Source organism: Rhodoflexus caldus (genome assembly GCF_021206925.1).
GTDB lineage: Bacteria > Bacteroidota > Bacteroidia > Cytophagales > Thermoflexibacteraceae > Rhodoflexus > Rhodoflexus caldus.
Genome location: NZ_JAJPRF010000004.1, coordinates 1 through 230,686, shown reverse-complemented (window position 1 = coordinate 230,686; position 230,686 = coordinate 1). Strand labels below are relative to the sequence as shown.

The window sequence follows — 230,686 nt, the reverse complement described above, 5'->3', positions numbered from 1 at the left end:
TTGGCTTTTTGTTTGCAACTCAATGGCTATCAAATATTTAGCAAATAATTAGCGTTTAATATTCATGCGGATAGCGGATGTCGTAGCGGCTTAATTCTTTGACAATAGTGTGGAGGATGCAGTAGTTTTTGTACCAGTTTTTATCGCTTGGCACAATTGTCCACGGCACTTCGTTGCAGTCCCTAAAAATTTTTTCGTAAATGCGCATGTATTCTTCTCTATGGCGCGTTTCCACAATATCCTCTTCTTGGTATTTCCAGCGCTTCATGGGGTCGGTGAGTCGCTCGTTGATGCGCTCGAGCTGCTCTTTTTCCGATACATGCAAATAGAATTTGAAGATAATGGTATCATGGTCTTTGAGCAGTTTTTCAAAGGCATTGATAGCGCCAAATCGCTTTTTGATAACGTCCTTATCCAACAATTTGTAAACCGAAGGCACCAGTATATTCTCGTAGTGGGAGCGGTTGAAAATCTGAATCATACCTTTTTCGGGGCACTCGCGATGCACCCGCCACAGGAAGTCATGTTTTTGCTCCTCTTCGGTAGGTACTTTGAACGATTTCACACGGCAGCCCGCCGGATTGACACCTGAAAACACATTCTTTACAGCCCCGTCTTTGCCCGAAGCATCCATGCCCTGAATAATCACCAGTACGGCATACTTGGCCTGTGCATAGAGTTTTGCCTGAAAGTCTTTGAGTTGTTGCAGCAACTCCACGGTTTTTTCGCGAATCTCTTTTTCTTTCACATCGTCAGGCGGAAGGGTGGAAAGTTTGTTCAGGTCAATTTTGTCGTCTGTCATGGTCTGCTTCGTGTTAGATTAATTTTCCGCAATTCGTTTGGCCATAAATTTCATCAGCCGCTTGGCAATTTCCTGACGGTTGGCGTTGTAAAAACGGTATTCCTCGAGTGTAAACTGCCCTACGACAGTGCCCAGCAAGATGTTTTTCAGGGCTTGGTCTTTGGTGAGTGCCTGATAGACAAAGTCCGTGTACCGGTCGGCAGAGAGTGCTTGCAACTTCACCTTTTGTTGGATGAGGTAATCCGCAAAAATGGCCTTCAATAAATCATGCTGCATTTTCAGCACAGGGCGGAGCGTTTCGGTCTGAAATCGCTCTATATCGCTCATGCTGTCGGTGGTTTCTATCGGCAATTGTGGCCTAATACGTTGTATATCGCTTTCCCGCGAAGGAAAATGCAGTTTGTCCTGATGCATAGTCATTTGTATCTGATGGCAGTGAAACTAACGGGATATAATTTTAGTTATGCAATCAGAGATAACCGAAAAATAACGATTATGCCTGAAAAACAACAGTACATGGTGGATTTCACGCTTCCTGCGGAATTCAGCCCGGAGTTTACGGCATTAATTCCCGCGCAACGCACGGAGGTCAATCGTTTGATGGCGGCGGATAAAATCGCTTCCTATTCACTCTCATTGGACAGTGGCAAATTGTGGGCAATTGTGAATGCCGAATCGGAACTGGAAGTGCTGATTATGATTAACAACCTGCCGCTCAGTCGGTTTATGGAGTCTAAAATCGCACTGCTGACTTTCCACAATGCAGTAACCAAAATACAAACAGCTTTTTCTCTGAATTAGCGGTGCGATTGATTTGTTAGTGCTTGTCCTTTGCGGTTAAACTTTTGGTTTGCCGCAAAGGACAAAATTATTTTTTACATCCTGAACTGCTGCAAAGCGTCTGCAATGTCGCGGGTGTTGCTCAGGCGCGGCACCTTATTTTGGCCGCCCAATTTGCCCAGTGATTTCATGTAACCGATGAATGCGCTTTCTTCCAAGGGAGTAATGACCAATCGGCGCAAAATGCTGCCCGTAATCAGGTCGTCGTAGTAAACGTTCAGTTGGCGCAAACGGTCGTCCAAGTCCTGCGCGAACTGTTCGGGGTTTTGTGGCGCATGGGCAAAAGCAATCAGCCACTCGTGATAAGGCAGCCCTTCGGTCGGGTTCACTTGTGGGGCAACCGTAAACTCGGTTACGGCAGTTTCGGGATGCCTTTGCAAAGCATATTGCATGGCTTTTTCCACTTCTTCGCCGATGACGTGTTCGCCGAAAGCGGAAATAAAATGCTTGATGCGACCCGAAACCACCAAACGGTACGGATTTTTGCTGATAAATTTGACCGTATCGCCGATGGAATAGCCCCAAAGCCCCGCATTGGTGTTCATAATGAGGGCATAATTTACGCCCAATTCCACCTCGCCAATGTGCAAACGGCGCGGGTTAGGCTTAAAATAATCCTCGGCAGGGATGAACTCATAAAAAATGCCGTGATTGAGCAGCAGCAATAGCCCCGGCTCGGTCTGGCTGTCCTGATAGGCAATGAAGCCTTCGGAAGCGGGGTAGGTTTCTACGCTCGCAATTTGTTTGCCGATAGACGCAAACAGTTTGGCGCGGTATGGCTCAAAATTTACCCCGCCGTAAACAAAAACCGAAAAATTTGGGAATACCTCGCTGATAGTCTTGCCTGTGCGCGCCTGCATGCGGTCAAAATACATCTGCACCCAAGGCGGAATGCCCGAAATGAGCGACATATCGGCTTGGAGGGTTTCGTCTATGATGCGCTCTAACTTTTCCTCCCAATCTTCTATGCAGTTGGTCTGGTAGCTTGGCATTTGGTTGCTACGCAGCCACGCCGGCACGTGGTGGTTCACAATGCCCGACAACCTGCCGGTCAAAATACCTGCCTTCGTATCCAGTTCAGGGCTTCCCGAAAGGAAAATCAGTTTGCGGTCTAAAAAGTCAAAATTACCTGTTTCGTGTGCGTAGCACATCAGCGCATCACGGGCGCTGTTGATGTGGTAGGGTACTGACTCGCGCGATAAAGGGATGTACTTCGTGCCTGATGTTGTGCCGGAAGTTTTGGCAAAGTAAGCAGGTTTGCCCGGCCACAGCACATCGTGCCAACCTTCCATGATGCGCTCAATGTAGGGTTTCAAGTCCTCATAATCGCGGATGGGGACGCGCTTTTTGAAGTCTTCGTAGGTACGTATCCATTCAAAGTCGTGGTCGGTGCCAAACTGCGTACGCTTGGCTTTCCTGACCAACGACTTTAAAACAGCCATCTGTGTTTCAACAGGACGAGCCGCCCACCGCCGCTGACGTGCGGCAATGTAGGCGGCAAAAGGTTTGGCAAGTACAGAGCGAATCATGCACAAAAATACGGCTAATCGCGGTTGGTTTGTACCACTTTGGGGCTGCCCTTGTAGCTGATTTCCGCTTGTCCTGTTGTGTTCATCAGTACTTTTCGGTCGGCATAGACTTTTACACTGCTGTTGTCGGTGGCGGTGGCAATTACTTCTTTTGCTTTTAAATCAAATGCATCGCAATCCGCTTCTTGCGAAGCATTGATAATCAGGGTGTTGGCTGCGCCGTCCAATTGCAATACCGACTTGCCGTTCATTGTCGTTTTGATATTTTGTGCCTTAATATTTGCTTCGCAGTTAATATCGCCGTCTAATTGCAGGTCAAAATCTCTGGTTTTGAACTCGGCCACTTTCACCTCGCCCTGACCTTTTACCGACAGAGCGGAAAGTTTGGGCAGGTTGATTATCACGCGGACATTTTGCAACTCTTCGCCCGTTGCCTTGTTAATGATTTTCAGCAAATCGCCTTCTTGTAATATGCTGATATGGTTCGTTGCCTGTACATTGTCGGCATCTATCACCACCTGAAAGCGGTTGCCACGGCTGATTTTGACATCGTAATCGCCAACGAGCAGCAACTTGCTGAAATCGGAGTAGTTGGTGTAGCGTCTGGCGTGGATACCTATTTCCTGTGCCAGGAGTTCAGTGTTTTCTTCTTTTGGGGGGCAATTGAGGCATTTTAAACCTTCTTCGGTAAACTTCCAGCGGTGGTTGGGGTTTAAATCTCCGGCATCATAGCCGTGCGGGTAGAGCGTATGGCGCAGGATGCGCACCAGATTAGGGTGCATGATAAACTCCTGCCCATACGGTACCAGCAGTTCTAAGTTGATATGTTGGCCGCGAAAAACGGCATTGGCATCCAGCCCGTAGCCTTGGTCAAACTGAATCAGGTTTGCCTTTTGAACAGCGTTGTAGCGTGCCATTCGCGCATTTTCCAGTGCATTTTGCGCATCGCTGCCACGAGCCTGTGCCATGCGTACCAATTTTAAATCTTTGCCCTCATAGCCTTTGATGGTCAGCTCTACCATATCCAACTTGTTGGGCGATTGGGTATTTACCTCCAGCACCAAAGGCGTTGCGGCAGCGGCAAAAATCTGTTCGGTGCGCAGAATTTCCTCTGCCTGCCATTGCTGCAGTACGGAAGGAGTAATGGCTGAGGTGAGTGCAATGCCCGAAATCCATATGCCGAAAAGCGACCAAGCCGCCACAGAGCCGACTATTCTGCGGCGTGCAAGCAGTGACAGCCCGGCAATGCCCAGCGCAATCATCGGTACAATAATGGTGATAAAAAGCGCCACAATGCCCGGTACCGGTACGCTGTTGCTGAAAACACTCAACGGTATATTGTCCACGCGGATGTCCGTATAAATCATGCCCATCAGGGTGCTGAATATGATAACCAGCGAAATAACGCTGATGAGTGCTATAACAACCATTGCCAAGGCAGCTACTACGCGCAGCATCTGCCCCAAAAAGTTGCCGAAAGGCTGCCCAATTTTGGTAAGCGTGGCAATAATCAGTGACAGCAGGCGAAACGGAAACAGCAGAATTTTGACAAAAGTATTTTCTTCCTCCTGTTCGGGGTCTATGTCCAAACCTTCCTTAATCTTGCGCTCAATGTTGGAAAGTGTAACGGGTTCGCCTTCCATCTGCATTTTGTCTGTGAGGGTTTTCGCCTCGGGTGTAATCATCCAGAAAATCAGGTAGGTGATGATGCCCACACCGCCCAAGAAAATACCCAACACAAACAGCAGGCGGACAACGAGTACATCTACACCAAAGTATGCCGCCAGACCGCCTGCCACGCCGCCCAGTACGCGGTCTTCGGGGTTGCGGAACAGGCGCTTGTAGGATTGGTCATCGGGTAAATCTTCCGAGCCGGGCAATACAGCCCAAAGGATGCCGTAAGCTGCCACTGCAATGCCGCTCAGCGAGGTGAAATAAATCACATCTACCAGCGTAGCCATAAACGCCAAGCGAATCCAAAGCGGGTCAATACTCAGGTAGTGCGCAATGCCGCTTGCTACACCGCCTACGAGTTTGCGCTTTAGGTCGCGGTAAAGTTTGCGCGGGCTGCGTTTATTTTTTGCCTGCCAATCGCTTTTAGAATCCTGCTTGCCATGCAGCGGCTCCTCTGCCTGCAATGGTTCTTCGGGGCGGCGGTAGGAGGGCTCGCTGTCTGCTTCGGCTGCCTCAAAATCCGAAACGCTGCCCATTGTGGCTATCAGGTCGTTGATGTCCTCAACGGTAATTACCTGTTTGTTTTCGCCCAATTTTGCCAAGAAAATCTCGGCAATGCGGTTTTCTATATCTGAAATAATCTCGGCGCTGTCTTCGTAGGTCGAGAAATAGCGGTTAATGCTTGTCAGATAGCTTTTCAGCAAATCGTAGCCGTCTTCCTCTATGTGGAAAATGATGCCGCTGATATTGATGCTGATATTCTTTTTCATAGTGAATGTCTAATCATGCTAAAAGATGTAAGAATTGTTCGGGAAGTTGCGTGCAGTCATGCCTGAAAATTGACAATTGCCTGCGTGGAGGCAACAAGTTCATCCCAAGTCTGGCGCAACGCTTGAAGGAATTTGTGCCCTTCGTTAGTGAGGGTGTAGTACTTACGCGGCGGCCCAAAGGCAGACTCTACCCATTTGTAATCTACCAGCCCTGCCTTTCGCAGGCGGTTTAGCAGAGGGTAGAGCGTTCCTTCTACTACCACTATTTTGGCGCGGGTGAGTTCTTCCAGCATATCGGAAGCATAAATTTCCCCGCGGGAAATAATGCTCAGGATGCAGAATTCCAGCACGCCTTTTCGCATCTGAATTTGTGTATTCTCAAGGTTCATAAGCCTGTCGGGTTCGTCCGATTAATCATTCCATTCATCCGGTATTGAATCACGCAATCGCTACATGGTGATATACGGAACTAAATTAAATAAGTTACCTTGCAATACAAAGTACCTTGCAATTTTTTTATTCTGCCGCATATTGCCCAAATGCTAAGGTTTTGTGTATCATCCTATATCGTATTGCAATTCTTCCGGCAACGGCGGCGTGCAACGACTATTGCTCAATTGGCAGTACGGCTGTTGCCTGCACATTACCCGTAGATGCATATAAAAATTTCAGCAGAGCCTTAAATAATAAAAATATATAATAAATGACTGATTATCAATATTTTGTTTCGTAAATTGTAGCATTTAACAAATATTAAATTTGCTTATGCGCATATAAGGTTTTGCACTTCCAAAAAGCAAATATATCTTTGTGCAAGATTTAAGAGCAAATAGTTTTTTCATTTTCATATTTACTGGTGAGACTAAAGGACGTTACTTTGTGGCGTCCTTTTTTATTTTTTGCCTGTTTTCAGGGAACACACACAAGGGTAGTGGTATTATACAGCAAATCTGCCGCTGATGAACCGCATTTTTCTGTATCTCCGCTTTTTACCGATGTTGTTGTGGCTGCCGTGTCAGGTTTTGGCACAGCCTGCCGCCGATTTCCGCGAGGCATACCGGTCGGAATACCAATGGGCGGAGCAGTGGCTGTATCATCATCTGCCGCTGCATGTTTTAGCCGATACGCGTGCCTCTATGGCCGTAGCTGCCGCCTTCCCCGAACTTGTGCGTTACAACGAACTCAGCGATTTGATAGAAACGACTGCATTAGAATTATTGTACGTGCAGCAAGGCAGTCGCGCCGTTGATTTTTCCATCGGCCATTTTCAGATGAAGCCTTCGTTTGTGGAACAATTGGAAAAGTTGGCCGATTGTCCGCTGCTGACTGCTCGCGAACGTCAATGGTTGCAATTATCGCATATGCCGATGAAAGATGCACGCCGCTTGCGTATAGCACGGCTGAAATCGCCCTTGGCACAGTTACAGTATCTGCTTGTTTTTGAGCGCATTGCAAGTTGGCAGCGCACCGCTGACCTTGCACTGTGTGCGGCCAAAGAACGGGTGCGGCGCTTAGCGGTATTTTACAATGCGGGACTGCACATTAGTTCGGAGCAGATGAATGAGTTTCTGCAAATGCCGATTTTCCCCTACGGCAGGCGCTACCGCGGACAGCAGTACTGCTATGCTGATATTGCATGGGATGCCTATTGCCAATTTTTCGGAAGATGAGCGAAACAAAGGCCTGAATGCGGTTTGCTTCCGATTCTGTGCGCTTTGTGTATGCAAAAAGCGCAAGAGGTTTACGCAATATGTTTTGTTTAAATTGTTGAAAAACAAGTATTTAAACCTGAAAGACTTCTAAGACCTGTCGGGTTGGTGTATAAAATAATATTGTGCACTTGGTTGGCAATCACAAAACCCTCCACAGGTGCAATTTTAACCAATCAGGCCATCTCGGCCAATTCTAACCAGCGCATGGTTTTTTCGTCTATCAGCGGGGTGAGTTCCTGCAACCGCTTGCCCCAGCGGGCAAAGTCTTCGGCTGTACCGTTGCCCGTGCTAAGCAGATTTTCAATGTCGGTTTTTTCTTGCTCTAAGGCTGCAATTTCACCTTCCAAACGCTCATATTCTTGCTTTTCCTTGAAACTCAGGCGGCGTTTTTCGCCTGCGGCTTTGACGGTGGTAGCCGCTGTCGGGGTTGCTTTGGCGGTTTTTTCCTGCAAAGCGGCGCGGGCTGCCTGTTCTTCGGCTAAGTGGTTGCGGTAGTCGGTGTAGTTGCCCGGGAAGTCGCGTACCGTGCCGTTGCCTTCAAATACGAACAGGTGTTCAACCAATCGGTCTAAGAAATAGCGGTCGTGGGAAACGATGAGCAGGCAACCTCCGAAATTGGCCAGAAAATCTTCCAAAATGTTGAGCGTGAGGATGTCCAAATCGTTGGTCGGCTCGTCCAGAATCAGGAAGTTGGGGTTTTTCATCAGCACGTGCAGCAGTTGCAGGCGGCGCTTTTCTCCGCCGCTCAACCGCGAAACGGGCGTGTATTGCACCGAAGGCGGAAAGCGAAACAGGTTGAGCAATTGCGATGCGGTGATGGTTTCACCCGTGCCCGTGGTGATAACTTCGGCAACGGCTTTTACCGAATCAATGATGCGCAAATCGGGCGGGGCGATGAGTTCCTGTTGCGTGTAGTAACCGATGACGGTATTTTGCCCCATGTCCACCGTTCCGCGGTCGGGGGGCAGTTCGCCTGTCAGCAGTTTGAGGAAAGTGGTTTTGCCTACGCCGTTTTCCCCGACGATGCCTATTTTGTCGCTGCGCCGAAAGGTATAGCTGAAATCTTTGAGGATGATTTTATCGCCAAAGGCTTTGTATAGATGTTCAACTTCAATGATTTTTTTGCCCTGACGTGCCATTCCCGCGTTGATTTCTAACTTTTTTTCGGGGGCTTTTCCCGCGGCGCGTTCTTTAAGGTCTTCAAAAGCATCTACGCGGAATTTGGCTTTGGTGGTGCGGGCTTTGGGCTGTCGGCGAATCCATTCCAATTCGGTGCGCATCAGGTTGCGGGCTTTGTCCACCGCTGCGGCTTCTGTTTGCATCCGCTCCTCTTTTTTCTCCAAAAAGTAGCCGTAATTGCCCGCATAACGATAAACTTTTCCGCCGTCCAATTCCAGTACCACATTGGCGACGCGGTCTAAGAAATAGCGGTCGTGCGTAACGAGCAAAATGGTGCGGTTAGCGGTTGCCAGCACGCCTTCTAACCACTCAATCGTATCTAAGTCCAAGTGGTTGGTCGGCTCGTCCAATATCATCAGTTCGGCATCGGACATGAGCAGTTGCGCCAGTGCCAAGCGTTTGCGCTGCCCGCCTGAAAGTTGTGCAACGGGCTGCTGGGTGTCGTGCAAGCCCAATTTGCCCAAAATCTCTTTCATTTTATACTCCAACTCCCACGCGCCGGGCGTTTCCATGCCTTCTAATGCTTTTTGCAGCGCTGCCTCGTCGCCTTTGCGCATGGCGCGTTCGTATGCCTGCACGGCAGCCAGCGCGGGATGTTCGGACTGAAAAACGGCTTGCCAAACGGTTGCCCGCTCATCAAAAACGGGGTTTTGCGTCAGGTAGCCCATGCGCACATCTTTTCGGACTGATACCGTACCTTCATCGGGCGGAATCAAGCCTGCCAGCATGTTCATCAAAGTAGTTTTGCCCGAACCGTTAACGCCTACCAAGGCTACTTTTTCGCCTTGCGAAAGCCCGAAGGTCAGGTTGCGGAACAGCCAGCGCTCGCCGTCAAAAGTTTTGCCGATATTATCAGCCGAAATGATGTTCATAAGCAGATGATTTTATTAACTATTCGCCCATATACTCTACAAAATTCTGATGCGTTTCGTAGAGTGTGAGTTTGTGCAGGTCGGCGTTGGGGGCTTTTTCTTTGATTTTCGGGGCTAAAATTTTCCAGATTTCCTGAATCAGGATTTCGCAACTTGTCATTTTGCCCTGCATGAAGTCCACGTCTAAGTTGAGGTTTTTATGGTCTAATTTGTCCACCACCTCACGCTTGATGATGTTGCTCAAAGCCTTCAAATCCATGACAAAGCCCGTTTCGGGGTCGGGCTTGCCTTTCACCGTAACAATAAGTTCAAAGTTATGCCCATGCCAGTTGGCATTGGCGCAGGGGCCGAAAACCTCCACGTTTTTTTCGGGCGACCAGTTCGGATTGTATAGTTTATGCGCGGCATTAAAATGCTCTTTGCGGCAGATGTACACCATTTCCCTACCTCGTTTGAATTTTGCACCGCAAAGTTAGCGGATTGTCGGGGATTATCGGATGGTTGAGGCTGTTGAACTGTGAGCAACCCTGAGAGATGCCGAAATGATACTTATGTTGTTTGAGCTGTAATTGCTTCTGACGTTGTGGTTGCTTCGTAAACTTTATTCGCTTTGAATAACGGCCTTTATCTGCTCATGCAACTCCGGTATTTTGTATCGGGCAACATCCCAAACAATGTTATAATTAACTCCAATGTAGTCATAAATAAGTCGGTCGCGCATACCTGCCATATTTTTCCATTGAATCGTCGCCCATTTGACCTTAAAATCAGCGGGTATATTCTTGGTTGCTTCACCGATAATTTCCAAACTTCGGACAACGGCACGTTTCAGTATCTCGTCGTTGAGAAATTCTAACTGCGATTTTTCGGGCGTAATGACCGAGCGGATGAATGAACACTCATCTAAGATATGCTTCAAATAGACAATAGGCTCCTTAGACATATATTGCCTCGCTTAAAATTTTCGGCCCTATGTACGGGCTAAGTCCGTTTTTGGTAACCACGTCCACTTTATAGCCACTGAATAAATTTTCCGCCAAGTCATAAAAACTCATGAAGCTGTCAAAATTTTCCTTATTAGGTGCAAAATCAATCAATAGGTCTATATCGCTGTTTTCGGTTTGTTCGCCTCTTGCGTAAGAGCCGAACAGGCCGACGGATTGGATGCCGCATCGGGAAATAGCTTCTTTTTCAGATTGAATTTTGGCGATAATTGCTTCGCGGGTAATCATCATGTGCGTCTGTGTTTATCCAAATCTACAAAAACCGCAACAAACTACTCTGCCAATGCCCGCAAATCTACGGGTACGACCCGCGAAACACCCTGTTCCAACATGGTTACGCCGTACATAACATCGGTGGCGGACATGGTGCGCTTGTTGTGCGTTACAATGATGAACTGCGAATTATCGGCAAACTTGCGGATAATATTGTTAAACTTGTCAATATTGGCGTCGTCTAACGGTGCGTCCACTTCGTCAAAAATACAGAAAGGCGCGGGGCGCAACAGGTAAATGGCAAACAGCAGCGACGTAGCGGTGAGGGTTTTTTCGCCCCCCGAAAGCTGGTTAATCGTAAGCGGACGCTTGCCTTTGGGCTTTGCCATAATGTCAATTGCCGACTCTAACGGGTTTTCGGGGTCTAACAAAATCAAATCGCAGGTGTCCTCTTCGGAAAACAGCGAACGGAACACGCGAATGAAGTTAGCACGGATTTGCTCAAAAGATTCCAAAAATTGTTTACGGGCAATGGCATCTATTTCGTCAATGGTTTGCAGCAAAGAGGCTTTGGCGGTCAGCAGGTCGTTTTTCTGTTCGTTGATGAAGTCGTAGCGTTGTTTAATTTCGTTGTATGCCTCCATTGCCATGGGGTTGATTGCCCCGATGCGCTCAATGCGTTCCTTGCATTTTTGCTGTTCTTCGCGCAGGAACTCCTCACTCAAATCGCTGAGGATGAGGTCGGGCGCGTTCATCACTGCCTCTAAATCAATTTCAAACTCAACGGAAAGCCGTTCTTTGAGCGATGCGGTTTGCAGGCGGGCTTCGTTGAGGCGGTTGTTCATCTCGGCGATGAGTTGGTCGGATGTTTCGCGGCGGCGGCGCAGCTCGCGAATTTCCTTTTCAGTTTCGGCGATGCTGCCGCGGGCGGCAAAATAATCCTGTTCGGCTTCGCGAACGGCGGCTTCTATGCTCTCTTTTTCTTCGTAGAGGCTCAATAACTCGCTGTCGCTGAGGGTGTTGCTTGTTGCCAACTCGCGGATTTCCGCTTCGGTTTTTTGCAGTTCTGCCTGTGCCTGTTCCATGCGGCGGCGCAAACTGACAATATCGTTCCCGCGGTACTCAATTTCTTTTTCCAGTGTTTCTAAGCGGTTGCGCAACTGATAACTGCGCATGTTTTGCTCGTTGTAGGCAGTCTGTTTGCGGTTGAGCACCTCGTTTCGGCGGAACAGCTCGTTGTTCAGGTGCGAAAGTTCGCTTTCGGCTTGGCTGAGTTGCTGTTGCGCCATGCGTACCTGTGGCTCGGTTTCGCTGATTTCCTCGCGCAGGATGTCCATACGTGCCTCAATGTCCTCTTTTTTCAGGTCGCTGCTGCTAACCAACTGTTGCAACTGCTCTTGGCGGATGCGGGCAGCGGTTGCCTCTTGTTGCAGGCGGTTCAGGTCGCGTTGAGCGGTTTCTATTGCCGCTTTTTTGCTGTCGGCTTTTTGCTGCTCAATGTATTGGTAAAGGGCTTTGAGGCGGTCTTCGTCTTTTTTGATTTTGTCGTTGAGTTCGGCAAGTTGGCGGCTGAGTTTTTCCAAATTTTTTGCCCGCCCCAATCGTTTGCCTTCAAACAGCCCGACCGAACCTCCCGAAAGGCTGAAAGGTTGTCGGATAATTTTACCGTTTTGCGTAATCAGTGTTACTTCCTGCAGCACACGGGGCAGCACTTCCTGATTGCCCGTCAGGATGTAAACATTACCTAATAGACTGTAAATCAACGGTGTAAAGCGCGTGTCAAAATCAATAACCGAAAGTGCGTGTACTGCCCCGCCGATTTCCTGCTTGTGCGGCGTGGGGATATTGCCTCGCATCAGTTGCGACATGACAAAAAAGTTTGCACGCCCTTTGCCCGCTTCGCTCAATAAATTGATGCCTGCCAATGCCTGTTCCTCGTTTTCCACCACGTAGTGGCTCATGTAGGGCTGCAAGTAGTTTTCAATGCAAAGTTTGAATTCATCGGCGGCGTTGATGATGTCGGAAAGCAGGGGCGTATTTTTGGCAAATCGCTTGTCGGTATGCAGGAAACGCACGGCTTCGGGGAAGCCCTCCATGCTGTCCACCAACGACTTGGTGAGGTTGTACTCGTTTTGCAGGGCATCGGCTTTGCGGTGCTCGGCAGCGATTTGCAGGCGCAAATCTTCTGCCTGTTGCGTGCTTTTGGCTATGCTTTCCTGCAAGGCAACTTCGGCAGCCTGCATGTCGGCAAGTTCGCGCTCCAAGTCCGCCACTTGGTCGCGCAGGTCAAGCACGGTGTCGCTCAACGCTTCCAAACTTGCCCGCTGTTGGCTGGCATCGGTGTAATTTTTTTCTAACTCCAAACGCAGTGCATTGTATTGCATATGCTTGATTTCCAATGATTTATTGAGCTGAAAAACTTCATTTTTGGCAGTATTGCCGTTGGCTGTGGCTTCGGACAGTTGCTTTTGCAATGCCTGCACTTGCTCGCGCTCGGCTTCGTAGTCGGCTTTGAGCGAATCAAGTGTAAAATCGGTTTCGTCTGCCTGTCGCCTTGCGCTTTGCTGTTCTTCTTTGAGTACGGCAATGCGGTTGTGCAGCACGTCGGTATTGTGTTGCTCGTCGCCGATTTGCCGCTCCAAATTGGCACGGCGGTCGGTGAGGAATCGCAGCCGCTCGTTTTTGAGCTTCTGTTCGCTTTCGTATTGCCTGATTTTGCCGACGTGTTCGTTCAGCACTCGCTGCCGACCTGCCAACAGTTTTTCTTTTTGTAAAATTGCCGCTTGTGTTTGTTCTATGGAAGCCTCCAATTCGGCAATTTGTGCGGTCAGGGCTGCTTTTTGGTCGTTTTCGGCATTGAGTTGCGCCTGAATGCCGATGAGGGTTTCGCGTTGGCGACTGACAATTTTTTTAGCCAACTCAAGGCTGATTTGTTTGTATTCGTCTTTGGCTTTGTAGTAGCGTTCGGCTTGTTTGGCTTGTTTTTCAAGGCTGCGCAGGTTCTTTTCAATTTCAAAAAGCAGGTCTTCCACCCGCGCCAAATCGGCATCCGTATCGCCTACTTTTTTGATGGTTTCCTTTTTTCGCGCCTTGAATTTGGAAATGCCCGCCGCTTCTTCAAACAGTTCGCGGCGGCTGCCCGATGTGTCATTGAGCAGGTCGTCCACCATTTTCAACTCAATAATGGCGTAGCTGTCCGGCCCGATGCCCGTGTCCATGAACAGGTTGTTGATGTCTTTCAGGCGGCAGTTTACGCCGTTGAGCAAGTATTCACTCTCGCCCGAACGGTAGTAGCGGCGCGTGATGGTAACTTCGGTGTACTCAGTCGGCAAAAGGTTTTTGGTATTGAGGAAGGTGAGCGAAACTTCCGCCATTTGTTGCGGCTTGCGGTTTTTGGTGCCGTTGAAAATGACGTTTTCCATTTTGTCGGAACGCAGGTTTTTGGTGCGTTGCTCGCCCAGTACCCAGCGGATGGCATCCACTACGTTGCTCTTGCCGCAGCCGTTCGGCCCGACAATGCCCGTAATGCCCGCGTCAAAGTTGATGGTAACTTTATCGCCGAAACTTTTAAAACCTTTGATTTCTAACTTGCTCAGTTGCATGGGTACACGTTAAGATTTCGGAATGCGGATTGAGGATTTAGGATTTGAAGCGGAATTGAAACGGCGTTTATGATACCTGTGATTCGGTGTGTTAAGCAAGTGAACAGTTTAAAACGATTTTTCAAATTTACCGCAAAGCCCGCTGAGTATTTTTATGATGAATCTTTTCTCTGTGTACATTGCGGTTAAACCTTTGCGCACTCCGCGGTAAAAAAGAACGCGTTAATTTGCTCACCTGCTTTATTCCCCAATCCGCAATTTCAAATCCGAATTTTCGCCATCCTGATTTTGCCGGCGGCAAAAGTACGAACTTGGTAACATATTGTCGGTGAATATTGCAGAGTTAAAATATTGTATGCACAACATTTGTAAACATATCAATTTTCCGTACCTTTGTCAGGTGCGAATAGAAGAAGAATTACAGCAAAGCAAATTTGACAGTGAGCATCACAAGGCGGTGCTGAATATCTTATTTACGGCAGGTTGGATTAATGCAATTGACTTGTCGGTATTAAAACCTTTTGGCATTTCTCCGCAACAGTTTAACGTGCTGCGCATTCTGCGCGGTCAGCATCCTTCCACAGTGCGCTTGTGCGATATTACGCCGCGTATGTTGGACAGAATGTCTAATACAGCGCGATTGGTAGAAAAACTCCGCCTGAAAGGCTTTGTGAGCCGTGAACAAAACCAGCAAAACAGGCGCGAAGTTGATATTACCATTACCGCCGAGGGTTTGGCTTTGCTCAAAGCGATAGATGCCAAAATGGCCGAGTGGTACAGCCATTTCACCAAAATTTCTGAAGCGGAAGCTGCGCAGTTGAATATTTTACTGGACAAACTTAGAGGGGATTAAGCACAAGTATGTGCTAATTCATTGGCTTGCACTAAATTTACGAGCTAAAACATTTTTCAGCAATTCAATGGGTTCGACAGTTTTCAATCGTTTAGTAGCAGTTATTACGGTACTGCTGCTGATAGTATCTTGTACGCGGGAGGGAGCACCATTCGCTGATTTTTCCGTTGAGCCGAATCCTGCTACTGTGGGAAGGGCTGTAACATTTGTCAATCGCACGATTAATGCTACCGAATTTGAGTGGTATGTACAGGGTAATTTGGTTTCCAATGAGCAAGAACCTCGCTATATTTTCACATCAGGCGGCACACAGGTAGTTACGTTGGTAGCTAAAAACCCCAAAGGAACATCTGGCGGTTCCATTCGCGTGGAAGTGCGCGACCCTCGCGATTCGTTGGTGGGAACTTATCGTGGTACGGTAACTGTTATTTTGCCTGACGGGCAGCGCGGTTCGGGTAATAGTACTTGCGTGATTCAGAAGTCCACCCTCAATCCTCTTGCATTGGATATTAGTCTGACCGGCATTAATGATGCACCGCCGCGCAATGCCATTGTAGTTGATAACAATAATTTCAATATTGAAAACGATATTGCGGGTGCGCGTATGCGCGGTACCGGTGTGCGCAATGGTCGTCAGATACGATTAGACTATACAGTCCGTAATAATGCCAACCAATTGCTGGCAACTTACAACTTTATAGGTACGAGGTAATCAAATGGTGATTTTTCAATAAATTGGCGAAGTGACAGGAACCCGCTCGCAACCTTTACCTGCTTTCAATTCCCTGCCTATTTTGGGAGCTATCAGTTTGGTACATCTGCTGAATGATTCTATTCAAGCAGTGATACCGGCGATGTTTCCTATCTTACAAACAGAATTGAACCTGAGTTACAGCCAGTTGGGTTTAATAGCTTTTGCCAACAATATAATAGCCTCCTTTTTACAGCCGCTTATCGGCTCTTATACCGACAGGCGCCCTATGCCTTACCTGCTTCCTTTCGGCATGATTTGCAGCATGTTGGGGATGCTTTGGATGGGAGTTGCATCGGATATCGTACAGTTGGTATTGGCTGTGATGCTGCTGGGTGTTGGCTCGTCTGTATTCCATCCGGAAGGTTCGCGTTTAGTTGTACTGGCTTCGGGCGAACGCCGCGGCATGGGACAATCCTTGTTTCAGGTATTGGGGCAGGCGGGGCAGGCATTGGCACCCATTTGGACAATCGTCATTTTTGCACCGTTGGGGCAGAAAGGCTCATGGCTTTTCGTAATTGTGGGGATTATTGCCACTGCCATGCTTTTCTATCTGGCAGGCTGGTACAAAGCTAATTTGAGAGAAAGCGACTTTGTCCGTCCCGTAGCCCTCAAAAAATTACATGCCAAACGGCAGGGATTGATTTACTATGTTTTTGCCCTAATTGCGATTATTACGTTTGCCCGCAGTTGTTACATGGTTGGGGTGGTAGGGTTCTACACCTTTTTTCAGACCAAAGTGCTGATGAACTCGCTGGCAGAGGCACAGTCCTACATCTTCATTTTTTTGGTGTCTTTGGCGCTGGGTACATTGCACGGCGGCACATTGGCAGACCGTATGGGACTTCGGGCAGTGTTGTGGCTGTCGGTATCGGTCAGCGGCCTGACGGCAGTTTTACTGCCCTTCACCGAGGGCTGGATGGCTTATCTGGTGTTGTTTATTTCCGGCTATGCGGCAATGGCCGGATTCCCTGTATCGTTGATTTACTGCCTCGAACTGTTGCCGGAGCGCATAGGTCTTATTTCAGGAATGATGTTTGGGCTGGCATTCGGTATTGGTGCGGTGGCAGCCATCGGGCTCGGTGCTATCGGCGATTGGCTGGGCATAAAAAACATGATGATTATTTGTTGTTCTCTTCCTTTGTTGGGGCTGCTTGCTTTTCTCCTCCCGATGGAACGCAGTCGCAGGCATCGGTGATAAACCGCATGGACAATTGGTATAACTGCTGCCGTAAATTTTTCTCCGAAAATAATTCTTGCCTCAGATAGCAGAATTTTACGTTTCTTGCTTGCTTGGGCAACTTGTGCGACTTATTCCAGCACAATTTTTTTGCTGATAACATCGCCTGACGGCATGATAAAGCGGCAGATATAAAGGCCGCGCCCGAAAGAGGAGGCATTCCATTCAATAGCATTGGTATTTATGTCAGCCTGAAATTGGGCAACTTCTGTTCCGTTGGCCGCAATAATGCTCAATTGACCGATACTTCCCGCAGGCACTACAATGCGCACCCGATTGGAAGCAGGCGAAGGATATACCGCCATATCATTTCCTATGATTGGGCGCGTGTCCGCAGCCAGCACATTGCAGGCATTTTGCACATTGCGTCTGATTTCTTCCAACCGTCGGTACACATTATCACCCGGGCAGTCGGTTGAGCAGCCGTCGCGGTGCCCCGAAATAACACCGATGGTAGATTGCAGCGATGTACCCGGTAAGTGTATGGCTCTGCCAAACGGGTTGGTCAGGTTTTCCTTTTCCATTTTCCATGCAATCAGTCGGTGCAAGGAGAGCAGGGCAGCCTGTGGAGGTTCGGCAGTCATGTAGTTGCCGAGCAGGCAAATCCCCATCGTGCTTCCGTTTTTACCGCAAAAATGTGCACCGAGCACATTGTCGCCATCCATGCGCCCCTGTCCGTCGCGGCCTTCAAAAATGGCACCGTTTTGTGCTATGACGAAGTTATAGCCGATGTCATTCCAGCCGTTGCTTTGGGTGTGGAAAATGTAAATGTTGCGAACGGTTTCCGTAAAATCGCGCGGGTTGTTAGAGCCTGCCTCATGGTGAATAATGATAAAACGCACCTGTGTTCCTTCGGGCGGATTGCGCGGCGGCGGCAACCCTGCCCGCCATTGAGCAGCAGGTATAACGGGAGGTTTTTCGCAAATGTTTTCTTCGCGAAAAGGTATGGGTTCATACTCCCACCATTTGTTGGCATCGGGCAGGCGCGGCACGCTCAGCAAATGCAGCGTAATTTTACCTGCAACCGCACCGCTGACAAAGCGGATGCTCTCTTGTGGGCTGTCAAATACAGTCAGTTGCGAGGCATAGCGCTCCTGATGGCTGTCGGCTTTAAGCGCAACGGCTGTTCCGTTGTTCAGCAACAGGCGGCAACCCGAAAGGTCGGCTCCCGGTGTAAATTCTACCGAAAGACTTGTAACAGTGCCCCCCAATTGCCAAACATATTCTTTGTTGGGTTCTACCTCATAGGAAACCGTAGAGTACAAAGGCAATTGCGCATAGAGCAGCGGCAGCAAACACCACGTGAGTAAAAAACCGTACAAACGTTTCATAATTTTTTCATTTTCAGTAGGGTAAAGTTACAAAAGTTTGTACGGTCAAGCGGATTTTTAGCGGAATAAAAATCCGTTAGGCGCTCTGCCGGCGGCAATCGTGCCTATGCGCGTGCCGTCGGGTCGGATGCGGATAATGGTGCCGTTGCCCTGAAAGCCGTTGTTGTCTGCCAGCCAGATGCTACCGTCTTGCGGGTCGCAACCGATACCGTAGATGTTGTTTTGCGAAAAAATCGGTGCGGTAGGCATTGTACTTGCCGTAATAGGCAACTCAAATACACTTTGCGGTGTATTGAAACCGCCGACTAAGAAATAAATCCGCGTGCGGTCGGCGTTCATGGTTGCTTTGCCGTTGGGGCGCACGGTGGCAGATGCTGCAATAGTTGCCTCTACCTGATTGGTGTTTGGGTTGATGCGTGCAAAACCGCCGCTGCATACTGCCCAAAGTCTGTTGTTGGCATCCAGCAGCAGCCTTTGCGGGCTTTGCAATACTTCTATGCTTGCCTCAATCTGTGCCGTTTCAGGATTGATAACTGCTACGTTGCGAGTGCCTGCCATCGCAACAAAAATTTTGTTGTTAGCTGCCAAAATGCCTTGCGGAAAAGTCGGTAGGCGCAGGCTGTTTACAATTTGGTTGCTCTGTAAATCTACCACAACCAGCGTGGGGTTATCGCGCGAAAAGGTCGGGCTGAACGGCCCCCAGCAAGTTACAAAGCCGCGATTGCCAATGGCAGCAAAGTCTTGCGGATTAATCATGCGCGCTGCATCGCTGATAGTGGCTACGGCTTTCATCGTTCCCGCTTCCATGACTTCCAACTTATCGGCGCGATTGGCAACGACGTACAACCGATTGTTATGCAGCCGCACCGACTGAATAATCCCCGCAAAAGGTCGCTGATTTTCTGTCTGAAAAATTTGCTGGGCTGCCTGTTGTGTACCGCGATTCCAAAACGAAAGTTCACCATCCGCATCGCTGAAATTGCCCTCATTGACAATGATTACGCCGTTGTCGTATTTACCCGCAGGCGCTGTGTCTTTGTTTCCTGAACAAGCGGCCAGCAATACCCAAATGAACAGCCAAGCGAATCGGGAAATGATTTTTTGCATAGTTTAAAAAGATGTTTAGTTGAAAATATGAACAGTGTGTAATTCAAAGTATCCGAACGGGACGACGGTTATTGTCAAGTGCAACAAAGGTGAACTTGCCCGTGATGGCCAATTCGCGGCCTTCTTCGTACATTTTTTCTACAAAGATTTCAACCGCTACCTGCAAACTTGTCCGCCCGATGTGGACAACTCTGCCGACAAGCTCTACAATGGTTCCGGCAGGAATGGGCTTATTGAAATCTATTTTATCGCTGCAAACGGTTACAACCTTTTTCCGCGTAAACCGCGTGGCGGTAATGAATGCCACCTCATCCATCAGTGACATGGCCGTACCGCCGAAGAGGGTGTCGTAGTGATTGGTCAGATTAGGGAAAACGGCTTTAAAAATCCGTGTTTCCGCATTTTCCATGCGCTGTTCCAGCACATCGGGCATCATAGGGACGACTTGGTTCATACAACATTCTTTTTAAATCCATAAACACAATGGCGGCAACCGCTTTGGCAGCAATAGCCGCGCTGAAAATGATACAGTTCGGTAAATACCCAATAGCTGCCTTCTTTGTAGTAATGCACGCCTTCCAAGGGCGGCACACCTTTGGCAGGTGCGGGATAGCAGGCAGCTTTGCGGCTCAAATTTTCCAGATAGGCGAGGCAATTTTTGCAGAGGCAATCGTTCCAATGCGTTTGCTCGAGCATTTTGCGGACGGTTTCGGAAACGACCGCTTCGCTGCATTGACAGTTGGCCACATCGCCGGGTTTGCATTCAAACAAGGCGTTGCATCGGGGGCAATATTTCGGTTCGTGTAATGACATGGCGTTGCATGGGTTTGCTATTGCCTTTAATGTTATGGTTACTTGGCCTATTCAGACCTGACAGGTTTTCAAAACCTGTCAGGTCTGAGAACTGTCGGGTTTAAAGTGCGCTACCTGACGCTGCCAATGGTTATACCGGCCTGAAAGTGCCTGCCGGGCATGGCGCGCAACTGAAAATTCTGATAGTCGGCATTGAGCAGGTTGTTTACCCGCAGCAGTGCCTGAGCCTGAATTTTTTTTATTTGCAAATCTTTGGAAACCAATAAGTTGCTTATCCAAAAGGGTTTGAGTGAAGTTTCATTATCGGCTGTTGGGTAGCGTGTGCCCGTGTAGTTAGCATCGGCTTGCAGCAGCCAACCTTTCCAAACAATTGCCGATGAAGCCTGTGCACGATGAAGCGGCGTATAGGGCAATTGCTTGCCTGCCGAACGGTCGTTGTCGCTGAGCGGCTGCAAGTTCAACGACTGGTTGAGTGCATAATGCCCGCGAAGTTCCCAATAGCCACCTGTGATAAGGCGACGATATAATCCGTTGATTTCCAAGCCCGTTACACGTACTTCCCGTGCATTTTCAGGCGACCAGAAACTGCCGCGCGGCAGCCACAAAATCCAGTCTTGCACCCACATGCGGAATGCAGTGGAATTGATTTGCAGGCGATTGCTGCCTTTGTGCAGTTGCCATCCCAGCGAAGTTTCCGCGTTGTAGCTGCGTTCGGGGCGAATATCAGGGTTGCCGCCGGGCTGCCAGAATCGGTCGTTCAGCGTGGGTACGCGATAGCCTTTGGAGGCTTGCAACTTCCATGTAAGCAATTGACTGTCAGTAATTTTACGCTGCCATTGGCTGCCCAAGGCAGGAGCAATCGGTGCACTGAAACCGGGGACAATTGTTTGCCGAATGGTTGCCGAAAGCAGCACGTTCGGATGGATTTGCAGGCGCGAAAGGGCGAACCAGTCGGTGCGTAGCTCCGTAATATCCCCCCGATATGCCCGCACATCTGCTCTTGTATGTTGCACATTGCCGCCGATTTCGGTAGTCAGGCGGTTGTTCCAGTTTTGCTCGTGGCGGGCTTGTGTCCAATAGCGCCAAGTAGCTGAGCGGTCGCCATTGAAAATAATTTCATCAAAAATAAAAGCTGTTTTTGCACGAAAAACACCATGAGTGCCTGTCAGTTGTTCATAGTCAGCCATGAGCCGCAGGTTTGCATCTTGCTGCTCATCGCGGACTTCCTGTGCTGCCATCGTCGGCTGCACCTGCCGAAAGTGGTCATGGTACCACGTTTTGAGCGACAGTTGCCGTCGGTTGTCGGGTCGGAAGTAAATTTCAGGCGTAAGTCCCCAATAGTGAACGGCGGCGTTTTGCTGCCTTTCGGTGGGCACGCCTGCCTTGGCAACATTGCGGAAAGGGAAATCATTCTGCTGCTGCAAACGGTAGAAACCCGTTTGTGCTTGCCATTTTTCGCTGCCGCCGCCTGCCTGCAAGCGTGTAAAATAGCGCCCGAAACTGCCGAACTCTTGTTGCAGGTTTGCCTGAAAGCCTTCTTGCCATTCGCTGTCGGTGCGGATGTGCACTGTACCGCCAAGGGCATCGCTGCCGTAGAGTGATGAGCCGCTGCCGGGCTGTACCAGCAACCGACTGCCGGCAGCCAGAGGGATGATGCTGAAATCAATCAGCCCCAAAGACGGGTGATTGAGGTTGATGCCGTTCCAGAGCAATGCCGTTTGCGAAGGCCCTGTGCCGCGCATGGAAATCGTTCCCATCATGCCGCCACCGTATTCGCGCATGTAAACAGCCGACTGCCGCATGAGCAAATCGCTGAGGGAGGCACTTGCCAACCGCGATACTATTGCGCTGTCGGGTTGCCAAACAGCAGCCCCTACGGCAAACTTGCTTTCCGGAATGCCGCGCACCGTTACCTCGTGCAGAGTACGCACCGAATCGGCTTTTTGCGCCCACGATTCTGGCAAAGTGTAAATACAAGCCATCAGGGCTGCCGATAAAACAGCCTTTTTTATACAAAAAAACATCGCATTCAGGTTTGAATTTTTAACAATTCAACCCAAAGCCATACAGTAAAAAACAAACGACCTTGCGGAAATTTTCCGAAGTATCCTTAGCCTTTCACCCGAAAGCCTTGAATTTGTGATGGGGGCAGGTCTCCTGGCTTGCTCACCGCTAATCGCCTTCCCAAAACCCGCAGGTTTCAGTGGCACGAGGGTTGATTAGCGGCTTTGTAAATGAGCTTACAGTTGCGGGGACAGCTCCGGTCTTTCACCGGATTCCCTTTTAAGCCATGCAACAGCCTGTATTGCACGGCACCCTAACATCGGTGCAAATGTAGCAAAATTTGCAGGATAACAAGGGAAAAGAAAAAAACTTTTGGCAAGTTCGGATTTTACGGACTAATTTGGCTGTTCAATCGTTAAATAGGTAGAATCCCCCGAAAAACCAACTGACCGATGGCAACCAATATCACTTGTTCATTTTGCGGCGCAGGAAAAACACAGGTTTCTCTGATGGTATCGGGCATTGATGCCCACATTTGCGACACCTGTATTGTGCAGGCGCATGACCTGTGGCAGCAAGAAATGCAGCCCCGAAAGAAAACGCGCCCTAATCTGCAATTAGTAAAGCCCACAGAAATGAAGCGCTATCTCGACCAATACATTATCGGTCAGGATAAAGCCAAAAAAGTGATTTCGGTAGCCGTTTACAATCATTACAAGCGCCTGATACAAAAATCCAAGGATGACGATGTGAGCATTGAAAAGTCAAATGTGCTGTTGGTTGGTGAAACAGGTACGGGTAAAACCTTGATTGCCAGAACATTGGCAAAACTACTGCAAGTGCCTTTTGCCATTGCCGATGCTACCTCCGTAACCGAAGCGGGCTATGTGGGCGAAGATGTGGAAACCATCTTGACGCGCCTCTTGCAAGCCGCCAACTACGACGTGGACGCAGCAGAACGCGGCATTGTTTATATTGATGAAATTGACAAAATTGCCCGCAAAGGTGATAATCCTTCCATCACTCGCGACGTAAGCGGCGAAGGCGTACAGCAGGCATTGCTCAAAATGCTGGAAGGAACAGTGGTAAATGTACCTCCGCAAGGCGGCAGAAAACATCCGGATGCCAAGTTGGTACAAATCAACACGGAAAATATCCTGTTTATTTGCGGCGGAGCTTTTGAAGGAATTGACAAGAAAATCGCCAACAGATTAGAAACGCGCCCGATTGGTTTTGGCAGTCAGTCTTTCGGGCTGAAATCGGGGCAGGCCAACTATGACCTGTTGGAGCACCTCAGTGCGCAAGACCTGCGCAGTTTCGGACTGATACCCGAACTGATTGGCCGCCTGCCGATTATTGCCACTTTGCAGCCATTAGATGCCACCGCCCTCCGCCTGATTCTGACCGAGCCGAAAAATGCCATTACCAAACAGTACAAAAAGCTGTTTGAGATGGAAAAAATCAAGTTGCACTTTACCGATGAGGCATTGGATGCGATTGTAGAACGCGCCGATGCGCTCAAATTAGGCGCTCGCGGCCTCCGCGCCATTTGCGAAAGCATGATGCTGGAAGCCATGTATGAGCTGCCTTCGGCCGGTGTCAAAGAGTTTATTGTGGATGGTGAATATGCCCGCCGCCAGATAGAAAAGGTATATGCCCTGCGCGGCAAAGATGCGCACTCTTCTGAGGCGGCATAAGGCGGATAATTTATTGCACAGTTTACCGCCTTCTCTTTTGCTGTTGGACGAATGAAATCGCAGGTGTTTTTTATAAATTACTGAAAATCAATTGTTAAGCCTGTTGGGTATCCAAGCCCCGACAGGCTTAAATATATGCAAATACTGCGCGCCTTCTATATTCAAGATAAGAATGTTCTGTCTGCTCAACTGCATCTGTCGGCCGAGACTCTTTGCAAAAACAAGTAAGGCAGGTGCGTTATGCGTGGCCGACAATGTGCTCATACTGCGCAAAAAACACGTCCAAGTCCACATTGCCGCCGGTGAGAATCAGCCCGATGCGTTTACCTTGCAGGGCTTGGGGGCGGTTTTGCAGCAATACGGCCAGCGGCAGCGCACACGAAGGCTCAATTACGATTTTGAGCCGTTCCCACACCAAGCGCATGGCTTTGACAATCCATTCTTCATCGGCGATTAAAATATCTGCCACATGTTCGCGAATGATGCCAAAAGTTTTATCACCCAACGAAGTGCGTAAGCCGTCGGCAATCGTGTTGGGATTGACCGAAGGGATGATATGCCCCGCATGAAACGAGCGGTACGCATCGTCGGCGTTGTGGGGTTCTGCACCCAGCACTACTGTTTGCGGCGCAAAATAATGTGCCGAAAGTGCCGTGCCGCTCAAAAGTCCGCCGCCGCCGCAAGGGGCGATTATGTAATCTAAGTTTTCTGCCTGCTGCAACAACTCGTAGGCACAGCTTGCCTGCCCTGCAATGGTGCGGTAATCGTTGTAGGGCGGAATGAACGCTGCACCCGTTTCCGCAACTACCTGTGCGAGCGTGTCTTCGCGTGCCTGCAAGGTCGGTTCGCAGAAAATGATTTGTCCGCCTGCTGCTTTCGTTCCTTCTATTTTTGACTTAGGCGCATTGGAAGGCATCACTACGTAGGCAGGAATACCCCGCAGTTGGGCAGCTTTTGCCAATGCTTGTGCATGGTTGCCCGAAGAGTGCGTAGCGACTCCCTTCGCCGCTGCCTCATCGGAAAGCGAAAAAACGGCGTTTGTAGCCCCGCGCATTTTGAAAGACCCCGTGCGCTGAAAATTTTCACATTTGAAAAACAACTCTGCACCGGCCAACTCATTCAGCGAGTGGCTGGTGAGCACAGGTGTTTGATGAATATAGGGCTTGATACGCGCTACGGCAGCTTCTATTGTCGTTTTATCGGGTGTATGCATCGGTTTTGAGGGGTTTGGCAAGTAATTAAATCTTTGTGGTAAAAACTCAAAGGCAGCGCTCTCTGCGGTAAAAATTCAACGGCAACAGACGTTATGCAGCGAATTTCGCTAAATTTGGTCAAACACCAATTTAGACAGTATCACGATGAGAAAAATCATTACCGCAATTACGCTGTGCCTGCTGTACGGCTTGCCGTTTGCATTTGCGCAGGACAGAAAAGCCATGAGTTCCAAAGACCAAGACAAAATTGCCATTTGGAATCAGTTAGACAAAAAATTTCCTGAATACTCGCAAGTGGCACGCGAGATTTGGTCGTTTGCCGAACTGGGCTATCAGGAACAAAAGAGTGCCGCCCTGTTGCAAAGCAAATTAAGCGAAGCGGGATTTAAAGTAGAAAGCGGCGTAGCAGGTTTGCCTACCGCATTTGTGGCAACTTACGGCTCGGGAGGCCCTGTCATCGGTATTTTGGCGGAATTTGACGCACTGCCCAGCCTTTCGCAGGACACAGTGCCTTATCGCAAACCCTTGCTGGAAGGCGGCAGCGGGCACGGTTGCGGCCATAACCTGTTCGGAACGGCATCGGTTGCGGCTGCCATTGCCCTGAAAGACCATTTGCTCAAAACAGGACAGGCCGGAACAGTGAAACTCTACGGCACACCTGCCGAAGAAGGCGGCGCAGGCAAGGTTTTCATGGCACGTGAAGGCTATTTTAAAGGAGTGGACATTGTATTGCATTGGCATCCCGGTGCTACCAATGCGGCCAATGCGGAGAGTTGTTTGGCGATGGTAAGCGGTACGTTCCGATTCTATGGACAGACCGCCCATGCCGCGGGCAGTCCCGACCGCGGTCGCTCTGCCTTAGACGGGCTGGAAGCAATGAACTACATGGTCAATCTGATGCGCGAGCACGTGCCGCAGGAAGCGCGCATTCACTACGTCATCAAAAACGGTGGTGTAGCTGCCAACGTTGTTCCCGACTATGCAGAGGCAGAGTACGTTGTGCGCCTGCCCGACCACAACGCCACCATGGAACTGTGGGAGCGCATTGTAAAAGCAGCGGAAGGTGCGGCAATGGGTACAGGAACTACCGTAAAATATGAAATCAATGCGGCGCACATGGGGCTGCTGCCGAACGAAACGCTTGCCTCTGTTATGCACGGCAATCTGAGCAAAGTAGGCGGAGTTAAATACAATGCTGCCGAACTTTCCTTTGCCGAGCAGTTGCGCCAAACCATGGGCAAAAATTTGCCGCCGCTTAAAGTAGCCGAAGAAATTCAGCCTTTCAAGCAATCGTTTTTCCCTGCCTCTACCGATGTGGGTGATATCAGTTGGTTAGTGCCTACCACAGGGCTTTCTACGGCTACATGGGTGCCCGGAACGGCAGCACACACTTGGCAGGCCACAGCCGCCGACGGCATGGGCATAGGCATGAAAGGCATGTTAAATGCGGCTAAAACAATTGCCGCCACCGGTTTGGATTTGCTCAACAACCCTGCACTGGTAGAAAAAGCCAAAACCGAAATGCAGAACCGCCGCGGTGCCAATTTTGAATACAAAGCAATGATTGGCGACATTAAACCGCCGTTAGACTACCGCAAGGGACTGTAAAAAGCAGTGCAGATGGCAGAGGGCGGATTTTGGATGTAATCATCCGAAATCCGCAATTTTTCCCTTATCCGTTTCCTGTTTGCCTGCAATGCCGTATTTTTGGACTCTTTCTGAAAAAAGCATTCCATCAAAGAACTATACAAAGCACTGATAGCGTATGGCTGAGATTATTCGTATGCCGAAAATGAGTGATACAATGACCGAAGGTGTCATTGCCTCATGGCTCAAAAAGGTAGGAGATAAGGTGAAATCGGGTGATATTCTGGCAGAAGTGGAGACTGACAAAGCCACCATGGAGTTGGAAAGCTACTACGACGGCGTATTGCTGTACATCGGCATACAGGAAAAACAAGCCGTACCTGTGGATGGTGTCATTGCTATCATCGGTCAGGCCGGCGAAGACATAAGCGCTGTCTTGGCGCAATTGGGCAATGCCTCCGCCTCTGCAACTGCTGCCGCGCAGACATCAGCCCCTGCCGCCGAACCTGTGGCTGTTGCTGCCCCTACCGCGCCGCAGAGTGCTCCTGCCGTGAAGGTGAACGCTACCGTTATCCGAATGCCGAAAATGAGTGATACAATGACCGAAGGTGTCATTGCCGCGTGGCTCAAAAAGGTAGGCGATAAGGTAAAATCAGGCGATATTCTGGCAGAGGTAGAAACCGACAAAGCCACGATGGAGTTGGAAAGTTACGAAGACGGCACACTTCTTTATATAGGTGTAGAGGCAGGCAAATCCGTGCCCGTGGACGGCATCATCGCCATCATTGGCGAAGCCGGTGCAGACTACCAAGCACTGTTGAACCAGCAGTCTGCTCCTGTTGCACAAACTGCTGCTCCTGCCACTGTTGCGGAAACTGCTGTTGCCGCTCCCGTAACGACCTCAGCCGCTGCCCCTGCCACGCAATCGGTTGCAGGTTCAAGCACTGCCGAAGGCGGCAGAATAAAAGCATCGCCGCTGGCAAAGCGTTTGGCCAAAGAAAAAGGATTGGATATTTCGCAAATCAAAGGCACGGGCGAACACGGACGCATTGTGAAGCGCGATGTGGAAACATTTGTGCCTGCTGCCGCACCTGCTAAGCAGGAAAGCGCAGTACCCGTTGCTATGCCGCAACGCAGTACGGCGGCCTACGAAGAGAGCTTTACGGAACTGCCTGTAAGCCAAATGCGCAAAACCATTGCCCGCCGACTGAGCGAGAGTGCTTTCACTGCACCGCATTTCTTCCTCACCGTAGAAATCAACATGGACAAGGCAATGGCAGCCCGCCAGAGCATGAACGAAGTTGCACCTGTCAAAATTTCGTTCAACGATATGATTATCAAGGCTTGTGCCGTTGCTTTGCGCAAGCACCCGATGGTCAATGCTTCGTGGCAAGGCGATAAAATCCGCGTCAATCACCATATACACATAGGCGTGGCGGTTGCCGTAGAAGATGGTCTGCTGGTGCCTGTCGTGCGTTTTGCCGATACGAAGTCCCTTTCCGAAATTTCTGCGGAAGTGAAGGAGTTAGGCAGCAAAGCCAAAAACAAAAAACTGCAACCCGCTGACTGGGCAGGCAATACTTTCTCTATCTCCAATTTGGGCATGTTTGGCATTGAAGAGTTTACCTCTATCATCAATCAGCCCGATTCGTGCATCTTGTCGGTAGGGGCTATCCGCCAAGTGCCCGTGGTTGCCGATGGACAAATCCGCATCGGAAACGTGATGAAAGTAACGCTTGCCTGCGACCACCGCGTGGTAGATGGCGCAACAGGTGCGGCCTTCCTGCAAACTTTGGTACAACTGATGGAAGACCCCGTGCGCATATTGATTTAGCCGACTGTTGAAAATGTTTCAGCGCAAGAAATAATCAACTAAAAACCCGACGGGCGTACCCAATCCGTCGGGTTTGTTTTATGGGTTAATGCAGGGTTTGTTATGGCTTTTATTCTGATTATTGAAGACGACGAGCGCGTATCGGAACTGCTGCGGCGCGGGCTGGCAGAAAACGGCTTCATTGCCGATGCTGCCTACGACGGGCTGACGGGCAAAAAATTAGCACTGCAAAACCCCTACGACTTGGTGATTACCGACGTGGCGCTGCCCAAAATGGACGGTCTGGAACTTTGCAAGGCGCTGCGCCAAAGCAAGCCCAACCTGCCGATTATCATGCTCACCGCGCTGGGTACTACCGACGACAAGGTGGAAGGCTTTGATGCCGGCGCAGATGATTATTTGGTCAAACCTTTTGAAATGCGCGAACTGCTGGCGCGCATCCGTGCCCTGCTCAAACGGGCACAAACAGTTGCCCTGCCGCCACAGGGCGACACGCTGCAATATGCAGACCTGAAACTGAACCTCAACACCAAAACCGCCGAACGCAACGGCATCGCCATCAACCTGACCCCCAAAGAGTTCAAACTGCTGTCCTACATGTTACAACATGCGGGGCGCGTGCTGTCCCGCACCGAAATTGCCGAAAAAGTATGGGACACACACTTTGACACGGGAACAAACTTTATTGACGTGTACATCAACTACCTGCGCAAAAAAGTGGACAAAGACTTTGAACCCAAACTCATCCATACCCGCCCGGGTATGGGCTTTGTGCTGATGAAACCCGACAACGCATGAAAATTCGCCTGCGCCTTGCCCTGCTTTTTACCGCGCTTGCTGCCGCCATCCTGCTGGCTTTTGCGGCGGTAATTTACTGGTCGGCACGCAGCAACCGCGAAAAGGAATTTTACGCACTGCTGCAAAAGGAAGCACTCACCAAAGCCAATTTGGTGTTGGATGCCAAAGTGGACACGGCTACCTTGCAGCGCATCTATCGCAATAACAGGCAGATTATCAACGAAGTAGAGGTGGCAGTGTACGACGGCAACTTTCGCCTGCTGTACCACGATGCGGTAGATATTGACTTTGTAAAAGAGCATCCCAAAATGCTGGCGCAAATTCGCGACGAAGGTATGGTACAATTCTATCAGGACGGTTGGCAGGTTATCGGATTGCGGCATGAGTTTGAAGGGCAGCAATACCTGCTCACCGCCGCCGCTTACGACCAATACGGTTACAACAAGTTGGAAAGCCTGCTACAAAACATGGTGGCAGTTTTCGCCATAGCAACGGCACTCATTTTCGGGGCGGGTCTGTATTTTGCCCGCCGCGCGCTGCAACCCGTTGCCGCCATGACCGAACAGGCGCGGCGTATTTCGGCTACCAATTTGCACTTGCGCTTGCCCGTTGGGCGAAATGCCGATGAACTTGCCGAACTTGCCGCCACGTTCAACAACATGCTGGCGCAACTGGAAAACTCATTTGAGGCACAAAAAAACTTTGTTTCCAACATTTCCCACGAACTGCGCACCCCGTTGGCTGCCATGATTGCCGAGTTGGAACTTGCCCACAGCCGCGAACGCAACACCGAAGAATACCGCAGCGTTATTGCGCGCACGTTGGGCGATGCCCGAAAAATGGCGCGGCTCACGGGTAGCCTCTTAGACCTTGCCCGTGCCGAATACGACCCCGCACAAATCACTTTTCGCCCGTTGCGCATAGACGAACTGCTCTTTGATGCCCGCCAACAGGTGTTGCAGGCGCACCCCGATTATCGGATAGATATCGGATTTGCCAATGAACCCGAAACCGAAGCGCAAATCATGCTCAACGGCAACGAATACCTGCTCAAAGTTGCCTTGATGAACCTGCTGGAAAACGGCTGCAAATTTTCCGACAATCACCATTGCACGGCTACGCTGCACTTCACCGCCACGGGCATAGAAATCAGCGTGGAAGACAAAGGAATCGGCATTGCCCCCGACGACTTGCCGCATATTTTTGAGCCGTTCTATCGCGGTGCAAACAGCCGCTTTGCCGAAGGCAACGGCATCGGGCTTTCACTGACCCAAAAAATAGTCCGCCTGCACAAAGGCACGATTGAGGTTTTTTCTGAGCCTAACAAAGGCACGCGCTTTCTAATGATTTTCTAATGTTTTTCTAAAAGTTCTCTAACGGCTGCCCTGCAACAAGGCGGGTAATTTTGCGCTGCAATCATCGGGCAATTTTGTACAGACAGGGCATGCCCTGTCGCTGATTTTCAACCCTAAACCCGCAAAAAGCCATGACAACACTGGATTTCACCTTGCGGCTGATGCTTGCTTTCGGGCTGGGCGCAATGATTGGCATTGAGCGGCAGTGGCGGCAAAAAAGTGCCGGGCTGCGCACCAACACGTTGGTTTCCGTCGGTTCGGCGGCTTTTATTCTGCTGTCGGCGCTGCTCACGGGCGATGCGGGCGACCCAAGCCGCGTAGCAGGACAAATTGTTACGGGCATAGGCTTTTTGGGTGCGGGTGTCATCATGAAAGACGGCATGAGCGTTCAAGGCTTGAACACTGCCGCCACTATCTGGTGTTCGGCGGCGGTGGGGTCACTGGCAGGCGTGGGTTTCGTTGCCGAATCGGTCATTACAGCCCTGACCGTGGTGGGTGTTCACCTCATCCTGCGTCCGTTCGGCAATCGGCTCAATCGCATTCCCGTGCAGAACGCTGCCGACGAAGGCACTTATACCTACGCGCTGAAACTGCGCTGCAAAGAACAGGTGGAAAATCACCTGCGCGTGCTGCTGATTAACTACCTGAAAAACGACGAACACCTGCAACTGCGGGCGCTGAAAAGCAGCGACAACGGCAGCCCTGCCTATACCTATGTGGAAGCCGAAATTCAGGCAATCGGCAGGCACGATAACTTCATTGAACAACTTGCGGGAAAATTCACGCTGGAATACGGCGTAACCGAAGTGCGCTGGGAAATCATCGGACAACAAAACGATTAACGACACATGCAGGTAACGGAAAGAAAAAAACTGATGTTGCCCACAGAGCAACTCAAAAAAATGCCCGTTGTGGAAGTTGCCGAACTGCTGGCAGAGCTGGAAGCCCCCGAACTGCTGCCGCAATTGGACAACTTTACCCCCGCGCAGCAAGGGCTGATTGTTGCCGAATTTGCCATGACCAAACAGTTGGAACTTTTCCAATCGGTCAGCCGCAAGCGCTTTGCCCTCATTTTTGAGCAAATGCCGTCCGACAATCGCGCCGACCTGTTTCAGCATCTCACCCAACAGGAACAAGCCGAACTGCTGCCTTTCCTTTCCAAAAAAGTGCGCGAAGACGTTATTCAACTGAGCAACTATCCGCCCGAAACGGCAGGCGGCATCATGAGTACGGACTTTGCCACCGTGCAGGAAACCATGACTTGCGCCGAAGCCATCGCCAAAATACGACTGGATGCGCCTTCCAAACGCACCATTTATTATGTGTACGTGGTAAACGACAATCAGGAAATGCAGGGCTTTATCACCCTGAAAGACCTGATTATGAACGAGCCCGAAACGTTGGTCAGCTTTGCCATGCACCGCAAGTTTGCCTTTGCCTACGTGGACGAAGACCGCGAAGAGGTAGCCAAGAAAATAGAACGCTACGACTTGGTGGCGCTGCCCGTGCTGAACAGGCAAAATCAATTGGTAGGCATCGTTACCCACGACGAAGCGCTGGACATCATCCGCGCCGAACACACCGAAGACATGGAACGGTTCATGGGCATCATTCAAACCAATGAAGAGTTTGACTATCTCAAAACCAATACATGGGAACATTTCCGCAAGCGGGTGGTTTGGATTGTTTCGCTGGCTGCCGTCGGCATCATTTCGGGCATGATTATCCACAACTACGAAAACGCGCTGGAAAAACTGCTCATTCTTGCCCTCTACATGCCCATGGTTGCCGATACGGGCGGCAATGCGGGCAGTCAGGCAGCAACGGTGGTGGTGCGCGCGCTGGCACTGGGGCAGGTAGCGGTAAAAGATTGGCTGAAAATTCTTTGGAAAGAAGCCAAAGTATCCGTTTTGCTGGCGGTTTGTTTGGGGGCGTTGGCATTTGCCAAAGTGTTGTTTTTGAGTTGGGAAACCGAAATCCCCGCTGCCTATCGGTTGAGCGAAATTGCCTTTGCCATTTCGCTGGCGCTTTCCTTACAGGTTATCACGGCAACCATCATCGGGGCGGGTTTGCCTATTTTGGTGAAGCGATTCGGCGGCGACCCCGCAGTGGCGGCAAGTCCTGCCATCACCACCGTTGTGGACATTACCGGTCTGCTGATTTATTTCGGCACGGCTTCGTTGTTTTTTGCACTGTAAAACCTTGAAAACCAACTGAAAAACCTATGAAATACTTCTTGCAGCCGACCGTCGGACTGTTGCTCTGCTGTCTGTTGGCAGCCTGTCGCAAAGAAGAACCGACAGAGGCAGAAGCCCCCTACACCGTATCGGGCGATACCGTTACCGTTCGGGAAGGCAATGTGTTGCTTTCTAAGCTCAAAATCATTACGGCAACTGCCGAAAACTACCGCCCCGAACTGATAACTGCCGGAACGGTGCGGGCAATCCCCAACCTGTACGCCGAAATTGCCCCGCCCTTTGCAGGCAGGGTCAGCAAAGTGCATTTGCGACTGGGCATGAAAACACAACCCGGAACGCCCCTGTTTGAAATCGTTTCGCCCGCGTTTATAGATGCACAGAAGGCGTTTTTTCAGGCAAAATCCGAATTTGAAGTGGCACAACTTGCCCTCAAACGACAAAAAGACCTGAAAGCCAACGGCGTAGGCGCACAGCGCGATTTGGAAGAAGCCGAAGCCAACTATCAGGTGCAGGAAAAGGAATATCAAAATGCCGTTGCCAACCTGAAAGTTTTCGGGGTGGATGTAGAGAAGCTCTCTTTGGGGCAGCCGCTGGTCATCACCTCACCCATTGCAGGCGAAGTAGTTGAAAATGAAGTAGTTCTGGGGCATTACATCCGCGAAGACGACCCGCCGCACGCCAAAGTGATAGACCTTAGCAAAGTGTGGGTAGTGGGTATGGTCAAGGAAAAAGACCTTCGCTTCATCCGACAGTTAGACAGTGCCGAAGTGCGCGTTGCCGCCTATCCGAACCGCCGATTTAAGGGCAAAGTTTATCACATCAACGAACTGATAGACGAAGAAACCCGCAGCGTGCAAGTGTTGATAGAGTGCGACAACCCGAACCACGAACTCAAACCGGGCATGTACGTAACCACCCGTTTTCTGGACGTTCCCGAACAGGTAACGATTGTTCCGGCAAAAGCCGTGTTGCAAATGAACGATACGCAGTTTGTATTTGTCCAAGTCGGCGAACGTAGCTACCAACGCCGCAAAGTTACCACCGAAGGCACACCCGACGGGCGAATTGTTATCCGCAGCGGCGTGCAGGCAGGCGAAAAAGTGGTCAGCGAAGGCGGCATTTATTTGTTGGAAGCAAAATGAAAAAGATTTCGGATTTCGGAAGGCAGACGACAGATTTCGGATTTCGGAAGGCGGATTGCGGAATTCCAAAATCTGAATTACGAATTTCAAAATCCGAAATCCCAAATCCCAATTCCGTTCCGTTTGGTATGAAAAAAGACGAATTAAAGATGCGGACAAAAAAATTTGCTTTGCGCATCATACAACTTGCAGAGGCTTTGCCGATGAGTCGTGCAGGTAATGCTATTGGCAATCAATTGGTTAGATGTGGAACATCCGTAGCGGCTAATTACAGGGCTGCTTGCCGTGCCAAAAGCGTTGCCGATTTCATTTGCAAAATCAGTATGGTAGAGGAAGAAGCCGATGAAACGCTCTTTTGGTTGGAAATGATTACGGATTCGGGAATGATGCCGCTGCATCGCTTGCAGGATTTGCAAAGAGAAGCCAATGAACTGACGGCCATTTTTACCGCCATCGGCAAAACAACCAAACAGAAATACGGCAAGAAAAAATAACAGTTGAAAAAATTTCGGATTTCGGAAAGCGGATATCAGTATTTCGGATTTCGGAAAGCGGATTTCGGATTTTGAATTACGGAATCATACATTCCCAAATCCCAATTCCCAATTCCCAATTCCGAAATCCCCAATCTCAAATCCCAATTCCCATGCGGTCTCTCATCAATATTGCTATTGTGAAACGCTGGCTGATGCTGGCGCTGTTTATTCTGCTGGGCTTGTTTGGCTACTATTCGTGGACGCGGCTTTCCATAGAAGCCTACCCCGATATTGCCGACGTTACCTCACAGGTAGTAACCCAAGTGCCCGGGCTGGCAGCCGAAGAAGTGGAACAACAAATCACCATTCCCATTGAGCGGGCGCTCAACGGAATGCCCGGGCTGCACGTGATGCGCAGCAAAAGCACCTTTGGGCTGTCTATGATAACGCTGGTTTTCCAAGACGGTGTAGATGACTATTGGGCGCGTCAGCGTGTACAGGAACGACTCAACGAAGTTGAACTGCCCTATGGCGCCGTACCGGGGTTAGACCCGCTCACTTCGCCCATCGGCGAAATTTACCGCTACATCATAGAAAGCAACAACCACGACCTGCGCGAACTGACCGATTTACAACTGTTTACCGTCATTCCGCGCATCAAACAGGTGCCGGGCGTGGCAGACGTTACCAACTTTGGCGGCATTACCACACAATTTCAGGTAGAGTTAGACCCGCGCAAGTTGGAACAGTACAACCTTTCGCTGGGCGAAGTGATTGAAAAAATTGAGAAAAACAATGCCAATGCGGGCGGAAGCGTGTTGCCCCGCGGCGATTTGGGCTATGTCATCCGCGGCATCGGGTTGATTAAAAATTTGGAAGACTTGGGCAAAATTGTCGTTAAAACCGACAAAGGTGTGCCTATTTTCCTCAACGACATCGGCAAATTGCGCTACGGCAACATTGAGCGCAAGGGCATCCTTGGGTACAGCGACCGCACCCGCGAATACACCGAAAGCATAGAAGGCATTGTGCTGCTCTTGCGCCACGAAAACCCGTCCGTAGTGCTGGAAGGCATCCACGAAGCCGTCCGCGATTTGAACGAAAACATTTTGCCCGAAGGCGTGCGCATCCATGCCTTTTTAGACCGAACCGACCTTGTCAATACTACTCTTTCTACGGTTTCGCATACCCTCACCGAAGGCATTACGCTGGTGGTGATTGTGCTGATTGTGTTTCTGGGCAGTTGGCGCGGCGCGTTGCTGGTTGCCGTTACCATTCCGTTGGCGCTGCTCATCGCCTTCATCCTCATGCACCTGACCGATATTCCCGCAAACCTGCTTTCGCTGGGCGCCATTGACTTCGGAATCATTGTGGACGGCGCAATCGTGATGACGGAAAGCATCCTGAAACGCCGCGAAGAGCATCCCGACGAAGAATTGCAGGAAAAAACCATCGCACAACTTGCCTACGACGTGGCGCGCCCCGTGTTTTTTGCAACCGTTATCATCATCACTGCCTATTTGCCGCTCTTTGCCTTTGAGCGGGTAGAGAAAAAACTCTTTACCCCGATGGCATTCACGGTGGGTTACGCTCTGTTCGGGGCATTAATGGTGGCGCTGCTGCTCATTCCGGGCATGGCTTATGCCATCTATCGCCGACCGCAAAAGATGTATCATAACCGTTGGTTGGAAAAGCTGACCGCCCTCTATCATAGCCGCATACAGAAAATCATGCGCCGCCCGCAACAGGTTTTTGTGCCTTTGCTGCTCACGCTTGGCGGTGCGGTCGGGCTGACCCTGTGGGTTGGTAAAGATTTTTTGCCGCCCTTAGACGAAGGCTCTATCTGGTTGCAGGTGCAACTGCCCCCGGGCATTTCGCTGGCAAAATCGCGTGAGTTGAGCGATACGCTGCGCGCACGCACTATGAAATACGAAGAAGTTACCTATATCATGGTGCAGGCGGGGCGCAACGACGACGGCACAGACCCTTGGACACCTTCGCACTTTGAGGTTTCTATCGGATTAAAACCCTACAAAGAGTGGAAACGCGGCAAAACCAAAGCCGATTTGATTGAGGAACTGGCAGCCGAATACGCCACGCTGCCCGGCTATACCGTCGGATTTTCTCAACCGATGATTGACGGGGTAATGGACAAAATATCGGGCGCACACAGCGAATTGGTCGTAAAAATTTACGGCGATGATTTTGCCGAAACGCGTCGCATTGCCGAAGAAGTGTTGCGCGTGCTGCGAACCGTCCCCGGTGCGGTGGACTTGGCAATTGACCAAGAGCCGCCGTTGCCCCAACTGCAAATCCACACCGACCGCGACAAAGTGGCGCAATACGGCTTGAACGTTTCCGACGTAGCCGAACTTATAGAAGTAGCCATCGGCGGAAAGGCAATTTCTCAACTGTTCATCGGCAACAAAGTGTACGATATTATTTGCCGATACAGCGAAGAAAGCCGCAATTCGCCCGAAAAAATCGCCAATCTGATGCTTACATCGGGAACGGGGGCAAAAATTCCGCTGTCGCAAGTGGCAGATGTGCGCCTCAGCACGGGCGAAAGCACCATCACCCGCGAAATGAACAAACGCCACCTGACCGTTAAGCTCAACATCCGCAACCGCGATTTGGCATCGCTGCTCAAAGAAGCGCAAGATAAAATTGAAAAACAGGTGCAATACGACCACGAAAAGTTTCAAATCAGATGGGGCGGACAGTTTGAAAACCAAAACCGTGCCTATGCAAGGCTGGCGGTGATAGTGCCGCTGGCACTGGCGATTATGTTTGTGCTGCTCTACGGGGCTTTCGGGCGATTCCGTCAGGCGGGTTTGCTGATGAGCATTGTGCCGCTGGCGCTCTTTGGGGGCATGTTGGCGCTCAATGTGCGCGGCATGACGCTCAACGTATCGTCTGCCGTCGGGTTTATTGCCCTTTTCGGTGTAGCCATTCAAAACGGGGTGATTATGATTTCGCACATCAACGACCTGCGCCGTCGCGGGCGCGATTTGCTCAATGCCGTGCTGGAAGGTGCGGAAGACCGTTTCCGCCCCGTGCTGATGACCGCCACCGTGGCAGTGTTGGGCTTGCTGCCCGCTTCGCTCTCAACGGGCATCGGCAGCGACGTACAGCGACCGCTGGCAACCGTTATCGTGTACGGGCTGATGTTTTCTACCGTACTGACGCTCTACGCTTTGCCCGCCCTGTACTACCTGACCGAAAAACGCTGGGGCGCGGACGATTTCCAAAACAACAGCGAAGAATGAGCGGATTTCGGAATTTCGGATTTCGGAAGGCGGAATTGGGAATTATGAATTGCGAATTAACACGAATTTAGCGGTAGAATCTTGGAAAAATTAAATTTGATGCGATATGGCAATTGTACGGACAATGCATGCATTATTGTTAGGACAACGCATGCGTTGTCCCTACATCGGAAAAATACAATTCACGGAATCGCATTTTCGCGCAAGCGGTACCGTTTTGATTTTTTTGCGCAAAACACACTGATTGTCAATTAAATAGCAAATAATTCGCGTGAATTACGAATTTCAAAATCCCAATTCTCAATTCCCAAATCCGAAATCTCAAATCCGAAATTGTTTACCGCCCTGTTAGCCGTCGCAAGACGCTAACAGCGGCTTATAAAAAATCCGAAATCCCAATTCCCAATTCCCAAATCACCTGATTTGCCATGCAATTGAAACGATTTTTACTTACCGTTGCCTTGCTGACCGCGTGTGCGCAATTTTCGGCAGCCCAAACCGACACGGCTTTTGTGCGTGTGCCGCTGCGCTATGCCGATTTTCTGGCACAAGTCGGGCAACAAAACCGACTGTTTGTCGCCGAAAAATTCAACATCAGCATTGCCGAAGCGGGCATAGAAAGCGCCAAAGTTTTCCCCGACCCCGAATTGGGCTTCGGCTGGTTTGACAACGGACAGCGACGGATGCAAATGGGCTTCGGCTTTGAAACGGCGCTGGGCTGGACGCTGGAACTGGGCGGCAAACGCAAAGCCCGCATCGCACTGGCACAAAGCGAAAGCGAACTTGTGCGCTACATGGTGCAGGATTTCTTCCGCCATTTGCGCGCCGATGCCACGCTTAGCTTTCTCTCTGCCATTCACAACCGTTTTCAATACCGGGTGCGGCTGGCTTCCTACCAAAGTATGCGGCAAATTGCCCTTTCGGACAGCATCCGCTATCGGCTGGGGGCTATTACCGAAATGGACGCGCGCCAAAGCCAATTAGAAGCCGGAACTATGCTCAACGATGTTTTTCAGACCGAAGCCGATTGGAAAAGCAGCCTTGCCGCGTTGCACCTGCTTATTGCCAAGCCCGTATCCGCCGATACGCTGCTTTTGCCCGAAGGCGATTTCAGCCGATTTGAGCGCAATTTCAACCTCAACGAACTGATTATCACGGCACAAAACAACCGCGCCGACCTGATGGCTGCCCTGCAACAAAAAGACGTAAGCGAAAAAATGTTGCGCCTTGCCAAAGCCAACCGCGTAATTGACCTTGGGCTGGCGGCGGGCATCGGCTATACGTCTTACGTTACCAACGTGATTGCGCCTACGCCGTCTTTTACGGTGGTCAGCGGAGGCATTTCCGTTCCGTTGCGCCTTTCCAACAAATTTGCGGGCGAACTGAAAGCTGCCAAAGCCGCACAAGCACAGGCAGATTTGCTCTACGAACAAGCCGAATTGCAAATTGCCAATGAGGTTACGCAGGCGTATTTCCAATACGAAGCTGCCAAAAAACAGGTGCGACAGTTCAACACAGGGTTGTTAGCCGAAGCACAAGCGGTTTTGAACGGCAAAATATACAGCTACCAACGCGGCGAAACCAACTTGTTGGAAGTGTTGAACGCCCAGCGCACCTACAACGAAGTGCAGCAGAACTATTACAACGCGCTGTTTCAATTAGCCGCTACGCTGGTAGAGTTGGAACGCGCCGCCGCCATCTGGGACATTGACCTGTGATGAGATTTGGGATTTGGGATTTCGGATTTGGGAATTGGAAATCGGGAATGTATGATTTCGTAATTCAAAATCCGAAATCCGCCATCCGAAATCCGCAATTCACAATTTGTAATTAAACACGCAATACGATGAAAAAAATTTTCTTGTTGATTCAATCGCTGATTATCGGCGGCAACCTTTGGGCGCAAACCGTTGATTTCATGCCGCCCGATACGCTGCAAGTGGAACGCAACGCACGGGTGCGCATAGGCATACAGGCAGGCATGGGGCAAAGCCGTTTCTACGGCAGCGATTTAGGGGAACTCTCTGCCGACGGACAAGCGGCATTTCTTGGCGGGCTGACCGTCGGTTTGCAAGCCGTAACGCAAGTCGGCAAACATTTCAGCCTGTTGCACGAAGTCAATTGGCAAGAGGGCGGCAGCCGCATCCGCCGCGAAGACAACGGCGGCAACCCCTACGATGCCCGCTTGCGCACACGGGCGGTGCAGGTAGTCCCCTTAGCGCCTAATTTCACGTGGCGGGGCATTTCTTTGTATGCCGCCCCCTACGTGAGCGCCCTTGCAGGCGGATTTGTTACTGACAGCGGCGGCAAAAAAGACCGCCGCATCTTCGGCGACCCGCAAAACACCACCGAAACGGATAAATACCTGCAAAAATTTGACTTCGGTGCGCTGGCGGGTATCGGTTGGGCAAGCCGACATTGGCACATGAGCCTGCGGTATCAAATCGGCAAAAATCCGCTGTTGGACAACGCCAACGTGTTCACCTTCGACCAAACCCAACCCGTCATTCGCATCTACAACACGGGCTTCTGCTTGCTGGCAGGCTACCGATTTTGAGGCTTGGCAGGCGGTAGAATCGGGTAGGTAAATCTGCTTGAACCTGCGCCATTCGCATATAAGGAAGCATGTATATGAAAACGCAAGAGGTTTGCGAAAAATCGTTTGTGTAAATTGCTGAAAAACAAATATGGTTACAGCGGATACGGCTTTGTATTAAAATTCTGCAATGCCAAATCAGCCGTTCCAATCGCCTATCGTTAGGCAACAATCGCTAAATTGCATTATCAACCGATGCATATAACATGATGAAAGACTCGCGGGCTGCCATCCGCAATTTTAAAATTGCTGACCTCAAATGCGGTGAAGAGCAGCCGCACGCCGATTTTGCCATCTATGCTTTTGAATATTTTGCGCAAGATATCGCTCATTTGTTCAAGCCTCACCGCCACGACTTTTATACGCTGTTGCTTGTAACCGAAGGGACAGGTTGCCACGATATAGACTACCAGACGTATAAAATTCAACCGTGGCGGCTTTTTTTCATCAGTCCCGGGCAGATACACGCATGGCGCGAAATCAACAGCAACACCAAAGGGTATATCGTTTTTTTCACTGCCGATTTTTTTGAATTGCGTTATCACAACCACGTGTTGGCCGAGTTCCCCTTTTTCAACTCGGTTCAAAACCTGCCCTACATAGACCTTTCGGGCAACAGCAAAGCCTATTTGCACAAAATTGTTGAGATTATGTACTGCGAATACCTAAGCAAAGAAGCCTATCTGGAAAATATTTTGCGCTCTTATCTGAACATTTTGCTTTGCGAGTTGGCGCGCAGATATCGGCCTGAATCGCACCCCGATTCGCATAACAGCCAGCAGTACGTACTGTTTCGCAACTTTGAAAACCTTGTCAATCAGCACTTTTTTGACAAAAAGCACGTGAAGGACTATGCGGCGATGCTCTTTGTAACGCCTAATTACCTCAATGAGGTTTGCAACAAAATCAGTGGCAACTCGGCGGGGGAAATCATTCGCAAGCGCATTGTGATAGAAGCCAAGCGCTTGCTGGCGCATACCTCTAAGACCATTAGCCAAATTGCCGATGAACTTGCTTTTGAAGACAGTTCCTATTTCTCGCGGTTCTTCAAAAAAAATGCAGGGCTGACGCCCGAACAGTTCAGGAAAGAGAGTAGCCTATAAAAAAACAGGCTGCCTTTTCGGACAGCCTGCTTACACTCAAGAAAATCACAATTACTATTCTTCATTGAAGAAATCAATCATTTCGCCTTCAGCCAATTGTACGATGGCTTTTTTGTACTTAGGCGTGCGACCGGATACGAAACCGCGCTTGGTGAAGCGAGATTTGTTTTTACCTGCCACAATGATGGTACGAACGTCTTTTACGTTTACGCCGTACATTTCTTCTACTGCTTTCTTAATTTCAACTTTGTTGGCTTTCAGCGCTACCTGGAAACCAAAAACGCCTTTCTCGTTTTGCAGCGAAATTTTCTCGGTGATTAAGGGCTTAATCAAAACGTCCATTTTTTCTTTCGTTTAAGCGTTGATAAAACACACAACTTATTTGCCGAGTGATTCGTTAATCATCGCTACGGCACCCTCGCACAAAACGAGTTGGTCGCAGTTCATTACATCGTAGGTATTCAGGCTGCTTGCCTGTACTACTTTGGTGTTCTGCAAGTTTCTGGATGACAGGTAGAAGTTTTCGTTGGGTTCAGGCAGAACCACCAGTGTTTTCTTGTCAGCCAGCGACAGCGCATTCATGACTTTGATGTACTCCTTAGTTTTAGGAGCAGCAAAAACAGGATTTTCCAGTACGTGAATAGCATTGCCTTGCGCCTTGTAAGTCAGAGCAGAGCGGCGAGCCAATTGCTTCAATTTTTTGTTCAGTTTGAAGCTGTAATCGCGTACGCGCGGACCGAAAATACGACCTCCACCCACGAAAATAGGAGCTTTGCGGCTGCCGTGGCGTGCACCACCTGAACCTTTTTGCTTCACGATTTTCTTGGTTGAGCCTGATACTTCGTTGCGCTCTTTTGCTTTATGCGTACCTTGACGGCGATTGGCCAAGTATTGCTTTACGTCTAAGTAAATGGCGTGGTTATTTGGCTCGATGCCAAATACTGAATCGGCTAATGTTACTTTTCTGCCGGTGTCGCCTCCTTGTATGTTCTTTACGGATAGTTCCATGTTCCCAGGTTCGTTTTATTATTTTTCAATCACCACAAACGAATTTCTTGCTCCCGGAACAGAACCGGAAACGACCAGCAAATTAGCCTCAGGCATTACTTTCAGAACTTTCACGTTCTGTACTTTTACGCGGCGACCACCGGTGCGGCCTGCCATGCGCAAACCTTTGAATACACGTGCAGGGAAAGAACACGCACCCACAGAACCCGGGTGGCGCTGACGGTTGTGCTGACCGTGGGTAGATTCGCCCACACCGCTAAAGCCGTGGCGCTTTACTACACCTTGGAAGCCTTTACCTTTTGAAGTACCTACCACGTCCACGAAATCGCCTTCACCGAACACATCGCCAACAGCCAGTGTGTCGCCCAAATTTACCTGTGTGGCAAATTCGCGGAACTCTACCAGCTTGCGCTTAGGTGTAGTGTTGGCTTTTTTGAAATGCCCCAGCAATGGCTTGGTGGTGTTTTTTTCTTTCTTTTCACCAAAGCCCAACTGTACTGCATCGTAGCCGTCTGTTTCCTTCGTTTTCACTTGCGTTACTACGCAAGGACCAGCTTGTATTACTGTGCATGCGACCATTTGTCCATCGGCACCTACAACGCTAGTCATTCCGATTTTTTTTCCTATGATACCAGACATTGTTGTTAAATAGTTTGAACAGCTTACGCCCAAAATTGGGAGCGCAAAGTTAGAAATTGTTTCGCTCTAAACAAACCTTCTTTCAACTATTTTTGTAGAGAAGATAAGAAACCCGCCACGCATGAAAAAACACTTTCTCTTTGTTTCGGCCTTTTTGCTGTGCAGCTTTTTCCCCGACAACGCCCATGCTTGGGGCTTTTATGCCCATCAGCGCATCAATCGCTATGCCGTATTCCTGTTGCCGCCCGAAATGGTAGGCTTTTACAAAAAGCACATTCAATTTATTACGGAAAAAGCCGTGAACCCCGATAAGCGCCGCTATGCAGTGGTCGGAGAAGCCGAACGCCATTACATAGATTTGGATGTTTACGGCGATAGTGCGTTTTACAAAATGCCGCGCCGTTGGGAAGATGCCGTTGCACGCTACACGGAAGACACACTGCGTGCCTATGGTATTGTGCCTTGGCAAATTAACCGCATGAAATACCAACTCACCGATGCCTTTAAGCGGCGCGATGCGGCCGAAATTCTGCGTCTTTCTGCCGATTTGGGGCACTATATAGGCGATGCTAACGTTCCGTTGCATACCACCGAAAACTACAACGGGCACAAAACGGGGCAAAACGGTATCCACGGTTTTTGGGAGTCGCGCCTGCCGGAGCTTTTTGCAGACGGCTACGATTTTTTTATCGGACGCGCCGCCTATGAACCGCGCCCCCTCATGCGTGCATGGCAGGCAGTAGGCGAAGCGCATTTTGCCTTAGACAGTGTATTAGGCTTTGAACGCGAGCTTACGCTGCGTTTTGGCGACGACCGCAAATACAGTTACGAAACCCGCGGAGGCATTAATACGCGCGTTTATTCCAAAGATTTTTCTGCGGCTTACCACGATATGCTGGCAGGGCAGGTAGAGCGCCGCATGAGAGCTTCCATTAAAATGATTGCCGATTTTTGGTTTACCTGCTGGGTGGATGCCGGGCAGCCCGACCTGAACGAACTCGGCAGGCAAAGCTACTTAGAGCCTTCCGAAGCCGAAGCGCCCGAAGGCGACCCGCTGCCCGTGCGCCCGCACGAAGGCATGACTTTCGGTTGGCGTAAGTTTAACCCCAAGGGCTGCTGTACCGAAGAAATCATGTGGGCAGATGCGAGATGAAGCAGTGTTTACAGGCAAAAAAGTTATATTAGCTACGAAAATATCAACCGCCCGCTACATTACCTTTTACTTTTCTTATTGTGAATTTTTCTGAAAATGAAAACGACTATTTCGCGCCGCCGCTTCCTGCAAACCAGTGCTATTGCCGGAACGGCAGTACTTGCCACGGGCACAAGTTTAGCCTCTCCTGCAAGCAAAAAGAACATCAGCATTCAGTTGTACTCCGTTCGGGAGGACATGAAAAACAAGCCGCTGGAAACCTTGCAGGCACTTGCTAAAATGGGTTATCGGCAGGTAGAACATGCCAACTACCGCGACCGCAAGTTTTACGGCTACGCACCAAAGGAGTTTAAGAAAATACTTTCCGATTTGGGCATGAAAATGACCAGCGGACATACGCTTTTCGGCAAAGAACACTGGGATGCTTCTGCCAAAAAAGTAACCGACCTGTGGAAAACCACATTAGAAGATGCCGCTACGGTAGGCCAAAAGCACATCATCAGCCCTTGGTTTCCGTGGGACAAGAAAAACCTGAACGAAGTAAAAACAGGTATTGAAGGCTGGAATTATGCAGGCATGGAAGCCAATAAAATGGGGCTGCGCTTCGGGTTTCACAACCATCACCAAGAATTTGAAGAAAAATTTGACGGTGAAACTCTCTATGAAATCATGCTGCGCGAAGGCGACCTGAAATATGTTTGTCAGCAATTGGATATTTGCAATATGTCGGTTGCCAAAGTAGACCCCATGGAATGGATTACCAAGTATGCCAAATATTTTGAGTCCATTCACGTAAAAGACCTTGCAAAAGACTCCAACGAAAGCACTACCTTAGGCGACGGCAGGTTGGAAATGCAACGGATTCTGGACTATGCCAAAAAGAACTGTCCGATTAAATACTGGATTATAGAACAGGAAGCCTACGGCAGCCGTACTCCATTGGAGTGTGCCGCCATCAACTTAGACCGGCTTCAAAACCATTTTAAACTGTAATACATGCTCACTCATTTGAACGAATCGCAAGAGCCGCGCATGGTTGATATCAGCCAAAAGGCGGCTACCATACGCATGGCACGTGCGCAGGCTCTTGTTTCCGTAGGCAGCGATATTCTTGCGCTTTTGGAAAACGGCGATATCCGCACGCCCAAAGGCGCAGTTTTCCAAACAGCCATTATTGCGGGCATCATGGCCGCTAAACGCACCGATAAACTTATTCCGCTTTGCCACTCGTTGGGCATGGATGGTTGCGACATAGACATCACCGCCCATTTGCCCGACCAAATCGTTATCAATTGCACCGCGCGTGTAACAGGCAAAACAGGCGTTGAGATGGAAGCACTGACGGGCGCAACCATTGCCGCACTGACGATTTACGATATGTGCAAAGCCATTTCGCACAACATCATCATTCGGGAAATTAAATTGATGGAAAAACGCGGCGGGAAAAGTGATTTCACGCGAGAGGAAACGCCTGTTAATTCGTAGCTTTGTTGTATGTGGCTGACTATTAAACTCATTTTTGAAAGTTTCCTTTTTGCCTTGGGTGCACTGCGCGAGAATCTGCTGCGCACGGTGCTGTCGTTGCTGGGCGTAACTATCGGTATTTTTGCCATCATTGGCGTATTGACAATGGTTGATGCCATTGAAAAAGGCATTCGGCAAAGTCTGGCGTTCATGGGCGACAAGGTGATTTATGTGGATGTGTTCCCATGGAACTTTACCGACCGCGACTATCCTTGGTGGAAGTATTTTCAGCGTCCCAATCCGACTTACAACGAATTTAAGTTTTTGGAGCGCAACCTTTCGGAGGCAAGTGCCGTGGCAGTTTTTGCCGTAAGAGGTAACAATACGGTCAAATTCAGGAACAGCAGCCTGAGCGGCGTTAATATGTTGGGGGTTTCGCAGCAGTACAATCTGGCCAGCAAGGTAGATGTAGAACGCGGCAGATATTTCAATGTGCAAGAAAATGAGCGGGGGCGCAATGTCGTGATTTTAGGTTATACCGTTGCCAAGGAGTTATTTGGCGATGCTGACCCCGTTGGGCAGCAGGTAACGCTCCGAGGCAACAAGTTCAGCGTGATAGGTGTGCTGAAACGGCAAGGCAGCACACTGTTAAACACACCCAGTACAGACAACGTCTGCATGATTCCCTACACAGCCATGACCAAACTATTCAGTGCAGGGCGTCGCAGAGGGGTGCGCCCGCAAATCATGCTGAAAGGCTATGACAACGATGAAGGGTTGGTGCTGTTGGAAAATGAAGCCCGCGGTCTGCTGCGTGCCTATCGCGGATTGAAGCCCCGAGAGGAAGACAACTTTGCGCTGAATCGCCCCGAAGCGTTTGCAGCCTTGTTAGACAGTATCATTGCCGTAATGACTTCTGCCGGCTGGTTTATCAGTATTTTCTCTATGCTCGTAGGCGGGTTTGGCATCGCCAATATCATGTTTGTATCGGTCAAAGAGCGAACCAACCTAATCGGCATACAAAAATCATTGGGTGCTAAAAATTTCTTTATTCTGTTCCAGTTTCTTTACGAAGCTATTCTGCTGTGTATCATTGGCGGAGTGGCGGGACTGCTGCTCGTGTCGTTGCTGAGTTTGCTTTCTACCGAAAGTTTTGAAATCAGCCTGAGCATGGGGCGGATAGCGCTGGGGCTTGTGCTGGCTTCGGTCATCGGCATTATTTCGGGTATTGTGCCGGCGGTGATGGCTGCCCGCATGGATCCTGTGGCAGCGATTCGCTCCAAATAAAACCCACGATGATTTCCATGGTGTAACATTGGTTTTGTCAAAAATATTTCGTCTCTGTTATGTCTTTTCTTGAAAGATACATTCGCTTTCAATATGATGCGGCCAATCAATTACTCATCAGCGAATGGCACACCACACCCGATATGACCGATGAAGAATGTCGTCAAGTAGCGCTCCAATACCTTCGGGCATGTGAAAAATACCGCCCCCGATTATCGTTGGTAGATAGCCGATATGCTATGTATGTCATTCCTCCGGAAACACAGGATTGGCTCAGCCAATACCTGTATCCTAAATGCATGGCCACCGGCATTTATAAGGTGGCGTATTTGGTCATCAAGGACTTTTACACACAACTTAGCTTAGAACTGACTTTGTCCGAAGCCGAAGAATCAAATAAGCCCGTGAGCGTTCATCAACGTTTCTTTGATGATTTTGACACTGCCAAAGCTTGGTTATTGCAATAAACAATACCCTGCCTTGCTCAATTCACATTGAGGAGTTGCTGTATCTGCCGCAGTGAATCGGCTATTCGCAGGCTGTCGGGTTTGGGTTTAATAGGTGTCGGGCAGAAATACGGCTTGGTAATGCGCAGTTTGAGTTCTTTTTCCGTAGGGAATCTGCCTTTGGAAACCCCTAAATCTGTGGTATCGGCATATACTTTTTCCAAAAAAGTACCGAAAATGGGAAGTGCTGTTTTAGCCCCTTCGCCAAGGTCGGAAGTGCGGAAATGGATACTTCTGTCTTCTCCGCCTACCCATACGCCTGCCACCAAATCTTTGGTGATGCCGATGTACCAGCCGTCGGCGTGGCTGGTGGAAGTGCCTGTTTTGCCGCCGATTTCATTGTTGCCCCAAAGCCCGCGGTAGGAGTACAGCCGCCCCGATGTACCGCCGGGTTCCTGCATACTGCCGCGCAGCATGTAAACCATCAGGAAAGCACTTTCAGGCGATAATGCTCGCCTTCTTTTGGGGTTAAATCGTTGGATGATACGCCCGTTTTTGTCTTCTATGCGTGTGATGAACATGGGTTCTGTCCAAACGCCGCCGTTCAGGAATGTGCCGTAAGCGCCAACCATTTCGTACAAGGAAACATCGCTTGTGCCAAGCCCTACGGCAGGAACGGTATCCAACGGGCTGGTGATGCCCATTTTACGGGCGTAGTTGATGACCGAGTGCCAGCCGATTTCTTTGATGAGCTTGGCTGCAATGGTATTGAGCGAACGCCCGATGCCATATCTCAACGAAACGGTGTCATAGCTGTAAGTCCAGTCGGCATTATGAGGCGCCCAGAATTTTTTCTCGCCGTTTTCCACATAATTAATCGTGATGGGGCTGTCAATCATTTTGGAACAGGGCGAAAAACCGAACGAATCAATGGCTGCAGCATAAACAAACGGCTTGAAGGTAGAACCGGGCTGCCTCCGCGACTGCTTGACGTGGTCAAATTTGAAATACTTGTAGTTAATGCCCCCGACCCATGCACGGATGTAGCCTGAGTAGGGATCCATGGCCATTAGCCCGCTATGCAAAAAATGTTTGTAGTATTTGATGGAATCCACCGGGCTCATCAGCGTGTCAATCTCTCCGCGCCAAGAAAAAACGGTCATTCTGCGCGGTGTATTGATGATTTTGTTGATAGCCGCAGTATCACCTTTTAGCTTGATTGCCAGCGCTTTGTACCATTTGGTTGCTCTTACGGCGTTTTCAATGTAATTGGGAATTTCTTTACCGCTGCGGTCGCGCCAAGGGTTCATGCCGCGCCAGTGCTCATAAAACTTTTCCTGCATCTCCTTCATGCGCTCTTCCACGGCTTCTTCGGCATATTTCTGGATGTGTGAATCAATCGTAGTATAAATTTTCAGCCCGTCGGCGTAGAGGTCATAGCCGTTTTCTTCACACCACTTCAACAGGTAATTGTTCATTACCCCGCGGAAATACGTCCCTGCGCCATCTTCGGCATTTTCGGTAGTAAAACGAACGCCCAACGGAGCTTTTTGCGCTTTGGCGAACGTGATGCTATCCAAAAATCCGTATTTTTCCATTTGTGCAAGCACAACATTGCGACGGCGGAGGCTGTTTTCAGGCCGCAAAATAGGGCTGTAATAGGTAGGTGCTTTCAGCAGGCCAATCAGTGTGGCAGCCTGTTGAACGTTTATCTGCTTAGGGGTGGTAGCAAAAAAAGTTTTGGCGGCTGTTTTGATGCCATAGGCATTGCTCCCGAAATCTACGGTATTGAGGTACATCGTCAGTATTTCCTCTTTGGAATACGCCTTTTCCAGATTCAATGCCGTTATCCACTCTTTGGTTTTGATAACAAGTGTTTTAATCAGCGGAACCCTGCCCAACAGCCCTTGCGAACCGCCCTCGCGGGTTTTAAACAGGTTTTTGGCTAATTGCTGGGTAATGGTGCTGCCGCCACCGCGCGACGATTTGCCCATGTCGAGAATAGTATTGACCATCACCGACGACAAGGCTGTTAAATCAATACCCGAATGTTCGTAGAAGCGGATATCTTCCGTAGCAATCAGCGCATTTATGAGGTAAGGTGAAATCTCTTCGTATTTAACAGGCGAGCGGTTTTCCAAATAATAGCGCCCCAGCAATACGCCGTCTTCGGTGTAGAGTTCGGAGGCGGTAGGAATTTTAGGGTTTTCTAACTGTGCGATGCTCGGCATTTCGCCAAACAAAAACAGAAAGTTGTATTCCACTGCCTTGAAATACAGAAAAAAAGCAATAAAGAAGTAGATAAGCCCTTTCCAGCAGCGCCGCGACCATTTTTGCAGTGTACCCTCATTGGGTTGCCCCCGGAAAGGCCAACGATTGAACCATGCATAGAATTTTGTGCGAGTGAATTTCTCCCGCGCATGACGATAGGCTGTTATGTAAGGCTCTAACCGGCGTGTCTTCACGTTCCAAATAGGGGCTAACTTCCGTGCAATTTTAATCAAAAGTATGCAACAATTACCGCAGGCGCTACTTTCCGACAGCCAAAATTGTTATCTTAACAGGCATTAACGATTCTGCGCTTATGAAAATGATATATCGGTTTTTGGGTACGCTCTTAGTTTTTTTGTTTACGCTAACCTCCGCAACAGCCCAACAGTACGACCTGCTCATACGCAACGGGCGCATTGTGGACGGAACGGGGAATCCGTGGTATGAGGCCGATTTGGCCATTAAGGACGGTAAAATTGCCGCTATCGGGCGGCTGGCGGATGTGCAGGCTGCGCAGGTGATTGATGCCCGTCGGCAGATAGTTGCACCGGGGTTTATTGACGTACATACGCATATAGAGGGCAGCATTCAGGAATTACCACAGGCAGAAAATTTCATCTATGACGGCGTTACTACCCTTATTACAGGCAATTGCGGCGGCTCATTTGCCGACTTAAAGAAGTTCTTTCGCGAGTTGGACAGCATCGGGATTTCGCCAAATGTAGGGACGCTGGCGGGGCATAATACCATCCGCCGCGCGGTGATGCGCCTTTCGCGCCGCGATCCTACGCCTGAAGAACAGGCAAAAATGGAAGCCATAATGGAGCAAATGATGTTGGATGGTGCACTGGGGCTTTCTTCGGGGCTGATTTACATCCCCGGCGCGTATTCCAAAACCGAAGAAATCGTCGGGCTGGCAAAAGTGGCAGCCCGATACGGCGGTGTTTACGCTACCCACATGCGCAACGAGGCCGACTCGGTGATTGCGGCCATCCGCGAAACGTTGGAAATAGGCAGGCAAAGCGGCATCCCTATGCAAATTTCGCACTTCAAGGCATCGGGGCACAACAACTGGGGGCGCAGCCGCGAAATGCTGACGGTGATTGAACGCGCCCGTGCAGAGGGACTTGATGTAAACTTAGACCAGTACCCTTATCCTGCCAGTAGTACCAATTTGGGCGTGCTGTTTCCTGCTTGGGCGCTCGCCGATGGCGACTCCGCCGTTCAGGCACGCCTTACTGACCCTAAAATACGTGCGCAAATTGCCAATGAAATTGCCAAAAACATGGCTTGGCGCAGCAATTCCGGACGAATGGACTATGCCTACGTAGCCCGTTACAGCCCCGACAGCACCTACCAAGGGCTGAACATCACCCAAATTACCGCCAAACGGCTCGGCAAAACCAAAACAAAACTCAAAGATGAAATTGAGACCATTATGGAAATGCTGCTCAAAGGCGGCGCACAAATGATTTACCACAGCATGAGCGAGGAAGATGTCGGCAGAATTATGGCAAGTCCCTTAACAATGATTGCTTCCGATGCAGGAATTTATCGCTTTGGAAAAGATGTACCCCATCCCCGCGGCTATGGCAGCAATGCGCGGGTGCTGGGCGTTTATGTGCGCGACAAAAAAATTATCACCGTTGAAGAAGCTATTCGGAAAATGACCTCCATGCCTGCCCAACGCTTCGGGCTGACTGACCGTGGGCTGCTGCGAGAGGGCTATCAGGCCGATGTAGTCATTTTTGACCCTGCTACCATCAGCGACCGCGCTACTTTTGAAAAACCTCATGCCTATGCGCAAGGTATTGGCTACGTGATAGTAAACGGCGGTGTTGTTGTGGCAGACGGGAAGCACACCGGCAAACGTTCGGGTATGGTAATCCGCGGTAGGGGATACCGCCCGCAATAAGGCCAACAGCAGACTGCCACACCGCACCTACCAATGAGCGATTGGCGAAAAACGGGCAGGCTGGGGGCAGATTTCGGATTTATACACAAACCCGACAGGTTTTAGAAACCTGTCGGGTTTTAAACAACTGTTTTTCAATAATTTAACGCGAATTTTTCTACAGAATCTTGGAAAAATTTAATTCGGTATTGTGTTGCACATGTAGGGACAGGGCATGCCTGTTGCACACAAATTTACCCGCATCGGAAAAATACAATTTACGGAATCACATTTTCGTGCAAGCGGTGTTGTTTTGATTTTTCTTACGTAAAACACACTGATTATCAAGTGAATAGTAAATAACTTGCATGATTTAAAAATCCGCATTCCAACGAAAAGAACGCTGTAAATTACTCAATTGCTTACTCAAAAATGAGTCTGTCGAGAATTTCGCTGTATTCGGCCAAGCGTTCAATCACCACTTTGTTGAAATCGTCCTGATAATCATCAAAGTTAAATACCTGAATCAGGCCGAAAATGCCTATCAGCGAATCTTTAACTTCATCGGGGAGTGTAGCCAATACATTCTTAACGCTGTTTTTTTTGTGTTGCTCTAATTGCATCAGGTTTTCCAGCCGTTGGGTGTAGGTTTCCAAATCTTTGCGGGCTTTTTGTGCCGATGTAATATCAAAACCTATGCAACGAATACCTATAGGTTGGTCTTCTGCATCTTTTGCCATGGAAAACTCCCATGTTGTCCAGAAATAACTGCCGAGTTTATCGGGTTTGCGAACATCAATGGGGATAGTTTTTTCGTGATTCATTATCAGTTGATAAGCGACCTGATTGCAGCGCTCCACATCGTCGGGGTGCACTGAGTTGCTGAAATTGCTGCCGATGAGTTCCGATGCTACAAAGCCGAATTTTTTCAGGAAATAATCATTTACATACACATACCGACCTTCCAAATCGGTGATGATGTGATAAAAGGTAGATGAATGGTCAAGGAATTCCATAGCTGATTAACAGGTTAATAGGTGAGCAAACAAGTGAATAACTTGTATCGAAAACACGCGCAAACGTTACAATAAAGTTACATCTGTTTTGCGGATATACCCACTCTGGGGCAATATTTATTTTGCTCCGGTGTAGTTTGTCGGAAGGAGAGGGGGCTACCCTACCAGAAAATGGTAGCCTACGTTTTTGATAGACAAAATCTGAATGGAAGGGTCGTCTTTCAGCAGTCCGCGCAGTTTGGTAATGTACACATCCAGATTGCGGGAGTTGAAAAAAGAATCGTCGCGCCATACGCGCATCAGGATGTCTTGCCTGTTGATGATTTTGTTTTGGTTTTCTGCAAAAATGGAAAGTAGTTCCGACTCGCGGTGGGAGAGTTTGCGCACCTCATCGCCGAGGCGGAGCTCGTAGCGCTGCGGCAGGAAATGATAGCGCCCGATGGTGATAGTGCCATCGCTGCGCGCTGTTGTTTGCCCTTGTGTAAGTTGCAGCAGGTTTTGGATGCGTACAATCAACTCTTCCAAACTGAAAGGCTTGCGGATATAGTCATTACCGCCTGACTGAAAGCCTTGCACGGCATCTTCCGCCTGTGTTTTGGCGGTTAGGAAGAGGATAGGTATTTTGGGTTCTAACTGTCTGATTTCCTGTGCAATGGTAAAGCCGTCTTTATAGGGAAGCATAACATCCAGCACGCAAATATGCGGCTGAAAGCGTTTGAACTGTTCAATGACTTGTCTGCCATCGGGCAGCATTAAAACCTGAAAACCGCGGCTTTCGAGGCTGTCTTTCACGATTCGCCCCAAAAACTGCTCATCTTCTACATAAAGAATTTTAAAAGATGAAGGGTTCATATTGCCATTGGCGAGCAGTTACTTTCAGTTTAGGCAGTCGCACAATGAAGGTGCTGCCCTGCCCGGGAGTGCTTTGCAAAGTAATATCTCCTCCATGACTTTTCACAACATTTGCCACATAACTTAGCCCCAACCCGTAACCTTTTACGTTGTGCACGTTGCCCGTTGGTACGCGAAAAAATTTGTCAAAAATTTTCTTGTGATACTCTGCCGGAATACCTATGCCGTTGTCACTTACTGCAATGAGCAACTCGTTTTCTTTTTCTACCAGTTTTACATCTATCTGCGGGTTTTCGGGGCTGTATTTTAAGGCATTTTCCAGCAAATTGAATACAATGTTGGTCAGGTGCGTCTTGTCGCCGCGGACTTTCCATGTTTCGCCCTCGCTGTGGAAATTTACCCATGCATCAAAATGCTGCAATTGCGGACGCATGGAACTGATAACGCTTTGGATAATTTCCTGCAAATCCACATTATTTTTTTCCAGATGGATGCCTTTTTCTTCAAAAATGGCAATTTTCATAATCTGGTCTATCATCAGCGAGAGGCGTTTGAGTTCTGTTTTGCAGATGGCGAGGTACTCGGCGGTAATTTCCCGATTTTGCAGCACATTAAAACTGTTGAGTGCTTCAATGGCCACGCTTACGGTGGCAACGGGAGTTTTGAGTTCGTGGGTTACATTGCCGATGAAGTCGTTTTTAAGCTCGGCAAGCCGCTGTTGTTGCCGCAGTGCGCGATACATCAGCGCAAACGCGGCGATGGTGATAGAGGTAAGAAAAACAGAGAAAAGTATGAGGGGCATAATCTGCTGCCACACATTCCACGAAAAACCTTCTATGCGGGCTTCGTAGCCTATGCCGGGCAGGATGAATACACGCTCGCGGAGGATGTGAGGTTCGGCGGATTCCCTGTCGCGCATGGCTCGCCATTCATCTTCGGTGGGCGGTGCGCTCAGTTGCAGCGAAGATATGGCCACTTGGCGGACAACCAACTGCCTCTCGGCTATTTCTGCCATACATCGGCGGATAATCAGGGTGCTGTCTATGCGGATGCCGGCAGCCAGCAAGCCCATGGAATTAACAAAGCGCATCCGTCGGGGAGAGAACCTCAGGTAACTTTTGCTGAGCGAGTCGCTTTTGGCGCTGAGTGATACGATAAAGGTCTTACTTTTGGCCGAATCGGTATTGGCGGGCAGCGGTTTGCCTTCACGGACAATTGCTTTGTGCATATCGGCCGGACGCGGCGGTATCATGAGGCGCACGATGGAGTCGCTGTTAATACCCAGCGAATCCATCAGGCGCATGGCCAGCGAATCCTGAATATGCCGCACGCTGTGCTCAAAGATGTTCCCTAATTCGCGGCGCACACCTTGGCGGGCATCGTTGAACGATTTGCTTAACCACAAAAACTGCAATATCAACAGCAACACAAGGCTTGCCGTCATCAACAGAACAGGTAAAAGTGGTTTGCCGGTAGTTGGACGCATAATAAATTCGCTAATTTTTCAATCAAAGGAAAAAAACTTTTGCCGCATTGCACGCTTTTATTAACCTTGATTAACATTACTTTCAGTCTGATTAACACTGCATTACAACATGTTTGGCGTACATTTGCCCATAGTTAATTTGTACAATCGCATGAAAAGAAACTGGATTGCTTTAGCCTTTTTTTCTTTGCTGACCATTGCCGCACAGGCTCAAACCTCAGAAGGAACTATTGTGTATGAAATGAAGGTCAATCTGCATCGGAACCTGCCGCCCGAGCGCGAGTCAATGAAAAGCATGATTCCCGAATTTATGACACAGCGGATGCAGTTGGCTTTCAACGCCAACGAGTCGGTATATAAGCCCGTGGAAGAAGACGATGACGATATGCAGTCCGGCAGCGGTGGACGCGGCGGCATGATGCGTTGGATGCGCAACATGGGTTCTACTTATTTGAACTTCCAAACCCAGCAATGGCTGGAACTGCGCGAGTTCATGGGTAAAAAATTCCTGATTGAGGACACGCTGAAAGTGCGGTCATGGAAATTTGAAGATGAGGAAAAAACCATCAACGGTTACGCCTGCAAAAAAGCCACGATGGAAGACGAATTTATGAACCGCAAAGTGCAAGTAGTGGCTTGGTATGCTGACCAACTGCTTGCTCCGGTAGGCCCTGACAGGTTTCACTCCCTGCCCGGAACCGTGTTGGAAGTGAACGTAAACGATGATTTTGTAGTATTTCGCCCTGTCAGCATCAGCACAAAGACGCCTGCCAAAGCCGATTTGAAAGCACCTTCGGAAGGCAAGAAAGTAACCCGTGCGGAGTTCCAGAAAATTGTGGAAGAACGCATGAAAGAAATGGGTGCACAAGGTGGCGGAATGATGATGCGCCGCGGCGGTAACTAATTCAGAACATCCTAAGTAAAACTGAAAAGCCATCTCTAAACGGGGATGGCTTTTCTTATGATTGATGGAAGTAACAGATTTAGACCTTCACCCAAGCCTGTGCTTCATCCATCGAGCTGAAGAAACGAGTCAGCAGTTGCTGGGCTTGCTTTTCGTCAAATGCTTGGTCTAACGACATGGCCTGCGCGATATCATCGGGGTAAACAAAGGCAATGCGCCTGATACCCATTGCTTTATATTGGGGTACGATTGTTCGGTCGTGCCACTCCTGTATGTGAGGCAGCATAATAAAATGTCCCGCAGAGGCATCTACCAGAAATTTTTTGGCTTCCGTTGCGCGAAGTAACTCTACAAAACGAAGCAGATGGGTTTTAAATTCGTTCTCCGGCATATCCGCAGCAGTTCCCTTCCATGTGATGTGCAGCAGATTAGCATCGGCGTTGTGCACAATTTGCCAGTACAGAGTTTCATCAAGCATAAGAACAAAAAGTTAATTTTTCGGGAAAGTAGAATGAACGGCTTCTTAACAACCGATTTTTCGGCAAGAAGTTGCAAATGTCCGACATATTTGCGTATAAACAACATTTACCGTGTAACTTGCTACCATTAAACCTAACCGACAACCAAACCATGCAAATACTTTTTAAGTGCCTTGGGGCTGCCCAAACCGTTACGGGTTCCAAATACATTTTAGACATTGATAACTTTCGGCTGATGGTGGACTGTGGCCTGTTTCAGGGGCTGAAAGAGTTGCGTTTGCGCAATTGGGAGTTGTTTCCCGTAGAGCCTGATACCATAGATGCCATTGTGCTGACCCACGCCCATATAGACCACATCGGTTATTTGCCGCGCCTTTACAAACAGGGTTTCCGCGGCACTGTCTATTGCACAGAAGCAACGGCAGACCTCATCCCGATGATGCTGAAAGATTCTGCCAAATTGCAGGAAGAAGAAGCCGCCTATGCTGCCAAAAAAGGCTATTCCAAACACAGTACGCCGTTGCCGCTGTACACGGTTAAAGATGTGGAGGATGTATTGCCGCTGATAGCCGGCGTGCCCATTCGCACCGACTTTGACTTGCGGGATAACATCAGCCTTCGCTATGAAGATGCCGGGCACATTGTGGGTGCGGCATCGCTCATATTGACCGTTCAGGGAGAATATCAGCAGAAAAAAATTGTATTTTCAGGCGATTTGGGCAGCAGCCACGACCCCTTGCTGAACTCTCCAACCTTATTGGAGGAGGCCGATTGCCTGATTGTGGAATCTACCTATGGCGGCCGTGTGGTGCCGCAGGTAGATGTGTTGGAAGCACTGGCGCAAGAGATAGAAAGCGCCTTTGCCGAAGACGGCTGTTTACTGATTCCGGCCTTTGCCTTGGGGCGCACGCAAAATATGCTGTATTACCTCAAAAAGATTTTTGAAACCCGTCGCCTGAAACCTTTCCCCGTGTATGTGGACAGCCCTATGGCGATAGAAGCCACACGTTTGTATGCCAAGCACTTAGCACTTGACGAGCAGTCTAAGCACTACGATGCCGATGAGTTGTTCCATTTCCCCTCGCTTCATTATTGCTTGGAAGTGGCCGAATCTAAGCGGATTAATGACATTCGCTCGGGTGCTGTAATCATTTCGGCAAGCGGCATGGCCACAGGCGGGCGCATTGTTCACCATTTGTACAACCGCTTGTATCGTCCGCAGGACACGGTGCTGTTTGTAGGCTATCAGGCAGAAGGCACGCGAGGCAAGCGCCTGCTCGCAGGTGAAACAGAAATCAAAATGTTTGGCGAATATGTGCCTGTCAAGTGCCGCATCCGCGAGCTGCCCTATTTCTCTGCACATGCCGACCATGACGGGCTGATGCATTGGTTAGGGGCATTTCGGAGCGCACCTAAGATGACTTTTATTACACACGGGGAAAAAGAATCGGCCGAAGCGCTGAAAAATGCCATTGAAACCCAACTGCACTGGCACAATGTGATTATACCGGAGTACATGGAAAGTTTTATACTTTTTGACGGAATTTAGTTGAGTGCCTTTTTGTTACTTTTGTGCTTTATCGTAAGCATTAGGATAGGATGTATCTGCGAATCATACGTTTAGGCTGGACGCTGGTTGTCGCCGGTTTTTTGTTTCTGGGAGTTTGGGTGCTGGCAGTCAGTAACGATTGGGGGGGCTTGTTTGGCGGCATGCCCGACCTCACCAAGTTAGAAAACCCCAAGTCGGAAGTAGCCTCAGAGCTGTGGTCTGCCGATGGTGTATTGCTGGGTAAATATTTCCGTCAGAATCGCACGCCCGTCCGCTACGAAGAAATTTCGCCCAACTTGCTCAATGCTTTGTATGCCACCGAAGACATTCGGTTTGAAGACCATTCGGGGATAGACTTTCGCGGTACGTTTTCCATATTTTTTGACTTGCTGCGCGGCAAGCGTCGCGGCGGTAGTACCATCACCCAGCAGTTGGCAAAAAACCTGTTCAGTACCCGCCAAAATCTGAAAGGTTCGTTGAGCGACCTGCCGCTGCTCGGAACGGTCATTGCCAAAACCAAAGAGTGGATTCTTGCCATTCAGTTGGAGCGCTCCTACACCAAACGCGAAATTGTTACCATGTACCTCAACGAGGTAGAACTTGGCAACAATGCTTTTGGCGTGAAAGTAGCGGCACGTACCTATTTCAACACAACCCCCGACAGCCTTACCGTGCCGCAGGCAGCCGTGCTGGTAGGTATGCTGAAAGCGCCCACACGATACAACCCCATACGCAACCCTGAATTGGCATTGATGCGCCGCAATACGGTTATTGAACAAATGGAAAAATACGGATTTATCAGCGAAGCGGAGGCCGAGCGCTACAAGCGTGCTTCTATCAAAGTAGATGCCGTACAGTCCGATGACCACACCAGCGGTATTGCCACCTACTTCCGCATGGAAGTGCGCAAAGACTTGCTTGCGTGGTGTGCCAAAAACGGCTACGACCTTTTTGCCGACGGGTTGAAAATCTACACCACCATTGACTCACGTATGCAGCGCTATGCCGAGGAAGCCATTGCCGAGCACATGAAAGAATTGCAGGGCAAGTTTTTTGCACATTGGAAAGGCCGTAATCCGTGGGTAGATGAAAATTTTCGCGAACTACCCAACTTTATTGACAGGGCTGTTAAACGAACAGAACACTACCGCGTACTAAAAAGCATCTACGGAGACGATTCCATATCCATCTACCGCGAACTGAATAAGCCCGTTCGCATGAAAGTTTTCAGTTGGACGGCCAAAAACAACGAAATAGATACGGTAATGAGTCCGATTGACTCCGTAAAATATTTCAAAAAGTTTCTTCATGCCGGTATGATGAGCATGGACCCCCACACCGGCTATGTAAAAGCATGGGTAGGCGGCGTAAATCAGAAGTTTTTCAACTATGACCATGTGAAGCAGGGGGCACGTCAGCCCGGCTCGGCATTCAAGCCGATTGTGTATGCTACTGCCATCAGCGAGCAGGCCTATTCTCCCTGCACCGAAGTAGTGGATGCGCCGCAAACCTTTGTCTTGGAAAGCGGCGAAACGTGGACTGCCAAAAACTTCGGCGCATACACCGGCAATACTTACACGCTGCGGCAGGCATTGGCACAGTCTATCAACACCACTGCCGCTTTTCTGATGCGACGCATTCAACCGCGCAGAGTAATTGAATATGCCCGTAAAATGGGTATTACCACCCCCTTAGACGAAGTGCCTTCGCTTGCTTTGGGGGCAGGTGGCGATGTTTCCGTGTATGATTTGACAGGCGCATACGCCACCTTTGTCAATAAAGGTGTTTGGATTCAGCCTACCTACATCACCCACATCACCGATAAAAACGGCAAAGTGCTCTATCGGTTCATCCCGCAAAAGCGCGAAGTTTTTGACGAAGAAAAGGCGTACATTATGACCTACATGCTGCGCGGCGCTACCGAAGAGCGTAACGGAACCGGTTTGGGACTGTATCGCTACAAGTTCCGTCAGGGGACGCAAGTGGCCTGCAAAACCGGTACTACCCAAAACTACTCCGACGGTTGGTTTATGGGCATGACCAAAGACTTGGTTACCGGCATATGGGTAGGCGGCGATGAGCGCAGTATTCACTTCCGCACAGGCGACTACGGGCAGGGTTCGCGCATGGCCATGCCTGCATTCGGTATCTATATGGACAAGATTTTTGCCGACCCTCGTTTAGAACCTTACAATACTAAAGGCGAGTTTCCCAAGCCCGAAAAACTTACCGTAGAACTGGACTGTTCCAAGGCAAAAGCCCTTCGGCTGGATTCGGCCTCTTATGTGCCGCCTTCGGGTAATCCGCTGAATGATTTTTAGGAAAACCTGCCCCCGATAAGCCATTACAAGTTTTTTGCAAAGGCTGTTTCTATTTTTTGTTGTAATTTGACAGTAGCCAAATTGCATGCGTCAAGTTGTACCGCAAGCAAGCATTGCTTTGGTAAACTTCCGTTCTTTCAAATGTTATCGGAATGAGGGCTTTGCCGCTGCCGCAACAAAAAGTACAAAACTGCCCATAGCAAAATTTTGTTATAGGCTTAAATAAACCAAATAGGGTATGGTGAAATCTTTACTGCGTATAGGCGCTGTTATGTTGTTGATAGCACTGCTTGCAGGATGTCGTTCGGTTTCAAAATCAACGGCAGAAGGGCAGCCGCTTTTTATGCGCAACCTCTACCTGATGAATCCCAAAGTAAAATCGGTTACGATACCTTTCAGGCTTGCCAATAACCTGATAATCATTCCTGTTTCCATCAACGGGTCAGACAGCCTCAGGTTTATTGTAGATACAGGCGTTAAAACGCCTTTGATTACCTCGCTCAATGTTGGGGATTCTCTACAATTTGCCAACGCCCGAAAAATCAAAATCCGCGGCTTGGGTGCAGGAGATGACTTGGAGGCGCTGCTTTCCTACGGCAACCTGTTTGCTTTTACCCCTCACCTGATGGCACGCAACCACGACCTGCTGATTCTGATGCAGGATGTTTTTATGCTTTCCAAAAAGTTGGGCATGTATGTAAACGGCATTATCGGCTACGATTTTTTCAAAGATTTTATCGTAGAGATAGACTATGAAACTCGTCGGCTTACTTTGTACGACCCCAAGCACTATCGCAAAAAGTTGCGGGGACATGCGCTCCCCATTTCGGTAGAGGATGGCAAACCCTATGTGGAATGTTATGTGCGTCAGGCTAACGGCAAACGAGTAAAAGTACGCTTGTTGATTGATACAGGTGCCAGCAGTGCCGTTTCGCTGGATGTGCTCTCCCATCCCGACATTACTCATCCGCCCCAATACATTGAGGCCTATTTGGGGCAGGGGTTAAGCGGCGATATTCACGGCAAACTTGGGCGCATTGAGGCCTTGGAAGTAGGCAAGTACATACTGAAAGACGTAACGGCGGCTTATCCTGATTCGGCATCGCTTGGCATGTTTGCGGGCAGCAGCCAAAGAAACGGCCAATTGGGGTCAGATGTTTTGAAACGGTTTCGGGTATTTATGGACTACGAAGGCGGTAAAATTTATCTGAAACCCAACTCATTTTTTAAAGAACCGTTCAACTACAACCTTAGCGGCATGGAGATTATTACGCCTATCCCGGGGTTGCCACTGTTTACGATTTCGGAAGTAAGCCCGCGCTCGCCTGCCGCTGAAGCCGGTCTGCTGCCGGGCGATGAAATTCTGAACATTAATAAGCGCAATGCCTTCTCGTTGCGATTGACGGAGATTATGGCACTTTTCCAAAGCAAACCCGGGCGCAAAATCAGCATCAGTGTGCGGCGCGGGAATCAAACCATCACCACACAACTGATACTGCGCAAGCCGATTTAGTGCCCTTTGCCGTAGCGTTTTTCGCCTGCCTTGATGGCAATTGCCAAGCGGTTTTGCGGCGGCGGCAACGGGCAGGTGGCAAATTCGGTAAAGGCACAGGGCGGATTGATTGCCTTGTTAAAATCCAGAATAGTATGGCCGGTGCTGTCGGGTTTGTCTGCATACAAGAATCGGCCGGCAGCATAGGTTTGCTTTTTATTGGTTTCGTCGGCAAAAAGAATGAACAACTTATCGCCGCTTTCCACCGCATCTAAGCGATAGTTTTTTCCTTGCCAGTCAAACACCAATGTGCCGGGGGAAGGCTGATAACTTACTTGCCCCAATACGTCGGTAATGGCTATTTTATGCGTGTCTGAAACAGGCTCCACGCGTGCACGGAGCCGCCAGCGCGGGTCTATGTCGTACCGAGCAACGCCCGTAAAACTTTTGACAGCCGGATGTTCCAAGTCGCGAAGGCGCACGCCATATTTATTGCCCCGCTTGATAATGAACCATCGCAGCGAACCGTGCGCAAGTACAACGGGCTTTTTCTGCTCTTCGCTGAAAATAAGCGAATCGGTAATGCGTACACCGTCTGCGGTAACAGTGGCCGTAGGGTCAGCCGTAAAACGCACTCTCCCGTTTTCCAGTACTAAAATACCGAGGCGGTCTGCCGCTTTCCCTTTTGGAAAAACAATCTGGTTGCGCTCATCGGCTCCTATGCTGTTTTTGCCTTCGCGCAGCCAGAAAAGCCCTGCCAAGTTGAGCCAACCGTCTTCTTTTTTGAGCGACTCAATCCGCTCGCTGTGCCATTGATGGATTTCATCGGCGTAATTAGTGGTGCTGCTCTCTTGCCGCGAAGACGAACAGGCGGCACTCAGCAGCAGCGCAGTGGTAAGGGCGGTGTAGATGTGTGATTTCATAAGGGGGCTAACTTAAATTTAACAACAGTATAACGAACCCTTAACCATTTTCGCATTTCAGGAGGCTAATAAAACTTTCCAAGCAGCATCTATCAGGTTGGCATCCAGCAGTGCCGCTGCCAGATGATGCCCGCTGAGATGTTCAAAACCGGCAGGGATGGATACAGCCGCAAGTGAGTAAGGGTCGGGTAGGGACTCCGTATTGCCGAGCTTGCCTAAGTGATTGCCTGTCAGTACAGGGCTGAGGCGTATAGCCTCGGGCAGGTTGTCCACGCCTATGCCAAGGCGTGCAACAGGTTTGGCAACTTCAAAAAGCGCATTCCCGTTGGCGCGGCAATACCAGTCGCCGCCCATGCGCGATACCAAGTCCAATTTAAACGGGTCTATCTGTCCTTTGCTGTCAAAAATATCTTCTCGGAAGTGAGCCAGCACTATTTCGCATATAATCAGGTTGCCGGCACCGCCTTGATTGCCCAGCGGGATGATGCGGCGGACTTTGCACTCATACTGCACGGGCGACTCTTTTACACGCGGCGGGCGCACCATTTCGGAGGCCAACTCGGTCAGCCCCGATTTGACGAACTCATTCACCCCTTTTTCGTATTCGGTGCTTGCCAGCGACATTTGCTCCACGATGTCGTGGTTAACAATATTGATAACCACTTCGGGCACTTCATATACGTTTTCCAGTGTGTGTTTAATGGTGTTGTCGCGCACACGGCGGGCAGGCGAAAATACCAATATCGGCGGATTGGAGCCGACGCAATTAAAAAAACTGAAAGGGCTGAGGTTCACCTGTCCGTCGCGGCTGACGGTGCTTGCAAATGCTATGGGGCGCGGCCCTATGCTGCTTAACATCAGGGCGTGCATCTGTACGGTGGGGATATCGGCAGGGCGAATGGTTTTCATAAACTGCGATTGGTTACGGTTTTGTTACAGGCAAATTTAACGGATGGTATCCGATATTCTGCTTACATTTGTTCAAACAATAACCCTTACCAACACGTGAGAACCAACTATTTGCTTTTTTCTGCCATTGCCGTGGTGTTGCTGTTTGTTATTTTTTACTCATTCAGCGACCTGCAAATGAATGACCGCTACGTAGAAGGTATTCAGGAGGAACGCAAAGAAAAAGAAGAGTTTTTCAGGGAAGACGAAGAGTCGCCCATAGAACCGGCGCTGCGCAAAAAGTTCAAGGGACTTAGCTATTTCCCCATAGATGCGTCTTATCGCCTGACTGCCGACCTGACGCTTATTCCCGAAACCGATACAGCCACACTCCGCCTGCAAACCACCACCGGCGAAGATCGCCTGATGCGGCGCTACGGCATTGCCCGCTTCCGACTCAACGGCGAACAGCACGCGCTCACCCTTTTTGTCAGCAGCGAATCGCCGCAAATTCTGTTTGTGCCGTTTAATGACCCCACCAATGGCGAAGAAACTTATGAAACGGGTCGTTACATGGATATCCCCTTGCCCAAAGGTCGCCGCGACCAGATTGTGCTGGACTTTAACACAGCGTATAACCCTTATTGCGCCTACAACGATAATTACAGTTGTCCTATTCCGCCACCGGAAAATCGCCTGAAAGTACCTATTCGGGCAGGCGAAATGGTCTATAAGGGTAAATAGGCTTCATTTTTGTTGAGCAACAACTTGTCATTAAATTTTACTTCATACAACTATGAAATACCTCTATCTGTTCCTTGTATGCGTGTTGCCTGCAATGGCGTTTGCCCAAGAATCAAAATTGATGGAAGACGGCGAAACCATGGAATACAACGGCCTGCGCGTAGGCTATCGGATTACGAATGTTTCTACCCGCGAAGTAGGCAAAGAAGTATTTGACCGGTATACAATTACGGCGTTTGTAACTAATTTCAGTGCCTGTGAAATCGGCCTCCGCCTGACGGGCAACGAGCGCCCGGGTTTTATCAATGACCAAATGCTCCGTTTAGCAGCCTTTGACTGCCTCAATGCCACCGGGGCGCGCCTCACTTCCAGAAGTATGGACATCAGCCTGCGCAACGACCCCGTGTATTTTACCCATCGCTATGATGTAAAGTTGCCCGACGGCAAAACCGAAACCCGTTCCGACAACATCATTGTAGGCTACATGCTGCAACGCAACCGTACTCGTGAGAACAGTTTTATTGTGATTGTTCCGCGTGGCGAAAAGCCGCAAATCCGCGTAACGGTTTTTCCGCAGATGAACTGATAGTTGCTTACGGAGTTATTAGTGAGTCATCGGTGCACGCCGCTATGTGAAAAATACAGGTTGTCGGTTTATTTCGCATGGGAAAGACACCTTTTCAGTCCAATGACCGGCGCAATCCGTAACAATAGCGACGTGCACTTCTACAATCAAAGATGACTCATGTTTGCATGTGTGGTGTTTGTGGTGTGTGATTTATTGTTGCTGGTCGTTTTGCTCTCCCTGTTTCACATCGTCGTTATTGATTTTTTTGCGGCGTGAAGAGCGTTGCTGGTCGCCAAAGCCCATTTTGCCGAAGTTGTAGTTAAACGTGATGCGAACGGCGCGGTTATATACATTGCGCAGAATATCCTGACGGAAAGTATCGGTGGCAAATTGCGACTCGATGCGCAGTGCCTGACGGAAAATGTTGTCTGCCCCTAAGGTAATGCCACCTTTTTTGTTGAGGATGTCTTTCTTGATACCGAATGAGTAGAAACTGAACACACCTTGTGTGCCTTGCAGTTGTACGGTCGGCGAATTGACGAAGCCAAAACCTTGTGCACTCCATCCTTTGCCAAAGCTGTATTGTGTGTTGAAGTTAGCGCTGTACTGCCAGCCGCTGTTGCTGCTGCCAAGTGCAGGGCTTTCAAACTGTACGTACAGAGCGTTGAACGTACCGCTTACACGCCATGCAGAAGTAACTTGCACCGAACCGAAGGCACTTGCACCCAGTACGCGGTTCTGAGCTACGTTATCAAAAGTAGAGCTGGCTATGCCCGACTCATTCACCGAAATAACGGTGCTGATAGCGTTATTGGTTTGCCGCCAGAAAGTGCTGACCGTCAGCGAGCTGCGGTTGATGAAAGCACTATAACTCAACTCTGTGTTGTGAGTCAGTTCAGGCAGCAGTTGCGGGTTGCCAAAGCGGATGTTGTTCGGGTCGGAAAGGTTTACGAACGGATTCAGTACGCCAATGCCCGGGCGCTGGATGCGGCGGTTATAGGAGGCTTTGATAGTGTTCCCTTTTTTCAGTGTTTTTGAAAGGGCGATGTTAGGTATCAGGTTGCCGAAGTTTTGCGTGAAACGGCTGTTGTCTAAGGGCAGTACACCGACAATATCGGTGTATTCGTAGCGAACACCCGCTTTGATGCCGAATTTGGATTTGGTAGTGTAGCCGTAGCTGGCATATGCAGCTATCACGTTTTGGTCATAGTCCAGTGCATTGTTTCGCGCGGGATTGATGACAAACTGATTTTGCTCAAAGTTAAAGGTAGCAAAGTCGTTGCTGCTGGTTACTTTGCGCAGGATGGCTTTGCTGCCTGTTTCAAAAGTGCTTCTTTCCGTAACGGGGTGCACATAGTCCGCTTGCAGGGTGATTTCGCGGTTGCTGTTGCGGTTGTCGTTGCGTTCACGGTAATCTACCAGATTGAGCGTGTTGAACTGGTCTAACTGATAGCGGTCGGTTCCTTTGTTCAGCGTGTAGAGCGCAAGCACTGCCAGTTCCTGTTGCGGTTTGCTGAAAGTGCGGTTATAGTCTAAATTGAATGTATAGTTATTGCTTACCTCAGTTGAGTTGATATCGCGTGTAAATTGGCGTACAATGGCGTTGTTCTGCCCAAAAACAGTAGCTTGATTTTGGTCGTCCCAAAAGCCGCGTTTGCCGAAGCGCATACCTGCCGAAAGGTTGCTCTTGGGGCTGAGTTCATAGTCGGCATTGAGTTGCATACGGCCGAAAACGCGGTAGCCGAAGCCGTCGTCATTCCGATTGACAAAGCTGGTTTGGCCGTTGGGCAAAAAGTTGGTGCGGTTGTTATAGCCGTCGTTCCATACGTACACGGCACGACCGCCGCCATTGAGCGAAAGCCCCAGTTTGCCGGTGCGGAAGTTCAGACCTCCGTCCATATTGCTGCTGCGGGTGCCGGCAGAAACATTGACATTGCCGCTCATGCCTTGAATAGTATTTTTCTTGGTGATGATATTGATAATACCCGATGTTCCTTCGGCATCGTAGCGGGCAGAGGGGCTGGTAATCACTTCTACACTCTTAATCATCTCGGCGGGAATCTGACGCAAGGCATCTGCTACGCTTGCCGCCATAATAGTGCTGGGCTTGTTATTGATTAACACCTGAACGTTGCCGCTGCCGCGCAATTGTACGTTGCCATCCAAATCAACGGAAAGCAAGGGAACTTTCCGAAGCACTTCGGTAGCATCGCTGCCTGCATTGGTTACGTCTTTCTCGGCGTTGTAGGTGATGCGGTCAATTTTATCTTCTACCAAATCTTTTTGGTCAACTATTTCTATTTCGTTCAGCAGTTTGACTTCGGCAGGAAGGATGATATTGGCTAAATTGACCGTTGCACGGTCATTGGCTAGCGTTACGTTATCCAGCGTGATGGTCTGATAACCTACGAAACTAACAGCTAATTTGTAAGTGCCCGCACCTACCTTAGCAATGGTGAATTGACCTTTGTCGTTGGTAATGGTGCCGTCAATAGGTTTGCCGGTTGTTTTGTCTAAAAGGGCAACGGTTGCAAACTCTACGGGTTGTTTGGTGGCAGAATCCAATACAGTACCTGTGATTTTGCCGTTGCCTTTTTGCTGCTGCGGCTCCTGTGTAGCGACTGCTTTTTCCGCTGCTTCTATCCACTGCTGGATTTGTTGCAGTTGCTCAGGGGTCGGGCGAGTGCCTTGCGAAAACCACTGGCGAATTTGTTCTTGTTGTTGAGGAGGCAACAACTGGATTTTTTCGCGCCATTGTGCGCCTTGCCCTTGTTGAGGCACTTGTGCAAATAAAAACTGGGTACAGACAAACAAGCTGCCAAGGGTGAGTAAAAATGAACGATACATTAGTGCTGAGACGATTTTTTGCTTCCGATAATTGAATGTTACAACAAGTATCTAATACAATACCACAAGTATTAAGTGATTGTTAATCAGACAGTTTTTTAACAGATAGGCAGGTAAAACAGTTCAATAATGTCCGAAAACGGACAGCATGATTGCAAAAATGGACAGCAAGCACATAGGATGCCGAGCATTACAACAGGCATGAGCATACAGTGTCTGTTATTTAGGCAGTTTATAAATGGTATTTATCAAAGATGGGGTAGTATATCTTCTGCGCAAGAGTAAAACATGTCCTAACAATGTACAAGCGAAAAGATGGTTTTTATTGCTTGAACATTACTTTTAACTGTTTTTAAGCCTTTATCGGGTTTTTTGCTTATTTTGTCCGATAACCTGCCTGACTCGTCGGATTTTACGCTGGTTTCATCGAATACTTTTGGAATGGATTAGTTGGCTTGGGCGTGTTTCATTAGTTTTGTTATCAGAATTGAAGCGTGTAAACTTATTTTTCTTACGTGCATCAATATATGTTGGGATAAAATAATTTTCAGCGCCATTACCTTTGGATTAAGCGAGTTTTTATGATACAAGTTGTTACCCGATTCTCTTTTTTGCTGACCTTTTTATTGTGGGGTGCGTGGTACCCGCTGTGGTCGCAAACGGCTGATTTTCGAGTAGGTACGGCAGGAGAGCCGCTGACAGGCGGTTGCGGCATAGCTACCTACAAGTTTTTTGACCAGAGTTCAGGACTTCCGGCTGACTTAACCACTATTCGCTACAATTGGGATTTTGGTACGGGCAGCCCTGTAATAGGGATTCCCAATGACCCGAGCATTACCGAGCCGGAGCGTGCCTACGGTGCCCCGGGGCGATATATCGTCAGGTTGCGCATTACCAATGCCGCCGGTACGGTTACTATCAGCGAACGCACGCGCGAGGTGATTGTTTATGATAGGGCTACACCCAACTTCACTGCGCCTCCCGGCATTGGGTGTACACCCTATACGGTAACATTTAGCGACATAACCGTAGCGGGAACAGTTGCAACGGGTGGTTTGGTTGGCGATATTGTCCGCTGGACGTGGAATTTTGGAGACGGAACAACCATTACAGGCACCGACCCGTCCTTTCGGACACCTACACACACTTATAACTTCCCCGGCGACTATCAGGTAACGCTGACGGTTGAAACCTTTGCCGGCGGTCGTGAAACTTGTCAGGCATCTATCATTCGTCCCAATGCAGTCCGTGTGCGCTGGTCGCCGCAGGCTGCTTTTCGTTTGCAGAACGGGCCTGCTTGTTCGCCACCGTTCATAGCGCGTTTCGAGAACCTTTCTACGGTGCGCACCAGCCCGCCGCCACCGGGGGTAATTGCCAGTTACTTATGGGAGTTTTTTGACGAAAACGGCAATCCCGCAGGTACAAGTACCGACGTAAATCCTACGTTCGTATACAACACCTTCGGTGTTTATCGCGTGCGCCTGACCGCTACCACTGCCGACGGTTGTTCTTCGGTGCGCGATGTTCCCGATGCCATTGTTATCAGAAACAATATCGCTGCTTTTGATATACCGCCTGTTTACTGTGCCAACAGTTCTCAGCAGTTTTTTGACCGTTCATCGGCAGGTGCTGTGGGCTGGGCGTGGAACTTTGGAGACGGTACTACCTCTACGGCACAAAATCCGAACAAAAGCTATGCGACACCGGGCACTTATCCCGTAACGCTAACCACTACCTTTATTGACGGTTGTACGGCGACCGTAACGCAGAATGTAACCGTGCGCCCATTACCCGATGCCAACTTTACGGTTAATCCGCCTGATAACCTTTGCAACATCGGGCCGCGCCAGTTAATTCCTGCACTGAATAATCCTGCCGACTACCTTTATGAGTGGCGCGTTACAGACCCTGCCTTTGCATTCGGCGAAGCCATTTATACAACCGCAACGCCTACGCACAACTTTACGGCGTTCCGCACTTACCCGATTCGCTTGACCATTACCGACCGTACAACAGGCTGTTCCAATACGCTGACGCGCAATTTGGTTTTGGCAGAAGCTATTCCGCGTTTGGAATTTATTGGGGCGCAGCCTACCACTACCTGTGCACCCGTTACTTTTAACTTTACGGCACGCAACAGCATTTCGGTAGAAGGTATTATCCGCTACGATTTTGATTTTGGCGATGGTTCACCCGTAGTGAGCATCGCACCTCCGTTTACGCCTACGGGTTTCCCTGATGTTTCGCATACATATACTACACCCGGTGTTTACACGCCGCGTGTAACCATTACGACCGCCAGTGGTTGTACGCGCACGGGCAATTTCAATCAGCAAATTAAAGTTGGCACGCCTCCGCCTAATACCATTACGCTGACTCCAAGCCGCAACGGCTGTGCGACAATTGGCGGCGTGGGTATTACGTTTACGCCCAATATTCCGCCGGGTATTTGTGCGGATAGCGTAGTGTATGATTTCGGGGATGGTACTGCCGCACGCGGTGTGGGTAATGTAGGCCCTGTAACGCATGAGTTCCGCACCATTGGCACCATTACGGTTAATGCCATTTTTTATTGCAACGGATGCCCCACGGTTAGCCCGATTACGGCTACGGTGAATGTGGACGGCCCCATCGCATTGTTCAATGTGGTTGGCGGAGGGGTAGCCTGCGTAAGCGGCAGCACCTTTAACTTCCTGAATACCAGCGTGGATGCGGCAGCGCCTGCAACCACTACCTACGAATGGGACTTTGGCGACGGTACGGCTGTGCAAATTATCCCGCGAGGGAATCCCGTGTCGCATACCTATGCCAACCCCGGTGTTTACACGGTTCGTCTGCGTGCCATTGGTTCTAACGGTTGTGTAAATGAAAGAACGGCAACAGTAAATATTTCTGTTTCTTCGCCATCGTTTACGGTAACGCCAAACCCCTCAGGGCCGATTTGCAGCAATACCCCTGTTCGGTTTACCAGCACCTCAACTACCAGCGGTACAATTACCAGCTATCGTTGGGATTTTGGCGACGGTACGATTACAACCATTAACGGCCCCGCGGGAGCTTCGGTAACGCATACGTATGCACCGCGCGTAGCGCCCTATCAGGCAACACTGACCATTACCGAGTCTAACGGTTGTGCCGAGTCGGTGAGTGCGCCGGTCAATATTACGATTCAGGGAGCCATTGCCAATTTTAGCAATCCTTCGGTAGTGTGCGTAGGGCAGCCCGTGAATTTTACGGATGCCTCTACGGTATTCCCTAACAGCAATGCCATTACGTCTTGGAACTGGTTCTTTCAGGATGGCATTGCCAATCCGTTCCAAAATCAGGCCGTACAGAATCCAACCTATACCTTTTTGCGCCCCGGCACATGGAACGTAACGCTGACCGTTGCCGATAATAACGGCATCGGCCCTTGTACGGCAACCGTTACCCGTCAGGTTACTGTGTTGCCGCGTCCTACGCCCGGCTTTAATGTGTCTGCTACCACGTTCTGTGCGGGCAGCAATATGCAGATTACCAGCAATGCAATTGATGTCCCCGGCGGTTCAGGCTTGACTTATACATGGAATTTTGGTACGGCTCCGGCAAACTATACCGCCGATTTGAGCAATCCCGCCAACCCTGTCATTCGCTACAATAATGCGGGCAGCTATACCATTACACAAACCGTTACGGCAGGCAATACCTGTTCGGTAACATTCAGCCGCGTGATTAATGTGATTGCGCCTGATGCTACTATTTCTGCACAGGCAGCCACAGGGCCTCCGGTGTTTGCGCCTACGCAGTTAGTGGTGAGTTGTCCGCCGGCAGCAGTGCGTTTCCGTGCCACGCCATTCCCTGATGCAGACATTGAGGAATATTTCTGGGAATTTGGCGACGGCAACCGTTCCTTCGACCAAAACCCTGAAAATACCTACATCAATCCGGGCGTATATACCGTTCGCTTGACGATGCGCAGCCGTGCAGGTTGTACCGTTGTCCGCGAACTGACCAATTTTATTCGGGTGGATGGCCCCAGCGGGCAATTCATTTTTACACCAACCGATATCTGTGCAGGCGACCCTGTTACTTTCACGGCTACTAACTTGCAGAATGTAGCATTTTATCAGTGGGACTTTGGCGATGGTACACCTGCTACTGCCCCTGTTGCATTCAACGCGGCAGCATATGCGGCGGCAGGTAATCAGTTGCAAATTTCGCATACCTATTTGCGCCCCGGTACATTCCAGCCGGCATTGATTTTACAGGACAGCAACTCGCCTGCGTGTCGTATTTTCATTCGTCCTGATGGCGGTGTTCGCGTTCGCGTAAGCGGCAAACCTACCGCCGCTTTCAGTTGGCCTAATAATAGCGGCAATATCTGCGAAAACAGCAGCTTTGTTGTTACCGATGAAAGTACGCCAGACCCTGATACGCCGCCGACACTTTCTCCGCAAATTACGCGCTGGCAGTGGGATGTATTTGACGTGAATCCTGTGGGCAATCCGGCTGCCGTGCCTGTGCGTACACAAGTAATCACTTCCGCACCCGGTAATTATACCTTTGCCAACAATCTTCCGGCGGGTAACTATTGGATTCGCCTGCGTGTGCGTACCGCTTTTGGTTGCGAAGACGAAGAGGTTAAGACGATTCAATTAGTTGCACCGGTTATCTATGCCGATTTTGAAAACGATGCTTATATATGCGTAGGTAGCCCTGCTAACTTCAACGCAGGTAATTCTAACGACCCCGCCACGCGCTGCTTCACACCCGGCGGAACGCCCGTAGTTCCGCAACCCGCTCCCGGTGCTTGTAATGCGCCTAACGTGTTGCGTCCGCCTTTCTCATGGAGTTTCAGCGGCGGAACGCCTTTGGCTTTATTGTATGAGTGGGAGTTTTCCGTAGGAGCCACCATTCTGGGAACGGCTACGGGGCAGCGTCCTACGTTCACTTTCCCTGTCAATGCATCTAACCCGAGCCAGCCGTATGACGTAACCGTTCGCTTGACGGTGCGCGATGCCTTGCTGTGTGCTTCGGGTGTAACCAAAACGGCCATTATTACCGTAAACCCGCTGCCACGCGCGGCCTTGAACCCATCAGATGTTACCATTTGCCATAACGGAGGGGTAAACAGTGCTTCATTTACCGCACAGGCAGACCCTGCCATTCCGGGTACGGTACAATACCGCTGGCAAGTGGATTCAGGTGCAGGCTTTGGCGACTTAACGGACGGTGGCGTGTATAGCGGTGTCGGAACGGCAACGCTGAACTTGACCAACGTCCCCGAGTTTATGAACGGCTGGCGTTTCAGAGTGCGCATTCAGAACACGAACAATATTCAGTGCGAGGCTTTCAGCGCGCCTGCTACCCTGACCGTGATTCCTACGCCGACAACGGCAACAGTGGTTTCTCCGATTGATATTTGTAATGCCACAACCGTTACCCTGACGGGCAATGCCCCCGCGGCAGGGCGCGGCACAGGGCGCTGGGTGCAGTTGAGCGGCCCTACGACCATCAACTTTGGGGCGCAAATCAGCAACCCGACGGCAACCATTCCCGTCAGCAACGGGGTTTACACCTTCCGTTGGGAAATTAGCACCACTGCCAACGGCGTAAACTGCGTATCGCAGTCGCCTGTGCTGACCGTAAACAGCGGACGCTCTGCCAATGCAGGACCCGACCAAGCTGTTTGTGAGTTCATCAGCGGCACTACTACCCGCGTAGAGGTAACGCTGGCAGGCAACAACCCTGCCTTAGGCGGTGGCGGAACAGGCACATGGACGGTTGTCAATCGCCCTTCGGGTTCGCCTGTGCCTACCTTCATACCCAATGCAAATGCGCATAATGCAGTCATTACTGACTTGCGCCCGGGCAACTATACCCTGCGCTGGAGCATTGCGGGTGCACCGGGCTGCGGCAATACGCAAGACGACATGGTCATCACCGTACATCCGCTGCCGATAGTTGCTAACCCCACCGATTTAACGGCTTGTGCCAACAGCACCGTAAATCTGGCTGCCTTGGTAGACCCAAGCCTGAGCATTCAGTGGGAAATTGCAACCCCGTCCGACCCGACAAATTTCAACCCTGTGTTGAACGGAACATTCTTCGGCGCAACCTTCAGCGGGGCTACAACCAATACGCTGACAATTGCCAATGTTCCGGCTGCTTTGAACGGCTCTTTGTTCCGTATCAGAGGAACGAATACTACTACGGGTTGCTTTAACTATTCAGCAGCCGCAACCCTGACCGTAGCCGATGAGCAAAACAACGAAGTTACCGATGCCAGCATTTGCGCCAATGAAACTTCGGTGAATATCATTGTGCGCAATGCAAAAGCCAATCATACCTACCGACTTTTCCGCGGCGGCACTACCTACGGCACACAAACACCTGCCGCAAATGGCGATATTACCTTTACGCTGTCGGGTGCAAACATGCCGACCGCGACAACTTCATACAGCGTAGAAGTTACTGCACCCGTAACAGGGGCGGGCAGTTGCGTAGTTGTATTGCCCGACCAAGCGGTTATCACTGTTACGCCTGTTAATCAGGCAGTTGCCGATGCGGATTTTGATGCCTGTAATGTTACAACCGTTACCCTGACGGGCAATATCCCGATTATCACGGGTGCGGGTGCATGGTCGCAAGTGAGCGGACCGCCCGTGCCGCCTGCCAATCGCACCATTAGCGGACCTGATAATAACGTACTGACGCTTACCAACTTACAGGCAGGGCGTTACACTTTCCGCTGGCGCATTACCAACAGCACTTGCCCCGATTCGGAAGACTTGGTGAACTTCACTATTACCAACTCTGCCAATGCAGGCGCAGACCAACAATTCTGTTTGCCGACAACAAGTACAACCTTAGCGGGCAACTTGCCTTATACGGGAACAGCGGTTTGGTCGTTCGTATCAGGTCCAAGCGGCGTTACGCCCGTGCTGACCCCCGTACCGCTTACCCCTGCCGAAATTGCCGCGGGTGTATCAAGTCCGTACAGCGCAACGGTTACGGGCATGACTGCGGCGGGTGTGTATCGCTTCCGCTATGCCATCAGCGGCGGGGCTTGTCCGCCAAGCGAAGACTTTGTGGACGTATTCATTGCTGCACCTGCCAATATCATCACGGCTGACACAAGGCTTTGCAACGTGAACAGCTTTGTAATGACTGCCGAAGTACCTGTTGTGGGTGCAGGCAACTGGTCGCTGGTATTCACCGATGGTCCCGTACCGACGCTGGCAACATCGGGAACAGGCGGCACTACGCTCACCGCCAACGGTTTGGGCAGAGGTCTTTATGTGTTCCGCTGGACAGTAACAGGTTCGCCATGCGGCACGGGCGGCAATACCTTTGATGAAATTCAGATTTTCAACGATGCACCTGCCAATGCGGGCGCGGATATAGCTCTTTGCGGCACGGTGAACCCGACTTCGGTACAACTCAACGCCGTGCCTGCCGTAAGCGGCACAATCGGTACGTGGACACAGGTGGGCGGACCTGCCTTGCCTGCGGGCAGCTTTGTTAATCCGAATGCGGCAAACACCTTTGTTAACAACCTCATCCCCGGCAACGTGTACGATTTCCGCTGGACAATCAGCGGCGGCTCTGCCTGTCCGCAGACAGAGGACGATGTGCGCGTAACCGTTTCGCAGCCGCCTTCGCCTGCCGTAGCAGGTACGAACAAAGTGCTTTGCACTACTAACACCGCCGTAATGGATGCCACGCCGCCCGTATTCGGCACGGGCTTGTGGACGCTGGTAAGCGCACCGGCAGGGGCTACGCCCGTGATTGTGAATCCTTCTTCGCCCACTACGGCAGTCAATAACCTGAACGTCATCGGCACGTACACTTTCCGCTGGACGGTAAGCAATGCGGGTTGCCCCGATAACAGTGCCGACGTAAATATCGTCGTGCAATTGCCTGTGGCTGCCAATGCGGGCGCTGATGCCAACATCTGCGCGGCTACCTATACTATGGCTGCCAATGCCGTTCCCGCAGGGGCTACGGGGCAATGGATATTTGTATCCGGACCCGTTACGCCCGTTATCACTACGCCAAGTTCACCCACTACGGGCATTACGGGCATGAACGCAGCGGGCGAATATGTGTTCCGCTGGCGTTTGAGCAACGGTGCTTGTGTTTCCGAAAGCACCGTAACCATTCGCCGCGCCATTGTGGATGCGGGACCCGACATAAACATTTGCGGAACGGGCAACACCGTTACCCTGAACGCTCAACCGCCTGTGGTAGGAACGGGCAGATGGTCGTTTGTTTCAGGTCCGAACGCGGTAACATTCTCTAACGATTTGGACAGAAACGCCACCGTCAGCGGCTTGACGCAATCGGGCACTTATACCATCCGCTGGACGGTAACAGGTACGCCTTGTGCGACCGTATTTGACGATTTGGTGATTCGCGTGGCAGCACCTGCCAATGCGGGGGCAGATATCAGCGTTTGCGGTACGACTAACCCCGTAACGCTGGGCGCTACGCCTGTGGTAGGTCCCGGTACGGGCACATGGACGGTTGTTTCAGGTCCGAATACGCCGACTTTTTCAAGCGCGACGGCTGCCAATGCGCAATTCGGTACGGGTGGCACTTTGCAGGTAGGCACATATGTGTTGCGCTGGCGCGTAACGGGTTCTGCCTGCCCCGACAGCGAAGACTTCGTAACCGTAACCGTTTCGCCTTCCACAATTTCGGCGGGGGCAAACCAAACGCTCTGTTTGACTTCCGCAGGAACGACTACTACCGCTAACCTGTCGGGTACTGCACCCGTAACGGGAACGGGCACATGGTCGCAAGTAGGCGGTCCGACTTTGCCTGCGGGCAGCATCGCCAACCCGAACAGCCCGAATACAAGCGTGAGCAATTTGGGCGCGGGCATTTACGTATTCCAATGGGCAGTAACGGGCGCAACCTGCCCCGGCAGCGCGCCTACCGTAACCGTTACGGTAGCTGAACCGCCGCGCATCATTACGCCGCCTGTTTCGCCGATTTGTGCAACGGGAACAACTGCCACCGTAACCGTAAGCGGCAACGTGCCTGTCATAGGAACGGGTACATGGTCGCGGGTATCGGGTCCGGGGGCTGCACCGACCATTTCCGTTTCATCAAGCGGCGGGGTAAGTACAGCAACATTCAGCGGCTTGGAAGTAGGTACGCACGTATTGCAATGGGCATTCAGCGGAACAGCGCCTTGTACCTTCACGCCTGCACAAGTTACGGTTGTTGTACAGCCGCAACCGACGCTTGCAACCGTTTCGCCTGCTACGCAAAGCGTATGCGCCGACCCTGCATCGGGCTTTGGCAGCGCAACGCTGACAGGCAGTGTACCTGCGGCAGGCAATACGGGCGCATGGTCGCACAGCGGACCGGGCACACCGACACTTTCGCCAAGCGGCACGGGCGGCAGCACGCTCAACGTGAGCAATCTTGCCGTCGGTACGCATACTTTCACATGGACTATCACCAACAGCTGCGGCACTTCTACGGCATCGGCAACCGTAACGGTCAATCCGACCAATGCGCCGGCATCCATCACCGCGCCGCCTGCTACTACCATTTGCGGCTCACCGACGGGCACAATTAACCTGACGGCTAATGCCCCCGTTGCGGGAACGACAGGTACATGGACGCGCGTTTCGGGTCCGGGTGCGGCACCTGCTTTCGCACCGAACGCCAACAGTGCAAGTGTGAGCATCAGCGGCTTGGCAGTTGGTACGCACCGCTTCCAATGGGCATTGACAAATCCCGCTTGCCCTGCCAACAACAGCACGGCAACCATTGATATTACCGTTATTGCCGCTGACCCCGTGGCAGCGATTGTTACCGCACCTACTTCCGATGTCTGCACCACAGGCACAACGGGGCTGGGCAGCGTGAACCTGACGGGCAATTTGCCTGCATCGGGAACGGGCACATGGTCGCGGGTTTCGGGACCGGGCACGGCAACGCTGGCAACCAGCGGCGCGGCAGGCGAAAACGCTACTTTCTCTAACCTGCAACCGGGCTTGCATACGTTCCAATGGACAATCAGCAATGCCGTTTGCGGTACGACTACATCGGCACAAGTTACGGTGCGCATCGTAGAGCGCGACCCCGTAGCAGCCATTGACCCTGCACCTGCCAACGTCTGCGCCGACCCTGCCACTAATCGCGGGGCGGTAACGCTCAACGGCAATGTTCCGATAAGCGGCACGGGCACTTGGACGCGCCAAAGCGGTCCGGGCACGTTCACGCTGGTAACGGCAGGCACGGGTGGCAGACAAGCCACTTTCAGCGACTTGCAGGTAGGCACGCACGTGTTCCGTTGGACTATCAACAACGCAGCTTGCGGCAGCACCTTTGCCGAAGTGAGCGTTACGGTACAACAACCTACCCCTGTGGCAACCATCACGGGCAACCTGAACGTTTGCGCCGACGACCCGACGGGTACGCTGGGTTCTACTATATTGGCGGGTAATAACAGCTACGTAGGAACGGGCACATGGACGCGCATAGGCGGCACGGGCGATGCCACCGCCTTGGCAATTACTATCGGCGGCACAAACAATAACGTAGCAACCATTACGGGCATGGGCGTGGGTACGCACGTGTTCCAATGGGAAATGACCAACGGCGTATGTCCGCCCACATCGGCACAAGTAACCGTAACGGTGAATCGCAACAATCCGCAGGCAGACATTGCGGGCGCGAACCCGACCATTTGCACCGACCCCGTAACCAACTTGGCGCAAATCACCCTGACGGCTAATGAACCCGTTGTAGGTACAGGCACATGGACACGCACGGGCGGCACTGCCGACGGTACGGGTGTTGCCATCGCGGCTTCTACCACAGGCACGGGCAATGCCATTGCCAACATTACGGGTATGCAACCGGGTACGCACATTTTCCGCTATACGCTCAACAGCGGTTGCGGCACTACCTTTGACGAAATCACCGTAACGGTGAATCCGTCTAACCCTGCGGCTGCCATTGCCACTGCACCGGGTACGGTTTGTACCGACCCCGCAACGGGCAGAGCTACGCTCACATTGGTAGGCAATGAACCGCGCACGGGAACGGGCACATGGACGCGCGTAGGCGGCGCAGGCGACCCGACAGGTCATGCCATCAATACATCAGGCACTTTCGGCAGAGTAGCCACCATCACGGGTTTGCTGCCGGGCGAACATATTTTCCAATGGCAATTGGCGAACAGTTGCGGCACAAGTTCCGCCACCTTTACGGTGAATGTGGAACAGTCTAACCCTGCGGCTGCCATTATTTCAACGGTCAATACCGTATGTACCGACCCTGCCACGCAGCGGGCAAACATAACCCTGCAAGGCAATACACCAATTACGGCGGGTTCGGGTACGTGGTCATACACGGGCGGAACGGGCAGTACGGCGGACATGGTCATCAGCACGCCTAACAACCCGACCGCCAACATTACGGGCTTGCAAGTCGGTACGTACCAATTTACATGGACGCTTGCCAACAGTTGCGGCACAAGCAGTGCTTCGGTAACCGTAACGGTGAATCCGTCTAACCCTGTGGCAAATGCGGGCGCAGATGCTACCCGCTGCGATGCCCCGGGCGGTGCTTCCATCACCCTGAACGGCAATGCGCCTATTTCGGGAACCGGTACATGGACGCGCACGGGCGGAACAGGCTCACCAACGGGCGTAATCATCACCCCAACGGGGGCAACTTCTGCCGACGTAACGGGCATGGGCGTTGGTACGCATGAGTTCACATGGACACTGACCAACGGTTGCGGCACAAGTTCCGACGTAATGGTTGTAACCGTATTGCCGACCAATCCGCCTGCCAATGCAGGACCGAATCAGGCAGTTTGTACCGATTTGGCAACGGGCAGAGCTTCGGCAACACTGACGGGCAACGCCCCGACAGTCGGCACGGGTACGTGGGCGCGTGTAGGCGGCACGGGCAACCCTGCGGGCATCATCTTGAACCAATCGGGTAATGTGCTGAACGTGAGCAATATGCTGCCCGGTACGCATATTTTTGAGTGGACACTGACAAGCCCAAGTTGCGGCAGCACAAGCAGCCTTGTTACGGTGTTTGTCAATGAGTCCAACCCGAATGCAGCCATTACCACAACGCCGCCTTCGCCCGACATTTGCGCCGACCCGATTTCCAACTTGGGCAGCGTTACACTGACAGGCAACACCCCGAACAGCGGCAGCGGCACATGGACACGAATAGGCGGTACGGGCAGCACCTCATCCATGAGCCTTAGCGTAACGGGAACAACGCTGAACGCTACGGGCTTAGGCGTGGGTACGCATACTTTTGAGTGGCGATTTACAAGCCCTTGCGGCAGTTCGGCAGCCACTTACACCGTGAATATCATCCGTCAGAATCCGCCTGCAACGGCAACGGCAGCCGCTACGCAAGTATGCGCCGATGCGGCAACCTTGCAAGGAACGGTGAACCTGATAGGCAATGCGCCGCTTTCAGGCATCGGCACGTGGACACGCACCGCAGGCGCGGGAACGTTCACCATCACCAACCCGAACAGCCCCAACACCGACGTAACAGGCTTGGCAGTGGGTACGCACACCTTCCAGTGGACACTGACCAACGGCTCATGCGCTTCTACAAGTGCTACCGTAACGGTAACGGTTGTTCGCCCGAACCCTGTGGCTACTGCCAATGCCGTGCAGGCTTCCGTTTGCGCTGACCCCGCTACGGACTTAGGCACGGTGAGCTTGGTAGGAAACGCCCCTGTATCGGGAACGGGTACGTGGGAACGCACGGGCGGTACGGGTGCTTTTGGCGGCATGACCATTTTAGACCCCAACAGCCCGACCACTGACGTAACGGGCTTGGGCGTAGGTACTCATACGTTCCGCTGGGTATTGGCAAACGGCGTTTGCGGCACAACGCAGGCAAGCGTAACCGTTACGGTTGTTCGTCCGAACGGTGCGGTAACGGCTTCTGCCGTGGCAAGCGTAGTATGTGCGGACATTGCCACCAACACAGGCAGCGTATCGCTGCAAGGCAGCCCCGTAGTGAGCGGTAGCGGCTCATGGTCGCGCATTGCGGGCACGGGCAGCTTCAACATAGCCAACGTCAACGACCCGAACACTGCGGTCAGCGGTCTTTCCGTAGGCGACCATACTTTCCGTTGGACAGTCAATAACGGTGCTTGCGGCAGCGGCTTTGCCGATGTAACGGTAACAGTTGTTCGTCCGAACCCTGCGGCGACGGCTTCATCGCCAACGCCTGTCATTTGTGCAACGGGCGGCAGTGCTACGGCTTCGTTGGTGGGTAACGCCCCTGTGTCGGGCACGGGCTTGTGGACAAGGGTATCGGGTCCGGGCATGGTGAGCATCGCCGATGCGGCATCGCCTTCTACGACCGTCAGCGGACTGATGGCGGGCACGCACATATTCCGCTGGACACTGACCAACGGCGTATGCGGCAGCACACAGGCAGATGTTACCATTTCGGTAACGGAAACCAACCCGCCCGTAACGGCGGCGGCAGTAGCTGCAACGGTATGTGCGGATGCTGTTTCGGAAGTCGGAACGGTAACGCTGCAAGGCAGCAATGTTATCAGCGGTACGGGTACATGGACGCGGGTAAGCGGCAGCGGCACATTCAGCATTGCCAACCCGAACAACCCGACCACCGACGTAAACGGCTTGGCACCGGGCAACCATACTTTCCGTTGGACGGTTAATAACGGTGCTTGCGGCAGCAGTTTTGCCGACGTAACGGTAACGGTAGTTCGTCCGAACCCTGCGGCAACGGCGGCGGCAGTAGCCACAGTAGTATGCGCCAACCCTGCCACGGGCCTGGGTACGGTGAGCCTGCAAGGCAACGCCCCTGTATCGGGCACGGGCACGTGGACACGCACAGGCGGCACGGGCAGCGCGGCAGCCATGAGCATCGCTTCCCCGAACAGCCCGAACACCGACGTAAGCGGTTTGGGTGCAGGCACGCACATTTTCCGCTGGACGCTGGATAACGGCGTATGCGGCACAACAAGTGCGGATATTACCGTAACCATTACCGCACCGAATCCGCCTGCTGCCATTACGGCAACGCAAACAACCGTTTGCGCCGATGTGGCAACCAACTTGGGCACTGTAACCCTGAACGGAACAGTTCCCGTATCGGGTACGGGCACATGGACGCGCACGGGCGGCACAGGCAGCGCGGCAGCCATGAACATTACCTTGGGCGGCACGGGCAACAGCCAAGCAACCGTTTCGGGTTTGGGCGTAGGTACGCACATTTTCCAATGGACATTAGACAACGGCATTTGCGGCACAAGTGCTGCCACCATCACCATTACCGTAGCCAGCCCGATTGTGGACATCGGACCTGACCAAACGATTTGTACCAATCCTTCGGGAACGGCTGATTTCACGCTGACAGGTCCCGTTCCTGTATTAGGGACTACCTCATGGCAGCGCGTAGGTGGCACGGGCAGCGGTTCGGTTATCATCAGCACTTCGGGCGTATCGGGCAGCGTAGCCACCGTAACGGGCATGGGACCGGGTACGCACATCATCCGCTACACCATCACGGGCAGCCCTTGCGGAACAATTCAGGATGAAGTAATCCTGACCGTAGTGCCAAGCACTATTTCAGCGGGTTCAGACCAAACCCTTTGCCTGCCGACAGGTGCAAACACCACCGATGTTATCCTGACAGGCACCGTACCGATTGTAGGAACGGGCAACTGGCTGCGCGTAGGCGGTACGGGTTCAGGCAGCCCCGTGCTGAACGTTTCAGGTCCGGGCAATAGTCAGGTTTCTATTACGGGCATGGGTGCGGGTACACATATTTTTGAATACAGCATTACGGGCAGCCCTTGCGCCCCTGCGGCAGCCCGCGTAACCATTACAGTGGCAAATTCTGCCTCACCTGCGGGCGCGGGTGCAGACCAAAACCTCTGCAACACCACAACGGGAACGTTGAGCGCCATCCCTGCCGTAGGCGGAACGGGTCGCTGGACGCAGGTTTCAGGACCGAACACGGCATCTATCGCCAATCCTTTGCAGGCAAATACGCCGATTACGGGACTTGTACCGGGTACTTATGTGTTCCGCTGGTCTATCACGGGCGGTTCTTGTCCCGATTCGTTTGACGATGTAACCGTAAACGTGGCAGAACCTGCCAATGCGGGACCCGATAAGGCACTTTGTCAGGCAACAAGCGTAACAATGGCGGCTAACAGCCCCGTCAACGGGCGCGGTTTGTGGCAGCAAATCAGCGGACCTAATGCGGCGCGCATTGAAGAGCCGACTAATCCGCGAACTGTCATTGCGGGCTTGCGTCCGGGTACATATACTTTCCGCTGGACAATCACGGGCAACGGCTGTCCTGAAAGTTCGGATGATGTAGTCGTTACTGTTAGTTCGCCTGCGGTGGCAGGTCCTGCGCAGACTGTTTGCGTAGGCAGCGATGTACGCCTTGCCGCCGAACCTGTGGCAGTAGGCACGGGTCGCTGGACGCAAGTGGAAGGTCCTGCCGTTACGATTAATAACCCCACTTCGCCTAATGCCACATTGAGCAACCTTGCACCGGGCAACTACCGCTTCCGCTGGACAATCACGGGCGGCGATTGCAACCCGGGCAGCAGCGATGAGGTCGCAATTACCGTGGTAGGCATCACGGCGGCAGAGCGTCAGGCAAACGTAAGCGATGCAGAATACAGCACCTGCCCCAATGAAATTCCAAGCAACGTAACTATTACCGTATCGCCGACCCGTGCGGGCGTTCGCTACGAACTGCGCAACGGCTCAACCGTGTTGGCAAGTGCTATGGGCAACGACGGCGCGGTGCGCTTTACCATCCCTGCACCTGCACAAAGCCGCGAACTGACCGTAGTAGCCATTGCTTCTGCCAACGGCATAACTTGCCCAGAGGTAGAACTGACCGACCGTGCAGTAATTACGGCGCGTCCTTGTCCGCCGCCGCCTGTAACCGACCGCCCTGTAATTGGCGTAGCCAAACAGGCACTGCCTGCCGTGCGTCAAGTAAACGGTGCATTCCACATCCCGATTGTGATTACGGTGCGCAACTACGGCAACGTACCGCTGACCAATATTGTGGTATCGGACGATATGACCAACGTATTCCCTGCACCTGCACGTTACAGCATTGTGCGTCAGCCGACTGCAACGGGTTCGTTGGTAGCCAATCCACAATTTGACGGAACGGCTGCACAGCCGAATTTGGTAACGGGCGGCAGATTAGAGCCGGGCGAATCGCAAACGGTAACTTTTGTGGTAAGCCTGATTCCGAACCGCGCCACAGGACCGTTCTTCAATACCGCTATTGCGGAAGGTTCGCACAACGCCACCCGCGTGCGCGATATTTCGGTGGACGGACAAAACCCTGACCCGAACTTTGACGGCGACCCGCGTGAAACAAGCCCGACCATTATCCAAGTGCCACAGCCTGTCAATCGTGCACCGATTGCCGTAGATGACCTGTTCACCGTGCAGGGTTGCAGCGAAAACAACGGCGGCAATATCTTAGCCAACGACCGCGACCCCGATGAAGACGAACTGACCGTAACGGTTGTAACCAATGCAACAACCCGCCGCGGCGGACGCATCAGTATTGCAGCCGACGGTACGATTAGCTACACACCTGCTTTCGGATTTACGGGAACGGATGAGTTCACCTACGAAGTTTGCGACCGCGTAACCCCGCCGCTCTGCTCACGTGCGACGATTACTTTCAACGTAACGGCTTGTCCGAATCGTCTGCCGCGTGCACCGGATATTACCCTGACCACCGACAACTGCACCAACATTGACCAAGTGCTGGAAATTCCGTTGGTAGATGCAGACGGCGACCCTGTGCGCGTAACCGTTATCTCTGATTTGGTAACGCCGCTGCGCGGCATCTTGAACCTCTCTGCTACGGGCAGACTGACGTACCGCCCGGCATTGAATGCAGAAGGACAGGAACGCATTACGTATCAAGTATGCGACAACCGCAACCCTGCGCTGTGTGCTACGGGAACAATTTTCATTAACGTGTTCCTCTGCACCAACCAGCCGCCTGTGGCAACGCCGCGCCGCGAAAATACCGACAACTGTACCGAAATCAGGGGCAGCGTGTTGCAAAACGTAACCGACCCGAACGGCGACCGCGTATCGGTACGTGCCGTAACGGGGGCACGTTCTAAAAACGGTGGTGTATTCTCTATCAACCCCGACGGTAGCTTTATCTATACGCCGCCGCAAGGATTCACCGGACAGGATGAGTTTACCTACACCGTTTGCGACAACGGCAACCCGTTGAGCAAGTGTACGGAAGGTAAAGTAACGGTAGATGTGTTGCAATGTCGTCAGGTGTTCATCCCGCGCGGTTTCTCACCCAACGGCGACGGCGTGAACGATAAGTTTGAGATTCTGGGGGCTGACCGCTACGACATCCACTTGCGCGTGTACAACCGCTGGGGCAACCTTGTGTTTGAAGACGAACATTACAAAAACACATGGGACGGCACGGCGCAAGGCATAGGCATTGTCATCGGCGAAAAAGTACCCGACGGCACGTACTACTTCATCGTAGACCTGCGCGACGGCAGCAAACCGATAGTGGACTTCTTAACCATTCAGCGATAATTCAAACATGCCTTTCGGCAAACCTGACGGGTTTTCAAAGCCCGTCAGGTTTCGCAAAGAGGGCAAATCCATAAAACCCAAGGGCAAGCCATGAAAAAAACGCTACTCTTTTCCCTTCTTCTTGTTGCGAGTCTGCCGCTCTGGGCGCAGCAAGACCCCATGTACTCACAGTATATGTTCAACGGCTTGGTGCTGAACCCTGCCTATGCGGGCAGCCGCGAGGCTATCAACATTACCGCGCTGCATCGCACGCAGTGGGTAGGCATCCCCGGCGCACCGACTACGACCACCTTTTCGGCTCATGCCCCTGTCAAAAAAGACAACATCGGGCTGGGGCTGATTTTCGTCAACGACCGCATCGGCGTTACGGAAACTAATAACATCGGCTTTAATTATGCCTACATGCTCAAAATGCGCAAAGGCGTGTTGTCACTGGGTTTGCAGGCTTCGGTGATGCAATACCGCGCCGATTTTGCTTCGGTGGTGCACAACTTTTCCCCTGATGTTTTTGACCCTTCGTTTGCTTCGGTGGTCAATCGCTGGCTGCCCAACTTCGGAACGGGGGCTTATTACCGCACCGACCGTTTCTACGTAGGTTTGTCCGTGCCCAATATTCTGACCAACAACCTCAACGGGGAAACTAACGTGGCGTTCATCGGCAACAACCGCGCCCGACAGTATCGCCATGCCTTCCTGACTTCGGGCTATGTATTTGACATCACCAAAGGCTTGAAACTGCGCCCTTCGTTCCTGTTGAAATACGTGGACGGCGCACCGTTGGAACTTGATTTGAATGCCAACTTGTGGCTCTACGATATGTTTGCCGTGGGGCTTTCCTACCGTTCGTTTGATTCCATTGATGCCCTGTTTGAATTTCAGGTAACACCACAACTTTCCTTAGGCTATGCCTATGACTATACGCTTACGCCGCTGGGGAAATACACGTCCGGCACGCATGAAATCATGATTCGCTACGAGTTTGGTTTTGGCAAATCGCGCATTATTACGCCGCGCTATTTTTAAACCAATCCCCAATCGTCAATCCTCAATCGCAAATCTTATGCGTTACGTTTTTACCATATTCCTGTTGCTCACGCTGCCCGCCTTTGCCCATGCGCAAAAGGTGCGCATGAAATTAGCCAACAGCAAATACGAGCAGTTCCATTATGCCGATGCCATTATGATGTTTGAAGACATCGTGGCATCTAATCCGAATAATTTTGAGGCAACCGAAAAGTTGGCGCACAGCTACCGCAAAATCAACGACAGCAAAAAAGCCGAAGAGTGGTATGCCAAAGTAGTGCAGAACGCCAAGTCGCAGCCTATCAACATGCTCTACTATGCGCAGGCATTGGCAATGAACGGCAAATATGCCGAGTCGCGCAAATGGTTTGCCGCTTATTCGGCGGCAGTGAAAAACGACCCCCGCGGCGACCGTTTTGCCCGCGCTTATGCCGATTCGGTGATGCGCCGATTCTTTCAGGATTCCGCCCGCTATGTGATAGACACGGTCGGCTTTAATTCGCCGCAGGCAGATTTCAGCCCCATGTTTTTTCGTGGCGGAATTGTGTTTGCTTCCAACCGCACCCCGAGCCAAACAACGCCGATTAAGCACACTTTCCAATGGAACAAAACACCGTATTTGGACTTGTACTTTGCCCAAAGCGGCGGCAACAGTGCCGACCGCCTGCGCAAAAGCATCAATTCGCGCTACCACGAAGGTCCCGTAACGTTCTACCGTTCTTACGATTCCATCATCTTTACGCGCAACAACTACCTTAACGGCAAGTATCAAACATCCAAAGACAAGACTAACAAGCTGAAATTGTACTTTGCCAATACCAAAACGGACGCTTCCGACGATTGGACGAACATTACTGAGTTTCCCTACAACAGCAACGAATATTCTACGGGGCATCCTGCACTGAGCACCGACGGGCAAACGCTCTATTTCGTTTCCGATATGCCCGGCGGCTACGGTGGCACGGATATTTACATGTCCGTATTCCGCAACGGGCGTTGGAGCAAGCCGCAGAACTTAGGACCTGAAATCAATACCAAAGGCAACGAAATGTTTCCGTTTATTGACGAAAACGGTGATTTGTATTTTGCCTCTAACGGACATCCCGGGCTGGGCGGATTGGATATTTTTGTGGCGCGCAGCAAAAACGGTAAATTTACCGCCCCGCGCAACATGGGTGCGCCCATCAACAGCAGTCAAGACGATTTTGCTCTGATTTACAGCGAAGACTTAGACGAGGGCTATTTCACTTCCAACCGCGAAGGCGGCAAAGGCGACGACGATATTTACCGCTTCACCGTAAAGCGTTGCAAATTCATCATCGCAGCCGTCAATGCCCGCACCAAAGAAATCATCACAAAGGCAAAAGTAGAGGCAATAGAAGAAGAAACGGGCGCAAATACCCGCATACAGGCTTTGAACGATACGCTGTTTACCTTCAAGCCCTTGTTTCAGTCCAACTACAAGCTGCACGCGGTCAAAGAAGGTTTCGCCGATGGCTACGCCGTCATCCCCGATTCGGTGCTGGCAACCTGTTTGCTGAAAGGCTTAGATGTTAGCGATACAATTTTTATCCCCTTAGAGCCTGCCGAGCCTGTGGTAGCCAAAGGCGGCGAGGGCAAACCGCCCGTTTCCGAATCTACCGGTCGCCCGCGCTATCGCTACAAAGGCGACCCGAACGTGAAAGTAATTGAGGTGAAAAACATCTATTACGATTTTGACAAGTTCAACATCCGCCCCGATGCGGCACGCGAGTTAGACAAACTGATTGCTTTGATGAACGAGTACCCGTCGCTGAAAGTGGAACTTTCTTCGCACACCGACACCCGCGCCGACAACCTGTACAACATCCGTTTGGCGCAGCGCCGTTCGCGTTCGGCATACAACTACTTGGTTATGCGCGGCATAGACCCTGCCCGACTGATTGTGAACTCTTTCGGCGAAAACAAATTGGTAGTAGATTGCCCCGACTTTTCCGATTGCAGCGAAGAAGAGCACCAATTGAACCGTCGGACGGAAATTATTATCTTGTCGTATTAGCAGTTAGCACGCGGGGATTTTGGGTTTGATGAAGCATTTGGGCAGACAAAATCGCACGTTGCCAAATCCGCTGACAGGGCTTGTAGGCGCGCTTGCAGCCGCTGGCAGGGATGCAGTAAAAACCCCGTCAGCGGATGAAGTCCCCGCCGGCGGTTTTTCGGGTAAATCCGCTGGCAGGCGGGGAGATTGTAAAAGCCTGTTAGCGGTCGGCCGTTGCACGTCGCAGACCCTAACAGTGCTTTTAATGCAAATTATTTGCTATTTAATTGAAAATCAGTGTGTTTTGCGCAAAAAATCAAAATGATACCGCTTGCACGAAAATGAGATTTCGTGAATTGTATTTTTCCGATGCGGTTATGCGACGTAGGGACAACGCATGCGTTGTCCCTACAATTGCAATATCGCATCAAATTTAATTTTTCCAAGATTCTACCGCAAAATTCGCGTGCTTTCAACAAAAAAATGGCGTTTGGGGAAACAGATTGTAAAAGCGATTAACCGAAAGCTGTCTATGAACAGACAAATACAACTATTGGCAGGCATCATCGGGGCATTTTTTGCCGTTATCACCGCACGGGCGCAAGGTGCAAAAGACATAGAGCCATTCCCGCCCTTTGAGGGCTTTGAGGCAGTCTATGCCCAGCAAACGCCGTTTATGGTGCAGGGCAATAAGCGCGGCGAAAAAATCCATATCAAATACAACTTCAAAGGCAGCAATCCGCCTGCCTTTGTTGCCGTGTTGGACTATTACCTGCAACTCACCCAAGCCAAAGGCGGCAAAGCGCAAAAGCGACAACCCAACCAACAGATTTTTGAATACACTCAAAACGGCAAAGACTTTTGGATACAGATTACCGAATCGCGCTTGGGTTCATACGAACTGATTGGCATTGAGAAGGATACCCCGAAAACCGATGTCCTTGCCGACGATGTACCCCAAGATGCGCCCGGCAGCAAAGATTATCCCCTCTTGCCGCGCCTGCCCAACTACTATATCGGCTCTTACGGCGAAGAAAATTTCTTTTCCAACGGGCAGATTTCGGGCTATCAATACCGAATCAACTACAAGTTTGACGTAGAATCGGGCGAAACCCCGATGAAAGATGAGCGCGTCGTACAGCACTACATCGCCAAAGTGCGCAGCTATGGCGGCAAAATCATCCGCAACGACGGGGCAACCGCTACTATGGACTTCACCAAAGACCAAGTGTACCGCTGGGTACAGGTAGGCAGTTTTGGCACAAGCTACGAATTAATTGTCGTGGAAAAAGACCTGACAGGTCGCACGCAGTATGCGCAAAAGTCCAAGCCCTACGAAGTAGTACAGCCTGTGCCCGCCGAAAAGCAGCGCATTGTAGAAAATGCACCTGCCAAAACCGAAGTAGCAGCAAACAAGCCCGCCGAGCAAAAAACGCAGCCCCGCGAGCAGCCCAAGAAACAGGAAACCGCAATTTCGGCAGTCCCCAAAGAACAGCCGAAAAAGGAAGCCCCTGCCGTTGAGCCGCAACCGACCGTCGCCGAAGAAAAAACGCCCAAGCAACAACCCGAAAAGGTTATCACGGCTCAATCGCAACCCGACATTGCGCAAGATTTGGCAGGTGCAAAAGACTACGACCCGCTGGGGCGATTCAAAGGCTATGTCATCAGTAACTACAAAACCGAAGATTTTTACATGGGCTACAAGTTGAGCGGCTTGAAGTATCAAATCAACTACTTGTGGGAAAATCCGCGCATCAAACCGCCCGCCGACGAGGAGGTGGTAGCCTATTACATCGGGAAAGTCAAAGCACTGGGCGGCAGGGTCATCCGCAACGACGGAGCAACCGCTACCATAGAGTTCACCGAAAACAACATCTACCGATGGGTACAAGTCGGGTCATTCGGGTTTAACTACGAGCTCATTGTCGTAGAAAAAGACCTCAACCGCGATTACACCCAATCCATTGCCCAAAATAAGCCCTACGAAGTAGGGGAGGAGCGGTCGGGCGTACAAATCCGCACGGCAACGAGGGCAGCCGACGAACAAACCATTTCAAGCGCCCCGACGCTTTCCCGCGAGCAGCGCGAAATGCTTGCAACCGCACGCCCCGTGCCCGTTCCGCAGGCAGATGCCGAAAATGCCCGCGACTACGAAGGTTTGCCTCGCCGCAGCGGCTACGTTATCAACAGCTACCGCGAAGAGGATTTCTACATGGGCTATAAGCGCAGCGGCATTAAGTACCAAATCAATTACATTTGGAGCGATGCGGCAAGTGCCCCGCCTGCCGATGAAGACGTCATAGGCTACTACAAAAATCTTGTCAAGCAATACAAGGGGCGAATCATCCGCGATGACGGACCGACTGCCACGCTGGAATATACCCGCGACAACGTGTACCGATGGGTGCAGGTAGGTTCGTTTGGCAGAAGTTACGAGTTGGTGGTTGTAGAAAAAGACCCCAACCGCGACTATTCACAACCCGTTGCCCAAAACAAACCCTACACCGTTGAGCAAGTACGCGGCGGCGGTCAGTTGGTGCAGGGGGCATCGGCAAGTGCAGGCGTTATTTCCCCTTCGGCAGCCGAGCAAATCAGCGAGTTGGGCATTGCGCCCGATGCCGTTGCGCCGCGCATCTATCCCACAGCCGATGCGGAGGGCAGTGCCGATTTCCGCCTGATGAAGCGCCTGCCCGGCTACCTAATTACCGCTTACAGCGAAGGCGACTACCCGCTCACACCCGGGCAAATGGGCTACAAATACCAAATGGTTTACACATGGGCAGATGCCAACGCTTCGCCCGTGCCCGATGAGCAAGTTGTGCGCCATTATGTCAGCCTTGCCAAGTCCTACGGCGGCAGAGCCATCCGCGACGATGGGGCAACCGCTACGCTGGAATTTTTTGACGGGGCAAACTACTATTGGGTGCAAGTCGGTTCATTTGGCAACAGCTACGAGCTGATTGTGGTAGAAAAAGGCACCGCAGGCAGCAAATCCGCCGATGCGGAAACGGTAGCCAAGCGCATGTTCCGCAATTTGACCGCACAGGGAAAAGTTGTGATGCAAAACATTCTGTTTGAGAACGAAAACAGTGCCGCATTGAAGGCAGAAAGCGATGCCGCCTTGGCGCTCATTGCCCGCCTGCTTGCCGAGCAGCCTTCGTTGAAGTTGGTAATTGTGGCGCATACTGCCAAAGGCAAAAGTATAGAAGCCGACTTGCTGCTTTCCGACCAACGTGCCAAAGCCGTTGCGCGGCGACTGATTGAAAAGTTCAATGTATCGGAAAGCCGCATAGAGGCACGCGGCGTAGGTTCGCTTGCCCCTCTTGCGCCCAACGATGCAAACGGTCGTGCAGAAAATGAGCGCATAGAACTGCTTGTTTACTGATAATCTGTTCCTTCATTTCGCCAAAACATTGTTAGGATTTTTCTTGTCAATTTTCTATCTTCAAGCAGCGATAGGGGGTAATTATGGAGCGTCCGTTTTCCGTTCTTTTTGCAGAAGAACCTGTTGAAGTGGTTTTTGACGAACCCTATGGTCAGGTGCTGTACTTCCCCCGTCTGCATACTGTTTTTGTGGAGATGATTGCTTCATTTTCTCATGGACAATACAAGCAGGTGTATATGACGGCTTATGATGCGTTGAAGCGTTTGCAGGCGAAAGCCTGTGTCGTTAGCCAATCGCGCAGTTTCGGTTCTTCATTTCAAGACAGAAGTTGGCTACTGATGCATTTGGTGCCTATGTTGAGCCGCACCTTCCCTACGAAAGAATTTTTGATGATAGGAATTAAAGATTCAGAAAATAATACCAAGCGTTGGATTGCTGACTATTTAGAGCATAGTTTTGCGTCAATTGCGCCTTTTTCGGTAAAGTCTGCTCCAAGTTTTGACGATGCAATCGCGCTTATCAAAGAGACGCAGCAACAGCCCACACCCCGCAATTATTGACAAACAAATGTGATTACATGAGTCGTTGGTCTAAATTTTTGAAAGCAGATGCACACATTCCCCGGGTCAGCTTTATATGGCAATGCGCCTGAAATACTTTTTTCAAAGCCTTACGGCCAAATTTTATACTACCCTGACTATCGGGTAATTTACACGGAAATTATCGGCAAATTCAGCCATCAGGAGTACAGGTATTTATACGAGAGTCTGTTGGCGTTCATAAAGAAGTACCCTGTGCGGGCATGTATTTCCAGTCAGGCAAAAAGCGGAGGCTCCTCCATGCAGGACAGAGCATGGTTAGTAACTTCTTGGTTTTCACAACTGAAAGCGGCCGTATCCTCCGATTTTATACTCATCGGCTTGCGCGAAGCACACGACACAGGGGCATTCAAACGTTGGATTGCCGACTATTTGGAAAAAACGCTTAGTTCCATGGCGCCGTTTACCGTCAAATCAATGCCTGATTTTGACAGTGCAGTAACGTATGTTTTAGAGCAAGCTAAAATAACTTCACTAACCTGACAAAGGTAATGATGAACGGGGCAGAGAGCAGCAGGCTGTCAAAGCGGTCTAAAAAGCCCCCATGCCCGGGGATGGTATTGCCGGAGTCTTTGATGTGGATGCTCCGTTTAAAGAGTGATTCTACCAAATCGCCGTAGGTGCCCGTAACAACTATGATGACTGCAATACAGAGCCATTCCCACAAGAACAAATCGGTGCAGTAAAATGAAATGATATAGGCGAATATGAGCGCCAGTAGCGTTCCGCCAATGCTGCCTTCCCATGTTTTTTTGGGCGAAATGCGAAAAAACAATTTGTGTTTGCCAAAGGCACGTCCTGCAAAATAAGCACCCGTATCGCTTGCCCAAATCAGAAAAAGCGAGCCTACAATAACTTGATTGCTGTAAGTGCCTTTCATAAATACGGCGGTATTGAGTAGCGCAAAAGGAACGGCCACATACATTATCCCCAAGTAGGTAAATGCTATGTTGCGAAAGGGTTTTTCATCGCGTTTGGAGTATAGCTTGATAACAAAAGCAGTTGAGAGCAGCACGAAAACAAGGTAGTACAACTCGTGATTGAAGTTGTACTTTTCCACGAAAAAGGTAAGGGTGAACAAAAAGAGACCTACAATAGTACCAAAAGTGCGCAGAGGTAAGTTGCCGTCAAGCCCCAGTAGTTTGTAAAATTCCAGCAGCGTAAACATGCTGATAAAAAAGAATACGACAAAATACGTCCACTCATTGTATGCCAGCGCTCCCAGAATAATCAATGCACCGATGGCAGCCGCAATAATGCGCTGTTGCAGTTCAGTCAGACCGTTCAGTTTCCAGTTCATGTTTTAAAAGTTGTATGGCTTTAATAACGTCTTCGCGCAGTACGAGAACTTCCACTTCGCCGAACATGTTGTAGGCACTATCGCGCTTGTTGAGTATAATAGCTTGAATATCATGCTCTTTCAGCAGATTTTTGATGATTTCCGCCTGTGGTAAATTAGTTGTACCGTATATCTTTTGCCAGTTCATGAATTTGTACAAAATCAATTTTTGAGTTGGCGCAACCAAGCCAAAGTTCCGCCTACCAACAGTGCCGATGCTGCCGCCATCACTACCGGAATTTCGGGACTGTCTTCAATATTGAAAGCTATCCATTTTTGATTGTAGGCATACATCAGCAATACGGTATAGGCGTTGTTAAAAAAATGAGCCAGCATAGGCACTGCCAGATTGCCCGTGAATATAAAAAGATAGCCGAAAACAGCCCCCAGAATGGTGCGCGGCACAAAACCGTAGAATTGTAGATGGAAAGCACTGAAAATAATGGCTGCTACCCATACTGCCACATGCGGGTTGCCAAAAAGTTGCTGAAATCGCTGTTGCAGAAATCCGCGAAATAGCCACTCCTCGCCAATACCCGGAATAACCGCAATAACAAAAATGCCCAACAGAAGTTCGCCAACCGATTGAAAATCAACCAATAATAAGGTCAGTCGTTTGAGGTCGGCTTCTTTTGCCTGTGCCCATTTTTCAAATTCTGCCAGAAAAGCGGGGAATTGCCAGCCCTCGTTCCATTTGACCGCCCAAGCAATCATGGGCAGCGCAAATAGCACAATTCCTATGGCAATCAGCCAAAATATCGGAGGCGTAGGTTGGCGAATGCCTGCCAGTGTTTGCTGATACAGATTTTTATCTGCATCAAACCGCGCCATAAACCAAGCAGGCACTAACAGGAAGCTACCCACCGCAATCACACCCTGCATAACGAGCAATCCTAAACGGTCATTGCCCGAGGGTGAGGCCGTCGCCATCAGCAGGCGGTTAATATCCCATTCAAAAAAAGGGAGCGCCAGCAAAAGACCTATGAAGTTAAAAAAGAACAACCCCGCCAGAAAAGCAGGTATAAACAACAGCAGCGAAGTCCACAGCGCACTTTTGGGTGGCAACGGGGCAGCCTCTTTTCCGAAAGACATATATTCAGCGTAATTTTGCAGGCAAAATATAAAAAGCCTTTCACAATCGGAATAGCATGGTAAAAATCGGTGATATTGAGCTGGGAGAATTTCCGTTGTTGCTTGCGCCAATGGAAGACGTAAGCGACCCGCCTTTCCGTGCGGTTTGCAAGCAAAACGGCGTGGATTTGATGTACACCGAGTTTATCTCTGCCGAAGGGTTGATTCGGGATGCCGCCAAGAGTGTACAAAAATTGGATATTTTTGAGTACGAACGCCCCATCGGCATCCAAATTTTCGGCGATAAGGAAGATGTGATGCGCGAAGCCGCTGCCATCGCCGATTCGGTCAATCCCGATTTGGTGGATATTAACTACGGCTGTCCCGTTAAAAATGTGGCCTGTAAGGGAGCAGGTGCGGGCTTACTGCGCGATTTACCCAAAATGCAGCGTATCACCGATGCGATTGTGAAAATTTGTAAGCGCCCCGTAACGGTCAAGACCCGCCTTGGCTGGGACGATAGCACCATCAATATTATTGAAGCTGCTCAACGCCTGCAAGATGTTGGTATTCAGGCGCTTACCATTCACGGGCGCACCCGTGCGCAGATGTACAAAGGACAAGCCGACTGGCGACTGATTGCCGAGGTGAAAAACCTGCCCAATATCCATATCCCGATTTTCGGCAACGGCGACATTGACAGCCCCGAAAAAGCGGTGGAATATCGCAACCGCTACGGCGTGGACGGCATCATGATTGGCAGGGCATCCATTGGCTACCCGTGGATTTTCCGCGAGGTGAAGCACTACATGCAGACAGGCGAAAAATTGCCGCCGCCGACTTTGCAGGAGCGGGTGGAAACTTGCCGCCAACATTTGGATTTTTCCGTGCGCTGGAAAGGCCCCAAAATGGGCATTTTTGAAATGCGCCGCCACTATACGAACTATTTCCGATTTATTCCTCACTTCAAGGAATACCGCACGCGTTTGGTGGAAGCTACTACACAGGAAGCCGTTTCTGCCGTGCTGGATGAGGTGGTAGAACGCTTCGCTGATGTGCAATTTGATATGACGGAAGCATAAGTACTTCATCACATGAGAACGTACTTTTCACCGCAGAGTGCGCAAAGGTTTAACCGCAGTGTACACAAAGAAAAGGTTTATCATAAAAACACTCAGTGCTCTTTGCGTAGCACTTTGCGGACTTGGCGGTAGAAAATTTGAAGGGGCGATTTAGTGCACATACATAAATTTGATGCGTGCTTAGCAAAACTTTGCGGGGCTATGCACAATTGGTGATACAAAAAACACTATGGGACGACATAAATTAGCGCGTTTTGCTGCCAATCAGGTGGCGCGTAATGTTTTTGAACGCGGCAAGCCGCACTACGAAACCATTTGCGGCAATTGGCACGAAACCTACTTTCATAATACCAACCCAATTGCGTTGGAATTGGCCTGCGGACGCGGCGAATACACCGTAGCCCTTGCCGAAAAATTTCCCGAACAAAATTTTATCGGTGTAGATATCAAAGGTGCGCGACTGTGGAAAGGCAGCCAGCAGTGCTTGCAGAAAGGGCTGCACAATGCCGCATTCCTGCGCACACAAATTCAGAATATTGAGATGTTCTTTGCCGCGGGCGAAGTGAGCGAAATATGGCTCATCCACCCCGACCCGCGCCCCAAAGACGGCGATGAGCGTCGCCGCCTAACCAATCCGCGATTTTTGCAGCACTACCGCAACATTGGCAAGCCGGGCATGTGGTTGCGCCTCCGCACCGACAGCGACCAGCTTTTCCACTACACAATGGAAGTGCTGCAAAACGAAAAAATCACGGATTTATCCTACACCGAAGACCTCTACGAGTCGCCGCTGATAGCCGACCATTTAGACATCAACGGCGAACCCATCCGTACCAAATATGAGGAAATGTTTGTTGCCAAAGGGCATAAGATTCATTATTTGAAGTGTCGTTTGTGGTAAATTGTTCCATAGCGAAGTTGCCATGGAACGGCTTTGAAAACTAAGCAAGTGTGAATTTTGTACACAAATCTGACAGATATCCAAGACCTATCAGGTTTAAATACTTGTTTTTCAGTGGTTTATATAAAACATTTTTCGCAAACATCTTGTGCTTTTGTATAAATTTCACGGGGATTTTGGCAGATTCACGGATGACTGCTGATGGAGATGTTTTAGAACAAAAAAATCCGCGTTTGCTGTGCCAAGTTGTCATTACCAGCACCGCCGCAAGAGTGCAAAACGTTGCAATAATTCCCTGAATCGGTTCATAAAATTGGCTTGGGAACGTGCCGCGGCGATTTTTTTGCCTTTGGCAATCATTTCGCGGCGTAGCGGCTCATTGCCGTGCAGTTGCAAAACGGCTGCCGCCATTTCTTCCGCCGATATGGGGCTGAACAGCAGCGCGGCATCTTCCATTTGCTCGTGCGCACCCGCAACGGCAGATGCCAGCACGGGGCAGCCCAGCGCAAAAGCCTCTAATGGCGGCAGGTTCTCGGGACCGAAATGCGTCGGGTAAATCAGTGCAACAGCGTGTTGATATAGCGCAACCAACTCATTTTCAGCCACAAAACCGGGGAAATGAACAAATTCGGCAAGCCCCAAGTCGGCAGCGGTTTGCCGAACATATGCCTTGTTGCCTTTGTCCGAACCGGTCAGTATCAGGTGCAACTTTTTGCCCTGAGCGTGAACCCGCGCCAATGCGTGCAAGAGCGTAATGTGGTTTTTGTGCGCCCAAAACTGTGCGGGGTAAAACAAATAATCGCCCTTGGGCAGCCATTGCGGGCGCGGTTGCGGCTTTTCGGCATATTGCAGGGCAAACTGCGGGGTCAGGTGCGGAATCAGGAAAATGCGCTCGGGATGCACGCCGTAGAACAGCGAAATCTCATCTGCCCCCGCCTGATTGCCGATGATGACAAAAGAAGCCTTCGGCAAATATTGTCGGTAGTAGCCTTCGCGCTTGTCCCACTCGCCGTTGGCGCTCACTTCGGGAAAAAACGGCTGTCGGCGGTGCTGCAAATCCCAAACAATGTTGATGTACGGCACATCTACGCGGAAATTTTCCCAAGGCGAAAGGTAAAAAATCACGTCGGGGCGGCTTGCCAGCACAACATCCTGCAAAGGATGCCGCTTGCGCAAACCCGCTTTGAACAATGCCCGTTGCCAAAGCGGCGTATCAATGTTGCAAAGGCTGAAATTTGCGCTTTCACCGATTTTCAACTGATGCCGATGCGCGTAAAGTATAAATTGATGCTCGCCTTCGGCAGCAAGCAGGCGAATGCCTTCCAGCATTTCGCGCTCAATGGTAAAGCCGCCGCCCTCTTCGGCGCGCAAACTGCCCGAATATAACCCTACTCTCATGGTTTTTGTGCAATGGTGAGTACGTGCCATGTGTCGGCATCAATGGCGGTGCTGTGGCTGTACCCCCGCAGCGATTCGCGCACTTCAAAGCCCGCTTCTTCCAAAAAGGCACACATTTCCTGCACCAAAAAAAAGCGGTTGCGGTGCGTTTCGGTGTAGCTGTGCGCCCTGCCGTTGTTGAAAATCTGATGCACCGTAAAACGGATGTCGGCAATTTGAGTACGGTAGTCCAACTGCGTTTCCGAAAAGCGAACTACCTCACCGTCAGGCACTTGCCAGCGTCGGATGCGGGCTTCTTCGTAGTGCCGCGCCATGGTTGCACCGTGCCAGTACTCTGTGATGAAAATGCCACCCGATTTGAGCCTGTCGTAAATGCCGTGCAGCGTTTTGCGAATGGCGGCGTTGGTCAGCACGTAGCCCAGCGAATCAAAGAGGCAGAGTGCCGCATCAAAGTTGCTGCCCGTTTGCGGCGGCAGTTCGGACATATCCGCCTGCATGAACGCCAGCAAACCTGCGGGCAGCCTGCCGCTGCGTTCCCATTCCTGCTGTTTGGCGCGTGCCTGCAAAATCATGTCTGCCGAAAGGTCGGTGGCGGTTATCCGATAGCCCAAAGCCGCCAGCCGCAAGGCGTGATTGCCCGTTCCGCAGGCAAGTTCCAAGACGTTTTTTACGCCATAGGCTGCCAATTTTTCATGCAAAAAATCAACTTCCTGCTGATACGGTTTTTGCTGGTAGAAAAGGTCGTACAGTTCGGCAAAAACAGACTGATAGGCACTCATGGGCGAATATTTCGGATAACTTGTGCAATACGGGCGATGGTTTCTTCGCTCAACGAATGGCTTGACGGCAGATAAAGCCCTGTTTCCCAGAGTTTTTCGGCTACGGGGCAAGCCTCTTGGCGGAAACCTTCCGTTGCTTGCAGGCAAGGCTGTAAATTCATCGGGCAGAAAAAGGTGCGCGTTTCTATGCCGTTTTGGTATAATTTTTCGGCAAATGTATCGCGATTCATGCCGAATTCTTTTTCATCAATCAGAATGCCGTACATCCAATAGACGTGCTTTGCCCAAGGCTCGCAATGCGGCAAAGTCAGCCCCGGAATATCGGCTAAGTATTGGTTGTACCATGCCGCCATTTGGATTTTTTGGCTGATGATGCGGTCTAATTTGCGGGTTTGCGCCAGCCCCATGGCGGCTTGCATGCCCGTCATGCGGAAGTTATAGCCCGCTACTTCGTGCCTGAATCGCGGCTTGGTAAAGGCAAGGTTGCGCAAGAGGCGCAGTTGGTCGGCTAAGCGGTCGTCGTTGGTGAGAACCATGCCGCCTTCGCCCGTTGTGATGATTTTATTGGCATAAAAGCTGAAACAGTTCATATGCCCGAAACTGCCTGCCTTTTTGCCGCGAACTTCCGCGCCGTGTGCCTCTGCCGCGTCCTCAATCACAATTAAGTTATGGCGATTGGCAATTTCCATGAGCCTGTCCATATCCACGGGATGCCCGTAGAGGTGCACGGGAATAACGGCTTTGGTGCGCGGCGTGATTTTGGATTCCAGCAAATCCAAGTCTAAATTCCACGTAAGTGCCTCACTGTCAACGGGAACGGGAATTGCGCCGTTGTAAATAACCGCCAAAGCGGTGGCAATGTTGGTACTTGCGCTGAGCAGCACTTCATCGCCTTTGCCGATGCCTGCCGCGCGGACAGCCAGTTGCAGCGCGGTAGTGCCGCTGCTGACCGCCACGCCGTGCTTCATGCCGCAATAGTCGGCGAAAGCCCGCTCAAAATCAGGAATATATCGCCCGAAAGAGCCTGAAATTTCGCCGCGAGCGAGCGCATCGGCTACGGCGGCTTTTTCTTCGTCGGCTATTTCGGGTTCAAAAACGGGAATCATGTGTTTTTCTTTTGAAAATTTACAAAAACTTTGTCGTTTTCATCGCCAAGGAACGGACCTTGCTTCACGCTGATGCACTGCATATCTTCCACCACGCGGATGGCATGAACGCCGTGGATGAGTACGATGCCGTCGCCTTGCCGCAAAGTTACTTCGCGCAGCAGTTCGCCCTCATCGCTGTACAGTTCCACCACAACTACGCCGCGCTGTACGACGAACATCTGTTGCAAATCGTGGATTTCGCGTTTAAAGGGCTTGTGATAGTGCGGCGGCTCAACAAATCCTGCTTTGTGCGCCAGCAAACCGAACTGAAACGACGACTCGGGTGGCGAAAAGAAGGTCGTTTTCTCTACGCGAATATCCGCCCAAATGATTTCGGCATACTTAGTGCCGTTGTATTCAATGATTTCTACTTGGTTGTGGGACATATGAAGATTTTAAGGAAGAAACAATACTGAAATATACGATTGTTAAGAGTAAACACATTAATGATTCTGCGAAATTTACATCCCCTAATAAACCTTCCAATGCTAAAATGTTTTTAACCAAAGGATAAAACAAAATTATCAAACCTGTTATAGCATAAATAAAAAGCAAAATAAACGATTGTCTTTCTGAACAATACTTACAAGCAATAAGAATAGAAGGAATAAAAGCCATATTCATCCTATCAACGCCACTTGTAATCAGTATCATAACCGTAAAAATCCAGAGCAGATTAGCGCACAATAAATCCACAATTTTATCCTTAAAAGCATTATAAGAAGAAAATATCGTAAGCATGGCAACGGAAAGAATTTGAATAATGCGCCAATTCTCAGGAAAAAGTATATAAAATACTCTCCAAATAGATGAGTGCATAGGATAAATGGCTGCGGAACCATGTTCAAAACGCTGCGTCATCGGGTATAACACTTCGGGAACGAAAGGTAAAAATGAAAGAGCAACTATTAAAAAAGATATTATTCCAAATATGAATAACATTCTAAAAAATGAATGTAAATCAGATTTAACTTCCCAAAATTTTTGAATTGCCAAAGGAATGAAAAAAGCAGCAACTGCTTTGTATGCGATTCCTAATCCCATAAACAGTGCACTTACATAAAGAAATATAGTTTTTGAATTAGAGGATATGCTTAGTAGGAATGCCAATATCAGAAGAGTTTCGGTACCTTTATCGCCCGGATTGACAATGCTCCAACTGATAAGAAAAGGTGAACAAATTCCTAAAATCAAATTGGCAAAGAATTTAGTTTCATCATTGGATTTCCAATTTCTAATAATAAATAAGCATATCAATCCACATAGAATGGAATCAAAGAAAGCAAAATAATATCTGAATCCTTCGGGATAGTAAAATAGTTTGTAGGCTAATGCTAAATTAAATTGCGTTAGAGGTAAATGACTTGCCGCACAATAGTTCCATATATCTTGACTTTGTGCTGTATATTCTTGATATGCATAATCATCTTTTCTTAGTTGATTTCTTATTTCTTTTGAATCATTATAGTCATACGGATTGATACCCATGGCGGTTAATTGCCCGCCATCCATATACATCAACAAGTCTATGTTAGTGTTAAGCTCTGGCGTAAACCATATCAACCACCATCTTAATAAAAGACTTAACAGTACAGTAATAATAAATACTACTTTTACCGACTGTTTTCTTATCAGCCTAAATAATAAAGTTATCAATATTAATGCTATTAGCAGTTCTAAATAGGCACTCATTTTCGTAACAAAAATATTTTAAGTTGTAGTCTTTTATTTCGTAAAAATTCTCGTTCATGATAGCTTAATCCCTCATAAGAATATACGTAATGAGATTGAAAATGCGGACTTGCAAAAATCAAGCTATCAGAGTTAACTTCCTCATATCTACTTAAAGATACAGGATGGAAATATGCAAAATTGATAAATAAGAGATTCTTATACTTATCGGCTAATAGCTGTACATCAGGGCGATAGGCTACATTATCAATTTCAAAAGAAAAATTGCGATTATTACTTTTTTCTGTAATAAGAGAAGTGTCCTCCCATTTATTTATACCATATGATAATAGGATATCTCTTGGATAGTATATCTTTTTAAAAGTAACACTTTTAACAATAAAGTCAATAACGATAAAAGTAATAATCAAAAATGAAACTAATAGGAATTTTTCTTTATTTACCTTGTTAGTTAAAGACATAATAACAGGGTAAACCGATAAAATTAATAGCGGCATAAACATATGAAGTATTCTGCCATAAAAAACCATCTTTTGCAAAAAATAACATTGCAAAGCATATGCTATTAAAAATAGAAATCCTAATTTAATAACTGTATCAGTGTAATCTGAGGTAAAACAATTTCTCTTATAGCTAAAAAGTAGAAATATATTTATCACTAATGCAATACCTGTAATACTTTCTACCTGCCAAAGGTACAGGAAAGGATAAATTAAACCCTCTTCAAAACTCCCCTGTGTAATAGTACCTGATAAAGTTTTCAAAGAAGATATATAAGAATAGCCTCCAATATTCGTAATTGCTTCCCAAAATGCTAATACTAACAAAGCACCAATACCGGCTTTAAGAAAGTTTTTAAGATTATTTATTAAAGATGATTTTATAAGAATTGCACTCATTAATATTCCCACAAACAGAAAGTAACCCGGATATATAGAAAAACCCAATCCTATAAAAACGCCTGTAAACCAATAACTTGGATTGTTTTTTTGGGTGATATGATATAAGGCAATCAAAAAAAATAACAATGCATTATCATATGGCAATAAATGTCTGATATAAAACCCGTGATTTAGTAATGCACAATAAATTATTACACAAATTAAAGATGTTATTTTATTATATTGGATACCTTTACCATAATTATGACAAATCTTATATACAAGAACCGTATTTAAAAAGACTACAATATAATTATGAAATTGTGGTATAAAGTTAGAATAGCTAACAGGTTCACCGGTCAATTTGTACCATAAAATCTGAATAATAGCAAACGGAAGTCTGATAAATAATTCACCCGGGCGACCGTTAGTATCTACTAATACCTTACTAAACTTTTGATAATTAACTTGCTTGATGGCTTCTATTAAACTAAATACTAAATCGTAGCGCCATTCATCCGTAATAGCATAAGCACCAACTCCAAGATAAGTGAGCTTTAATGCAAATAAAATAATAACAAAGGCTATGAGTATATATTCTAATCTTTTAACCATCATAACATTTGTCATCATAAATCAAAAATTTGGTTACTTTTTACCTCTACCACCTCACAGCCTCTAATTGCCGCCAGTCGTGTCTCGCCGCTTAGAAACGTCAAGTTACCCGCCGCATCACGCGACTCGCGGAAACGGGACCCAACAAAACCTTCTCGGGCAGTCAATGGCGGCAACGGGTTGCGGTCTTTGCGGATAAAATAAGCATTATTTCCTGCACTGTTGCAACCTACAAAATCGTAGCCTTTTTGCTCGGCTAAATGGCAGAATGCAGGCAGCGACGCGCCCCAGTACAAGCCCGAATAATGCGCCTGATGACGGTGAAAATCAGGGCGATAGGGTATGGATATAGCTCTTTCTGCACCAAAAACGCTGTTGTATTCCGCAATGACTATCACGGGGTTTACTGCCTCAATTGCCTGCCAAACCCAATAGTCGTTGCCGTCTATATCTATGCTAAGCAGTCCGATTTCGCCCGCAAAGCCATTTTTGACAAAAATGTCGTTAATATTTTCACGGGTGATGAATGCACCTACGGCGGTTAAATCGTAGCGCCAGCAGAGGTCGCTGCGGCGGACGGCAGCCATCAGGTTTGCATCGCCGTCTATAATCAGCCCGCGCCAATTGTTGTGCATAAGCAAAAATCGCGTATTGGCTTCCTTGTAGCTTTCTACGCCAAATTCTATGAAAATTTCGGGCAGCGGTTTGAGTTTTTCAACCAAATATTGGATGATGCCGTCATCGCCGAATTGAGAAAACACCTGAAATTCAACCTCTTGCAAGGTTTTGATATGGTTGTTTTTGATTTGCTCGCGCAACTGACGCGCTGCCATGCTGCCCAGCAGAAAGCGATTGGCAAGGGTTGCTTGCTCTACGTTATCCAACCGCGTTAGTAATTCGGTTTGCAGTTTATGTACTATTTTTTTGATGAGACTCTTCATGTTTTAATTTTTTACCGCAAAAGGCGCTGAGGTTTTACTGCAAAATACGTTGAGGGGCGTTTTTTCTGAAACAAAACCAGCAAAAGTTATGAAACCGGCGCGGCAGTCCTTCCACCCGTGCAGCAATATTATCTATGGATTTACCCTCTGCAAGCAATTGATAATCAGGCGTAAATTGTGCCAAAAACTGCTCTCGGCTGAAAATCCAGCTCGGGAACGTTCCCTCAAAGTTTTCTTCCGATTGCACGCATTGTAAAGTAATCAGATGTTCCGCCCCTTCGTGGAAGGGGGTGCGATGCACAAAGAAATACTGCGGTTGTAGTGCCTGTAATTGTCGGATAAATTCATGATAAATTTCTATGTAGTATAACACCCCCGAAGCCAACACAAAGAGAGCTTCTTTGTCGGGAATATCGGCAGCCTGATAATAAAATTGCAGCACTTTATCACCGTGAAACAGTTCTTGCCCCAGTGCGACATAGTGCGGCTGTTCTACTACATACCACTGAACGTCAAGCCCTTGCAACAGCGCCCGATGCTGAAACCAAGTGCTGCCGAGCGAACCGCCAAAGTCCAGCACGCGCAACTTGCTGTTGTTTTCTAGGGCAGCTTTCAGCAAAAAACTAAGCAGCGGATAGTCGTAGAAGGGTTCGTAAAACAGCTTGCCGTCGCGTTCAAACAGTGCCTTTCCCTCTTTGACCGCCAGCGCCGATTGCTTGATGCGCTCTAAAATAGCCGCATCGTCATATCCGCGCGCATGTTGCATGGCAGATGCCCAATCGGGAAAGTTGCCTTTCCAATGAATCGGGTAGGTTTGCTCAAAAAAGAAAGTTTCGCGGACTTTATGAATGATGCGCCGTATCATTTGCCTGTGTTAGCGTTCAAAGATAGCATTTTTTTGATGCGCCCGATGTATTTTTTCCAGAGTGGCGGCATGTAGTTTTGTGCGGCTAAGTATGCTACAACGGCAGCCCGCGCATCTTGATTGGCTGCAAGCGGCTGAGGCAATACCTGTACGGGATGCGCGGCTAATCGTACCCGATAAAATTCTTCACTTCCTGCGTGTGTTCCGCTTTCGTCGTTGCCAATATTTTCAACCAGCGGTTTGCCCGGATAAAGAGCCAACTTATTTTCTAAAAATAGAGACGCATACCAGCGAATTGCCCACGAATCGTTTTTGCCTTTGACTTGGTCGACAAGCATTTGGTAGTAAGGATAGGTGCTTTCGTAATTAAATGCGCCAATGAGCTTTCTTTGAGCAATTTCCTGCATTAAATATTTGCCGTCGGGATTAAAAAGCTGCCAAGCGCGTTGCCAAGTAGCCCAGCCCCAACAGCCTGGGTCGTTGAGGAAGAAGGTTTCGGGCAAGTTCGGGATGTCGTAGATGTAGGCAGTAACGGCGGTAACTTCGGGCGCATCGGCGTAACATTGCAGGGCATCGTTCATAAAGCGCAAGAAATAAGGCGATGTAACCATGTCATCTTCCAGCACAATTATGCGCCCGTGATGATTGACCACTTGCGTTACGCCTGCAATAATTGAAGCCGCAAGTCCTTGATTTTCAGATTTTTCATTAACGATTATTTCTCTGAATTGCCAATTTTGGCGAATCAAACGCCGAACGGCAGCAATATTTTCCCTGTCGGTGGGGGATGCATTGGGTTTTGCCCCGTCGGCAAATATGTAAAGCACACTTTCTTTTGCGCCTTCGTTTTGCTCAAGGGCTTCCAGTGTCCGTTGCAAATGCCAAGGACGTTTGTAACAAAATAAAGCTATGGGTGCGTAGTTCATTTCTTGATAAGTACGCATTGGATACTTCGCTCAAACACAGTTTCAAAGGCATAGTCTGCTATGCTTTCCTGATTGTCAGCAATAAAGTAGAACAAAAAGTCGCGTGCGTTAATAAACGTAACTAACTCAGTTTCAAAGGTAAAGTATTCCGTTACGCGATAGGAAACCGACAGGCGTTCCAACAAACGATTGACTAAGCGAAACAGCCCTGCCAGTTTAGCATTGGGTGAGGCTTGAATGGGCTCAAAAGTTTGCCGCACTATCAGCGTTGCGCCTGAGGGCAGCGCATAGAAGGTTTTGGCAAAATCAATGTATGACTGCAAGGTAGGGTACTCAAATGTGAAAGCGATCGCCCCATTGGCAAGTGCCGCATCCGGTTGTTCAAAAACTACCAGCGCAGGGCGTTGCAGTTCTTGCGGGGGGTGATTCAAATACGGGACTTTGACTTCGGTTTTTCGCTTTTCGTACTTTTCCATGGCTTTGAGCCAAAGCGCAGGCATTAATTCTTCGGTAGAGGCAGGCGGATGCCATTGGTGAAAAGTCGGCGCTTCTTCTATGGAAAGCACCTTGCGGGTCAGTCCGATTTTTCGCAGGCGTTTTTTCAAATCCATATCTTCCACGCCCCAAACTTTGAAATATTCGTCAAAGCCGCCGATTTCGTACATGGCATGGCGCGGAACAGCAATCAGGCCGCCGCTTTCGCTGATGGAATTGACCGGATAAGGATAAGACTTGTCAAAGTCCAACCGCTCATAATCGGAAACTTCGGGCGGCAGATAGTAGCACTGGTATTGCACGAAGGATTGTTCATTTATTTTTTGCAACATGGCAGCGGCAAAATGCGGCGGATAAATCAAATCTATATCAACTATCACTAGATATTGACCGGAGGCGGCCGTAATACCTATATTAACGGCATGTGCCCGCGACCAAAACTGCCTGCGCGAATTGTAGTAAATGTAGTTAACACCCAAATTGCGACAGATGGTTTCAATGGCTTTTTGTTCGGCTTCATCGCTGCCGTAGTCTGCCAAAACAATCTCAAAATCACTGTCGGTTTTTTGGTTTTGAAGGGATTGTAAGCATCTGATTACACGCTCGGTTTCACGGTTGCGATATGGTATGATGAATGATAAAAACATGCTGTACAACCTTACTTGCCAATCTGCGGATAAGCCCGCTTTAAAAATGCTCTTTCCCAAAGATAGGGCATAAGGGCTGTCCATGCCTGCTCGCCATCCAAAAATTTTGCTTTGGGATTGTTAATTACGCCCAAAATCTGCTGCCGCACTGTTGCAGGCGCTATTACCGAAGAAGTGTTAAAATCGGTACTATGGACGATATCTAATAACGACTCGCGCCATACGCCTTGCATCCAGTCTATTATAGGCGTATTGAATCCGATTTTACTTTTTCGCGTCCGCACTTCTTCGGGCATACGGCCTAACATCGCATCACGGATAATTGCTTTTGCGTAACCATTGCGTACTTTGCTTTGCCAAGGCAATGAAAAACTGTAAGTTACCAACCGATAATCCATAAAAGGCATTCTGATTTCTACACCACTGGCCATTGAGTAGCGGTCATAGTTGCGCAACAGCGTTGGCAGAATGGTCTGATGAAATATTTTGTACAATGCTGCATTAAACTTGCCAAACTTGCCTTCATGGGGTTTTTCTTCGCTGAAAAGTTCTTGCAAACTTCGGCGCGGAGAATGTCTTATTTGGGACAAAACAAAACGCAGCCCGCTCCAAAAAGTCTGTTCTTCTTTGTCTATTTGCTCCGACTCCAAATTGCTGAACCCGTTGATTGTGCGGATGATGTCCAGAAAATTGCTGATGCTGCAACCGCAGTCCATCAAGGCCAAGATAATATGGCCGTAGCCGCTCATCATCTCATCTGCCCCGTGCCCGTCTATGCTGACGGTAATGCCATGCCGTCGGATGGCTTTGTAGGTTTCCATCATTGGCAAGGGACTTGTCAAATACAGTTCTTCGAACAAATATAAATACTCGTTCATGTCGCTGATTTGTCGGCCGGCATCGATGTTCAGGTAAGTAATCGGAATGGCCAAATACTCGGCAACTTTCTGCGCATAGTAGCGCTCGTCTAAGAAAGTTCCCGGAAATGTGGCAACAAAGGCGTGCTGCCAGTCTGTCGCCATGCGCTGCCTTTTGTGGCTGTAATGCTCGGCAAGCCAAAAAAGCGTACCTGCCACGGCGCTGGAGTCCAAGCCGCCGCTCAGGGCTGTACCAATCGGGACATCGGAGCGCATACAGATGCGGCAGGCATCCGTAAAAAGTTCGCGGAACTGTTCTACCTGTTCTTCATAGCGCTTCGGCACTTGCACCAAGTGCTGCATGGTATCCCAATAGCGAATAGGCCGAACGGTAGTTTCCGATGGTTTCAAGTACGCATAATGTCCTGCCGGAAAGCGTTTGATACCCGCAATGAGGCATTGGTCGGTGGCTTCATAGTCAAACAGATGCGTTTTCAGATAGTCAAAGTTGTCTGCTACACGCCGCTCGGGCAAAAAAGGCATTAAAGCCTTCATTTCGGATGCAAAAACGCAATAGCCACCCGTGAAAGCGTAGTACAGCGGTTTAATGCCGAAGCGGTCGCGGCTCAGAAAAAGCGTTCGTTTTTCCTTGTTCCAGATAGCAAATGCCCACATGCCGTTGAATTTCAACAGGCACTGCTCGCCCCACTCGTGAAAGGCTGCAATGATTACTTCAGTGTCTGTATCGGAAACGAAGGAATAGCCTTTGGCCTTGAGTTCATCTCTGATTTCCAGAAAATTATAAATTTCGCCGTTGTAGGTGATTACATATTGCCCGTATTCCATCGGCTGCCTGCCATTTTCGCTCAGGTCTAAAATAGCCAGCCGCCGATGTCCCAAGGTGATTTGATGTTCGTCCGATTGCCAAATGCCGAAACCGTCCGGCCCCCGATGTGCAATAAGTTGAAGTGCCTCCTGAAAAGGCGTGGTTGATATTGCAGGCATAATGCCTAAAATGCCACACATGCGTTGTTGTAGCGAGGCCTTAATACACCCCTCCTGTGTGCAAAATTAGCACCTTGCTGCCATCTGCAAAGTGTTTTTTTTGCAATAAATCTGCCACTGCATAAAACAACTTGCCCGTATAGACCGGCTCAATTGGGATTTGATAACGATTGGTAAAATCTCTGACAAATTGTTCAAGTTCGGGCGTTGTGCGGGCATAGCCGCCGAAGTGGTAGCTATCTATCACCTCCCAATTATTGGCATGGGGTTGATTGGCTGCTGTCAATAATTGCCGAACGGCTTGTGATAAGAAATTCCCTTTTAATACGCTGATTCCCAAAACTTTGGCGTTGGGGTTGCCAAGGGCAAGCCCTGCCGTTGTACAGCTTGTTCCGCAGGCGCAGAGCATATAATCAAAAGGTTCGGGGACGTACTGCCAAATTTCGGCGCAACCTCCGACTGCCAAGGCATTTGTGCCGCCTTCGGGCAGGATGTAGCAATCGTCAAAGTTTTCTTCGGGAAAATGTTCCTGCAACCAAGCGCGCATATCGGGCTGCCCGTGGATGGTGCGGTAGTCGCTGCGGTTGAGGTAGCGCAGTTCCATGCCCATATGCCGCATGAATTGCAAGGCAGGATTGAGCGGCTCGGTCAGCTCGCCGCGAACGTAGCCAATGGTGCGAAAGCCGAAATAATGCCCCGCCGCCGCCGTTGCCCGCAAATGATTGGAATAAGCCCCGCCGAAAGTAAGCAAGGTTGTTTTACCTTCGCGCCGTGCCTGTTGCAAATTGTATTTGAGTTTGAACCACTTATTTCCGTTGATATGCAGGTGCATGAGGTCTAAACGCAAAACAGCAACCGCATAACTGCCTGAAAATGAACTATCCAGATACTGCAATGGGGGCTGACGGATGCCATCGGGCAACATTAACAAATCATTCACAATCATTCGGGCAGGTTTTGCGTTATTAATGTAGCGAAAAATATAACTTCGCAGGCTGAATGTTTAACGCCTTGAAAGAAACTTCGCATCATATGTCTAACCGACTGTTTACTCATGCAAAACAACTAATTGTTTGGCTGTTTCTGTTCGGTTTTATTGCCCAGTTGAACGGTGAATTTGTTTCTGTCGCGTTGTCTTTCATTCACAAAAAGGCGATAGAACAAGTCAGTGACGACTTAAACATTGAGAGCGAAGCCAACAGTGACGACGTTCAGGATATTGTTTCGCTGAAAAAATCTAAGGGGACAAAGAAATTATTCCCGCTTGATTACCCATTGGATGTTTCCTACCTGATGGTTGTGCTCAACAGAAAAGGTAGAAGCAATTTCAATGATTCGGAATCATCGAGCGATATTTTCTTTCACCCTGCCTTCCTCAAAACACCTCGCTACATAGCCTTTCAATCACTCATTTTCTACGAGCGGTAGTTTTTTCCTCCCTTCTTCACGGCCAATAAGCCCTCTAAAAGGGTGCTTATTGCCATACTTACCGTACCGTTAGTGTCATAATATCGGCATTTTCAACGCCCGTGTGCCATGCGGTACATCCAATAACAGGCTGCACATAGGTTTTCCATGTGCGCGCCACTTAACAGCATCACTTTTCTAATCCCATTCCATATTTGAAAACTCAATCCATGAAAACTCACTATTTCTATACCTTATTGTTTGCAATAATCGGCTTATTTGCCTACACCGGTTGCGAGCATCATGAAGAACACCACGAAGTGGGTACATATCAGGCCACACAGCCGGTCAGGAAAGACACTACCACAGTTAAAGAATATGTCTGCCAAATTCGCTCACACCAACACATCGAACTGCGAGCTTTGGAACGCGGCTATTTGCAAGATATTTATGTAGATGAGGGTAAACAGGTAAAAAAAGGGCAACTCATGTTCCGCATCATGCCGCTGGTTTACCAAGCAGAAGTGCAAAAAGCCGAAGCCGAAGCCAAATTTGTAGAAGTTGAATACTTGAATACCAAACAATTAGCCGACCAAAACATTGTTTCGCAAAGCGAGCTTGCGCTTGCCAAAGCCAAACTTGACAAAGCAAAAGCCGAAGTAGCCTTAGCTAAAACCCACCTGAATTTTACCGAAATCCGCGCACCTTTTGATGGCATCATGGGGCGCTTCAATGTCCGTTTGGGCAGTTTGGTGGATGAGGGCGAATTGCTCACTACTCTTTCCGACAACAGCAAAGTATGGGTCTATTTCAACGTACCCGAAGCCGAATATTTAGACTTTTTCGGCAGCAATAAGAAAGAAAATCTGCCCAAAGTGCAATTGCAAATGGCTAATCACCAACTATTTGACCGTGAGGGTGTTATTGAAACCATTGAGGCAGACTTTAACAACGAAACCGGTAACATTGCTTTCCGTGCAACTTTTGAAAACCCGCAGGGCATTTTGCGACACGGCGAAACAGGGAACATCCTCATGCCCGTAGCTCTGAAAAATGTATTGCTCATTCCACAAAAAGCCACCTTTGAGGTCTTGGGCAAGAAATACGTATTCGTTATCGGGGATGATAATAAGGTGAATATGCAGGAAATCACGACCTCCAACGAAATGCCGCACCTATTTGCGGTTTCTACGGGTCTGAAAGACAACGACAAAATTCTGATAGAAGGTCTGCGAAAAGTCAAAAACGGCGATGCCGTTCAATACAAACTCGTTTCCATGCCCAATGTTATCGCGGAATTAAACAAACTGCACGCCGAGTAACCTCATCTTTCATTAGCAAGCCATGTTTTCAAAATTCATTCACAGACCTGTTCTAGCCATTTCCATATCTATTGCCATTGTTTTTTTGGGACTTTTGGCAATGAATCGGCTGCCTGTTTCGCAATTTCCCGAAATAGCCCCGCCCCGTGTGTCGGTTTTTATTGACTACCCGGGTGCAAGTGCCGACGTATTGGTTCAATCTACGCTTATCCCCTTGGAACGCGCCATCAACGGCGTGCAAGGGATGCAATACATCATCTCCGATGCCACCAGTGCGGGCGAAGCTACCATCCAAGTGGTTTTTGAGCCCGGCACCGACCCCAACGCCGCGGTGGTAAACGTTAAAACAAGGGTTGACCAAGTGATGAACAATCTGCCGCCGTTGGTGCAACGCGAAGGCGTTATCATTACCCCGATTCAGCCAAGTATGTTGATGTACGTAAACCTGTACAGCACCGATAAAAATGCGGATGAAAAGTTTCTGTTCAACTATGCTTACGTGAACATCCTGCCTGAACTGCAACGCATCAAGGGCATGGGGCGGGCGCAAATCTTGGGCAGCCGACAGTTTGCCATGCGCATTTGGCTCAAACCCGACCGCATGAGGGCTTACAATATTTCTACCGAAGAAGTAATGAAAGCCCTTGAAGAACAAAGCGTGATAGGTCGTCCGGGTAGGTTGGGGCAAAGCTCCGGCAAAACGCCGCAATCGCTGGAATACGTGTTGGTGTACAAAGGCAGGTTTAACAAACCCGAAGAGTACAAAGACATCATCATTCGCGCCAATCCCGACGGGGAAATCCTCAAACTCAAAGATGTAGCCGATGCCGAATTGGGCAGCGAATTTGTCAATATTTACTCTAACAAAGACGGCTACCCTTCGGCTTCCATTGTGCTGAAACAGAACATCGGCAGCAATGCGCAGGAAGTAATTGCACAGGTGAAAGAACGCTTGGAAGAGTTGAAGCGCGACTTCCCTCCCGGCATGAGCTACGAAATCAGCTACGACGTTTCCAAGTTTGTAAATGCCTCCATTGACAAGGTGTTGCATACGCTGGTAGAAGCCTTCGTGCTGGTGGCCTTGGTAGTGTTTGTATTTCTGGGCGACTGGCGCTCCACGCTGATTCCGATTATTGCCGTGCCCGTTTCGCTGGTCGGTGCGTTTGTGTTCATGCAGTTTTTGGGGCTGACCATCAACCTCATCACATTGTTTGCGCTGGTACTTGCCATCGGTATTGTGGTGGACGACGCAATTGTGGTGGTGGAAGCGGTGCACGAAAAAATGGAATCGGAACATCTCACGCCCTATCAGGCAGTTAAGAAGGTGTTGGGCGAAATCAGCGGTGCGGTTATCGCCATTACGCTGGTGATGGTGTCTGTATTCGTGCCGATTGCCTTCATGCCGGGTCCTGTGGGCGTATTCTACCGACAGTTTTCCATCACCATGGCAAGCTCTATCGTGCTTTCGGGTATTGTTGCCCTTACGCTTACGCCCGTACTTTCTGCCATGATACTCAAAAGCCATCACGGACAGCCCAAGCGACAAACGCCCGTGAGTTGGTTCTTAGCTTGGTTCAATCGGACGTTTGAAAAAGTTACGGGCAAATATACCGGACTGCTTACCCTGATTGTCAATCGGCGACTGATTACGTTCGGCATCCTGCTGGCTTTCGGCTTCGGTATTTATTCGGTTAATGAGGTGCTGCCCGCGGGCTTCATCCCCAACGAAGACCAAGGCATGATTTACGCCATCATACAAACGCCTCCCGGCTCTACGCTGGAACGCACCAACGAAGTTTCCAAACAACTCCAAAAAATTGCCGAAGAGGTGGAAGGCATCCAATCCGTTACTTCGCTGGCAGGCTACGAAGTTTTGACCGAAGGACGCGGCTCCAACGCAGGTACTTGCTTAATCAACCTGAAAGATTGGGACAAACGCAAAAATTCCGTCAGACAAATCATAGAAGAGTTGGAAGAGAAAACCAAAGATTTGGGCGCTGTCATAGAGTTTTTTGAGCCGCCCGCAGTACCCGGCTACGGCTCTTCCGACGGTTTTTCGCTGCGGATGATAGACAAAAACCCGACTGTTGATTATCAGGAATTTGACAAGGTCAATATTCAGTTCATGGAAGCGCTCAAAAAGCGAAAAGAACTTGAAGGCTTGTTTACCTTCTATGCAGCCAACTACCCGCAATTTGAACTCGTGATTGACAATCAGGCTGCCATGCAAAAAGGCGTTTCCATTGGCAAGGCTATGGAAAACTTGGACATCCTGATAGGCAGTACCTACGAACAGGGTTTTACGCGCTTCAACAACTTTTTTAAGGTGTACACGCAGGCAGCCCCCGAATACCGCCGTATGCCTTCGGACATACTCAACCTGTTTATCCGCAACGAAAGCGGCGAAATGGTACCTTATTCTTCGTTTATGCAACTTAAAAAGACGCAAGGGCCGAACGAAATTACCCGTTTCAACCTCTATACCTCGTCTTCCATTCGCGGCGTGCCTGCCCACGGCTATACTTCGGGTGATGCCATCCGCGCCATTCAGGAAGTAGCCAAGCAAACTTTGCCGCAAGGCTACGACATTGCTTGGGAAGGTCTTTCTTACGACGAAGCACGGCGCGGCAACGAGGCAGTGTACATTTTGGCAGTCGTACTTATTTTCGTTTATCTGGTACTTTCTGCCCAATACGAAAGTTTCATCATTCCGCTGGCGGTGTTGTTTTCGCTGCCTCCGGGTATCTTCGGGGCATTTTTGCTGCTCAAAATGATGGGGCTTGCCAACGATATCTACGCACAAATCGGTTTGATTATGCTCATTGGGTTGCTGGGTAAAAACGCGGTGCTCATTGTAGAGTTTGCCGTACAGCGTCATCACCAAGGTTTGAGCATCATGGATGCAGCCATTGAGGGGGCAAGAATGCGTTTCCGCCCCATCCTGATGACCTCCTTTGCCTTCATTGCGGGGCTTGTGCCTTTGGTGCGGGCAACGGGCGCGGGTGCTGTCGGCAACCATACTATTGGTGCTTCGGCGCTGGGCGGCATGTTGCTGGGTACGGTGTTCGGGGTTATCATTGTGCCGGGCTTGTACTATGCCTTCGGCAAGTTGGCAGAAGGCAAAAAACTCATTCGCGATGAGGAAGAAAATCCGCTCACAGAGGATTTTGTAGAAAACTATCCCAACGGCGAAGCCCCCATTTCCAACAAAAAATTAGCAACCCTGATTAAAAAACTGCTCAGAAAAGATGAAAGCCAAGATAAAAAATAGCATCCTGTCGGGTATCTTGGGCATATGGCTGCTGCAAGCCTGCGTGCCGATGCTGCCCACAAATCGCGCTTCAAAACCTACTTTACCCGATAAGTTCGGCAATCGGGCGGTTAGCGACACCTCCTCGCTGGCTGCCATCCAATGGAAAGCCTATTTCAACGACGACAAACTCGCCGCCCTGATTGAAGAAGCCTTGCAAAACAATCAGGAGTTGAACATTATCATGCAGGAAATAGAAATCAGCCACAACGAAATCAGGGCACGCAAAGGTGAATATCTGCCTTTTGTCGGGCTTGGTGCCGGTGCGGCGGTGGATAAAGTCGGCAGATACACGCGCATGGGCGCAGTGGAGGAAGGGCTGGAAATTATGCCCGAAAAGCACTTCCCCACACCCTTCTCCGATTTGATGATAAGCGCTGCTGCCTCGTGGGAGTTAGACGTTTGGAAAAAGCTGCGCAATGCCAAAAAATCGGCGGCACTCAAATATCTTGCTACCACAGAGGGTAAAAACTTTCTGATAACCAATCTGGTAGCCGAAATCGCATATTCCTACTACGAACTGCTGGCATTGGATAATCTGCTGGAAATCATTCGGCAAAACATTGAAATCCAAAACAATGCCTATCAAATTGTCAAGAAGGAAAAAGAAAGTGCCAAGGTCAGCCAATTAGCCGTCAATCGTTTTGAGGCGCAGTTGCTCAATACGCAAAATCTGCAATATGAGGTTCATCAGCGCATTACGGAAACCGAAAACCGCATCAATTTCCTGCTGGGGCGCACTCCTCAACCAATTGCGCGCAACTCGCAGAGTTTTTTCAATATCGCTTTGGACAGCAGCCAAACGGGCATCCCTTCTCAGTTGCTCGCCAATCGCGCCGACATTCGTCAGGCAGAATTAGATTTGCAGGCAGCGCGCTTAAATGTTGAAGTAGCCAAAGCTAACTTTTATCCGTCTTTCCGAATGACTGCCGGCGTAGGTTTTCAGGCATTCCGTCCTGCTTATTTGTTGAGCCCCGAGTCGGTGCTCTATTCGCTGGCGGGCGATGCCGTAGCTCCGCTCATCAACCGAAACGCCATCAAAGCGGCCTACTTCAATGCCAATGCACAGCAAATTCAGGCGCTTTATCGCTACGGACAAACCGTACTGAACGGCTATGTGGAGGTGTTGAATCAGTTAGCTAAGGCCGATAATTACAGCCGCAGCTATGAGGTGAAACAACGCGAGGTTGATATTCTCAACCAGTCGGTCGATATTTCCAACAGTTTGTACCGCGCTGCACGCGCCGACTACATGGAAGTACTGCTCACACAGCGCGAAGCACTCAACGTGAAATTGGAACTTGTAGAGGTAAAAACAAAGGTGCTGGAAAGCAAAGTAGGGCTTTATCGGGCTTTGGGCGGCGGCTGGAGGTAAGCATAAGCAAGCAATTCCAAGTCCTGCTACAAACTGCAAGGCCACAAGACGTTTATGCTCTTGTGGCCTTTTGTCAAAATGCACATGAACCTGAGGGGGCTATAAGACCTATCATGTTTGTGTATATTTGTAATGGAAGGTATGCCCGATAAAGTTTATCCGCTTCCCAAGGTGCGGACAGCGCTTCAGACGTATCTTTCCAATACGTAATTGCAAAGATGAAAATGGAACTACTCTCTCGGGCGGCAAAACGATTGCCGTTGTGCCTGTTTGCACTTTTCCTGTGGCACCAACTGCACGCACAAACAACAGTATTTGCGGAATTAAAAGGTAATCCGTTGAACACCAACGGCTGGCGGCTGGCAGGGCAGGCATATACAGGCGACACAGGTGGCGATGTGGACACCGACCGCGATGAGCTTATACTGACTGACCCGCTGAACTTCACCAGTGGTTCTGTTTTCTATCAAAGTGCGCTCAATTTAGCCACCTGCCAGCGTTGGACGGCAGAATTTGAGTTTCGGATGTGGGAAGGAACAGCCGCCGATGGCATTGCCTTCTGCTTCCTTGCCAATCCGCCGACGGGAGCAGTGGCAGGCGGCGGCATTGGCATACCGCCGCGCCCAAGGGGGCTGATGATAGTACTGGATACATGGCAGAATTGTTTGGGGGCAACACCCGTTCCCAATGTGCAAATTCGGTTTGAGCAAGGCCAACGCGACTACTCCGAATGTCCGCAGCCGCCGCAACCCACCTCTGCAACGCTGCCCTTGCGCTCCAATGAGTACCAACGCTGTCGCATCACCTATCAGAACGGGCTGGTGGTTGTGTCTATCAATGGCACGCCTGTGGTACGCGGGCAGTTCAATATCAATTTCCCCGGTTACTTTGGCTTCACTGCCGCCACGGGTGGCTCTACCGACCGCCATTCCATCAAGAACTTTACCATGCTGACCGACCCTGTGGTAGCCGCATCGGCTTTTGCAGGCAATGACCTGACGGCCTGCCACGGGCAAACCATACAACTTGGCACGCCTCCCGTGCCCGGTGAGCAGTACCGCTATTCATGGTTTCCGACCACCGGCCTGAGCAATCCCAACATCCCCAACCCGACACTGACCGTTACCAACAACAGCCCGCAGCTCTTACGCCTGAGTTATTTTGTTACCAAAGACACCTTGACCGGTAGTAATATTTGCGGCAGGGTAGATGAAATTATCGTCAATGTACCCGGCAGGGTTGCCAATGCAGGCCCCGATGCGCTGGCCTGTTCAGGTGTGCCTTTTCAGAATGCACCGCAGGCACTCTCCGGCTATCGCTACCAATGGACGGCATTAGATGGCGCACCGTTGTCATTTCTGAGCAATCCGCAGGTAGCAAGCCCAACCTTTACGCCTGTCAATAACGGAACAGAACCGCTTAAACTGCGCTATGTGCAAACTGCCACGCTGATTGCTCCGCCCGGTTGTTCCAATTCTGATACCGTTGAAATAACCGTAGCCCCTGCCATTGCGCGGGGCATCAAAACCTTCCGCCTGTGCAGCGGACAAACGCAGCAGATAGGCATTGCACCCGTGCAGGGATTTGCCTATACGTGGTCGCCTGCCGCAGGATTGAGCAGTTCCACCGTTGCCAATCCCACGTTTACGGGACTTGTCGTCAATGATGCCGATTCGGTGGTGCGTCGCTATGTCCTTACCGTACAGGCTGCTAACAATTGTTTGGTGCGCGATACAGTAGAAATCCGCGTGCTGCGCAATGTAATAGCCAATGCGGGGCCTGATTTGCAGATTTGCGGCGATACGACCGTGCGGTTGGGCATTGCCCCGCAAAGCAGCTTGCGCTACCAATGGTCGCCTGCCACAGGGCTTTCCGATGCCACTGTTGCCAACCCTTTGCTGCGGATTAATGCTACCGCACAGGAGCAGCAGTTGCGCTACATCCTGACTGTCAGCAACGCGCTTGGAAGCTGTACGCGCCGCGATACCGTACTGATTCGCGTGGCGCCGCGCATTGCGCATCCTGTCGGCAGGCGAACGGTGCGGGTTTGTGCAGGCGATGCCGTTTCCTTGGGTTTTGAAAGAATAACGGGGCTGCGCTACCGCTGGTCTCCTGCGGCGGGGCTATCTTCCGACACGGTTGCCAATCCGACCTTGCGGACGGCTGCCATCACTGCCGATTCGGTACAAACGCGCTACATCCTGACCATCAGCAATAACAACTGCCTGGTGCGCGATACAACAGACGTAATCGTTTATCGCCGTCCGCAAGCGCAGGCAGGTGCAGACGTGCAGGTATGCGCAGGGCAGCCCGTGCGATTGGGCAGCGCACCCGTGGCAGGACTGACCTACCTCTGGACACCCGCCACCGATTTGAGCAGTGCAACCGTCGCCAATCCTTTGGCAACAATTCAGCACAGTGGCAGCACGCCCTTGGTGCGCACCTACGTTTTGCGTGTGCGCAATGCACAAGGCTGCGAATCGCGCGATACGGTACAGATAACCGTGAGCCGACAACCTGTTGCACCCAATATCAACCGCACAGTGCACGTGTGCAGCGGCGATACCGTGCGCATCGGCTCCGCCCCGATGGAAGGCAGCCGTTACAGTTGGACACCAGCCGCCAATCTTTCAGCCGCCAACATTGCCAACCCGATTTTTCGTTTGACATTGAGCGATACTGTGGCGCGCACACTGACCTATATCCGCCGCGACAGCGCAGGCATTTGCAGCCGAAACGATACTTTTCTGATTACGATAACGCCGCGCCTGCCCAAATTGCAGATACAGGGCGCAACTACTGCCTGCTCGGGCGTGCAAAATATAGCCTATCGGATTGCTAATCCACGCGCAGGGCTTACTTATCGCTGGCAGGTAACGGGCGGTACGCTTGTTTCAGGGCAGGGCACAGCCGCTATTCAAGTCAATTGGGGTACAGTGAATCCGCAGGCAAGCGTAAGCGTACAATATGCCGATGCAGCCCTTTGCACCTTTGGCGGCGATACGCTCCGTGTAGCGGTCGGGCTGAACTTACAGCCGCCCCGACCCATCGGCGAAGCAGATACTTTGTGCGTAACAGCCGCAGGCAATGTCCGTTATCAGTTGCCCGTGAGCAGTCCAGGCGCTGTTTATCAGTGGTTTACGCAGGGCGGCGGCACTATCACAAGCGGTCAGGGAACGAATACCGTTGTCATCAATTGGCGCAATGTCGTATTCCCTGCCGGAAGTACTGCCGCTTTGCCCGTAAAAGTATGGGCAACGGAAACGCTGACAACCCCTGTTGCGCGTTGCTTCGGCACTTCCGATACACTGACCGTCTGGTTGAAACCCACTCCTTCGGCAACTGCCGTTACAGGCAGCAACGCAATTTGCGAAAGCAGTACAGCCACTTATCAAGTCAATGGCGCAGCCAATTCGCGCTACCGCTGGGAAGTACAAGGCGGAACAATTATTTCGGGCAACGGCACAAGCGCTGTTACCATCCGCTGGAACAGCCTCAACGGCAGTTTGCAACCTTTGCAAGGGCGTGTGCAGGCCATAGAAACCACTGCATTGGGCTGTGTTGGTGAGGCAATCAACTTGCCTGTTACCGTCCATCCGCTGCCGCGTCCGCGTTTGGTACAAAGCGACAGCCTGATTTGTGCCAATCACTTAGGGGGCTATCGCTATGAGGTGGTCGGGCTGAGCGGTTCACGTTTTAGCTGGCAAATCAGCGGCGGCACAATCACCGAAGCCTCCGCAGACAGCAGCCGCATTGTCGTTTTGTGGAATAACAGTACGTTGCCCAAACAACTTCGTGTGAGCGAACGCAGCGCCGTGGGTTGTCTCTCCGCCGCACTGCTCAATTTGCCTGTCTATTTTGATGCAACTGCCATCAGAATATGGGCAGTAAGCGTCGTACCTACCGACGACACACAGGTGCAGGTGCGTTTTCGCATCAGCGGTGCGCCCGATTTACCGCAGGCTTTTCAGATAGAAAGACGCATGGGCAGTGCCGATTTTGTACCGATAGGGACAGTGCGCCCTACGGACACGCTATTTACCGACCGCAACCTCAATACTGATGCCAACCGCTATGAATATCGCATTGTGCGAAGTTCGCAAACAGGCACTTGCAGCACCGATACAGGCAATCCGCACACAATCATACAACTGCGCGCCGAAGCACGGGAAAATACAATTTTGCTGACTTGGACAGCCTATCAGGGGTGGCCGCAAGTGGCGCGTTACGAAGTTTGGCGCAAATTAGATGATGCAACAGCTTTTACCCGCATTGGAACGGCTAACGCATTGAATTTCAAAGGTATTAATGTGTTGGATGGTTTCCGCCATTGCTTCCGCATCCGCGCCATAGAGGCAGGCACAGGCAGAGAGAGTTGGAGCAATGACGTTTGTCTGGATTTTGAACACGCCATCAATATTCCGAATGTGATTACACCTAACAACGACGGGCGTAACGACCGCTTCGTGATTCCGCAACTGCCACTGTATCGTTCGCACAGGCTGGAACTGTTCAACCGTTGGGGCGGGCTACTGTTCAGCACCGACAACTACCAACAGAACTGGGACGGCGAAGGGCTGCCTGCCGGAACTTACTACTACCGCTTGCAAGCCAATCGCCCGCTGCCCGACGGCAGTTTACAACCTTTTGAGTTCAAAGGCTGGCTGCAACTTGTCAGGGAGTAATTGAATGATGTCCTCTTTTTGGCATTTCTGGATGAATAACGCAGTGCTATGTTGGCTTTCATCCTGAGTAATTGGTCAAAAAAACCGTTCTCTTATCTGCCGTAAAAACTTGCGTGCTTCGCGGTAAAAACTAAAATGCAATATGCTTTAATTTGCGCACTCACTCAGGTAGTCAAACCTTATTAGCAACATGCCCCAATACGTCCTTTTTCCTACACTGGCGGAGGCCGACGAACAAGTGCCGCTTTACGCCACTGCACTCATACGCGCCGATAAGCTGGAAATTTGCCTGACGCATACGCCGGAGGGATTTTTTGCCGTCAGCAATGAATGTACGCATCAGCGGGCTGCCATGCACAAAGGCCGCGTGTTACCCGATTGCAAAATTCAATGCCCTTGGCATGGATACACGTTTTCGCTGAAAAATGGGGAAGAACTGTCAGGCAACGGATGTCCTCCGCTGAAAACCTATCCGATTACCGTATCGGAAAAAGGAGTGGAAATTGAGTTGTAGTGATTAGCCCAATGCATTGGTCAGCTCTACAAACTCTGCTACGCCGAGCCTTTCTGCGCGTAAATCCAATAACGGCAGATTGGCAGCAGCCTCAGGGATACCCAAAGGCTTCAGTGCATTGCGTAAAGTTTTCCGACGCTGATTAAATGCCGTTTTAACAACCGTAAAAAATCGCCTTTCATCGCAACCAAGTTGAGCGGTAGCATTGCGGCGCAAGGTAATTACTGCCGACTTAACCTTCGGCGGCGGCTGAAATACGTGCTCATGTACGGTAAACTCATAGCGGATGTCGTAAAAGGCCTGTAACAATACGCTCAGGATGCCGTATTCCTTACCGCCCGGTTTGGCAGCTATCCGCTCTGCCACTTCTTTCTGTATCATACAGACCATTTCAGGGATGAAATGCCTGTTTTCCAGCATCTTAAAAAATATTTGCGAAGAAATATTATACGGCAGATTACCGACCAGCGCCAAAGGTTCGCTCTGTGCAAGTTCAGTCAGGTTCATTTCCAAAAAGTTGGCATGATGCAGTTGATTGTCAGGCACATAGCCGACTTTATGTAAATAGGCGACTGATTCGCTGTCCACTTCTGCCAGATGCAGTTCACAAGCGGTGTTTTTTGCCAGAAACTGCGTCAGCACGCCCATACCCGGCCCTATTTCCAGCACCTTTCGGTAGCCGCCATGCCCCGACAGCAAACCCGCAATGCGTTCTGCAATATTTAAATCTTTAAGGAAATGCTGTCCTAAGTGTTTTTTGGGCTTTACTTTCTCCATCATAGGGCAAAGGTACGCAAAGGCTGCACGCTTCTATCCGATTTTTGGGGAAGTTTGACAAGGTAAATTGGATTGAAAGGGCGACAATAGCTGACGGATAAAAAAAAGAGGCTAATTTTTTTAGCGTCTTTGCGAAATATACAACTAAATTTTTACCTATGCATCCTGCTTATTGCCCGCATCGTCGGCTTTCTTTTCACCGAAAAAGCGGGTTTTTAGCCCTGTGAAGGCCTCCTGTACATCTTCTTTGAACTCTTCCAATTCTTCGCGAATTTCTTTCATCAGTTCGCCGCTTTTGGCTTTGGCTACTTTTTCGTCAAATTCCTGACGTAACTCCGCAAAGGTTTCCTTTACTTCGTCATCAGCATCATCGGCAAGCTCTTTCACGCGGCTTTTGATGGATGCGAAAGTGTCCATTGCCTTTTTCTTGTACTCCTCGCGGGTGGTCTCATCGGCCATTTTGGCGCGGATGTCGTCTAATTCTTCCTGAATTTCTTTGGCTACCGCGCTGCCTTTTTCCTGTAAGATGCCCAAAATAGCTTTGGCATCGTCCATCAACTTGTTAAAATCAAATTTGCCTTGCTCTTGCTTAGGCGCTTCTGTGGGTGTGAGGGCGGTGTTTGGCGGTGTATCGCTCATGGTGTTTGCAGAGTTTAGTTTGTAAAAAATGATTACCATGCCAAGATACGATTTTACATCTGATTTTCGCGTTTTTGGAACACTGATTTTGTAGCGGATGGCACGGGGGCTTACGTAGGGGCAAAGCGTGCTTGAATGCTTTATTTCTATCGCCAAAAATCCCCAGTTATTCCTCCGTGCGGTATTTGTCGGGGTGTTTGGGCGTAATGTTTTTGTAAAACGCTTTGATTTCTTTCATGTCCGCCTCAATATCGCCTGTGGGGTAGAATACTTTGCCGAAACCTGCTTCTTTTTTGGCATAGTCCAAATAACCCAAGATGATAGGTACGCCTGCGGCTTCCGCTACGCGATAGAAGCCTGTTTTCCACTCTTTAACGGCTTTGCGCGTGCCTTCGGGCGGGATGAGCAGGTAGAGTTGGTCGTTTTTCGCAAAGAGGCTGACCATGTACTCCACTAAGTTGTTGTTTTTGCTTCTGTCCACGGGAATGCCGCCCGTTGCCCGCATCAGGATGCCTAACGGAAAACGGAACAGTTGCTTTTTTCCCAAAAAACGAACGGGCAGGTTGAGCGTGTAAAATACGGACAGCGCAATCGGGTAGTCGTAGTTGGTGGTGTGCGGCGCGGCTACTACCACGCATTTTTTGATTTCGGGCGGAATACTTCCTTTAATCGTCCAGCCTATGCTGCGGAAGTACCATTTTGCAATTTGCGCTATCATGGCGAATCGGGGTTGTTTTGATTTTGTGCGGCAATATATACGCTTGCGACCAATGCCAACAGCAACAGCATTGCCAGCGTTTCCAAAGGTAATACATAGTCGGTGAGCAGCGCCGTTCCCAAATCGGCGATGGAAGGGGGCGCGGCTTGCGGCGTTGCCTGCGGCAAATGCAGCCCTAACCGAACCAATGCAGTCAGCAGAGCAATGCTCAAAACAGCAGCTATCCCTTGATACTGGTGGGAAGAGGTAGCCGGTCGCCCGTCTTTTTCAGAGGTGAACATCAGCCCGAAAACAAGGATAATCAGGATGCCGCCCGCATAGACCATGATTTGCGCTGCGGCGACAAACTCTGCCCCTGCCAGCGCGTAAATGCCTGCCAATGAGAGAAATACCATCATCAGAGCAAGTGCGGCACGCATCAGGTTGCTTGTGAAAAGCACATACAGCGCGGCACTGACCGCCATTAGGGCAAGGGGATAAAACAACAGTCCGTTTTCCATTCGTTACTGTTCGGCAGGTGGGGGGGCAGGCGGCTTTTTCATCACCAACTTGGGCTTAACTGCCGGTTTGGGTGCAGGTGTGGGGCTGCCTTCCGCGGCGGTTTCGGCTGTTTTAGGCTCGGCAGTAGCCGTTGCAGCCGATTGCTTGGCAGCGGCTTTGGCGGCTTCCCGTTCGGCAGCCTCAGCGCGACGCAAGGCAACTTCTTCCTCGCTCATCTTGGAAAATTTGAAGTTCATTTCTTCCAAGTTGAATACGCTGAAATCGTATTCGGGGGTCATGGTGAGGCACTCGGTCGGGCAAACGGTGGTGCAAAGTCCGCAGAAGCAGCATTTTGCCATGTCAATGTCAAATTTTGCCGCATAGAGGCGAACAGGCGTGCCGTCGGAAGCCGTCCCGATGGTTTCTGGGGCTTTAATTGCCTCAATATCAATGCAATTGACGGGGCAAATTTTGGCGCACTTGTCGCAAACGATGCAGTCTTCTATCTCGTTGTGCAGCTTATAGCGTCCGTTGTCGGGTACGGGCAGTTGCTCTTTGGGATATTGCAGCGTTACGATGCCCTGTTCCTGATGGAAATACTGTGTATCGCTCACGGGCAGCGTCCCCTGTCGCGGTTTGCGGACGGCATCGCGCAGGTGCTTACCTGTTAGGCGAATCCCTTGCCAAAGGGTGCGGGCAGCGGTGAGGATGTTTTGGAAGTAGGACATAGTACTTGCAAAGTTACGCCAAAAACTGACCGAATAAGGCATATCGGCGGATTTAGGAATGCAGATTTACAAGCGATGTGCAACGGCGGCGTGCAACGGCGACGTGCAACGGCGACGTGCAACGGACACGGTGCGCTATGTACCTTCTACAACAACAAAAACCAGTTAAAGGGTATTTGAACAGTGTTTTCTTTCAGCAGAGGTACATCGCTGCCGTCGGATACCAACAAGCCGTAACGGGCAGGTATGACACGCGCTTGGGCGGTGCTTGTTTTATGTGTACCCACTTCCAGCACCAATGGACGTTCCCGCGTTTCAATCACAAAATCGGGGTTGGCGGTCGGGCTGCCTGCGGCAAACGAAATGATATTTTCCGGCAAAACTCTTTTCAGATACATCATTACCGCATCTTCCCGCAACTTGCTGCGGTATTGTTCGGGCAAAATTTGTCCATAGAGGCTGTATAGCAATGCCCGCCGCAACGATGGCGACATGAAAAACGCTTTTTTATGCTTGTTGATGCGGCTGTCAAGTCCGCCGAAAGGCAGCAGTACGTTTATCAACTCAGCTTTTACAAGTAAGTCCGTCAATTCATGGATAGCCTGTTGCTTCATACCGATAATGCCCGCCAGTTTTTCGGGATTGATTTCATCAGAACCTGCCAGCCGCAACATGAGCTTTTCTATTTTGCCCAAATCCTCGTAGGCGGGTTTAAGCGTCGGAATGTCTTCGTAAATGATGCGTTTCAGCAAATCAAGAATGTTTTGATGAATGGCATCCGCATCTTCGTAAAACAACAAGTTGGGCAGATTCAGGTAGTTGATGTAGCGTTCCGGCAGGTCGGGCAATTGCGACTGCCAACGGTGAATAACAGGCTGTATTTCATGCTGAATATCAACAAGTTGCTGATGACAACTTGCTGCGTCTTCGCTGTAAAATATGATTTGTTTGAGTTGCTCGGCAAGTTGCCTGTCGGGAAGCCTGAGGTTCAGGGCAGGCTGTACGACATTTTGAACGGTGAGCAATTCGCTGAAATTGTACGGAAAAATCCGTTGCAGGAACATGCGCCTTGCCAAATCTGCCGTGCTGTTGAGCAGCAAAGCCGAAGACCCCGTGCAAAGAATAAATGCTGTTTTGGCTTCGTCATACAAAATTTTCAGCGTTTGCGCCCATTGCTCATCGTCTTGTACTTCGTCAAAAAGCAACACAATAGGCGCGGTCAGTTCGTTAAAACGCCGCTGTACGATGTGTTGCTGAAAGGCTTCTAATGCAGCAAAAAGGCTGATATTCAGGTTTTTCAGTGTATTGACATTGAAGAAATAAACCGATTGCCCGTACCGACTGCCGATGTGATTTGCCGTTTGCCAAAGCAACGTTGTTTTTCCCGTTCCTCGCAGTCCGGTCAGGCTTATCAGGCGAGGTTCTGTACCTTTGGCAAAAAAATCATCGGCATACTTTTGCAAACGCGTAAATACTTGCCTTTCGGGATAGCGCATGTGCGTAATGGGGTGGGTGAGTCGCCCCGCCATCACCGAAGGCGTAGCAAGCGTATTGGCAAGGTAATATTTCAGGATGTCATCCATCTACACAAACTGCTGAATCGCGGCTGCCAGTTGGCGGTTTTCCTCGGCTGTGCCTACCGTGATGCGCAGGCAGCCTTCGCAAAGTGCCAATTTAGAGCGGTCGCGCACAATTACCCGGTTTTGCGTCAGGAAATCGTACAATTCCTTCGGGCGCGGCACTTTGACCAACAAAAAGTTGGCATCCGACGGGTACACGTGCAGCACTTGCGGCAGCGATTTGAGCGTAGCTGCCAGCATTTCGCGCTGTTGCAGCGTTTCGTTCACCATTTCGCGGAAAGTATCGGTGCGGCTCAAACCGACTAATGCCAACTGTTGGGTTACGCCGTTGATGTTGTATGGCGGCTTAATTTTGTTCAGCACGCGAATAATATCGGGTGAGGCGAACGCCATGCCCAAGCGCAACGCCGCCAAACCCCATGCCTTAGAGAATGTTTGCAACACCACTAAGTTGGGGTATTTTTCCAGCGATTGCACAAAACTCGGCTGTGAGGTAAAATCAATATATGCCTCATCTACGACCACCAGCCCATGGAAATGTTCCAGCAGGTAGCGGATGTCGTCCGGTGCCATGTTGTTAGCAGTCGGGTTGTTGGGCGAACAAACGAAAATCATTTTGGTGTGCCAATCCACCGCTTCCATAATCGCCTGCGGTTGCAGTTGGAACTCGGCAGTGAGCGGTACGCGGCGCACTTCCACACAATTGATTTCCGCGCTAACTTCGTACATGCCGTAGGTCGGCGGACAAATAATCACATTGTCCAAATGCGGTTCGCAAAAAGCGCGGTATAGCAAGTCTATCGCCTCATCGCTGCCGTTGCCCAGAAAAATTTGCTCGGGGCGACAATGTTTCAACTCGGCAATTTTGGCTTTCAGTTCCTGCTGGTAAGGGTCGGGATAGCGGTTAAAAGCCTGCTCGGTAACTGAACCGAAGGCATTTTCGTTGGCATCCAGAAATATGCCCTCTTTGCCGCTGTACTCGTCGCGGGCAGAGGAATAAGGCTTCAGCCCCGCAATGTGCGGGCGCAGCAACTGGCTGATATTGAATGTATTGGCAGCTGTCATGTCTGTATTTTTAATAAACCGCCGGCAGGGACTTCGTCCGCTGACTGGGTTTGAGAAACACGGTTTCCCCCGCAAAGTACGCGAAGATGTAATTCATTTAACACAAACCCCGTCAAAAAATCAGTGCTTGAACGCTGATTTTTTTGCAGATGACGCGGGCTTGCGCTGATTTTTTTACGCTCAATCTGCCTTTATCCGCGGGGCAAAAGAGCTTCAGGGCAATTCTGAAACGCAACGGGACGCAGAAAACGACGCATGGCATCGCTGCCAACCGAACCGAAGCGCGCATCGGTGGTGGCAGGGAACGGGCCGCCGTGCTGCATTGCCGCCGAAACTTCCACGCCCGTAGGTACGCCGTTGAAAATCAGCCTGCCCGCTTTTTCCGCCATTGCAAACAGGCGGTTGCGACGGGCTGCCAATTCCTGCTCTTCGCCGAAGATGGAACAGGTAAGTTGCCCTTCCAATTGCGCCAGACATTGCCACATTTCGCCCTCGTTTTTGCAAACAACGGCAATGCTGCAAGGTCCGAAAATTTCATCGGCAAAAATCGGGTTTTCCAAAAACTGTTTGCCGCTGATTTTCAGCAAGGCAGGTATGCCGATGTTTTGGTCTTCCATACGTGCCTTGCGGTCGGATACAGCCAAAATTTCTACGCCTGCCTGTTCCATTGCCCGCATTCGGCGGTGGTTGTAGTTGGTGGCGATACCCTCGTTGAGCATCGTTTCAGCCGCCGTTTGCGCAATGCCTTGCGAAAGGTGATGTAAAAAATTTTGGGCGGCTTCGCCTTCGGGCATCAACAGCAAGCCGGGTTTGGTGCAAAACTGCCCCATGTTGTTGGTGATAGATTGCGTGAGTTGCGCGGCGATGGCTTCGCCCCGATTTTGCAGGGCTTCGGGCAACAGCAACACGGGGTTGAGGCTGCTCATTTCGGCAAAAAACGGAATGGGGTCTGTGCGTTCCTGTGCCAAGCGGTAGAGTGCCATGCCCCCTGCCAACGAACCCGTAAAACCGCATGCTTTGATATACGGATGTTGTACCAAACATCGCGCCGTGCCGAACCCGTTGTCAAACAGCATGGAAAAGATGCCTTCGGGCATTCGGGTGTCTTTGGCAGCCTTGACGATGGCTTCCGCCGTCAGTTCGCTGGTGCGCGGATGGGCGGGATGCGCCTTGACAATCACGGGACAGCCCGCAGCCCACGCGGCGGCACTGTCCACCCCCGCTACGGAATAAGCCAGCGGAAAGTTCGCCGCCCCAAAAACCAGAACGGGACCAATCGGCACAAGCCTTTTATACAAAGCAGGCTTTGGAACGGGCTGCCGCTGCGGTTGTGCGGCATCGGTGCGCTCTTCCTGCCAGCCGCCTTTTTCCAGCAAATCGGCAAAAGAGGTGAGTTGAAACTGCGTGCGCATGCGTTCGCTCATGATGCGGAACGGGGGCAGCGCGGTTTCTGCCATAATTGCCTGCATGAGCGCATCGGCACAAGCCTCTAACTCGGCGGCAACTGCCCGCAAAAAGGCAGCCCGCTGTCGGTCGCTGATGTGCCACATTTGCTCAAAAGCGCTTTTGGCAAGCTCAGCGGCACAGCGGCACTCGCTTTCGGTTGCTTTGTAGAACGTAAAACCCGTCGGCTCGTTAGTACGCGGGTTGATAGATGGAAACGTTACGTTGCTTTGTCCGCTTCTGCCGAAACCCAAGAATTGTGCGCCCTGCATCATGCGTCTTGCGGTTTGATTTCCTGACAGAGTTCTACCAGCACGCCGCCCGTAGATTTGGGATGCAAAAAGCAGATGAGTTTGTTGTCTGCGCCGCGTTTGGGCGTTTCGTTGAGCAGTTGGAAACCTTCTGCCTGCAAGCGTTGCATTTCCGCGCGGATGTCCGCCACTTCAAAGGCGATGTGGTGCAGCCCTTCGCCCTTTTTCTCAATGAATTTGGCAATGGGGCTGTCGGGGCGGGTGGCTTCCAGCAACTCTATCTTGGTTTCGCCCATTTGGAAAAATGAGGTGTTTACCCCTTCGCTGCCGACTTCTTCAATTTTGTAATGTGCTTTGCCAAACAGTTTGTGAAACAATTCGTTCGCCTCTGAAAGTCCTTTGATGGCAATGCCGATGTGTTCTACTTTAATCATGTGATTGTTTACAGTTCGGTAAAAGTGATATGAAACTGCCCGTTGCTGATGCGCAGGCGGTCGTTAGAGTTGGTTATATTGACGGCAGTAGCCGAAAATCTGCCTTTGACAGTATTCCCCGAAATTTCGGTGATGACAAGTTGCAAATCGCTCGGGGCGGTGGCGGTAAAACTGCGCGTATTACCCAAAAAAAGCGTGATCGAAACATTGCGCTCTACGCGAAACGGCGGGCGAATGCCGCGCAGGTCAAAGCCCGTAAACCGCAGTTGCACCGAACGGCGGTCTGCAAACGACAGTTGGCGGTACAAACTCAAAAAGCCTACGGGCATGGGCAGGTAGCCGTTGGCATCCGCATCGGGTATGCCGCCCGCATTGCTGAAAACTAATATGCTGTTGTCCGTTGCCAGCCGAATTTGCCCTTCGGGAATATCTACGGGCGAATCCCAATCCTCGCCTGCGGGCGCAAGGCTGCAACCTGCAAGCAATAAGGAAAACAATAGCCCTATCACAATATTTCGGATGAATTCGCGCATTATTCCGATGAAATTCCGTAAATTATTTTGCAAATTACCGATTACAAACGGTAAGGATACTTCACATCGTATCCGTACAAAAATTTCCAATCAGCAACCTAATCGCTTCCGTTATGGCAAAGAAAATTAATAAAAAAACGACAGACGAACAAACCAAGCCCAAAGTGAACAAGGCATTAGAAGGCTTTGAAGTAAGTATCAATTCGTTCGGCGAAATTGTTTCAACCAAGAGCATTGACGAAATCAACGCTTTCTTGGACGAGCACCTGCCCGACCGCAAAATCACAAAGAAAGACGAAGAAGGCAAGTAATGCTAACTTTATCAGACGGCATCCGTTCAATGCAATAGAGTTCCTGACATTGCATTCAAACACTCAATCACAATGATAGACTATTTTTTAAATAAGATTAAAGAAACCATGGGCAGCCGCAAAGACAAATCGGAAGCCGTTATCAAAAGCAGCGTGATGTGGTCAATGGGTGCCGGCCTAATACCTATTCCGGTGGCTGACATGGTGGCTGTTACAGCTATCCAGATGGATATGCTGAAACAATTGTGCGTAATCTACGAGATTAACTTTTCCGAGTCGCAGTTTAAAACGTTGTTGGCAACCTTGACGGGCAGCGCACTTTCGCGCATGGGCGCGGAAGCCATCAAAGTGATTCCCGGGTTAGGCAGCGTTATAGGCGGGGTAAGCATGGCAGCTATTTCGGGGGCAACCACCTACGCCGTAGGGCAGGTTTTTATGACACACTTTGAAAATGGCGGTAATATGCAAAACTTTGATGTAGAGGCTTTTAAAGATTTCTACAAGAAACAATTTGAGCGCGGCAAAGCCTTTGTGGAAGAGTTGCGCAAAGAAAAAACAACGGCAGAAGCCAATAAAGCCACAGGCAGCGAACAGCCTCCCAAATCGGCGGGCGGCACAAGCACCAACGATGCGCTGGCCAAACTGCGCGAGCTTTCCGAGCTATTAGACAAAGGGCTGATTACTCCCGAAGAGTTTAAATTGCTCAAAGAAAACCTGCTGAAAACTATTTAACATAAATTAAGATTGCAAACCCCACGTTTTTTCATAATTTTGAACACTACATGAGCGCTTATGTTTCTATGTCATCTGAGGCAGGAGGTTTAGGACTGCAAATGGTAGGATGTTCAATTTCTTTTTTCAAATCAATAGGGTTAAGTTGTAAGTTTGAAAAAACCCCGTCTGCTTTCAGTCGGGGTTTTTTGCTGGTTTGCCGTTTTCGGCAATTCGGATAGGAGGGTGGCGTTTGACTTATCCGCCATATACTGCCTTGTGTACCATTTCAGCTACGGTAAAATCTATCTCCTCGTCAATATCAAGGGCTTCATGTTTAGGAATTTCAAGCAAATAAGGGCGGTTGCCGATTCGGTTGTGCCTTTCTACCAAAATTTTTTTATCAAACAAATAGAGGCATGAATTTTCTTCGTAAACGGGCGGCAAATCCTGTGTGCGCAACAATATATTGGGGTTGTGATTGATGGCACGGGCTAACTCGTCCCACAGGCGGGTTTGCAGACGCGTTACCGAAAACAGCGAATCATAAATCGGGTATTGTTTGAGAAATAAATCCACTGCCTTCTGAATAGTTGCCGCACTCAGCAAAGGGTTGGTGCTGTGAGTTTGCAGGTAAAAATCGGCCTGTACCTGATTGATAACGTTGAGCAGCACGTCGTTCATCGGGATGGAGCCGTCGCGCAGGTGCTCGGGGCGTTCCAGCAGAATTACTTGTGGAAAGTGCTTCCGCGCATAGTCTATTACTGTCGGGCTGTCGGTATCAATCACTACTTGGGTGATAGCCGGCACTTTCAGCAAACTTTCCGTTACGTAGTGAAACAGCGGCTTGCCGTTGAATGAGCGGTAGTTTTTTCCGGGAACGCGCTCACTGTTGTGGCGCATGGGTACAATGGCTGCAATGGTGCGATTCATGGTTTTTTGCGTTCTTCTATTTTTTGTAATACCGCCTTTGCCATTTCCACGAGTTCGGGGCGGCGAGCGGCAGTAATAAAGTTTTTCAGGTCATTTTCTGCCTGCACCGAAGCAGGCTCCAATGCCAAACGGGATAAAATTTTCAGCATTGAGATTTGTTCGCTAAGCGGATTGCCGGGGTAGCGCACCTCCATTTGATGGAATTGGTCAAGCGCCTGCGCATATTGTCCGCTGCGATACAGTTCATAGGCTTCAGCATATGCCTTTACAACCGCTGCATCTGCCACTGCCTGAAACGAATCGGCATCTGCTGCTCCCTCGTTTTTATCGCCTGAAGCCTTATTCAGCAACTGCGCATAGGATGATTCGGGGTATTTTTCCAGCAGTTGGCGTTTGTAAGCATCGGGCTGACAGTCTTTTTGTTCGCTGCACAGGCGGATGATGGTGTACAGTGCTTCGGGCACTTTCGGATGGTCGGGTGCCAATTGTACAAATCGTTCCAAATTTGCACGGGCTTTCTGAGGTTCTTCCAGCATCTGAAAGTACATTTTGCCTGTTTGATAGAGCGCCTCTGCCAATGCCAAACGGACTTGCTTTGCTTCTGCTTCGTCGGCAGGAATTTCAGCCAATCGTTTGTCCATCGGCTTTACTGCTGCATAACGGTCTGCCTCCTGTGGTCGGTTTTCCTTGCCTTTCTCTGCCGTGTTGGCTGTCGTTGGCCGCATGATTTCGTCGGGTTGCGAATCGCGCACTTTGTCGGACAGCCGCCAGTTGTCTGCCAGCGGGATATTACCCCATGTGCGGGCAAAAGCTGTTTTGCCGTTGGCAACGGTTTGTACGTTGTAGAAATACCAAGTATTGCTGTTGCCCGATGCACCGGGGAAATTATTGGCAGGCAAAGCAGGCACTCCCGAACGGCTTGCGTCTTGCTGAGCGGTTTTGAGTTGTCGGTCTATCGCGGCTTTTTCATCTGCGATTTCCTTTTCAAGTGCTTTTTTGCGTTCGGCATCGCTCATTGCATAAAGTCGCAGCAGGCGTTCGGCAATTGCTGCTTTGGCCTGTTCTTCGGCAAATTCGCCTAAAATGCCGGCCTGTCGCTTCACTGCGTCGTAGTCGGGCGAAGAGGTCGGCAGCACTTGGGAGGCGCTGTCATAGTACAAAGCCGCATTTGCATAATCCTGCAAACGTTCGTAGTAAACTTTGCCCATTTGCAGGTAAGTTGTGGCTTTTTGTTGTGGCTTGGCCGTAGCAGCTAACGACTGTCGGTAAGCCTCCAATCCCTGTTGCAATCGGCCGCGTTTTACTTCAAAACTTCCTATTTCAAACAAAATGCGGTCTTTGTACTCGGTATTTTTAGGGTCTTTCAACAGCGATTGTAAGGTTTTATCTGCTTTGGCAACCGCATCTTCATCTGCGAAATTAACTGCACCGGCCGTATTGAGTTGCGAAAGAAACAGAATCTCATATGGAGGGTTGCTGCGCGTCAGTTGGCTGTAATATTCGTAGGCCTTTTCAGACTTACCCAATCGCTGACTGATTTGGGCAATAATAAAAAGTGCTTTGATGCGCATTTCTTTGTTGGTGATAAAAGGCAATGCTTTTTCAAGATAAGCCGAGGTTCTTGGCAAATCCTGCTCCAACCGATAATAATGCGCCATGTTCAGATAAAAGTCGCGGGCATTGTCATTATTAATCGGGTTATCGTCTTTGCTCAGATACTCGGCCGCATACAGCGCATCTTTACTGTTGTCTTGTTCAATAAAAAGCCTTTGCAACCATACCAGCGCCGTATGTCGTGCATCAGGGTCAGGGCTGTTCGTATTGACGTACTTAAAGGTAGTGGCGGCATTCCGAAAATCGCCCATATAGAGCCGTGCTTTGCCAATCAACAGGTAACAATCGTCCACCCATTTGCTGCGCTCATGAAATTTGATAGGTAAAGAAGCCTTTTCAATAACATATTCCAGCCCTGTCTTTTGCGAAGCGCCCGAAGCAGAATCAATCCGAGGAAATACCATCAGTATATCGCCGTAGTCATTAGGAGCTGCAGCCAATAAAGCTGCTTCTACTTCCAGCATCTTTTCTTTGGCAAGAAAATAAGCATTGAATCGGGCGGTCGTATCATGATATACCTGACAGGCATTGAGCATTATTAAGCCCGTGCCCAATAGCAACCACCGATAAAAATGAAGAAGTATGCGCATGAAAATTAACTCATCAGAAGAAAGGAGTACAGCGATGTTCCGATAGCGGCAAGGGATGTTGCTTGCAAATATAACAAAAAGCGCGGCAGAAGAAATCAGCCCAAAACGAAAATAAATCCCTACTTTTGCCGTAAACTATTGGCGATTTTTTTGGAAAAGAAGACTATTTACGACTGGTTATCGCATCGTTTGTGGCTGATTATCCGCGATGCAGAAACACTGGCGCCGCGCTTCAGCATACGACTGACAGGAGCAAGCGTATTAGTCGGGCTTGCCGGCTTGCTCGTCCTGTGTTTTTTTGCGGGCCTGATGTTTTATCAGTTAATCGGTTACTTCCAAAGCCGTACGCAAAACGAAAACGATATTAAACGGCAAATAGTGAGTTTGGCGATGAGCATAGATTCACTGTCGGAGGCTTTGGAAGCGCGCGACCGCTACATCAACGACTTAAAACTTGTCATGCTGGGCGAAACACCTTATAATAACGTTCGCAAGGACAGCGGAAATGCCAATGCGGTTAAAGTCAATCCCGAGGAGGTTGCTAAAATCAATCCGCTTGATTCGTCTTTTCGCAACGAGTTTGAAATGGAGGCTTCCGCTACGCGTCCCGTTCGCAATGCAGCCAATGCCCAACTGAAAAGTTTTGTGTTTTTTACACCGTTGAAGGGGGTTTTGTTAGGCAAATTTGAGCCGCAACAACAGCACTACGGCGTGGACATTGTCGCACGCAAAAATGAACCTATCAAAGCAGTAGCCGACGGCACCGTAATTATCTCCTCATGGACACAGGATTCGGGCTACACCATTGGTATCCAACACAAAAATCAACTGATTTCTTTCTATAAGCACAATTCGGTATTGTTGCGCAAAACAGGAGAAACCGTTCGTGCCGGAGACATCATAGCCATTATCGGCAACTCCGGCGAGCTGACCGACGGGCCTCATCTGCATTTTGAACTATGGTATAACGGAAGTCCCGTAAATCCCGAACAATACATTTCTTTTTAATTAACTTGCCCAGCAAACAACTCATAAACTATGGCCATGTTCAATTCATCCAAAGAAGAGCGTAAAGTACAGGAAAACATCAGTACCATTGCCAATATTATCGGTAAAGGAACGCAAATCACAGGTGATATAGACACTCCCGGCAACATCAGAATAGATGGTTCGGTGAAAGGCAATATCAGGTGTAAGCAAAAACTTGCCATGGGGCAAGGCTCATTGCTGGAAGGCAATATTTACGCACAGAATGCCGAGATAGAAGGCGAAGTAAAAGGCACTATTGAAATAAGCGAAGTGCTGATTTTGAAAGCCACAGCCGTAGTAACCGGCGAAATATATACTGCCAAGCTTGTTGTAGAAAACGGTGCCAAACTCAACGGAACCTGCAAAATGGGCGAAAGCATCAAATCCATCAAAACAGAAGATGCAGCCGGTAAACAAACCCCAAAAACAGCTTAATAACTACCTGAAATATTCGGGAATGGCTTTTGAGCTGGCAGGGGCACTGCTGTTGGGATATTGGGCAGGCCGTTGGGCAGACAGCTATTTTGCCCTGCCCAAATCTCTTGGCACGATGGCATGTATGATGCTCTTTTTGTTTGCCGCACTTTTTCATATCCTGCGCAGCCTGATGAAAAACAATTCCTAAAATAAAATCACATGAAGCCATTCATCAAAAGCCTGACTCTTCTTACGCTCTTGTGTGCCGCTGTTATGGTACTGCTCGGTCTTTGGCAGGCAGAACTCATCGTGCCATACTCGTGGTATTTACTGGGATATTTTTTTGTTATAACGCTCCTGACCTACTACATGGTCTATCAGAGCAACAAAGAACCGCTTGATTTCCCTAATTACACACTTGGCGCAACAGCCATTCGCCTGCTGATTTCAGCCGTCATTTTGGGTGTTTTCTTTTGGCAGGTAAAAGACAAAGCCGCACGATGGCACTTTACGATTACTTTCTTTGTTATGTATTTCTTGTTTACTGCTTTTGAAATTAAATCATTGATGGCTAACTTGCGCCAAAATTCCGGAAAGACGGATAAAAAAGATGCTTAAAACTTTACGTAACCTACTGATAATTAGCAGTTTATTTGTATTCTCAAATGCTGCTTTCGCCAAGGGCGACAATCACGGAGATGATGCCTTTTCGCCCAAAGACATGATTCTTCATCACATTGGAGATGCATACGATTGGCACTTTTTTGATTATCACAAAAGCGACGGAACAGTTGCGCATGTATCGCTCCCGCTACCTGTCATTCTGATTACAGACGGGCATCTGGACATTTTTCTGTCAAGCGAATTTCATCACGGCGAGCAGCAAGTAATACGCGGCGACCGTGTTTATCGCCTCAATCATGGGCACATTGAGGAAGCTAACGGCAAAAAAGTTATTGACCTTTCGTTTACCAAAAACGTAGCTTCCATGTTCATAGCCTGCATTATACTGATTGTTATTTTTACCTCTGTTGCAAAAGCCTATCAAAAGCGACCGGGGCAGGCACCAAGCGGTTTGCAGGCGTTTATTGAGCCGCTCATTCTGTTCGTTCGCGATGATGTGATTATTCCTAACATTGGCGAGAAGAAATACAAAACCTATTTGCCCTACCTGATGACATTGTTCTTCTTTATTTGGGTGAACAACTTGCTGGGGCTGATTCCAACCGGAGCAAACGCATCAGGTAATATTGCTTTTACGCTTACATTGGCAGCTTTTACCGCCATCATCACCAATGTTTCGGGCAATAAAGACTACTGGAAGCACATCTTCGCAATGCCGGGTGTGCCTAAGTTGATGCTGATTATCATGATTCCCGTAGAACTCATCGGCATCTTGACCAAGCCGTTTGCATTGATGATTCGTTTGTTTGCCAACATTACCGCAGGACACATCGTTATCCTTTGCTTGGTAAGTTTCATCTTCATCTTTAAAAATGCAATTCTTGGCTTACCGGTAGGTTTTGTGGTGGTTGCCATCACATTCCTCGAACTGTTTGTTGCTGCTTTGCAGGCTTACATTTTCACCCTGCTTTCAGCACTGTTTATCGGTTTGGCAATTGAAGAACACGAGCATCACGAAGCTCACCATTAATCTTGGAGTGATTTACTCAATTTATATATCTCTAACTTTTATCACACATGTTGTCTAACATTCTTCTGGAAATGACTGGCACTACAGGCGCGCTGGGCGCAGGTATTGGTGCAGGTATTGCAGTTTTGGGTGCCGGTTTGGGTATCGGCCGTATCGGTGGCAGCGCTGTTGAGTCTATGGCTCGTCAGCCTGAAATGGCCGGCCGTATTCAAACTGCTATGCTGATTTCAGCAGGTCTGATTGAAGGTGCCGCTCTGTTTGCCATTGCGGTATGTTTCATCGTGGGCAACGCCTAAGACTAACCAAGAAAGCCGTCGGCAGTTAGTGCAGGCGGCTTCTTTTTCCTGATTGGTTAGAGAAATGTTATTTGTGATTTTGACCTAAAAACCTATACGATAATGGAATTAGTTACTCCCGGCTTAGGCTTGATTATCTGGACAAGTTTATTTTTCTTAATTGTACTTTTCCTGCTGAGAAAGTTTGCATGGAAAGCCATTTTGGACAGCATTGACGAACGCAATAAATCAATTGAAGATGCGCTGAAGGCTGCTGACCGTGCACGTGCCGAAATGGCGCAACTGAAAAATGAAAATGAGGCATTGTTGCAAGAAGCCCGCGCCGAGCGCGACAAAATGCTGCGTGAGGCCAAGGCCGCCGCTGACCGCCTGATTAATGAAGCACATGAAAAAGCAAGTGCAGAAGGTCAGCGCTTAATCAAACAGGCACAAGAAACCATCAATAATGAGAAGAATGCGGCACTGACCGAAGTAAAAAATCAGATTGCCACGCTTTCTTTGGAACTGGCAGAAAAAGTACTTCGTGCCAAATTGAGCGACCGCAGCGCACAAGAAGAGCTGGTAAAAGAATACATCAAAGACCTGAAAGTAAACTAACGCGATGTCAGAATTTAAAGTAGCATCCCGATACGCCAAATCGCTGGCAGGTCTTGCACAGGAAAAAGGCGTGCTGAACGAAGTGCACCAAGACATGGTGCTCTTTGCAAAAGTATGTGAAGAGAACAGAAGCCTCCGCTTATTGTTGCGCAACCCGATTATCAACCGCGACATCAAGCTCAACACCATCCGCAAAATATTCGGCTCACATGTGAACCCGCTGACTATCAGTTTCTTTGAAATCAGCGTTCGCAAGCACCGCGAGGATATGTTGGAGCCTATCGCCATAGAGTTTCACAAACTGTATAATCGGATGAATAATATCGAGCAAGGGCAGTTGGTAACAGCCATGCCATTGAACGATGAACTGTTGCATCAGTTTCAGCAGGAAGTTCGCCGCATAGCAGGCAAAGAGGTAGAACTGAAAGTAACAGTAAACCCGGAACTGATTGGCGGCTTTGTACTGACCATCGGCGATAAGCAAATAGACGACTCTGTTCGCAGCCGCCTGAACGATTTGCGCAAAGCGTTCAGCTACAATCCTTACATCAAAGAATTATAAGTTTTGCATCTAACATTTTAAGCATATACGATCATGGTTCAGATTAGACCTGATGAGGTTTCAGCAATATTGAGAGAACAACTCTCAAACTTTAAAACCGAGGCCGAACTCGAAGAAGTCGGTACGGTATTGCAGGTAGGCGACGGTGTTGCCCGTATTTATGGTTTAACAAAAGCACAATCCGGCGAATTGTTGGAGTTTTCCAACGGCTCGCAAGGCTTGGTGCTGAACCTGGAAGAAGACAACGTAGGTGCGGTAATTTTGGGTGACTCTGCCGGTATCAAAGAGGGTGATACGGTAAAACGTACCCGTAAAATTGCCTCTATCCGCGTAGGCGAAGGCATGTTAGGTCGCGTGGTAGATACATTGGGACAACCTATTGACGGCAAAGGCCCAATCACCGGCGAATTGTTTGAAATGCCGCTGGAGCGCAAAGCACCGGGCGTTATTTACCGTCAGCCTGTAAATGAGCCACTGCAAACCGGTATCAAGGCTATCGACTCTATGATTCCTATCGGTCGCGGCCAGCGCGAGCTCATCATCGGCGACCGTCAGACCGGTAAAACTGCCGTTGCGATTGATACCATCCTGAACCAAAAAGAATTTTACGATAAAGGCGAGCCTGTTTACTGTATCTACGTAGCCGTAGGTCAGAAGGCTTCTACTATTGCGCAAGTGGTTGCAGCTTTGGAAAAAGGCGGTGCTTTGCCTTATTCAATCGTTGTGGCTGCTTCTGCTGCCGACCCTGCTCCTATGCAGTTCTATGCACCGTTTGCGGGTGCTGCTATCGGTGAGTATTTCCGCGATACCGGCCGCCCGGCGCTGGTGGTTTATGACGATTTGTCTAAGCAAGCCGTTGCTTATCGCGAAGTATCGTTGCTGTTGCGTCGCCCCCCCGGCCGCGAAGCATATCCCGGCGACGTATTCTATCTGCACTCTCGCTTGCTGGAACGTGCGGCTAAGCTGAACAAGCAAGACGTAATTGCTCAACAAATGAACGACTTGCCTCCTTCGCTGCAAGGCAAAGTAAAAGGCGGTGGTTCTTTGACAGCCCTCCCTATCATTGAAACACAAGCGGGGGACGTTTCTGCTTATATCCCTACCAACGTAATTTCCATTACCGACGGCCAGATATTCCTCGAGTCTAACCTGTTTAACTCAGGTATCCGTCCGGCTATCAACGTAGGTATTTCGGTATCTCGCGTAGGTGGTGCTGCTCAAATTAAATCCATGAAGAAAGTAGCGGGTACGCTGAAGCTCGACCAAGCGCAGTTCCGCGAACTGGAAGCTTTTGCTAAGTTCGGTTCTGACCTCGATGCAGCTACCAAATTGACTATTGAGCGCGGTCGCCGCAACCAAGAAATCTTGAAGCAAGGTCAGTTCTCGCCCGTACCGGTAGAAAAGCAAGTTGCCATTATCTACGCTTCTACCAACGGTTTGTTGGATAACGTTCCCGTAAACCGCGTACGTGAGTTCGAGCAACTGTACACTACGCAGTTGGAAGCCAACTATCCGGAAGTGCTGAAAGGTTTGGCACAAGGTAAGTTGGATGATGAAATCACCTCTGTACTGAAAAAAGTAGCAGCCGATTTGGCGAAAGGTTTTGCAAAATAATTTTTGATTTACGACGTATTTAAGCATTTCAGCAATGCCAAGTTTAAAGGAAGTAAGAAATAGAATCAATTCGGTGCGCTCTACGCAGCAAATCACCAAAGCGATGAAAATGGTGGCTGCTGCTAAGCTACGCCGCGCACAAGATGCCATTATCCAAATGCGTCCCTATTCGCAACGCCTTCAAGGTATCCTGACCAATATTATGGCTACCGTTGAAGAACAATCGGCTAATGCGTTCTCTGAAAGTCGCACCGTACAAAACGTACTGATTGTCTGCATTACTTCTGACCGTGGTCTGTGCGGGAGCTTTAATACGAACGTAATCAAGGCATGCAGCGCGCTGATGAACGGCAAATATGCCGCACAGCACAAAGCCGGTCGCGTAACTGTTTTGGCTGTTGGCCGCAAAGGGCGCGATTTCTTCAAACGCAGAAACGTGCCATTGGTAGAGGACTTTACCGAATTATTCGGTAAACTTTCCTTCGACCAAGTACGACTGGCGGCGGAGTTCGCAATGGAGGGCTTCCTGAGCAAAAAATACGATGCCGTAGAGTTGGTTTACAATGAGTTTAAGAACGTTGCGACGCAAATTGTACGTACGGTTCCTTATTTGCCGCTACAACCTGCCGATGACCGTCCGGTTGTTGCCGAATCATCTACCGACTTTATTTACGAGCCTGATAAGGAAAGCATTGTGGCCGAGTTATTGCCTAAAACACTGAAAATTCAGTTCTATAAAGCATTGCTCGAGTCCAACGCTTCCGAACACGGCGCACGTATGACTGCCATGGACAAAGCAACCGAAAATGCAGGCGAGCTCCTCAAAGAACTGCGTCTGATTTACAACCGTTCGCGTCAGGCTGCCATTACCAAAGAAATCCTCGAGATTGTGGGTGGTGCCGAAGCGCTTGCAAACGGATAAACCTAAGCTTATATCTTACATTTTCAAAAGCCTCTGCATTTGCGGGGGCTTTTGTGTTTTCCTGCAAAAAACCTAAATTGTTTGCATCAAAATCCGCCGTCCTATGTTCCGATTGCTTGGCAGTTGTTGCCTGCTTTGGCTGGTGCTCAGCCTGCAACTGATTGCTCAAACCTCACAAATCCACTTTCTTTCAGGCACAGACAGAGAAAACCCTGCACAGTGGGATTTTCAAATAGATAAAGGCAGAAAATCGGGCAGTTGGCAAAAAATCAACGTGCCTGCTTGTTGGGAAACCGAAGGTTTTGGCGAATACAGCTTCGGTACTGTGTCGTCTGATGAAAAAGCTGTTTACAAGCATCAGTTTATGGCATTGCCGACTTGGCAAGACAAGCATATCAATCTCGTATTTGAGGGCGTTCTGACAGACGCAGAAGTCAAACTGAACGGGGTTAATCTCGGTACGCATCAGGGAGGTTACGAACGCTTTGTTTTTGACGTATCCTCACTGTTAAAATTGGGCACAACCAATGAGTTGGAAGTTGCGGTGAGCAAACGCAGTACCAATGCTGCCATCGCACAGGGCAAAGTACCCATGTGGCTGTTTGGCGGCATTTACAAGCCTGTATATTTGGAAGTATTACCGCCTGTACATATCACGGGTATGACCGTTGAAACGCAAGCCGGCGGCTATTTGACAGCGCAGATATACATCAACAAAAAGGACAATGTGCAAATAGCTGCCTATCTGCAAGATATGGAAGGGAAAACAGCGGGCATTCTTTTGCAGAGCAATATCAAGCCAATATCTGCCGATAACACCGCAGGGTTCCAGTTTACGACAACATTTTCGGGCGTGCAGGCATGGTCTGATGAACTTCCGCAGCGCTACCGTTTAGTAACGGAATTGCAAGATTCGCAAGGCAAAGTACTGCACCGAACTGCCCAAACTGTCGGGTTTAGAACCGTTGCGGTCAAAAATGACGGGCTTTATATTAACGATAAAAAAATGAAGTTGCGTGGGGTAAAATATCGGGCGCATTGGCACGAAAGCGGTATCAGTGTCGGCAGGCAAATCAGCGAATTAGACGGCCTGTTGCTCAAAGAACTGAATGCCAATGCATTATATAACCCGTTCTATCAGCCCGATGCGCATTTGCTCGATGTTTGCGACTCACTTGGTTTGTATGTGATTTACACGGTTGCAGAAGGCAGTGCGCCTGCTGCCACCATCCGCCGCGACTTAAACCATCCAAGTGTCATTCTGATGGCTGCCGACAGCCGCAGCAAATTACTCGAAGGACGGCCTGTCATCAGTCCCGCCGATGTGGAAGAGCTACCGATTCAGTCCATTAATGATGCCGTTTTTACAAAAACATGGCAATCGGTAAATAACGGCAAACAAATGGGACTGTTTCTCTCATCTTTTGCCGACGAACTTGTAAAAGAGGACGGAAAGCCCATTGAAAAGCCTTCTGCCAATGGAGGCATCGTAAACGCTTACAGAAACCCCAAGCCTGTTTTTCATGCTGTTGCGGAGTTGTGGTCGCCCCTGCAATTGAGCAGTGAAACTGCCGACGGGCTTTTTAATGGAACGCTGACGGTCTATAACAAGTTTACTTTTACCAATTTGAGCCGCTGCAAATTTATCTGGCAACTTGTGGACATTGCCAATCCGTTAGGGGGGGCTGTTAATCCGCAGATAGTTGAAAGCGGGACTGCATTTCCGCCAAACGTTGTGCCGGGAGTAAAGGACAAACTTCTGCTCAATTTGCCCGCCAATTGGCAGGAGCGCGACCTGTTGGCGGTAACAGCCTTATCGCCCATGGGCAGCGAAATTTACACTTGGCGTTTCCCGATTACGACACAAGAGCGCAACATCCCGCAACTACTGCTTGGCGAGTTTGCAGAAACGGCTGTACCTCAGAAAACAAACGACGGCTGGGAACTTATCGGAGGCGATGTTGTTGTCAGCCTCCATTCTTCGGGGTACATATCGGCAATCAAGGTGCAAGGTAAGCCGCTGAAAATCCGTGGCATAGCGCAGAGTGAAGCACCCGTTGGAACAGCCGATATACAGCAAGGAACAATTACCTTCCGTTATCCTGAATCTGCCGCTGTTCGGAGTATCAGCTATGCGCTATCCGATGCGGGCGTGCTGCGTATTCAGTACACAGGTAAAGAAATTGCTTTTTCATACGCTGAGTCATTGCAGGAAGTAAGTGCATTTGCTGCCGGCCCTTTCCCCCAAGGGCAAACCAAGGGCATACCAATAGGCCTTCATCAACACAAAACACCCTTGTACGAAGGCGACTACCGACAATTCTATTGGGCGAAGTTGCGCACTACTGCCGTGCCAATCAGCATTATGACCACATCGGATAATGTCATTATGCGCCTGTCGTCTGTCGGACAAATCCTGTTTACCAATGCTTCATCGGGAAAAGCAGGTACTCCTTCCATAACAACCTTGTTTTTCAAAGCCGGAGAATAAAACTGCCGCCAATTTTCACAAGAAAAAATTCATAAATAGTATGCAAGCATAATATTTTTGCTTACTTTTGGCAGAAATACACGGTGGTATAGCGATGAGTAAGCAAGACAACGATAAGAAAAAGCAATCCGTTGATTTCAGTGTAAAGGCAACATGGCTGGCAATAGCGAAAATGTATAACGTGCTGGGGGCGGAGCATGGTATTACCCACTCAAACGGTTTCGTGTTGCTAAACATAGACAAAGAACACGGCACACCCGCAACCAAAATTGCACCCTTGATGGGCATGGAAGCCCGCAGCCTAAGCCGTATGCTGAAAACAATGGAGGAAGAGGGGATGATTTATCGCCAACAGGACGAAAAAGACCGCCGAAAAGTGCTGATTTGCCTGACCGAAGAGGGTAAAATTAAGCGGGAAGCCTCACGTCAGGTGGTAAAAGAGTTCAACAAACGAGTGCGGGAAGCGGTTAGCGAAGAAAAAATGCAGGTATTTTTCGAGGTCATTGATAAAATCAATGAGGTGGTAGAGTCTTACAAAATGCCTACGCTCGAATTAGACTTAGACGAAGAATCTTTAGCCGTCAAATAATATGAAAATCCGTTTTTTGGGCTTTGCTGTTTGCATCATTTGGCTTTTGAGCAACGCCTCATTTGGCCAAGACATAGTCGGCAAGTGGAAAACCATTGATGACGAGGACGGGAAACCGCGTTCTATTGTAGAAATTTACAAGCAAGGCGATAAGTATTTTGGTAAAATTACCGAAATTTTCTATCGCGCCAATGAAACCCCCGACCCCGTTTGCGACAAGTGCACCGACGACCGCAAGGGTAAAAAAGTCATCGGCATGGTTATCATCCGCAATCTGGAAAAGAAAGGCAACGAATTTAAAGGTGGCGATATTTTAGACCCCAACAACGGCAAAATTTATGATTGCAAGTTGTGGATTGAAAACGGCGTGCTGAAAGTACGCGGCTATATCGCTTTCCTTTACCGCACACAAAACTGGTACAAGCATCAGTAAGTTTTATTTACTTTCAATTAGATACGACGACCAATCACCAACCAAAAGAAATGAAAAACCGCAGCATCAAAAAAGTAGCCGTATTAGGCTCCGGCGTGATGGGCTCACGCATCGCTTGTCATTTTGCCAATATTGGCGTGGAAGTGCTCCTGTTAGATATTGTGCCTGCCGAACCCAACGAGGCTGAGCGGGCAAAAGGGCTGACCGTTGAGCATCCCGCAGTGCGCAATCGCATTGTAAACGACGCATTAGCGGCAGCGCTCAAATCCAGCCCTTCGCCGGTGTATCATTCCAAAGTCGCTTCCCTTATTCAAACCGGCAATTTTCAGGACGATATGAAAAAAATTGCCGATTGCGACTGGGTGCTGGAAGCCGTTGTTGAGCGTTTAGACATCAAAAAGCAGGTATTTGAGCAGGTAGAAAAATTCCGCAAAAAAGGCACGCTCATTACCTCCAACACATCGGGCATTCCTATGGCGCTCATGTGCGAAGGCCGCAGCGATGATTTTCAGGCAAACTTTTGCGGTACGCACTTCTTCAACCCGCCGCGCTATCTGAAACTGCTGGAAATTATCCCCGGCCCGAAAACCAACCCTGATATTGTGGATTTCCTGATGCACTACGGGGCGCTTTATCTGGGCAAAGAAACCGTATTGTGTAAAGATACTCCCGCATTTATTGCCAACCGCATCGGTGTTTACAGCATGATGTCGGCCATGCACAAGCTGGATACTTTTGACTTGACCGTTGATGAGGTGGATGCACTGACAGGCACTATCATCGGGCGAGCCAAGTCGGCAACCTTCCGCACCAGCGATGTGGTAGGTCTGGATACGACCGTAAACGTATCTAACAACCTCTACGCTGCCCTTACGCACGACGAAAGCCGCGATGCCTTCAAACTGCCGCGTGTTGTCAAAGAACTTTACGACCGCAAGTGGTTGGGTGATAAAACAGGTCAGGGCTTCTTTAAGAAGGTAAAAGGCGCAGACGGCAAAAGCCAAATTCTGACCCTGAACCTCAAAACTTTTGAATATGAGCCGCAAACCAAGCCTAAATTTGACTCCATAGGTGCGGTAAAAGATATTGACAACGTTAAGTTGCGCATTCCGAAATTGGTTAATAGCAACGATAAAGCAGGCGAATTTTATCGCGCTACTTTCTACGACCTGTTCAAATACTGCTCGTATCGCATCCCCGAAATCGCTGATGAACTCTACCGCATTGATCAAGCCGTAGCTGCCGGTTTTGCTTGGGAACTCGGCCCGTTTGAAACATGGGACTTGCTCGGCGTTCGCGAAACGGTTGCCAAAATGGAAGCCGCCAATGAAAAACCTGCACAGTGGGTATATGACATGCTGGCAGGTGGCAACGAATCGTTCTACAAGGTAGAAAAAGGCATCCGCCACTACTACGACATCCCGACTAAATCCTACAAAGTCATCCCGGGCAGCGAAGGCTTTATCATTCTGGACAACCTCCGCCCTACCAACAAAGTATGGGGCAACTCGGGCACTACCCTGTTTGACCTCGGCGATGGCATCTTGGGCTTAGAGTTCCATACCAAAATGAACAGCATGGGCGCAGAGGTGTTGGAAGGTATCAATACGGCTATTACCAAAGCGGAAGAAAACTTCCGCGGCTTGGTAATCGGTAATGACGGGGCAAACTTTTCGGCAGGTGCAAATCTTGCCATGCTGTTTATGGCAGCCAGCAACGGCGAATTTGACGAAATCAACTTCTCTATTGCTGCTTTCCAAAATACGATGATGCGTGCCCGTTACTCATCTGTGCCCGTAGTAACCGCACCTTCGGGGCTGGCACTCGGTGGCGGCTGCGAGCTCCAACTCCACGCCGACCACATTCAGGCACATGCAGAAACCTACATGGGCTTGGTGGAAGTAGGTGTTGGCTTGATTCCTGCAGGCGGCGGCACCAAAGAAATGACCCTGCGTGCATCGGACAGCTACGCCAAAGGCGACGTGGAACTGAACCGCCTGCAAGAGTTCTTTATGAACATTGCCATGGCCAAAGTTTCTACCTCGGCGCACGAAGCCAAAGAGTTGGGGTACATTCGCCCGACCGACAGTATTACCATGCACCGTTCGCATGTATTGGCTGATGCCAAGCGGGCAGCTATTGTACTTGCAGAAGCAGGCTATACCAAACCCGTACAACGCAAAGACATTAAAGTACTGGGTAAAACCGCGCTGGCACTGTTTGAAACAGGTATCGTAAGTATGCGCTACGGCAACTACATCAGCGAACACGATGCAAAAATTGCCAAGAAAATTGCTTACGTGATGAGCGGCGGCGACCTGAGCTATCCGCAAATGGTCAGCGAGCAGTACTTGCTCGATTTGGAACGCGAAGCCTTCCTGTCGCTTTCCGGTGAGCCTAAAACATTAGAGCGCATCCACGGGCTGCTTTTCAAAGGCAAAACCGTCCGTAACTAACAATAAGCATACGGAATTATTGCAATTATACCTCTTTTGCTTTTGTATAACTGCCGGGTTTACTTCAAATCCGGCAGTTTTTTATTGTTTGCCAATTGTTAATTTTTCTGAATCGGACAACCTTTTGCAGAATTTTTATGTAAATTAATGCAATGACTCTCTTTACTAACCAAGGTCTTGTGTCGTCTTTTTTATGAAAGGGCGCAGAAAACTGTAATTGAAACCTTACCTCAATTTTAGTACTTTACCTTAAACCATCAACACTTATGAACCCAACTGTCATTTTAGCAAAAGAAGTTGTTAATCCTTATATGTTTGCGCAACACGATGTGTTGCAGGATAGCAGATTGCGTGCTGACCGAAAATCTCAAATTCAAAAGGCAACAGCTTTAGGGAATATTTATCAACACAAAGTAAAAATTATTTGTCAGATGGCAGATGGTCAAGTAGGTCAATTGCTGACCACCATCTGGCAGTCGGATGATAACCACGTGAGCCTCAAAGGGGGACGCACAATTCCTGTTAATGCTATTCTGCGGATAGAATACTGAATATCTCTGCTTATAAAAACTTGGGCACGAAGCATATTATTTGTGTTTCGTGCCTTTTTCATTTGAACCTAAGGGCGCTAATATTTGCAGTAGCATATGCAAGTATTTTACATATAGCTTGTTTATCAATAACTTACATAAAGCATTTTTCGCAAACCTCCTGTGCTTGTTTATAGTGTCCTGTTAGCAGTTGTATGTTGTACGCCGCAGCCCCTGACTGTTAAGGCAAAGAATATAAATTTTTCAATAAGGCCCCACAATTCGCGTTTAAACCAAACAAAAAAGCCACTCCGAAAAAATTCGGAATGGCTCATTTAACATGAACAATGCTGCTTTGATTAGCCTTGTGTTGCAGGCTCAACCGATACAAAAGAGCGGTCTTTGCTGCGCTTAAAAGTTACAGTGCCATCTACCAGTGCAAACAGAGTATGGTCTTTACCAATACCTACGTTTTTGCCCGGATGATGCTTGGTACCGCGCTGGCGAACGATAATGTTGCCGGCTATCACTTGCTGGCCACCGAAAATTTTCACGCCGAGGCGCTTGCTTTCCGATTCGCGACCGTTTTTGGAGCTACCTACCCCTTTCTTGTGTGCCATAGTCGTATCAGAGTTTAAACTTATGCGTTAATTCCTTCAATGAGTACTTTGGTAAACTGCTGACGGTGTCCGTTGCGCTTCACATAAGTTTTGCGGCGCTTTTTCTTGAAAACCACCACTTTCTCGCCTTTTACATGGGCAAGCACTTTACCTGTTACTTTCGCACCCGATACTGTCGGAGTTCCAACGTTTACGGTGCCGTTGTTGTCTACCAGCAATACGCGGTCAAAAGTGAGCACATCACCTTCGGCTGCGTCCAAACGATGCGTGTAGATGAAACGGTCTTTTTCTACCTTGAACTGTTGTCCGGCGATTTCTACAATTGCGTACATCTTATTCGTTTTTATGAATGGAAAAAGTGGGGCAAAATTAGCCCAATTATTCCGAACTGCCAAAGCCGCCCGGAAAAGTTTTTGAAGAAATCGGCCTATAATTTATAGCGCACAAAAGCTTCAATGGCCTCATATTCAGCCAAGCCAAGTTTGTCGTACATTTCGGCAGTGGCACGGTTGCGGTCTTCGGCGCGCTGCCAAAACTCGCGGGCATCGGAACCCGGGAACAGTGGGCGGTCTTTTTGCGACTGGTGCTTAAAAATAGCACGGCGCTTGCGCAGCAACTCCTGCGGGCTGATGGGCACTGCCATTTCTATCTGGTCAATGTCCCACTCTTGCCATGCACCGCGATAGAGCCATATGTAGCAGTCTTTCATCCATTTTTCGTTTTTCAGACGGTTGCAGGCTTCAAAAACAGCTTGCAAACACACGCGGTGTGTGCCGTGCGGGTCGGAAAGGTCGCCTGCTGCATAAATTTGGTGCGGTTTAACGGATTGCAGCAAGTCCACCGTAATCTGAATATCGGCTTCGCCTATGGGGTTTTTCTTGACGCGACCGGTTTCGTAGAACGGCAGGTCGAGGAAGTGCATGTTGCTGTCGGGTACGCCACAATAACGGCAGGCCGCTTTGGCCTCTCCGCGGCGAATCATACCCTTAATCATCTGAACCTCAGGAATATCTACTTGGCCCGGTTGTTTGTTGCGGATGAAATCCACAATCGTATTGAACCAATTTTTTACCGCATCGCCTTGCAGGTTGATGGATTTGCTGATGTCGTTTACAAAGTCGGCAAAGCGAATGGCATCGTCATCAAACACGGCAATATTACCCGAAGTTTGATAGGCTACATGCACATCGTGTCCTTGGTCAACTAATCGGAGCAGTGTGCCACCCATGGAAATTACGTCATCGTCGGGGTGGGGGCTGAAAATAACCACCCGCTTAGGGAAAGGTTTGGCACGTTCGGGGCGATGGCTGTCGTCTGCATTGGGTTTGCCTCCCGGCCATCCGGTGATGGTATGCTGCAACTGATTGAAAACCTGAATATTGATATTGTAGGCGGGGCCGTATTCGGTTACCAACTCGCTCATGCCGTGTTCGGTGTAATCATTGTCGGTGAGTTTCAGAATGGGCTTGTTTACTTGCTGGCACAACCACACTACGGCACGGCGGATGAGTTGCGGGTCGTTCCAACGGCAGGGGCCAATCAGCCAAGGGGTCTTGATGCGGGTCAGTTGTGCGGCAGCAGCCTCATCCAACACCACCACACTGTTGCTGTGCGATTGCAGAAAGGTAGCGGGAATCATCTCGGTCATGTTGCCTTCTACCGTACTGCGAATCATTTTGGCTTTGCCCTCGCCCCATGCCATCAGGATAATTTTGCGCGCTCTTAAAATGGTACCGACACCCATCGTAAGGGCACGGCGCGGCACATTTTCCTCGCTGAAAAAGTCGCTTGCCGCATCAATGCGGGTTAGGCGGTCTAAAGTAACCATCCGCGTGGTTGATTCTTTGGAAGAACCGGGCTCGTTGAAGCCGATGTGTCCTGTGCGGCCAATTCCCAACAACTGAATATCAATTCCTCCGGCAGCCGTAATTTTCCGTTCGTATTCGTGGCAAAAGGCATCGGCCTGCTCCATGGGGATAGTGCCGTCGGGGATGTTGATGTTTTCACGCGGAATGTCCACGTGGTCAAATAAATATTCGTTCATGAAGCGGACGTAACTCTGCAATGAGTCGGGCTGCATGGGGTAGTACTCGTCCAGATTGAAGGTAATGACATTGGAGAAACTCAACCCTTCTTCACGATGCATCCGCACTAACTCTCCATATACTTTGGTGGGTGTTGAGCCTGTGGCAAGCCCCAAAACGGCCATTTCTCCTTTCTTTTGTTTGATTTTGATAAGTGCCGCAATTTCCTGTGCAACAGCTTTAGATGCTTCTACCGCATCGGGGTAAATTTCTACCGGTATTTTTTCAAATTTTCGCAATTGGCCTAATTCTGCGGTCGTCCGATACTGTCCCATAAGTTTCTGATAGTTTGTAGCTCAAAAAAATTTATGTTTGTAAAGCTAACAAAACGGCATATGAAAAGCATGAAAAAGAAACTTGTTTTCCCTGCAATAGTTGCAATAACGGCCTTACAGGCACGTGCGCAGCAAGATAAGTTGATTGCAGAGTTGTTGGAGAGCCGCCGCGACCTGTTTGGAACCGTGCTGAGCGACCCTGCCAAATACGAAGTGCAAATTATTTATACCCAAATAGACCGCGACAAGAAAAACCGCCCCATTTTAACCGATTATACCTATCGGTTAGACGACAAGCAGTATTTCTATCCGGCAAGCACTGTGAAGCTGCCAACCGCCATTGTTGCGCTGGAAAAAATTAATCGTTTGAATATCAAAGGATTAGACCGTGAAACGCCGTTGCGTATAGACAGTGCCTATAACCGCCAAACTGCCGTGGCTGCCGACGAGACCTCACCTAACGGTTTGCCTTCCATTGGTCATTATATCAAAAAAATATTACTGGTAAGCGATAATGATGCCTACAACCGCCTCTACGAATTTATCGGACAAGAAGAGTTGAACGAATCGCTGCATGCCAAGGGCTTCAACCTGCGGCTGATTCACCGCCTTTCGGTGGGCGATACGGAAGAAACTGCGCGCTATACAAACCCCATCAGTTTTTACCGAGGCGACAAAATCATTTACCAACAGCCATTAGTAAAAAGCGAGAAAAGTTATCCCAATACGCTGACAACCACGCTCAAAGGCAAGGGCTACATGAGTTTTCGCAACAACCCCAATGGTGAACTGATTGAAAAGCCGATGGACTTTTCGGATAAGAATTACTACCCGCTCTCTACGATGCACAAAGTACTTCAAACGCTTATTTTCCCCGAAACCGTACCGCCCGGGCAGCGTTTTAATCTTACCAAAGACGACTACCGCTTTCTGTATCGCCACATGAGCATGTACCCCAAAGAAAGCGGCGGCTACCCTGCCTACACCGACACCTGCTGCAACTACGACGGTTATTGTAAGTTTTTCATGTACGGCGATACCAAACAACCCATCCCGAAAAATATCCGCATTTTTAATAAAGTGGGCGACGCATACGGCTACCTGTTAGACAACGCCTATATTGTAGATTTTGAAAACGGCATTGAATTTATGCTCAGTGCCGTAGTATATGTAAACGAAGACGGCATTTTCAATGATGACAAATACGAATACGAAAGCATCGGCTTCCCGTTTATGGCAAATCTGGGTCGCGTAATTTATGCGCACGAACTCAAACGAAAGCGCCAAAACAAACCTAATTTAAGCAAATTTAAATTCACTTACTAATTATGTTACCGGTTGATACTCAACATACAGACGGCGCTGTCATCGGCGAATTGCGCCAATTGAGCGAGGGGCTGCTGCTGCTCAGCGAATCGGAAGCTTCTTTTGAAATTATGGCACTGACCGCTTTTCCCGAATGCCCCGAAGGTATGGAAGAAGTTAGTTTAGATGATATTTTGGGCTATTCGGCCGCCGTACAGGAGTGGCACACCGAAGAGGACAAAGCCGTTGTCGCGCGTTTTGCCGCTTTTAAAACGGTCATAGAACAGCGCCTGCAAAACCTGCGGGTCTGCAAAAGCACCGAAGGCGGCGAAAAGGAGATTTGGATAATCGGCAACAGCGAGGAGGGCATTGTTTGCATCCGCACAACCGTAGTAGAAACATAGGAGTCAGCAATTGAGCAAATTATTTACCACGCGCACACGAAAAACTTGTGTATTTGCGTGTTTGTGGTGATGTTGATGCTTGCCTGCTAACATTCATACTTGTTTGGCCGCCTTACGCCCGATTGGCGGTTCAATAAAAAAATATACCTTTGCATAAAAATTGATTTTTCATGGAACAGAACAGCGGACAGATGCAGGAGGTACTCCCGGTTTCGGGGATGTATGAAAACTGGTTTCTGGATTATGCGTCCTATGTAATTTTGGAACGTGCCGTGCCGGCCATTGAAGACGGTTTTAAGCCCGTTCAACGACGCATTCTTCATTCCATGAAAGAAATGGATGACGGACGCTACAACAAAGTAGCGAACATCATCGGGCAAACCATGCAATATCACCCGCACGGCGATGCTTCCATCAGCGATGCCATTGTGAATTTGGGGCAGAAAGACCTGCTGATAGACACACAAGGCAACTGGGGCGACATCCGCACGGGGGATGGGGCAGCTGCTCCGCGTTATATTGAAGCCCGATTGAGCAAATTTGCATTAGATGTAGTCTTCAATCCGCAAACTACCGAATGGCAGGCATCTTACGACGGGCGCAAGAAAGAACCCGTTACACTGCCCGTTAAATTCCCGCTGCTGCTGGCGCAAGGTGTGGAGGGTATTGCAGTCGGGCTTTCCACCAAAATTCTGCCGCACAATTTCTGTGAACTTATCCGCGCCTCCATAGACCTGCTCAAAGGTCGGGAGGTAGAACTTTACCCCGACTTCCCGACGGGGGGCATGGTGGACGTTACCAACTACCAACAAGGGCGCAAAGGCGGTAAAGTCCGCGTCCGTGCCCGCATTGAGGAGGTGGATAGCAAAACACTGGCTATCAGAGATATACCCTACGGCACAACTACTACGGGACTGATTGAGTCCATCATTAAGGCCAACGATGCGGGTAAAATCAAGATTAAAAAGGTGGTGGACAACACCGCCAAAGATGTTGAAATACTCATCCATCTTGAACCCAAAACTTCGCCCGATATTACCATCGGGGCACTCTATGCTTTTACCGACTGCGAGGTGAGCATTTCGCCCAATGCCTGCGTAATTGTGGGCGACAAGCCGCAATTTCTTGGAGTAGATGACATTCTGAAAATCAACACCGAGCAAACCTTAGACCTGCTCCGACGCGAATTAGAAATCAAACGCGCCGAGCTGCTGGAAAAGCAGTTGTATTCGTCGCTGGAAAAGATTTTCATTGAAAACCGCATCTATCGCGATATTGAAGAGTGTACTACTTGGGAAGATGTCATTCTGACCATAGACAAAGGCATCAGCCCCTACAAGCCGCAGTTTTACCGCGAAATCACCCGCGAGGACATTATCGCACTGACCGAAATCAAGATTAAGCGCATTTCCAAATACGATGCCTTCAAAGCAGACGAACTAATGCGCAAACTTGCCGAGGAACTTGCCGAAACCGAACATCACTTGGCGCATCTGGTAGAGTTTGCGATTGATTATTTCAAAAATCTGTTGGCCAAATACGGCAAAGGCAGAGAGCGGAAAACCGAAATCCGCACCTTTGACACCATTACCGCTACCAAAGTAGCTGCCAATAACCAAAAACTGTACATCAACCGCAAAGAGGGTTTTATTGGTTTTGGTTTGAAAAAAGATGAAGACGTGGAGTTCATCTCCGACTGTTCGGACATTGACGATATTGTCGTTTTCTTGCGCAGTGGTGTATTTAAGGTGGTAAAAATTGCCGAAAAAGTTTTTGTAGGAAAAGACATCCTCCATGCCGAGGTGTTCAACAAAGACGACGAACGCCGCACTTTCAATATGCTCTATTTGGACGGCGAAAGCGGTATCACCTACGCCAAGCGCTTCCAAATCGGCGGCATTACTCGCGACAAGGAATATGACCTGACCAAAGGCACCAAAGGGTCTAAAGTGCTGTATTTCACCTCTAACCCGAACGGCGAGGCAGAACTGATTACCGTTACGCTCACGCCCGGTTGCAAAGCCAAAGTCAAGGTTTTTGACTATGACTTTACCGACCTTGCCATCAAAGGGCGCAGCGCACAAGGCAATATTCTGACGCGCTACCCTGTGAAGAGTGTAAAGCTGAAAATGGCAGGCGTTTCTACGTTGGGCGGCTTGGATATCTACTACGACCCCGTAATCGGCCGCCTCAATACCGACAAAAGAGGTTATCTGCTTGGCACATTCACCGGTGAAGATACCATTCTGGCATTGTACAAAGACGGTACATACGAAATGACCAACTACGACCTTGCCAATCGCTATGAGCCTAACGATGTAATTAAACTTTACAAGCTTACAAAAAACACCATTGTATCGGCTATTTACTTTGACGGCGAAAACCAGAATTACTACGCCAAACGCTTTCAGATTGAAACGACTTCATTGGGTAAGAAATTTTCATTCCTTTCCGACCATCCGAAGTCTAAACTGCTGGCAGCCTCGGCCGATGAACAGGTACAGGTAAAAATCCACTACGTTAAAGCGGATAAGAAGGAGGAAACAGCCGTTTACGACTTGGACATGCTGGCCGAAGTGCGCGGATGGAAAGCACTTGGCAATCGCTTGCCCTATGCAAAAATTAAGTCGGTGGAAATATAGGCCGCCAAACATCTTGCCTGCCTTCTTGTTTGCGGCATAACAAGCCGACCTGTTGCATCCCTTTCAGCGGATAAGTAAGTTGAACAAAATGAAGCATTTTTGTTGCTGAAAGCGCTGTTAGCGTCTGCGACGGCTAACAGGCTTTTGCAGAATCCCTGCCAGCGGCTGAAAGCCCTGTCAGTGGATTCGGATAAGTTCGCTTTAAACTGCCTACTTACTTAATCGCCCAAAACAACCGCCTTACTCCTGCTCCGATGCTATTGGAGGGCTTTTTTTCGTTCTCTTACAAAAAATTCCAAAGCCATTGGGCAACCTTTTCCTTGGGTGGCTGTCTATACAAGTAAAATCCCGATAATGCGCATTGGAAACCGTTACTGCCGATATACACCGATACCTGATTGAGCGATGTTTGGAACAAGACCGAAAGGCGCAGTTTCAGATTTATAAGCTCTATTCCGACGCTATGTATAACGTTTGCTACCGCATGTTGAAGCGCGAAGAAGATGCTCAGGACGTATTGCAGGAGGCATTTGTGGATGCTTTCACCAAATTGCACACGTTCCGTTTTGATGCTGCTTTTGGCTCGTGGCTCAAACGGATTGTGATTAACCGTTGCATCAACGCTTTACAAAAGCGCAAGTTGCTGACCATCAACGTAGAGGAGCGTAAGTTAGCCCATATCCCCGACGATACGGAGACAGATGAAAGCGAAATTGAATGGGAAATCGGCCAAGTGCGCCGCTGTATGGATAAGTTGCCCGAAGGCGCGCGCGTAGTGCTGAACCTGTACTTGTTTGAAGGCTACGACCACGCAGAAATAGCGGAAATTCTGAACATTACCGAATCAACCTCCAAAGCACAATACAGCAAAGCGCGTAAGCGCCTGCGTGAAATGATTACCGAAGAAAGGGCTGCATTATGGAAGATAAGTTAAAAACGCTGGTGCAAATGCACAGCAGGGAAGCTGATACGCTGCAAGCCCCCGATTTTTTGTGGGAGCGCATAGCGGCTAAATTAGACCAACAGCAACAAATCAATGCGCAACCGATGCGCCGTGTATGGCTCAAACCGCTTCTGCGCGTAGCAGCGGCGGCGGTAGTCTTGCTGGTGGCAGGTATTTTTGCTATTAGGCAATGGCAACCTGCCAACAACATGGCAAGCACATGGGCAAATTATCCCGAATTGCAACAAGCAGAGGCCTACTTTCAACCAATGATTGTTGCCAAAGTGCAACGCTTGGAACAAATCGGCGACAAGGCACTGACAGCAGCACTGCTGCAAGACCTTGCCCTGCTGGAAAAAGACTACGAAACACTCGCCAAAGACCTGCGCGACAATGCTGACAATCAGCAACTTGTAAAAGCGATGGTAGAAAATTACCGCAGCCGTTTGCAACTGTTGGAGCGAATTCTGAACGAAATAGAACAAAAGCAAAGCAATGAAAAAGCGGACACTCAGTTATAGATGGATTTTTTGGGCACTCTTGCTGCCTGTGTATGCAGCCGCTGCTCACCCGTTCAACAATGAAACCAACGAAACAACCGATAGCAAGGAAGTGCGGGTTTCCAAAAAGTTGGCATTTGATTTCAAATCGCAACCCGACCTGACTGCGCAACTCAATCTGAAATATGCGCAGATTGTGATAGTCGGCTGGGCAAAAGACTCGGTGAAAGTAGAAGCTGAAATCACAGCCACAGGCACAAACGTTGCCGAAGCCAATAAAATTTTGGAGCGGGTGGCGTTGAAGTACGAACACAGTCCCAACCGATTGAATATGCGGCTCGATATCACACAAGAACCAACCGTTACCAAAAAAGAAGACAGCGGTTTTGGCAATATCATGAGCGGATTGGTGCAATCGTTTGCCGGAGGCGCTGCTCCCAAAACCTCAGGCAGTAGCAACGTCAATATAGACCAGAATAACTTGAAAGTGGCTATAAAAGTGCGACTGCCGCAAGCAGCAATGCCCGTGATAGAGAATCGCTACGGCAATACCGAACTGACGGGCAACTTTACCAACAAAATAACGGCCAACCTGTTCTATGGCGACTTCAAAGCCGAGCGCCTCAATGCCGTACAATTAGATATCAGCTACGGGGAAATTTACATCCGCCAATTGCTGAAAGGCACTTTATACTTGCGTCAAGGAAGCATGAAACTGGAACGCGGCAGCGAGTTGAACCTCCATTCCAACGGTGCTACCATTGAACTCGATTCGGTGGCCAACCTGTGGTTAGATTCCCGCAACGATGATGTGGCAGTCAAAAAAGCGGGCAAACTGAACGGCAAAACGCATTTTACCAAATTAGACATTCAACAACTGAGCACCGAAAGCAACCTTGAAACACAGTTTGGCAGTTTGCAAATAGCGCGCTTGCACCCATCGCTTACTACGCTGGACGTAATGGCACGCTCTACCGATATCCGCTTAGATAACCTGCCGACCGACACCCGCTACGACCTTGTGGTGCGACCCGACAAGTGGCAAGCTCCCGAGCGCCTGCTGCGCATGGAGCGGCAGCCGTTTGAAGCAGCCAAGGGGCACGTGCGCATCATTTGGACAGAAGGCAGCCCCAAACGAAACATTGCCATAGAAAACCGCGAAGGCAGCCTGTTGATGAAATAGCAAAGACACATTCGCCGTTATACAAAAACCTGACAGGCCTCCAAGATTTGTCAGGTTTAAATATCTGTTTTTCAGTAATTTATATGAAAAACTTTCGCAAACCCTTTGCGCTTTTTATATAAGTGCTGCACAGAGCATACAATGTAATAAACACCGATGCTGTATTCCATTAAAAATTCCGACAGGTTGGAAAGAGTCTGTCGGGATTAGATTTTTTGGAAACAACTTTTATATGTGGCCTGTATGCCCATTGCTCAATTATTGCCGCCGTTTTTTGCGGTTTTGATTTTTGCGGAAACTGTATTGATTTTCTGTTCTATTCGCTGGCGTTCTATACCGGGCGGCGTGTGTGTTTCGTACAGTTGCAGCGCCTGACGGTAGCTTTCGTCGGCTTTGCGTAGCAGTTGCTGCTTTTTGGTATTTTTGCCTACCGCAAGCCATATTTTGTTGGCATCTTCCATGTCTTCATCGCCCTGCAAAATCAGTTTTTCTATCTGCGTTTTTACAGTTGCCAACTCTGCTGCTTTTTTGGCTTCTTGCGTGCGGCTGAGCTCTTCCTCTCGATTGCGGATAGCTTCTTCTTTGGCCGTTAATACGCTGTCTTTCTGCAAATTAACCGTTTGCAATCGGGCAACCTCGGCGCGAGTATTGGTCAGTTCGGTTTCTAATTGTGCCACCTTCTCCTTTTGCATTTCCAGTTCGGCTTTGAATCGTTCCAATGCTTTTGCCAAACCTTCCGCGCGTATTTTGTAGCGGTTAGCCTGCTGTTGCGCAAGTGTGATTTTATCATTGGCCTGTTGCATATAATGCTCAATGGCGGCAATGCGTTCCATCAGCTCACTTCGTTTGAGCTTGCGGCGCTCCGATTGCAGCTCGTTAGTACCGAAAGCCACTGAATCGAGCGAGTTGCTTACCTCTGTCAGTAATGAGTCAATTTCCTGATAGGCCTCATTCTGTTCTAAATAGTCAGCTCTCAGGACGGCAAGTTCCTGCCGCAGCGCATCTGCCTCGGGGTTGCTTTGCGGGCTACAGGCCAACATGACAAGTGCAAGGGGCACTATCAGTTTGTTCGTTTTCATGGCAAAAAATAGTTGGTGAAACTTATGATTTTAAAAACAACGAAAAATTAGGTTAAATATTACGCGACTATTACGTTTTGTTCGTTGGTAAAATTCGGATGTGGGATTTGGGAATAAAAACGACAACTTATGTTGCAAGCCGCCTACTTGGGCTGTACAAAAAACTTTTGGAAAGACAAAAGCAGGCCGCATTTTGTGCAAGTGCTTGGTTATTAATGGGTTTTAACACACAGTAAACGGATGATGTGGCCTACTGCATAATTACCGGCGGAAGTGTAAACAAAAATCTTCTTTGCGGCAAAATTGTAACCTCTATTCGGAAAGTAATCGTATCGCGCCTGCCGATGGAAGTATTCAACTTCAATGTCAGTTGGTCAGTAACAGGCACAGGAGGACGACGCACAAAACTATCGAGAGTTATTAAAAAGCCGTCGTTGGCAATATTTGCCAAAAACAACTTGCTCAAATCCTCTCCCGGCTTTTTGTCTCCAATCGGTCGGTCAGCCGAGATATAGACTCCTTGTATCACATTGTTCAACAGTGGTTTTCTGCTTGCCGAGGGATTTCCTGAACTGATGGAAAGCATGGGGGCTGTGGTAAAAAGCATTTGAATCCCATGGTCGGCAGCACGTACAGAGGCATTGTTTGCAGCAATCGTATCGCCTGTGCGCAGGTTGATATGGCGGGCACGAAAGCTACTCCATGCCTCCACATCATAAGTTGTGCCGCAAGCCATGCAGACTGCGGCACAACCAATTATGATAAACAAACTTCTGATGTGCCGAAACAACACCATTAAGACTGCTTTTGGGTAGAACAAGATTTGCCGGCACCTCCGCTCTGGCAGCAAGATGATTTTTTCTTGTCAGCCTTAGCTTTTTTCTTATCTGCTTTGCTCTCTTTTTTGTTATCGTCGTCGCCGCTGCGTGTAACTACAGTGGTCAGGTTGTTGTCCATGGAAATAACGGCTGCCTGTACACTGCTCAGGGTCATCATCATGCCCGCGAAAATCAATAAAAACGTCTTTTTCATGTGCGAAAATGTTTAGAGTGTTGTAAAAGTAAGTGATTTCGTCGTATTATTACAACCCGATAAGCGATTTTAACAAATCATTAAGCAAAGGCAGTTGCAGCTAAGTGCCTGTCTGTCAAATGAAAAAACAACAGTAAACACTCAAGTACACCCGTTCTGATGAGTACTAATAAAGAATCATGGGGTTCTCGCGTAGGCCTCGTATTGGCAATGGCCGGTAATGCGGTCGGATTAGGCAATTTTCTGCGTTTTCCCGTACAAGCTATTCAAAATGGTGGTGGTGCATTTATCATCCCTTACTTGGTCTGCTTCCTGCTGATGGGCATTCCGTTGCTGCTGGTAGAGTGGAGTATGGGGCGTTTCGGCGGAAAATTCGGGCATCACAGTACGCCTTTTATCGTAGACTCGATGGATAAAAGACCTTTCTGGAAATACATAGGCGTATTTGGCATCTTTACCAACTTGGCAGTAGCGGCTTATTACTGCTACCTCGAATCATGGACGCTGGCATACATCTGGCACTCGCTGACAGGTACTTTCCACGGTATGGAAAGTTCACAAGTCGCTTCCTTTTTTGGCCAATACGTAGATGTAACATCAAGCACTACCGGTATTCCTTATGAGGCAGTTATTTTCTGGTTGCTTTGCTTGGCATTAAATACCTATTTCCTCTCGCGCGGGTTGCAAGGCGGGGTAGAAAAAGTCGCCAAAGTAGCAATGCCGTTGCTTATCATGTTCGGTATATTTCTGGTGATTCAGGCTATCAGCATTAAAGCAGGAGAAAATGGTGCCATCAACAGCGGTACTGCCGGTTTGAGCTTCCTCTGGACGCCTGATTTTTCAAGTATTTGGAGCCCCAAAGTATGGCTGGCAGCGGCAGGACAAATTTTCTTCACCCTTTCGGTAGGCATGGGGTCTATTCAGTGCTATGCGTCCTATCTGAAATCTAAGGATGATGTAGCCCTCAACGCCATGAGTGCCGGTTGGATGAATGAGTTTGTGGAAGTAGTACTTGGCAGTTCTATCCTTATCCCAATTGCCGTAGGTTATTTGGGCATTGATAATGTGATTGAAATGACCAAAAACGGCGGTCTGGGCTTGGGTTTCCGCACACTGCCGTATTTGTTTGAGCAATGGGGTGCTGTTTTGGCTGCTTTGAGCGGTACATTCTGGTTTGGTCTGTTGTTTTTTGCCGGTATCACCTCCTCGCTGGCTATGGGGACGCCTTTTGTCGGATTCTTACAGGATGAGTTCAACTGGAATCGCGAGCGTGCGGCGTGGATGTTCGGCTTTATGATTCTGCTTTTGGGTGCGCCTACGGTGTTTTTCTTTGAATACGGCGTTTTTGATGAATACGATTTTTGGGCAGGAACTTTCTCTTTGGTTGTATTTGCATTTGCCGAAATCATCCTGTTTGCATGGGTATTTGGCATGGACAAGGGCTGGGAGGAAATCAACAGCGGTGCTGATATCAAAATTCCGTATGTTTATAAGTACATCATCAAGTACATCACTCCGCTTTTGCTGGGAGCCGTATTTTTCAGCAGTTTGCCCAATGTGTGGAATCAAATTACCAATCAGGCGATTTATGAGCAAATAGCAGCGGCGCAGGCAGCCCAAGACCTGACCAAAGTAGAATTTTTGCAGGACACTATCTTGTTTGTCAATGGCTCCCGAATTTTGCTGTTGGCAACCTATTTGGGCATTGCCCTGCTGGTAGCAGTAGCTTATCGCAAGCGTATGCAAAAAAAATCATCTATCTAAATTCCGTTTGCCTATGTCCACCACAGCCTTAATTATTATGGTAACAGTGCAAATACTTGTTACTTGTACAACAGGATATTTCTTTTGGCGTGTGCTGAAAACACCGCCCAAACTTTAAACCACTATTGCTGTGCTCGTAAAAGATAAAAAATTTAAACGCTACATTTCTGAAAGTGCGCTTAAACAACGCATAGAAGAACTGGGAAGGCAGTTGAGCGAAGACTATGCGGGAAAAAATCCGCTGTTTATTGCTGTTCTGAACGGTGCTTTTATGTTTGCCGCCGACCTGATGCGTGAAATAGACATTCCTTCGGAAATATCTTTTATCAAGTTTACGTCTTATCACAACATGCACAGCACAGGCGTTGTAGACCAAATTATTGGCATTGAAGAAGATTTGCGCGAGCGTCATGTTGTAGTAATTGAAGACATCGTAGATACAGGCATTACAATGACCGAAGTGCTTGCCGAAATCAGACGCTACCACCCTGCTTCGGTAGAGGTGGTAGCGCTGCTTACCAAGCCCAAAGCGTTGCAACGCCCCGTTTCCATTAAGTACACAGGTTTTGAAATTGAGCCGAAGTTTGTGGTAGGCTATGGCTTAGACTACGACGGTTATGGACGTAATCTTTGCGAAATATTGATTCTGGACGAGCCGGAACAATCGGATGAAAACGGCGATTGGGGTACAGAATAGCCCATCCTGCCGATTTTTTCATCCGATGCCTGTTGCTTAGTAAATAGCAGTGCGGAGTTACACTTGCAGCTTTGCCGCTGTACAAATGTTCGGCCTTCCTTCAACAAAGGGAACAACCGAAGTCCTGTACCACGCTTACATGCAGCAAATTTTTAATCCCCTTAGACTACCTGCCTCACAAATCGGACAGCATATTCGGGTTAGCCAATGGAACTGCGCGAATTAAAAAAATTAGTTGCTCAGGGAGAAGGTATCACGCTGGAGTTTAAGCGAAAGGCAGCACATCCCGATAAGATTATGCGTGAAGTTGCTGCTTTTGCCAACACGGCAGGCGGCTTTTTGCTGATTGGCGTAGATGATGACGGCTCTATCCCCGGGCTGAAATATCCCGATGAAGATGCGTATGTGCTTAAAAATGCCATTGCCAAATATTGCAACCCGCCTGTTGAATATGAGCTCAAACAAGTGGTCGTAGCACCTAATCGCACGGTTCTGGTTTTTCATATCAAGCCCAACAAGCAAAAACCGGTATTTGTTATTTATAATTTCCGCAATCGCAGAGGGCGAGCCTACGTCCGGGTAGCAGACCGAAGCGTGCAGGCAAGCCGCGAAATGCGTCAGATACTCAAAATGGCAGACTCGCCGCAACAAGTAGGCTTTACATACGGCGAGCGCGAGCGCTTACTGATGCAGTATCTTGGGCAACATGAGAAAATCAACGTGGCAACACTTGCCCAAATAGGCGCTATGAGTGCCGACGAAGCCTCTGCACTGTTGGTAAGGCTCACGCTTGCACAAGTGCTGGAAATCGTACCTAACGAATCGGGAGATTATTTTATCAGAAAGCCGGAAAATTGGTAATTTCCATCATCCACTCGCGCAGCAATTCGTTGCAAAGGTCGGCGGCCTCCAATGAAGGGAAATGTCCGCAGGCAGGCAACATGTGCAGTGTGGCATGAGGTAATCGGGACACGCCTGTGTAGGCAATTTCCTCAGTCGTAACAGGGTTCAGATAGCGGTTGGGAATATATTGGTCATCTTCGCCGTAAAAAACCAAGGTCGGCTGCATCAAATCCGGCAGCCACTCAAAAACAGGCTCGTCCAGCATCCCACTTGCCGAAGCACTCACACAATAAGTAAAATCTTCATAGTCAGCGCCTTGCATAATCAGCAATCGGTCGTCTATCAGTTCCTGCGCCTGCGGGCTGACAGCGGAAAAATTGCGCTCCATATTCGCCCGCACCGTCTGTGGAGAAGCTGCCAAAACCTCCTGAGGGCTAAACCATTTCTTTATCAGTTCTGAAGCCTCTTTTGTAAATGTTTCAAAGCCGGCAGGAGCAAACAAAGCCATTGCCTCGCACTGCCGCGGCTGTCGTCGGGCAATGTGCATGGCAATTTGCCCGCCCATAGAGTGGCCGACAATTACATAGCGCTGAATATCAAGCATTTCCAACAATCGGCAAACGGTGTCGGCAAAGAAAGTCATTGTGCAGGGGAACTTGCCTTTTGCCGATTTACCGAACCCGGGTAAATCAATGGCAATACAACGGTAATCTTTAACAAATGCGGGCAAATTGTATTGCCATGCCTTCAAATTACTGCCAAGGCCGTGCAGGAATACGAGTGTTTGCCTGCTGCTGCCCATATCTACGTATGCAATATCGCCGATATCCGGCAGTGGAATATAGGATGCTTCAAAAGGATAAAACAATAGCTCGCGGATGGTAGGCATAAGAGTACTTTTTTGGGTTAATTCCACTCTTTCAATGCTTTTTCATAATAACGAATCAGCACCTGATTGTCTAATTTATTGACGGTTATTACCGTGTCAGCCTGAATATCGGCATCAAAAACGAACAGCCCCGGCAGTGTTTCGGCTTGCAGAAAGCGCGGTCGGGGTTGGAGTTGCGGTAGCTTGTTTTGCAGACGATTTATCAGTTGCACAGGGTCGGGCAGGGCGGCACCGGCCAATACAAACCCCCATAAACCAAACGAGGGAACATACGAATGATAAGGAATTGCATGAGGGAAGACACTTTGGAGCGTTTCCTGAATGCACCAAAACGCATCATTGGCAAAATAAGGGGATGTTGCCTGCGTTACCATCACACCGGCATGGTCTAAATGCTTCTGCAATAACAAATAAAACTCGCGGCTGTACAACTTGCCCAAGCCCGTATCTTTCGGGTCAGGTAAATCTACAATAATAACCCCGTAAGTATCGGTTGATTGCTCAATAAACTTAAAAGCATCCCGATTATGTATTTTAACACGCGGGTCAGTCATCGAGCCGCCGTTCATTTCGCGAAAAATCCGATTCTCGGCTGCCAACTTGGTCATTTCAGGGTCTAAATCAACCAAATCCACATGCCTGACATCGCCATAAGTTAAAATTTGTTTCAAAGCCAGCCCGTCGCCTGCACCAAGCAGCAAAACCCGTTCGCGGTTAGCCGTTGCCAGCATCGGGATATGCACAAGCGGCTCGTGGTAGCGGTATTCATCGCTTGTAGAGAATTGCAGCGCACCATCTATGTACAGTCTGTAATCCTGCTTCCATCGCGTAACAACTAAGCGCTGGTAAGGGGATTGCTTGGTTAGTATAATTTCATCCTGATAGACAAACTGCTCAAAGAAGGTGGTGATTTGAAAAGAATAAAAGAAGCCGACCGCCAGCGCAACTATCAAGGCAAGGCTGATTTGCTGCTGAATTTTACCTTTGAGCAATTGTGTTTTAAACACTCGGCTGTTAAACAAGGCTACCCCTAAGTTGAGAATGCCTACCAAAAAGGCCGTCCGCATAATGCCCAAATAGGGCAACAAAATCAACGGAAAAATAACGGATGCTACCAAAGCGCCCACGTAATCAAAAGAAAGCACCTGTGCGATGGTGTCTTTCAGCGTGCTGTATTCTTTGATGATGCGAGTAACCAACGGAATTTCTAAGCCAACAAGCGTTCCAAGAACGGCAATCAGCAAAAAGGCAACTAAATAATACAACTCGGTCATTGTGTAGGCGGCATAGAGCAATGCCGTTGAAACACCGCCAAGCAACCCAAGTATAATCTCCACATCGACAAATAAATCCAACAGATTTTTGTCAAAAAATTTAGATATGTATGAGCCTGCACCCATGAAAAACATGAACAGGCCAATGGTGAGGGAAAATTGCAACACACTACCCCCCAGAAAATAGGAGGAAACGGTGCTAATCAGCAATTCGTAAAAAATCGCACAAGTAGCAATCAGGAATACAGAACCCAGCAAAACAGGCAGTTCAAAACGCAAATCAGGCTTTGTGCCTTTGTCTTCTTCCATGTACAATTAAAGTAAACAAGCAAAATAAAACAGCATTTCGGAGTTCGGATTTGCTATTGCGGATTGAAGAATCCGCGAAAACCTGTGTTATCCGTAGCAAGCCGCGTGTTTATGTCATGCGTTTTAAATTGCTCAAACGGTTAGCTTGCAATGGCTGCGGCAATGATGATACAAATGCCCAAAATCATGGCACCTGCCACAATGCCTACCGCCACGTTTTTCTCATCTGCTATCTGATGCGTCATTTTGCCGGGCAGCAACCAATCTATAATCTTAAAGGCAATTACCGACATAACAATGCCTATGGCAGAAAAGATAATTGTACCGGGAATCCCTACTTCGTAAAACTGCTTAGTGGTTTCCAGCAATACAAACGACAAAGAGTTTATCATAGCTCATCACATTTGAGGCTAAGATAAAACTTTTTTACCGGTGTAGCGAAAAATTACAGGAGTTCGTTAGAGAATCTGTCTTGCAGGTAGTAGGCGTTAGGTTCCAAATTTTTATCTCGCAGCCAATGGAGAAACTTCAACACACGGTCGGGTTGCATAATACCCCACGTTTCGGTATTGCCAAAAAAGGGTGCTGTCTTTTGCAGGCTGTTCATCACATTTATTTGGGCTCGGTCGCGTTCGCTCATATGTGGTTCTAATATGCGGGCGGCTTCTTCCATGTGTTGTTGGGCATACAAAAAGCCCTGCTTGGTAGCTTGCAAAAAATGACGATATTGTTTGTAATGAGTATCAATTTTATCTGTTGCAGACAGTACAACAGGTGAGTAGCTGTAAGGAATATCGTAATCCGACAAGCAAAAGGTGTTTAGCACTATGCCGTTCTGTTCGGCTTCAAGGCCTTCCCAGTTGGTGAAAATCCATGTGGCATCTGCCTTGCCTGCCAATAAAGTGTCCCAAATGCTGAGTTTTTCAGGATAACTGATTTGAATTGCTCCCTTTCCACCATCATTGACAATCATCTGGCGGACAATATCGTCTTCATAGCGGGCTTTGTAAGAAGCATATACCTTTCCGTCCAGCATCTGTGGGCGGCTAATACCGGAAGAAGCAAGCGTTACAATAGCGCTTAAATCTTCTTGCAACAGTGCAGCTACCGCACTTGCTGCAAAAGGCTGCGCCTTTGTATTAAGGCTAATTACTGTTTCGGAAGGTGCTATGGCAAAATCCACTTCGCCAAGTTCCAACTTTTTTGCAGGCGTAAGCGAATAGTTATCCGTTCCGGGGTGAATAATTGTTACACGTACCTCATGCTCTTTGTAGAAGCCCAGTTCCTGTGCAACAAAGAAACCTATATGATTGACATTGGGTGTCCAATCAAGCGCTATTTTGACAGAGAGCATGGTAATAACTTCGTATAGGGTTAATGTTTATTGTTTTTTTACAAAATTAACGCTTTTTCGGTTCAATTTTTTGTGTAAAAACGCTCATTTCCGAAACACAAAACCAACCCAAAGCAGGCAAAGAAGCATTAGCAGGGCTTATGATATTGGTTCGGGTATTTTCCAGCGGGCGAGCAAACAAACCGCTGTTGTTAATCTGATTTTCGGCTTGCTCCAAAAATAAATAGGTAGGGCGATTGATAGACCATATTTCTACGCGCACCTCATCGCCCACCTGATAAGGGTCTTGCGAGTCGGTAATGCGGTTGCGAATGGGCGGAATAAACACAAAACCATCTGCACCTGCCCCCGAACCTCCCCTGACCGCATTGAACGCATAATTAATCAGGGTTGATTTGGTAATCAATTTGCCGTTTTTGTAGGCGCGAATCCAATAAAAATCATCTTGCCCTGGCAAATCGGAGCCATAAAATTGTGCATAATACCCCTCTTTTGCATCGCCTATATTGGGGCGCTCACGAAATTCGTATGCAATGGAATCTACGGTTGTAGTCCTATTCAGGGGCGAGTTTGCCGTGTAAATATTGCCCTGATAGTTCACCGTCAGGCGGAAGTTATCTCCAATATTGCCTAACCGTTCATTTCCAGTCGGTTGCCAGCGGTATTCCCCATTTTGTCGGGTGTCGGTAAAAACGAAACGACGGTTTTGCGTCAGATTTTCAACAACAACTTCTGCACCTTGCACAGGCGGCGTGGCAGTGTTAAAATAAGGTGCCGTACTTGTCAGACGAATAATTTGCGGGGCGTTTGTATTGGCTATAAAAGCGTCAATTACCAACTGCGGACGTGAGGCTGCCAAATTAACGCTGACAACATCCTCACATGCTGACAGGAAAGCCACTGACAGCAAAAAAGAGAAAATGCGGAATACATTATTCCGCAAAGGTACTTTCGGCATGAGTCTAAGTTTAATCATCACAATCAGTAAACGATAAACTTGCCGATAGTGTTTAGTTTACAATATAAAGTTTCTTGATTTTGTTAATTGGCCCCGGACAATATTTTTGATGACAGGCAATACATGAAAGCACAACGGTATTAAAATTTTGTACTTGGTCGCCATCGTTCTGATAAATGCGTTCCAAAGCCAATAAAAAGCCGTTGCTGAATGGGGCAAAGTTCTCATCGCGCACATCGGCATCGGTAGGTGTTGCCGTGTGAATTGCTTTGAACTTTTCGCGAAAATCTTCGGGAAGTCGCTTTTCGAGGATTGCCTTTCGGATGGTTTCCGAATCGTTATACATGGCACGCATCAGGAGTGCCAGTTCGCTGTCGTCATTTTGCAGCATCGGCTGCGGGCTTACAAATCCGTAGCCCACAGCCGATACGTAAATAAGCAGCGCCAGCAGAAAAACCGGAGCTTTCATGTTTACTTCTTTTTATAGCCCTTGATAATCACGCCGCTTGCCTCAAAAGTGATTTCTTCTTTCGGGGCAATAATCTGTGCAATTTCTTCTTTGCTTTTGCCTGCATCCTGTGCATAGTGGCGCAATTCTTCCACGCTGCGCATTTCCTTGCGGGCTACTCCTTCAAAAACCACTTCCAAACCGTCGGCTCCGCTTTTAGGAACGAAAAAGCCGTAGTCTTTAAAACGCACGGTCATTTTTTCGTTATTGCCAATATCTACGGTCATCCAGCAACCTTTTTTCAGACAAGTCTGAACGATGGTTCCTTTCACTTTGAAAGTGCCTTCCTGCTTGTCTTTCATCAGTTGGCTTATTTCTGAGGCTGCTATTGCCCCTTCCTCCGTAATTTTATCGCCGTAATAGCTAAGGTTGTCTTGGGCAAACAGTTGCGTAGAAAAAGCTGTCAAGCAAATCAGCAGAAGAGCAAAAAGGTTATTTCTCATATGGTGAACAATGAATCTTTGAGGATGTAAAATTAATTACGACTGTTGTATTTACTGCGCAGCTCGGCAATTTGTTTCATTTTGAGGTCTAACAAAGCCGCTTCTTGGTCTTCTACCCATTTAATCAGCGGGTACTTGCTGTCGGGGTACTTTTCGTGATAGTAAACGTACTGTATGTTGAACTCTTTAAAAATTTGCTCATACAGCGACTCAATCATGGCAAAGTTGGCTTTGGGATTGCTTTTCAGGCGTTTTAACTCTTCGTTTTCCTGCAAAATAACTGCTTCCATGCCTGCAAACTCTGCCCTTACTACGCCTGACTTGCCTTTCTTGGCACCTTCCTTGGCTTTTTTAATGGCATCCAGCATTTCAAGAAAAGCGTATTCATCAATAAAGAAGTCGGCAGAGCGAAATTCGGGCTTGATAACAAAGCCAATCACGCTTTCATTATTGGCTAACTGGCGCAGCATCAGTTGTTGTTTCCAATGGCTGATGGTTTCCATGTCCTTAATGGTCATCTGCTTCCAGTTTTTACCATAATACTCTACCCACAGCGAAGAATCCAAAGGGTTTTTAACAAGTTGTTTCCAAACATCGGGAATTTTCCGCGGGTCATTAATCCAGTCTGTGGTTCTGGCTCCTTGACTCACATTTCCGGCGTTCAAATCTTGCGCAACTGACGTGCTTGTCAGGCAGCATAAGGCAAGTGTTACCACAAGGTATGGCAATGCATTGAATAAGCGGAATAGAGGTAAAAAGTGCATAGCAATCAAAACTTTAGCTTCTTTATCGCAATTATTGTGCCTATGAATCAGCAGTTTTCGGGTTGGTATCATTAACGAACAGCGTGATGAGAGCAGCAATGCTAATAAGCACTCCCCCTAACATAACGGCTGCCAGTCGGTCATTGTTTAGCCATGTTTCCATCACCTTCCCAAAGAATAACGAAGCAATGATTTCCGGTAGTACAATAAAGAAGTTAAAAATTCCCATATAAATGCCCATTTTTTCCTGAGGCAGGTGGCGTACCAGCATGGCATAGGGCATAGAGAGGATGCTCGCCCATGCAATACCCACGCCTGTCATAGAAATCAGGAGCTCATATTTGTTACTTGCAAGGCTTACATACCAAAGCCCCGCAGCACCGATAAATAAACAAATACTGTGGGTGAGTTTACGCCCGATGCGGTCGGCAATGAGTGGCAAAAGTGGGGAGAACAGAAAGGTAATCAATGAATAAAAAGCAAAACAGATACCTGCCCAAGCTACACCTTCGGCATATTGCGGCGATTGGGTATCGGTTGCGCCGAATATGTTGCGGGCAACGGCAACCGAAAAATAGAACCACATCAGAAAAAGCCCCGGCCATGTAAAAAATTGCACCAATGCCAATTGGCGCATCACCTTGGGCATATGGAAGATGTTTTCAAAAATTTCTTTTGCACCGTTGAGGAAGCCGCTGCTTGCCGCTTTCTGCGCCTCAAATGCTGCCATGTTGTCAGGCGGGTATTCTTTGGTGGTAACAATGGTGTAGATAACGGCAAAGAAGAAAGCCCCCGCTCCTAAATAAAACGACAATCGGACAGTGAAAGGGATAGTGCCTGCGGCATGGCTACCCGAAATATGGAACCAGTTTTCAAGCATCCAAGGCAGGGCAGAGGCAACCACCGCCCCTAAACCAATGAAGAAACTTTGCATGGCATAGCCTTTGGTCTGTTGCTCGCGCGGCAGCATATCGGCCACAAATGCCCGAAAAGGCTCCATGCTGATGTTGATAGAAGCGTCCAGAATCCACAGCAGACCAGCGGCCATCCACAGCGCAGAGGAATTGGGCATCAGCACCAACGCAATGGAGGAAAGGATAGCACCTGTCAGGAAATAAGGTTTACGCCGCCCCAACGAAGTCCATGTGCGGTCGGAAAGGTAGCCAATAATGGGTTGTACAATGAGCCCGGTAAGCGGTGCGGCAAGCCACAACATCGGAATATTTTCCGGTTCTGCGCCCAAATACTCGTAAATGGCACTCATATTAGCCATTTGAAGTGCCCATCCGAACTGAATGCCCAAGAAACCGAAACTCATGTTCCATATCTGAAAGAAACTGAGCATCGGTTTGTTTTTATGTAGTGTCATCGCTGTTTGTTTTCATTTGATACACAATATAAAACAATCAGCGGCTGTTTTTCAAATGAATAAGCCTCGGGAGTAACGAATATTCCCGAGGCTTACGTGTAAGGGTTTGGTAAGGATTAGGCTTTATCCGTAATTTCTGCTTTCTTTCCGTTCGCCAGTGTTTCTTTGGCGCTCACAACCAGTCCTTCGGCAAATTTGGTAAGTTTGGTTTTGCTTACTTCCAGTTGTTCGTCCAGTTCCTTTTTCAATTCGGCAGATTTGCGTGCAATATCTCTTTTCAGTTCAGAAGCCTTATCTTCCATGTCTCTGCGTAAACGAGCAGAGCCGTCTGCAATACGCTCGCGCGTTTTTTCACCTTTATCAGGAGCCAACAGTACGCCTGCCAATGCACCGATGGCAACACCTGCCATCAACGCTAACAAATTGCTTTCTAATTTGCGCATAAAAAATGTAGTTTAGTTAATAACCGTAGTTGATACGTAATATCTGTATGTAAAGTTGCAATTTTTTTCTAAATAATCAACATGGCATCACCATACGTGAAAAAGCGGTACCGTTCTTTAATGGCAGTTTCATATGCACTCATAATAAGGTCATACCCGCCAAATGCGCAAGTCATCATCAGGAGGGTGGACATCGGTTTGTGGAAGTTGGTAACAAGCGCCGAGCAGATTTTAAAATCGTAAGGCGGGAAAATAAACTTATCAGTCCATCCTTTGCTGGGCTTGAGCCTACCCCCCGCAGAAACCGAAGTTTCTAACGCCCGCATGGAGGTAGTGCCAATGGCGCAAACTTTATGACGGTTATCTAAAGCTTCGTTTACAACCTGAGCGGTATGTTCGCTGACCTCGTATTGTTCCGAGTCGGTTTTGTGTTTGGTCAGGTCTTCCACGTCTACTTCACGGAAAGTACCTAAACCGACATGTAATGTTATTGGTTCAATATTTACTCCTTTCAGTTGCAAACGGCGAATCAGTTGCGGGGTGAAGTGCAAGCCGGCAGTGGGAGCAGCCACCGCACCGATATGCTCGGCAAAAATGGTCTGGAACCGTTCATTATCAATGCTCTCATTGGGTCGCCCTATATCGCGGGGGATGGGCATTTCGCCAAGTTCGTTAATAGCTTTATAGAAATCTTCGGTAGAGCCGTCGAACAAGAAGCGAATGGTACGACCGCGCGAAGTGGTATTATCTATCACTTCTGCCACAAGCTCGCCGTCGCCAAAATACAATTTGTTGCCTACACGGATTTTTCGGGCAGGGTCTACCAGCACATCCCATAAATGGGCATCGGGGTTGAGTTCGCGGAGCAGAAATACTTCAATTTTAGCTCCGGTTTTTTCTTTGTTGCCATACAGGCGTGCAGGAAAAACCTTGGTATTATTCATTACCATAACGTCGCCTTCTTCAAAATACTCAATAATGTCTTTGAATATTTTGTGCTCAATTTGTCCGGTTTTGCGATGTACAACCATAAGCCGCGATTCATCACGGTTAGCTGCCGGATATTTGGCTATGGCATCATCTGGCAAGTCAAATTTAAAGGCGGATAATTTCATATGTCAAGGGCTTTTTGTTGTCTCTGGTTTACTTAAAAATAGAATCGCTACTGCGAGAGTTCCGTATAAAAAAGTTTCAATTGCATACGCTCGGCCGGAACAACGGCGTTTTGGTCGCCTACTATTAACAGGTTGCCGGGCGCGGTGTTCAGCAGACTCATCAGCAGCATTCCGTTGTTAGGCGTTTTCCCGTCCAGCAGTCGCTGAACATAAGTCGTAATATCCAAGTCGGGATAGGTGCGCCCCGCTTCTACATAATTTCTTTCCATGCGCACATTGGGGTTTCTTTCGTCCGGTACAAAAATCGGTAAGCCCGAGGCATTGCGTACAATTCTGCCGTTGCGGTCTGAAATACCGAGCAGCACAGTTGCCGGCGGCGGGGCATTAACCTTGCCGGCAGCCTCAAAGTTGCGGGCTGAAGGATTGAAAGAAAGCAATGCCCGATTAATCAAAATGCGTTTGTTGGGTTTTTGCAGTGCCTGCAAATGCGGTATCTCAATGCGGGTGGCAATCCCCATGCCGCTGTGTACGTATCCAAAGTTGCCGACTTGCTGGGTGGGGATGCTGCGTCTTGCGGGAAGATTGGCAAACAATCTGCCCTTGCTGAAATCGGCATTCAGGCGTGCAAATGCACTGCCGTCGCGCAGGATAATCTGATTGAGTGCATCCCGCGCAGGGTTATAAAAATAGAAACTGTGCGATTTGGAGACCGTATCGGCTGCATCATTGCGATAAAACAGCGACATGCGGGACTGAATCAGGTCAAAACCAAAGATGGCAGCGTTGTCAGGCCCTTCGGCTGCAATGCGCAGGCCTTTAAAATACTGCTCAAAATTGGTCTGGTTCAGCAACTCGGGGCGGCCTTCTTTACTGATAAGGTCGCGGGCAAACGCATCGCTCATCCTGATACGCATAGAGGCGCGGTTGCGAGGCAAGCGATAGGTAAATCTGCCCAACTCTTCGCCAAAAGGCATACGCTCAAATGAATAGTAGTTGCGGGCTGTATCAGGCGATGCAGTCAGGCGATTAACAACAATTGTTTGAGCCACTGTTGTATCGCCGTACTGATAATTGTAGTCTAAAATGAGCACCAGCGAATCAAATATAACGGTATTGTTGCCCGCTACCGTAAAACGGAGCGTATCGCGCGGGAGCAATACTTTAAAAAATGATTCGGCGCGCAGAGTGCCTACTTCTGCATCCGCTGCGCTTCCTACCAGAATAAAATTGTTGGTCTGGATAGAATCTAAGTACTGCACATTGGTACGTAAAGTAAGCGTGTCAGTATATAGCGTATTAATAAGTTCAGTTTGTCGGATATCCAGTGTAAGGTCAAAGCTATCGTCGCAGGCAGTCAATATGCCGAGTGCAACAACAATCAATACCCCCCACCGCTTTAGAAGGGATAGCATACGTATGATGACGATGATGTATTGTTAAAAATGCCTGCAAAGATATAATCAATTGGCAGATGAGCAATTTAAAAGCTCATGATAGATGCTGTAATAATCGTCCGTGAATGACTCGGCTGTTTCTTCAATGGTTGGTACGGGTTTACCCGAAAGTGATTCCAAGTCAGGCACTACGTGTGCTGCGTTGGGGTCTGCCTTCACCACAGAATCGGAATAACGCGCTCCTATGCGAATAAAACCTGAATAATCGAAAGGACGCAGGCTTTGCAGTGCATCGTCGTCAATATCCAGCATTTTTACTTTGCCTACCAGCGATTCATCGAACTGATGGTCAAATTTGCTGTCATATACCGTAAATACGGTTTTGGCATCTTTGAACATCGGGTCGTTGCGATAGGTGGTTTTCAGATACAGCGGAATCAGGCTGGTCATCCAGTCGTTGCAGTGAACAATGTCGGGTGCCCATCCTAATTTTTTGACTGTTTCAATCACGCCTTTGCAGAAAAATACGGCACGTTCGTCGTTGTCGGCATAGAATCGGTTGTCTTTATCGGTAAAAACATGCTTACGCTGGAAATAATCCTCATTGTCGATAAAATAGACCTGTAACTTGGCATTAGGTACAGAAGCTACTTTAATAATGAGCGGTTTTTCCTCATCGCCGACAGCTATATTAATACCCGAAAGGCGTACTACCTCATGCAGACGATTTTTTCGTTCATTAATTAAGCCGAAACGCGGCACTAAAATCCTGATTTCCATTCCCCTGTCATGCATGGCTTGGGGTAGTTTTCGCACATAGTCTGAAACAGCAGAGGTTTTTAAAAACGGATAAATTTCGCTGGATACATACAGGATTTTAATTTTTGACATAGCGAAAGGCGGGTTTTGTGAATGTTATTCTACTGCAAAATTACAAAAAATTAATTTAAAACTCACACAAATCATTTTGTTATCGTATTATTGCAGCCTAATTACCCCATTTATTGCCTTCCGAAAAGTACAATTTTTTCAAAAATAAAAAACGCTTGTTTCTGACAACTTTCTTACATGAAATTATTCCGACATGCTGCTGACCTGATAGAATGGCGCCGTGAGAACCGTCTGTTGTCTGTTGGGTTTGTTCCGACAATGGGTGCTTTGCATAACGGTCATATTTCGTTGATTGAAAAAGCTAAATCGGAAAACCCGCTGGTGGTTTGCAGCATTTTTGTCAATCCGACACAGTTTAACAATGCAGACGACCTGAAGCGCTATCCGCGCACGCCGGAGCAGGATTTGGCTATGCTGGCTGCGGCAGGTTGTGATGTGGTTTTTATGCCCGATGAGGCTGAAATATACCCTGCTGCTCCGCAAATGCAGCTCAATTTCGGCAATCTGGAAGAGGTGATGGAAGGTTCGCACCGCCCGGGGCACTTCAACGGCGTGGGATTAGTGGTTAGCAAGTTGTTCCACATGGTGCAGCCCGACCGCGCCTATTTCGGGCAGAAAGACCTGCAACAGTTTTTGATTATCAAGCGATTAGTAGCAGACCTGTCGTTCCCTGTGCAGTTGGTGTGCTGCCCTGTTGTGCGCGAAGCCGACGGACTGGCGATGTCTTCCCGCAACGTGCGACTAAGTGCGGAGGCGCGCCTGCAAGCACCTGCGCTTTATCGTGCGCTTACGGAGGCACAACAAAGAATTACCCAAGGCGAAAATCCGCAAATGGTTTGCAGTGAAATTACGCGGCGGTTAAACGAAACGGGCATTTTCAGCGTTGAATATTTGACGCTGGCCGATACGGAAACGCTGGCAAGTGTACAATCGCCGCAGGCAGGTATGGAATATGCCCTCTGCATCGCTGCTTTTCTGGACGGGGTGCGGCTCATAGACAATGTGGTGTTCCGCATGTAATCCGACGGGATTGGTTTAGCTTTGCGGCGGCCAAACTAACGGCAACTTCATTCGTATTTCTGACACCTTTTAACAGTGAGCCGATATTCACATGTTTATCCACGTTTTAAAATCCAAAATACACCGCGTTAAGGTAACGCAGGCAGAGTTGAACTATGTAGGCAGCATTACCATAGACCAAGATTTGTTGGATGCTGCCAATCTGATTCCGGGCGAAAAAGTGCAGGTGGTGAATAATAACAACGGGGAACGGTTTGAAACTTACACCATTCCGGGGGAGCGCGGCTCGGGAGTGATTTGCCTCAATGGAGCGGCAGCACGCCGCGTACAAGTCGGCGACATCATCATTATTATTGCCTACGCGATGATGGATGCCAAAGAGGCTGCCAATTTTAAGCCTGCGCTCGTATTCCCCGACGAAAACAATCGTCTTATATAAGGCGTTGTATTGTTGCTGCCTTTCAGAGGTTGTTTTCTATTGTGTTTCTTTCTTGTAGTTGTAAGGTTTTTTCTTGCCGGAGGGTGTGTAGCGAAACCACTCTCCGGTTTTTTGTCCTTGGGAAAAGTGCCCTTCGTATTCCAACTTGCCGTCGGGGTAATAGAATTTCCAAAGCCCCTCTTCTTTGCCGTTCACGTAAGCGCCTGCCTGAATGAGTTGCCCTTTTTCGTTGTAAATTTCCCAGTCGCCGTGGGGCAGCCCTTGTTTGTATGCGCCGCGCTGCCGCAATGAGCCATCGGGGTTGTAGTGTATCCATACACCCTCGTACATGCCGTCTTTGAAAATGCCGTGTTTGCGGATGCGCTGCCCCGGGTAGTAGAAAACGGCCGAATCGGTCTGGATGCCGTCGCGCCAATTTTCCTTGCGCTCCAATTCTCCGTTGAGGTCATAATATTTGGCGATGCCGTTCAGTACGCCGTCCCGATAGGTTTCTATGGCACTCATGTTGCCGTTGGGATGATAAAAATACCAATAGCCGTACTTTTTCCCGTTGAGCAGTTGCCCTTTGGCTTTTGGGGTAACAAAATCGGGATAAGTTTCGGTTACTTCCTCCTGTGCAAAGGCAATACCTACCCAAAAAAGGCAGAGAAAGATTGTGATGAGTCTGTTTTTTTGCATAGCATTAGTTTGCTTTGTTGCTATCAAACCTGACAGGTTTTCAAAACTGTCAGGTTTGTAAATTTATCCTTAGGCAAACATCGTGCAATTATGCCGCTATCTGCGCGTGTGCCTTCGGAATTTTGACTTGTTGCAATACCATCAGCCCTGCCATAAAGAAGATGGAAAGTGCAATAGCACTGTTGCGCATAGAGCCGCCCGAAAGTTGGATGATGATGCCGTAAACCATTGTTCCCAAAACAGTGGAGCACTTGTCCAAGACATCATAGAAACTGAAAAAAGAGGCGGTATCGTGCGTATGTTCGGGGATGAGCTTGCTGTAAGTAGCCCGCGAAAGCGACTGCACCCCGCCCATGACCATGCCTACACCGCCTGCCAATATGTAAAAGCCCATAGCATCGTAAACAAAATAAGCGGCTATGCAAACAGATACCCAAATTATGAGAATGACGCTTAGGGCAAAGCGGTTGCCTTTGGCATCGGATAGCCTTGCAAAAAGCGTTGCGCCTGCAATGGCTACTACTTGCAAGAGCAAAATGGTGGCAATGAGTTGCCCCGTTTCCAATTTGAGTTCATCGCTGCCAAAGAGGCTTGCCAAGTAAATGGTGGTTTGTACGCCTGTGTTGTAAAGGAAAAATGCAACCAGAAAAATGCGCGTATGGCGGTGGTGCTGCAAACTTTTCCATACTTTTTTCAATTCTTTGAACCCTCGCGCCAAGAGGTCGGAATGGAAGGTGTGCCCTTTGCGCTCTTGCAAGCCGTTGAAGGTGATTTGCGAAAAGCCTATCCACCAAAGCCCGACCATCACAAAAGCAATGCGCGTGGCAATGCCTGCATCGGGCAAGCCGAACCACGCGGGCTGTTGTATCATTGCCAAAATGACAATCAGCAGCAGCACGCTGCCCAAGTAGCCGTAGGAAAAGCCCTTGGCACTGATGCGGTCGAATTGGTCGGCGGTGGCTATTTCGGGCAAAAAAGCGTTGTAAAACACCAAAGCCCCCGCATAGCCGATGCTTGCCAGCACCGAAGCAATAATGCCTAATTCTATATTGCTGCCCGTAAAAAAGAACAGCGAAAGGCAGGCAACCGCGCCAAGCACAGTAAAAAAACGCATGAATTGCTTTTTTGAGCCGCCGTAGTCGGCAATGCCCGAAAGCACGGGCGAAAGCGCCGCAATCAGCAGGAACGAAAAAGCAATGGCATAGGAATATAGCGCGCCTTTGTCTGCCTCTGTGCCGAAAAACCGCACCGTGCGACCGCCGAAAGCGCTTTCGGTTACGGCACTGTAATACAGCGGAAAAACAGCGGTAGTAATAACCAACGAATAGGCAGAGTTTGCCCAATCAAAAAAGCACCATGCGCGGATGGTGTGCGGCCGGTTCAGTTCCATGCGGTTGGGGATTAGCGTAAATTGGTATTTAACGGTAGCGTTTTTTGACTTGCGACAAAATTTCCTGTTTGACGGCTTCCCATGTTACTTGTTGTAATAATATCAAATCTTCATCGGTATCGGCATCATCAAAATAGCTTAGGCTTCTTGCCACCATCATTTCTGAACCATCGGGGTATTTTTGATTATAGAATGTTATTAACTCATCAAGCGAATAGGTTCGTAAGAGAAAGAAAATGTCAGTAAAATCTCTTTTTCTGCCTCGCCCTGCAATAGCTGCCAATTTCATTGCTCCTATATCTGGTTTGGCAAGCAAACGGATGTTATCTGTAAGCAGAGGTGCGGTAATTAGAGAATACCGATAATTTACGAAATCCACCTTAATCCCCTGTGCATCAAGAATCAGTATGTTTTTACTTTGTTGCAAAATTTGCACGGAAATAATCGGACTTAGTAAGTCAATGATTTCGTCCGCGGTGAAAGGGCAGTTGCCGAAGAAATCCAAATCATATGACATGCGATGCCCTTCTTGCAATGCCAAAGCCGTACCGCCTGCCAAATAAAAATCCGATAACTCGGGAATCTCCATAATGGCTTTTAGTAGTCCCAATGTTTCGGGACGGATTGTAGCATAGTGTAGCATCTGAATTGTTGCTTAGGTATGTCAAAAAGATTGCTTACAAATGCCAAAGTTTTGGCATCTAAATTACGGGCATTTATCGCTACCTGTTTAATGATGTCATTGCCATAATAAGCTTGGATTGCCCGCCAATCAGTTACTTTGCCATATATCAATACCCGTTCTATGATATAGTTGCGGTGTTTCTCATAATCTAACTTACTGTATTCCGTATCCCAGAAAATAACTTTGGACAGTTCCATGTGGTTGGGGGTGCGTGAGTTCGGATAAGCCAAATTAGCAAGTAGGCAGCCAAAAAGCAAAAATCGCCGATGGAATCCGCTCTCGGGGATTTTCTCTTACGGCAGGGATGATTTTTTTATCCAAATAAAACTAATTTGCCGCTGTGCTACCGTTTCGGTGCTTTTTTGTTGCTTCAATGCCATCCTGTCTTTTTTTTGCTATTTTGCCAACGCTAAACTGACGATTTAATTATGCGCAAAATAGAGCGACTATTGGTAGCCAATCGCGGTGAAATTGCCATCCGAATTCTGCGGGCTGCTTCCGAATTACATATCAACACCCTTGCGGTTTATACTTATGAAGACCGTTATTCGCTGCATCGCTACAAGGCGGACGAAGCCTATCAGATAGGTACAGACGATGACCCGCTGAAGCCCTATTTGGACATTGAGGGGCTGATTAGTCTTGCCAAAGCCAAAAAAGTTGATGCTATCCATCCGGGCTATGGTTTTTTGTCGGAGAATGTACATTTTGCCCGACGTTGCGAAGAAGAAGGTATTATTTTCGTTGGGCCGCGTTCGGGGGTGATGGCGCAATTGGGTGACAAGGTAGCTGCCAAAAAAATTGCCCTTGCGGCAGGTGTGCCCATGATTGAGGACAGCAAAGCCGACCTCTCTACCTATGAAATTGCCCTTGCGGAAGCACGCCGTATCGGCTTTCCGGTCATGCTGAAAGCTGCTGCGGGCGGCGGCGGCAGGGGGATGCGCGTCATTCGCTCCGAAGCTGACTTGGAGCGCTTGTACAACGAAGCCCGCAACGAGGCAGCCAATGCCTTTGGCGACAGTACGGTATTTATTGAAAAATTTATTGATGAGCCCAAGCACATAGAAGTGCAAATTATGGGCGATAATTTTGGCAATATTGTCCACCTTTATGAGCGCGACTGTTCGGTGCAGCGCCGATTCCAAAAGGTGGTGGAAGTTGCGCCCAGCATAGGACTGGCAGAGGAAACCCGCCAGAAACTCTACAATTACGCCCTCCGCATTGCGCGCGCCGTGGACTACAACAACGTGGGAACGGTAGAATTTTTGGTAGATAAAGACCAAAATGTTTACTTTATTGAGGTAAACCCCCGCGTGCAGGTAGAGCATACCATCACCGAAGAAATTACGGGCATTGACATTGTGCGCTCTCAAATACTGATTGCGCAAGGCTGTGCCCTTTCCGATAAACAAATTTACATCCACGGTCAGGAAGATGTGCAAATCAACGGTTTTGCCGTACAGTGCCGCATCACGACCGAAGACCCCGAAAACGGCTTCAAGCCCGACTACGGCACCATTATCGCCTATCGGAACGCAGGCGGCTTCGGCATCCGCATTGATGAGGGCAGTTCCTACCCGGGCGTGCGCATTTCGCCCTTTTTTGACTCCATGCTGGTAAAGGTTACAGCCAAAGGACGCACCATGTGGGGGGCTTGCGACCGCCTGCACCGTGCCCTGCGCGAGTTCAGGATTCGCGGCGTTAAAACCAATATCGGCTTTTTGCTCAATGTGATTTCACACCCCGAGTTCATCAAAGGTAAGGCAACGGTTCAGTTCATAGAACAGAATCCCGACCTTTTCAAAATGCCGCTGCGCTTAGACAGAGGTACACGCTTGCTGAACTATCTGGCCGACGTGATTGTGAACGGCAACCCCGATGTGCGCGGCAGCAAGCCCGAAAAGCCCTTCCGCACACCCAAAGTACCTGCCTGCAACCGCTTCGGAGATTTTCCGCAAGGCAGCCGCGACCGCCTGAAAGCACTGGGGCGCGAGAAATTTATTGAGTGGTTGAAACAGGAAAAAGCTGTTCATTTTACGGATACTACTTTCCGCGATGCCCACCAGTCGCTGCTGGCAACGCGCATGAGAACGATGGATATGCTGCGAGTGGCGGAAAGTTACGCGCGCAACGTGCCGCAAGTATTTTCCATGGAAATGTGGGGCGGCGCAACCTTTGATGTGGCCATGCGGTTCCTGAAAGAATGTCCGTGGGAGCGCCTGCGTCGCCTGCGCCGCGCCATGCCCAATGTGCTGTTTCAGATGTTGCTGCGCGGTGCCAATGCGGTTGGGTACAAGTCATATCCTGCCAATTTGGTAGAAAAGTTCGTAGAACGGGCGGCTATTAACGGTATTGATATTTTCCGCATTTTTGATTCGCTCAATTGGGTAGAGGCGATGAAAACAAGCATCCGCGCCGTTGTAGAGCGTACCGATGCGCTGGCAGAAGGTTCTATTTGCTATACGGGCGAAATTATGAACCCGAACAGTAAATATAATCTGCAATACTACCTTGACTTGGCGCGGCAATTGGAAGATTTGGGCATTCATATATTGGCCATTAAAGACATGGCGGGGCTGTTGAAGCCATACAGTGCCGAACTGCTGATTACGGAACTGAAAAAGGCCGTTTCCGTACCTATTCATTTGCATACACACGATACGGCAGGCGTTCAGGCGGCAACGCTGCTCAAAGCCATTGAGGCAGGTGTAGATGTGATTGACGTTTCCATTGCCTCCATGTCGGGGCTGACGGCACAGCCTAATTTTAACTCATTGGTGGCCGTACTGGAACACCACCCGCGCCGTCAGAACATAGATTTGCATAAACTGAATGCCTTTGCTTCCTATTGGGAAGATGTTCGCGAGTATTATTTCCCGTTTGAGTCGGACTTGAAAGCAGGCACGGCAGAAGTATATGACAACGAGATTCCCGGCGGTCAGTATTCTAACCTTCGCCCGCAGGCCATTGCGCTGGGGCTGGGCGATAAATTTGAACAAATCAAGAAAAACTATGCCGTAGCCAACCGATTGCTGGGTGACATTGTGAAGGTAACGCCAAGCTCCAAAGTGGTAGGCGATTTGGCATTGTTCCTCACGGCTAATAACCTGACCGAAGCCGATGTATGGCAGCGCGGGCATGAGTTATCGTACCCCGAATCGGTGAAAGAGCTGCTGCGCGGCGACATGGGACGACCACCGGAGGGCTTCCCTGCCGAAATCGTGCGATTGGTACTCAAAGACGAGCAACCGGATTACAGCGTGCCCGGCCAGAACCTCCCACCCGTTGATTTTGAAGCCGAAAAAATTGCTTTTGCAAAGAAATTTCCTGTCAAAAATTATATCACCGATGCAGAGGAGGACGAGTTGCTTTCCTACCTGCTTTACCCGAAGGTGTACGAAGAATACAACGAGAACCGCAATCGCTACGGCGACCTTTCCGTACTGCCTTCGCCACAGTTTTTCTATGGCATGAAAGAAGGGGAGGAGGTGCTGATAGAATTGAGTGAGGGCAAATCTATTATGGTGCGGCTGTTGGCGGTTTTCAAGCCTGACGAAAACGGTATGCGTACGGTATCTTTTGAACTGAACGGCCAAACCCGTCGCTTGCAAGTGCGCGACCGCAGTTTTAAAGTTACCAAAGTTTCTAACCGAAAAGCCCAAAACGAGGGCGAAATAGGTGCGCCGCTGCAAGGCCGCCTGTCTAAAATTATGGTCAATGTGGGCGATACGGTAGCCGTTAATACGCCATTGTTTGTTATTGAAGCCATGAAAATGGAAAGCACCATTACCGCACCGCGGGCAGGTGTTGTCAAACAAGTATTTTTGCCCGCCGGCAGCATGGTTGAACAAGAAGATGCCATTATTTGGATTGCATGAGCAACCTTTTGCTATGGTTTGCTGTCTGTAATAGCAGAACCGACATCGCCTCGGCGTTAAGGTCGGTTCTGCAAAACCTAAAAAGCAATCCATTGTTATGAAACGCTTATTCAGATATGCAGCAGGCGCAGCGCTTGTACTTGCCCCTTTAACGGGATTTTCACAGAACACAGATAACCCGCCGCCTTCATCGGAACCGGTATTTAAAAACAGTTCCATTGATATGAATCGTGGGCGCAAAAATCGCCCCGGCAGCAACCACGTGGCCAAAATAGGGTTTGGCGGCCTGATTGGTATGCCTATCGGCGATTTTCAGGACGTAGCGGGCGATGTTACCCCTTGGGGCTACGGCATCAATGCTGCTTTTCGCATCAGCCGCAATTCGCCCGTTTTTGCAGGTTTGGACTTCGGCTATATGGGCATGGGGCGCAATGTAGATGTATTTACTGCCATCAACGGTACTACAAGCCGCATTGCACGCCGCAACCGCATTATTACCGGCCATGCGCTGCTGCGTCTGCAACCTAATATCGGAGGGCCTGTGCGCCCGTATTTTGACGGGATGTTCGGCCTGAAATATTTCCGCACTGCTACCGAAATTGAAAATAATTGGAACAACTGGTGGAACAATAATAACAACCGCAACTCCAATATCATCACCGTTCCGAACCATGAAGATGTAGCGCTCAGCTACGGCGGCGGCATCGGCCTTAACATCGTACTGGGGGAAAATGTGTGGTTAGACCTGCGCACGGTCTATTTGCCCGGCACGGTGGCATCCTACGTCAAGCGCGGCGATGTCTATCCTGACCCCAACGACCCGGCGCGTACCATTGTCATTAAGTCGCGCTCCGCTACCGATATGCTCAACCATCAGGTGGGTATTACGTTCAGTTTCTAAGAAAAAAATCGGTGATTAATGCGAGTTATTGAGCAATCTAAAACGCTTTTATCCGAATCCATTGACAGGACTTTCGTCCGCTGGCAGGGAAACCTCTGTCAGCGGACGAAGTCCCTGCCAGCAGTTTAGTAAGAAAGAAAATAACGCAGTAAACTGCTCACTTACTTATCAGTAAAGGGCATGCCTTGTCCCTGTACACTCAATCCATCTCATCGGGCAGGCGTGCGCCCTTGCCTATCCGTTCCAGCAACAGGCGTTTAAACTCCAACTCCGATTGATACAGTTCAGCTACCTGACGAACGTTGAGTATGGTCAAAAATTCTTTGTGGTATTTGCGGGCAAGTGCTACCTCTTTTTCGCGCAAGTCAAACTCCTGCTCCATTGCTTTTCTCAGGTCTTCATCGGTCATCACCAGACTTTTGCGGCGCAATTTCATGATTTGCTGGCGCAATTCCATTTGCTCCTTGCGGTAGCGATTCAGCACGGGCATGAAATTTTTGGCCTGTTCGGCGGTGAGTTGTAACCGCTCCTGAATAATAGACATGCGGATTTTTTCCACCTCAGCGCGGTCGAGCATTCGCTGGGCGTACAAGTTGCCTTTCGGCAGCAAGAGGCAAATAATGGCAAAGGCAATATATGGTAGGTATTTTTTCATGTGTTTAGCGGATTAGTTGTTCAACGTCATCTTCCGAAATATCATACAAAAGTTCATCCATTGTAACGGCATCTTGGCTTTCATCGGCTTGCGTAACATAGTAATCCCAAAGTTCAGCTTCCGAAATATCGTTTTCAAAGAGCAATTCCTCTACTGAAACCAACGATTCCATCTGATTATCAACAGGTTGTAGGCGATAAATGCCTATAACCACGGCAATAATCACAACCATTGCAGGCACTGCGTAGGTCAGGCGAAGCAATGCCGGCAGGGAAAAGGCTTCCTTTTCGGGCTTGCGCACCCTGCGCGCTACTTTTTGCGGCAACGTATCAAAATAGCCCTCCGGCGTGCGAAACATAGGTTCGTTTTTGGGTATATCGTTTAGTTGCATGGCTCAGGTATTGGTTAAGTATTCTTCAATTTTTTTAACGGCGTGATGATAAGATGCTTTCAAAGCACCTACCGAAGTGCCTGTAATACCGGCAATTTCTTCATAGCTCAACTCATCGTAATAACGCATATTGAATACGAGTTTTTGCTTATCGGGCAATGTGAGCAGCGCTTTTTGCAGTTTCAACTGAATTTCATCGCCCGTAAAACCGCTGTTACTCTCTAATTTGCCCGCCAACTCTTTGCGCACATCGTGAATGGGTAGGAAGTAGCGGCGGCGTTTTTTGTCCAAAAAATTCAGACATTCGTTAGAAGCAATGCGATAGAGCCATGTAAACAGTTGCGAGTCTTCTCTGAATTTGTCTAAGTTATGCCATACTTTTACAAAAACCTCCTGAGTGAGGTCGTCGGCATCGTCGTGGTCAATCACCATTTTGCGGATGAGCATGTAAACCCTTTGCTGGTATTTTCTCATGAGTTGGTCAAACGCCCAATTTTTGGATGATTCCTGCCTGAATTGAGCCAGAATTTCGCGGTCATCGGTTGCGGTATCCATGTTTTTGGCGGGTTTGACTTCCCATTCATGCCGTGCATCGGCGTTTGCCTTGTCCCGTTCTGCCCGAATATACTTCAAAGGATTCATCTTTCAGCCACTTTTGCAGGTTAGAACAGCTTGTGCAACAAAGGTTTAATCAGCAGCTTCGGTTTTTTTGATTTTTTATTGCAAATTTGAATCATGCCGTCATCGTATCTTAATTTCAGGTTTCACTTTTTGAATGAAGAAGGGAAAAAACAGTCGGTTATTCCGCTGAACGGGCGCGCCGACGGCGAAAGCGGTGTGCGACTGACCGAGTATGCCATTCCGATAGAAGACATCGTACACGTATATCGTCATCAGGAGAAACTTGCTGTCATTTTGAAGCCTTATTTGGCCTTGCCTAAAAATCTGGCAGTCAATGTGTTGCCCGAAACAAGTGCGCTGCTGATAGAAGTTGCCGATGGCTTTGCATTTAACGTAAAAAGTGCCATAGACCAGCACCTGAGCCGCTTGCATATTGCCCAAGCACGGGCACGATGGGAGGCCGAAGGCAAGGGTAAACTGTTCAGAACCATTACCTGCCCTGTTTGTGAGGCAACTACCGATACTACCGCTATTTTGTCGGATTACATCTATTGCCATTATTGCACAACTATTTTCAACCAATACCAGCAGGTGCTGCCCAAGTCGGAGCAGTACGATATCTGCCCGCGCTGCAACTACTACGGGCGCTTGCAGATGTACCCCGAAGTGCGGTTTTTCTGGTTGCCCAAAGAAAAAGAGTTTTCATTTAGCGAAAACTACATTTGCGATACTTGTGCAGGGAGAACCTACGATGAAACCATTTGGAAAAATGCCCTCTACTTGGTCGGTTTGCCTTTTAGTTGGTATCTGAAATACATGATGAGCAAAGAGCAAGACCCTGTTCTGGCAGAAATGGCACAGGCCAACCGACTGGCACAGGATGGCAACATGGTAGAGGCGGACGTTCTTTACTCCGCCATGCTGTTGCGCAATGCCAATCATCCCGGCTTGCTCTATAACTACGGGCTGGCATGGCTGCACAACAACGAGCCTAAAAAAGCATTTAATTATCTCAGCCGTGTATTGGAGTTGTGTTACAATTACGAGCCTGCCCGCGAGATTTTGGAAATTTACAAGGATACGGAAATCATCCGCAGTTGATTATACATAAGGGCAAGCGGTTTGCAAAAAATATTTTGTGTAAGTTGTTTAAAATGAAATATTTAAATCAACGCTTTTAAAGCTGTCGCCTGTGCAGCATCTGGTCTGCCTTCGCGCAGCATGAAGGCAGCCATTTTGCCGATATGTTCGGAGGGAATCTCACCTGTATGGGCAAAACGGGGCAGTTGTTCGCAAATAACAGCCCTGTCTTCGGCTATATGATGGCTTAAATTCAGGTAGCCGGGCAGCCCCAACTGGATGGAAAACCGCAAAAAGCGTATTTCAGGATTTTCGGGAGCAAGCGCAACAGCCTTGGCAAGTGTTTCCTGAGAGAGTTTGGTCAGCCGCAATTTCTCCAACGGATTCAAAACACCGCGCGCCTGTAAAGTTTGCAGCGCACCATAATAAGCTATCCACAAAGCCTCATCTTGTCGGGGCAGGGCTTCCATTTGCCGCATCATGGCCGTGGCACTGATTTGATTATCAACTACTTTGGGATAGTCGCTGCGAATTTTTTCCCAATTGACAGACCCGTCGGGGTTGGCTAACAATGACTTCATAACAGATATTGCTGATAAATTTTACAGGCAGGAAGCCAGCAATTGAAAGCATATTATACCATGCCTGCCGATTTTCTCACTCCGAAATAGCGGTGGATTATTCCTTAGCAGATACAGCAGGCATAATATAAGACGTTATTGTCAGCAACAACCCGATGAGGAATATGAACAGTGTGCCGTAGAAAAAATACAAACTGAGCTCTCCTGTGTGGTAGGTTTGTACAAAACCTGCCACGCGGAAAAGCAACGCGCCAAATGCCGTGATTATCAGCAGCTTCTTCCATTTTATTGCTTGTGTATTGAACACGGCAGCCAAAAAAATACCGTGAATCAGTCCAAAAATGACGGTCAGCAGCAAGGTCGTCGGATAGGACAAAAGACCGTGAACTGTAAAAGCGACATGAGCAATAATACCGGAAATAATCGCTCCGATTGAAACACCCGATAAAACCTTTTCTTGCATGGTTGAAAGCCCGATAAGTTCTCTCAAAAAAAGTCATTTGGCTTCGGATTTGCAAGTTTGGGTGTTTTTTTTACAAAAACTTCCAAAGTAATCGCATGATTTTATCCTGCCCTTTTGCTGCTTTTCCCAAAAAATTGATTTTTTATCTGACAAGCCGAAGTTTCTGACCCTACACACAAACGCAAATAATTTACAAAATTTTTCATGTAAATTATTGAAAAACAGGTGTTTAAATCTAATATCTTTGCAAGCCCTGTCAGGTTTGGGTGTAATCGCTTTCTTCCAGAAAGAAAATGCTTTCCACGGGTTTTTCAAAAATGCGGGCAATTTTGAGTGCCAGCACCGTAGAGGGTACATATTTCCCCGTCTCAATGGCATTCACTGTTTGCCGCGATACCCCCAGCAACTGCGCCAAGTCGGCCTGTGTCATGTTCTTAATGGCGCGCTCTATTTTCAGTTGATTCTTCATGACTGTGCCTCCTTCAATTGCTGACGTTCCTTCCAGAGCAGATACTCAAACCGAACAATAAAAATCATCAAGATGGAAAATAAATTAATCATCATCACGGTCAGAAATGGGCTTGAGTAGATGAAGATAATGGTTAGTGCTACAAAAATAGTGTTCAGGATAACACTCCAAAGCATGGCCTCCAGTCGCAGGTGCGTTGTCCATTCATCTTCGGTGCGGGTGCGGGCAAACGCTACTAACGACAGCCCCAGCAGCAACCCTAAACTGATAAATTCATCCGTGAAATCGTTGTAGCGCAGGTCAAACAACCAGTTACCTGAGTCAAAAAAGGTGTAATCGCCCTGTCGGTAAATCATAAAACTCCATTCCATCTCATCAGGGAAAATCAGTTTCAGAACGGCCAGTACCAAAAACGGTACTAACAAAATCCAACCGAAAATTTTACAGCGGTTGGGCAAAAGAGGAAGTTTTTTCATAAAGTATTGTGTCGTGTTTGCTTTACAAAAGTAAGTAATGAGTTTCTAAAAGACAAGTAAACACGACAAAAAGTTGCGCAAGTTAGACATATGATATTCGGGTTTTGCCTTCTTTTTGGAATGTGGATGATGCAGTTTTTTTTGATTTGCGAATCCCAAATCGGCAATTCAAAATTCGCTTACTTTGCTCCATGAAAAAGTTGTTTCTGCTGGATGCCATGGCGCTGATTTATCGCGCCCACTTTGCGTTGAGTAAAAATCCGCGCATTACTTCCAAAGGTTTGAATACAAGTGCTGTTTTCGGCTTTACCAATACCTTGCTGGAAGTGATTGCCAAAGAAAAACCCACTCATCTGGGTATTGCTTTTGATACGGCCGCGCCTACTTTTCGTCATACGGCTTTTGAAGCCTACAAAGCACAAAGGCAGGAACAACCCGAAGATATTACCGTTGCCATCCCTTTGGTGAAGCGATTGTGCCGTGCTATGGACATCCCTGTGCTGGAATTGGACGGCTACGAAGCGGACGATATTATTGGCACATTTGCCAAAATTGCTGCCCGTCGCGACTTTCAGGTTTACATGATGACACCCGATAAAGACTATGGGCAGTTGGTAGAAGAAAATATATTCCTCTATAAACCCGCTTTCATGGGTAATGGCGTAGAGGTTTTAGGCCCCAAAGAGGTGTGCGAAAAATGGGGCATTCAGCGCGTGGAGCAGGTAGTGGACATTCTGGGGCTCATGGGCGATGCGGTGGACAATATCCCCGGTATTCCCGGCATCGGTGAGAAAACCGCTGCCAAACTGATTGCCGAATTTGATACCATAGAAAACCTGCTGGCCAACACCGATAAACTGAAAGGGAAGCAAAAAGAAAACGTTGTCCGATATGCCGAGCAGGGGTTAATGTCAAAAGAATTAGCAAAGATTAACACACAAGTGCCTTTGCCTTTTGAGGAAGAGCATTTGAAGGTACACATCACCAAAGGCGAAGAGCTAAAACAGTTGCTCGACGAGCTGGAATTCCGAACCATCAAAAAGCGTCTTTTTGGCGAAGAATCGGGCGAAGAAAAGCCCGCCAAACCTACTGCCAAAACAGCCGCGCAGGGTTCGCTGTTTGCGCAGCCTGCACCCGAGCAAGAAGCCCACGAACCCGACGGGGAGTTTTTGCATACCAAGGAAAAGCAAAACATACGCACCGTAGCCGTTGATTATCACACGGTAGATACGCCCGAATTGCGCCGTCAGCTCATCCGCTTTCTGGCCTTGCAAAAGGTTTTTTGTTTTGATACGGAAACCACTTCGGAAAATGCCTATGAGGCCGAAGTCGTAGGTTTATCCTTTTGTTATCGCAAAGGGGAGGCTTTTTACGTACCGCTGCCCGAAAACCGCGAAGCTGCCGCTGCCGTTTTGCAAGAGTTTCAGGAAGTATTTGCCAACGAAAAAATCGGCAAAATTGGTCAAAATTTGAAGTACGACCTCATTGCGCTGGCCAACTATGGCATAGAGGTCAGGGGTGAATTGTTTGATACCATGCTGGCACATTATCTCATTGAGCCCGAGGGCAGGCACGGCATGGACATCATGGCTGAAAATTACCTGAACTACAAAACCATCAGCTACGACGAGCTGACCATGCGCGGCAAAAAACAAATCCCCATCCGCGAGGTGCCGCTTGCCGACCTGACCGAATATGCCGCCGAAGATGCCGATATTACCTTCCAATTACAGGAAAAATTTGCACCCGTACTCAAAAAAGACGGGCTGGAAGTACTCTTTCGGGAGGTAGAAATGCCTTTGGTGCAAGTGCTGGCAGATATGGAGCGGGCAGGCGTGCGCATTGATACGGAAGCGCTGGCGGCGTATTCCAAAGAGTTGGAAGTTGATATTCGTGCGGCTGAGCAAAGAGTATATGCCGATGCCGGCGAGGAATTTAACATCGGCTCACCTAAGCAACTGGGGCAGATTCTGTTTGACAAACTCAAACTGATTGATAAGCCCAAAAAAACTGCCACGGGGCAGTATGCCACAGGCGAAGAAATTTTGGTGCAGTTAGCCCCCGAGCATCCGATTGCACAACATATCTTGGATTTCAGGCAGTTACAGAAATTGAAATCTACCTATGTGGATGCACTGCCGCAACTGCTCAGTCCTAAAGACGGCCTGATTCATACCACCTATAATCAGGCAGTGGCTGCTACAGGTCGCCTGAGCAGCAACAATCCAAACTTGCAAAATATCCCCATCCGCACCGACAAAGGCCGCGAAATCCGCCGTGCGTTTGTGCCGCGAAGCCCTGATTTTGTGCTCATGTCTGCCGACTATTCGCAAATTGAGTTGCGCATTATGGCCTCATTTAGCAAAGACGAATCCATGATAGAGGCGTTCCGGCAAAAGCGCGACATCCACGCGGCTACGGCTGCCAAAATTTTTAAAGTGCCAATTGAAAAAGTGGACAGTGAAATGCGCCGTCGTGCGAAAACTGCCAATTTCGGCATCATTTACGGTATTTCAGCTTTCGGATTGGCACAGCGGCTCAACATTCCGCGCAAAGAGGCCACTGAACTGATTAACGCCTATTTTGCCGAATTCCCCGCTGTTAAAAAATACATGGACGAGGTGGTGCAACTTGCTCATGAGCGCGAGTACGTTGAAACCATTCTGAAACGCCGCCGCTACCTGCGCGATATCAACAGCCGCAACTTCACCCAACGAGGTTTTGCCGAACGCAACGCCATCAACGCCCCCATACAGGGCAGCGCCGCCGATTTGATTAAAATAGCCATGATAAAAATTCACAATTGGCTGAAAATCAGTGGTTTGCAATCAAAAATGATTTTGCAGGTGCACGATGAACTTGTATTTGACGTGTATCGGCCCGAGCAGGAAATTATGCAGGCGAAAGTAAAAGAATTGATGGAGTCGGCCTTTACCTTGGAAGTACCGCTGGAAGTGGAAGTAGGGGTAGGCGAAAACTGGCTGGAAGCACATTAAAAATTGTAGTTAATCATGAAACAAGCAGCAAAAAATGTTTTAGGCAGCGAATTAATTCCGTGCAGTTTAAACCCATTGACAGGCTACTATCGCGACGGCTGTTGCCACACAGGCGAAGAAGATTCGGGCACACACACAGTCTGCGCCGTTGTAACCGATGAATTTCTGCAATTTTCGCTCCGCAGAGGCAACAACCTGATTACGCCGCGCCCTGAGTACCGCTTTCCCGGCCTAAAAGCCGGTGATAAGTGGTGCCTCTGTGCCTCCCGATGGGTAGAGGCCTATCGGGCAGGTGTAGCGCCCCCCGTGATTTTGGAGGCTACACACGAAAAAACGTTGCAGTATGTATCCTTGGATGTGCTGATTGAATATGCTGCTTAATTAATAGTAGCTTGCAATTGCGCTTTGTAAGACTCCGGAATTGCCATAGAAGTCATGGCAACAAAATCAAAGCCTACCAGCACGAACGTAGCTTCTGCCAGCGTCAGCCAACCTTCTCCGTCAGGTTGAGCCAGCAAACTGCTGAAAGTCAGGCTTTTATTGCCTACGTTCGTGCATTGCAAAAAGCCGTACAATTCACCTTTGTAAGTAATCGGTACGCGGTAGTTGATGTTCGCGTTGGCGACTACTAGCCCGTGGTGTTCCCAGTCCCATGCCAATACCTGATTCAAGAATCGGATACGGGTTTCTTCAAAATAAGTCATCACCTTGGCGTTGTTTACCATACGTGCCTCATCAAGGTCTGACCATCTTTTATCTATTTTCGTCTTAAAGGAGTACAATTTTTCGGGATTCATAGCTGCCAAAATTAGGTTTTTAGAAAATCCGTGCTATTTTTGCCATCGGAATTGCGCAAAGCTATTCTAAACAAACTACATAATTAGGCATGATTTTACTGCAGCGAAGTCTTTGGACGGGGTTGTGTGTATTGCTCTTGTTACTGACAAGTTGTACGCAATTTAGTCCACTCTCAGCGTTAGTCAATAATCGCCCTGACAGCGGAAACAGACTCATTAAGCAAGCTGAACCCGCATCAACTGCTACGATTACTGCGCTTCCGACATTGCCCGTTCAATGGGAATTTGAACTCCCGAAATTGGCTGCCGACCCACAACCGATATTTACCCCCTCTTATCTGTGGCAGCCCGAACCTTGCGAATCACTCCGCGACAGCATCATTCTTTTTGCTAAACAATACATCGGCAGGCCGTACCGCCGTGCCGGAAAAGGCCCTAAAGCATTTGACTGCTCCGGCTTCACTTCTTTTGTGATGCGCCATTTCGGGTACTATCTGCCTCCTTCTTCCGCTTCGCAGGCTGTTTTCGGCACACCGATAAGCATAGAGGAAGCCCGCAAAGGCGATTTAATTTTCTTCGGCAACAAAGACCGCAAAGGTCGCTACCGCGTAAATCATGCAGCGCTTGTAATTTCTGAACAGGGCGAGGAATTAATGATGATTCATGCTGCCAACAGAGGCATTACGATTGATAATGTAAGCAATGTCAATTGGCAGTCTTACTACGGGCGCAGGCTGGTAGGCGCGCGTCGCATCATTCACGATGGGGTATTGCCTACGCCGGACGAACTGCGCGACCTGATAGCTTCCGATGCGAAGGCTCAGGATTCTACGGGTAAGCACGTACAAAGAAACGGTTTATAGCAAGTATCTGTCTTGCAATGAAAAACGGCATCGGCCAAGGGGCTGATGCTGTTTTTTTATTCGGCAACTAAATTTTTTTCCAAAATCAGGGAACGTTTGTGAAGATGTGGTATCAAACAATGAAAAACACCACTATCTAAATTTATTCACAACCATGAACCTGATTGCAAAACTTTGTATGGATTATCTCCGCAGCGAAGGCTATGTACCACGCTTAGACGAAGAAGGAGATGTTGTTTTCAAGTTTGAAGGCAAGTTTTTTGTCGTAACAACCGATGACAACGACCCGCAATTTCTACGGGTTGTTATGCCCAACTTTTGGGAAATAGAAAGCGAGCAAGAAAAACGGCTGGCGCTGGAAGTAGCCAATCAGGTGAATGAGCGCATCAAGGTGAGCAAAGTAGTGGTGAAGCGTAATAACCACGTTTGGGCAATGGCCGAGCAGTTTATTGACAGCTCTCCCGATTTGGAAGATTTTTTCAAACGAACCATTCGCGTATTAAAGGCTGCCGCTGACGATTTTGCACAGCGTATGGTACAACTCCAAGGCATGAACTGATTCCTAATCTCTTTCTTAATCTCTCAATCCACTTTCTTATGAGTTTCTTCAAAAATTTGCTTTCCAGCGCCGAAACCAAGCGCCGCAAGAGTCACATTATGAACCTGCTTTCCGTGGCTGCTGCCGATGGTGAAATTACCCGTGAGGAAATAGACTATTTGGCACATGTGGCAGAACGCATTTACATGCCTCGCGAGGAGTTTATAGATGTGTTGAAAAATCCGCAGGATGTTATTTTCTATCCTCCCAACAGCAACCGCGAACGTTTAGACCAACTCCACGACTTGGTAGGTATGATGATGATTGACGGGCATATAGACCAAGATGAGGTTATCCGTTGCAAAATGTTTGCGCAGAAACTCGGTTTCAAAGCCGCCGTGATAGATGCAATTGTTGCGCATATTATCAACGGATTTGTCAATCATATTGCTCGCGAAGCTGTTTTTGCAAAAGTAATGCAAATGCTTTAACCGTAACGTACATTACAACCAATCTCTCTTCAACTTCTCATAGGCAATAATGCCGCTTAATGCTACCCCGGGTATTCCTTGCCCGGGGTATGTTGTATCGCCGCAAATGTAGGCACGTCGGCCGTCTAATCGGGCATCGAGCATCTGCCAAGGCTTGATGCGCATAAATTGCGGATAGCCGCCGACAAAACCATACTGCCGTTGCGTCCATTTTTCCCAAGCGGCAGGCGTAGAGGAATGTTTGTAAATAATATTTTCAGGTTTGATAAAGTCAAGCTCCGACAGGCGCTGAATAATGGCCTGTTCTGCTGCCTGTTTGTCAAAGTGCATGTGCGCTGCCGGATGCGCTACGTGGGTACTCACCGAAGCAACGGCAAGTCCCGGTTCATCGCTGCGCGAGTGGTCATCGGGGTGGCTCAGGCTAAGAAAAATGCTGGCCGAGCCTGTTTCGGGCAAAGGTGCGCGCAGGTGAATCTGATGGTGGATACATTCGTAGGGCTTATGAGGCCGAAACCCGATGCCCATTTGAAAAGCACTGTTCAGTTGGGGTGAGTCTAACTGTTGTTTTTTGAGGTATTGCAGGCGGTTTTGCAAGGCAGATGAGATTTTGCCGTTGAACAGCGGCAGCGTGTTATTAATCGGTATGCCCGAAATGAGGAATCGGCATTGAAAATCAACGGATTCCTTGCCTTTTATCTGTGCGCTGACGCAGTAGCCGTCATCCGTTGTGCCGACTGCCGTTACTTTGTGTCGCAAGAACACCTTGCCTCCTTTTTGTTCAATGTAATCTACAAAAGGCTGCACAAGCTGAATCAGCCCGCCATTGACATAATAGTTGCCGAAATTGGTGTAGCACAAAGCCGTTGCCCCGAACAATACGTTTACTTCCGGCGCATGGTTTTGAGCAGTGATGAGCAGTTGCTCATTCACAAAGTCCACAAACAGACGATTGTGGTACAGGTTGTATTTTTTCAGCAGCCATTCGGTAGAAAAAAACGCATAGCCTGCATAGCGCAATTGTTCGGGGGTTGCCCGCAGTGCACATTGCAGCAAGTCGCCGGCCGAAGTAGGAGGGAAGGCGGTCTGCCGCAGCGAAGTGCGCCAAACAAACTGACTGATGCGGTAGCAAAACTCCCAGAAAGGCCGCTGCCCTTCTTTACCGAATACGCGCTCTGCTTCGGTAATCCATTGGTTGAGCTCTTGGTAGCGGGTAATTGTTTGGCCATCGGACAGATGTACTTGCATAGGCGTTTTCAGCGGTACTGCATCAATGCGGATGCCTGTCCGTTGCAGCACGGCTTGCAGCGGCATCCCCTCATCCAGCCCGACCAGCGTGGTTGCACCTGCTTCAAACACAAAGCCTTTGCGCCAGTAGGCACTTGTACAGCCGCCGGGTAGCCAATTCTGTTCCAGAACAGCTACTTTGAGCCCATCGGCAGCCAGCAGCGCCGCCGCACTCAAAGACCCCATACCGCTGCCAATAATTACCGCATCAAATACCATGGTGTTAAAATGTTTAATTATATTCGGGTGAAGATTAAACAAAACGCACTGCAAAAGGTTTTAAACATAGGTTGCTTGCTTGCACAGGCGTAGATGCAGCGGCCGTACCGAAAGCTGCGCTTTTGCTGCAAAACATAGGCGCTTGAATATTAACTTGCTGTTTATTTTGAACTAACCAATGAAAGTTGCCGTTTATAGGAAAGAACATTTTAACGCTGCTCACCGTTTGCACAACCCTGCACTAAGCGAAGAAGAAAATGCAAAAATTTTCGGCAAGTGCAACAATGCCAACTATCACGGACACAATTACGAACTGATTGTCAAGGTAGTAGGAGAACCCGACCCGCTGACCGGGTATGTAATGGACATGAAAGTCCTTTCAGACCTGATTAGAGAACACGTAACAGACCGTTTTGACCACAAAAATTTAAACTTAGATGTAGATGACTTCAAAAATCTCAACCCAACGGCAGAGAACATTGCTGTGGTTATTTGGCATCTTTTAAGGAAACACATCCACCCATCATTAGACCTCAAAGTAACACTTTATGAAACAGAACGAAATTTCGTTGAATTTCCGGCCTAACGGCAACGGACACGCTCATAAAAACGGACATGCGCACGACTGCAACCATGACCACAGCATCGAAGAACTCATAGACCAAATCGGAGACGAGCATGCGGCTACTTCTTACGACACTCCCATGCGGGCAGATGCGTTTGAGATGGACGATGCAACCAAAATCAAAAAAATTGAAGAGCATTTTCGCCACATTATGGACATCCTCGGTCTGGATTTGACCGATGACAGCCTGAAAGGAACACCGCACAGGGTGGCTAAAATGTACGTAAAAGAAATTTTTAGCGGATTGAATCCCGCCCATAAGCCTGTTGCCAAACTTTTTGACAATAAATTCCAATACGGAGAAATGTTGGTGGAGCGCGACATCACATTCTATTCAAACTGTGAGCACCACTTTGTACCAATTTTCGGGCGCGCCCACGTTGCCTATATTTCCAGCGGTAAAGTTATCGGCCTTTCTAAGCTGAACCGCATCGTGCAGTACTTCTCCCGTCGCCCGCAAGTGCAGGAGCGACTGACCAACCAGATTGCCAAGGAGTTACAGGAGGTACTGCAAACGGAAGATGTAGCCGTGATTATGGATGCTACGCATATGTGCGTATGCTCTCGCGGCGTGCAGGACGTAAATTCCAGCACTGTAACCTCTTTCTACGGTGGCAAATTCCGCGAAGAATCTGTGCGCAGCGAGTTTTTGAAGTACGTGTATAACAAGGCGTAAACTTTCCGTAAAACGACCTCACATAATAAAAACCGTAGCACATCAAAAATATGCTACGGTTTATTTTTATTTCGCATCAATCAATCTTATTCCTCTGCCATGAATGGATAGCGATAGTCGGTCGGTGGAACAAAGGTTTCCTTGATGGTGCGGGTAGAAACCCAACGCAACAGGTTGTAAATTGCACCGGCTTTGTCGTTGGTTCCCGAAGCGCGTGCACCGCCGAAAGGCTGCTGGCCAACTACTGCACCCGTTGGTTTGTCGTTGATGTAGAAATTACCTGCTGCATTTTGCAGTTTGCGCGATGCAAGTTCTATGGCGTATCTGTCTTGTGCAAAAATGCTGCCCGTGAGCGCATAAGGTGAGGTTTGGTCGGTCAGTTCCAGTACTTCCTCAAACAGTTCGGGTTGATAGACATAGACCGTCAGTACAGGGCCAAAGATTTCTTCCACCATCGTGCGGTATTGGTTGTCTTCTACTTTCAGGATGGTAGGTTGGATAAAATAACCGACGGATTTATCGCAGTTGCCACCCCAAACTAATTCAACACCTGCATCTTTTTTGGCTTGCTCAATGTAGCCTGCAATTTTATCAAAGGCTTTTTCGTCAATAACGGCATTGATAAAGTTGCGGAAATCTTCCGTGCCGCCCATGCGCATACTTTCCAAGTCGGCAATCATGTAATTTTTCACTTCTTCCCACAAGTTAGATGGGATGTAGGCACGGGAGGCCGCTGAACATTTCTGTCCCTGATACTCAAATGCGCCGCGAACAAGTGCCGTAGCCACTGCCTTTGCGTCGGCAGATTTATGCGCCACAACAAAGTCCTTACCGCCTGTTTCGCCTACAATGCGCGGGTAGCTTTTGTAAATCGGCAGGTTGTTGCCAATGGTTTGCCACAGGTGGCGGAATACGCCCGTGCTGCCCGTAAAGTGCAGACCCGCAAAATCAGGGTGTTTAAATACCACTTCGCCTGCTTCCGGGCCATCTACGTAAATCAGGTTGATAACGCCATCGGGTACGCCTGCTTCGCGGAAGACTTCCATGAGCACATTAGCAGAGTAAATCTGTGTGAAGGCAGGTTTCCATACGATAGTATTGCCCATCATGGCAGGTGCAGTAGGCAAATTACCCGCAATAGCCGTAAAGTTGAAAGGCGTAACGGCAAAAATGAAGCCTTCCAATGGTCTGTGTTCCAGTCTGTTCCATATGCCGGGGGCACTGGCTACCTGCTGGCGGTAAATTTCCTGCATGAAATGCACGTTGAAGCGCAAAAAGTCAATGATTTCACATGCAGAGTCAATTTCTGCCTGAAATACATTTTTAGACTGCCCCAGCATGGTGGCGGCGTTCAGTTTGGCGCGATAAGGCCCTGCAATCAGGTCGGCTGCTTTGAGGAAAATGGCCGCGCGATGCTCCCACGGCATGGCTGCCCACATTTCTTTTGCACCCAGTGCTGCGTTAATGGCTTGCTCTACATGCCCTTTGTCGCCTACCGAAAAGTAGCCGAGTGTGTGGCGGTGGTCATGCGGAGGGGCAAGGCGATGTTTTTTATCGGTATAAATTTTCTCACCACCGATATACATCGGGATATCAACGGTGCGGCTGCGCATATCGGCAATGGCGGCTTTAAGTGCCTGCTTTTCGGGCGAACCCGGTGCGTAACTTTTTACGGGCTCGTTGGCAGGCGGCGGTACTTGAAAAATTCCGAAAGACATGGTGTTTTTGGTTAAAGTCCCACTCTGTAATGTTGCAAATATACCGCACGACGGGCGTTTTATTTGTAACTTAAGTAAGCAAGCAAATTTTTGCGTTTTTAATATGGATGACGTGGCTTGGTTTGTATGAGCATCTGCATCGTTGCGCATTCATGTTATACAAAAGCGCAAGTGATTCTTTAGAAACTTTTTCGCGTAAATTGTTGAAAAACAAGCATTTAAACCTGAAAGGTATTATAAACCTGTCAGGTTTGTGTATATCAACGGCGACGCGCAACGGCGACGCGCAACGGCATCATCCATCGGAAACAGCGTGCATATGTATTGCGCTTCAATCTGCTCAATTACGTGTATCAAACCGGCTTTTGCCCGCAACATACAACAAGTAAACCACTGATTATCAAATCATTTGTTTTTCTAACCACGCCAATGCAGAGGCTTCGTCTTCAAATATTTTTTGTTTGGCATCTACCATGTGCGCATCAGGCATTTGCATGACGGTTTTGATAGCACCCTGTATATACTCTTCTACACTGATACGATTGAATGGGTCGGAAGAAGCAAGCAGTGCACCACGGAAGCGGCCGGAGCGGGTATACAAAGGAATCAACTCTCTGTTGAACAGTTCAACAGTTGCCAATGACACTACCTCAGATTCACTGAAATCAATCAATAAGGTGAGTTTAGGCTGCGTCTGTCGCATCTGCATGAAGATTTCATAAGTTTTCCGCTGAAATTCCATGAATTCCTCATCTGTATTGTAGCCTACATGGCGGAGTCTGAGGCAGGGTGGTCGGTTGATGTAAGTAAGTGTCATTCCGGCCACTTTCAGTAGTGTTTCGCTGTGTGTTGTCATTGTTTTATACTAATTTAACGCCATAGTCTTTATGTGCATTACAACCGTTGCCCACAAGCGCATATTATTCGCTGACTATCGAATCATTTGTTTTTCCAACCACGCCAATGCGGAGGCTTCGTCTTCAAATACTTTTTGTCGGGCATCTATCAGATGTGCATCGGGCATTTGCATAACTGCCTTGATTGCGCCCTGAATGTATTCCTCCATACTGATGCGGTTGAACGGGTCGGTAGAAATAATCAGCGCACCTCGAAAGCGGCCGGAGGTTGCGTAAAGAGGTATTAATTCGCGGTTGAACCATTCAATGGCACTTAAAGAAACTGCTTCCGAACGGCTGAAATCCGTGAAAAAGAACAACTGATTTTCGGTTTTCCGCATTTCCCGATAGATTTCGTAGGTTTTCCGATGAAACTCCATAAACTCTTCATCGGTATTGTAACCTTCGTAGGAAATTTTCAGACACGGCAGGTGAGTAAGACGAGTAAGGGTAATGCCTGCTACTTTCAGCAGTACTTCGCTGTGCATAGTCTTCATTTTCATAGTTGTTTGTTCATATACAGCCCCTCTGTTCAAGGCCTTGCGGCAACTATGGCTTCAATGTGCCTTAACTACCGAACCTTTGCAAAACATCGGTCAATCAGGGTAGTTTAGTCAATTTTAAAGCCGATAACCAGAATATCGTCTATCTGGCGCTCGTGTTGCATCCAATCCATCATTTCCGAACGCAGTTCGCGGCGCTGCTGCTCCATAGGCAGTTGGTAGTGGTCGGCAAAGAATCGCTTGAGCCTGCTGATAGAGTATTTCATACCCTGCTCGCCGCCAAATTGGTCTTGCAAACCATCGGAGAAAATGTAGAATGAAGTGGTTGATTTTATCGGAATCACATGCTTGGTAAAACAACGGTCGTCTTCTTTTTGCATCCCCCCGATAGGTACTTTATCACCTTTGATGTGATGTATTACCTGTGGCTGGTCGTGGCGAATGTAAATCAACGGATTTTTAGCACCTGCAAACTCCAATACCCGACGTTTCGGGTCTATTACACAAAGTGCAACGTCCATACCGTCGCGGTTGTCGGTTTCGGCTTGTTTTAAGGCACGGCGCACATGCTTGTGCAACTCATTCAAAATCAGGTCAGGCGATTCTATATCGAGCAATGACACTATCTCATTGAGGAAGTCGTTGCCAATCATGCTCATAAATGCGCCGGGAACGCCATGACCTGTGCAATCAACGGCAGCAATAAATATTTTGCCGTCCTTTTCGAGGAACCAGTAGAAGTCGCCGCTGACAATATCGCGCGGGCGAAACAGGATGAATGAATTGGGCAGTACTGCCTGAATAGCGGCTCTGTCGGGCAGCATTGCCTGCTGGATACGGCGGGCATAGTTAATGCTTGCCGTCATTTTATCGTTTGTACGGCGGATGTCTTCGTTTTGTGCCTCAATTTTACGATATGCCTCGGCATTTTCTATGGCGTTGGCAGCAAATACGGCAAGGCTTCGCAAAATGTTCAGCGAATATTCATCGTAGGCATTTTTGCGGAAACTTTGCACAGTGATTACCCCGATTACCACATCTTTGCTGATAAGCGGCAAGTAAATCATAGATTCGGGGTCTTCCCCTGCTTCAGGGGGCTTTACTTCCTTAACGTATTTGTTGTATTCTTTGGGGTAGTCGTTGATGAGCACCTCTTTTCGGTTTTTGATAGCCCAAACCGAAAAGCGTTTATCATCGCTCATGGAGTGGTAAAACGTAGGTAGTTTGCTGCCGCGTTCCATTGCGCCGCGGAACTCAATTCTGGCGCGCGATTCACCCAAAATACCGATGGCAAAGGCCGCCGCATCCATCAGGGCGTTTACGTTTTCGTAAACTTTTTCTATGATTTTATCCGTAGAAAGCTCTGTGGTAATCTGCAAACCAATTTCGCCGAGCAGTTTCACGTTTTGGTAGGCCTTCTCTATTTGCGCATTGATTTCCTCAAGTTCCTCCTTTTGCTTGACAACTTCCATGGTGCGCTCCTCTACCTTTTTCTCCATTTCCTGATAGAGGCTTGCGTTTTCTACTGCAATGGAAATATAAGCCGCCAAAGAGCGTAATAAATGAACGTGATTTTGGCTGTAAGCGTTTTTCTGGAAACTTTGCACCGTAACCGCTCCGATACACTCATCTTTTGCCATCAGGGGCATGTAGATGATGGAAAGCGGAATATCGCCCAAAATAGCGCCGGTAAATTGTTTGATGTATTTGTGGTACTCGTTGGGGTAATCGTTGAGCCATACTTCGGCCTTGTTGTTGAAACAATAGGCTGCCAAGCGGTTCTCATCGCTCATGTCTAACTCAAAGTAGGGAAGCGTATGTCCGCGCTCTTTACCGCCGATAAACTCAAGTACGTGTTTTTGGGGGTTGTAAGTGCCAATCCAGAATACGGATGCATCCATAAGCGTATTCAAACTCTGGTGGATGCGTTCGGTAACTGTCTCAATATCAAGGCTGGAAGTAATTTGTTGGCCTAACTGCCCCAGCAACTGGATATTTTGGTAGGCTTGTTCAATCAGTTCTTTTTGGTTTTCTATTTCGTCGTAGGCGGTGGCGTTTTCCAACGCAATGGCTGCATAAACCGCCAAATTGCGCAATAGATTAACGTGATTGGTAGTGTAGGCGTTTTTCTGGAATGCCTGAACGGTGATTACGCCGATGGCTTTTTCTTTAACAAGCAGTGGCAAATAGATGATAGACTGCGGCATTTCTCCCACAATAGGCGGTTTGTAAACCCGCACGTATTTATGGTACTCGTTCTCATGGTCGTTGATATGGATTTCAACTTTGTGAGTGAAGCAATGAACCGCCAATCGGTCTATTTCGGTCAGTGGGAGTTCAAAGTACGGCAATACCTCATCGCGCTCTTTACCGCCTACAAATTTCAGGCACGAACGCGCCTCATCGTAAATGCCAATCCAGAAAATGGTGGCATCCATCAGGGTGTTGAGGTTCGCATGAATGCAATTGACAATGGTTTCGCTGTCTAAGCTGGCGGTAATGTTCTGCCCCATTTCGCCGAGCAACTGAATGTTCTGATAGGCTTGCTCAATGGCACTTTTTTGCTCATTTAGCACGCGGTTTTGCATTTCTATCAGTTCTTTCTGCTGCTCTATTTCATCGTAGTTAGAGGCATTTTCCATCGCAATGGCTATATAAACCGCCAAATTGCGCAAAAGCCCTACGTGATAGGGGGTATAGGCATTGAGTTGAAAGCTTTGTACCGTAATTGTGCCGATGGTTTGGTTTTTACATACCAACGGCAGGTAGATGATAGAGTTGGAATTTTTGCCTAAAATCGGCTGCGGTACGGGGGCATCGGGGATGTAGTTGTTGTATTCTTTATAAAAATCGTTGATATAAATTTCCTGCTGGTTCAAAAAGCAATGAACCGCCAACCGATGCTTGTCGGTAATGGTTGAATAGGTATGGAAAGGGAGTTTTTCTCCTTCTTCTATACCGCCCGGAAATTCGAGCTGATGCAGTTTTTCGTTATAGATGCCTATATCAAAAACCGCTACATCCATCAGCAGCGAAAGGTTTTCAAAAACCACCTCGATAACCCGCTCTACGTCGAGCTCGGCGATGATTTTTTTACCTACCTCTGCCAAAAGACGTACATCCTCCTGCGAATCGGTGTGTCCCTCTTTATTTGCGTACACTTCACTCAATGCCATAAGGTAATAGCTGCCATTTTAGACACAATTAGCCTTGCGTGGACTGCAAATTTTCAGCCAAATCCGGCAAGGCTTGCTATTTTTTTATTAGTTGAAGGGGTATGTGCAAACTTAATCATAAAGTCATTATTTTGTAATATCCAACACTTTTTTTTAAACCGACTTTCCATTTTGTTGAATGTTTGTAAAAGAAAGGAATATCTGAGGAACTTTTTTTTAATTTGACGAAAACATCCAAGAGCTATGTACCGATTTGTTCCGCATTGGCAAATCAACAAAAGGGACTGGGACGAGTGCATCGCGGAGTCGCCTCAACGGACGCTGTACGCATTTTCATGGTATCTGGATATTGTATCGCCGCGCTGGGATGCGGTTGTGCACGAACGGATGGGGCGCTATGAGGCGGTAATGCCTTTGCCGGCACGGAAAAGGTTTACTTTCCGCTACTTGTGGCAACCTTTGTTTACACAGCAGTTGGGCGTATTCATGCGCGAGGGGCAGGTTACCCCCGATATCCTCGAGTCGTTTTGTCGGCTGGGGCTGGGTTCTTATTCCTATGCGGCACATTATCCGTTCAACGTGTATAACTCGCAGGCACTGACCGAGTGGTTGCTGGACGAAGAACGGCAAGCAAGCCCCGATTTTGCCGATATCATTTTTCATCCGCAGCAAACCCATCACCTCTCGCTTACTACTGACTATGAGCACATTAGAAACCATTACACCGCCGACCGGGTAATGAACCTAAAACGTGCAGAAAAAGCCGGCCTGCAAATTATCGAGGGGCATAACATAGAGCCGCTGATTTTGATGTTTAGGCGAAGTGCCGAGCGCAAAATTGCGGGCGGCATTCACCCGCGAACGTACAAATGGCTGCGGGCTATTTACAGCGCTTTGCAGGCGCGCGGCAAATGCCGATTGCTGTATGCAAAAAATGCCAAAGGGCATCTGGGTGCGGGGGCATTGTTCGCTTTTGACGGCAATAAAATTATTTATCTGTTCAATGCGGCATTTGATGCGGCGCGCAAAGAAAACGGCCGCACCTTGTTATTGGACTATCTTTTCCGCGAGTATGCCGAGCAACCGCTGATTTTTGATTTTGAAAGCCCGCAAGTTGCCAATATCAGTGCGTTTTACAGCAGTTTCGGAGCAGAGCCGGTGTCTTTCTATGCTGCCCATTTTAACCGACTGCCTTGGCATATCAATATCCTGTGGGGCGTAAAAAAGAAACTATTGCCGGCATGATGCACCATTGCCACTACGAGGGGATTATAAAAAAAACGCCTTAGACTGATACATCTAAGGCGTTTGAATAATTCTCCCGCAATACTATTTGCCGGAGCTTTTTGCCGGTAGCGGATTGTTGGTGTTGGGGCGGCGCGAATTGCCGTAAGACTTGCGCCAAATTTTACCCCTGCGAGTTTTTTTATCTCCTTTTCCCATAAACGTTAATAGTGTTAAGGTTAAACAAATAAAAAACCGTACAACAAAATTAACGACCGGATAATCATTTGTCAATCCGCAGCGCGGGTCTGATAAACAGTTGAGCAATTTGAAATGAGCTTTCAAATTTACCGCAAAGCCCGCTGAGTATTACGCCAATAGCCGCTGAGTGTTTTTATGATGAATTTTTTCTTTGTGTACACTGCGGTTAAACCTTTGCGCACTCTGCGGTAAAAAAGAATGCGTTAATCTGCCCACCTGCTTAACTTGGTTTTAAAACTATCCTCTGTATTTTACCTCTACGGCGTGCAATTCCAGAATGGGTTTGAGGAACTCCTCCAAATCATATACGCACAACTGGCTGGCCGCATCGCAAAGCGCTTTGGCAGGCTCGGGGTGTGTTTCAATAAATACGCCGTCCACGCCTGCCGCTACTCCCGCGCGGGAAAGCACCGGAATAAACTCTCTGGCACCACCTTTGGCATCAGCGCTTGGAATGCCATACTTGCGGATGGAGTGCGTAATATCAAACACTACGGGGAAGCCTGTGCGGTTCATGTGGTAAAAGCTGCGAGGGTCTACAATCAGGTCGTTATAGCCGAAGGTATAGCCGCGTTCGGTGAGGATAATCTGGTCGTTGCCGCTATCCACACACTTTTGGGCAGGTTTGGCCATATTTTCAGGGGCAAGAAACTGACCGTGCTTAATGTTTACTACTTTGCCTGTTTTGGCGGCAGCTACTATAAGCGTGGTTTGCATACACAAATAGGCGGGAATCTGGATAACATCCAACACTTCGGCGGCAGCAGCGCACTGGTCGGGGTAGTGCACGTCGGAAAGTACGGGAAAGCCGAACTGCTCTTTAATTTTTTGCAGCATTTTCAGGCCTTCGTCCAGCCCGGGGCCGATGTAGTAGTCTAAACTGCTGCGATTGTCTTTCATAAAGGAAGACTTAAAAATTACCGGAATGTTCACGCGCTCCGATACCTCGCGCAGTTTTTCAGCCGTGCGCATCATCGTGCTTTCGTCTTCAATCACACAAGGGCCTGAAATCAGGAAAAGTTCAGGTGCGCCGCAGGCAATGTCTCCTACTTTGACAATTTTTTTATTCATCTGTTTTGACAATGGAAAAATATGCGCAAAGCTATGAAATACAGGCCGATTTAAATTAGCCACGAAATCTATTAAGGTTGATTAACATTGCTTAAAGACGCATTAACGCATGGTGTGTGGTTTGTGCCGTACTTTTGTGTGTGTCAAAGAAAATTTTCAACCATGAAAAAATTTGTATTACTTCTTAGCTTTATCACGATGAGCCTTGCTTCGTGGGCACAAACGACCTTTAAAGGCAAGGTGATGGATTCAACCAATACTTCCTTGCCTATTGCTACGGTGATGTTGCTCCATACCAAAGACTCTGCTTTAGCAACTTTCGGCCGAACCGACGTAAACGGCGAATTTATGCTTCGCAATGTAGCCAACGGCAACTACATCCTGAAAATCACCTATACCGGGTATCAGAATTACATGAAGCCCGTTACAGCCGCAGGCGGCACACAGGATTTGGGAACTATTATCATGCAGATTAAAGCCCGCCAACTGAGCGAAGTGGTTATCAAAGGCGAGCGCGACCCTGTTACTATCAAAAAGGACACCTTGGAGTTTAACGCAAGTTCGTTTGAAACCAACAAGGCCAACGCGGCGGTGGAAGACCTCCTCAAACGCCTGCCCGGGGTTCAGGTGGACAAAGATGGCAGCATTAAGGTACAAGGCGAAGACGTTCAGCGCGTTACCATCAACGGCAAAAACTTTTTCGGACAGGATGCCAAACTGGCTACCCGCAACCTGCCTGCCAAAGCCATTGAAAAAATTCAGGTTTTTGACCGCAAGTCTGACCAAGCGCAATTTTCGGGTATAGATGACGGTACGCGCGAAAAAACCATCAATTTAGAATTGAAAGAAGAGTTCAGCAATGGCGGTTTTGGCAATTTCACTGCCGGAGCCGGCGTTGATTCGCAAGATGAGTTCCGCTATGAAACCAAAGCGAGCTACAACCGATTCAGCAAAACCACGCAATTGTCGTTCTTGGGAATGGGCAATAACATCAACCAACAAGGCTTTTCACCTGCCGAATATTTCGGATTTTCGGGCAGAAGCGGTGGCGGCGGTGCTGTTTTCCGTGGCGGCGGCGGCAATACGCGCGGCGTTCCGGTCAATTTTGGCGGCAGACCCAACGGCATTATGACTAACTGGGCGGGTGGTATTAACTTTAACCACACGTTCAACAAAAACACTGAAATCAACGGCAGTTACTTTTTCAGCGATTTGACACACCGTTTAACCCAGCAGACTAATCAGATTAACTTTCTGCCAACCGGTAATTTCAGCAGCGCACAGGATAGCCGCCAGAACAACCAGACAACCTCTCACCGCCTCAATGCAACTTTAGACCATAAAATAGATTCGGTGAATACTATCCGTTACAACGTTGTGCTGTCGCAAAACAACAACGACTTCCGCACCATCAGTTCTAACCAGACTTTCAATGCGGCAGGTATTCTGCAAAACGAAGGCACACGCGACAACATCAACACCGGTACGGGCATGACTTGGAACAACGAAGTACTTTATCGCCATCGTTTTGCCAAACGCGGCCGTACAATGTCGGCAACGCTGACCTTCAACATGAACCGCAACAACAGCGAAGGCGAATTGAAGGCTGTGAACAGATTTTTCAATCCGCAAACAGGCGAGCTGATTCGCACCGACAACATCAATCAGGTGAACACGCGCAACACGATGACCGACACCTACGGCGGCAACCTGAGCTACACCGAACCCATCGGCAGAAGGAAGTACTTGGAGTTGAACTATAACATCCGCAATACGGTGAATAAGTCTGACCAGAAAGTATTTGACATCGCCAACGGCGAGCGCACCGTCAACCAAAACCTGACCAACGAGTTTGACAATAACTTCCTGTATCAGCGCATGGGGGCAAACTTCCGCTACACCAAGCAGAAAATTAACCTGACCATGGGCTTGAACTACCAAAACTCTGACCTGCGCGGCAATTTGGTAACACGAGGCACATCTATCAACAAAACGTTTAATAACCTGTTGCCTTCTGCCCGTTTGAACGTGGATTTCAGCAACACCAAGCGTCTAAATTTTGACTATGACACAGACGTAAACGCGCCAAGTATTACCCAATTGCAGCCGATTGTGGACAACAGCGACCCGTTGAACATCTATGTAGGTAATCCTGATTTGCGCCCCGAATACAACCACCGTTTCCGCGCCAACTATTTCACCTTTGACCAATTTACGTCCATCAATTTCTTTGGCGGCATCAACGCCACCTACACCACTAATAAAATTGTAAACAGCCAGTTGATTGACCAGCGCTTTGTACGCACTTCGCAGCCGGTAAACGTAGCGGACTTCCTGAATGCTTCTGCCAACATGAACTTCGGATTCCCTATTAAGCCCATCAAAAGCCGCCTGAATTTGAGCGGCAGAGCAGGCGGCAATCGCTCCATCAACTTGCTGAACAATGAAAGCACCTATGCTTACGGTCGCACATTAGTAGGCGATGTGCGCTATGAGTTCCGCCCAAGCGATAAGTTTGACATTGCGCTGACAACCAACCTGAACCAACAGCGCACCACTTTTGACCGCACAACTTCTGCTAATCAGTCCAACGAACAGAACTTCCTCAACCAAACCTACGGTGCGGAAATGAACGTAGTGCTGCCTTTGGACTTCCGTTTGAACGTGGACTATGACTACTTCCTGTTTACCAGCCGCACCACCGATTTCCGTCAGTCGCTGCCTTTGCTGAACACCTCTGTTTCCAAAGTATTTCTGAAAGGCGCAGGCGAGCTCAAAGTTGCGGTTAATAACTTCCTCGACAAAAGCCTTGGCATCAGCCAGCAGGCCGACGTGAACTACCTGCAACAAACCGTTGTAAACAATTTAGGACGCTTTGTGATGGTTTCTTTCACCTATTCACTGAACAAAGCATTGAATCCGGCCAACAACTTCCAGCCCGGCAGAGGCGGTATGATGCGCATGATGATGAATTAATCGGTTGCGTATCGGCCTGATAATCTGATGACCCTGCCCTAACCATTAGAGGCAGGGTTTTTTGTTGATTTCCATTAACTTTGCACCTTTAATTTCTCAACCATGCAACATTTGAACGAACAGGAACTCCAGCGTCGTCAGAAAAGAGAGCAATTGATGCAGTTAGGCATTGACCCCTATCCGGCAGACTTATTTGAGGTCAATGCATATGCCAAAGACATAAAGGAGAACTACGAACGTTTCAAAACCGACTATAAAGATATTTCCATGGCGGGCAGGCTGATGAGCTTCCGCATCATGGGCAACGCCTCCTTTGCCGAGTTGCAGGATACCACAGGCCGCATCCAGATTTACGTGCGCCGCGACGATATCTGCCCCGGCGAAGACAAAACGCTGTATAACACCGTATTCAAAAAACTGTTGGACATCGGCGACTTTGTAGGCATCAAAGGGTACGTTTTTACTACCCAAACCGGCGAAATCAGCGTGCACGTTACCGAGCTGAAACTGCTTGCCAAATCGCTCAAGCCACTGCCGATTGTTAAAAAGGATGAGGAAGGCAACGTATATGATGCCGTTACCGACCAAGAATTCCGTTATCGTCGCCGCTATGCCGACTTAGTCATCAACCCCGAAGTGCGCGAAGTATTCCGCAAACGCAGCCGCCTCATCGGCTCCATGCGCGAATTTTTGAACAATAAAGGCTATTTAGAAGTAGAAACGCCTATTTTGCAACCCATCTACGGCGGAGCATCGGCGCGCCCGTTCAAAACTTTCCACAATACGCTGGACATGCCGCTCTATTTGCGCATTGCCAACGAACTGTACCTCAAACGCCTGATTGTAGGCGGTTATGACGGCGTATATGAGTTTGCCAAAGACTTCCGCAACGAAGGCATGAGCCGCTTCCACAACCCCGAGTTTACGATGATTGAACTCTACGTAGCCTACAAAGACTACGAGTGGATGATGAATCTGGTGGAAGAGATGATAGAAAAAGTCGCCTTAGATTTACACGGCACAACCGAAGTGCAGGTAGGCGAACACATCATCAACTTCAAACGCCCGTGGAAGCGATTCACCATGTTTGAAGCCATTCAGCACTTCACAGGCATTGATATTTCGGAGATGGACGAGGCAGCGCTGCGCAAAACCGCCCGCGAACTGCACGTACACATAGACGATACGATGGGCAAAGGTAAACTGATTGATGAAATTTTCGGCACACACTGCGAGCCAAAACTGATTCAGCCGACTTTCATTACCGACTATCCGATTGAGATGTCGCCGCTGGCGAAAAAGCACCGCAGCAAGCCCGGGCTTGTAGAACGCTTTGAGGCAATCTGCAACGCCAAAGAGATTTGCAATGCCTTCTCTGAGCTCAACGACCCGATAGACCAACGTCAGCGATTTGAAGAGCAGTTAGAACTTGGCAAACGCGGCGACAGCGAAGCAATGGTACTGGACGAGGACTTCCTCCGCGCATTGGAATACGGAATGCCGCCAACCGCAGGTTTAGGTATTGGTATAGACCGCCTTGCCATGATTATGACCAACCAGCCGTCTATTCAAGACGTGCTGTTTTTCCCGCAGATGCGCCCTGAGAAAAAATCTGAAGAAAGCGAATAAATCTTACAAATTGTTTTATATTGGCTTCGTATCGCTTATGTGTATGAAGCCAATATTTTTTTGTTTTCTTGCCTGTACCCTAATTGTTTCAGTCGCACTTTCACCGCGCTCTTGGGCGCAAACTAAGACCAATACTTACTCCGTTTTACCCGAAAAAGACGCTATTTATTTCTACGTCAGTGCTGCCAATGGCATAGACAAATTACCGGGAGGTACTATTAGCACCCCCTTTAAAACTTTACAATTTGCCAAAAATTTTATTCGCAACTCACGCTGGCAGTTCAGGCGGCATGTGGTCATCTTCATTCGCGAAGGAATTTACGAACTCAACGAACCGCTTGTATTTACTACCGACGATGACTCCTTCGGCCAAACACGCATTACCTATGCGGCCTACCCGGGCGAGCGTGTCATTATCAGCGGCGGCATTCGGCTGAAGCCCGTATGGGAAACTCGCGACAACCGCACTTATTATCTTGCTTTCAACAACCCGCGCATCAGCAATATTTATCAGTTGCTTATCAATGGCAAGCCCCAACCAATGGCACGCTACCCAAACCGAGACACACTGAACAGCACCCGAGAACAATTTGTTTTAGACAGTGCCTATGTGTTCACGGACAGTGCAATGCGCATCAGTGCGAACCACTTGCCGATTAAAAAATGGCTGCGTGCAGGTTCGGGTATCTTAAACATCATGGATAAAAGCGGCAATGCCAACCTGATGTATCAGATAAACGACTTTAATGCCGAAAAACAAACTTACATATTGGGAAACGGCGGATTTCAAACCATGCAACCCGAGGTAACAACAGGCTGCACCTATTTTGTGGAAAATATGGCCGAAGAGCTCGATATGACGGGCGAATGGCACTATAACGTATCGGCCAAAATGTTGTCGTACATGCCCCCCGCCAATACCGATATCAACAAGGCAACAGCCGATATTCCCGTCCTTTCTTCATTGATTCAAATTCGCGGAACCGACAAAGACCCTGTGCGCAACTTGGCATTTGTAGGGATAGAATTTTATGCTACCACACCCAGCAGTTTCAACACATTCGAGCAGATGGGCGTAAGCAATTGGGCTACCACAAACAGCGCCGCTTTCCAGATAGAAGGTGCCGAGCAAATCATTATCGCCAACTGCCGGTTCCGAAGCATAGGAGGCAATGCCATCCTGGTAAAAGACTACAACCGCCGCCACACCATTTTCGGCAATGATTTTCAAGCCATCGGCAACAACGCCATTTACCTGACAGGCAACAGCAAACAATTGACAGGTTCGCAAAGAAACTACCCTGCCGATATCGGTATTGTCAATAACCGCGTGTTGCAAACAGGCGAAAAAATCTATCAATCAGCCGCTATTTGTATCAGCACTGCCCAAAACATTCGGATTCAAAACAACGACTTCCGTCATTTATCATCGGCGGCCATTTGCTTTGCCGACAACCTGTTGGGCAGCCATCAAGTTACAGGCAACCATATTACCGATTTCGGCTTATCTGTTCGGCAAAAGGCCGCCGTCATGGCCTACGCCGGTGAACATGCCTACCTCTCACTCCGCCCAATTGCGTCGCAAACAAATTTTGCCACCATTGAAAACAACCTGATTGCCAGTACGGCAACAAGCAGCGCTTTCGCCGTGTGGTTAATGGAAGGTATACAAAATTTCAACATTACGGGCAATCAGTTCATGCGGGCCGGACTCTCGTTTTCGGCAGGCAAGAAACGTAAGATAACTAATAACATATGGCTGGGCAGTTCCGAGTTGCACCTGTGGGCAGGCAGCGACTCACTTTCAGATGATGAGTTTTCCATGAACATCATCTCCGACCCTACTGCAAAACGCACATTTGCCTACGTACTGCACAGCTCTTTATCGCCGGAACAGTCATTCATCAAAACTTACAACAACATTTGGCATTTCAACGGCACTTTACCCGTACAGCACCGCTTGCCATCGGGCAGCATACAAAACATCCCATTTGCCGAATGGCAAATGCGCTGCGAAACAGGCAGCCTCCTTACTGACCCGCTGTTGAACCAAGACGGCCACATAACCGATACATCCCCCGCGTTGCAATTGGGGATTCGTCCGTTAAACACCACATCGGCAGGACTGCTGCTCGGGGAGTTTTTGCACGAAAAATGACAGCCAAGAAACTGCCCCCTGTTATTGCCAATCGCCGACCGAATCAGTATATTTGTCAGACACTGAGCCTCACATATGGAAGATTTTGGTAAAATTATCGTATCCATTATTGCCGCCATCATCTATTTTATTTACAGCAGCAATAAAAACATTAAACAACAGCAAACCCGACGCCCCGGCACAATGCCTTCGCAAGAACAACCGGCAAAGCCCCAGAAGCCGCCGACCAAAGTCAGTTTTGAGGAGTTGTTAAAAGAACTGGAAACCAAAATTCAGGAGCAGTTGCCGCAGCCGCCCGCAGAAGAAAGCATAGAAGACAGAAAAAACCGCAATAAAAAAAACATTGAGCCGGTATCGCTGGAAAAACAGTTTTCATACGACGATAAGTATCAGCAGACACCGCCGCCGGTTGCGACCCCCAAACCAAACCGTTTGACTAAACCTCAGACACCGCCGCCTGCCGTCGGTTCGCCCAAAGTCAATAAGGAAATAGCCACAGAGGTACAGCATCCCATAGCAGCATTATTAACCGATGCCAACCAACTCCGCAATGCCTTTGTGCTTTCCGAAATTTTTAATCGAAAATGGTAAAATGTAGCGATATTGCTATATTTGCATGTAGATTTTCAGTAAAATACATCATTAACCTAACACATATTGCATGGCAAACCCGCGCGAACGTGTAGAAGAACCGTTCCGAATTAATGAAAAAATCAGAGTTCCCGAAGTTCGGCTGATTGGTGAAAACATTGAAGTAGGTATCTATCCTACGGCAAAAGCATTAGAAATAGCACGTCAGCAGGGGCTCGATTTAGTTGAAATCTCCCCTAAGGCAGTTCCACCTGTTTGTAAGATTATTGACTACTCTAAGTTCAAATACGAGCAGAAGAAAAAGCAAAAGGAACTGAAAGCCAAAACCCACAAAACAGTCGTTAAGGAAATCCGTTTCGGGCCTAATACTGACGACCACGACTTTGAGTTTAAGCTCAAACATGCCGAAACTTTCCTCAAAGAAGGCAACAAAGTGAAGGCATATGTGCATTTTGCGGGAAGAACTATTGTATTTAAGGAGCGCGGAGAAATTTTATTGCTTAAATTTGCGCAGGCTTTGGAAGAGGTAGGAAAAGTTGATCAGATGCCTAAGCTGGAAGGCAAGCGAATGCATGTGATGATTTCTCCTAAAACCGTAAAGCCTGCTAAATAAATTGTTCCACCTTTTTTTAGTCCAAAATGCCAAAGATTAAAAGCAAGTCAAGCGCAAAGAAGCGCTTTCACCTGACAGGCTCAGGACGTGTAAAGCGCAAGCGTGCTTATCACAATCACATCCTGACTAAAAAAGAAACCTGCCAGAAGCGCCGCTTAGGTCAGAAAGCGCTGGTTTCACCTGCTGATGAAGCACGTATCAAAGCCATGTTGTGCGCTTAATTGAAGCGGCAACTGCCTGTTACAAATCGGTTTATTTATGTTCAACCCGGCGAAAGGCCTGAAAGTATTGTGAATCAATCGCCTGATGCCAAAAACAAAAAATTAAAATGCCAAGATCAGTCAATCACGTAGCGTCAAGAGCACGCCGCAAAAAAATCTTAAAGTATGCCAAAGGCTACTGGGGAAGAAGAAAAAACGTATGGACGGTAGCCAAAAACGCCGTTGAAAAAGGTTGGTTATATGCCTACCGCGACCGCAAAAACCGCAAGCGCGAATTCCGTGCATTGTGGATTCAGCGTATCAACGCCGCTGCACGTCAGCATGGCATGAGCTACTCACAATTCATCAACAAAGTTCAAAAAGCAGGCATTGAGTTGAACCGCAAAGTTCTGGCCGACCTCGCCATGAACCACGCTGCCGCTTTTGAAGCCATTGTGAAAGCAGTGAAATAAGTTCCTCATCAGAGTTTATATACAAACCTACTTTTGGGGCTGTGCACGAAAATTGCACAGCCTTTTTTATCTTTCACCGCCAATAACACACCTGCCCGTCATGCGTCTTACCGTACTGTTACTGCTGCTGTTTCTGTTTTCTTTTGCTTCACATGCCCAAATAGAGTGGGCATCAGCGGTTTTGGAGTTCTCCGGCGAATCGGCAGAGGCAGGGATAGCCAAGCCTTATGGTGCACAACAAGTGCTCGGCAAACCCAACAAACTGCCTGCACATGGCGAAAGTCCGTGCGCTTGGCGCACCGCAACAGCCAATAACAACAGAGGAGAGTGGATTAAGGTAACGTTTAACAAACTCATTAGCGCTCAAACCATTGTCATTGCCGAATCGTGGAACCCCGGGGCGGTTGCCAAAATCAAGCTGTACGATGAGGCAGGGAAAGAATATACCGTCTATCATAACCCCGCACCTAAGCCCATACCCCAAAAAGTGCAAATGCTGGTGCTCCACATCGCTCCTACGCCGTACAAAGTGGCTGCACTGCGATTGGAACTGCAAACCGCTGCCGTGCCGGGGTTCAACCAAATTGATGCCATCGGCATTTCCGAAAACAAGATACAGGTAGGTATGGACGTTGGGTTGAATCGGGTAAAAACATTGAACGAAAATCGGATAGAATCGTTAGGCATGGCGGTAAACAGCGAATACGATGAAATTATGCCCGTGATAGCACCCGATGGGCAAACCTTGTATTTTGTCCGCAAAAATCATCCTGACAATGTTCGCAATCCGTTTATACCGCAGTTGCTGAACGATGACATATGGTTTACCGTTCGCAAGCCCGACGGCACTTGGGAGGAAGCTCGCCACATGCCTGCGCCATTGAATAATTACAGCCATAATTATGTCTGCACGGCACTGCCCGATAACAACACCCTCTTGCTTGCCAATCGCTATTTACCCGAAGGCCGCTGCATTGTAGGGGTGTCCGTTACGCGCCGCAAAAACAATGACGAATGGGAATTTCCGCAAGCCCTTGCCATTGGCGATTTTTACAACCAAAGCCCATACAGCGAATACTTCATGGCTGCCAACCAGCAGGTGCTGCTCATGGCCGTTCAGCGCAACGACACCTACGGTGGACGCGACCTGTACGTGAGTTTCAGGCAGGAGAACGGTGCATGGAGCGTGCCGCTCAATTTGGGGGCGCAGGTAAACACGGCAGGCAGCGAGATAACTCCCGTGCTTGCAGCCGATAACAAAACGCTTTATTTCGCATCTAACGGCATCAGCGGCTATGGTGAAATGGATATCTACATGACGCGCCGTTTAGACGAAACGTGGCAAAACTGGTCAGAACCTGTCAATCTGGGGCCACCCATCAATACCGAAGACTGGGATGCCTCCTACACTATTGATGCTAAGGGAGAATATGCCTATCTGGTATCGTATCATCAGGGCATAAAAGGAAGTGCCGACCTTTTCCGACTTAAACTTGCACAGGAAGTCAGACCTGAACAGGTCTTGTTGGCCTCCGGCAGAGTATTCAATGCCCAAACCAATGCCCCCATTGCTGCACACATTGTTTACACGAACCCCGCAGATGATAAACTGTTAGGCACGGCCAACACCAACCCCGTTACGGGTGCATACCAAATTTCGCTGCCCTTGAAACAAAGCTATGGCATACGGGCTTCTGCCAAAGGGTTCTTTTCTTTGGAAGAACGCATTGACTTGTCGGCAGACTCTGCGGCCACCCAACCCATTGTCCGCGATTTGTTTCTGGTGCCACTGGAAGAAGGGCAAGCCGTGCGCTTAAACAATGTATTTTTTGAGCAGGGAACGGCCACCTTATTACCCGATTCTTTCACCGAATTGCGCCGCCTGATTCATCTGATGAACGAGTACCCGCTGATGGAAATTCGTTTGGAAGGGCATACCGATGTAGAAGGCAACCCTATGCTTAACATGCAACTTTCCAAAGAACGCGTGCAAAGCATCCGACAGTACCTCGTCAAAGAAGGGATTGCCGAAAACAGAATAACAACAGAAGCCTTTGGCAGTACGCGCCCGCTTACTCGCAGCCGCGATGAAGCAAGTAAAAGACTCAACCGACGCGTAGAATTTCGCATCTTAAAAGTCAAGTAACCTGACAAATTGTCAGAGTGTCGTTAAACTTTCTTAAATCGGCCGATAGCAAGGCAAATCTCTTGTTTTTGTACAACTTTTGCGAAGCATTCGGTAGGAATTTAAATAACCTTCATCGTTTAAAAAAAATGAAAAACTGGCTTCAGACATTGAGTGCTGCCATTGTAGGTGGTATCATTACCATAGGCGGCTATAAACTTGCAGGCTTTGATAAGCAGGAAGTAGTCGTTCAGCAGAACAGCCCTGCCGTACTGACCGACTACCGCACCGTTCCGATGGGTACAAGCAATGTACCTTTTGATTTTACTGTTCCGGCGGCTAAAACAACCCCGGCAGTAGTAAATATTACGTCTAAGATAATGCCTGTTGCACAAAACCGCGACAGAAATCAGCGCCGCTTCAATTTCCCTTTTGACTTTTTTGGAGATATTCCTTTTGGCGATGAGGACATGCTGAACCGTCCGCAAGAAGGCACAGGCTCCGGTGTAATCATTTCACAGGATGGTTTCATTATCACCAACAACCACGTGATTGACAATGCCGATGAGATTACGGTTACTTTGTTTGACAAGCGCACGTACAAAGCCAAAGTAATCGGCACCGACCCTTCCACCGATATTGCCGTTATCAAAATTGACGAAAAAGGTTTGGCAACCGTGCCCTTTGCCGACTCCGACCAAGTGCAAGTAGGACAATGGGTAATGGCCGTAGGCAACCCGTTTAACCTGACTTCAACGGTAACAGCCGGTATTGTAAGCGCCAAAGGCCGCAACATCTCACTGCTGCGCACTCGCGACAACGCCGCTATTGAGTCTTTCATCCAGACCGACGCTGCCGTGAACCCCGGCAACAGTGGCGGTGCATTGGTAAACCTGAACGGCGAACTGGTGGGTATCAATACTGCCATTGCCTCACGCACAGGCAGCTATGCGGGTTATTCCTTTGCCGTACCTTCAAATCTGGCGCGAAAAGTTGCCGAAGACCTGATTAAATACGGAACCGTACAGCGCGCATTCCTTGGCATCACCATTACCGACGTGGACAGCAAAAAAGCCAAAGAACTGAATCTGCCCATAACCGAAGGGGTACATGTGGACAGCGTGATAGCAAACGGCTCTGCCGATGCAGCAGGTTTGCGCCGCGGCGACGTGATTGTAAAAGTTGATGGCAACCAAGTAAAATCCGTTCCCGAATTGCAGGAAAGCATTGGCAGAAAACGCCCGGGTGAAAGCGTAGCACTCCAAATCTACCGCAACGGCTCGCCGCGCGACATTAAATTGACGCTGAAAAGCCGCGATGGCAGCACAACCATAGTAAAGAAAACTTCAACTGCTTTGGACAAACTTGGCATTGAAGTAGAACCTGCCTCTGCTGCTGAACTCAAAAAAATCAATGCGGGCAGCGGCCTGAAAGTAGTCAAAATCAATCGCGGACGAATTATGCGCGATACGAAAATGCGCGAAGGTTTCATTATTACCAAAGTAGGCGGCAGAACCATTCGCTCCGTACAAGACCTGAACGAGATGCTGGAAAACAACAGCGGCGGAGTAATGATTGAAGGCCACTACCCCGACAGCGAAGGTAAACACTACTTTGCTATCGGTTTAGACGACTAAACAAACGCTCAACCGAGCACTTATACCCGATGGTCTGCGGATTCATCGGGTTTTTTTTATTACTCCCGACGGCTCTAAGCACCCCCTTCAGAAGTAAACGCTTGATTGTAAGCTATTTGTACAGAAATTATTCGCAAATCACTTGCACTTTTGCATATCCGTAAACAAACAAGCAAGCAAACAGTCATGTAAATCAAAACACACCTTCTGAAACGCGAATTTGAGACATACTTTTGCTCCGAAATCCCCCTTGGCAAAAAGCCAAATGCTGCCATCCGATGCGTTTTGATTGCTCCATTACTAGCCTTATGAAAGTTTACGCGGGTTACTTGCAAATAAAAGGCAATCCCTTTAACTTTGCGCACTCAAAAGCAATCGGCTGTTGAAACCGTTCAAGTTATACGACATAGATATCCTTGCCTTAAAAGAAAAAACGCATCGCTATGAGTACAAGATAGACGATACGTTCTTTGAATTGTTTGAAGGCGGATTGATAGAACACGGAAGTTGCAACGTGGTGTTAGATCTTGAAAAGTCATCCGGCGTACTGACCTTAAATTTCAGCATCACCGGCACCTTGGAACTAACCTGCGACCGCACGCTTGAACCCTTTACAGAGCCGACTGACTTGCAAGAGCGTGTATTCTACAAGTTCGGCGAAGAAGAAAAAGAACTGGCAGACGATGTGATGGTTATCCCTCACGGAACCGCAACAATTAATGTCGCGCATCACATCTACGATTTTATCTCACTGTCGGTACCTATGAAAAAACTTCACCCAAGCCTTCGGGGCGATGCAACGCAGCAGGGCGAAGATGAGTGGGAAGAAACCTTGTTGGTTTACTCCTCCCCTGTTGAAGAAACAGACCAAGAGGTGCAGGAAGACGAACCGATAGACGAACGCTGGAAAATTCTCAAAGAGAAATTTAAGAATCTGGAATAAATTTTTGAACGATTAATCATTAGTAGTCATGGCACATCCCAAGCGGAAGATATCCAAAACCCGTCGCGACAAAAGAAGAACGCACGATAAACTGACACCTAAGCAAACAACCGTTTGCCCTACAACCGGTGTTGAGCACCTGCCTCACCGTGCCTATTTCTTCGAAGGCAATATGTATTACAACGGCAAACTGGTTTCAGTAAATGCGCCGGCAGAAACCACTGAGGCCGAGTAACGGCAAGGTGGCTATTGCCTGAAAAACTTATACCAAAAGGAGAAGTGATTACGCTTCTCCTTTTTTATATTGCAAACCATTTTTACCAATCATATTGTATGGCAGCGATTCGCGCAAGTATTACCGGCGTAGGCGGCTACGTACCCGATGGCATACTGACAAACAAAGACTTAGAGTCGATGGTAGATACCAACGACGAATGGATTGTAACCCGCACCGGTATTCGTGAAAGGCATATTCTGGAAAAAGGGAAAGGCTCTTCTTTCATGGCCTTAAAAGCAATAGAGCGCCTGATGGAAATGCGACCTACCGACCCTGCGGAAATTGACGCAATCATCTGTTGCACCACCACCCCCGACCACGTTTTCCCTGCCACAGCCAACCTGATTGGCGCAGCTATTGGCGCTGTTAATGCTTTCGGCTTCGATTTGCAGGCTGCCTGCTCCGGCTTCCTCTATGGGCTGACCGTCGGTTCACAGATGATAGAAACAGGCAGATACAAAAAAATTCTGCTGGTGGGGGTAGATAAAATGTCTTCCATTATCAACTACGAAGACCGCGCCACCTGTATCATCTTTGGCGATGGTGCCGGAGCCGTATTCTTAGAACCTGACAACTCGGGCAACGGCTTTATAGATGCTTATTTGCGCTCCGACGGCAAAGGAGCAGAGTTTTTGCACATGAAAGCCGGCGGCAGTTTGTACCCCGCCTCTGCCGAAACGGTAGCCAACAAAGAGCACTACGTTTATCAGGAAGGCGCAACCGTATTCAAATTTGCCGTAACCAAAATGGCTGAGGCGGTTGAAATTATCATGCAAAAAAACAACCTCACAAGCGACGATATTGCCTTCCTTGTTCCTCATCAGGCCAACAAACGCATTATTGATGCAACAGCCGAGCGCGCAGGATTGCCTCCCGAAAAAGTGATGCTCAACATCGAGCATTACGGCAATACAACCAATGCAACCTTGCCACTCTGTTTATGGGACTATCGCCACCAACTCAAAAAAGGCGATAATCTGATTTTCGCGGCTTTCGGCGGTGGATTTACTTGGGGAGCCGTTTATTTGAAATGGGGTATTGAAGTGTAGCGTAAAAAACGGAAAACTTTTCACTTTCCACTTTAAACTCATAACTTAGCCCCTCAATTAGGATGACGTTATCTTTTTTTATCTTATGGACGCAAAAGAAATCCAGGAACTCATCAGTTTTATTGCCGGCTCCGGTTTAGACGAAGTAAACATAGAAGCAGGCGATTTTAAACTACAGGTAAAGCGCCACTCCGAAGTAAAAGGAGTAGCCGTAGCTGCGCCGGTAATGGCAGCTCCCCAAGCCTTAGTGGCTGCGCCGGTAGTTACACAGTCTCAGCCGGTAGTTGCGGAAAGCAAACCGCTGGAAACCGCCGCACAACCTGCCGCTGAATCTTCCAAAAAGTTAGTAGCTATCAAATCTCCTATGATTGGAACCTTCTATCGCTCTTCTAAGCCTGAAAATCCGCCTTACGTGAATGTAGGCGATGAGGTTCGCAAAGGACAGGTAGTCTGCATTATAGAAGCCATGAAACTGTTCAACGAAATAGAATCGGAAGTTGAAGGACGCATTGTGAAGGTATTGGTGGATAACGCCAATCCGGTAGAATACGACCAGGAGTTGTTCCTGATTGAACCGTTCTAATAAACAAAGCCAAACCACACAACACAGGCGTTCTGAAATAAACCTGCACTTTCATGTTCAAGAAAATACTGATTGCAAACCGCGGTGAGATTGCGCTGCGCGTAATCCGCACATGCCGCGAAATGGGCATCAAAACCGTAGCAGTATATTCTACTGCCGACCGCGAAAGCCTGCACGTCAAGTTTGCCGATGAGGCGGTGTGCATCGGGCCTCCTCCCGGTAAAGAATCTTACCTGAATATTCCACGCATTATTGCAGCCGCAGAAATCACCAACGCCGATGCCATTCACCCGGGTTATGGTTTCCTTTCCGAAAATGCGGAATTTTCTGCCATTTGTGCCGAAACCAACATTAAATTTATCGGGCCTACACCTGAAATGATTCAGGCCATGGGCGACAAGGCCACTGCCAAAGCTACCATGAAAGCGGCGGGCGTGCCTGTTATCCCCGGCTCCGATGGTTTGTTGGAAAGCATGGAAGAAGGTATGCGTCTGGCAGCCGAATTCGGCTACCCCGTTATCATCAAAGCAACAGCGGGCGGCGGTGGCAAAGGTATGCGCGTCATCCACGACGAATCGGGCTTTGAAAAAGCATGGAACGATGCCAAAATGGAAGCCGGAGCAGCTTTCGGCAATGACGGCCTCTATCTGGAAAAATTCGTGGAAGAGCCACGACACATTGAAATTCAGGTAGTTGGCGACCAAACAGGCCGCGTATGCCACCTCTCGGAACGCGATTGCTCCATTCAGCGCCGCCACCAAAAGTTAGTAGAAGAAACGCCTTCTCCGTTCATTACGCAAGAACTGCGCGACCGCATGGGGCAGGCTGCTATTCGCGGTGCAGAGTATATCAAATACGAAGGTGCCGGAACCATAGAGTTCCTTGTGGACAAATACGGCAACTTCTATTTCATGGAAATGAATACCCGCATTCAGGTAGAGCACCCTATTACGGAGGAAGTAACTGATTTTGACCTGATTAAGGAGCAAATAAAAGTTGCCATGGGCGAACGCATCTCGGGTAGAAACTACTATCCGCAATTGCACTCAATGGAGTGCCGCATCAATGCGGAAGACCCTGCACGCGATTTCCGCCCTTCACCGGGAAAAATTACCAACCTGCACATCCCCGGCGGGCGTGGTGTGCGCGTAGATACACACGTATATGCGGGCTATGTAATTCCTCCTAACTATGACTCCATGATTGCCAAACTGATTGTATCAGGGCAAACTCGTGAGGAGGTTATCGTGCGCATGAAGCGTGCCTTGCAGGAATTTGTGATTGAAGGGGTTAAAACAACGATTCCATTCCACATTAAACTGATGGATGACCCGCAGTTCCGAGCAGGTAACTTTACCACCAAGTTCCTCGAGGGTTTCGATTTGAGCAACTTATAGGCAAAATCCGCAACAAATATCAAAACCTGACAGGTTTATAAGACCTGTCAGGTTTAAATGCTTATTTTTCAACAACGTATGCGGAAAAATTTCTGAAAAATCACTTGCGCTTTTGTATAAACGCGGACTTCGGTCGGATAAAATCTCTGCAAAATCGCATTATCTGCTGTAACCAGTGTTCTAATAAAGTGAACCAAGCTAATTGAATCAAATGAGTTTCATATTTGTGTTATGGCTGTATTGGGTGGGGATAATGGCAAGTCCGCCGCTTCAATCCCGCCCGACACCTTGTGATGTTTTCGGGCAAATTTATGTGGAAAAAGACCCGTATTTGGCCACTTTTCGCGTGTTCGTGGAGAAAAACAACGAATTTAACGCGCATGTAGTGGTTTTTGAAGAAACTAACCCGCTGTTCGCCGATAAGCCCGGCTTTTGGTATTTTACCAATAAGCGCGGCTTTGCCAATTACAGTATTGCTTATGTGCAAGACCGCAACGTAGCCGATTTTGTTGTCTACTTTACCGACCGTGAACTGTACGCGGGTTGTAACAGGCGCTAAGAGATTGCTACCGCAACCACCAGTATATCATCCATCTGCGGCGATGACTGCTGCCATGCTGTCAGGTGGCTTTTCAAATGCTGTTCCTGCTGATGAATCGGGTGGTGATGAATTGTTGCCAATATTTCCTTGAAACGTCCCAAGGTGAGTTTTTGCTCCGGCTGCCCCCCAAACTGGTCGGCATAGCCGTCGCTGAACAAGTAAACGATATCGCCGCTTTGTACGTCTATCCGGTGCTTTTCAAAAAATGCAGTTTGTCTTTTGCCCGTCAGTGTGCCGCCTATTGCAATAGGGCTTCCCTTGTAAACTTGCAGATGACCGTTGCGGAACAGGTAAAGCGGGCGACGCGCTCCTGCATATTCCAGTATTTGGTCGGCTTCGTTATATGCCAACAGTGCAACGTCCATACTTGCCGCATAGATGGTTTCATCGCGTTCGCTAATCAGTATGCGGCGGAAACGACGGTCTAAATGGATGAGCCACTCGGCAGGGCATTCTAAGGACATTTGCTCCGCTATTTCATCGAATAATCGGCAACCAAGGATGGACATAAACGCCCCGTGTGCGCCATGCCCTGTACAATCTACGACTGCCAGCATTTTTGTTTGGCCTATTTGATTTGCCCAAAAGAAATCGCCGCTGACAATATCGCGGGGCTGCTCAAAAATACTGCTCCGAGGAAAAAGGTTCGATACTGCAAAACGCCGCGGTAAAACGGCCTCTTGCAGTCGCTTGGCATAGCGGATGCTGTCGGTGAGTTTTTGGTTGGCATTGCTGAGTTCTTCGGTTCGTCGGGCGACTTCTTCCTGCAAAGTTTGATTGTATTCATCTTTTACGCGATTCAGATTTTGCAGGTGTTCCAATGCCATTGCCTGCGTGCGTTCATCCATTTGTTTGAAACGCACCGTTAGGGCAAAGGCAAAAATGACTACCTCTGCCGCTACGCCAAATTTTAGCCCATACTCGTTCAATTCGCCCAGCACAATGCCAAAACCTTTTACTACAATCAGCATTATGCCGCCCATCAGAAAGAAAAATGCCGTGATGAAGTACTTCGCCCGCAATGGGTCGGTGCGATAGGCCACCAAACCTGCTACAACCGCTATTACGCTGCAAAGCGGAATCATAACAGAGGCAAAAATGATGATGTAGGTAATCATTTCGTTGGAGGCAAAACAAAGAGGCATCAGCAAAATGCACAGCACTCCGATAAAAGCCAATGAGATTTGTGCCCAACGGGCGAGGTTTTCTTTGCCTAAATATTTGTACGAAAAAATCATCAGGCAAAGCCCGCCAAACAGTGCACTAAAAGGCAATAAGCTGTTGGCCAATTGGGGAAAATCGGGGAAAAGATATTGTGATGCCAGCCCGTCCATAGAAAGCATGAAGCCCCCTACGCCTACTACATAGCCGATGTAATAGATAACAGCGGTATCGTTGAGTTTATAGAACAGGAACAGGTGGAAAATAATCGTAAAGAGCAGTACACCATAGAAAAGTCCGAAAATCCAACGTTCGCGCTGTGCATTTTCCAGCAGCGACTGCGACTCCCACAATACCAGCGGCAAATTCACCGCATCGCTTTCCGTATCAATCCGCAGCAAAATTTCCGTCGTCTGACTCGCCGGCAGGTCTATCGGGAAGATGAAATAATTACTTTGCACGGGGCGTGTGCTGTACGGCTGAGCATCGCCCGTATGAATGGTTTCTATGAGCTTTCCTTCGCGTGTAATATACTGACTGATGCGATTAACGGTTGAGTTTCTGATTTCCAGAAACCGCGCTAAAGGCACTTCATAAGGGTTAGCAACGGCAATTTTTACCCAATACACCCGATTGTTGTGATGCGGGAAATACAATCGATTTTCGGTCGGGGAGGAAAAGGGCATATTTTTTACCTGTTCCCATGTCAGTTGGCCGGTGCTATCCTCTAATACGAGGGCATAGGGTACCAAATCCACCTGCGCAAGACCCATTTTCAGAACAAAGGGCTTGGAAACAACTTGCGCAAATGCAGGAAAGGCCAGCATGAGCAAGCCTATCCAAAGGCTGTAGCGCTGTATCAAATTCACAAAATTGTTATGCGGTCATGATATGAACCCAAATTAAACTGCTTTTGCCTTAAAAAGTTTACTTTTCGGCGAATTATTACAGATACAGTTTTTTGCCTTTGATATAGTGCATGACGTCCTGATGGACAAGGTATTGGATGCTGCGCCCTTTTTTGATGCAATCGCGGATGAAGGTGGCGGAAATGTCAATCATCGGGGCTTCTACAATCGTTACGTTGGGATGCTCCATGAGCGGGGAAAAACTTGCCCCATAGCGCGGATAGACAATCAGCCCGTAGTATTCCAAAATTTTGCGGTAGTTTTTCCACTTGGTAAAATTGTCCAAGTTGTCTTGCCCGATAATGACGCGGAACTGATGGTTGGGATATTTTTCGCTCAAATAGGTTAGCGTGTCAATCGTATAGCTGGGGCGCGGCAGGCGAAACTCAATATCGGTTGCATTCAGCTTGTAGTTGTCGGCAATGGCGATGCGCACCATCTCCATGCGGTCGTGTTCGTGCAGCAGGGCGCTGCTTTGCTTAAAGGGGTTGTGCGGCGAAACGACAAACCACACTTGCGAAAAGTCCGAACTTTCTGCCACGGTATTGGCAATAATCAGATGCCCTATGTGAATGGGATTAAATGAGCCGAAAAACAAACCGATTTTCATGCTATCCGATAAATTTTAACCGCGGTGCAATCAGCAGGCAAACCCAACTGATGACAACCGATGCAATGCCCACCCAATAGAAACCCTCCAAACGCGCAGTAGCGCCCTCGTGTACCAACAAGCCCGCCAAAAAAGCGCCCGAAGCAGAGCCGATTTGCATCACGCTGGAATTGATGCTCATAAAACTGCCGCGCCCCTCTTTGCCGACCACGCCCGAAATCATGGTTTGCGCGGGCACCATGCGGCTGTTGATGAAAATGAAAAACAGAGTCGTAGCCGTCAGCGCCACATAAACAGGCACGGGCGGCAAATTGGTAATCGCCGCAATCGGAATGTAGGACAAGAGCATCCCGACGGCAAATACCCGTTTGACGCCTATTTTATCAACCAGCCGTCCGATAATCTGCGCGGAAAAAATAGTGGCAACTCCGCCAAACAAATAAATCAACGGTATTTGCGATTGGCTAAGCCCCACATTGCGAACCATGTAGGGGGCAATGAAGGGAATCATAATCATTTGGCTCAAAATCAGCGCAAAACTCATGGTCAGCCCCAGCAGTTGGTTGCGGTCGGCGGCAATTTTGCGCAGCAAAGCCATCGGTTGCACGGGCGACTTTCGGGCAGCCAAATGAGCGCGCATAGGCGGCAACACGTTCCACAAAACAGCCGCCAGCGCCGAACCGAAAGCCCCCAAAAACAGGAACGGCGCAGGCCAGCCCATTTTTTCTGCCATGAACAACCCAAAAGGAACGCCCAACACCGAAGCCACCGAAAAAGAGGCGGAAAGCAACGCCATTGCCCTGCCGCGTTGCTCCCAAGGGTACAGGTCGCTGACAATGGACATGACCAACGACCCGATGACTCCGCCGAAAACGCCCGTTACCGCCCGCGCTATTACCATCGGGATGTAGCTGTCCACCAATCCGCAGGCGATTGTGCCTGCCAGAAAGCCGCCGTAGAGCATGAGCAGGAAGTTTTTGCGGTCAAAACGGTCGATGATGAATGCACCCAGAAAGCCGGAAATGCCTGCCGAAAGCGTGTAAGCCGATACCATGATTGAAAATTGCTGCGGCTCTATTCGGAAACTGCGCATCAGAATATCGCCGAGCGGCATCATAATCATGAAATCCATGATGTGGGTAAAATTGACCGCTGCCAGCAGGAACACGGTCATTCGGGGTGCATTGGGCATGGGTTTACAGTACGACGTTTACGATTTTTTTCGGTACAACGATTACTTTTTTAGGCGTTTTACCCTCGGTATATTTCTTCACGATTTCGGAAGCCAGCACCTCTTGCTCAATTTGCTGCGGGCTGAGGTCTGCGCCTAATTGCAACTGACCGCGTACTTTGCCGTTGATGGAAATCGGGTATTCAATCACCGATTCGACCAAATAGGCAGCGTTCCACCGCGGATATTGCGCCGTAACGATGCTGTGCGTGTGCCCCATTTTTGCCCACAACTCTTCGGCGATGTGCGGCGCATAAGGCGAAAGAACAATCAACAAATCGTTCAAAACGGCTGCCTTGTGGCATTTCAGGCTGCTAAGTTCGTTCACGCAAATCATCAATTGACTAACCGTTGTGTTGAAAGAAAAGTTTTCGATGTCTTCTTCCACTTTGCGGATAGTCTTGTGCAATATTTTGAGTTCTTCTGCCGTCGGTTCGCCGTCGGTAACAACGGAATTGCCTTTTTCGTCGAAGAACAAACGCCAGAGTTTGCGCAGGAATTTGTAAACGCCTTCGATGCCGTGTGTGCTCCAAGGTTTATCGGCTTCAATCGGACCCAAAAACATTTCGTAGAGGCGCAGCGTGTCGGCTCCATAGCGTTCCACCACGTCGTCGGGGTTCACGACGTTGTACTTGGACTTGGACATTTTCTCTACAATTTCATCGCAAATAAATTTGCCGTTTTCGCAAATAAATTCCGCATCGGCATATTCGGGGCGGAACTGCTTGTAGGCTTCCACATCCAGCACGTCGTTTTCTACGATATTGACGGGTGCATGAAGGGCTATGGTTTCGCCGTATTGGTCTTTTAAGCCTTTGGAAACGAACTTGTTATCGTTTTTGAGCTTGTAAATAATGGCTGAACGCCCCTGAATTTTGCCCTGATTGAGCAACTTTTTATACGGCTCATGGTAGCCGACATAGCCGCGGTCGAACAGGAACTTGTGCCAGAAACGGGAATAGAGCAAGTGCCCGACGGCGTGTTCGGTGCCGCCCACGTACAAATCTACCTGATTCCAATAGTCGATGGCTTGGCAGTCGGCAAAAACCTTGTCGTTGCGCGCGTCCATGTAGCGCAGGAAGTACCAACTGCTGCCAGCCCAGCCCGGCATGGTGCTGAGTTCGTAGCGGTATTCCTTGCCGTTTTTGCGGTATTTCCAATCCGTTGCGCGCCCAAGCGGCGGCTCGCCCGTCGGGGTGGGTTTGTATTCGTCAATTTCGGGCAGCACCAGCGGCAGTTCGCTTTCGTCAATCAGTCGCGGGATGTTGTTTTCGTCAAAATAAACGGGTACGGGTTCGCCCCAGTAGCGTTGGCGGCTGAAAACCGCATCGCGCATTCGGTAGTTTACTTTGGCTTTTCCGATGCCTTTTTCTTCCAAAAATGCCAACAGTTTGGGCATGGCTTCGGCATAGGTCAGCCCGTTAATCATACCCGAATTGACGTAGCGCCCTTCTTTGGTGGCATCGGCTTCTTTGTCAAGGTTTTTCTGTGCGTCCAAAATTTGTACAATCGGCAGCCCGAAGTGCTTGGCAAAGGTATAGTCGCGCTGGTCGCCGCTGGGCACAGCCATTACCGCGCCCGTGCCGTAGCCTGCCAATACATAATCAGCCAACCACACGGGCACTTTTTCGCCGCTGAACGGATTGATGCAATAGCTGCCCGTAAACACGCCCGAAACGGTTTTCGTATCTGCCATGCGCTCGCGCTCGGAACGGTTCTTGGCTTTTTTCACGTATGCCATCACTTCCTCGCGGCGGTCGGGCGTTACCAATTGTTCCACCAACTCGTGTTCGGGGGCAAGTACCATAAAGGTTACGCCGTAAATCGTATCCAAGCGGGTGGTATAAACTTTGATAAACTGATTGGGATGACCTTCTAAGGCAAAACTTACTTCCGCACCTACCGATTTGCCAATCCAGTTGCGCTGCATTTCTTTGAGCGACTCGGAAAAATCCACGTCGTTTAAATCTTGCAAAAGGCGCTCGGCGTAGGCGGTGATGCGCATCATCCATTGGCGCATTTTTTTGCGTTCTACGGGGAATCCGCCGCGTTCGCTTACGCCGTCTTTTACCTCGTCGTTAGAAAGCACGCTGCCCAGCGCCGGACACCAGTTTACCCACTCGTCGGCAGGGTAGGTGAGGCGATATTTCAAGAGCATTTCCTGCTGTTGCGGCTCGCTCATGGCGTTCCATTCGGCAGCCGTGAATGTGGGCGTATCTTCGTCGCAGGCGGCGCGAACGTTCAAATTGCCTTCTTTTTCAAAAACGGCAATCAGTTCGCCGATGGGTTTGGCTTTGCCGCGCCCTTCGTTGGCAGGGTCGGCAAGGTCGTACCACGAATTGAAAATTTGCATGAAAATCCACTGTGTCCAGCGGTAATAATCGGGTGAGGAAGTTTGCACTTCGCGTTCCCAATCGTAAGAAAAGCCGATTTTATTGAGTTGGCTTTTGAAGGTGTCAATATTTTTAGCCGTTGTAACGGCGGGATGTTGCCCCGTATCAATGGCGTATTGCTCGGCAGGTAACCCGAAAGAGTCGAAGCCCATGGGGTGCAACACGTTGAAGCCTTTGAGGCGCTTAAACCGCGCCACAATGTCAGAGGCGATATAGCCCAGCGGATGCCCCACGTGCAGCCCCGCCCCCGAAGGATAGGGGAACATGTCTAAGACGTAGTATTTGGGCTTGGTCGTATCGTTATAGGTTTTGTAGATGTTGTTTTCGCGCCAATAACGCTGCCATTTGGCTTCAATCTCTCGGTGGTTGTATTCCAATGCCATAGCAAAAGCTGTTTTACCTTTTGTGAAGCGCAAAGATAGGGTTTATGCGGCGGATTCGGGCATTTGGCTTTCGGGTTACTTGGGAAAGGAGGTTACACCCACACCGCAAAAATCTCTTTGCCTTTGTGATGAATCAGCTCTTCGCGCCAAGTCGGATTGTTGCGGTCGTCAAATATCAACAGCCAGCCTTCGTTTACGCCGTGAATATCTAAATAATCGGCCAATTGATTGAGGCCACGCTCATGCGATTTTTCCCCGCTCCAGCGTTTCAATTCTATGATGTATCGCCATTGCATGTAGGTTACAACAATATCCAAGCGCTTTTCTTCTGAGGTTTCTACTTCTTTGAAGTCGTAGCCCCGCCCGTTGATAATCGGTTTGAGGTAGGCAAGAAATATCAGCCGCCACTCACGCTCTTTGAAATCTTTATCGCGCTTGCTGTACTGCTCTTTCATAAAAGACTGAAACTTGCGCAGCACTTGGTGCATATCAAGGCTGTCATCGTCTTTGATAAATTGACTGCCTACATAGT

The 230,686-nt window shown here is 48.8% G+C and carries 195 protein-coding genes and 1 riboswitch; of the genes, 98 read left to right on the top strand and 97 right to left on the bottom strand.

The features are described from left to right. Window positions 1-55 precede the first annotated feature (55 nt). Both NDK19_RS07250 and NDK19_RS07245 read right to left on the bottom strand, forming a co-directional pair. Entirely contained in the window at window positions 56-802 is a 747-nt protein-coding gene (locus NDK19_RS07250) for a PPK2 family polyphosphate kinase (RefSeq protein WP_250631197.1), read from the bottom strand. Between the two features lie 18 nt (window positions 803-820). After that, window positions 821-1,222, bottom strand: a complete 402-nt coding sequence (locus tag NDK19_RS07245; protein ID WP_250631196.1) for a hypothetical protein — start codon at window positions 1,220-1,222, stop codon at window positions 821-823. Between the two features lie 75 nt (window positions 1,223-1,297). On the opposite strand from NDK19_RS07245, the gene NDK19_RS07240 reads away from it, so the two are divergent. Then, complete coding sequence (locus NDK19_RS07240; protein WP_250631195.1) at window positions 1,298-1,603, top strand: hypothetical protein; 306 nt, start codon at window positions 1,298-1,300, stop codon at window positions 1,601-1,603. 74 nt (window positions 1,604-1,677) lie between these two features. Here NDK19_RS07240 and NDK19_RS07235 read toward each other — a convergent pair whose 3' ends face one another. Genes NDK19_RS07235 through NDK19_RS07225 form a run of 3 tightly spaced genes read right to left on the bottom strand, consistent with a single transcriptional unit; the run spans window position 1,678 to window position 6,004 of the window. After that, a complete protein-coding gene (locus NDK19_RS07235) occupies window positions 1,678-3,171 on the bottom strand; it encodes a GH3 auxin-responsive promoter family protein (protein ID WP_250631194.1) in 1,494 nt (497 codons plus the stop codon). Window positions 3,172-3,185: 14 nt separating this feature from the next. Then, a complete protein-coding gene (locus tag NDK19_RS07230) occupies window positions 3,186-5,615 on the bottom strand; it encodes a PspC domain-containing protein (RefSeq protein WP_250631193.1) in 2,430 nt (809 codons plus the stop codon). A gap of 56 nt (window positions 5,616-5,671) precedes the next feature. Beyond that, complete coding sequence (locus NDK19_RS07225; protein WP_250631192.1) at window positions 5,672-6,004, bottom strand: PadR family transcriptional regulator; 333 nt, start codon at window positions 6,002-6,004, stop codon at window positions 5,672-5,674. A 570-nt stretch (window positions 6,005-6,574) separates the two neighbouring features. Between NDK19_RS07225 and NDK19_RS07220 the strand changes: the two genes are divergently transcribed. Next, on the top strand, window positions 6,575-7,285 hold the full coding sequence (locus tag NDK19_RS07220; protein WP_250631191.1) for a hypothetical protein: 711 nt from the start codon (window positions 6,575-6,577) through the stop codon (window positions 7,283-7,285). Between the two features lie 215 nt (window positions 7,286-7,500). Here NDK19_RS07220 and NDK19_RS07215 read toward each other — a convergent pair whose 3' ends face one another. The 5 genes from NDK19_RS07215 to smc form a co-directional block, all read right to left on the bottom strand. Next, window positions 7,501-9,378, bottom strand: coding sequence for an ABC-F family ATP-binding cassette domain-containing protein (locus tag NDK19_RS07215; protein WP_250631190.1), 1,878 nt, complete (start codon window positions 9,376-9,378; stop codon window positions 7,501-7,503). A 19-nt stretch (window positions 9,379-9,397) separates the two neighbouring features. Continuing rightward, window positions 9,398-9,817, bottom strand: coding sequence for a 6-pyruvoyl trahydropterin synthase family protein (locus NDK19_RS07210; RefSeq protein WP_250631189.1), 420 nt, complete (start codon window positions 9,815-9,817; stop codon window positions 9,398-9,400). 162 nt (window positions 9,818-9,979) lie between these two features. Next, complete coding sequence (locus NDK19_RS07205) at window positions 9,980-10,321, bottom strand: HepT-like ribonuclease domain-containing protein (RefSeq protein WP_250631188.1); 342 nt, start codon at window positions 10,319-10,321, stop codon at window positions 9,980-9,982. Beyond that, the gene (locus NDK19_RS07200; RefSeq protein ID WP_250631187.1) at window positions 10,314-10,613 is read right to left on the bottom strand and encodes a nucleotidyltransferase family protein; all 300 of its coding nucleotides are present in this window, start codon (window positions 10,611-10,613) and stop codon (window positions 10,314-10,316) included. The genes NDK19_RS07205 and NDK19_RS07200 overlap by 8 nt, the downstream gene beginning before the upstream one ends. Window positions 10,614-10,654: 41 nt before the next feature. Further along, the gene (smc, locus tag NDK19_RS07195) at window positions 10,655-14,197 is read right to left on the bottom strand and encodes a chromosome segregation protein SMC (protein ID WP_250631186.1); all 3,543 of its coding nucleotides are present in this window, start codon (window positions 14,195-14,197) and stop codon (window positions 10,655-10,657) included. 400 nt (window positions 14,198-14,597) lie between these two features. Between smc and NDK19_RS07190 the strand changes: the two genes are divergently transcribed. The 3 genes from NDK19_RS07190 (at window position 14,598) to NDK19_RS07180 (ending at window position 16,999) form a co-directional block, all read left to right on the top strand. Next, entirely contained in the window at window positions 14,598-15,050 is a 453-nt protein-coding gene (locus tag NDK19_RS07190; protein ID WP_250631185.1) for a MarR family winged helix-turn-helix transcriptional regulator, read from the top strand. A 67-nt stretch (window positions 15,051-15,117) separates the two neighbouring features. Beyond that, entirely contained in the window at window positions 15,118-15,762 is a 645-nt protein-coding gene (locus NDK19_RS07185; protein ID WP_250631184.1) for a PKD domain-containing protein, read from the top strand. 31 nt (window positions 15,763-15,793) lie between these two features. Then, a complete protein-coding gene (locus tag NDK19_RS07180; RefSeq protein ID WP_250631183.1) occupies window positions 15,794-16,999 on the top strand; it encodes an MFS transporter in 1,206 nt (401 codons plus the stop codon). A gap of 113 nt (window positions 17,000-17,112) precedes the next feature. On the opposite strand, the gene NDK19_RS07175 is transcribed toward NDK19_RS07180, so the two are convergent. The 5 genes from NDK19_RS07175 to NDK19_RS07155 form a co-directional block, all read right to left on the bottom strand. Beyond that, the gene (locus tag NDK19_RS07175) at window positions 17,113-18,372 is read right to left on the bottom strand and encodes an N-acetylmuramoyl-L-alanine amidase (RefSeq protein ID WP_250631182.1); all 1,260 of its coding nucleotides are present in this window, start codon (window positions 18,370-18,372) and stop codon (window positions 17,113-17,115) included. 57 nt (window positions 18,373-18,429) lie between these two features. Then, on the bottom strand, window positions 18,430-19,479 hold the full coding sequence (locus NDK19_RS07170; protein WP_250631181.1) for a DUF5074 domain-containing protein: 1,050 nt from the start codon (window positions 19,477-19,479) through the stop codon (window positions 18,430-18,432). Window positions 19,480-19,522: 43 nt separating this feature from the next. Then, window positions 19,523-19,933 carry an acyl-CoA thioesterase gene (locus NDK19_RS07165; RefSeq protein WP_250631180.1) on the bottom strand — a complete coding sequence of 137 codons (411 nt, stop codon included), beginning with the start codon at window positions 19,931-19,933 and terminating at the stop codon, window positions 19,523-19,525. Then, entirely contained in the window at window positions 19,930-20,292 is a 363-nt protein-coding gene (locus NDK19_RS07160) for a cysteine-rich CWC family protein (protein WP_250631179.1), read from the bottom strand. The genes NDK19_RS07165 and NDK19_RS07160 overlap by 4 nt, the downstream gene beginning before the upstream one ends. A gap of 110 nt (window positions 20,293-20,402) precedes the next feature. After that, on the bottom strand, window positions 20,403-22,316 hold the full coding sequence (locus NDK19_RS07155) for a TonB-dependent receptor plug domain-containing protein (protein ID WP_250631178.1): 1,914 nt from the start codon (window positions 22,314-22,316) through the stop codon (window positions 20,403-20,405). A 106-nt stretch (window positions 22,317-22,422) separates the two neighbouring features. Beyond that, a riboswitch (cobalamin riboswitch) is annotated at window positions 22,423-22,627 on the bottom strand. 121 nt (window positions 22,628-22,748) lie between these two features. Here NDK19_RS07155 and clpX point away from each other — a divergent pair. Then, window positions 22,749-23,993 (top strand): ATP-dependent Clp protease ATP-binding subunit ClpX, encoded by a 1,245-nt coding sequence (clpX, locus tag NDK19_RS07150; protein ID WP_250631177.1) that lies wholly within the window; start codon window positions 22,749-22,751, stop codon window positions 23,991-23,993. Window positions 23,994-24,231: 238 nt separating this feature from the next. Here clpX and NDK19_RS07145 read toward each other — a convergent pair whose 3' ends face one another. Then, window positions 24,232-25,206: a pyridoxal-phosphate dependent enzyme gene (locus NDK19_RS07145; protein ID WP_250631176.1), complete on the bottom strand. Its 975-nt coding sequence runs from the start codon at window positions 25,204-25,206 to the stop codon at window positions 24,232-24,234. A 145-nt stretch (window positions 25,207-25,351) separates the two neighbouring features. Here NDK19_RS07145 and NDK19_RS07140 point away from each other — a divergent pair, with 145 nt between their 5' ends. The 12 genes from NDK19_RS07140 (at window position 25,352) to NDK19_RS07085 (ending at window position 41,565) form a co-directional block, all read left to right on the top strand. After that, the gene (locus NDK19_RS07140) at window positions 25,352-26,815 is read left to right on the top strand and encodes an amidohydrolase (RefSeq protein ID WP_250631175.1); all 1,464 of its coding nucleotides are present in this window, start codon (window positions 25,352-25,354) and stop codon (window positions 26,813-26,815) included. A 157-nt stretch (window positions 26,816-26,972) separates the two neighbouring features. Further along, window positions 26,973-28,628: a pyruvate dehydrogenase complex dihydrolipoamide acetyltransferase gene (locus tag NDK19_RS07135; protein ID WP_250631174.1), complete on the top strand. Its 1,656-nt coding sequence runs from the start codon at window positions 26,973-26,975 to the stop codon at window positions 28,626-28,628. Window positions 28,629-28,730: 102 nt separating this feature from the next. After that, on the top strand, window positions 28,731-29,426 hold the full coding sequence (locus tag NDK19_RS07130; protein WP_250631173.1) for a response regulator transcription factor: 696 nt from the start codon (window positions 28,731-28,733) through the stop codon (window positions 29,424-29,426). Next, window positions 29,423-30,781, top strand: coding sequence for a sensor histidine kinase (locus tag NDK19_RS07125; RefSeq protein WP_250631172.1), 1,359 nt, complete (start codon window positions 29,423-29,425; stop codon window positions 30,779-30,781). Before NDK19_RS07130 ends, NDK19_RS07125 begins: the two co-directional genes overlap by 4 nt. A 131-nt stretch (window positions 30,782-30,912) precedes the next feature. After that, window positions 30,913-31,623, top strand: a complete 711-nt coding sequence (locus NDK19_RS07120; RefSeq protein WP_250631171.1) for an MgtC/SapB family protein — start codon at window positions 30,913-30,915, stop codon at window positions 31,621-31,623. Between the two features lie 33 nt (window positions 31,624-31,656). After that, window positions 31,657-32,979, top strand: coding sequence for a magnesium transporter (gene mgtE, locus NDK19_RS07115; RefSeq protein ID WP_250631170.1), 1,323 nt, complete (start codon window positions 31,657-31,659; stop codon window positions 32,977-32,979). Window positions 32,980-33,005: 26 nt separating this feature from the next. Further along, window positions 33,006-34,121: an efflux RND transporter periplasmic adaptor subunit gene (locus NDK19_RS07110; RefSeq protein WP_250631169.1), complete on the top strand. Its 1,116-nt coding sequence runs from the start codon at window positions 33,006-33,008 to the stop codon at window positions 34,119-34,121. Between the two features lie 128 nt (window positions 34,122-34,249). Beyond that, window positions 34,250-34,615 carry a four helix bundle protein gene (locus NDK19_RS07105; RefSeq protein ID WP_250631168.1) on the top strand — a complete coding sequence of 122 codons (366 nt, stop codon included), beginning with the start codon at window positions 34,250-34,252 and terminating at the stop codon, window positions 34,613-34,615. Window positions 34,616-34,767: 152 nt separating this feature from the next. Continuing rightward, on the top strand, window positions 34,768-37,866 hold the full coding sequence (locus tag NDK19_RS07100; protein ID WP_250631167.1) for an efflux RND transporter permease subunit: 3,099 nt from the start codon (window positions 34,768-34,770) through the stop codon (window positions 37,864-37,866). Between the two features lie 428 nt (window positions 37,867-38,294). Next, window positions 38,295-39,584, top strand: a complete 1,290-nt coding sequence (locus tag NDK19_RS07095) for a TolC family protein (protein ID WP_250631166.1) — start codon at window positions 38,295-38,297, stop codon at window positions 39,582-39,584. 128 nt (window positions 39,585-39,712) lie between these two features. Beyond that, entirely contained in the window at window positions 39,713-40,423 is a 711-nt protein-coding gene (locus tag NDK19_RS07090; protein WP_250631165.1) for a porin family protein, read from the top strand. A gap of 245 nt (window positions 40,424-40,668) precedes the next feature. Further along, window positions 40,669-41,565 (top strand): helix-turn-helix domain-containing protein, encoded by an 897-nt coding sequence (locus NDK19_RS07085; RefSeq protein ID WP_250631164.1) that lies wholly within the window; start codon window positions 40,669-40,671, stop codon window positions 41,563-41,565. 54 nt (window positions 41,566-41,619) lie between these two features. Here the strand turns inward: NDK19_RS07085 and rplW are convergent, their stop codons facing one another. From rplW to rplC, 3 genes are read right to left on the bottom strand one after another with little or no spacing between them, the layout of a single operon-like run. After that, window positions 41,620-41,907: a 50S ribosomal protein L23 gene (gene rplW, locus NDK19_RS07080; protein WP_250631163.1), complete on the bottom strand. Its 288-nt coding sequence runs from the start codon at window positions 41,905-41,907 to the stop codon at window positions 41,620-41,622. Between the two features lie 36 nt (window positions 41,908-41,943). After that, the gene (gene rplD / locus NDK19_RS07075) at window positions 41,944-42,573 is read right to left on the bottom strand and encodes a 50S ribosomal protein L4 (protein ID WP_250631162.1); all 630 of its coding nucleotides are present in this window, start codon (window positions 42,571-42,573) and stop codon (window positions 41,944-41,946) included. Between the two features lie 18 nt (window positions 42,574-42,591). Then, a complete protein-coding gene (rplC, locus tag NDK19_RS07070) occupies window positions 42,592-43,212 on the bottom strand; it encodes a 50S ribosomal protein L3 (RefSeq protein ID WP_250631161.1) in 621 nt (206 codons plus the stop codon). Between the two features lie 121 nt (window positions 43,213-43,333). Here rplC and NDK19_RS07065 point away from each other — a divergent pair, with 121 nt between their 5' ends. The 5 genes from NDK19_RS07065 (at window position 43,334) to NDK19_RS07045 (ending at window position 47,583) form a co-directional block, all read left to right on the top strand. Then, window positions 43,334-44,365, top strand: coding sequence for a zinc dependent phospholipase C family protein (locus tag NDK19_RS07065; RefSeq protein ID WP_250631160.1), 1,032 nt, complete (start codon window positions 43,334-43,336; stop codon window positions 44,363-44,365). Between the two features lie 96 nt (window positions 44,366-44,461). Further along, entirely contained in the window at window positions 44,462-45,358 is an 897-nt protein-coding gene (locus tag NDK19_RS07060) for a TIM barrel protein (RefSeq protein WP_250631159.1), read from the top strand. 3 nt (window positions 45,359-45,361) lie between these two features. Next, window positions 45,362-45,850, top strand: coding sequence for a cyclic pyranopterin monophosphate synthase MoaC (gene moaC, locus NDK19_RS07055; RefSeq protein ID WP_250631158.1), 489 nt, complete (start codon window positions 45,362-45,364; stop codon window positions 45,848-45,850). 9 nt (window positions 45,851-45,859) lie between these two features. Continuing rightward, window positions 45,860-47,116, top strand: a complete 1,257-nt coding sequence (locus NDK19_RS07050; protein WP_250631157.1) for an ABC transporter permease — start codon at window positions 45,860-45,862, stop codon at window positions 47,114-47,116. A gap of 59 nt (window positions 47,117-47,175) precedes the next feature. Continuing rightward, window positions 47,176-47,583 carry a hypothetical protein gene (locus tag NDK19_RS07045; protein WP_250631156.1) on the top strand — a complete coding sequence of 136 codons (408 nt, stop codon included), beginning with the start codon at window positions 47,176-47,178 and terminating at the stop codon, window positions 47,581-47,583. Between the two features lie 17 nt (window positions 47,584-47,600). Here the strand turns inward: NDK19_RS07045 and NDK19_RS07040 are convergent, their stop codons facing one another. Continuing rightward, entirely contained in the window at window positions 47,601-50,027 is a 2,427-nt protein-coding gene (locus tag NDK19_RS07040) for a penicillin-binding protein 1A (protein WP_250631155.1), read from the bottom strand. Between the two features lie 119 nt (window positions 50,028-50,146). On the opposite strand from NDK19_RS07040, the gene NDK19_RS07035 reads away from it, so the two are divergent. Further along, window positions 50,147-51,748 (top strand): N-acyl-D-amino-acid deacylase family protein, encoded by a 1,602-nt coding sequence (locus tag NDK19_RS07035; RefSeq protein WP_317207162.1) that lies wholly within the window; start codon window positions 50,147-50,149, stop codon window positions 51,746-51,748. A gap of 401 nt (window positions 51,749-52,149) precedes the next feature. On the opposite strand, the gene NDK19_RS07030 is transcribed toward NDK19_RS07035, so the two are convergent. The 3 genes from NDK19_RS07030 to NDK19_RS07020 all read right to left on the bottom strand — a co-directional run bounded on the left by NDK19_RS07030 (window position 52,150) and on the right by NDK19_RS07020 (window position 55,081). Further along, on the bottom strand, window positions 52,150-52,743 hold the full coding sequence (locus NDK19_RS07030) for a PAS domain-containing protein (protein ID WP_250631154.1): 594 nt from the start codon (window positions 52,741-52,743) through the stop codon (window positions 52,150-52,152). A gap of 156 nt (window positions 52,744-52,899) precedes the next feature. Beyond that, window positions 52,900-53,595, bottom strand: coding sequence for a response regulator transcription factor (locus NDK19_RS07025; RefSeq protein ID WP_250631153.1), 696 nt, complete (start codon window positions 53,593-53,595; stop codon window positions 52,900-52,902). Beyond that, window positions 53,576-55,081 carry a sensor histidine kinase gene (locus tag NDK19_RS07020; protein ID WP_250631152.1) on the bottom strand — a complete coding sequence of 502 codons (1,506 nt, stop codon included), beginning with the start codon at window positions 55,079-55,081 and terminating at the stop codon, window positions 53,576-53,578. The genes NDK19_RS07025 and NDK19_RS07020 overlap by 20 nt, the downstream gene beginning before the upstream one ends. A gap of 151 nt (window positions 55,082-55,232) precedes the next feature. On the opposite strand from NDK19_RS07020, the gene NDK19_RS07015 reads away from it, so the two are divergent. Continuing rightward, window positions 55,233-55,985, top strand: a complete 753-nt coding sequence (locus NDK19_RS07015; protein WP_250631151.1) for a GLPGLI family protein — start codon at window positions 55,233-55,235, stop codon at window positions 55,983-55,985. 79 nt (window positions 55,986-56,064) lie between these two features. On the opposite strand, the gene NDK19_RS07010 is transcribed toward NDK19_RS07015, so the two are convergent. Further along, window positions 56,065-56,463 carry a hypothetical protein gene (locus tag NDK19_RS07010; protein ID WP_250631150.1) on the bottom strand — a complete coding sequence of 133 codons (399 nt, stop codon included), beginning with the start codon at window positions 56,461-56,463 and terminating at the stop codon, window positions 56,065-56,067. 152 nt (window positions 56,464-56,615) lie between these two features. On the opposite strand from NDK19_RS07010, the gene NDK19_RS07005 reads away from it, so the two are divergent. The 3 genes from NDK19_RS07005 (at window position 56,616) to NDK19_RS06995 (ending at window position 61,847) form a co-directional block, all read left to right on the top strand. After that, window positions 56,616-58,013 (top strand): MBL fold metallo-hydrolase RNA specificity domain-containing protein, encoded by a 1,398-nt coding sequence (locus NDK19_RS07005; protein ID WP_250631149.1) that lies wholly within the window; start codon window positions 56,616-56,618, stop codon window positions 58,011-58,013. A 50-nt stretch (window positions 58,014-58,063) separates the two neighbouring features. Continuing rightward, complete coding sequence (locus NDK19_RS07000) at window positions 58,064-60,334, top strand: penicillin-binding protein 1A (protein WP_250631148.1); 2,271 nt, start codon at window positions 58,064-58,066, stop codon at window positions 60,332-60,334. A gap of 238 nt (window positions 60,335-60,572) precedes the next feature. Next, window positions 60,573-61,847, top strand: a complete 1,275-nt coding sequence (locus tag NDK19_RS06995) for an aspartyl protease family protein (protein WP_250631147.1) — start codon at window positions 60,573-60,575, stop codon at window positions 61,845-61,847. Here the strand turns inward: NDK19_RS06995 and NDK19_RS06990 are convergent. Both NDK19_RS06990 and NDK19_RS06985 read right to left on the bottom strand, forming a co-directional pair. Further along, window positions 61,844-62,749: a DUF1684 domain-containing protein gene (locus tag NDK19_RS06990; protein ID WP_250631146.1), complete on the bottom strand. Its 906-nt coding sequence runs from the start codon at window positions 62,747-62,749 to the stop codon at window positions 61,844-61,846. The genes NDK19_RS06995 and NDK19_RS06990 overlap by 4 nt on opposite strands. Before the next feature lie 57 nt (window positions 62,750-62,806). Then, window positions 62,807-63,658, bottom strand: a complete 852-nt coding sequence (locus tag NDK19_RS06985; RefSeq protein WP_250631145.1) for a flavin reductase family protein — start codon at window positions 63,656-63,658, stop codon at window positions 62,807-62,809. Between the two features lie 96 nt (window positions 63,659-63,754). On the opposite strand from NDK19_RS06985, the gene NDK19_RS06980 reads away from it, so the two are divergent. Together NDK19_RS06980 and NDK19_RS06975 are read left to right on the top strand one after the other, a co-directional pair. Next, window positions 63,755-64,381, top strand: a complete 627-nt coding sequence (locus NDK19_RS06980) for a DUF1684 domain-containing protein (RefSeq protein WP_250631144.1) — start codon at window positions 63,755-63,757, stop codon at window positions 64,379-64,381. Window positions 64,382-64,433: 52 nt separating this feature from the next. Further along, window positions 64,434-64,967, top strand: a complete 534-nt coding sequence (locus NDK19_RS06975; protein ID WP_250631143.1) for an ABC transporter permease — start codon at window positions 64,434-64,436, stop codon at window positions 64,965-64,967. Between the two features lie 192 nt (window positions 64,968-65,159). Here NDK19_RS06975 and NDK19_RS06970 read toward each other — a convergent pair whose 3' ends face one another. Next, a complete protein-coding gene (locus NDK19_RS06970) occupies window positions 65,160-67,796 on the bottom strand; it encodes a TonB-dependent receptor domain-containing protein (protein WP_250631142.1) in 2,637 nt (878 codons plus the stop codon). Window positions 67,797-68,377: 581 nt separating this feature from the next. Between NDK19_RS06970 and NDK19_RS06965 the strand changes: the two genes are divergently transcribed. The 6 genes from NDK19_RS06965 to NDK19_RS06940 all read left to right on the top strand — a co-directional run bounded on the left by NDK19_RS06965 (window position 68,378) and on the right by NDK19_RS06940 (window position 92,900). After that, window positions 68,378-85,393, top strand: coding sequence for a PKD domain-containing protein (locus NDK19_RS06965; protein ID WP_250631141.1), 17,016 nt, complete (start codon window positions 68,378-68,380; stop codon window positions 85,391-85,393). A 90-nt stretch (window positions 85,394-85,483) separates the two neighbouring features. Further along, on the top strand, window positions 85,484-86,416 hold the full coding sequence (locus NDK19_RS06960) for a PorP/SprF family type IX secretion system membrane protein (RefSeq protein WP_250631140.1): 933 nt from the start codon (window positions 85,484-85,486) through the stop codon (window positions 86,414-86,416). A gap of 37 nt (window positions 86,417-86,453) precedes the next feature. Then, a complete protein-coding gene (locus NDK19_RS06955) occupies window positions 86,454-88,454 on the top strand; it encodes an OmpA family protein (protein WP_250631139.1) in 2,001 nt (666 codons plus the stop codon). Between the two features lie 511 nt (window positions 88,455-88,965). Further along, window positions 88,966-91,818 carry an OmpA family protein gene (locus tag NDK19_RS06950; RefSeq protein WP_250631138.1) on the top strand — a complete coding sequence of 951 codons (2,853 nt, stop codon included), beginning with the start codon at window positions 88,966-88,968 and terminating at the stop codon, window positions 91,816-91,818. 83 nt (window positions 91,819-91,901) lie between these two features. After that, complete coding sequence (locus tag NDK19_RS06945) at window positions 91,902-92,378, top strand: hypothetical protein (RefSeq protein ID WP_250631137.1); 477 nt, start codon at window positions 91,902-91,904, stop codon at window positions 92,376-92,378. Window positions 92,379-92,426: 48 nt separating this feature from the next. Next, complete coding sequence (locus NDK19_RS06940) at window positions 92,427-92,900, top strand: hypothetical protein (RefSeq protein WP_250631136.1); 474 nt, start codon at window positions 92,427-92,429, stop codon at window positions 92,898-92,900. Here NDK19_RS06940 and NDK19_RS06935 read toward each other — a convergent pair. Genes NDK19_RS06935 through NDK19_RS06925 form a run of 3 tightly spaced genes read right to left on the bottom strand, consistent with a single transcriptional unit; the run spans window position 92,878 to window position 94,848 of the window. Continuing rightward, the gene (locus tag NDK19_RS06935) at window positions 92,878-93,717 is read right to left on the bottom strand and encodes a phosphatidate cytidylyltransferase (RefSeq protein ID WP_250631135.1); all 840 of its coding nucleotides are present in this window, start codon (window positions 93,715-93,717) and stop codon (window positions 92,878-92,880) included. The two genes, NDK19_RS06940 and NDK19_RS06935, sit on opposite strands and share 23 nt — an antisense overlap. Continuing rightward, window positions 93,689-93,904 carry a putative signal transducing protein gene (locus NDK19_RS06930; RefSeq protein ID WP_250631134.1) on the bottom strand — a complete coding sequence of 72 codons (216 nt, stop codon included), beginning with the start codon at window positions 93,902-93,904 and terminating at the stop codon, window positions 93,689-93,691. The genes NDK19_RS06935 and NDK19_RS06930 overlap by 29 nt, the downstream gene beginning before the upstream one ends. A gap of 14 nt (window positions 93,905-93,918) precedes the next feature. After that, entirely contained in the window at window positions 93,919-94,848 is a 930-nt protein-coding gene (locus NDK19_RS06925; protein ID WP_250631133.1) for a CPBP family intramembrane glutamic endopeptidase, read from the bottom strand. 56 nt (window positions 94,849-94,904) lie between these two features. On the opposite strand from NDK19_RS06925, the gene dusB reads away from it, so the two are divergent. Then, a complete protein-coding gene (gene dusB, locus NDK19_RS06920; RefSeq protein WP_250631132.1) occupies window positions 94,905-95,909 on the top strand; it encodes a tRNA dihydrouridine synthase DusB in 1,005 nt (334 codons plus the stop codon). 229 nt (window positions 95,910-96,138) lie between these two features. Then, the gene (trmB, locus tag NDK19_RS06915) at window positions 96,139-96,810 is read left to right on the top strand and encodes a tRNA (guanosine(46)-N7)-methyltransferase TrmB (RefSeq protein WP_250631131.1); all 672 of its coding nucleotides are present in this window, start codon (window positions 96,139-96,141) and stop codon (window positions 96,808-96,810) included. Window positions 96,811-97,062: 252 nt separating this feature from the next. On the opposite strand, the gene NDK19_RS06910 is transcribed toward trmB, so the two are convergent. Genes NDK19_RS06910 through NDK19_RS06855 form a run of 12 tightly spaced genes read right to left on the bottom strand, consistent with a single transcriptional unit; the run spans window position 97,063 to window position 109,999 of the window. Then, window positions 97,063-98,208, bottom strand: a complete 1,146-nt coding sequence (locus NDK19_RS06910; RefSeq protein ID WP_250631130.1) for a glycosyltransferase family 4 protein — start codon at window positions 98,206-98,208, stop codon at window positions 97,063-97,065. Beyond that, the gene (locus tag NDK19_RS06905; protein WP_250631129.1) at window positions 98,205-98,987 is read right to left on the bottom strand and encodes a class I SAM-dependent DNA methyltransferase; all 783 of its coding nucleotides are present in this window, start codon (window positions 98,985-98,987) and stop codon (window positions 98,205-98,207) included. The genes NDK19_RS06910 and NDK19_RS06905 overlap by 4 nt, the downstream gene beginning before the upstream one ends. After that, window positions 98,984-100,093, bottom strand: a complete 1,110-nt coding sequence (locus tag NDK19_RS06900; protein ID WP_250631128.1) for a DegT/DnrJ/EryC1/StrS family aminotransferase — start codon at window positions 100,091-100,093, stop codon at window positions 98,984-98,986. The genes NDK19_RS06905 and NDK19_RS06900 overlap by 4 nt, the downstream gene beginning before the upstream one ends. Beyond that, the gene (locus NDK19_RS06895; protein ID WP_250631127.1) at window positions 100,090-100,521 is read right to left on the bottom strand and encodes a hypothetical protein; all 432 of its coding nucleotides are present in this window, start codon (window positions 100,519-100,521) and stop codon (window positions 100,090-100,092) included. The genes NDK19_RS06900 and NDK19_RS06895 overlap by 4 nt, the downstream gene beginning before the upstream one ends. Next, complete coding sequence (locus tag NDK19_RS06890) at window positions 100,493-101,827, bottom strand: hypothetical protein (protein WP_250631126.1); 1,335 nt, start codon at window positions 101,825-101,827, stop codon at window positions 100,493-100,495. Before NDK19_RS06890 ends, NDK19_RS06895 begins: the two co-directional genes overlap by 29 nt. Continuing rightward, the gene (locus NDK19_RS06885) at window positions 101,824-103,341 is read right to left on the bottom strand and encodes a glycosyltransferase family 39 protein (protein WP_250631125.1); all 1,518 of its coding nucleotides are present in this window, start codon (window positions 103,339-103,341) and stop codon (window positions 101,824-101,826) included. Before NDK19_RS06885 ends, NDK19_RS06890 begins: the two co-directional genes overlap by 4 nt. Continuing rightward, window positions 103,338-104,264: a hypothetical protein gene (locus tag NDK19_RS06880; RefSeq protein ID WP_250631124.1), complete on the bottom strand. Its 927-nt coding sequence runs from the start codon at window positions 104,262-104,264 to the stop codon at window positions 103,338-103,340. Before NDK19_RS06880 ends, NDK19_RS06885 begins: the two co-directional genes overlap by 4 nt. Before the next feature lie 34 nt (window positions 104,265-104,298). Beyond that, window positions 104,299-105,129 (bottom strand): methyltransferase, TIGR04325 family, encoded by an 831-nt coding sequence (locus tag NDK19_RS06875; RefSeq protein ID WP_250631123.1) that lies wholly within the window; start codon window positions 105,127-105,129, stop codon window positions 104,299-104,301. After that, the gene (locus NDK19_RS06870; protein WP_250631122.1) at window positions 105,126-106,073 is read right to left on the bottom strand and encodes a glycosyltransferase family protein; all 948 of its coding nucleotides are present in this window, start codon (window positions 106,071-106,073) and stop codon (window positions 105,126-105,128) included. Before NDK19_RS06870 ends, NDK19_RS06875 begins: the two co-directional genes overlap by 4 nt. Then, window positions 106,052-107,197, bottom strand: a complete 1,146-nt coding sequence (locus NDK19_RS06865) for a glycosyltransferase family 2 protein (protein WP_250631121.1) — start codon at window positions 107,195-107,197, stop codon at window positions 106,052-106,054. Before NDK19_RS06865 ends, NDK19_RS06870 begins: the two co-directional genes overlap by 22 nt. A gap of 11 nt (window positions 107,198-107,208) precedes the next feature. Next, entirely contained in the window at window positions 107,209-109,080 is a 1,872-nt protein-coding gene (asnB, locus tag NDK19_RS06860; protein ID WP_262910286.1) for an asparagine synthase (glutamine-hydrolyzing), read from the bottom strand. 19 nt (window positions 109,081-109,099) lie between these two features. Continuing rightward, window positions 109,100-109,999, bottom strand: coding sequence for a 1-aminocyclopropane-1-carboxylate deaminase/D-cysteine desulfhydrase (locus tag NDK19_RS06855; protein WP_250631119.1), 900 nt, complete (start codon window positions 109,997-109,999; stop codon window positions 109,100-109,102). A 92-nt stretch (window positions 110,000-110,091) separates the two neighbouring features. Between NDK19_RS06855 and NDK19_RS06850 the strand changes: the two genes are divergently transcribed. The 6 genes from NDK19_RS06850 (at window position 110,092) to NDK19_RS06825 (ending at window position 121,672) form a co-directional block, all read left to right on the top strand. Next, window positions 110,092-110,487 (top strand): hypothetical protein, encoded by a 396-nt coding sequence (locus NDK19_RS06850; RefSeq protein ID WP_250631118.1) that lies wholly within the window; start codon window positions 110,092-110,094, stop codon window positions 110,485-110,487. Between the two features lie 209 nt (window positions 110,488-110,696). Next, entirely contained in the window at window positions 110,697-111,788 is a 1,092-nt protein-coding gene (locus tag NDK19_RS06845; RefSeq protein ID WP_250631117.1) for an efflux RND transporter periplasmic adaptor subunit, read from the top strand. A gap of 22 nt (window positions 111,789-111,810) precedes the next feature. Then, window positions 111,811-115,059 (top strand): efflux RND transporter permease subunit, encoded by a 3,249-nt coding sequence (locus NDK19_RS06840; protein WP_250631116.1) that lies wholly within the window; start codon window positions 111,811-111,813, stop codon window positions 115,057-115,059. Beyond that, window positions 115,037-116,473 (top strand): TolC family protein, encoded by a 1,437-nt coding sequence (locus tag NDK19_RS06835; protein WP_250631115.1) that lies wholly within the window; start codon window positions 115,037-115,039, stop codon window positions 116,471-116,473. The genes NDK19_RS06840 and NDK19_RS06835 overlap by 23 nt, the downstream gene beginning before the upstream one ends. Before the next feature lie 224 nt (window positions 116,474-116,697). Then, a complete protein-coding gene (locus tag NDK19_RS06830) occupies window positions 116,698-121,158 on the top strand; it encodes a T9SS type B sorting domain-containing protein (RefSeq protein ID WP_250631114.1) in 4,461 nt (1,486 codons plus the stop codon). Window positions 121,159-121,348: 190 nt separating this feature from the next. Then, complete coding sequence (locus NDK19_RS06825; RefSeq protein WP_250631113.1) at window positions 121,349-121,672, top strand: Rieske (2Fe-2S) protein; 324 nt, start codon at window positions 121,349-121,351, stop codon at window positions 121,670-121,672. 3 nt (window positions 121,673-121,675) lie between these two features. On the opposite strand, the gene rsmA is transcribed toward NDK19_RS06825, so the two are convergent. The 10 genes from rsmA to NDK19_RS06775 form a co-directional block, all read right to left on the bottom strand. Next, on the bottom strand, window positions 121,676-122,449 hold the full coding sequence (gene rsmA / locus NDK19_RS06820; RefSeq protein WP_250631285.1) for a 16S rRNA (adenine(1518)-N(6)/adenine(1519)-N(6))-dimethyltransferase RsmA: 774 nt from the start codon (window positions 122,447-122,449) through the stop codon (window positions 121,676-121,678). A gap of 156 nt (window positions 122,450-122,605) precedes the next feature. Then, on the bottom strand, window positions 122,606-123,088 hold the full coding sequence (locus NDK19_RS06815; protein ID WP_250631112.1) for an apolipoprotein A1/A4/E family protein: 483 nt from the start codon (window positions 123,086-123,088) through the stop codon (window positions 122,606-122,608). A gap of 166 nt (window positions 123,089-123,254) precedes the next feature. After that, window positions 123,255-123,806, bottom strand: a complete 552-nt coding sequence (locus tag NDK19_RS06810; RefSeq protein ID WP_250631111.1) for a lysophospholipid acyltransferase family protein — start codon at window positions 123,804-123,806, stop codon at window positions 123,255-123,257. Next, window positions 123,803-124,306, bottom strand: coding sequence for an NADH-quinone oxidoreductase subunit J family protein (locus tag NDK19_RS06805; RefSeq protein WP_250631110.1), 504 nt, complete (start codon window positions 124,304-124,306; stop codon window positions 123,803-123,805). The genes NDK19_RS06810 and NDK19_RS06805 overlap by 4 nt, the downstream gene beginning before the upstream one ends. A gap of 3 nt (window positions 124,307-124,309) precedes the next feature. Continuing rightward, window positions 124,310-125,014, bottom strand: coding sequence for a 4Fe-4S dicluster domain-containing protein (locus NDK19_RS06800; protein WP_250631109.1), 705 nt, complete (start codon window positions 125,012-125,014; stop codon window positions 124,310-124,312). A 146-nt stretch (window positions 125,015-125,160) separates the two neighbouring features. Continuing rightward, on the bottom strand, window positions 125,161-126,597 hold the full coding sequence (locus NDK19_RS06795; protein WP_250631108.1) for an ATP-binding protein: 1,437 nt from the start codon (window positions 126,595-126,597) through the stop codon (window positions 125,161-125,163). Further along, window positions 126,598-127,659: a histidinol-phosphate transaminase gene (hisC, locus tag NDK19_RS06790; RefSeq protein WP_250631107.1), complete on the bottom strand. Its 1,062-nt coding sequence runs from the start codon at window positions 127,657-127,659 to the stop codon at window positions 126,598-126,600. A 191-nt stretch (window positions 127,660-127,850) separates the two neighbouring features. Continuing rightward, window positions 127,851-129,377: an aldehyde dehydrogenase (NADP(+)) gene (locus NDK19_RS06785; protein WP_250631106.1), complete on the bottom strand. Its 1,527-nt coding sequence runs from the start codon at window positions 129,375-129,377 to the stop codon at window positions 127,851-127,853. After that, complete coding sequence (gene mce / locus NDK19_RS06780; RefSeq protein ID WP_250631105.1) at window positions 129,374-129,787, bottom strand: methylmalonyl-CoA epimerase; 414 nt, start codon at window positions 129,785-129,787, stop codon at window positions 129,374-129,376. Before mce ends, NDK19_RS06785 begins: the two co-directional genes overlap by 4 nt. Before the next feature lie 8 nt (window positions 129,788-129,795). Beyond that, on the bottom strand, window positions 129,796-130,320 hold the full coding sequence (locus tag NDK19_RS06775; RefSeq protein ID WP_250631104.1) for a hypothetical protein: 525 nt from the start codon (window positions 130,318-130,320) through the stop codon (window positions 129,796-129,798). Window positions 130,321-130,433: 113 nt separating this feature from the next. Between NDK19_RS06775 and NDK19_RS06770 the strand changes: the two genes are divergently transcribed. Then, window positions 130,434-130,631: a hypothetical protein gene (locus NDK19_RS06770; RefSeq protein WP_250631103.1), complete on the top strand. Its 198-nt coding sequence runs from the start codon at window positions 130,434-130,436 to the stop codon at window positions 130,629-130,631. A gap of 72 nt (window positions 130,632-130,703) precedes the next feature. Further along, a complete protein-coding gene (locus NDK19_RS06765; protein WP_250631102.1) occupies window positions 130,704-131,363 on the top strand; it encodes a DUF697 domain-containing protein in 660 nt (219 codons plus the stop codon). 237 nt (window positions 131,364-131,600) lie between these two features. Here the strand turns inward: NDK19_RS06765 and NDK19_RS06760 are convergent, their stop codons facing one another. Continuing rightward, entirely contained in the window at window positions 131,601-132,275 is a 675-nt protein-coding gene (locus NDK19_RS06760) for an acylneuraminate cytidylyltransferase family protein (RefSeq protein ID WP_250631101.1), read from the bottom strand. Then, window positions 132,272-134,479 (bottom strand): type IX secretion system periplasmic lipoprotein PorW/SprE, encoded by a 2,208-nt coding sequence (gene porW / locus NDK19_RS06755; RefSeq protein WP_250631100.1) that lies wholly within the window; start codon window positions 134,477-134,479, stop codon window positions 132,272-132,274. The genes NDK19_RS06760 and porW overlap by 4 nt, the downstream gene beginning before the upstream one ends. Before the next feature lie 150 nt (window positions 134,480-134,629). Between porW and NDK19_RS06750 the strand changes: the two genes are divergently transcribed. The 15 genes from NDK19_RS06750 (at window position 134,630) to NDK19_RS06680 (ending at window position 148,090) form a co-directional block, all read left to right on the top strand. Next, window positions 134,630-135,487: a M23 family metallopeptidase gene (locus NDK19_RS06750; RefSeq protein WP_250631099.1), complete on the top strand. Its 858-nt coding sequence runs from the start codon at window positions 134,630-134,632 to the stop codon at window positions 135,485-135,487. 30 nt (window positions 135,488-135,517) lie between these two features. After that, window positions 135,518-135,943, top strand: a complete 426-nt coding sequence (locus tag NDK19_RS06745) for a bactofilin family protein (protein WP_250631098.1) — start codon at window positions 135,518-135,520, stop codon at window positions 135,941-135,943. Beyond that, window positions 135,909-136,133, top strand: coding sequence for an AtpZ/AtpI family protein (locus NDK19_RS06740; protein WP_250631097.1), 225 nt, complete (start codon window positions 135,909-135,911; stop codon window positions 136,131-136,133). The genes NDK19_RS06745 and NDK19_RS06740 overlap by 35 nt, the downstream gene beginning before the upstream one ends. Before the next feature lie 11 nt (window positions 136,134-136,144). Continuing rightward, window positions 136,145-136,543: a hypothetical protein gene (locus tag NDK19_RS06735; protein WP_250631096.1), complete on the top strand. Its 399-nt coding sequence runs from the start codon at window positions 136,145-136,147 to the stop codon at window positions 136,541-136,543. Next, a complete protein-coding gene (gene atpB / locus NDK19_RS06730; RefSeq protein WP_250631095.1) occupies window positions 136,536-137,579 on the top strand; it encodes a F0F1 ATP synthase subunit A in 1,044 nt (347 codons plus the stop codon). Before NDK19_RS06735 ends, atpB begins: the two co-directional genes overlap by 8 nt. Before the next feature lie 47 nt (window positions 137,580-137,626). Continuing rightward, on the top strand, window positions 137,627-137,875 hold the full coding sequence (gene atpE / locus NDK19_RS06725) for an ATP synthase F0 subunit C (protein WP_250631094.1): 249 nt from the start codon (window positions 137,627-137,629) through the stop codon (window positions 137,873-137,875). Between the two features lie 102 nt (window positions 137,876-137,977). Beyond that, complete coding sequence (locus NDK19_RS06720; RefSeq protein ID WP_250631093.1) at window positions 137,978-138,472, top strand: F0F1 ATP synthase subunit B; 495 nt, start codon at window positions 137,978-137,980, stop codon at window positions 138,470-138,472. A 4-nt stretch (window positions 138,473-138,476) separates the two neighbouring features. Further along, a complete protein-coding gene (gene atpH, locus NDK19_RS06715) occupies window positions 138,477-139,034 on the top strand; it encodes an ATP synthase F1 subunit delta (protein ID WP_250631092.1) in 558 nt (185 codons plus the stop codon). Between the two features lie 33 nt (window positions 139,035-139,067). Continuing rightward, window positions 139,068-140,648 (top strand): F0F1 ATP synthase subunit alpha, encoded by a 1,581-nt coding sequence (gene atpA / locus NDK19_RS06710; RefSeq protein ID WP_250631091.1) that lies wholly within the window; start codon window positions 139,068-139,070, stop codon window positions 140,646-140,648. A 34-nt stretch (window positions 140,649-140,682) separates the two neighbouring features. Then, the gene (gene atpG / locus NDK19_RS06705) at window positions 140,683-141,570 is read left to right on the top strand and encodes an ATP synthase F1 subunit gamma (protein ID WP_250631090.1); all 888 of its coding nucleotides are present in this window, start codon (window positions 140,683-140,685) and stop codon (window positions 141,568-141,570) included. 103 nt (window positions 141,571-141,673) lie between these two features. Beyond that, window positions 141,674-144,061 (top strand): glycoside hydrolase family 2 protein, encoded by a 2,388-nt coding sequence (locus NDK19_RS06700; protein ID WP_250631089.1) that lies wholly within the window; start codon window positions 141,674-141,676, stop codon window positions 144,059-144,061. A 67-nt stretch (window positions 144,062-144,128) separates the two neighbouring features. Further along, window positions 144,129-144,650 (top strand): MarR family winged helix-turn-helix transcriptional regulator, encoded by a 522-nt coding sequence (locus tag NDK19_RS06695; protein ID WP_317207161.1) that lies wholly within the window; start codon window positions 144,129-144,131, stop codon window positions 144,648-144,650. A gap of 1 nt (window position 144,651) precedes the next feature. After that, on the top strand, window positions 144,652-145,083 hold the full coding sequence (locus NDK19_RS06690) for a DUF2147 domain-containing protein (RefSeq protein WP_250631088.1): 432 nt from the start codon (window positions 144,652-144,654) through the stop codon (window positions 145,081-145,083). 50 nt (window positions 145,084-145,133) lie between these two features. Beyond that, a complete protein-coding gene (locus NDK19_RS06685; protein ID WP_250631087.1) occupies window positions 145,134-147,539 on the top strand; it encodes a 3-hydroxyacyl-CoA dehydrogenase/enoyl-CoA hydratase family protein in 2,406 nt (801 codons plus the stop codon). Between the two features lie 266 nt (window positions 147,540-147,805). After that, entirely contained in the window at window positions 147,806-148,090 is a 285-nt protein-coding gene (locus NDK19_RS06680) for a hypothetical protein (RefSeq protein WP_250631086.1), read from the top strand. Between the two features lie 338 nt (window positions 148,091-148,428). On the opposite strand, the gene rpmA is transcribed toward NDK19_RS06680, so the two are convergent. From rpmA to nagB, 3 genes are all read right to left on the bottom strand, one after another. After that, the gene (gene rpmA, locus NDK19_RS06675) at window positions 148,429-148,689 is read right to left on the bottom strand and encodes a 50S ribosomal protein L27 (protein WP_250631085.1); all 261 of its coding nucleotides are present in this window, start codon (window positions 148,687-148,689) and stop codon (window positions 148,429-148,431) included. Between the two features lie 20 nt (window positions 148,690-148,709). Continuing rightward, window positions 148,710-149,021 (bottom strand): 50S ribosomal protein L21, encoded by a 312-nt coding sequence (rplU, locus tag NDK19_RS06670; RefSeq protein WP_250631084.1) that lies wholly within the window; start codon window positions 149,019-149,021, stop codon window positions 148,710-148,712. A gap of 95 nt (window positions 149,022-149,116) precedes the next feature. Then, window positions 149,117-151,048, bottom strand: a complete 1,932-nt coding sequence (gene nagB, locus NDK19_RS06665; RefSeq protein WP_250631083.1) for a glucosamine-6-phosphate deaminase — start codon at window positions 151,046-151,048, stop codon at window positions 149,117-149,119. 69 nt (window positions 151,049-151,117) lie between these two features. On the opposite strand from nagB, the gene NDK19_RS06660 reads away from it, so the two are divergent. The 6 genes from NDK19_RS06660 to NDK19_RS06635 all read left to right on the top strand — a co-directional run bounded on the left by NDK19_RS06660 (window position 151,118) and on the right by NDK19_RS06635 (window position 158,025). Continuing rightward, window positions 151,118-152,374, top strand: coding sequence for a serine hydrolase (locus tag NDK19_RS06660; RefSeq protein ID WP_250631082.1), 1,257 nt, complete (start codon window positions 151,118-151,120; stop codon window positions 152,372-152,374). A 2-nt stretch (window positions 152,375-152,376) separates the two neighbouring features. Further along, on the top strand, window positions 152,377-152,757 hold the full coding sequence (locus NDK19_RS06655; protein WP_250631081.1) for a nuclease A inhibitor family protein: 381 nt from the start codon (window positions 152,377-152,379) through the stop codon (window positions 152,755-152,757). Between the two features lie 170 nt (window positions 152,758-152,927). Beyond that, window positions 152,928-155,399 carry a DNA gyrase/topoisomerase IV subunit A gene (locus NDK19_RS06650; protein WP_250631080.1) on the top strand — a complete coding sequence of 824 codons (2,472 nt, stop codon included), beginning with the start codon at window positions 152,928-152,930 and terminating at the stop codon, window positions 155,397-155,399. Window positions 155,400-155,760: 361 nt separating this feature from the next. After that, complete coding sequence (locus NDK19_RS06645) at window positions 155,761-156,333, top strand: RNA polymerase sigma factor (protein WP_250631079.1); 573 nt, start codon at window positions 155,761-155,763, stop codon at window positions 156,331-156,333. Further along, window positions 156,318-156,863 carry a hypothetical protein gene (locus NDK19_RS06640; RefSeq protein WP_250631078.1) on the top strand — a complete coding sequence of 182 codons (546 nt, stop codon included), beginning with the start codon at window positions 156,318-156,320 and terminating at the stop codon, window positions 156,861-156,863. The genes NDK19_RS06645 and NDK19_RS06640 overlap by 16 nt, the downstream gene beginning before the upstream one ends. Continuing rightward, a complete protein-coding gene (locus NDK19_RS06635) occupies window positions 156,838-158,025 on the top strand; it encodes a hypothetical protein (RefSeq protein WP_250631077.1) in 1,188 nt (395 codons plus the stop codon). The genes NDK19_RS06640 and NDK19_RS06635 overlap by 26 nt, the downstream gene beginning before the upstream one ends. Window positions 158,026-158,279: 254 nt before the next feature. Here the strand turns inward: NDK19_RS06635 and NDK19_RS06630 are convergent, their stop codons facing one another. The 3 genes from NDK19_RS06630 to NDK19_RS06620 form a co-directional block, all read right to left on the bottom strand. Next, the gene (locus NDK19_RS06630) at window positions 158,280-159,104 is read right to left on the bottom strand and encodes a coiled-coil domain-containing protein (RefSeq protein ID WP_250631076.1); all 825 of its coding nucleotides are present in this window, start codon (window positions 159,102-159,104) and stop codon (window positions 158,280-158,282) included. A 250-nt stretch (window positions 159,105-159,354) separates the two neighbouring features. Beyond that, window positions 159,355-159,840 carry a hypothetical protein gene (locus NDK19_RS06625; protein WP_250631075.1) on the bottom strand — a complete coding sequence of 162 codons (486 nt, stop codon included), beginning with the start codon at window positions 159,838-159,840 and terminating at the stop codon, window positions 159,355-159,357. Window positions 159,841-159,899: 59 nt separating this feature from the next. Then, window positions 159,900-160,136 (bottom strand): hypothetical protein, encoded by a 237-nt coding sequence (locus tag NDK19_RS06620; protein WP_250631074.1) that lies wholly within the window; start codon window positions 160,134-160,136, stop codon window positions 159,900-159,902. A gap of 159 nt (window positions 160,137-160,295) precedes the next feature. On the opposite strand from NDK19_RS06620, the gene NDK19_RS06615 reads away from it, so the two are divergent. The 3 genes from NDK19_RS06615 (at window position 160,296) to NDK19_RS06605 (ending at window position 163,458) form a co-directional block, all read left to right on the top strand. After that, window positions 160,296-161,900 (top strand): sodium-dependent transporter, encoded by a 1,605-nt coding sequence (locus NDK19_RS06615; protein ID WP_250631073.1) that lies wholly within the window; start codon window positions 160,296-160,298, stop codon window positions 161,898-161,900. A 130-nt stretch (window positions 161,901-162,030) separates the two neighbouring features. Next, complete coding sequence (hpt, locus tag NDK19_RS06610; protein WP_250631072.1) at window positions 162,031-162,597, top strand: hypoxanthine phosphoribosyltransferase; 567 nt, start codon at window positions 162,031-162,033, stop codon at window positions 162,595-162,597. A gap of 207 nt (window positions 162,598-162,804) precedes the next feature. After that, the gene (locus NDK19_RS06605; RefSeq protein WP_250631071.1) at window positions 162,805-163,458 is read left to right on the top strand and encodes an AlbA family DNA-binding domain-containing protein; all 654 of its coding nucleotides are present in this window, start codon (window positions 162,805-162,807) and stop codon (window positions 163,456-163,458) included. On the opposite strand, the gene NDK19_RS06600 is transcribed toward NDK19_RS06605, so the two are convergent. From NDK19_RS06600 to NDK19_RS06540, 13 genes are all read right to left on the bottom strand, one after another. After that, window positions 163,436-164,329, bottom strand: coding sequence for an alpha/beta fold hydrolase (locus tag NDK19_RS06600; protein WP_250631070.1), 894 nt, complete (start codon window positions 164,327-164,329; stop codon window positions 163,436-163,438). The genes NDK19_RS06605 and NDK19_RS06600 overlap by 23 nt on opposite strands. Before the next feature lie 17 nt (window positions 164,330-164,346). Beyond that, window positions 164,347-165,912 (bottom strand): polyamine aminopropyltransferase, encoded by a 1,566-nt coding sequence (locus tag NDK19_RS06595; protein ID WP_250631069.1) that lies wholly within the window; start codon window positions 165,910-165,912, stop codon window positions 164,347-164,349. A 140-nt stretch (window positions 165,913-166,052) separates the two neighbouring features. Beyond that, complete coding sequence (locus NDK19_RS06590) at window positions 166,053-166,304, bottom strand: DUF350 domain-containing protein (RefSeq protein WP_250631068.1); 252 nt, start codon at window positions 166,302-166,304, stop codon at window positions 166,053-166,055. Window positions 166,305-166,357: 53 nt separating this feature from the next. Then, entirely contained in the window at window positions 166,358-167,266 is a 909-nt protein-coding gene (locus NDK19_RS06585) for an ABC transporter substrate-binding protein (protein ID WP_250631067.1), read from the bottom strand. Between the two features lie 46 nt (window positions 167,267-167,312). Next, a complete protein-coding gene (locus tag NDK19_RS06580) occupies window positions 167,313-168,224 on the bottom strand; it encodes a DUF4249 family protein (RefSeq protein ID WP_250631066.1) in 912 nt (303 codons plus the stop codon). A 52-nt stretch (window positions 168,225-168,276) separates the two neighbouring features. Beyond that, window positions 168,277-168,693 carry a hypothetical protein gene (locus NDK19_RS06575; protein WP_250631065.1) on the bottom strand — a complete coding sequence of 139 codons (417 nt, stop codon included), beginning with the start codon at window positions 168,691-168,693 and terminating at the stop codon, window positions 168,277-168,279. Window positions 168,694-168,695: 2 nt separating this feature from the next. Beyond that, entirely contained in the window at window positions 168,696-169,175 is a 480-nt protein-coding gene (locus NDK19_RS06570) for a DUF4920 domain-containing protein (protein WP_250631064.1), read from the bottom strand. Between the two features lie 32 nt (window positions 169,176-169,207). Continuing rightward, window positions 169,208-169,825, bottom strand: a complete 618-nt coding sequence (locus NDK19_RS06565) for a hypothetical protein (RefSeq protein WP_250631063.1) — start codon at window positions 169,823-169,825, stop codon at window positions 169,208-169,210. 154 nt (window positions 169,826-169,979) lie between these two features. Beyond that, complete coding sequence (locus tag NDK19_RS06560; protein WP_250631062.1) at window positions 169,980-171,308, bottom strand: MFS transporter; 1,329 nt, start codon at window positions 171,306-171,308, stop codon at window positions 169,980-169,982. A 116-nt stretch (window positions 171,309-171,424) separates the two neighbouring features. Then, on the bottom strand, window positions 171,425-171,751 hold the full coding sequence (locus NDK19_RS06555; RefSeq protein WP_250631061.1) for a YtxH domain-containing protein: 327 nt from the start codon (window positions 171,749-171,751) through the stop codon (window positions 171,425-171,427). 68 nt (window positions 171,752-171,819) lie between these two features. Continuing rightward, the gene (gene queA / locus NDK19_RS06550; protein ID WP_250631060.1) at window positions 171,820-172,866 is read right to left on the bottom strand and encodes a tRNA preQ1(34) S-adenosylmethionine ribosyltransferase-isomerase QueA; all 1,047 of its coding nucleotides are present in this window, start codon (window positions 172,864-172,866) and stop codon (window positions 171,820-171,822) included. 47 nt (window positions 172,867-172,913) lie between these two features. Then, entirely contained in the window at window positions 172,914-174,278 is a 1,365-nt protein-coding gene (locus NDK19_RS06545; RefSeq protein WP_250631059.1) for a DUF4270 family protein, read from the bottom strand. A gap of 48 nt (window positions 174,279-174,326) precedes the next feature. Further along, window positions 174,327-175,151 (bottom strand): glycogen/starch synthase, encoded by an 825-nt coding sequence (locus tag NDK19_RS06540; protein WP_250631058.1) that lies wholly within the window; start codon window positions 175,149-175,151, stop codon window positions 174,327-174,329. Between the two features lie 177 nt (window positions 175,152-175,328). Here NDK19_RS06540 and panC point away from each other — a divergent pair, with 177 nt between their 5' ends. Continuing rightward, complete coding sequence (gene panC, locus NDK19_RS06535; protein ID WP_250631057.1) at window positions 175,329-176,171, top strand: pantoate--beta-alanine ligase; 843 nt, start codon at window positions 175,329-175,331, stop codon at window positions 176,169-176,171. Between the two features lie 91 nt (window positions 176,172-176,262). Next, entirely contained in the window at window positions 176,263-176,610 is a 348-nt protein-coding gene (panD, locus tag NDK19_RS06530) for an aspartate 1-decarboxylase (RefSeq protein ID WP_250631056.1), read from the top strand. A gap of 36 nt (window positions 176,611-176,646) precedes the next feature. Here panD and NDK19_RS06525 read toward each other — a convergent pair whose 3' ends face one another. From NDK19_RS06525 to NDK19_RS06510, 4 genes are all read right to left on the bottom strand, one after another. Beyond that, window positions 176,647-177,288 (bottom strand): toxin-antitoxin system YwqK family antitoxin, encoded by a 642-nt coding sequence (locus tag NDK19_RS06525; protein WP_250631055.1) that lies wholly within the window; start codon window positions 177,286-177,288, stop codon window positions 176,647-176,649. 88 nt (window positions 177,289-177,376) lie between these two features. Further along, complete coding sequence (locus NDK19_RS06520; RefSeq protein WP_250631054.1) at window positions 177,377-178,678, bottom strand: MFS transporter; 1,302 nt, start codon at window positions 178,676-178,678, stop codon at window positions 177,377-177,379. 28 nt (window positions 178,679-178,706) lie between these two features. Further along, window positions 178,707-179,321: a nucleotidyl transferase AbiEii/AbiGii toxin family protein gene (locus NDK19_RS06515; RefSeq protein ID WP_250631053.1), complete on the bottom strand. Its 615-nt coding sequence runs from the start codon at window positions 179,319-179,321 to the stop codon at window positions 178,707-178,709. Further along, window positions 179,276-179,560 carry a DUF6922 domain-containing protein gene (locus NDK19_RS06510; protein ID WP_250631052.1) on the bottom strand — a complete coding sequence of 95 codons (285 nt, stop codon included), beginning with the start codon at window positions 179,558-179,560 and terminating at the stop codon, window positions 179,276-179,278. The genes NDK19_RS06515 and NDK19_RS06510 overlap by 46 nt, the downstream gene beginning before the upstream one ends. A gap of 231 nt (window positions 179,561-179,791) precedes the next feature. On the opposite strand from NDK19_RS06510, the gene NDK19_RS06505 reads away from it, so the two are divergent. Together NDK19_RS06505 and NDK19_RS06500 are read left to right on the top strand one after the other, a co-directional pair. Beyond that, window positions 179,792-183,241, top strand: a complete 3,450-nt coding sequence (locus NDK19_RS06505; protein ID WP_250631051.1) for a pyruvate carboxylase — start codon at window positions 179,792-179,794, stop codon at window positions 183,239-183,241. A 97-nt stretch (window positions 183,242-183,338) separates the two neighbouring features. Continuing rightward, on the top strand, window positions 183,339-184,142 hold the full coding sequence (locus NDK19_RS06500) for an outer membrane beta-barrel protein (protein WP_250631050.1): 804 nt from the start codon (window positions 183,339-183,341) through the stop codon (window positions 184,140-184,142). 199 nt (window positions 184,143-184,341) lie between these two features. On the opposite strand, the gene NDK19_RS06495 is transcribed toward NDK19_RS06500, so the two are convergent. From NDK19_RS06495 to NDK19_RS06485, 3 genes are read right to left on the bottom strand one after another with little or no spacing between them, the layout of a single operon-like run. Further along, the gene (locus tag NDK19_RS06495; protein WP_250631049.1) at window positions 184,342-184,797 is read right to left on the bottom strand and encodes a hypothetical protein; all 456 of its coding nucleotides are present in this window, start codon (window positions 184,795-184,797) and stop codon (window positions 184,342-184,344) included. 4 nt (window positions 184,798-184,801) lie between these two features. Beyond that, a complete protein-coding gene (locus NDK19_RS06490) occupies window positions 184,802-185,188 on the bottom strand; it encodes a hypothetical protein (RefSeq protein WP_250631048.1) in 387 nt (128 codons plus the stop codon). A 3-nt stretch (window positions 185,189-185,191) separates the two neighbouring features. Beyond that, the gene (locus NDK19_RS06485) at window positions 185,192-185,743 is read right to left on the bottom strand and encodes an RNA polymerase sigma factor (protein ID WP_250631283.1); all 552 of its coding nucleotides are present in this window, start codon (window positions 185,741-185,743) and stop codon (window positions 185,192-185,194) included. A 180-nt stretch (window positions 185,744-185,923) separates the two neighbouring features. On the opposite strand from NDK19_RS06485, the gene NDK19_RS06480 reads away from it, so the two are divergent. Then, a complete protein-coding gene (locus NDK19_RS06480) occupies window positions 185,924-186,910 on the top strand; it encodes a tetratricopeptide repeat protein (protein ID WP_250631047.1) in 987 nt (328 codons plus the stop codon). A 62-nt stretch (window positions 186,911-186,972) separates the two neighbouring features. Here the strand turns inward: NDK19_RS06480 and NDK19_RS06475 are convergent, their stop codons facing one another. From NDK19_RS06475 to NDK19_RS06460, 4 genes are all read right to left on the bottom strand, one after another. Further along, on the bottom strand, window positions 186,973-187,470 hold the full coding sequence (locus NDK19_RS06475; RefSeq protein WP_250631046.1) for a hypothetical protein: 498 nt from the start codon (window positions 187,468-187,470) through the stop codon (window positions 186,973-186,975). 97 nt (window positions 187,471-187,567) lie between these two features. Then, complete coding sequence (locus NDK19_RS06470; protein WP_250631045.1) at window positions 187,568-187,933, bottom strand: hypothetical protein; 366 nt, start codon at window positions 187,931-187,933, stop codon at window positions 187,568-187,570. 256 nt (window positions 187,934-188,189) lie between these two features. Next, a complete protein-coding gene (locus tag NDK19_RS06465; RefSeq protein WP_250631044.1) occupies window positions 188,190-188,402 on the bottom strand; it encodes a helix-turn-helix transcriptional regulator in 213 nt (70 codons plus the stop codon). Beyond that, window positions 188,399-188,878, bottom strand: a complete 480-nt coding sequence (locus tag NDK19_RS06460; RefSeq protein ID WP_250631043.1) for a hypothetical protein — start codon at window positions 188,876-188,878, stop codon at window positions 188,399-188,401. The genes NDK19_RS06465 and NDK19_RS06460 overlap by 4 nt, the downstream gene beginning before the upstream one ends. Window positions 188,879-189,069: 191 nt before the next feature. Between NDK19_RS06460 and polA the strand changes: the two genes are divergently transcribed. Further along, the gene (polA, locus tag NDK19_RS06455) at window positions 189,070-191,874 is read left to right on the top strand and encodes a DNA polymerase I (RefSeq protein WP_250631042.1); all 2,805 of its coding nucleotides are present in this window, start codon (window positions 189,070-189,072) and stop codon (window positions 191,872-191,874) included. A gap of 15 nt (window positions 191,875-191,889) precedes the next feature. Beyond that, window positions 191,890-192,255: a DUF2237 family protein gene (locus tag NDK19_RS06450; RefSeq protein WP_250631041.1), complete on the top strand. Its 366-nt coding sequence runs from the start codon at window positions 191,890-191,892 to the stop codon at window positions 192,253-192,255. Here the strand turns inward: NDK19_RS06450 and NDK19_RS06445 are convergent. Continuing rightward, the gene (locus NDK19_RS06445) at window positions 192,252-192,671 is read right to left on the bottom strand and encodes an acyl-CoA thioesterase (RefSeq protein WP_250631040.1); all 420 of its coding nucleotides are present in this window, start codon (window positions 192,669-192,671) and stop codon (window positions 192,252-192,254) included. The two genes, NDK19_RS06450 and NDK19_RS06445, sit on opposite strands and share 4 nt — an antisense overlap. An 89-nt stretch (window positions 192,672-192,760) precedes the next feature. Between NDK19_RS06445 and NDK19_RS06440 the strand changes: the two genes are divergently transcribed. The 3 genes from NDK19_RS06440 (at window position 192,761) to NDK19_RS06430 (ending at window position 194,563) form a co-directional block, all read left to right on the top strand. Continuing rightward, window positions 192,761-193,534 carry a C40 family peptidase gene (locus NDK19_RS06440; protein ID WP_250631039.1) on the top strand — a complete coding sequence of 258 codons (774 nt, stop codon included), beginning with the start codon at window positions 192,761-192,763 and terminating at the stop codon, window positions 193,532-193,534. A gap of 154 nt (window positions 193,535-193,688) precedes the next feature. Then, window positions 193,689-194,093 (top strand): hypothetical protein, encoded by a 405-nt coding sequence (locus NDK19_RS06435; RefSeq protein WP_250631038.1) that lies wholly within the window; start codon window positions 193,689-193,691, stop codon window positions 194,091-194,093. A 38-nt stretch (window positions 194,094-194,131) separates the two neighbouring features. Continuing rightward, window positions 194,132-194,563 (top strand): tellurite resistance TerB family protein, encoded by a 432-nt coding sequence (locus tag NDK19_RS06430; protein WP_250631037.1) that lies wholly within the window; start codon window positions 194,132-194,134, stop codon window positions 194,561-194,563. 12 nt (window positions 194,564-194,575) lie between these two features. Here NDK19_RS06430 and NDK19_RS06425 read toward each other — a convergent pair whose 3' ends face one another. Next, window positions 194,576-196,066, bottom strand: coding sequence for a phytoene desaturase family protein (locus NDK19_RS06425; RefSeq protein WP_250631036.1), 1,491 nt, complete (start codon window positions 196,064-196,066; stop codon window positions 194,576-194,578). A 178-nt stretch (window positions 196,067-196,244) separates the two neighbouring features. On the opposite strand from NDK19_RS06425, the gene NDK19_RS06420 reads away from it, so the two are divergent. Then, window positions 196,245-196,652 carry a 6-pyruvoyl trahydropterin synthase family protein gene (locus tag NDK19_RS06420; protein ID WP_250631035.1) on the top strand — a complete coding sequence of 136 codons (408 nt, stop codon included), beginning with the start codon at window positions 196,245-196,247 and terminating at the stop codon, window positions 196,650-196,652. Continuing rightward, window positions 196,615-197,367, top strand: coding sequence for a GTP cyclohydrolase I FolE (gene folE / locus NDK19_RS06415; RefSeq protein WP_250631034.1), 753 nt, complete (start codon window positions 196,615-196,617; stop codon window positions 197,365-197,367). The genes NDK19_RS06420 and folE overlap by 38 nt, the downstream gene beginning before the upstream one ends. 86 nt (window positions 197,368-197,453) lie before the next feature. Here the strand turns inward: folE and pruA are convergent, their stop codons facing one another. From pruA to NDK19_RS06395, 4 genes are all read right to left on the bottom strand, one after another. Then, window positions 197,454-199,085: an L-glutamate gamma-semialdehyde dehydrogenase gene (pruA, locus tag NDK19_RS06410; protein ID WP_250631033.1), complete on the bottom strand. Its 1,632-nt coding sequence runs from the start codon at window positions 199,083-199,085 to the stop codon at window positions 197,454-197,456. A 400-nt stretch (window positions 199,086-199,485) separates the two neighbouring features. Beyond that, window positions 199,486-199,941 carry a hypothetical protein gene (locus tag NDK19_RS06405; RefSeq protein WP_250631032.1) on the bottom strand — a complete coding sequence of 152 codons (456 nt, stop codon included), beginning with the start codon at window positions 199,939-199,941 and terminating at the stop codon, window positions 199,486-199,488. 75 nt (window positions 199,942-200,016) lie between these two features. Next, entirely contained in the window at window positions 200,017-200,484 is a 468-nt protein-coding gene (locus NDK19_RS06400; protein WP_250631031.1) for a hypothetical protein, read from the bottom strand. A gap of 107 nt (window positions 200,485-200,591) precedes the next feature. Further along, a complete protein-coding gene (locus NDK19_RS06395) occupies window positions 200,592-203,660 on the bottom strand; it encodes a GAF domain-containing protein (protein WP_250631030.1) in 3,069 nt (1,022 codons plus the stop codon). A gap of 243 nt (window positions 203,661-203,903) precedes the next feature. Between NDK19_RS06395 and NDK19_RS06390 the strand changes: the two genes are divergently transcribed. Beyond that, on the top strand, window positions 203,904-204,905 hold the full coding sequence (locus NDK19_RS06390; protein ID WP_250631029.1) for a GNAT family N-acetyltransferase: 1,002 nt from the start codon (window positions 203,904-203,906) through the stop codon (window positions 204,903-204,905). A gap of 84 nt (window positions 204,906-204,989) precedes the next feature. On the opposite strand, the gene NDK19_RS06385 is transcribed toward NDK19_RS06390, so the two are convergent. Both NDK19_RS06385 and kdsA read right to left on the bottom strand, forming a co-directional pair. Continuing rightward, window positions 204,990-205,103 (bottom strand): 30S ribosomal protein THX, encoded by a 114-nt coding sequence (locus tag NDK19_RS06385; RefSeq protein WP_250631028.1) that lies wholly within the window; start codon window positions 205,101-205,103, stop codon window positions 204,990-204,992. A gap of 279 nt (window positions 205,104-205,382) precedes the next feature. Next, entirely contained in the window at window positions 205,383-206,216 is an 834-nt protein-coding gene (kdsA, locus tag NDK19_RS06380) for a 3-deoxy-8-phosphooctulonate synthase (RefSeq protein ID WP_250631027.1), read from the bottom strand. A gap of 162 nt (window positions 206,217-206,378) precedes the next feature. Between kdsA and NDK19_RS06375 the strand changes: the two genes are divergently transcribed. From NDK19_RS06375 to NDK19_RS06305, 15 genes are all read left to right on the top strand, one after another. Then, window positions 206,379-209,192 carry an outer membrane beta-barrel protein gene (locus NDK19_RS06375; RefSeq protein WP_250631026.1) on the top strand — a complete coding sequence of 938 codons (2,814 nt, stop codon included), beginning with the start codon at window positions 206,379-206,381 and terminating at the stop codon, window positions 209,190-209,192. Between the two features lie 102 nt (window positions 209,193-209,294). Beyond that, window positions 209,295-210,821 (top strand): lysine--tRNA ligase, encoded by a 1,527-nt coding sequence (lysS, locus tag NDK19_RS06370; RefSeq protein ID WP_250631025.1) that lies wholly within the window; start codon window positions 209,295-209,297, stop codon window positions 210,819-210,821. Between the two features lie 43 nt (window positions 210,822-210,864). Then, a complete protein-coding gene (locus tag NDK19_RS06365; protein ID WP_250631024.1) occupies window positions 210,865-212,979 on the top strand; it encodes a right-handed parallel beta-helix repeat-containing protein in 2,115 nt (704 codons plus the stop codon). Window positions 212,980-213,054: 75 nt separating this feature from the next. Beyond that, window positions 213,055-213,570 (top strand): hypothetical protein, encoded by a 516-nt coding sequence (locus tag NDK19_RS06360; protein ID WP_250631023.1) that lies wholly within the window; start codon window positions 213,055-213,057, stop codon window positions 213,568-213,570. Between the two features lie 70 nt (window positions 213,571-213,640). Beyond that, complete coding sequence (gene infC, locus NDK19_RS06355) at window positions 213,641-214,183, top strand: translation initiation factor IF-3 (protein ID WP_250631022.1); 543 nt, start codon at window positions 213,641-213,643, stop codon at window positions 214,181-214,183. Window positions 214,184-214,209: 26 nt separating this feature from the next. Then, window positions 214,210-214,404 carry a 50S ribosomal protein L35 gene (gene rpmI / locus NDK19_RS06350; RefSeq protein ID WP_250631021.1) on the top strand — a complete coding sequence of 65 codons (195 nt, stop codon included), beginning with the start codon at window positions 214,210-214,212 and terminating at the stop codon, window positions 214,402-214,404. 107 nt (window positions 214,405-214,511) lie between these two features. Next, the gene (gene rplT / locus NDK19_RS06345; RefSeq protein WP_250631020.1) at window positions 214,512-214,856 is read left to right on the top strand and encodes a 50S ribosomal protein L20; all 345 of its coding nucleotides are present in this window, start codon (window positions 214,512-214,514) and stop codon (window positions 214,854-214,856) included. 100 nt (window positions 214,857-214,956) lie between these two features. Further along, on the top strand, window positions 214,957-217,002 hold the full coding sequence (locus NDK19_RS06340; RefSeq protein ID WP_250631019.1) for an OmpA family protein: 2,046 nt from the start codon (window positions 214,957-214,959) through the stop codon (window positions 217,000-217,002). A 128-nt stretch (window positions 217,003-217,130) separates the two neighbouring features. Then, on the top strand, window positions 217,131-218,618 hold the full coding sequence (locus NDK19_RS06335; protein ID WP_250631018.1) for a Do family serine endopeptidase: 1,488 nt from the start codon (window positions 217,131-217,133) through the stop codon (window positions 218,616-218,618). A gap of 382 nt (window positions 218,619-219,000) precedes the next feature. Then, on the top strand, window positions 219,001-219,561 hold the full coding sequence (locus NDK19_RS06330; protein ID WP_250631017.1) for a YceD family protein: 561 nt from the start codon (window positions 219,001-219,003) through the stop codon (window positions 219,559-219,561). Between the two features lie 28 nt (window positions 219,562-219,589). Continuing rightward, entirely contained in the window at window positions 219,590-219,796 is a 207-nt protein-coding gene (rpmF, locus tag NDK19_RS06325; protein WP_250631016.1) for a 50S ribosomal protein L32, read from the top strand. A gap of 98 nt (window positions 219,797-219,894) precedes the next feature. Then, window positions 219,895-220,887 carry a beta-ketoacyl-ACP synthase III gene (locus NDK19_RS06320; protein WP_250631015.1) on the top strand — a complete coding sequence of 331 codons (993 nt, stop codon included), beginning with the start codon at window positions 219,895-219,897 and terminating at the stop codon, window positions 220,885-220,887. Window positions 220,888-220,972: 85 nt separating this feature from the next. After that, window positions 220,973-221,470, top strand: a complete 498-nt coding sequence (gene accB / locus NDK19_RS06315) for an acetyl-CoA carboxylase biotin carboxyl carrier protein (RefSeq protein WP_250631014.1) — start codon at window positions 220,973-220,975, stop codon at window positions 221,468-221,470. A gap of 53 nt (window positions 221,471-221,523) precedes the next feature. Next, window positions 221,524-222,867, top strand: coding sequence for an acetyl-CoA carboxylase biotin carboxylase subunit (gene accC / locus NDK19_RS06310; RefSeq protein WP_250631013.1), 1,344 nt, complete (start codon window positions 221,524-221,526; stop codon window positions 222,865-222,867). Between the two features lie 211 nt (window positions 222,868-223,078). Next, complete coding sequence (locus NDK19_RS06305) at window positions 223,079-223,426, top strand: DUF6150 family protein (RefSeq protein ID WP_250631012.1); 348 nt, start codon at window positions 223,079-223,081, stop codon at window positions 223,424-223,426. Here NDK19_RS06305 and NDK19_RS06300 read toward each other — a convergent pair. From NDK19_RS06300 to NDK19_RS06280, 5 genes are all read right to left on the bottom strand, one after another. Next, window positions 223,423-225,498 carry a 7TM diverse intracellular signaling domain-containing protein gene (locus NDK19_RS06300; RefSeq protein WP_250631011.1) on the bottom strand — a complete coding sequence of 692 codons (2,076 nt, stop codon included), beginning with the start codon at window positions 225,496-225,498 and terminating at the stop codon, window positions 223,423-223,425. The two genes, NDK19_RS06305 and NDK19_RS06300, sit on opposite strands and share 4 nt — an antisense overlap. Before the next feature lie 76 nt (window positions 225,499-225,574). Further along, the gene (nadD, locus tag NDK19_RS06295) at window positions 225,575-226,147 is read right to left on the bottom strand and encodes a nicotinate (nicotinamide) nucleotide adenylyltransferase (protein ID WP_250631010.1); all 573 of its coding nucleotides are present in this window, start codon (window positions 226,145-226,147) and stop codon (window positions 225,575-225,577) included. A gap of 1 nt (window position 226,148) precedes the next feature. Further along, window positions 226,149-227,339 (bottom strand): MFS transporter, encoded by a 1,191-nt coding sequence (locus NDK19_RS06290; protein ID WP_250631009.1) that lies wholly within the window; start codon window positions 227,337-227,339, stop codon window positions 226,149-226,151. A gap of 4 nt (window positions 227,340-227,343) precedes the next feature. Then, window positions 227,344-230,154: a leucine--tRNA ligase gene (gene leuS / locus NDK19_RS06285; RefSeq protein WP_317207164.1), complete on the bottom strand. Its 2,811-nt coding sequence runs from the start codon at window positions 230,152-230,154 to the stop codon at window positions 227,344-227,346. Window positions 230,155-230,246: 92 nt separating this feature from the next. After that, window positions 230,247-230,686: hypothetical protein (locus NDK19_RS06280; RefSeq protein ID WP_250631008.1), on the bottom strand; the 440-nt coding region annotated here is incomplete at its 5' end.

Excerpts from the sequence above, each read along its gene's own strand:
- NDK19_RS07250 (WP_250631197.1), bottom strand. The coding sequence starts at position 802 with ATGACAGACGACAAAATTGACCTGAACAAACTTTCCACCCTTCCGCCT.
- NDK19_RS07245 (WP_250631196.1), bottom strand. The coding sequence starts at position 1,222 with ATGACTATGCATCAGGACAAACTGCATTTTCCTTCGCGGGAAAGCGAT.
- NDK19_RS07240 (WP_250631195.1), top strand. The coding sequence starts at position 1,298 with ATGCCTGAAAAACAACAGTACATGGTGGATTTCACGCTTCCTGCGGAA.
- NDK19_RS07235 (WP_250631194.1), bottom strand. The coding sequence starts at position 3,171 with ATGATTCGCTCTGTACTTGCCAAACCTTTTGCCGCCTACATTGCCGCA.
- NDK19_RS07230 (WP_250631193.1), bottom strand. The coding sequence starts at position 5,615 with ATGAAAAAGAATATCAGCATCAATATCAGCGGCATCATTTTCCACATA.
- NDK19_RS07225 (WP_250631192.1), bottom strand. The coding sequence starts at position 6,004 with ATGAACCTTGAGAATACACAAATTCAGATGCGAAAAGGCGTGCTGGAA.
- NDK19_RS07220 (WP_250631191.1), top strand. The coding sequence starts at position 6,575 with ATGAACCGCATTTTTCTGTATCTCCGCTTTTTACCGATGTTGTTGTGG.
- NDK19_RS07215 (WP_250631190.1), bottom strand. The coding sequence starts at position 9,378 with ATGAACATCATTTCGGCTGATAATATCGGCAAAACTTTTGACGGCGAG.
- NDK19_RS07210 (WP_250631189.1), bottom strand. The coding sequence starts at position 9,817 with ATGGTGTACATCTGCCGCAAAGAGCATTTTAATGCCGCGCATAAACTA.
- NDK19_RS07205 (WP_250631188.1), bottom strand. The coding sequence starts at position 10,321 with ATGTCTAAGGAGCCTATTGTCTATTTGAAGCATATCTTAGATGAGTGT.
- NDK19_RS07200 (WP_250631187.1), bottom strand. The coding sequence starts at position 10,613 with ATGATGATTACCCGCGAAGCAATTATCGCCAAAATTCAATCTGAAAAA.
- smc (WP_250631186.1), bottom strand. The coding sequence starts at position 14,197 with ATGCAACTGAGCAAGTTAGAAATCAAAGGTTTTAAAAGTTTCGGCGAT.
- NDK19_RS07185 (WP_250631184.1), top strand. The coding sequence starts at position 15,118 with ATGGGTTCGACAGTTTTCAATCGTTTAGTAGCAGTTATTACGGTACTG.
- NDK19_RS07175 (WP_250631182.1), bottom strand. The coding sequence starts at position 18,372 with ATGAAACGTTTGTACGGTTTTTTACTCACGTGGTGTTTGCTGCCGCTG.
- NDK19_RS07170 (WP_250631181.1), bottom strand. The coding sequence starts at position 19,479 with ATGCAAAAAATCATTTCCCGATTCGCTTGGCTGTTCATTTGGGTATTG.
- NDK19_RS07165 (WP_250631180.1), bottom strand. The coding sequence starts at position 19,933 with ATGAACCAAGTCGTCCCTATGATGCCCGATGTGCTGGAACAGCGCATG.
- NDK19_RS07160 (WP_250631179.1), bottom strand. The coding sequence starts at position 20,292 with ATGTCATTACACGAACCGAAATATTGCCCCCGATGCAACGCCTTGTTT.
- NDK19_RS07155 (WP_250631178.1), bottom strand. The coding sequence starts at position 22,316 with ATGTTTTTTTGTATAAAAAAGGCTGTTTTATCGGCAGCCCTGATGGCT.
- clpX (WP_250631177.1), top strand. The coding sequence starts at position 22,749 with ATGGCAACCAATATCACTTGTTCATTTTGCGGCGCAGGAAAAACACAG.
- NDK19_RS07145 (WP_250631176.1), bottom strand. The coding sequence starts at position 25,206 with ATGCATACACCCGATAAAACGACAATAGAAGCTGCCGTAGCGCGTATC.
- NDK19_RS07140 (WP_250631175.1), top strand. The coding sequence starts at position 25,352 with ATGAGAAAAATCATTACCGCAATTACGCTGTGCCTGCTGTACGGCTTG.
- NDK19_RS07135 (WP_250631174.1), top strand. The coding sequence starts at position 26,973 with ATGGCTGAGATTATTCGTATGCCGAAAATGAGTGATACAATGACCGAA.
- NDK19_RS07130 (WP_250631173.1), top strand. The coding sequence starts at position 28,731 with ATGGCTTTTATTCTGATTATTGAAGACGACGAGCGCGTATCGGAACTG.
- NDK19_RS07125 (WP_250631172.1), top strand. The coding sequence starts at position 29,423 with ATGAAAATTCGCCTGCGCCTTGCCCTGCTTTTTACCGCGCTTGCTGCC.
- NDK19_RS07120 (WP_250631171.1), top strand. The coding sequence starts at position 30,913 with ATGACAACACTGGATTTCACCTTGCGGCTGATGCTTGCTTTCGGGCTG.
- mgtE (WP_250631170.1), top strand. The coding sequence starts at position 31,657 with ATGTTGCCCACAGAGCAACTCAAAAAAATGCCCGTTGTGGAAGTTGCC.
- NDK19_RS07110 (WP_250631169.1), top strand. The coding sequence starts at position 33,006 with ATGAAATACTTCTTGCAGCCGACCGTCGGACTGTTGCTCTGCTGTCTG.
- NDK19_RS07105 (WP_250631168.1), top strand. The coding sequence starts at position 34,250 with ATGAAAAAAGACGAATTAAAGATGCGGACAAAAAAATTTGCTTTGCGC.
- NDK19_RS07100 (WP_250631167.1), top strand. The coding sequence starts at position 34,768 with ATGCGGTCTCTCATCAATATTGCTATTGTGAAACGCTGGCTGATGCTG.
- NDK19_RS07095 (WP_250631166.1), top strand. The coding sequence starts at position 38,295 with ATGCAATTGAAACGATTTTTACTTACCGTTGCCTTGCTGACCGCGTGT.
- NDK19_RS07090 (WP_250631165.1), top strand. The coding sequence starts at position 39,713 with ATGAAAAAAATTTTCTTGTTGATTCAATCGCTGATTATCGGCGGCAAC.
- NDK19_RS07085 (WP_250631164.1), top strand. The coding sequence starts at position 40,669 with ATGATGAAAGACTCGCGGGCTGCCATCCGCAATTTTAAAATTGCTGAC.
- rplW (WP_250631163.1), bottom strand. The coding sequence starts at position 41,907 with ATGGACGTTTTGATTAAGCCCTTAATCACCGAGAAAATTTCGCTGCAA.
- rplD (WP_250631162.1), bottom strand. The coding sequence starts at position 42,573 with ATGGAACTATCCGTAAAGAACATACAAGGAGGCGACACCGGCAGAAAA.
- rplC (WP_250631161.1), bottom strand. The coding sequence starts at position 43,212 with ATGTCTGGTATCATAGGAAAAAAAATCGGAATGACTAGCGTTGTAGGT.
- NDK19_RS07065 (WP_250631160.1), top strand. The coding sequence starts at position 43,334 with ATGAAAAAACACTTTCTCTTTGTTTCGGCCTTTTTGCTGTGCAGCTTT.
- NDK19_RS07060 (WP_250631159.1), top strand. The coding sequence starts at position 44,462 with ATGAAAACGACTATTTCGCGCCGCCGCTTCCTGCAAACCAGTGCTATT.
- moaC (WP_250631158.1), top strand. The coding sequence starts at position 45,362 with ATGCTCACTCATTTGAACGAATCGCAAGAGCCGCGCATGGTTGATATC.
- NDK19_RS07050 (WP_250631157.1), top strand. The coding sequence starts at position 45,860 with ATGTGGCTGACTATTAAACTCATTTTTGAAAGTTTCCTTTTTGCCTTG.
- NDK19_RS07045 (WP_250631156.1), top strand. The coding sequence starts at position 47,176 with ATGTCTTTTCTTGAAAGATACATTCGCTTTCAATATGATGCGGCCAAT.
- NDK19_RS07035 (WP_317207162.1), top strand. The coding sequence starts at position 50,147 with ATGAAAATGATATATCGGTTTTTGGGTACGCTCTTAGTTTTTTTGTTT.
- NDK19_RS07030 (WP_250631154.1), bottom strand. The coding sequence starts at position 52,743 with ATGGAATTCCTTGACCATTCATCTACCTTTTATCACATCATCACCGAT.
- NDK19_RS07025 (WP_250631153.1), bottom strand. The coding sequence starts at position 53,595 with ATGAACCCTTCATCTTTTAAAATTCTTTATGTAGAAGATGAGCAGTTT.
- NDK19_RS07020 (WP_250631152.1), bottom strand. The coding sequence starts at position 55,081 with ATGCGTCCAACTACCGGCAAACCACTTTTACCTGTTCTGTTGATGACG.
- NDK19_RS07015 (WP_250631151.1), top strand. The coding sequence starts at position 55,233 with ATGAAAAGAAACTGGATTGCTTTAGCCTTTTTTTCTTTGCTGACCATT.
- NDK19_RS07010 (WP_250631150.1), bottom strand. The coding sequence starts at position 56,463 with ATGCTTGATGAAACTCTGTACTGGCAAATTGTGCACAACGCCGATGCT.
- NDK19_RS07005 (WP_250631149.1), top strand. The coding sequence starts at position 56,616 with ATGCAAATACTTTTTAAGTGCCTTGGGGCTGCCCAAACCGTTACGGGT.
- NDK19_RS07000 (WP_250631148.1), top strand. The coding sequence starts at position 58,064 with ATGTATCTGCGAATCATACGTTTAGGCTGGACGCTGGTTGTCGCCGGT.
- NDK19_RS06995 (WP_250631147.1), top strand. The coding sequence starts at position 60,573 with ATGGTGAAATCTTTACTGCGTATAGGCGCTGTTATGTTGTTGATAGCA.
- NDK19_RS06990 (WP_250631146.1), bottom strand. The coding sequence starts at position 62,749 with ATGAAATCACACATCTACACCGCCCTTACCACTGCGCTGCTGCTGAGT.
- NDK19_RS06985 (WP_250631145.1), bottom strand. The coding sequence starts at position 63,658 with ATGAAAACCATTCGCCCTGCCGATATCCCCACCGTACAGATGCACGCC.
- NDK19_RS06975 (WP_250631143.1), top strand. The coding sequence starts at position 64,434 with ATGAAATACCTCTATCTGTTCCTTGTATGCGTGTTGCCTGCAATGGCG.
- NDK19_RS06970 (WP_250631142.1), bottom strand. The coding sequence starts at position 67,796 with ATGTATCGTTCATTTTTACTCACCCTTGGCAGCTTGTTTGTCTGTACC.
- NDK19_RS06965 (WP_250631141.1), top strand. The coding sequence starts at position 68,378 with ATGATACAAGTTGTTACCCGATTCTCTTTTTTGCTGACCTTTTTATTG.
- NDK19_RS06960 (WP_250631140.1), top strand. The coding sequence starts at position 85,484 with ATGAAAAAAACGCTACTCTTTTCCCTTCTTCTTGTTGCGAGTCTGCCG.
- NDK19_RS06955 (WP_250631139.1), top strand. The coding sequence starts at position 86,454 with ATGCGTTACGTTTTTACCATATTCCTGTTGCTCACGCTGCCCGCCTTT.
- NDK19_RS06950 (WP_250631138.1), top strand. The coding sequence starts at position 88,966 with ATGAACAGACAAATACAACTATTGGCAGGCATCATCGGGGCATTTTTT.
- NDK19_RS06945 (WP_250631137.1), top strand. The coding sequence starts at position 91,902 with ATGGAGCGTCCGTTTTCCGTTCTTTTTGCAGAAGAACCTGTTGAAGTG.
- NDK19_RS06940 (WP_250631136.1), top strand. The coding sequence starts at position 92,427 with ATGCACACATTCCCCGGGTCAGCTTTATATGGCAATGCGCCTGAAATA.
- NDK19_RS06935 (WP_250631135.1), bottom strand. The coding sequence starts at position 93,717 with ATGAACTGGAAACTGAACGGTCTGACTGAACTGCAACAGCGCATTATT.
- NDK19_RS06930 (WP_250631134.1), bottom strand. The coding sequence starts at position 93,904 with ATGAACTGGCAAAAGATATACGGTACAACTAATTTACCACAGGCGGAA.
- NDK19_RS06925 (WP_250631133.1), bottom strand. The coding sequence starts at position 94,848 with ATGTCTTTCGGAAAAGAGGCTGCCCCGTTGCCACCCAAAAGTGCGCTG.
- dusB (WP_250631132.1), top strand. The coding sequence starts at position 94,905 with ATGGTAAAAATCGGTGATATTGAGCTGGGAGAATTTCCGTTGTTGCTT.
- trmB (WP_250631131.1), top strand. The coding sequence starts at position 96,139 with ATGGGACGACATAAATTAGCGCGTTTTGCTGCCAATCAGGTGGCGCGT.
- NDK19_RS06910 (WP_250631130.1), bottom strand. The coding sequence starts at position 98,208 with ATGAGAGTAGGGTTATATTCGGGCAGTTTGCGCGCCGAAGAGGGCGGC.
- NDK19_RS06905 (WP_250631129.1), bottom strand. The coding sequence starts at position 98,987 with ATGAGTGCCTATCAGTCTGTTTTTGCCGAACTGTACGACCTTTTCTAC.
- NDK19_RS06900 (WP_250631128.1), bottom strand. The coding sequence starts at position 100,093 with ATGATTCCCGTTTTTGAACCCGAAATAGCCGACGAAGAAAAAGCCGCC.
- NDK19_RS06895 (WP_250631127.1), bottom strand. The coding sequence starts at position 100,521 with ATGTCCCACAACCAAGTAGAAATCATTGAATACAACGGCACTAAGTAT.
- NDK19_RS06890 (WP_250631126.1), bottom strand. The coding sequence starts at position 101,827 with ATGAGTGCCTATTTAGAACTGCTAATAGCATTAATATTGATAACTTTA.
- NDK19_RS06885 (WP_250631125.1), bottom strand. The coding sequence starts at position 103,341 with ATGATGACAAATGTTATGATGGTTAAAAGATTAGAATATATACTCATA.
- NDK19_RS06880 (WP_250631124.1), bottom strand. The coding sequence starts at position 104,264 with ATGAAGAGTCTCATCAAAAAAATAGTACATAAACTGCAAACCGAATTA.
- NDK19_RS06875 (WP_250631123.1), bottom strand. The coding sequence starts at position 105,129 with ATGATACGGCGCATCATTCATAAAGTCCGCGAAACTTTCTTTTTTGAG.
- NDK19_RS06870 (WP_250631122.1), bottom strand. The coding sequence starts at position 106,073 with ATGCGTACTTATCAAGAAATGAACTACGCACCCATAGCTTTATTTTGT.
- NDK19_RS06865 (WP_250631121.1), bottom strand. The coding sequence starts at position 107,197 with ATGTTTTTATCATTCATCATACCATATCGCAACCGTGAAACCGAGCGT.
- asnB (WP_262910286.1), bottom strand. The coding sequence starts at position 109,080 with ATGTGTGGCATTTTAGGCATTATGCCTGCAATATCAACCACGCCTTTT.
- NDK19_RS06850 (WP_250631118.1), top strand. The coding sequence starts at position 110,092 with ATGTCTAACCGACTGTTTACTCATGCAAAACAACTAATTGTTTGGCTG.
- NDK19_RS06845 (WP_250631117.1), top strand. The coding sequence starts at position 110,697 with ATGAAAACTCACTATTTCTATACCTTATTGTTTGCAATAATCGGCTTA.
- NDK19_RS06840 (WP_250631116.1), top strand. The coding sequence starts at position 111,811 with ATGTTTTCAAAATTCATTCACAGACCTGTTCTAGCCATTTCCATATCT.
- NDK19_RS06835 (WP_250631115.1), top strand. The coding sequence starts at position 115,037 with ATGAAAGCCAAGATAAAAAATAGCATCCTGTCGGGTATCTTGGGCATA.
- NDK19_RS06830 (WP_250631114.1), top strand. The coding sequence starts at position 116,698 with ATGGAACTACTCTCTCGGGCGGCAAAACGATTGCCGTTGTGCCTGTTT.
- NDK19_RS06825 (WP_250631113.1), top strand. The coding sequence starts at position 121,349 with ATGCCCCAATACGTCCTTTTTCCTACACTGGCGGAGGCCGACGAACAA.
- rsmA (WP_250631285.1), bottom strand. The coding sequence starts at position 122,449 with ATGGAGAAAGTAAAGCCCAAAAAACACTTAGGACAGCATTTCCTTAAA.
- NDK19_RS06815 (WP_250631112.1), bottom strand. The coding sequence starts at position 123,088 with ATGAGCGATACACCGCCAAACACCGCCCTCACACCCACAGAAGCGCCT.
- NDK19_RS06810 (WP_250631111.1), bottom strand. The coding sequence starts at position 123,806 with ATGATAGCGCAAATTGCAAAATGGTACTTCCGCAGCATAGGCTGGACG.
- NDK19_RS06805 (WP_250631110.1), bottom strand. The coding sequence starts at position 124,306 with ATGGAAAACGGACTGTTGTTTTATCCCCTTGCCCTAATGGCGGTCAGT.
- NDK19_RS06800 (WP_250631109.1), bottom strand. The coding sequence starts at position 125,014 with ATGTCCTACTTCCAAAACATCCTCACCGCTGCCCGCACCCTTTGGCAA.
- NDK19_RS06795 (WP_250631108.1), bottom strand. The coding sequence starts at position 126,597 with ATGGATGACATCCTGAAATATTACCTTGCCAATACGCTTGCTACGCCT.
- hisC (WP_250631107.1), bottom strand. The coding sequence starts at position 127,659 with ATGACAGCTGCCAATACATTCAATATCAGCCAGTTGCTGCGCCCGCAC.
- NDK19_RS06785 (WP_250631106.1), bottom strand. The coding sequence starts at position 129,377 with ATGATGCAGGGCGCACAATTCTTGGGTTTCGGCAGAAGCGGACAAAGC.
- mce (WP_250631105.1), bottom strand. The coding sequence starts at position 129,787 with ATGATTAAAGTAGAACACATCGGCATTGCCATCAAAGGACTTTCAGAG.
- NDK19_RS06775 (WP_250631104.1), bottom strand. The coding sequence starts at position 130,320 with ATGCGCGAATTCATCCGAAATATTGTGATAGGGCTATTGTTTTCCTTA.
- NDK19_RS06770 (WP_250631103.1), top strand. The coding sequence starts at position 130,434 with ATGGCAAAGAAAATTAATAAAAAAACGACAGACGAACAAACCAAGCCC.
- NDK19_RS06765 (WP_250631102.1), top strand. The coding sequence starts at position 130,704 with ATGATAGACTATTTTTTAAATAAGATTAAAGAAACCATGGGCAGCCGC.
- NDK19_RS06760 (WP_250631101.1), bottom strand. The coding sequence starts at position 132,275 with ATGAATCGCACCATTGCAGCCATTGTACCCATGCGCCACAACAGTGAG.
- porW (WP_250631100.1), bottom strand. The coding sequence starts at position 134,479 with ATGCGCATACTTCTTCATTTTTATCGGTGGTTGCTATTGGGCACGGGC.
- NDK19_RS06745 (WP_250631098.1), top strand. The coding sequence starts at position 135,518 with ATGGCCATGTTCAATTCATCCAAAGAAGAGCGTAAAGTACAGGAAAAC.
- NDK19_RS06740 (WP_250631097.1), top strand. The coding sequence starts at position 135,909 with ATGCAGCCGGTAAACAAACCCCAAAAACAGCTTAATAACTACCTGAAA.
- NDK19_RS06735 (WP_250631096.1), top strand. The coding sequence starts at position 136,145 with ATGAAGCCATTCATCAAAAGCCTGACTCTTCTTACGCTCTTGTGTGCC.
- atpB (WP_250631095.1), top strand. The coding sequence starts at position 136,536 with ATGCTTAAAACTTTACGTAACCTACTGATAATTAGCAGTTTATTTGTA.
- atpE (WP_250631094.1), top strand. The coding sequence starts at position 137,627 with ATGTTGTCTAACATTCTTCTGGAAATGACTGGCACTACAGGCGCGCTG.
- NDK19_RS06720 (WP_250631093.1), top strand. The coding sequence starts at position 137,978 with ATGGAATTAGTTACTCCCGGCTTAGGCTTGATTATCTGGACAAGTTTA.
- atpH (WP_250631092.1), top strand. The coding sequence starts at position 138,477 with ATGTCAGAATTTAAAGTAGCATCCCGATACGCCAAATCGCTGGCAGGT.
- atpA (WP_250631091.1), top strand. The coding sequence starts at position 139,068 with ATGGTTCAGATTAGACCTGATGAGGTTTCAGCAATATTGAGAGAACAA.
- atpG (WP_250631090.1), top strand. The coding sequence starts at position 140,683 with ATGCCAAGTTTAAAGGAAGTAAGAAATAGAATCAATTCGGTGCGCTCT.
- NDK19_RS06700 (WP_250631089.1), top strand. The coding sequence starts at position 141,674 with ATGTTCCGATTGCTTGGCAGTTGTTGCCTGCTTTGGCTGGTGCTCAGC.
- NDK19_RS06690 (WP_250631088.1), top strand. The coding sequence starts at position 144,652 with ATGAAAATCCGTTTTTTGGGCTTTGCTGTTTGCATCATTTGGCTTTTG.
- NDK19_RS06685 (WP_250631087.1), top strand. The coding sequence starts at position 145,134 with ATGAAAAACCGCAGCATCAAAAAAGTAGCCGTATTAGGCTCCGGCGTG.
- NDK19_RS06680 (WP_250631086.1), top strand. The coding sequence starts at position 147,806 with ATGAACCCAACTGTCATTTTAGCAAAAGAAGTTGTTAATCCTTATATG.
- rpmA (WP_250631085.1), bottom strand. The coding sequence starts at position 148,689 with ATGGCACACAAGAAAGGGGTAGGTAGCTCCAAAAACGGTCGCGAATCG.
- rplU (WP_250631084.1), bottom strand. The coding sequence starts at position 149,021 with ATGTACGCAATTGTAGAAATCGCCGGACAACAGTTCAAGGTAGAAAAA.
- nagB (WP_250631083.1), bottom strand. The coding sequence starts at position 151,048 with ATGGGACAGTATCGGACGACCGCAGAATTAGGCCAATTGCGAAAATTT.
- NDK19_RS06660 (WP_250631082.1), top strand. The coding sequence starts at position 151,118 with ATGAAAAAGAAACTTGTTTTCCCTGCAATAGTTGCAATAACGGCCTTA.
- NDK19_RS06655 (WP_250631081.1), top strand. The coding sequence starts at position 152,377 with ATGTTACCGGTTGATACTCAACATACAGACGGCGCTGTCATCGGCGAA.
- NDK19_RS06650 (WP_250631080.1), top strand. The coding sequence starts at position 152,928 with ATGGAACAGAACAGCGGACAGATGCAGGAGGTACTCCCGGTTTCGGGG.
- NDK19_RS06640 (WP_250631078.1), top strand. The coding sequence starts at position 156,318 with ATGGAAGATAAGTTAAAAACGCTGGTGCAAATGCACAGCAGGGAAGCT.
- NDK19_RS06635 (WP_250631077.1), top strand. The coding sequence starts at position 156,838 with ATGAAAAAGCGGACACTCAGTTATAGATGGATTTTTTGGGCACTCTTG.
- NDK19_RS06630 (WP_250631076.1), bottom strand. The coding sequence starts at position 159,104 with ATGAAAACGAACAAACTGATAGTGCCCCTTGCACTTGTCATGTTGGCC.
- NDK19_RS06625 (WP_250631075.1), bottom strand. The coding sequence starts at position 159,840 with ATGGCTTGCGGCACAACTTATGATGTGGAGGCATGGAGTAGCTTTCGT.
- NDK19_RS06620 (WP_250631074.1), bottom strand. The coding sequence starts at position 160,136 with ATGAAAAAGACGTTTTTATTGATTTTCGCGGGCATGATGATGACCCTG.
- NDK19_RS06615 (WP_250631073.1), top strand. The coding sequence starts at position 160,296 with ATGAGTACTAATAAAGAATCATGGGGTTCTCGCGTAGGCCTCGTATTG.
- NDK19_RS06605 (WP_250631071.1), top strand. The coding sequence starts at position 162,805 with ATGGAACTGCGCGAATTAAAAAAATTAGTTGCTCAGGGAGAAGGTATC.
- NDK19_RS06600 (WP_250631070.1), bottom strand. The coding sequence starts at position 164,329 with ATGCCTACCATCCGCGAGCTATTGTTTTATCCTTTTGAAGCATCCTAT.
- NDK19_RS06595 (WP_250631069.1), bottom strand. The coding sequence starts at position 165,912 with ATGGAAGAAGACAAAGGCACAAAGCCTGATTTGCGTTTTGAACTGCCT.
- NDK19_RS06590 (WP_250631068.1), bottom strand. The coding sequence starts at position 166,304 with ATGATAAACTCTTTGTCGTTTGTATTGCTGGAAACCACTAAGCAGTTT.
- NDK19_RS06585 (WP_250631067.1), bottom strand. The coding sequence starts at position 167,266 with ATGCTCTCTGTCAAAATAGCGCTTGATTGGACACCCAATGTCAATCAT.
- NDK19_RS06580 (WP_250631066.1), bottom strand. The coding sequence starts at position 168,224 with ATGCCGAAAGTACCTTTGCGGAATAATGTATTCCGCATTTTCTCTTTT.
- NDK19_RS06575 (WP_250631065.1), bottom strand. The coding sequence starts at position 168,693 with ATGAAAGCTCCGGTTTTTCTGCTGGCGCTGCTTATTTACGTATCGGCT.
- NDK19_RS06570 (WP_250631064.1), bottom strand. The coding sequence starts at position 169,175 with ATGAGAAATAACCTTTTTGCTCTTCTGCTGATTTGCTTGACAGCTTTT.
- NDK19_RS06560 (WP_250631062.1), bottom strand. The coding sequence starts at position 171,308 with ATGACACTACATAAAAACAAACCGATGCTCAGTTTCTTTCAGATATGG.
- NDK19_RS06555 (WP_250631061.1), bottom strand. The coding sequence starts at position 171,751 with ATGCGCAAATTAGAAAGCAATTTGTTAGCGTTGATGGCAGGTGTTGCC.
- queA (WP_250631060.1), bottom strand. The coding sequence starts at position 172,866 with ATGAAATTATCCGCCTTTAAATTTGACTTGCCAGATGATGCCATAGCC.
- NDK19_RS06545 (WP_250631059.1), bottom strand. The coding sequence starts at position 174,278 with ATGCTATCCCTTCTAAAGCGGTGGGGGGTATTGATTGTTGTTGCACTC.
- NDK19_RS06540 (WP_250631058.1), bottom strand. The coding sequence starts at position 175,151 with ATGTCAAAAATTAAAATCCTGTATGTATCCAGCGAAATTTATCCGTTT.
- panC (WP_250631057.1), top strand. The coding sequence starts at position 175,329 with ATGAAATTATTCCGACATGCTGCTGACCTGATAGAATGGCGCCGTGAG.
- panD (WP_250631056.1), top strand. The coding sequence starts at position 176,263 with ATGTTTATCCACGTTTTAAAATCCAAAATACACCGCGTTAAGGTAACG.
- NDK19_RS06525 (WP_250631055.1), bottom strand. The coding sequence starts at position 177,288 with ATGCAAAAAAACAGACTCATCACAATCTTTCTCTGCCTTTTTTGGGTA.
- NDK19_RS06520 (WP_250631054.1), bottom strand. The coding sequence starts at position 178,678 with ATGGAACTGAACCGGCCGCACACCATCCGCGCATGGTGCTTTTTTGAT.
- NDK19_RS06515 (WP_250631053.1), bottom strand. The coding sequence starts at position 179,321 with ATGCTACACTATGCTACAATCCGTCCCGAAACATTGGGACTACTAAAA.
- NDK19_RS06510 (WP_250631052.1), bottom strand. The coding sequence starts at position 179,560 with ATGGAACTGTCCAAAGTTATTTTCTGGGATACGGAATACAGTAAGTTA.
- NDK19_RS06505 (WP_250631051.1), top strand. The coding sequence starts at position 179,792 with ATGCGCAAAATAGAGCGACTATTGGTAGCCAATCGCGGTGAAATTGCC.
- NDK19_RS06500 (WP_250631050.1), top strand. The coding sequence starts at position 183,339 with ATGAAACGCTTATTCAGATATGCAGCAGGCGCAGCGCTTGTACTTGCC.
- NDK19_RS06495 (WP_250631049.1), bottom strand. The coding sequence starts at position 184,797 with ATGAAAAAATACCTACCATATATTGCCTTTGCCATTATTTGCCTCTTG.
- NDK19_RS06490 (WP_250631048.1), bottom strand. The coding sequence starts at position 185,188 with ATGCAACTAAACGATATACCCAAAAACGAACCTATGTTTCGCACGCCG.
- NDK19_RS06485 (WP_250631283.1), bottom strand. The coding sequence starts at position 185,743 with ATGGATACCGCAACCGATGACCGCGAAATTCTGGCTCAATTCAGGCAG.
- NDK19_RS06480 (WP_250631047.1), top strand. The coding sequence starts at position 185,924 with ATGCCGTCATCGTATCTTAATTTCAGGTTTCACTTTTTGAATGAAGAA.
- NDK19_RS06475 (WP_250631046.1), bottom strand. The coding sequence starts at position 187,470 with ATGAAGTCATTGTTAGCCAACCCCGACGGGTCTGTCAATTGGGAAAAA.
- NDK19_RS06470 (WP_250631045.1), bottom strand. The coding sequence starts at position 187,933 with ATGCAAGAAAAGGTTTTATCGGGTGTTTCAATCGGAGCGATTATTTCC.
- NDK19_RS06465 (WP_250631044.1), bottom strand. The coding sequence starts at position 188,402 with ATGAAGAATCAACTGAAAATAGAGCGCGCCATTAAGAACATGACACAG.
- NDK19_RS06460 (WP_250631043.1), bottom strand. The coding sequence starts at position 188,878 with ATGAAAAAACTTCCTCTTTTGCCCAACCGCTGTAAAATTTTCGGTTGG.
- polA (WP_250631042.1), top strand. The coding sequence starts at position 189,070 with ATGAAAAAGTTGTTTCTGCTGGATGCCATGGCGCTGATTTATCGCGCC.
- NDK19_RS06450 (WP_250631041.1), top strand. The coding sequence starts at position 191,890 with ATGAAACAAGCAGCAAAAAATGTTTTAGGCAGCGAATTAATTCCGTGC.
- NDK19_RS06445 (WP_250631040.1), bottom strand. The coding sequence starts at position 192,671 with ATGAATCCCGAAAAATTGTACTCCTTTAAGACGAAAATAGATAAAAGA.
- NDK19_RS06440 (WP_250631039.1), top strand. The coding sequence starts at position 192,761 with ATGATTTTACTGCAGCGAAGTCTTTGGACGGGGTTGTGTGTATTGCTC.
- NDK19_RS06435 (WP_250631038.1), top strand. The coding sequence starts at position 193,689 with ATGAACCTGATTGCAAAACTTTGTATGGATTATCTCCGCAGCGAAGGC.
- NDK19_RS06430 (WP_250631037.1), top strand. The coding sequence starts at position 194,132 with ATGAGTTTCTTCAAAAATTTGCTTTCCAGCGCCGAAACCAAGCGCCGC.
- NDK19_RS06425 (WP_250631036.1), bottom strand. The coding sequence starts at position 196,066 with ATGGTATTTGATGCGGTAATTATTGGCAGCGGTATGGGGTCTTTGAGT.
- NDK19_RS06420 (WP_250631035.1), top strand. The coding sequence starts at position 196,245 with ATGAAAGTTGCCGTTTATAGGAAAGAACATTTTAACGCTGCTCACCGT.
- folE (WP_250631034.1), top strand. The coding sequence starts at position 196,615 with ATGAAACAGAACGAAATTTCGTTGAATTTCCGGCCTAACGGCAACGGA.
- pruA (WP_250631033.1), bottom strand. The coding sequence starts at position 199,085 with ATGTCTTTCGGAATTTTTCAAGTACCGCCGCCTGCCAACGAGCCCGTA.
- NDK19_RS06405 (WP_250631032.1), bottom strand. The coding sequence starts at position 199,941 with ATGACAACACACAGCGAAACACTACTGAAAGTGGCCGGAATGACACTT.
- NDK19_RS06400 (WP_250631031.1), bottom strand. The coding sequence starts at position 200,484 with ATGAAAATGAAGACTATGCACAGCGAAGTACTGCTGAAAGTAGCAGGC.
- NDK19_RS06395 (WP_250631030.1), bottom strand. The coding sequence starts at position 203,660 with ATGGCATTGAGTGAAGTGTACGCAAATAAAGAGGGACACACCGATTCG.
- NDK19_RS06390 (WP_250631029.1), top strand. The coding sequence starts at position 203,904 with ATGTACCGATTTGTTCCGCATTGGCAAATCAACAAAAGGGACTGGGAC.
- NDK19_RS06385 (WP_250631028.1), bottom strand. The coding sequence starts at position 205,103 with ATGGGAAAAGGAGATAAAAAAACTCGCAGGGGTAAAATTTGGCGCAAG.
- kdsA (WP_250631027.1), bottom strand. The coding sequence starts at position 206,216 with ATGAATAAAAAAATTGTCAAAGTAGGAGACATTGCCTGCGGCGCACCT.
- NDK19_RS06375 (WP_250631026.1), top strand. The coding sequence starts at position 206,379 with ATGAAAAAATTTGTATTACTTCTTAGCTTTATCACGATGAGCCTTGCT.
- lysS (WP_250631025.1), top strand. The coding sequence starts at position 209,295 with ATGCAACATTTGAACGAACAGGAACTCCAGCGTCGTCAGAAAAGAGAG.
- NDK19_RS06365 (WP_250631024.1), top strand. The coding sequence starts at position 210,865 with ATGAAGCCAATATTTTTTTGTTTTCTTGCCTGTACCCTAATTGTTTCA.
- NDK19_RS06360 (WP_250631023.1), top strand. The coding sequence starts at position 213,055 with ATGGAAGATTTTGGTAAAATTATCGTATCCATTATTGCCGCCATCATC.
- infC (WP_250631022.1), top strand. The coding sequence starts at position 213,641 with ATGGCAAACCCGCGCGAACGTGTAGAAGAACCGTTCCGAATTAATGAA.
- rpmI (WP_250631021.1), top strand. The coding sequence starts at position 214,210 with ATGCCAAAGATTAAAAGCAAGTCAAGCGCAAAGAAGCGCTTTCACCTG.
- rplT (WP_250631020.1), top strand. The coding sequence starts at position 214,512 with ATGCCAAGATCAGTCAATCACGTAGCGTCAAGAGCACGCCGCAAAAAA.
- NDK19_RS06340 (WP_250631019.1), top strand. The coding sequence starts at position 214,957 with ATGCGTCTTACCGTACTGTTACTGCTGCTGTTTCTGTTTTCTTTTGCT.
- NDK19_RS06335 (WP_250631018.1), top strand. The coding sequence starts at position 217,131 with ATGAAAAACTGGCTTCAGACATTGAGTGCTGCCATTGTAGGTGGTATC.
- rpmF (WP_250631016.1), top strand. The coding sequence starts at position 219,590 with ATGGCACATCCCAAGCGGAAGATATCCAAAACCCGTCGCGACAAAAGA.
- NDK19_RS06320 (WP_250631015.1), top strand. The coding sequence starts at position 219,895 with ATGGCAGCGATTCGCGCAAGTATTACCGGCGTAGGCGGCTACGTACCC.
- accB (WP_250631014.1), top strand. The coding sequence starts at position 220,973 with ATGGACGCAAAAGAAATCCAGGAACTCATCAGTTTTATTGCCGGCTCC.
- accC (WP_250631013.1), top strand. The coding sequence starts at position 221,524 with ATGTTCAAGAAAATACTGATTGCAAACCGCGGTGAGATTGCGCTGCGC.
- NDK19_RS06305 (WP_250631012.1), top strand. The coding sequence starts at position 223,079 with ATGAGTTTCATATTTGTGTTATGGCTGTATTGGGTGGGGATAATGGCA.
- nadD (WP_250631010.1), bottom strand. The coding sequence starts at position 226,147 with ATGAAAATCGGTTTGTTTTTCGGCTCATTTAATCCCATTCACATAGGG.
- NDK19_RS06290 (WP_250631009.1), bottom strand. The coding sequence starts at position 227,339 with ATGCCCAATGCACCCCGAATGACCGTGTTCCTGCTGGCAGCGGTCAAT.
- leuS (WP_317207164.1), bottom strand. The coding sequence starts at position 230,154 with ATGGCATTGGAATACAACCACCGAGAGATTGAAGCCAAATGGCAGCGT.